Origin of the sequence: Aquimarina sp. AD10 (assembly GCF_003443715.1) — a bacterium.
Classification (GTDB): domain Bacteria; phylum Bacteroidota; class Bacteroidia; order Flavobacteriales; family Flavobacteriaceae; genus Aquimarina; species Aquimarina aggregata.
On record NZ_CP031965.1, the window covers coordinates 4381658 to 4612343 of the forward strand.

The following is a 230686-nucleotide window of genomic DNA, read 5'->3' on the forward strand; positions in this document are numbered from 1 at the left end:
CCAGTCATTTATAGGTACTTTAGTTTCATTACCTAGGCTATCTGATTTTATTTTATAAGATTCGACCGTCATAGAAACTTCGTATTTTCCGTTATCTAATTTTTTATAAGAAGATTCTTTTATACGATTATCGTAAAGTGTAATTTCTTTAAACCAGTCTTTAATGATATATTTTAATGAATCGGGCACTTTTGGTTCTAGGTATTCCATAAAATCTAAAGAAGATGGATAAGGAGGGCGCTGATATTTGAATTCATTTAAGAATTCTTTCATTGCCTTATTTACTTTTTCTTCTCCTATGTAATCTTGTAGAGCGTATAGAATCACACTTCCTTTGCCATAATGGATATATCCTTGATTTTCTACTTTATATAAGGCGAGTTCTTTTTCTATTTCAGTACTTCTACCTCTTAGATATCGATCATGGTCATATTTTAAAAATTTACGCATTTTCATTGGTGTTTCTGCGATACTTTTTAAGGTCATAAGAGAAGAATACTCTGCAAAGCTTTCGCTCATCATTGTTCCTCCCTGCATATTTGCTCCTACTACTTGGTGCGCCCACCATTGATGCCCCATTTCATGTGCAATTACAGCGTCAACGACATTGTTATCGGTTTCATCTTCTAGGTTAATAACGAACCCAATAGATTCAGAATAAGGCATTGTGCCAGGAAAAGCTTGTGCAAAGCTGGCATATCTCGGAAACTCGATAATTCTACATTGTTTATGGTAATATGGTCCAAAGTTTTTGGTGTAATATTCTAGTGATCTCTGAGTAGCGTCTAACATCATCTCGACATTATCACTATGTTTTGCATCGTAGTATATTTCTATATCAATACCGTTCCATTTTCTAGTAGCAATTTCATATCTGGCAGAAATAAATGAATAAAAATTTTGAGAAGCTTGATCCGATTTATAATGATAATAATTCCTTCCGTCTTCTATCCATTTTTTGTTCAATGAACCCGGTGCAATTGCTATTTGATCGCCTGCTGTAGAGATTATTGTTTCTACATTAATATAGTCAGATCGCCCATTGGTAAGGTAATTATTCATATGATATTGAGTCGGTCCTTTTTGTAACTTTGGAGTTCTTACTTTTGGTGGTAATCCATATTTTTTTCGAGCACTTTTTTCAGATAATTCAGCATTTTCATTGTACCCTAACCCCGGAAGGATCTGAAAATTATTTAAAAAAGTACCGTTCTGGATAATCCGAGTATTTCCTCTATCATCTGTGAAACCCTTGGTCCTATAATTATTGTTAATTTCAATTTCAATAGTTTGGTTTGGTTGTAATGGTATTTTAAGTTTGTAAATCAAATATCCAAAATCTTGATCTTCATAAACCAATTCTGATTGAGGTATTTTAAATGTAGTATCCCATTGGTTATCTATGTTAAAATGAATAGAGTCTAAAGGGGTTTTGTTCTCATTTGTAAGTGTTACTATCGCTTTGGTGTCTACATTTCTTTTGTTAGGATAAATGTCAATAAAATAATTGACCCCCGAAACTTTAGGAATCTTAATATTCTTATACTTTTTATACTTCTTTTCATACTCTGCAGCTAAAGCTTCTTCTTGATCAGAAGTCTTGTAAGGATTTAATACTTGGGTGTTATAGTATACAAAACCAGCAACAAAAATCCAAAGTCCTAGAATAGCTATTATCGATAGGCGATATGTTTTTGGAACCTGTTTTTTTGCAATTTTAATTCTATTCATTAAAGAACTCATTACGCCACGACTCCATACAGCACCCGCTATAAAAAGAGAAAGTAATGAGAACAATATCCAATAAAAATTAAACCATAGTGCACCTTTAAGTCCAGGGCCAAAAGCATTCATATCCGAATATTGTAATGATGGTCCCGCTCCGATAGTAAGCATGTTAGATTCAATATCAAAGATGTTTAACATTATTCCCCAAACAAAAATCACTAGTATAGAGATGAAATATCCAAGATACTTGTTGTTGAGTAATACTTGAATCATGATCATAACACCGCTCCAAATAATGTATATAGGAAGATTACTGTATAAAAAATCTAAAAAGTAAACATCTAATTCGATACGCGTAAAGCCATTTGATAATTGAAATAATACCCCACAAATCACAAAAAATACTTGAAGAATTATAGTAATACCAACTAAAGAAAAAGCTTTTGCCGCCAATGAAATAAAAGAAGTATGTGCAGTGGCGTCTACCACTTCATTAATTTTACTATCTCGATCTCGCCATACTAGTTCACCACTAAAAAACACTAAAATAATCACTGTAAAAAGTGAAGTATTATCATTTATAGAATCTATTAACTTGTAGGTTAGTGGGTAAGATTTTAATCCAAAATATTCAAAACCACCTAAAAGATCAGAAATAAGTATGATGGCGCTAAATAAGAATAGAATTTTAAAGGTTACACTTTTTACAATACTTAAGAAATTGGTATAGAAGAAACTCTTAAATTGAACCCATTCTGTTTTTATTGAGAATTGAGGGATCATATTGGGAAGAGAAAAACTTCTATTTTCTATTTCTTTTTCTTTATCTCTGGTTTTTACTTTTTTGTTTTTCTCTTTGAAAGAGAAACTAAAATAAGAAAGGAGTAATATGATAATTCCTATACAAGTCCATAATAATCTATTTTGAAATAAGATTCCGCTAAAACTAGGACTAATGCTATTTTTCTCTACAGGAGTAAAGTATTTTGTGTCTATAGAATACGTTCTAATTCCAAAAACGTCTGTTAGTGCAGCAATAGTTTCATTGTCAATGTCAGAAGTAAGTGTACCAGATACAATATAGGCTATGATAATGATTAATGCGCCTACAAATGAAACGACAGTACTTTTCCACTTGTGAGCCATTGTATATATAATAGTGCCAGCAAAAAACATATTGGGTAATATGAATAAGGCATAATTATTTATGAACGTTTCTAAATAAAAGCTACCAAATCTATCGGCATCGGTCCATCCAAAAATAGGAGCTAATAATGTACCAAGAATAGAACCTAAAAAAACCCCTAGCATCGGTATTGTAGATAATAGTAATCCTCCAAAAAATCTACCAAAGAAATACCCTGATTTACTTAGTGGTGTGCTAAAGAGGATTTCATTAAATCCATTATTATGATCTCTTAAGGCTGCATTATTAAAAAAAGCAGTAGCTATCATTAATCCAAAAATGGTCATGATAGCAGTGTATTGAGTTATGATATTAGGAGAGTTTTTGTAGATGTTTCCAACGGCTCCTCCAATTTGGATATTGTCACTTGCCGTAGCTCCAAAAACCATTAATGTCATTAAAAGCAACATAATATACACCAAAGGTTGTTTTAATGTATACTTTAATTCTGATAAGAAAAAATTTTTAAACATAGTTTTCTGGCTAGTGATTAAACAAGTACGTTATCTGTGTTAATTTTAGAAAAGAACACATCTTCAAGATTAGGGATTACTTGTTCAAATCCATTATTTGGATTTGTATCACTATAAACATGTATTGAAGGTTTGCCGCCGACCATTTTATTTGAGATAATACTATATTGCTCAGCGTATTTTTCTAATTCCTGAAGACCGATGATTTTATGGTAAACTTTACCTTTAAGTTCATCTATTGCACTATCTGGGGATCCTTGGTATACGATTTCACCAAAATTCATGATTGCCATTTTAGTACAAAGCTCTCTAACATCATCAACGATGTGAGTAGAAAGAATTACAATAACATCTTTGCCTACATTAGCTAGAAGGTTATAAAATCTATTTCGTTCTCCCGGATCTAATCCAGCAGTTGGTTCATCGACAATAATTAACTTGGGGTTTCCTATTAAGGCTTGAGCGATTCCAATGCGCTGTTTCATTCCCCCAGAAAAACCTTTTATATTTTTTTTACGTTTTTCATATAGGTTAACTTTGTCTAGAAGATATTTAACCATCTCTTTTCGTTCTGTAGATTTGGTAAAACCTTTTAATATAGCTAAATGATCTAGCAATTGTTCTGCTGTGATTCTAGGGTATACTCCAAATTCTTGAGGTAGATAACCAAGAACCTTTCTAAGTTCTGATGGTTGATTAAGGATGTCTATATCGTCTAAAGTAGCTGTTCCCGAGTCCGCTTCTTGTAGTGTAGCTAGAGTACGCATTAAAGATGATTTTCCTGCTCCATTTGGCCCTAACAATCCAAACATTCCATTTTCTAACTCAATTGATACGTTATCTAATGCTTTTACGCCATTAGGATATGTTTTTGATAGGTTTGTAATTTTTAGTGTACTCATACAAGGATCGTTTTTGAAGTGTTTAAATATGACGATGATATCGCATCTTTGTTACAAGATCGTTTGTGAAATTACAAAACACAAAGAATTATAAAAAATAAAACCCCTTATCGATCGATAAGGGGTTTTATTTTTTATAATTAGATTTTTAATATCTATAATATTCTGGTTTAAATGGTCCTTCGACAGTTACACCAATATATTCTGCTTGATCTTCTCTTAGTGTTTCTAATTCTACTCCAAGACGAGCAAGATGTAATTTTGCTACTTTCTCATCAAGATGTTTAGGTAGCATATACACTTCGTTTTTATACTTTTCAGAATGATTCCAAAGCTCAATCTGGGCAAGTGTTTGATTGGTAAAAGAATTACTCATTACAAAACTTGGGTGCCCTGTAGCACAACCAAGATTTACCAAACGCCCTTCAGCCAAGATGATAATATCTTTTCCGTCGATAGTATATTTATCAACTTGTGGTTTGATTTCATCTCTAGTGTTTCCGTGATTATCGTTTAACCAAGCCATATCGATTTCATTATCAAAATGTCCGATGTTACAAACAATTGCTTTGTCTTTTAACGCTTTAAAATGTTGTGCTTGGACAATATCTTTATTTCCAGTAGTAGTAATAACTACATCGGCGTTACCTATTACCGTTTCTAATTTTTTAACCTCAAAACCATCCATCGCAGCTTGTAAAGCACAAATAGGGTCAATTTCAGTTACAGTAACAATAGATCCAGCTCCTTTAAAAGATGCGGCAGTTCCTTTACCAACATCACCATATCCACAAACTACAACACGTTTACCTGCAAGCATAGTATCTGTTGCTCTTCGGATTGCATCTACGGCACTCTCTCTACATCCATATTTGTTATCAAATTTAGATTTTGTAACAGAGTCATTTACATTAATTGCGGGCATTGGCAAGGTTCCGTTTTTCACTCTTTCATACAGACGATGAACACCTGTAGTGGTTTCTTCTGATAACCCTTTAATGTCATCAACTAATTCCGGGTACCTGTCAAGTACCATATTCGTTAGATCTCCACCATCGTCAAGAATCATGTTTAGTGGTTTACGATCTTCACCAAAGAATAAAGTTTGCTCAATACACCAGTCAAATTCTTCTTCATTCATACCTTTCCATGCATAAACAGGAATTCCGGCATCTGCAATAGCTGCTGCCGCTTGATCTTGAGTAGAAAATATATTACAAGAACTCCAGGTTACTTCTGCACCTAGTGCTTGTAACGTTTCTATTAGAACAGCAGTCTGTATTGTCATATGAAGACAACCTGCAATACGAGCACCTTTAAGAGGTTGTTCGTTTTTGTATTCTTCACGAAGTGACATAAGGCCTGGCATTTCGGCTTCTGCTAGTTCGATTTCTTTTCTTCCCCAGGCAGCCAATGAAATGTCTTTTACCTTGTAAGGAACATAAGATACTGTTTTGGTACTCATAGTCTTTATTTTATGTTTATGAAGCGCATTCTGGTATTTCGCACTAAATTGTTCTAAATTCGTTTCCCAGAAAAAATTAGTTTTGACTCTTTTTTTTGGTTTGCAAAGATACACAATAACTTTTAATAATATAAATGCCTCTTTTCAAAACTATAACAGTAGATAATAGTACTAACGTGTTGATTTGGAAGATCGAAGAGTCTTACGAATTCCTTAGTAAAGATATAGAATTAACAAAACATTGTCGAGATAGAGTAAATAGTATGAAGTCTGAGCTGCATCGACGTGCATTTATGAGTGTACGGCACTTGTTAGCAATTGTAGGATATACGGATCATGATTTGTATTATGATGAGTTTGGGAAACCACACTTAAAGGACGGAAAACAGATATCGATAACACATTCATATGAATTTGCAGGAATTATTGTTAGTGATAAGCTTGTAGGGATTGATATTGAAAAACAACGTGAAAAAATCCACAAAATAGCGAATAAGTTTGTTAATGAATTTGAGAACGATTACATCTCGCAAATTAAAAACGAAATTCAGGCGTTAACCATAATTTGGGGGGCTAAAGAATCACTATATAAATTATTTGGTACTGCGGGATTAAGTTTTAAAGAGCATACTTTCATATCTCCTTTTACATTAGATTATCCATTTGTTTACGGCGCTATAAATCATGATGGTAATGTCAGTCACTATGATTTATCATTTTTAGAATTTGAAGGCTTTACGTGTGTATATGCCTTGCCAGCAGAAGAGTTTTAATGTTAAGTATATCAAAATACAATTTATGGAAATATCAATAGAACTTACACTATCTCCGCTTCAAAATGATTTCGAAGAGCATATCATTAGATTTATAAAACGATTGCGTGATTCAGGGTTTACGGTTTTAGAAAATCCGTTAAGTACTCAGATTTATGGAGCGTATGATCAATTGATGCCTTTTCTTACTAAAGAAATAAAAATTGCATTTGATGCTATGGATACTGGACTAATACAGATGAAACTAGTAAAAAGCAATAGAAGTGATTATGAGCCAGATTTTTGATTTTTTCTTTGCGCAATATTCTGAATACCCAATAGGATATTTGGTATTAGAAATTGTGGCTGTGTTTTTTGGAATTGCTAGTGTATTCTTTGCCTGGAAAAATAAGATATGGGTATATCCAACGGGTATTATTAGTACATCTATTTATGTGTATTTGCTATTAAAATGGGGGTTATTAGGAGATATGATAATTAATGCATATTATTTTATTATGAGTATTTATGGATGGTATATTTGGACTCGAAAAATAGATGATGTAAAAGTTACACCTATTTCTAGAACTACTATAAAAGAAAAAGCCATTCAAATTTTAATCTTTATTACAACTTTGATTTTTGTTTATGGAGTTTATATTACTTTTGATAAGTTGAAAGACTGGACTGCGTATGTAGATACCTTGACAACGGCTATATTTTTTGTCGGTATGTGGTTAATGGCACGAAGGAAGATTGAAAATTGGACTTTTTTGATAATTGGGGATATTATCTCTGTGCCGTTATATTTTTATAAAGGGTTTACCTTTTCTAGTTTTCAGTATTTACTATTTACGATAATGGGAATTTTTGGATATTTAGCATGGAAAAGAAGCTTAGACAACACAATAGTGACTGTATAAAAATAGTGCTTTTTGGACCAGAGTCTACAGGAAAAACTACTCTTGCTAAACAATTAGCTGCTTACTACGATACAGAATGGGTTCCAGAATATGCAAGAGAATATTTGCAGGCAAAGTGGAATAAGAATAAAGAAATATGTACATATGATGACCTTGTTGAAATTGCTAAAGGGCAAATTTCATTAGAGAATGATGCAGTAAAAAAGGCAAATAAAGTTTTAATATGTGATACAGATTTGTTAGAAACCAAAGTCTATTCTGAAGTGTATTTTGACGGGTTAGTTCATCCTGACCTAGATAAAATATCATTAGAAAATGTTTATGATTTATATCTTTTAACTTATATTGATGTCCCTTGGGTCAAAGATGATTTGAGAGATAAACCCCACCAACGTGAAGAGATGTTTTTACAATTTAAAAATACTCTTGATAAGTATGGTCTGCCTTATGTGATTTTAAAGGGGGATCAGGCCAATCGTCAAAAAAATGCAATAAAAATTATTGATCAATTAATAGCACAAAAAAGTGAATATAACAGATAAGGATATTAAGTTAATCAAATCAAAAGGATTAACAATTGATAAAGTACTATCACAAGTAGAAATCTTTAAAAATGGAATTCCTTTTGTAGCCTTGAGAAGTGCTGCTACTCTAGATAATGGGATTTTAAAGTTTACAGAACATTATCAATCAGAATTGACTAAACTATATAATTCTAGAATGTCAAATCTCGAAACTATTAAATTTGTTCCAGCTTCGGGAGCGGCAACCAGAATGTTTAAGGATTTATTTAGGTTTTTGGATAATTATCATAGTGAGAAAGAAAGCTTAAATTCATATACTAATCATGAAAAAGCAAATGCAATACGACTTTTTTTAATAGGCTTAGAGAAATTTCCTTTTTATGCTACAGTTATGGAAAAGATAAAAAGCGCTTATCCTAAATTTGATTCTTTATCTGAAGGGAGACAAGTCTATATTTTTGTAGAAATGATGTTAAAAGAAAAGGGGCTTAATTATGGAGATTTTCCTAAAGGGCTGCTTCCTTTTCATAAATATACAGACAGTATCGCAACTTCTTTTGAAGAACATCTGTATGAAGCCGCGGGATATAACACCAATGATAAAGGAAACTCCGAATTACATTTCACCATATCCAAAAATCATTTAGAGGGTTTCAAAGACGAATTTGAAAGAATAAAGAAAAAAGTTGAAGAAAAGACAAATACTAATTTTAAGATCACCTATTCTTTTCAAAAACCAGAAACAGATACTATCGCAGTGACTCAAGATAATGAACCCTTTAGAACCGAAGATGGCACTCTTTTATTTAGGCCTGGTGGTCACGGGGCGTTAATCGAAAATTTAAATGATCTTTCTGCAGATATCATTTATATCAAAAATATTGATAATGTGGTGGTAAGAAAATATCAAGACGAAGTTTCTGGGTATAAAAAGGTTCTTGCCGGAAAATTAATCGAGATTCAAGATGAAGTCTTTAGAATATTAAATGCAATTGATCAACAAAACCCTACAGAAGCTGAATTAAAGGATATTAAAAAGTTTTTGGTACAACAATTAAATGTGAGATTACCTTTTGATTTTGATAAATTTTCAGAAAAATATAAATTACAATTTTTAAGAGAATCCTTAAATCGCCCAATCAGAGTATGTGGTATGGTAATTAATGAAGGGGAGCCCGGAGGAGGACCATTTTGGGTCAAACCAGAAAATGGTAGATTGGTACTACAAATTATTGAAGCCCCACAGATTAATAAAGAAGATCAGAGACAACAAGATATCCTTGCCAGTTCTACTCATTTTAATCCGGTAGATTTGGTTTGTGGAGTGCGAGACTATAAAGGAAACAAATTTAATTTAATAGATTTTGTAGATCCTGATGCTGGTTTCATTACCCAAAAGACTTTAAATGGAAAGGTATTAAAAGCATTAGAGCTGCCAGGATTATGGAATGGAGCAATGTCAAACTGGATAAGTGTTTTTGTAGAAGTTCCTATTACTACTTTTAATCCTGTAAAAAGTGTAAATGATTTATTGAAATCTGCACATCAGGAAAAGCTTTTTTCATGAATGCATCTTTAATCATAAGCGAATTAAAGTTCAAAGCTATTAGAAGCTCTGGCGCAGGAGGCCAGCATGTAAATAAAGTATCTTCAAAAGTTGAACTTAGTTTTAATATTTTAAACTCTAAAGGACTTACCGACGAAGAAAAATTAAGATTAGAACAAAAACTATCGTCTCGATTAACCAAGGATGGCGTTTTGTATTTGCAATGTGGAGATAGTAGAAGTCAGCATAGAAACAAGGAATTAGTGATCAAAAGGCTAATAGATGTTTTAAAAGCTGCTCTTTATGTTCCCAAGAAACGAATAGCTACAAAGCCGTCTAGAGGATCCGTTAAAAAACGATTAGATAGTAAACAAAAACACTCTTTAAAGAAATCCAATCGCAAAAAACCACTTTTTTAAACTCGTGCCAGAATTAAAGTGTGTATTTTTTCTACACATTTGTGTGGATTCTACAGTATTTCATAGTTTATGGGTAATTTGCCTAAAAATATAAAATATTGATAATCAAATAGTTGTGTGCATTTCTCGAAAATCTTCATGTTTGGAACAATTATTACTTATGTATTTACTGTTGATATAATCAAGTAATTCAATGAAAAAGGCACCAATGATAGTAGCAATAGTAGTAAGTATTTTTTCGGCCCAAGGTGTTATGGCACAGGATGAATTAGCTTTTAACGATGAGGTTGGATTAATGAATTATGAAGATGAGCATCAAGAATTTACAGAAATAAATGTAGTAGAATCACCCTTGGCTGTTCAAGAAGCAACAGCAAGAGATTTTCAAAAATATAGAATTGTTAAAACTTATATGTCTAAAGACAATACATATAAAATTGTCCTAAGAGATAGAAATGATAACACAAAAGTTGTATTTGCAAGCACTAATGGTGAATTATTAATACCAAACGACAATAAATCTTAAATCTAGGGGTAGAAAAAGGATATCGTTTTGCAACCAAGGACGATATAAAGTTGTTTAGTGCTAAAAAAGAGACTCACTCCCAAGGGTCTCTTTTTTTATGCCTTTATTCATTATAAATTGTTCTAATTCCTCAATTTTAAACAATTAAAAACCATTGTAGAATCATAGTTAAATTGTAATTTTATAACATAGATTTTCTAGCGTTAAATTTTTTGAATATGTCTAAAATACTTATTGTTGAAGATGATGTTGCTTTTTGTACAATGCTCAAGACTTTTTTGCAAAAAAAAGAATACGAGGTAACTACAGCATTCTCAGGAAATGAGGCAATTCCTAAAATTAAAGAAGATGTTTTTGATGTAGTACTCACCGATGTTAGATTGCCAGATCGGGATGGTATTACATTGCTTGAAGAAATTCATAAGAGTAACCCAAAAACCCAAGTTATTATTATGACGGGATATGCAGAAATTAATATGGCTGTAAATGCTATAAAACAAGGGGCTTTTGATTATATATCAAAACCATTCAATCCTGATACTATCTTACAAACTATAGAAAAGGCTCTTCATACAGAAGTTGTTAGTGCAAACACTACTCAAAAGGAAAGCAAGAAAGAGACACCTGCTAAAACCAAAAAAGATGCAAATCATGCGTTTGTTAGAGGGGTTAGTGATGCTTCTAAAAAATTAAATGAATATGTTGCATTAGTCGCGCCAACCCGAATGTCTGTATTAGTTGTTGGGGATAGCGGAACAGGTAAAGAGTATGTTGCCAGCAGTATTCATAAAGGAAGTAAACGATCAGAAAAGCCTTTTGTGGCTGTTGATTGTGGGGCGATACCAAAAGAAATAGCTTCAAGTGAGTTTTTTGGTCATATTAAAGGATCATTTACAGGAGCTGTTACCGACAAAGTAGGTCATTTTGAAGCTGCCAACGGAGGAACTTTGTTCTTAGATGAAATAGGAAATCTTAGTTATGAATTACAGGTACAACTCTTACGAGCGCTTCAAGAAAGAAAAATTAAGCCAGTTGGAAGTAATAAAGAAATTGAAGTAGATATTAGAGTGATTGCGGCAACTAATGAAGATCTAAGTAATGCTGTAAAAGAAGGAGATTTTAGAGAGGACCTTTATCATAGATTAAACGAATTCACAATAAAAGTACCTCCTTTACGTGATAGAATAGAAGATTTAATGTTGTTTGCAAATCACTTTCTAGAAGAATCAAATGTAGAATTAGATAAGCATGTTGTTGGTTTCGGAGATGAAGTGCTAGAAGCATTTAAAAAATATGATTGGCCAGGAAACCTTAGAGAATTAAAAAATATCGTAAAGCGTTCTGTTCTTCTTTCTCAAGGAGATATGATAACTCTGGATATTTTGCCAAATGACATTGCATATGCATCTCAAAACGAAAGTAAGACCTATGGTTTGTTTAAGAACCAAAATGAACAAGAGCTTATTTTAGATGCACTAGAGAAAGCAAATGGAAATAAGGCTAAGGCAGCCAGAATGCTATCGATAGATCGTAAAACGTTGTATAATAAATTAAAGCAATATGATATTAGTCTTTAAATAATATACATTTAATTTTCTACTTTTAATTTATCAATTAGACTTTCGATTTTGGTAATACCTTTATGAGTTAGTTCTAATATAGCGTCTTGATCAAGATGATATTTATTTTGATGTTCTAACTTTTCTAGAATAGGAATTACATCTTTAGCTTTTATCTGCTTAAACATAGGTAACATCTTATGCGCAATTTGTTTGATTCGTATATTATCTTTTTCTTCAAGACTTATTTTTAAGTCGTTAACATTGTCAATAGTACTATCATAGAATGTGTCTAAAATGGCATATAATGAATCAGAATCTCCATGTGCAAAAAGCATTAGGTCATTTAAAGAATAATCTTCATCGGTAATACCGTTATTTGTTTCTTGGGGACTTATCAAATCAACACTTAAAATTTCTGCAATTAGGTCAATGAGTGCTTTTGGTGCGTATGGCTTTCTTAGGCTACCAGAAAACCCAGCTTCTTGGTATTCAGAAAAAGAAGTATCGGTCCTTCCAGAAAGGGCTATAACAGGTAATTTAGTTTGATTTGTGTTAGTTTTTATTGTTTTTAAAAGCTCAAACCCGTCCATTTTGGGCATTTGTATATCGGTAAGTATTAGATCATAAGTATTATTGTCAAGAAGAGCAAGAGCATCGACGCCATTTTTGCAAACATCGTAAGAAAGCCCCGCTAATGAGGCTACTTCACTAGTTAATGCTAGTTGGCTTGGATCATCATCTACAATAAGGACTTTTTTATTATGAAAATTCTGTATTTCTAAAGTTTCGTTTTCTTCTTCTCTAACTAAAGAATTGGTAAGTTTAATAGGAATATAAAAAGTAAATGTACTACCCTTTTCAGGTTCACTGGTTAGTGTGATTTTACCATCAAGTAATTTTATTATTTTTTTTGTGATGGCAAGGCCTAGACCAAAACCTCCGTATCTTTTTTCAGTTTCATCATCACCTTGAGAAAATTCTTCAAAAATATATTTTTGTTGCTCGTTGGTAATCCCAATCCCAGTATCTTTAACGGCTATTACCAATTGTTTTTCGGCTAAGCCATTTTCAGTAATTTCACTTTCTATTGTTATTGTTCCTTCATCAGTAAATTTATAGGCATTATTAACAAGGTTTGTTAGCACTTGTTTTATTCTAAAAGGATCTCCTAAATATTGGTTATCTAATTGATCATCTGTGTGAATTAAGATTTCTAGATTTTTCTTATCATTGATAGGTATTACACTTGATATTGTATTTTCTATTAACTCTTTAGGAGAAAAAGGAAGCTCTTCAATTAGCATTCTTCCTGCTTCTAATTTGGATAAATCTAGGAGATCATTTACTAAATGAAGAATATAATCAGACGATTTTTTTAGGTGATCCAAATAATGTTTTTGCTTGTTGCTTAATCCTGTTCTTTCTAATAAATCTGAATATCCTATTACTGTATTTAAAGGTGATCGTAAATCATGAGTTACCGTATTGATTAAAGACTCTCTTGTTTTTAGGAGTGATTCTGTATACGTTTTTTCTGCTTCCAGTTCGTTACGATATTTTTGACTTTTTGAAACGTCTTTGGTAATTAGATAGAGAAATATGACCGCTATTAACAAACTTATAGTAGCGATTATTACGATAATATTAGATGTATCGTCCATTACTTTACTCGAAGCTTGTAAGCGAGCTACATACTGTGTTCTTTCATTGTTTTCTATTGCCGCAAGTAAATCTCTTAGTTTTTTGGTGGTTATTTGATCATTTTTAAGAATGTTATTTTCTTTTAAAGAGATTTCTCGTTTGTATTTTTTTTCTTTTTTTTCAAGTTCGGTCAACACCTGTCTTACAGTAGTGGTAACAGAATCCATGGTTTGATTGGTCAATCTATTTGCATTGTCTTCTTTGAGAAGATTTATAATATTAAACATTGCTTTTTTGTGCTTACTCTCAAGATTCTTAAACCGTTTTTCATAATTCGGATCTCCAAAAGATTCGTTGGCTTTTTTTAACTCATCAATGGCAGTAGCATAAATACCTTTTTTTTTGCGTTGACGGTAAATTTCGATAAGCTCTTCTAAATTTTTATTCTTACTGTCAATCAGATATTTAATACTATCAATTTTTTTGGTTTGTAGGGTGTCATCAGATATTTCAGAAACCTTATTGATTGTAGTAAGGATGGTGTCGATTTTAGTTTTATAGATATCAAATTTTGCTATATCAGATGTCTGAACAATATTTCTAGTTAAGCTTTCAGCTTCATACAATCCAGTTATAGCCTTTCCTACAAGGAAAAGTTTTTCGTTGTTTTCATTCTTGATTTCAGTAATCTGGGTGTAATTACTTATTTGCCTGTATATTACCCAAAATGCAGTTACTGCCAATAAACCTGCGACTAGGTATCCGGCAATAATCTTAAAAGTCACCGATTTTTTAGTGTTCTTCATATGTTTCTATAACTGTAAAAAACAAAAAGCATTGTTCTGTTTCCATGTTAATTAGAGTTTTAAATGCTCTATTTTAAGCAATCAACTCTATTACATAAAATAAAGTTACAATAAATCAATAAAACAGAGTACTTTTGCCCCGAAATCTCAAAGGGGTGCTAAAATCTAATGGTTTGGCTGAGATCATACCCGATGAACCTGGGCGAGTAATGTTGCCAAGGGACGGTAGCATTAAAAAGATATATAAAATCTTTTTAATGCGTAATCGAGATGGTCATTAAACATTGTTGTTACTTATGTTTTGGCGATCTTACTATTTTTAATCAAACTAACAATTAAATAGAATAACTACCCCTTTTATTCGTAATGAACTTTTGCGAATGAAAAATGCAATATTTTATCTTACATGCTTATTGTTGAGTAACTATATAGCCGCTCAAGAATTTCAATTATCTGGAACAGTAACGGATCAAAAATCTCAACCGATTCCTAATGTTACGATACTTATTAAAGGTACATCTACAGGAACACAAACGAACGAAGATGGAAAATTTAGCTTTTACCTAGAAAAAGAAACATATACCTTAGTTTTTAGCTATCAAGGAACAGATAGAAAAGAAGTAGTAGTTGATTTAATAAAGGATAATGAACTGGATATTCAATTAGAAGAAATTCTAGAAAAACTAGATGAGGTTTTGGTAAAATCGGTACGTGTAGAGGCAGATTCACCAATTACACATTCAAATGTTTCAAAAGAAGAAATAGCAACACGTAATCTGGGGCAAGATATTCCTATTCTTTTAAACTACCTGCCAGGAGTTGTTTCTACTACAGATGCCGGTACTGGAGTTGGATATACTTATATTCGTGTTCGAGGTAGTGATGCATCCAGAGTAAATGTAACGTTAAATGGGATTCCGTTTAATGATGCAGAAAGCCAAGGGACATTTTGGGTTAACCTACCAGATTTTGCTTCTTCTGTAGAGAATTTGCAGCTGCAACGAGGAGTGGGAACCTCTACAAACGGTTCTGGAGCTTTTGGAGCAAGTTTAAATTTACTTACCGATGCAGTTTCTGAAACAGCTAGTGGTGAAATTTCAAATTCTTTTGGGTCATTCGGAACCAGAAGACATAATGTGAAATTTAGTACAGGGATATTAAATGATCATATTGAAATTGCAGGGCGATTATCAGCAATTGCCTCTGATGGTTACGTTGACCGTGCGTCTTCAGATTTAAAATCTTATTTTTTACAAGGTTCTTATATCGATGATACTACATTAATCAAGGCCGTTGCTTTTGGAGGACATGAGATCACCTACCAATCATGGTTCGGTATTGATCAAACGACATTAGAAAATGATAGAACTTTTAATCCTGCGGGACAGTATACAGATGCTGATGGAAATACTCGTTTTTATGACAATGAAGTCGACAACTATAAACAGGACCATTATCAATTGCATTGGAATCAAAAATATACCAATAACTGGTCAACAAACTTAGGATTAAATTATACCTATGGGCGTGGGTTTTTTGAGCAATTTAAAGAAGATGAGGATTTTGCTGATTATGATTTTACACCAATTGTGATAGGTGGGGAGACAATTAATACTACAGATTTAATTCGTCGTAGGTGGTTGGATAATGACTTCTATGTCATTAATGCCACTGCAAACTATAAAGACAATAATTTGGATGTTGATTTTGGAGCTTTTTATAGTTTTTATGATGGAGATCATTTTGGGGAGGTTATTTGGGCTCAAAATGCAGGAGGCTCAGAGATAAGAGATAACTATTATTTTGGTAATGGTAAAAAAGATGAGTTCACCATCTTTGGTAAAACAACATATAGAATTAATGATCAATGGAGTGCGTTTTTAGATCTTCAAGGACGTTTTGTTGGATATGAAACCGCAGGAGATACCTCAGATAGAGTGCCGCTGGAAGTGGATGAGAAGTATGATTTTTTTAACCCGAAACTTGGAGCAACTTTTCATGTTAATAAAACGAATCACCTGTATGCCTCTTATGCAAGAGCGAACAGAGAACCACGTAGAAGTGATTTTGAAAATGGAATCAACACAGCTGAAAGGCTAAATGATATAGAATTAGGATGGAGATTTACAAATAAGAAAGCAGTAATAAATACAAATCTATATTACATGTGGTATAAGGATCAATTGGTACTAACTGGTGCTCTAGATGATGTAGGGGCGCCAATAAGAGCAACTAGCGGAGAAAGTTATCGATTAGGAATCGAAATAGATGCAGATATAGCATTATGGGACAGGTTTATTATAAAACCTAATCTTGCCATAAGTTCAAATAAAAACAAGGACTTTGTAACTTCTAAAGATGGGAGTTTAGTAAATCTTGGAGATACAAACATTTCATATTCACCTAATATTGTATTGGGAAATATGCTTATTTATCAACCAATTAAAAATCTACAATTAGGGTTTCTTTCAAAATTTGTAGGAGAACAATATATGGGTAATATTGATAGCAAAGCATCTAAGCTAGATAGCTTTTTTACTAATGATCTTAATATTGTATATGAGATTAAAAATATACCAGTTTTTAAATCTATTGTGTTAACAGGGCTTGTAAATAATGTTTTTGATTTGGAGTACGTTTCTAACGGGTTTTTCTTCACTTTTGATGATGATTTTACTAACCCAGGAACTATTATTACAAGAGAAGGTGCGGGGTTTTATCCACAAGCCGGAATAAATTTCTTGCTTGGTGCTACATTGAAATTTTAAATGGATGCTATAAAAAAATGAAGTCCAAAATAATTGTACCTTCATTTTTTTATAGTACTTTTATGGTATAAACTTTAGGGGTGTTTTCGCAAAAGCGAAATCTGAGAAATACCCTTTGAACCTGATTCGGTTAGTACCGACGAAGGGAAAAGTTAATTATCATATGATTTTTTATAATCATATGGTTTTTGATTCTTCGATTAAGGCAATACGCCTAAGGTTTATGGATTAATATTTATTTTATAGTATGACCATAAGCGTAAACAATAAATCACAATCTGTTTCAGAAAACACCTCTATAGTAACACTATTAGCGCAATTAAATGTTGCTTCTAATGGGATAGCGGTTGCTATTAATAATGAAGTTATTTCTAAAGAGAATTGGAATAAAATACAATTACAAAAAGAAGATCATGTGACAATTATACAAGCCACTCAAGGAGGGTAAATATTTGTAAATACCAATATAATTGTATGTAATGTCAGGTTTTCAACTAAACAATAAAAGCTCAAAACAATAATTACCCATGAAGAAAAAGGATACCGCACCAAAGGGAAATGTAATTTCTACAACACCATTTCCTAATTCTAAGAAAATCTATGTGTCAGGAACAATTCATCCGCAAATCAAAGTAGCAATGCGTGAGATTTCATTAGATGATACGACTGATAGTTTTACCGGAAAAAAAATACCTAATCAATCAGTAACAGTATACGATACAAGTGGTCCTTATACAGATCCTTTAAAGGAGATTGATGTGCATAATGGTATAGAGCGTATACGAGAACAATGGGTTTTAGATCGTAACGACGTAGAAGAGCTGGATGCATTTTCATCAACATATTGTAACGAAAGGCTTAATGATTCTAGTTTGGATCATTTAAGGTTTAATCATTTACATAAGCCAAAAAGAGCAAAAGAAGGCAGGAATGTTTCGCAGATGTATTATGCAAAACAAGGCATTATTACTCCCGAAATGGAATATGTAGCAATGCGCGAAAACCAAAAATTACAAGAAGTACAAAGGCTATCTAAACAACACCCTGGGCAAGATTTTGGAGCTAGTATACCAGAAGTTATTACACCAGAGTTTGTAAGAGAAGAAGTAGCCAGAGGCCGAGCGGTAATACCATCTAATATTAATCACCCAGAAGCAGAACCAATGATTCTAGGGCGAAATTTTTTGGTTAAAATTAATGCAAACATTGGAAATTCAGCTACAACATCTAGCATTGAAGAAGAGGTAGAAAAAGCGGTTTGGGCATGTCGTTGGGGTGCCGATAACATAATGGATCTTTCTACAGGTAATAATATCCATGAGACACGAGAGTGGATTATTCGTAATTCTCCGGTGCCTATAGGAACTGTGCCTATTTATCAGGCTTTAGAAAAAGTAAATGGTAAAGCCGAAGATCTTACTTGGGAGATTTTTAGAGATACCTTAATTGAACAAGCAGAACAAGGAGTTGATTACTTTACCATTCATGCAGGTGTTAGATTGGCTTATGTGCCTATGACAGCAAAACGAATTACGGGAATAGTTTCTAGAGGTGGATCAATTATGGCAAAATGGTGCTTAGCACATCACAAAGAGAGTTTTTTATATACACATTTTGAGGATATTTGTGAGATTATGAAAGCGTATGATGTTGCATTCTCTTTAGGAGATGGTTTACGACCAGGTTGCATCGCAGATGCTAATGATGAAGCTCAATTTGCAGAATTAGAAACCTTGGGTGAATTAACAAAAATAGCTTGGAAACATGATGTTCAAACTTTTATCGAAGGCCCTGGTCATGTGCCAATGCATATGATTAAAGCAAATATGGATAAGCAATTAGAAGCATGTGGAGAAGCTCCTTTCTATACTTTAGGTCCTTTAACTACAGATATCGCTCCAGGGTATGATCATATAACTTCAGGTATTGGAGCGGCTATGATTGGGTGGTACGGAACGGCAATGCTTTGTTATGTAACTCCAAAAGAACACTTAGGATTGCCAAATAAAGAAGATGTGCGTACAGGTGTAATTACATATAAGTTAGCGGCTCATGCTGCAGATTTAGCAAAAGGACATCCAGGAGCTCAGCATAGAGATGATGCATTGAGTAAAGCGCGTTTTGAGTTTAGATGGGAAGATCAGTTTAATCTGGCACTCGATCCTGAAAAAGCAAGAGAGTATCATGATGAAACTTTACCTGCCGAAGGTGCTAAAATCGCCCATTTCTGTAGTATGTGTGGACCAAAGTTTTGTTCAATGAAAATATCACAAGAAGTACGTGATTATGCCGCAAAAAAGGAAATCAATGATCAAAAAGCTCTTGAAGCCGGAATGCAAGAAAAAGCAGAGGAGTTTAAAGAGAAGGGAAGCGAAGTATACCTATAATTAAAAAGTAATATCAGGGATTTATAAATCAGAAAAACTTTATGTTAATAGTACTAACATCAGAAAAACCATTAACAAATGAAGCAGAACAAATTAATAATTTATTTAAGGCTGGTCTAGAAATATTGCATTTGCGTAAACCAACGTTTACCATTGATGGTTATCGTGCGTTATTAGACCAAATCGATGCAAAATATCATAATAAAATTATGATACATCAATTTCCTGAGTTAACGATAGATTATAATCTTAGAGGTATACATTTGCAAGAACAAGCAAGGTTAGATTTAGAAGATGCATTGGAAGTAACTGCCAAAATATATACCAATAAAGGCTTTGCAGTAAGTAGTTCTTTTCATTCTAAAGAAGATATTAAAAATTGTCCTGTTGATTTTGAATATGTACTATTAAGCCCTGTTTTTGGGTCTATTTCTAAAGCTGGATACAAAGGAAAAGGCTTTGATGTTACGGATTTGGATGCATTCGTTATCGGAATGGGAGGGGTCAATGAAGACACATTACAAGCAACTTTTGATTTAGGGTTTAAAGGAGTAGGTGTTTTAGGTGGTATATGGAGCACAGAAGACTCGTTAGAGAGTTTTTTAAAGATTAATAAAGTCAATAGTCAGCTAGTAAAATGAAACCTGACCATTAGAAATACAAAATGAAAAATCGCCCATATACATTAACTATTGCAGGTTTTGATCCTTCTGGAGGTGCGGGGTTAATGGCAGATGTAAAAACCTTTGAGTCATTAAAGTGTTATGGACTTGCTGTGCAAACAACAAATACGGTACAAAATGATATTAAGCTTATTGCATGCCGGTGGATTGATATATCTATTATTCAAGGACAGCTAGAGTTGTTGTTTGAACGTTTTGTTATAGATTTTGTGAAAATTGGGATTGTTAAAAACTGGGAGATTTTAAATGAGATAATAGATATACTACTGGATAAAAATAGTAGTATTAAAATAATCTTAGATCCAGTGTTACGATCAAGTTCGGATTTTGAATTTCATAGCCGATCATCAAAACAAGAGTCAGTAAATGAAAACTATTTTGAAGAAATATTAAAAAAAATATACCTACTCACTCCCAATTATCAAGAAATAGAGAAGTTGTATACTGATAGAAGTATAGAAGAAACTATCAAACATATAAGTGGCGTTACAAATCTATTTTTAAAAGGTGGACATCGAAAAGAGGCTATAGGAAAAGATGAATTGTTTACTAGCACAGGAAAATATTTTATATTAAACCCTAAAGAAGAAAAGGTCTTTTCAGAAAAACACGGTAGCGGTTGTGTACTATCTTCTGCAATAACAGCATATCTAGCACATGGGTTTCCATTGTTGAAATCATGTTTTAGAGCCAAAAGATATACCGAAAAAGTATTAAGTTCTAATAAAAGCTTATTAGGATATCATAAGATGTAATTATACAGATGAAAGAAGTAAGTCTTCAATATATATCCCAAGGAAAAACACCAAATGACCATCTTTATCATATAGAAGAAGTATGTAAAGCAGGAGGCGCTTGGATACAATTAAGGTTAAAAGATGTTGATATGGTAACCTATTTAGATACCGCCTTAAAATGCCGAAAAATTTGCGATCAATATAATGCCATAATGATTGTGAATGATAATGTTAGTATTGCTAAAGCTATCTTGGCAGACGGTGTTCATTTGGGATTAGAGGATATGAACCCTGTTGAAGCTCGTAAAATATTAGGAGCTAATTTTATAATAGGAGGTACAGCCAATACGATAAAAGATTGTATGCAACACGATATGAACGGAGTAGATTATATAGGATTAGGGCCTTTTAGGCACACAACTACAAAAAAGAAACTAAGTCCAATATTGGGAAATGAAGGCTATGCAAAAATAATCACCGAGTTTAAAAATCAGAATTCTGAGATGCCTATTGTAGCGATTGGAGGAATAGATTACAACGATATTTCAGGACTTATAAATGCAGGTGTTTCTGGGATTGCAGTTTCAGGAATGTTGACAAACAAGAAAAACTTGAAAGAAAAAATAGAAGACGTAAAAACACTAATTTCTAGTGAGCTAAAATTAAAGTGTAATGGATAAGCTAAGAATTGCAGATAAAGAATTTTCGTCAAGATTATTTACAGGAACAGGAAAATTTAGTTCTTCGATGTTAATGAAAGAAGCATTAGTTCGGGCCGAAAGTGAATTGGTTACGGTAGCCTTAAAGCGTGTTGATATTCATGATAAAAATGATGATATCGTATCACATTTAGATCATCCTAAAATTAACCTTTTGCCTAACACTTCTGGTGTTAGGGATGCAAAAGAAGCTGTTTTTGCAGCACAATTGGCAAGAGAAGCTCTTGAAACAAACTGGATAAAATTAGAGATTCATCCAGATCCTAAATACTTATTGCCAGATCCGATAGAGACACTAAAAGCTACAGAAGAATTAGTAAAACTCGGGTTCGTGGTAATGCCGTATATTCATGCTGATCCTGTCTTGTGTAAACGACTAGAAGATGTAGGTGTGCAATGCGTTATGCCATTAGGGGCTCCTATTGGTAGCAATAAAGGATTAAAAACATTAGAGTTTTTAGAAATTATTATTGATCAAAGTAATGTTCCTGTAGTAGTGGATGCAGGTATCGGTAGCCCGTCACATGCAGCACATGCTATGGAGCTTGGTGCCGATGCGGTCCTGGTAAATACTGCTATTGCTGTATCCAGACAACCGGTTATGATGGCAGAAGCATTTAAAATTGCTGTACAAGCGGGTCGAATGGCATATGAGGCAAAATTAGCACCCGTTCAACAACATGCCCATGCAAGTAGTCCATTAACTTCATTTCTAACCGAAAGTTAACCGATATGACATCTTTCAAAAGTATTTTTGATCAATATAATTGGGAAGAAACGTTATCTGATATTCTTTCTAAAAAGGAAGAAGATGTGATTAGGGCTATTCAAGCAAATAAGCGTACTCTAGAAGATTTTAAAGCACTTATCTCTCCTGCTGCAAAACCATATTTAGAAGAAATGGCTCAGTTAAGCCGTTATACTACAAAGAAACGTTTCGGAAATACTATTCAAATGTACGCACCAATGTATTTGAGTAATGAATGTCAGAATATATGCACATATTGTGGGTTTAGTATGACCAATAAAATTCCGAGAAGAACATTAACAGATGCTGAAATTCTAAGAGAGGTTGAGTTTTTAAAATCTAAAGGTTATGACCATATATTATTAGTTACAGGAGAAGCTAATAAGACAGTAGGTGTCGATTATATCAATAATGCAATAGGGCTAATACGATCAAAATTTGCAAACATTACTATTGAAGTTCAGCCAATGGATCAGGAAGACTATGAGCAATTAATAGATAATGGATTATATGCGGTATTGGTATATCAAGAAACATATCATAGGGCCGAATATAAGAAGCATCACCCTAAAGGAAAGAAATCCAATTTTAACTATCGATTAGAGACTCCTGATAGATTGGGAAAGGCAGGGATTCATAAAATAGGTTTAGGAGCTCTTTTTGGATTAGAAGATTGGAGAGCAGATAGTTTTTTTACTGCATTACATTTACTGTACTTACAAAAGACCTATTGGAAAACTAAGTACTCTATATCGTTTCCTAGATTGCGACCTCATAGTGGTGGATTAGAGCCTAAGGTTGTAATGACAGATGCAGATCTAGTACAACTCATATGCGCGTTTAGGTTATTTGATGAAGATGTAGAGCTATCTATGTCTACAAGAGAAAGTGAAGTCTTTAGAGAGCATATAGTTTCTCTTGGAATTACATCAATTAGTGCAGAGTCTAAAACTAATCCTGGTGGATATGTTGTAGAACCGCAATCTTTAGAACAGTTCGAAATTTCTGATGACCGTCCGACAGAAGAAGTTGTACAAATGTTGAAAAACCAAGGACTCGAAGTGGTCTGGAAAGACTGGGCGAATAATTGGAAATAGTAAATGGAGTTTACCTAATTTGACACATTCAATGTGTTACCATTCTTTGTAACACGGTATGCTAAGAGTGGGTTTCCTCCTTCTCCTCTAATTTGCTGTCCAAATGATGCGATTTCATAAAGATTTTCATTTCCGCAATTAGATGAAGCTCTAGTGCCTTCAACTTTAAGAGCAGAACAATCACTAGGAGATATATTCGGGTCGCTTAATTCGTATGCAAAAAATTGCTGGTCATTTTGATTATAGATAATCACACCTCGTATTCCTCTTCCATCTGTTCTATCCACAAAAATACCTCCCGGAAACCTCAGATTATTGTATTGGGGAAGGTCAAGGTTAATTTGAAAATTAACCGCTATATTAGGCAGGAAAGGGTTGTTTTGATCATCGTCTCCGCTACAGGATAATACTAAAAGAGCAGCGAATAAAAATACTAACTTTTTCATAAGACTATTATTGTTTTGCCAAAATACGTAAATTTGTAATCTTCCGTAAATTTTTTGTTATCTTTGGATAACAAATCCCATTCTCGTGGGATTTTTTGTATTTATATAAACGATGAAGTTATGAGCAAAGTATCTTATTATACTGCAGAAGGGCTAAAAAAGTTAAGAGATGAATTAAATCAACTTAAAGATATAGAACGCCCAAAGGCATCTCAGGCAATAGCCGAGGCACGTGATAAAGGAGATTTAAGTGAAAATGCTGAATATGATGCAGCAAAAGAAGCACAAGGTCTTCTAGAAATGAGGATTTCTAAAATGGAAGCTACGTTAGCTAATGCTAGATTAATTGATGAATCCCAACTAGATACTTCTAAAGTATTAGTGCATTCTACCGTTAAGATCAAAAATCAAACTAATGGAGCACAAATGACGTATAAATTGGTGGCACAAAGTGAAGCCGATCTTAAGACAGGAAAAATATCTGTAGATTCACCTATAGGTAAAGGACTACTTGGTAAAAGTGTAGGAGAGATAGCAGAAATTCAGGTGCCTAATGGAGTGATGAAATTTGATATTGTTGAAATTTCAAGAGAATAAATAGATGTTTATTAAAGAATATTTAATGCCTTTTTTGAGAATAATCAAAAAAGGCTTTTTTATGATTTAGAGATAAGTATAATACAGATAAAAGAACTATATTTCGGAATCATAATCCAACTAAAATTTTATAATGCCTACCCTGTTCACTAAAATCGCTAATGGCGATATTCCGTCCTATAAGGTTGCCGAGGATGAAAATTTCTTTGCATTTTTAGATATTAACCCTAATGCAAAGGGGCATACGCTTTGTATTCCAAAAATAGAAGAAGATAAAATATTTGACCTTGATGAAGATACGTATTTAGGTTTAATGAGCTTTTCTCGTAAAGTAGCTAAGGCTATAGAAAAAACGGTGTCATGCAAACGTGTGGGGATTGCCGTTGTAGGGCTCGAAGTTCCGCATGTTCATGTCCACTTAATCCCAATTAATGAAATGAAAGAAATGACATTTCAGCATAAAATATCTATGGAAGAATCAGACTTTAAAGCACTTGCTTTAGAAATTCAATCTAATTTATAAGTAATGCAAGATTTAGAGTTTAAATTATCCTTGACTCTTAGAATAGATTGGAGCGAAATGGACACATATCAACATGTTAATAATGTAAATTTCATGAAGTATATGCAAAGTGCTCGTGTTCAATTTTGGGATGTTACAGGCTTAGCAAAGCTGTATTCTGAAACTAAAAAAGGGCCAATGTTAGTATCAACTAAATGTGATTTTAAACATCCTCTTTTTTTTCCTGGAAACGTAACTATTAAAACCAAAGTCGAATTTATAAAGAACTCAAGTTTTGGTTTGTATCATCATCTTTATAATGATGAAGGATTACTCTGTGCAGAAGGTCATGATGTAGCGGTTTGTTTTGATTTTAACATTGACAAAACTTTTCTAATTACAGAAGAATTGCGACAGGTAATGTCTAAATATTGAGGAATATTTATTTTATTAGATTCCTAAAATATCTGGATGATATAAATATGTGTATCCTAACCCTACGATAAGTAGTACTATGATGAGTAGACTATAAAACAGCCCGGTAAATTTTGTCGATGATGGGATAGATGTAATGGTCTTTTTATGATATTCATATACTCGTTCAATATCAAGAGTCCACTGTCCAGGGTAGATTTGATTTTCACACTTTGTGCACTCAATATGATCTATGATATGTTTCTTTGTTTTAATCAGAAACTTCGTTTTTAATTTTTGTTGTTTAAAAGAAAGTACCATTCCATCAGTAGAGTAACATTCAGGGCAGTTATTGGTAAGAGTGGTTTCTTTTAATGTAATATATTCGGTTTTCACGATCTATATGATTTAATAGCTAAGTAGATTTGTATAACGTTTTGTAGAAAATATTGTTATACTATTTGGTCTTTAATCTTACACTTTTATAAAATATTATAAAGAATCGATACCCGATTTTGGAAGTGTTATTTGAAAAGTTGATCCTTTATCTATTTCGGATCTAAGTACTCTAATTCTTCCGGGATGATATTCTTCAATGATCCTTTTAGCTAAGGATAACCCTAGCCCCCAACCTCTTGTTTTAGAGGTGTAGCCTGGCTCAAATATTTTTGTAAATTTACTTTTAGGAATACCCTTTCCGGTATCATGAACTTTAATAAATACTCGTTTTGGGTCATCAGTTAATTCAATCTTAAGATCTCCTTTTCCTCGCATTGCATCAATGGCATTTTTTACTAGATTTTCTATTGTCCAGCTATATAATTGAGAATTAAGAGATACATTAATTGGATCGTTAGGTAGATTGATAGAGAAATTGATTAATTTCGAACTTCTAGATTGTAAATAGGTATAGGCATCTTTAGTTTCTTGCACAATATCAACCTCTTCTAATTTTGGGATAGATCCTATTTTTGAAAAGCGTTCTGTTATTACTTTTAATCTTGAAATATCTTTTTCAATTTCTATAATATATTCAGGATTTACATTTTCGGCTTTTAAAATTTCATTCCAACCTACTAATGAAGATAATGGTGTACCTATTTGGTGAGCAGTTTCTTTTGCCATACCTGCCCAAAGTTTATTTTCTTTACTGGCATTAGAAGTTGTGAAAAAGAAATAGATAACGCCTATTAATAGAAGTAAAATTAGAGCGATGGCTAACGGGTAGTATTTTAATTTATTTAAAATATCAGAATGCCCATAATAAATATATTGTACCGTATCTCTTAAATCTATTTCTATAGGCTTATTCTGAGATTTTAGATTATTTAAATAAGAGGTTAATTTACTCTCATTTTCAATTATGTTTTCTGATATATTTTGGAAATAACTAGGGTCTGGTTTCCCTATAGAATCTCTAATAAAATCTCCTTTAAAATCGGTAATTATTATAGGAATTGATCGATTTGTAGCACTTATTAAAATAGATAATTCTAGATAATCATCAGACTGTTCAGAATTTAAAGCTTCTTGTGATTGAGCCCATATTTCTATTTTAGTACGTTCATCATCTTTAAAGCGTTCTAAAAATAGAGAGGTACTCCACAAAGCTAAAGCTGTTATTACTACAACAGCTATAATAATAAAATAGCTTGAAAAATTGCGCTCATCAGAGAAATTCATATAGACCCGTTAACTAAATCTTAAATATAAACGTTTTTAGACAATTTTATTGCCCATATACCTTAATACTAAAAGTCTGTTCTAAACTTTAATTATCTTTGTTGAATATAATATAAATTATGATCAAAATTAATCCTTCTGAGGTTTCAATAGGAAAATTACACGGTATGATGCTTGGAGCGATTGGTCCAAGACCGATTGCATTTGCTAGTACAATAGATGCCGATGGAAACTCTAATTTATCTCCTTTTAGCTTTTTTAATGTTTTTAGCGCTAATCCGCCAATACTTATTTTTTCTCCAGCGCGTAGAGTTAGAGACAATACAATAAAGCATACTTTAGAAAATGTAAAAGCGATAAAAGAAGTTGTGATTAATATTGTAAACTATGATATTGTACAACAAATGTCGTTGTCAAGTACAGAATACCCCGAAGGAGTTAATGAATTTGAAAAATCTGGACTTACAATGGTTGCATCAGAGAAAGTTTCTCCATATCGTGTAGGAGAATCACCAGTGCAATTTGAGTGTAAGGTTAATGAAATTGTAGCAATGGGAGAAGAAGGAGGTGCAGGGAATTTAATTATTTGTGAAGTGCTTTTAATGCATGTAAACAAAAATGTATTAGATGAAGACGGGAAAATAGATCAACATAAAATAGATCAAGTAGCTCGAATGGGAGGAAATTGGTATACCAGGGCTAATAAAGGTATGTTTGAAGTCCCTAAACCTCTTAGTACGATTGGTATAGGTGTAGATGAGTTACCTTTGACTATAAAAAATAGCAATGTTTTTACAGGAAACGATTTAGGTAAATTGGCAAATGTAGAAAAGATACCCCAAAAAACAGGGGCTTTGCAATTTGTTAATAACCATAGTGATATAAAGGTTAGAATAGAGCAAGCTAACCAAATAGAAATTCATAGATTTGCAAAGCAATATCTAGATCAAGATGATATAGATACAGCATGGAATATTTTATCAGCAAAATTATAATATAGTAGAGATGGAAGTACAAGGTAAAGTAAAAATGATCGGTGAGACACAAACCTTTGGTAGTAATGGTTTTAGAAAGAGAGAAATAGTAGTAACTACTGAAGAGCAATATCCACAACATATCATGGTAGAGTTTGTTCAGGACAAATGTGACTTATTAAATCCTTTTCAAGTTGGACATGATGTAAAAATTAGCATCAATTTACGTGGTAGAGAATGGGTAAACCCACAAGGTGAAACTAAGTATTTTAATTCAATACAAGGATGGAGAATAGAAAGTTTACAGCCAGCCGCACCTTCAGGTGGAGCACCAGCAGCAGTGCCGCCAGCAGACGCTTTCGAACCAGCTACAAACATTACTCAAGACGAACATGATGATTTACCATTTTAATCTATTATAGTTCTTCATGTATATTAAAAGTAAAAAGTCCGATAGAAATATCGGACTTTTCATATTATAGTTTTAGGTTAACCTTTTAATAAAACTCAAAAAAGCAATGATGAACAAAATTTATCTTAAAAGGCCTTAACAAATATTGGGATTATTTTGGTTAATTCAAACAAGTAATTGATATTTAACGTTATAGAAACATCTCCTTTTTTATTTTGTATATCTTAACAAATACATTACAATTTCCTTCTGTGAACCATGCTGATATTGATGGATTATTAGCTGTGGGTGGAGATTTATCAACTGATAGATTAGTAGAAGCTTATACCAATGGTATTTTTCCTTGGTATAGCGAAGATCAACCTATATTGTGGTTTAGTCCAGATCCTAGAATGGTGTTGTTTCCTAAAGAGCTACATATAAGTAAAAGTATGAAGCAATTATTAAGAAAAGATCAGTTCGAGGTTACATTTAACAAGGATTTTGATACTGTTATATATAATTGTGCAACAGTTAAAAGAGTAGAGCAGGATGGGACATGGATAACAAATGATATGCAAAAAGCCTATAAAAAAATGCACATATTAGGATATGCGATATCTGTAGAAGTTTGGTTTGATAGTGAACTAGTAGGAGGACTTTATGGAATCTGGTTAGCCGATAAAAAAATATTTTGCGGAGAGAGTATGTTTTCTAAAGTAAATAATGCATCTAAATTTGGCTTTATTAAATTGGTCGAATGGTTAAAACAAAAAGAAGTAAATTTAATTGACTGTCAAGTGTATACAGATCATTTGGCGAGTCTAGGTGCAAGAGAAATTTCAAGAGCAGAGTTCTTGACATTTTTAAAATAAAAAACACCATTTTTAAACTGTTTTAAAATAACACAAGGATGATCATTCATAATTTAGGATTAGAAGATTCAATTTTAAATCAATTTATTTTAGAAGTAAGAGATGTACAGATACAAAAAGATGCCATGCGATTTAGAAGAAATATTGAGCGTATTGGAGAAATCTTGGGTTATGAATTAAGTAAACTTCTTAGCTTTGAAGAAAGAATTATTCAGACTCCTTTGGATAAGATAAAGATGTCTGTTCCTTATGATAAACTTGTATTATTTGCAATTCTAAGGGCCGGATTACCGTTGCATCAAGGGCTACTTAATTATTTTGATCGTGCAGAAAATGCATTTATTTCAGCATATAGACATCATAAAAATAATGAAGACAATTTCGAAATTATCATAAAATATTTAGCCTCCCCTTCGATTCAAGATAAAATTGTTATTCTTGCGGACCCTATGCTCGCTACAGGAAAAACGCTAGAAAATACGTTAAATGCCATTAAAGAAAATGGTATACCTAAACAAATACATATAGTTTCAGTTATTGGTTCTAAAACTGGTGTAGAATATATACAAAAAGTGTTTCCAAAAAATACACATTTATGGATAGGTGCTATAGATGACAAACTTAATGAAAAGAGTTATATCATTCCTGGTTTGGGAGATGCAGGAGATCTATCTTACGGAGTTAAAATATAGTCTCTTACCATAGTTTTTTATCTTTAGCTTAACTAGAACACTACTGCCATATTGAGATAGAAAACCCAAGACGATAATTACTTTTTAAAGAAGAACTTAAGTGACTTAAGTAATTAGAATATGATTCTTCATAGTAGGTTCCCAATGTTCCTCATATCAAAATTCTCATGAGTCTTTTAAAAGAGACTGTCAAATCATAAATAACAAAAAAGTAATTTGTGTTTTTTAATACGAATTATTCAAAATAATACGGTGAATCTTTAGAATTCAATTTTTGTTTTATGATATAAAGAAACGATTTGACAATAATAGTTCTTAATATGGTATCTAGGAGAATGATAAAAAGAGAAAGATTTGTGCTGCTTTTTGTGAACTATACAATTACTTTGTGAAAGATCTAAACTATTCTTAATGTTTTTAAGATTTTTTGACTTCATTTTTGCGTAATATAAAGACCATAATTCCTTTACAATTTATTAACAAACTCTTATTTAGTGTTAATATCAAATAACCCAAAAGTTAATATTTTTTTAAAGTAAGAAAACACCATTTTTTTTGAATATAAAAATTTGATAAACAGGGGTTTATACAATTAAAATCGTACGGTTTAACCACAGTAAAATACTTGTCAGTATATATAAAATTATGCTTTACACTGTTTTATTTGTAAAACGATCTTATCAAAACCTCATTAACTTTTGTTTATTTTAACAAAATAAATTTGGTCGATAAAATATTAAAAATCTACTCACTAATAATATGATTAATTTAAAACAAACTAAATGAATGCAAAATATGTAAGAGAATTACTTTTCGTCTTAATTGTATTGTCCATAAATATAGGTTTTGGACAAACAGTTACAGGAGAAGTTACAAGTTCGGGAACACCTTTGCCAGGGGCTAGTATAGTGGTTAAGGGTACTACAAATGGAACGCAAACAGACTTTGATGGTAGATATACGCTTAGTAATTTTGCCGATGATGCTATAATGGTAATAAGTTATTTAGGATTTATTACTCAAGAAATTCCAATCCAAAATAGAGAGGTTATTGATATTGTACTCGTTGAAGATGCCGAGGCCTTAAGCGAAGTAGTAGTTGTAGGATATGGTACACAAAGAAGATCTGATTTAACAACCTCTATATCCACAATTTCATCTGAAAAATTGGCAGAGATTCCTTCTACAGATATCGGACAAGCACTTCAAGGTAGAGCAGCAGGGGTTACCGTAACTAATGGGGGTTCACCAGGTGAAAGAAATGCGGTTCGAATTAGAGGATTAAGTACATTTGGTAACGGAGACCCACTTTATGTTGTAGACGGTGTTTTTACTACAAGTATTAGTAATATTAGCCCTGCATCAATTAAAAAGGTTGATGTGTTAAAAGATGCGGCTGCGGCTGCCGTTTATGGTTCTAGAGGATCAAACGGTGTTATTATTATAACAACAGATAAAGGGAAGGAAGGAAAACCAAAATTTAATTTCAATACATATACTGGATGGCAACGTTCTAATAAAAGATATGATGTATTAAATACTGCGCAGTATATTCAGTATATTAGTGAGATTAATGCACAAGGACAAGTGCCTAATGCAGGAGGTACAACCATTGATATTATAAATGATAACCCAAATTTTAATGGTAATGGAGTAGAGACTGATTGGCAGGACGCATTATTTCGTAGTGCCCCAATTACTAGTCATGACTTTAATGTTTCAGGTGGTTCAGAGAAAGCGACTTATAGTTTTGGAGCCTCTGTGTTTGATCAGGATGGGATTTACATAGATACTAATTTTAAACGATATACTTTTAATGCAAATAGTGAATTTAAAATTACCGATAAGTTTAAAGTCGGTGAAACATTTGCTTTAGGTTTTACAGAAAGAGTAGCACCTCAAGTGAGTGATGGTAGGGAGCCATTATTAAACGTATTAGCTTCTGCACCATATACACTTATTAGAAATGCTGATGGGTCATTTTCTGGACAAACCGATGCAGATAACAATAATGCTAGAAACCAGATTCGTGTTCAGGACTCTGATGATAATTTATCAAGAAATACATCTATTATTGGTTCTTTATATGCAGAGTATGAATTACTCGAAGGGTTGAAATTTAGAACGCAATTTGGTTTAGATGCTTTTTACTTCTTACAAGATAATATTCTTAGAGCATATGATGAAGGAGGGCAATTTAGTAAACCAAATACTGATATTTCTAAAACTAGAGCAAACCAAATATCAAGAATATTTACAAATTCTTTAAGTTACAACAATACTTTTGGAGATGTGCATAATATAGGTGCAACATTGGTTTCTGAAAGACAGGATATTAAATTTCAGACTTTAACGGCTTCAAGTACAAATGATGTTACAAATTTAATAAATGAGTTAGTTGGAACAGGTGGTACAAGTAGTTTAACAGAAGAAGAGGTGTTGATTTCATATTTAGGTCGTTTAAATTATGCCTATGATGGAAAGTATTTAGTTTCAGGATCTATTCGACGAGATAAATCATCACTGTTTGGACCAAATAATCAAGTAGGATGGTTTCCTGCAGCGTCAATAGGTTGGGTAGTTTCAAAAGAGTCATTTTTAATAGATAATCCAGTAATTAATAACTTGAAATTAAGAGCGAGTTATGGGGTTACAGGTAATAATAGAATTCCAAGAGATGTTGCTAATGCTAATGTAGCTTTTCAGTTAAACTATCCGATTGGAGGGCAAACGCAGTTAGCCAGTGGATTAAGTGGTATTGCAAACCCTGATGTAAAATGGGAAGAAGGGATCAAACAAAATTTTGGTTTTGATTTAGGGTTATGGAACAATAAAGTAACATTATCTGGAGATTATTTTATCAATGAAAGTAATGATCTTTTAGTTTCTGAACCTACACGACCTAGTATAGGTGGTGGAGGTGGTAATGCTGGTTTACCTGTAATTAGAAATGCTGCAAATATTCAAGTTGACGGATTCGAATTAACTTTAGGATATACCGATAATGAAGGAGATTTTACTTGGGGAGCAAGTGCTAATATAACTTTTGCCGAAAGTGAAGTAAAAAGTATTGGTCGTAACGATCAGATCTTACAAGGACGTATTAACCCTCTTGAAGCGAGTGTGAGTAGATTAGCTGTAGGAGAGCCTTTGTATCACTTCTTCGGACTAGTATTTGATGGGGTGTATTCCACAGAGCAAGATATAATTGATGATCTAGGAGCCGATAATCTTGATGATTTTTCAGGAACATCTACAGCATCTTATTTAGTTAGACCTGGTGATGTTCGTTACAGAGATATAAATGGTGATGGAGATATTACCGATGAAGATAGAACTATTATTGGTGATCCTAATCCTGATTTTACATATGCAATAAACCTAAATGCTGCATATAAAGGTTTTGACTTATCTGCATTAATTACAGGTGTTCAAGGAGCAGATGCTTTTAATACTAATGTTTTTAACCTACAAGGACAAGAAGGTGTTTTAAATAGAGGTGTAGAAGTTTTAGATCGTTGGCAAGCTCCAGGAGATGTTACTAATGTACCTAGGTTTAGATTTGGTAGAAACACAAATAATGATATATCAACACGTTTTGTTGAGGATGCATCTTATGCAAGGTTAAAAAATGTTACCTTAGGGTACTCGTTATCTAGTAATGTTTTGGATAGAGCTTTTAATGGACATTTAAGTAAAATTAGAGTCTATGTGCAATCTCAAAACCTTGTTACACTTACAGATTATTCTGGGTTAGATCCAGAAATTGAACCTTTTTACTCCGCTGCAGGTATTATCGAAGGCCTTAATATCGATAGAGGAAGAGGACCACAACCTGTCACTTTTTTAACAGGGCTACAAATTGAATTTTAAAATAAAGTTATGAAAAAGCGATTAATTCTTAAATTAACATGTACAATGGTAGTGGCTATGCTATTCATTGTATCATGTGACGATGATGCTGTTGTATTGAATAATAATGAGATTCCGCAGGCTACATTCTTTAGTACGCTTGATGCAGCAGGCTTAGCTTCTGCAGCAAATGCTACTTATGTGCATTTCCAAACGCAAGGTTTATACCAACGTTTTGGATATATTTTACCCGACACTTTTGGAGATGAGATGGTGCCTTCTGGGGATCCAAATTTTTTACCGTCTTATGAATATAGAATTTCACCAGAATTAGATCAAACAGCTTTGTTATGGACACAAGCCTATAATGGTATTGCAAGATGTAATTTTTTAATTCGTAATGAGCAATTGATAAGAGATAGAGTGGCAAATTCAGATTTTACAGATGCCGATGTTACTAATAGAATTGGTGAAGCAAGATTTGTTAGAGGATTGTTTTATTTTATTCTGGTAAAACGATATGGTGGTGTGCCTTTAGAACTTGAGGCAGAAACGTCAATAACGGGTGTGCCAAGGTCTACAGTAGATCAAGTGTATGATGTTATTATTAACGATCTTACGATGGCGTCTAATATGTTGTTTAGTAAAGGTGCTACAGAGAATGGAAGAGCTACAAGAGGTGCGGCTTTTGGAATGTTAGGTAAGGTATATTTACAAAGAAAAATGTATAATGAAGCCCAAACTGCTTTAGCTCAAGTATCCGGATATAGTTTATTATCTAAAGAAAACTATAGAGATAATTTTAATGATGGCGGAGAGTTTAATGATGAGTCCATGTTTGAAGTTATTTTTAATGGAGAGGCAGAAAATAATGCGCAATGGAATGCAAATGGTGAAGGAGTTGCCGAAGTAACATTTCATGCTCAAGAATATTCTGGATGGGGAAATGCAAGACCTTCTCAAAAAATGATAGATGAGTTTGAAGATGATGATCATAGATTAGCAGATGCTATTTTACAACCTGGTGATACCTTTGGGGCAGCCAATGATCAGATAAAAGACGATGGTAACGTTTGGTTTAAATTTTCACAATTGTACGAGAATAATGCAACGGTACCAGAAGGAGCGACAAATGCTAGAGTATTACGATATGCAGATGTAGTTTTGATGCAGGCTGAAGTTGAAAATAGGTTAGGAAACGATCCACAAGCAATAACTTTTCTAAATCAACTAAGAACACGTTCAGAACTTCCTTTATACGGATCAGCAGAAATGGATTCTAGGGGGTATCCAGTAGATACTCCGGATAATGTCTTTAGAGCAATTGTACATGAGCGTATGGTTGAACTATGTGCAGAACAACAAAGATTTGATGATTTAATCCGATGGGATTTAGATGCGCAAGAATTAGCCACAGACGATAACGGTAACCCAAGAGGATATAATCCTGATGTTCATCGATTAATGCCAATACCGCAGGTCGAAATTGATACGAATGAAGAATTAAATTCTTCGGATCAGAATCCAGGATACTAAATTGCTAATATAGAGTAGTTTGATTTGTTTTTTAAAGGGCAGAGACATGTCTGTCTTTGCCCTTTTTATAGTTTACGTTCTTTTTTGTGTAAGAAAAGGACATTTCTTTCATAAATATTTACTTTAGCATTTATCAATAAACTATCATTAAGTATATATGTTATGGTAGTTGGTACTTTTTAATTTTTTGATGCTATGAAAAAGGTTACGGGATATATAGTTGGAGTGTTATTTATTTTTTTTGTTTGGAGTTGTGACAAAGACCCCAAACCAACAAAAAATAATAGTACTGATGCTAAGGTAAATCATGTCAAAATTTTCAAAAAACTAGCTGCAGATAGTACAGGAATAAAGTTTTCTAACAATCTTCTTGAAAATGATACTTTAAATTACTTTACGTACCCTTACCTCTATATGGGCGGAGGTATTTCTGCAGGAGATATTAATAATGATGGTCTCATTGACCTTTTCTTTACCGGAAATATGGTTGAAAACAAACTATATTTAAATAAAGGAAATCTACAGTTTGAGGACATAACAGCTAAAGCAGGCATATCTGGTGATAACCGATGGTTTACAGGGACAACTATGGCAGATGTAAATAATGACGGTTATTTGGATATTTATTGTATGGTTGCTGGGCAATCAAATCCTAAAGATAATCTGTTATTTATAAATAATGGAGATATGACTTTTACTGAAAAAGCAAAAGAATATAACCTAAACGATATTGGTAATAGTGTAGATGCCTCCTTTTTTGACTATGATTTAGATGGAGATCTAGATGTATATGTAGCAAATTATCCAATTACTCCTTTTCAATATAATAGTTATAATTATAAAATGCGAATGGATAGGGTAACAGATGAAGAAACAGATAACCTATATCGAAATGATGGAGGACATTTTACTAAAGTTACCAACGAATCAAATGTAAGATTATATAGTTTGTCATTAAGTGTAACAGTAAGTGATCTTAATCAGGATGGATGGCCTGACTTATATGTTTCTAATGATTTTGGTACACCTGATTGCTTATATCTAAATAATCAGGATGGAACTTTTAAAAATGCTATTAAAGAATCAACAGAGCATACATCATTTTACGGAATGGGAGTGGATATAGCCGATTTTAATAATGATGGGTTGATGGATATTCTACAAATGGATATGGATGCAGCCTCAAATAGACGTTCAAAAGCAAATATGGCTAGTATGAACCCCAAATTGTTCGAAAATATTGAGAAAGTTGGTTTTCAGTATCAATATATGCAAAACACTTTACAACTTAATTCGGGAATCCTTAAAGATAAAACGCCAAAGTTTAGTGATATATCAAGACTGGCAGGGTTATCTTCAACAGACTGGAGTTGGGCTCCTTTGTGGGCAGATTTAGATAATGATGGTTTTAAAGATATTTTTATTTCTAATGGAACCAGAAGAGAAATTAACAACAAAGATTATTTTGCTGCTTTAAAAGGAGAAAAGAAAAACAAGGATAGTCTCTTGGTAAAAAGCCTTAGAATTCCTTCAGAAAAAATTGATAATTATGTATTTCGTAATAAAAAAGATCTAACCTTCGAACAAGCCAATGACTATTGGGGTATTTCGCATAAAGGATTTTCTAATGGGGCGGTGTATGTTGATCTTGACAATGATGGAGATTTAGAAATTATTACGAATAATATAGATGAAATGCCTTCCGTATTCGAAAATACAAGTTCACAAATTAATAACTATCTAACGGTTAAATTAAAGGGTAGTGATAAAAATAAATTCGGATTAGGAGCTAAAGTAATTCTTAAATCTCAGGAACTTATACAGACTCAAGAGCTGACTTTAAGTCGAGGTTTTCAATCCTCTGTAGCTCCACAGTTACACTATGGTTTAGGGACATTAAATACAATAGATGAGCTCAAAGTTATTTGGCCAAACGGAAATGAACAAATAATAAAAGATGTTGCCGTAAATCAAACGATTACTCTTGATTTTTCAGAAGGTTCTAAAGCAATAGCAGAAAGTAATAACCCTGACAAAAAACATTTATTTGATAGCTTTTCTGATACACTTGTTTTGTACAAGCACAAAGAAAATAGATTTAATGACTTTAAGTTAGAAGTATTATTACCTCATAAAACTTCGCAATTCGGTCCAGGTATAGCCGTTGGTGATTTAAATGGCGATACATTAGATGATTTTTATATAGGTGCAGCTTCAAAATATCCTGGAGGTATGTTTTTTCAAAAACCTGATGGTAGTTTTGAACAGCAGAAAACTAAAATTTTGATTGCTGATCGAGCTTTCGAAGATATGGGAGCATTGATTTTTGATCCAGATAATGATGGCGATAATGATCTTTATATCGTAAGCGGAGGTAACGAATTTGGATATAATAGTAATATGTTGCAAGACCGGCTGTATATTAATGATGGTAACGGTAATTTTAGAAAAAGTACGAATGCATTACCCCATATGATCACAAGTGGTGGTCGAGTGTATACGAACGATTTTGATCATGATGGAGATTTAGATCTTTTTGTAGGAGGAAGATTATTACCTACAAATTATCCTTACCCACCTGTTAGTCATATTCTTGAGAATGTAAGTGACAAGGGAATTCCTAAGTTTAAAGATGTTACATTAAAAGTAGCTCCGATGCTTAAAGAAAAATTTGGAATGGTTACCGCAGCTTCCTTTGTAGATTATGATAAAGATGGTTGGGATGATCTTGTTATTGTTGGTGAGTGGATGCCGATTAAAGTTTTAAGAAATAATAAAGGTAATTTTGAAGATGTTTCAGAAAGTTTAGGACTTAAAGATACTGCTGGTTGGTGGTTTAGTATTGCAAATGAAGATTTTGACAATGATGGCGATATTGATTTTATGGTAGGTAATCTTGGCTTAAACTATAAATATAAAGCAAAGGAAGATGAAACCTTTGATATTTATTTTAATGATTTTGATGGTAATAAAAGAAACGATATTGTATTGAGTTATTACAATGAAGGTAAAAAATACCCTGTGAGAGGGAGAGAATGTTCATCAGAGCAAATACCATCAATTAAAAAGAAATTCAAAAACTATAAAGAGTATTCGACAGCTACATTAACTGATGTTTACGATGAGAAAAAGCTAGAAAAAGGACTTCATTATCAAGTAAAATCATTTGCAAGTATTTATTTAGAAAATGTAGATGGAAAGTTTGAAATACATGAACTTCCTAATGAAGCCCAATTATCGCCTATAAATCAAATGTTAATCAAAGATTTTAATAACGATGGTCATCTAGATGTAGTAGCAGGAGGAAATTTATATGCTTCAGAAGTAGAAACTCCTCGCGCAGATGCAGGCCAAGGCGTTCTTCTTTTAGGAAATGGTAAAGGCTCTTTTACTTCTGTGCCTACAGTAGATAGTGGTTTATTTACAGGAGGAGATGTAAAAGACCTAGCAATGATAAAAATAAAAGAACAGGACTACATTCTTTCTGTAAAGAATAATGATTTTTTACAGTTTATTAAATACAATGCACAATTAGAGGAGTAAGTATTACTTAAACCTCATTATATCTAAAACAGCTAGTAGTGTGGTCATTGACCATGCCTATAGCTTGCATAAAAGCATACATGACAGTAGAGCCTACAAATTTAAAACCTCTTTTTTTAAGATCTTTGCTGATTTTATCCGAAATCTCTGTTGTTGCTGGACATTCTTTGTGATGTTTCCAATTATTTTTAATGGGTTTTTGATTTACAAAAGCCCATATGTAAGCGTCAAAACTACCAAACTCTTTTTGAATTTTTATAAAGTTTTGAGCATTGGATATAGCCGAATTTATTTTTAACTTATTACGAATAATGCCCGCATTTTGCATCAATTCTTCCCTTTTACGATCATCATAATTTGCTATAATCTGATAATCAAAATTATCAAAGGCAACTTTAAAATTATCTCTTTTACGTAGAATTGTAATCCAGCTTAATCCTGCCTGAAAAGTTTCGAGTACTAGAAATTCAAATAAAAGTTGCTCATCATGAAGAGGAGTTCCCCATTCGTTATCATGATAATTTTCGTATAATGCATCGCCTACACACCACCCACACCTATGTTTGTCCATACTAATTTGAATTAATTGTCTGTTTGATAGCCTTCAGGACGTTTCCAGCGTATTGGAGCTGTAGGTTCTGCTTTAATTTTGAATTCTTGAGTCTTTAATAAACGCATGGCTTCTTCAACTCCTTTTTCTAATTGTGGATCTTTTCCTTGTAGTACAGATTTTGGATCTTGTATAACTTCGATATCCGGAGCAACTCCTTCGCCTTCTACTGCCCAATTACCATTAACATCATAAAACCCACCTCTAGGGGCAACCATTCTACCTCCGTCTATAAAACGAGGAGTATCCCATGTACCTACAAGGCCACCCCAGGTTCTTGTTCCTACCAAAGGTCCTATTTTTTTAGCACGAAACATATAGGGTAATAAATCACCTCCAGAACCTGCTCGTTCATTAATAAGCATTACTTTAGGTCCCCAAATGCCAGCTATAGGTGTTGTCCAAGGGCGATTATCATGTGTTTTACTATTAAAGTACCCTAAAAGTTCTCTGGACATAATATCGATCATATAATCTGCTGCAGAACCACCCCCATTATTACGCTCATCTATAATAACACCTTTTTTATCTTGTTGTGAAAAATAATACCTGTTAAAAGAGGTAAAACCAGGACCTGCTGTATTGGGTACATATACATATGCTAATTTACCACCAGATAATTTATCTACTTTTCTTTTATTAGCTTCGATCCAATCATACGTTCGTAATCCTCGCTCACTGCGAATAGGTTTTACAAGAATTTCTCTTGTATTTGTCGAGGAAGGAGAGCTGCTTACTGTAAGAGTAGTTTCTCTACCCGAGGTTTGCTCTAATAAGCTATAGGGATTTATACTAAGATCCAATTTTTGATGGTTGATACTCAAAATATAGTCCCCCTCTTTTACATCAATGCCAGGAAGTGATAAGGGAGCTTCTAGATCTGGATTCCAGCTTTCACCACTATAAATTTTTGTAATTCTATAAGCGCCATTATTAACTTCAAAATCACAACCAAGTAGTCCAACAGGTATTCGATCGATTTTAGGAGTATCTCCCCCAGATACATATGAATGTCCTATAGAAATTTCTCCACTCATAATATCAACCACATAGTTTAAATCGGTTCTGTGTCTTACATGTTTGATCCAAGGTGAATACCATTTGTATATTTCATCCCAAGGGGCTCCGTGTGTATTGTTTACATATAAGAAATCTCTCATATAGCGCCAACCTTCTTTAAAAATTTGATGATACTCTTCTGTAGGATTTACTTTTACTTTTAAATTCATTTTAAGCTTTCCGTCACCAGGTTTGGGCTTTGCACTAGTGCTTACAATCCTCCATGAATCTTTTTGATGTAATAAAGTGTTTTTTCGGTCTGATGAGGTTATCATATCTGATACGCCTTTAGCAAAGACTTCAGATTTCATATCTTTTATGGTGTACTTGTGAATCGTTAATTCGGGCTCATTAGGGACGTTTTCAGCTATGAAAATAACATTATCAGGTCCTTTTGCTAATCCGGCATATTGGCGTGCTTCTAATTTTAAGGCTACAATACGATTGTAAATACCATCTGCGTCTATAGTTACTGTAACAACATTTTTTGAGTCGTCTTTCTCTTTAGGTTCATCTTTTTCAGCACTTGTTTTTTCTAATACCTCTTCGTCGGTTTTTGGTAAATTAGGAGCTTTGTCTGATTTAGAAAGAACAATAGCATATAAACTTCTTTCAACTTCTGTGTCATATGAGCTCATATCTAACCAACCTGATTGTAGTCCATAATTTGTACTGGCCAAGAAATAAAGGTATTTTCCAGTTTTATCCCAAATAGGACTTATAGCATCAGCAATTCCATCGGTTAATTGGATAGTTTTTTTAGAATCTATGTTATAAGCAAAAATTGCTTTGAAATGACTCTTTAATTGTTTTGGATAGGCAATCCATTTACTATCAGGAGACCATACAGGATTTAATGTTCTATTGGGATGTGCGTAGTTGTCAGAAACTACTTTGTTTGCTTTTCCATTAGTTAGATTAATAACCCAGATGTTATAATCTGTATCAGAATAAGCTATATGTGATCCATCAGGAGACCAATCTGGTCGAAAATAAAAAGTATGATTGGGCAGATCAAATACTTTTTTATTGTTTCCTTGTTGATCTGTAACGACTAGTTTGTATTCACCACTTGCATCAGAAAACCAAGCTATTTTATCTCCTTTTGGCGACCATATAGGAGCACGTTCTGCAGAAGCTGGTGCATTAGATAAATTACGCCAGGTTCCATTTTCTTTTGGAACACTAAATATCTCTCCACGGTGTTCAAAAATAGCTCGTTTACCTGTAGGAGAAATATTCGCGTTTGTTAATTGAGACGCAGTTATATTCTCCCATCTAGGTCTAGCAAAATTCATATCACCTTGTACCTGGATTTCTAATTGTTTAGTACTAGCGTTCTGAAGATCTATAAGGTGTAAATAACCACCTTGTTCGTATATAATTTTGTTGTTATGAGCATCTAGACTTTTGATGTCGAATTTCTTATGAAATGTGATTTGTTTTTCAGTTTTAGAAACGATATCATAGGACCATATGTTACTTACATAATCACGTTCTGAAAGATAATACACTGTATTGTTGATCCAAACAGGATCTAAATGTCTCTCTTTAGTAGTTTGAGGAGTTTTTGTCAGGTTGTTCGTCTCTAAATTTACAATCCATATCGGAAATGCTTGACCTCCCCTATAATTACGCCATTCTAAGTCCCAAGAGGTAAAGGGTACGTATGCAACGTGTTTTCCATCTGGTGATACTTCTCCAGAACCTGCTCTCGGGATTCCAAACGGAAGAGGTAATCCTCCTTTAGGAGAAACGGTATAAAACTTATTTGTTTGCGTGGGATGACTTTCTCTTCCCGAACGAAAAAGAATAGTCCCTTCTGGAGTCCAACCTTGAACAAAATCACCCCCAGGGTGCCAAGTTAAACGTTTAGGTTCTCCTCCTCCAGATGGAATAGTGTAAACATCTGTATTACCATCATATTGGGCTGTAAAAGCTATTGTTTTTCCATCTTTAGAAAAATGAGGAGAAAACTCTGCTCCTTCATTACTGGTTAATCGTATAGCATTGCCCCCTTGCAATGAAGATTTCCACAAATCATTAGCGTATACAAAAACAACTTCTGTGTCTGAAATTGTAGGTTGTCTTAATAATTGTGTTCCTTGCGCTGTACTAACGATATAGACAAATATCGCGATGATAAAACATAATTTTTTCATAAAAAAGTGCCCCTTAAATTTTGAAGAAATGAAAATATTAAAAAAAAAGAAACGCGCTCATTTAATTTTATTAATCTTTGTTAAAAGGAGTAATCTTTTTAATTTCATTAGTATATACGATTGTAAGTTTTTTAAATTTTAAACGTCATACTCTTAGACAAAAAAACGAATATGAGCCAAACAATAAACAAAACAGTAACTACATTAATCGAGCAAGGAATTGCAGATTCATATACTTATCCAGAATATAGAAAATTAGTAAGCGATTTATTAGTAGAAGATAAATCTACTGGTCATGAACAATCTGAAGCACTGACAAATTATAGTATGCTTAATGATAGAAGAATGAAAAGGTTGGATAAAACTCTAAAGATTGATGAAGCTATACAAGAAAGTTTTGCAAATGCAGAGACAAAAGTAACCTGGTTAGTATTAACAGAAGGTTGGTGTGGTGATGCTGCGCAATCGTTACCTGTAATTAACAAATTAGCAGAGTTAAACGAAGGCATAGATCTAAGAATTATATCTAGAGATGATAATGATGAATTGATGAATAATTTTTTAACTAACGGCGGAAAATCAATTCCAAAGTTAATAGCCTACGATACACAAAATAAAAAGGTGATCAACTCTTGGGGACCAAGACCATCTGTTGCTACCCAATTAGTAAACGATTATAAGGCAAAACATGGCGGGCTTGATGCTGAGTTTAAAGAGAGCCTACAAGTATGGTATAATAAAGATAAAGGAGCAAATATTGCTGAAGACCTTTCTTCTTTAATCTAATTACTGTAATTAAAATAATACGTAATAGTGCCTTCTTGTTTTTCTATAGTAGTTCTAGAAAACAAAGCTTTTCTCGCATATTCCATAGCATTATCAAAAAGGCATTCATTACGAGTTGTTGATCTTTTCTTATCAACTTTCGTATTGGTTACATAGCCATTTTTATTAACTTCAATTTTCACAACTACCCTACCACTACCTTCACAAGTATATACAGGGTTAGGAAGTTCTACAGATTTTCGGTTTTTTAAACTATAGGTCAGAGAACTATTTCTATTATTAGTCTCTTCTGTAGAAGTGGCTTCTTCCTTTTGTTCATCTATATTGTCAGTTTTTTCATCGATAGCAACGTCTCCTTCATTTATCTGTGTTTCTTCAACTTCTTGAGATGCTTGTTCTTCGGACTCTGTAAGGGATTTAATTCGTTGCTCTATTTCATCATGATTTTCAAAATCTTCATTAAAGGCACTATGGGTTCTCTTAGAGGCAATAAGTTGTCTGTCTTCCTCTAATACTTCCTCTTCTTCTAATTCCTCTTCTTGTTCTGCTAAAAACTCTTCAGGAATTTCCATTAAAATTTCTGATTGTGCTTTTTGCTTTTTTATCATACTGATATTATAAAGGCTAAGAACAAAAATCCCCATCAGCATAGATGTGATTATCAGCGCTTTATGTTTTTCTATAAACTCCATAGGTATGTATAACTAATTTTTTATTACAATATTTTATGTAGTTTCAACTTTTGTCGGTAACTGGTTTTCAAAAGATTGAACTGTAATAGCATCATCTACTAAAAATGATCCTATTTTTGTTCTTCTTAAACTTGTTAAATGTCCACCATTTTGTAAAGCCTTTCCAAAATCATGTGCTAATGATCTGATATATGTGCCTTTACTACAAACAACTCTAAAATCAATTTCTGGTAGTTCGATTCTTGTGATTTCAAATTCGTTTATAGTAATTTTTCTAGAATTAATTTCTACTGTTTCCCCTTCTCGAGCATATTCATATAATCGTTTACCGTCCTTTTTTAAAGCTGAAAACACTGGTGGATATTGATCAATTTCACCAATGAATTGTGTGGTAGCTTCTTTTATTTCAGTTTCAGAAATTTGATCAATGGGAAATGTTTTGTCTATTTCTGTTTCAAGATCGTAAGACGGAGTTGTTGCTCCAAGTGTAATCGTACCAGTATATTCTTTAACTTGACCCTGAAACTCTTGAATACGTTTCGTAAATTTTCCGGTACAAATAATAAGTAAACCTGATGCAAGGGGGTCCAGAGTTCCTGCGTGCCCAACTTTTATTTTTTTGATATTAAAATTCTTTCGAATCAGCCAACGAAGCTTATTCACAACTTGGAAAGAAGTCCATTGTAATTCTTTGTCAATCAGAAGAATCTGACCGTCTTTATAATCCTTTTCGGTTAGCATTATAGTGGGGCTATTTAGTAAAACCAAAACCGATGGCCAATAGACCAACGATAATACAATATACGGCAAAATAAGTTAACTTGCTCTTTTTCACTAGAGAAATCATCCATGTACAGGCAAATAACCCTGAAATAAAGGCAGCTATAAAGCCTAATGCTATTGGGGTACTGTTTTCTGAAGAAAACGCTAGATCACCACTTAAAATGTCTTTGGCAATCTTTCCAAAAATTAAGGGGATTACCATTAAAAATGAAAAGCGCGCAGCTTTGGTTTTATCGTTTCCTAATAATACAGAAGTAGAAATTGTAGCACCACTTCTTGAAATTCCTGGTAGCATAGCAATAGCTTGTGCAACACCAATAATAAAAGCGTTAGAGCTACTTACAGATTTCCTGGTGCTTTTTGCTTTGTCTGCAAACCATAAAAGTGCTGCTGTAATGAGCAGCATAAAGCCTACAAACATAATGTTACCTCCGAAGAGTTGTTCTAATTGTTCTTCAAAAAATAAGCCTACTAGTACAGCAGGGATCATAGAGATTATTATTTTAAGGGAAAATAGAGTTTCTTCATTCTTTTTGAATTGAAAAAGACCTTTTACAATCTCCAGAATATCTTTTCTAAAAACAACAATAGTGCTTAATGCTGTAGCAAAATGTAAAACAACTGTAAAAAGTAAAGATTCTTCAGGAATGCTGTTGTCTCCTAAAATGGCTTTGCCAAGTTCTAAATGTCCACTAGACGAAACGGGTAAAAATTCTGTAAGTCCTTGTATTATACCAAGAATGATTGCATCAATGGTTTCCATGTAGTTTTGTTAAATTCGATGCAAATATATAACCTACACTAATATAAAAAGTATCTAGATTATTCTTTTTTAGCCTTGTTGGGATTTAGTAGGATAGCATAGACTTCTATTCCAAAACCAATTAAAACAATCGTAGGTGCTAATCTAATTCGTCTAAATCCGTAGATAGCAGGATTAAATACATTGGGGTCATCACTGCCGCCACCTGCCATAAGGATAAAGCCAAGAGCAATAACAGCTATTCCTATAGCCATTACAATGTAGTTTTTCTTTCCAAAAACATAATCATGTTTATGTTGTACGTTCTTAGTTTTTTGTTTGCTCATGGATATCGTTTTTTATTTCATTATAAATGACCTTACCATCAATAATTAATTTAGAAACATGTCCCATGTTTCCATCGCGGGTAAAGATAGTCCATCTTTTAATAGTATACAAAGTCACACTTTTATTTAAGATAGTATTGTTAAGCTGGTCGATGGTTAAATTTTGTGTTAACCCACGATTGATATAGTAATAATGTTGATCATTTTTTAGAGTGATCGCAATATCAAAACCTGGAGCTTCGGCAATTTGAGTTACTACACCCGGAACCTGCATTACGTCGTCAGGTTGTACATTACGTATGGGTCTAAATGTTTGGATAACAACTGCCATAAATCCTATAAAAATTACCAAAACAATACAAAACCAGATTTTTGCTATTTTTCCCATTGTTTAAACTGTTTCGATTTTGTTTTTTATGCTACTAACTATGATTAATACAATTCCTATGATGATGAATGGAATACTTAATATTTGCCCCATATTTAATAACATACTCTCTTCAAATGCTACTTGATTTTCTTTAAAAATTTCTAAAAATAATCGCGCAGAAAATAAGGTAGTGAGCAAAAGGCCAAATATAAATCCTCTACGTTTTTTTAAGTTTGTTTTTTTGTAGACATACCATAATAATCCAAAAATAATAAGATAAGAAAAGGCTTCATACAATTGTGTTGGATGTCTAGGGATCATATCATCTTTCATAAAGATTACCCCGTAGTCTCCTCCTGTTGGTTTGCCATAGATTTCAGAATTCATAAAATTTCCAAAACGTATAAAGGCGGCTGTTATGGGCGTACCTATGGCTACAAGATCCAATATCTTAAGTAAGGAAGCTCTAGTTTTGTAATAGTACAATAGAATAGCCAAGATCACACCAATGGTGCCACCATGGCTTGCTAACCCTGCAAATCCTGTAAAATGCCAGTTGCCATTTGTAATTTGAAAAGGAAGAAAGATTTCTAAAGGATGTTTAGAAAAATAAGCAAAATCATAAAAAAGACAATGCCCGATTCGTGCACCTGCTAATATCCCTATGAATAAATAGGTAGAAAGTTTTTCGAGATTTTCAACAGGAATTTTCTCAAATATATAAACTCTTTTAACAATTAAATATCCTAATACTAGTCCGGTAACAAAAAGTAACCCATAGTATTTTAAAGGAAATGTGCCAAATAGCTTTACAATTTCAGGATCAACATTCCATTCTATAACTCCCATAAAAATTGGATTAATAATACAATTCGTCTGTCCTTAAATTTAAGAAACGTTGCGTAGCAAAAAAGGTGCTAATCCAAGTGATAAGTACTCCTAGCCCAAATACTCCTGCAAACAGAATGATAAGCAAGATTTCATCATCAAGTAGTGCTAGTTCGGGAAAAGTTTTGTTAATGTAATATAGTACAACACCTACACCAATAAGAGCAACTATAGCGCCGATCATACCAAGGCGTACACTTTTCCAAACAAATGGCTTACGAATAAACTTTTTAGTTGCCCCGACCATTTGCATGGTTTTAATAATAAATCTTTTTGAATATACCGATAACCGAATCGAACTATTAATTAAAAGGACGGCGATAAATGTAAAAATACCACTGATCAGTAGTACCCAAAAACTAATTCGTTTAATATTGTCATTTAATAGTGAGATAAGAGGTTTATCATAAATTACCTCGTCGACAAAATTCTTTTTCGTAATAGATGCAGAGATGTCTTCAATTTTTGCAGCATCTACAAAATCTGCCTTTAGAAATACATCTATAGAGTTTTGAAGCGGGTTGTAACCCAAAAAATCCATAAAATTCTCACCTATATCCTTACTATGCTCCTCTGCTGCTTCATCTTTAGAAATAAAAGTAGTAGACTTTGTGTATTCTGCAAGGGCAAGGGTTTTTTCGAGCTGCTTAATTTCTACATCTTTTGCAGAATCTTTCATATATATCGTTAGAGCAATCTTTTCTTTAAAATGATCAGCAACTTTTTTGGTGTTTAAGACTAACAACCCTAATAAACCTAATAAAAATAACACTAACGAAATACTAATAACTACAGAAAAATAAGAAGAAATTAGTCGTCGTTTTTGGTATTTTTCAAAAGAAGAGCTCATAAATAATTCGATTTTGCAGTAAAAATAATAAAGAATAGTTAATTAACTTTGGTTTATAAAGGAATAACGTATACTTGAAAACAATCTTATTTACGAAATAATTTAATTATGCATACAGTAATTATTGGTATAGGAGGTGTTGGAGGATATTTTGGAGGAAAAATTATTGATTCTGGTCAAAAGGTGACTTTGGTAGCAAGAGGAAAACATTTAGAAGTTATTCTCAAAGATGGACTACAAGTCAAAAGTATCGCTGGTGACTTTATAGCTCACCCATTTATGGTTACTGATTCGATTGATAAGGTTGAAAAGGCTGATTTGATATTAATTTGCACAAAATCTTGGCAAGTCAAAGAGGCTGGGGCGCTAATCAAACCAATTTTAAAAGAAGATACTGTTGTTATTCCATTACAAAATGGTGCTGATAATGCAGAAAAGTTAGTGTCTGTAGTGGATAAGGAACATGTTTTGGGTGGATTATGTAGGATTTATAGTAAAATTGAAAGTCCTGGTGTTATTTCGCATTTTGGACATACACCCGAAGTTGTTTTTGGAGAATTGGATAGGAAAAAAACAGATCGTTTACATAAGGTAAAGGAAATATTTGATAAAGCTGGATTTAAGAATACAATCTCAGAAGATATTGGGGTGGCTATTTGGACCAAATTTATGTTCATTGCTACAGTTAGTGGTTTAGGCGCATTAACTAGAGCATCTATCGGAGAAATGTATGAGGCTCCAGATGTCAAAAAGCTTTTAGAGCAAACAGCGACCGAAATTTATAAGGTTGGTATTGCCAAAGGTGTGGCGTTACCTACAACCATTGTAGATAGTATTATGAATTTTATTGGTAAACAACCTTTTGATTCAACAGCTTCTACGCAAAGAGATATTTTAGAGGGAAGACCTTCAGAACTTGAAAATTTTAATGGATATATTGTAAATGAAGGGAAAAGACTAGGTGTTTCTACACCGGTAAACACCTTTGTTTATAGCTGTTTAGCGCCAATGGAAATAAAAGCACGTAAATAAAGCTCGAAGGTTTCCAAAACCTTTGGGGTTTTAGTAAATTTGCGGTCTTAAATTTAGATCGATGAGTTACGATTTTAATACTATTGAAGCCAAGTGGCAAAAGTACTGGGCAGAACAGCAAACATTCAAAGCTGAGAATAACAGTTCAAAACCAAAATATTATGTTTTGGATATGTTTCCATACCCATCAGGAGCTGGATTACATGTTGGACATCCATTAGGGTATATTGCTAGTGATATTTATGCCCGCTATAAACGTCACAAAGGATTTAATGTATTACACCCACAGGGGTATGATTCTTTTGGGTTACCTGCAGAGCAATATGCTATACAAACAGGACAACATCCAGCAATTACGACCAAAGAAAATATAGCTCGCTATCGTGAGCAATTAGATAAAATCGGATTCTCTTTTGACTGGAGTCGCGAAGTAAAAACCAGTGATCCTAAATTTTATAAATGGACACAATGGATTTTTATAGAGCTTTTTAACTCTTGGTACGATATTAATGAAGATAAAGCAAGAGCTATAGATGATCTTGAAACCATTTTTGCTGCAGAAGGAAATGCTACGATTAATGCAGTTTGCGATGAAGATATAGTATCGTTTACCGATGCTGAATGGAATACATTTTCTTCAAAAGAAAAACAAGCGGTATTACTAAAATATAGATTAACCTATTTAGCAGAGACCGAAGTAAATTGGTGCCCGCAATTAGGAACCGTATTGGCAAATGATGAAATTGTAAATGGTGTATCAGAACGAGGGGGCTATCCCGTTGTCCGAAAAAAAATGACCCAATGGAGTATGCGTATTTCGGCGTATGCGCAGCGATTATTAGATGGTCTTGCAACGATCGATTGGCCGCAACCACTAAAAGATTCTCAAACCAATTGGATAGGACGTTCTGTAGGAGCAAGTGTGACTTTTAATGTAAAAGATCATAATGCTACTATAGAAGTATTTACAACTCGACCTGATACCATTTTTGGGGCGACTTTTATGACTTTGGCTCCAGAACATGATTTGGTAACTCAAATTACAACTCCTGATCAAAAAAATGAAGTAGACGCTTATATAGAAGCTACTGCTAAACGTAGTGAACGTGAACGTATGGCCGATGTAAAAACCATTAGTGGTGTGTTTACAGGTGCCTATGCAGAACATCCGTTTACCAAGGAACCTGTACCTATTTGGATTGGGGATTATGTATTAGCAGGCTACGGTACAGGAGCTGTTATGGCCGTACCATGTGGGGATCAACGTGATTATGATTTTGCAAACTACTTTGCAGATAAAGCTGGTATGCCAGCAATCGTGAATATTTTTGAAGGCGTAGATATTTCTGAGGAAGCTTTTGCTGATAAAGAAAAAACGATCATCACCAACTCTGATTTTTTAAATGGATTATCTTATAAAAAAGCTGTGAAAACAGCGATTTACGAATTAGAAAAATTAGGTCAGGGTCAAGGTAAAACCAATTATAGATTACGTGACGCAGTATTTAGTCGTCAACGATATTGGGGAGAACCATTTCCTGTATATTATGTAGATGGAATGCCACAAATGATTGATGTAGAGCACTTGCCAATCGAGCTACCAGAAGTTGAAAAATATCTACCTACAGAAACCGGTGAGCCACCATTGGGTAGAGCTACTGTTTGGGCATGGGATACCGAAAACAATAAAGTAGTAGCAAATGATCTTATTAATAATGCTACTGTTTTTCCTTTAGAATTAAATACAATGCCAGGTTGGGCAGGAAGTTCATATTACTTCAATAGATATATGGACCCTCATAATGAGGATGAGGTATTCTCTAATGAAGCTATACAGTATTGGAAAGAAGTTGACCTTTATATTGGCGGTAGCGAACATGCCACAGGTCATTTGTTATATGCACGTTTCTGGCAAAAGTTTTTGTTCGATAGAGGCTATATTCCTGTTGATGAATTTGCGAAAAAATTGATTAACCAGGGTATGATTTTAGGAACTAGTGCATTAGTGTATAGGATTAGTGGAACCAATCAATATGTGTCAAAAGGTCTTAAAGATGAATATGACGTTGAAGAACTTAGAGTTGATGTAAATATGATTAATGCTTCAGATGAATTAGATCCAGAAGTATTGAAGAAATGGCAACCTCAATTTGAGGAAGCTGAATTTATTTTAGAAAATGGAAAGTATATTGTTGGTCGCGAGGTTGAAAAAATGTCAAAGCGATGGTATAATGTAGTAAACCCAGATGGGATCTGTGATCAGTATGGCGCAGATAGTTTGCGACTGTATGAGATGTTTTTGGGACCATTAGAGCAAGCAAAACCATGGAATACTGCTGGAATTACCGGAGTACATGGTTTTTTAAAGAAACTTTGGAAATTATATCACAATAATGAAGAGTTTGCTGTTACAGATGCAGTACCTACAAAAGATGCTTTAAAAACACTGCATAAAACAATCAAAAAAGTAGAAGAAGATATCGAGGCATTTTCGTTTAATACCTCTGTAAGTACCTTTATGATTGCAGTAAACGAATTAACAGCTCAAAAATGTACGTCAAGAACGATATTAGAGCCCTTGGCTGTTTTAATTTCTCCTTATGCACCCCATATTGCAGAAGAATTATGGCAAAAACTAGGAAACAATGAATCTATATCAACTGCCACTTTCCCAGTTTTTGATGCTGCACATTTAGTAGAAAGCACAAAAGAGTACCCTATTTCATTTAATGGTAAAATGCGTTTTAAGATAGAATTGCCAATGGATATGAGTAAAGAAGATATAGAAGCCGCTGTTATGGCTCATGAAAAAACGCAACAACAACTAGACGGGCGAACACCTAAAAAAGTGATCGTTGTACCTGGTAAAATTGTAAATGTTGTTGGTTAGTACCTTAATATGTTAAACAAATTAATCCGCTTGTTTATGCGAACAAGCGGATTTTTTTTGATTAAAAGCCAATACCAAAGTGTAATGCGGCGGTGAAAGAAACTTCTTGGTCATTACCAAATCGTACAGGTAAAACTAATTCTGCAAAAACATTGGTTTTCCCCAAAGTGAAACCTCTGTTTAAGAGTGGTGTGAATCCATAACGACCGCTACCAAGCTCAAATGCAAGTCGATTTCCAAAGGTAAGTTTGTTACCTATGCCCCAAAGTAGTCCGGGGTGAACCAATAGCTCACGAACGGCACTAACATTTTCACCTGCACCATTTTCTGCAGAGGCTATAAAAGGAACAAATTCTGCATCAAATGCAAATTTTTCACTTTTTCTAACCGTTATACCTATAGGAAATCCAATGGCATGAGGATCAAATCCATCAATGGTTTCTCCGTCTTGAAAGGTGATTATAGGTTGTACAACTCCAAAGTGTCCGCCAATAGTGTTTTGAGCTTTCACACTAGTAGTAGTTAAACTAATAAATAGTAAGCCTGTAATAAAAAAGATACCAGAAAATTTTTGTTTGTAATTCATAATCATTTGTGTGTAATATTTATAATAAACTTATGTTGGTTCTTAAATGAAGGTATAGTCGATTATCATCAACTATAGAGTCTATACGGAGTATTAACTCGTATAAGAGAAATATTAAAAATATATGCAATGTGCATAGTGCTGTTTCTTGTATACAGCTACTTGACTATAAATAAATGTGTCTTAAAAAGTAATAAGTGTGCGATGTTATCTAGGTCATAAAATACCTATGATGTTTTTAATACAACAGCATTAAGATTGTGCGTGCGGTATATTTTATAATAAATGCACATGGTATACTGTTTGTAAGAAAAATAGGGGTAATACACTACTTAAGAACGAGAGGTGTTTCGAAAAAACGGTTAAGCAAATTCAAAATAAAAATAAATGTTACTTTTTAAAAATACCGAAGTGTAGAACGAATTTTTCATGGGATATAGATTTTAAGTTGGTATTTCAAAATAAATAACTTAATACATAAAAAAGTGTTAGCTAGCTAACACTTTTTTATAGTAAATTAACAGTTATTATATCAATGCTTGTCTATAGAAGAAATATTTTTATACCCTGTTTTAATATACCTTTATAGTAATGATAGACTCTATAGAAATTCTTGGGTTAGTAGCTGCAGTATTAACCACATCTTCATTTTTGCCTCAGGTGTATAAAACCTGGAAAACGAAATCCACCGAGAGTTTATCAATGACCATGCTATTGATTTTTGTAACTGGCGTACTTTGTTGGTTGGTCTACGGGTTTTTGATAAGTAGTTTGCCCATAGTTTTGGCTAATTTTATTACGGCAATTTCAGGATTTCTATTATTGTACTTTAAATATCGATATAAAAACCGATAGAAAATATACAGTTCTTCTGTTTTTTAACATTTTGTCGTGTAATTCAATAAAATTATTGATTGATCATTTTTTGGATATGTTTTATTGTTTTATTTCATAAAAACATCTATTTTCGACAAAAAATTAAGAATATGATAATTGGTGTTCCTAAGGAGATCAAGAATAACGAGAATAGAGTGGGTGTAACACCTGCTGGAACGATGGAGCTCGTTAAAAATGGTCATACGGTTTTTGTTCAGCAAAATGCTGGTTTACAAAGTGGTTTTAGTAATGAAGAATATGTAAATGCAGGAGGTAAAATATTGCCTACAATTGAAGAGGTATATGAAACTGCTGAAATGATTATTAAGGTAAAAGAACCTATAGAACCTGAATATAAATTGATTAAGAAAGATCAATTGGTATTTACCTATTTTCATTTTGCATCAAGTGAACCGCTTACAAATGCAATGATAGACAGCGGGGCTGTGTGCGTTTCTTATGAAACAGTAGAAGATCCTGATCGCAGTTTACCGTTATTAACACCAATGAGTGAGGTTGCCGGAAGAATGTCTATACAACAGGGAGCTAAATATTTAGAAAAGCCATTAAAAGGAAGAGGTATTCTTCTTGGTGGTGTACCAGGAGTAGCCCCAGCCAGAGTATTGATTCTTGGAGGAGGAGTTGTAGGTACACAAGCTGCAAAAATGGCAGCTGGTATGGGAGCAAGTGTAACGATACTTGATATTAGTGTAAAACGTATGCGTTATCTTGATGATGTGATGCCTGCAAATGTAAATACCGAATTCTCTAACGAACATAATATTCGCAAACATATAAAAACGTCGGATCTGATTATTGGTGGGGTATTGATCCCGGGAGCTAAGGCGCCGAAATTGATCACTCGAGATATGCTACAAGAAATGCGTCCGGGGACTGTATTAGTAGATGTGGCGGTAGATCAAGGAGGTTGTTTTGAAACTACAAAACCAACAACGCATCAAGATCCGGTATATATAATTGATGATGTAGTGCACTATTCTGTAGCTAATATGCCAGGAGCAGTGCCATATACATCAACTATGGCATTAACTAATGTCACTTTGCCATATGCAATACAATTGGCAAATAAAGGGTGGAAAACAGCATGTTTAGAAAATGAACCCCTTAAAAAAGGACTAAATGTAGTGCAGGGAGATGTTGTGTATCCCGCAATTTCAGAAGCTTTTGATCTTCCTTTAAAGGATGTGAATGGATATTTAAAATAAACTCGATTTATTGGCTAACTCAAGTTTATTTAAACAAAGACCTCGCTAGTATGGCGAGGTTTTTGTATTTTATATTGTAAATTTAACAAACATTAAAAGTTTATAATTATGATGGGATATTATATTATTGCGGGAATTATATTTTTAGTGAGCTCCTATGTGAGTAATCAACTAAAAAGGAAATTCAAGAAATATTCTAATCTGCATTTACAAAATGGAATGAGTGGTGCAGAGATTGCGACCAAAATGTTGAAAGATAATGGCATTCATGATGTTCAGGTGATTTCAACATCTGGAATGCTTACAGATCACTATAATCCATTAAAAAAGACGGTAAATCTTAGTGAAGGAGTGTATAATCAACGAAATGCCGCTGCCGCTGCTGTAGCTGCTCATGAATGTGGTCATGCTGTACAACATGCTACAGCATATAGTTGGTTAACTATGAGGTCTAAGATAGTTCCTGCCGTTGGGATTTCTAGTAAATTGTCAAATATCGTAATTATGGCAGGTTTAGTTTTATCTGCTTCGGGTATGGTTTTTGGAAATATGGTGTTCCTAATCGGAATATTGCTATTTGCTGTAACTACATTTTTTAGTATGATTACCTTGCCAGTAGAATATGATGCTAGTAACAGAGCATTGGCGTGGTTAGAAAATACAAATATGCTTACAAGTGAAGAACATGCCGGAGCGAAAGATGCTTTAAAATGGGCAGCTCGTACGTATTTAGTTGCTGCTTTAGGTTCATTGGCAACACTGCTATATTTTATTTCGATATTTCTAGGAAGAAGAGATTAAAAAATTGAAAGTAAAGTCAAATCACGAGGGATTGATGATTTCGTGATTTGATTTTATACATTGATTTGTCTATCAATTTGTTGATCAAGAGATATGAAAGTTTCAGTTCTGGAAACACCTTCAATGGCCTGGATATTCTTGTTTAATACATTCATTAAATGCTCATTATCTCGACATAAGATTTTAATAAAAATAGACCAATTTCCGGTAGTATAATGGCATTCTATTACCTCTGGTATTTCTTCTAGTTGTTTTACTGCTTTTGGGTTACTAACTGCTTTATCTAAAAAAACACCAACAAAAGCCATTGTTTTATAACCTAGTACTTTAGGATCGATAACAAATTTAGATCCGGCAATAAGACCAGAAGATTCAAGCTTTCTAAGCCTTTGGTGAATAGCTGCTCCTGAGATGCCAACTTTTCTTGCGATTTTTAAGATAGGAGTTCTTGCATCGCTCATAAGGTTTCTAAGGATTTCTTTATCGATACCATCGATTTTTAAGTTGTTATTTTGTCCTTTCATAGTGCTATAAGTTTCAATTATAAATCAAAAATACGATTAATGCTTTATAGTTGTAATAGTTTTAAAAGTATCTAATTAAGCTTTAACTGTTTTTTTGATAAAATTATCATATCCTATATTTAATCACGTTTGTATTTATAGTACTTTAGAAACTAAAACAAATATTTCGCAATGCGTACAGGTTTAAAAATACTACTGCTTTTAGGGTTGATATTGTTTGTTTCATGCAGCGATTCTGATGATAATCCTAATCCAATCGTTGGTGGTACGACAAATTCTTTATGGATGTTAGGTGATTTTGAATATACTGGTGGAGATGCATCAACAAATATTTCAAGTGTTACTAATACAGGTGTAATTGCAGTTAGCACTTTGGGTCAGGATAATGCAAATGGTAATTATGCCGGATCTTCTTTGAGTGTTACTTACTCATTAAATGGTGGCGGAACTTATACTGTGGTTACTGCCCAAGAATTGGTAACGATATTAGATGCAGATCCAGCTGCCAAACTTGTCGTAATTTCTTGTACGGCAGGAACTCAAAGAGTTGATCCTTTGGCAAGTTCTAAATTTGATTCAGATAGTGCTTCGCGTGATACAGTAATTGTTACTGTTGATAATGAAGGGAAATATCATTTTTCAACACGATCATCAATTACACTAAATAAAACTATAGATATAGGAACAGGAATACCGAATGCTCCAAACGTGATAGATTTTTCTATGGATGACGTATTTGATTTTTTGAAGTAATGTCAAAAATCACTGATAGTTAGGTGAATATAGATATTTTACCCTTTTACGCCATCAGGGTTGTATCCTAAATACTCTTTTTCTTCTTCTTTAAAAATGATTCCATATTCTTCAAGTTCTTTTAGTATAGGGGTGTATACTTCTTCTGCAATGGGAATTTGAACTCCTGGAGTTGTAATTTTCTTGTTTAAAATTCGTAAAGCGGCCATAGCAACCGGTAGGCCTACAGTTCTGGCCATTGCGGTATATGTTTGATCATCTCCTATGCTAACCATTGTTGCATCTATTTGTTTGCGTTCTCCATTGAGTTCATAACCAAATTTATGATACATTACAATCATATCTTTTTCATCCTCTGCAAGTAACCATTCATCCATTAGGATTTTTTGAAGTATTTGTGCAGGCGTAGCATTTGCAATTTGAACTTTTTTATTAGGATTAAATAAATCAAGTTCTAAGAGTTTATCCCACATAATATCATCTTGGTCAATTTTTAGATAATGACGTAGTTTTAATTCTACAGAGTCTGTTGGGGAGTATGCTAAAAAAGAGTTTGTAAAGTCACGATAACTCATATGTTCTGAGTTAGCTATGGTGTAATCATCTGCCGTCATTCCTAATTGAACAAAGGTGTTCCATGCTCTAGAAAAACCAACTCGTCTAATAGTACCACGATACAAAGTTAGAATATCATCTAATCCGTAAATTTTCTGGTATTTTAAAGAGTTGCGATTGGCATATGCTTCAAAACGACCGTATCCTTCAACTTCCAGAAATTCTGTACGTCTAAATAATTTATGATAAGGAATGTATTTATAAGTGCCTTCTTGCAGGAACTCTGCAGCACCACCTTGACCAGCAACTACAACATTACGAGGATTCCAAGTGAATTTGTAGTTCCAGAGATTGGTGTCACTTTCTGGGGCCACCAAACCTCCTGTAAAAGATTCAAATAAAATTAATTTCCCACCCTGATTTCTGATGCGATCAATAACTTGCATAGCACTCATATGGTCAATTCCAGGATCAACACCAATCTCATTCATAAAGATTAGTCCTTTTTTGCGAACTTCGGAATCAAGTTCTTGCATCTCTGGGCTTACGTATGAGGCGGTTACCATTGATTTATTGTATGATAAGCAGTCTTTGGCTACTTCGATATGAAATCTCGCAGGCAACATGGATACTATAATATCTGCATTTTTGATTGCTTCTTTTCTAGAATCAGTATCAAAAACATCTAATCTAATAGCTACGGTATTAGGGTGCTTATTCGCTAATTTTTTAGCATTTTCAAGAGAAATGTCCCCAATAGTAATATGAAGATTCTCTAAAACCGATTTGTCTTGGAAATATTTAATTAAAACAGCAGTAGATTTTCCTGCGCCAATAACTAGAATTTTTCTCATAGGTGTTGATATTTTGATAACTTTGATACGAAAGTAGTAAATACTGCAAAAAGTAAGTTCTCTATAGTATTGTATTAATTAGGTTTCTTTAAAATATGTGTTTAAAACATAAAAAATCTTATCAATAATAATCAGTTATGAATAAAACCAAAGTAAATAAAATAATTTTGATTACTGGAGCTACATTGGCTTTAATATCCGTCATTTTAGGTGCATTTGGAGCACACGGTTTAGAAAAGCTGGTAGATTCTGATGGTATTGATTCTTTTACAACGGGGGTGCGTTATCAAATGTATCATGCAATTGCTTGTATCATATTAGGTAATATGACAATTCTTGAAGATGTATCACGAAAGAAGATCTTTTACTTGTTTCTGGGGGGAATCACCCTTTTTTCAGGGTCAATATACCTTTTGGTAATTGATGAGGTTTTAGGATTTTCTTTGTCAAGTATTGGTTTTGTTACACCTTTAGGAGGTTTTTTGTTAATTTTTGGATGGATTTTCTTTATTATTTCACTTGTTAAGATTAAATGATTTTTTATCGCTTAGTGTGATTATTATTTATAATTTTGCACGTACATAACATAACACAACATATTTTTATGGAACCACTGTATCCAATTACGAAAACGTTTTCGTTAAAGCATTACGGTATTGAAAATGCTACAATGCGTTACCAACTATCTCCTGAAGAACTTCAGGATGAAGTAGTGCAAAAAGGTCAAGGACAAATTACATCATCTGGCACCTTGGCGGTGAACACAGGTGAGTTTACGGGTCGTTCGCCTATGGATCGCTTTATTGTTAAAGATCAAGTCACCGAAGATAAGATATGGTGGGGAGATATTAACATTCCTTTTGGTGCAGATGCATTTGACGCGCTTTATGAAAAGGTTACTAAATATCTTTCTGGAAAAGAGATTTTTGTACGTGATAGCTATGCTTGTGCAGATCCAGAGTATAAGTTAAACATAAGAGTGATCAATGAGTATCCTTGGTCTAATATGTTTGCTTATAATATGTTTCTAAGGCCAACTAATGAAGAGTTAAAAGATTTTGAACCGGAATGGACAGTAGTAAATGCTCCTGGTTTTATGGCTGATGCGGCTACAGATGGTACGCGTCAACATAATTTTGCAATTCTGAATTTTACTAAGAAAATTGCTCTTATTGGAGGAACGGGTTATACCGGAGAAATAAAAAAAGGTATTTTCTCTGCCTTAAATTTTATTTTACCCGTATATAAAGAAACGTTGCCAATGCATTGTTCTGCAAATGTTGGAGAAGACGGAGATACAGCCATATTTTTTGGGCTTTCGGGAACTGGAAAAACAACTTTATCCACAGATCCAAATCGCAAGTTAATCGGAGATGATGAACATGGGTGGACAAAAGAAAATACTATATTTAATTTTGAAGGCGGTTGCTATGCAAAGGTAATTGATTTGTCGGCAGAGAAAGAGCCCGAGATTTATAAAGCTATTAAGAAAGGAGCAATTCTTGAAAATGTAATTATAGATGATAAAGGCGAAGTAGATTATGCTAATACTTCAATTACTCAAAATACAAGAGTAAGCTATCCTATACATCATATTGAGAATATTCAAGAACCATCAATAGGTAAAAACCCAAAAAATATATTCTTTTTAACAGCCGATGCTTTTGGTGTTATTCCTCCAATTTCTAAACTTACTCCTAGTCAGGCAGCATATCATTTTATATCAGGATATACGGCTAAAGTGGCTGGAACAGAAGCTGGAGTTGTAGAGCCTACACCTTCTTTTTCTGCTTGTTTTGGAGCACCATTTATGCCATTACATCCAGCAGAATATGCAGAAATGTTAGTTAAGAAAATGAAAGAAACTGGGGTAAATGTATGGTTGGTTAATACGGGTTGGACCGGTGGGCCTTATGGTGTAGGGACACGAATTAAGCTAAAATATACTCGTGCTATGATTCAAGCAGTGCTTAATGGTGATTTAGGGTTGTATTCCTATGATAAATACCATATTCATTCGGTATTTGGAGTTGCGCAACCTAGACAATGTCCTGGTGTTCCAGATAGTGTTTTGAGCCCTAGAGCAACATGGAATGATGATGAGTCCTATTATACAACTGCTTTTAAGCTTACAAACGCTTTTAGAGAAAACTTTAAAAAGTTTGAAGCTTATGCCAATGAAGAAATTAGACGTGGAGGGCCACAACGATATTCTTTCTAAGAATAGCTAGTATAATAAATCTATAATAAAAAAGTCTGGAAATTAATTTCCAGACTTTTTTATTTACGTTATATCAATAATAGTTTGATATATTACTTCTTGTTTGCTTCTTTGATATATTTTTGAAGCGCCATGGTCATAGACGGCGTCTCTGGTGTTGGAGCTTGAATATCTACTGTTAAATCATGCTCTTCGGCTGCCTTGACAGTCGAGTTTCCGAAAACAGCAATTCGAGTGTCGTTTTGCTTAAAATCAGGAAAATTCTCGAATAATGATTGTATCCCAGAAGGACTGAAAAACACTAAAATATCGTAAAATACATCTCTTAAGTCAGATAAATCACTAACTACAGTTTTGTAAAAAACGCCCTGTTTCCAATCCACTTTAAGGTTATCCAAAGTGTCAGGGATTAGAGGTTTTAGTTTGTCTGAAGAAGGAAGTAAAAACTTTTCATTCTTATACTTCTTAATTAACGGAGCAAGTTCTTGGAAAGTACGCTTTCCAACATAAATTTTTCTTTTACGGTAAACTACATATTTTTGAAGATAGTAAGCTACAGCCTCACTTTGACAAAAATATTTTAAAGAATCGGGAACCTTAAATCGCATTTCTTCAGCAATTCTGAAAAAATGATCAACAGAGTTGCGACTGGTAAGAATAATAGCAGTATACTGTGATAAATCCACTTTTTGTAACCTTACTTCTTTGGCATCAACTCCCTCTACATGAATGAAGGGGATAAAGTCAATTTTAACTTTTTCCTTTTCCTCTAAATCAAAATAAGGTGAATTTTCTACTTTAGGCTCAGGTTGAGAGACCAAAATTGTTTTCACTTTCATAAATATTCTTTTCTTACGTTCCTAACTTATCTTATTTAATAAGCTTATATAGTATAAAATAGGGTGCAATTTCAAGTGCGCAAAGATACAAAATAAAATAAAACAAGTGCTTTAAAATTGTATTTTCATTTTTTTTATAAAAAGAGATGAGAACAATTGCATTTATGATAAATAGTAGGGCTAATACTGCGATAAATACATTTCTGGTGGGGAGAAAAGCATAGATAAATATAATGTTTATAGGTAGTAATAATACGCCAATAAAATTGCGATAAGATACCTTATGAAATAAATATTCATCTATGATAGAATCAATTGAGAAAATTGTGGCAACTATTTTTTCTACTAATAATTTACAAATTACAATTACAGTATAAAGAATTATGATCTTAAAAAACAAGTTAATTTGTATAGGTAAAACTTCAAATTCGAATGCTTCAAAACCTGAATATAAAAATAATGAAACAGAGATAATCTGTAAAATAAGTAAGATTGTATTAAAAGGTGAAGATAAAGTACTGGTTTTTTGAGATGATATGATATACTTAGTGCTAGTAAAGAGTGTCATGAAATCGGCAAACTTAAGAGCGTCTAACTTTTTCGCAATAGCAAGTAATGCAAGGCATAAAACTAGTAAGATAGTTAGCCAATTATTCGATGTTATTTCTCTTGTGATAAATTCCATATCCTATTGCGGGATAAAATTACGATCAATTAATGTATAAAAGCAAAAAAACATCTAGTTATTTCATTGTTCAATGGGTCTAATTATTTAGTTATATTTGCGTGAAAAATAGTATCGATGGCAGAGGCTTTAGTCATTATTCCTACCTATAATGAAATTGAAAATGTAGAACGAATTATTAAGAATGTGTTTTCACTTCAGCGTGATTTTCATATTCTTATTGTAGATGATAGTTCTCCTGATTTAACTGCTGCAAAAGTTAAAGAGTTACAGCAAGAATATCCGGATATTCTATTTTTGGTCGAACGAAAAGATAAACTGGGCTTAGGTACTGCGTATATAACTGGATTTAAATGGGGATTAGAAAGGTCTTACAACTATATATTCGAAATGGATGCAGACTTTTCTCATAACCCAAATGATTTGATACGATTGTATAATGCCTGTTCTAAGGGAACTGCCGATGTTGCTATCGGTTCTAGGTATGTTACTGGGGTAAATGTTGTAAACTGGCCGATGAGTAGAGTTTTACTCTCGTGGGGAGCATCAAAATATGTTCGTTTTATCACAGGAATGGATATTCATGACACAACTGCGGGATTTATCTGTTATAAAAGAGAGGTTCTTGAGAAAATAAACTTAGATAAAATAAAATTTGTTGGATATGCTTTTCAGATAGAGATGAAATTTAAAGCATATTTACTAAAATTTAAAATAAAAGAGGTTCCTGTAATTTTTACAGATAGAACTAGGGGTAATTCAAAAATGAGCAAAGGGATTATATCTGAAGCCGTTTTTGGAGTAATAAAAATGAAATTTAATAGCTTGTTTAATCGTTACGAGATATGAAAGTAAACTCAGTACTTATAAAGAATGTACATATAGTAAATGAAGGTCAAATTTTTGCAGGAGATGTCTATATAGAAAATGGAGTCTTTAAAGAAATAGCTGATCAGATAAGTGCAAAATCTTCTGATGTTAAAATTATTGATGCTGAAGGAAAATACTTATTACCTGGAGTAATTGATGATCAAGTACATTTTAGAGAACCTGGATTAACACATAAAGCAACTATAGAAACAGAATCCAGAGCAGCCGTAGCTGGTGGGATAACATCTTTTATTGAAATGCCTAATACGGTACCACAATCTACAACTATTGAAAAATTAGAAGAGAAATTCGAGATAGCTTCAAAAACAAGTTATGCCAATTACTCTTTTATGTTTGGTGGGACTAATGATAATTTAGAGGAGATATTAAAAGTTGATCCTAAAAAAGTGGCGGCTCTTAAGTTGTTTTTAGGATCATCTACAGGAAATATGTTGGTGGATAACCCCGAGATATTAGAAAAAATATTTTCGTCTACAGATTTACTAATTGCTGTGCATTGTGAAGATGAGCAAACAATTAAAGACAACACAGCTCGTTATAAAGAAACGTATGGAGATGATATTCCTATTGAATTTCATCCAGTAATACGTAGTGAAGAAGCTTGCTATTTATCATCGTCAAATGCCGTAGCTTTAGCAAAGAAAACAGGTGCAAGATTGCATGTTTTTCATCTTTCCACAGCAAAAGAACTTGAATTGTTTACAAATAAAATTCCTCTTAAAGATAAAAAGATTACTGCAGAAGTATGTATTCATCATTTATGGTTTTCGGATGCAGATTATGCTACAAAAGGAACTTTAATCAAGTGGAATCCGGCAGTTAAAACAGCTAAAGACAGAGATGCCTTATTTACTGCTTTGTTAGAAGATAAATTAGATGTGATTGCAACAGATCATGCGCCACATACTTCTGAAGAAAAAGATAATGTGTATACCAAAGCACCTTCTGGAGGCCCATTAGTTCAACATGCGCTTCCCGCAATGTTGGAATTTTATCATCAGGATAAGATAAGCTTAGAAAAGATTGTAGAAAAAATGTGTCATAACCCCGCAATCTTATTTCAGATTGAAAATAGAGGATATATAAAAGAAGGGTATAGTGCAGATGCGGTATTAGTTGATTTGAATGCACCATGGACTGTAAATAAAGAAAATATAGCTTATAAATGTGGTTGGTCTCCTTTTGAAGGAACAACATTTAAATCACGTATCACCCACACTTTTATAAATGGAAATTTGGCATACGAAAATTTCAAGTTTTATGAAGAAAAGCATGGGCAAAGACTAACTTTTGATAGATGATTAAAAAAAGATACATATGCTTTGTGATGATTCTAGTTGCGCTAGCTTGTCAAAGTATAGATAAAATAGAGCAGCCTAAAATATTACTAGGAGAAGATCAAATGGTTGAGGTTCTTACAGATATTGCTTTTGTAAAAGCAGCAAAAGGCTCTTATAAGAGATTTTTGGAAGAGAATAAAATGAATCCAGAGACTTATATTTTGCAAAAACACAATATTGATAGTATTGTTTTTGAAGAAAATAATATATGGTATTCAGGACAATTGGATACATATGAGAAGATATTTACGCGAGTAAAAGCTAATCTTGAAGAATCAAAGAATAAATATGAAAAGATTAGAAAAGAAGAAGATTCTATAAAAAAGATACAAGACTCTATTAATAAAGTAAAAGATACATTAACTGATAAAAAGGAGCTTCTAAAAGATGATGAAAGTATGCATCAAGAACTAATGCAGCTTGATCACTAGAAGTAGGGTTTAAATTTCGCTCAAAAAATGTTGTGCGGTCTCTTTTACAGCTTTTTCTATTGGAATAAAAGTGTAATCCAACTCTTTTTTAACGGCATCGTTTTTATATATAGGACTAGAAAAAGCACTCTGAATTGATGATTTAAAAATTGAGCGTTTTGTTCTAAAAAGGATATGACTTAGATATTGCAAATAGAATGCGATTTTCATTAAAACAGGAGTAGCTTTTTTAGTAGGTACGGGTTTGTTTAACGCATTTGCAATTAATGTAAATGCAGTCTTGAAACCTAAATTTTCTCCAATCACAATATACCTTTTATTAGTACATGCACCATTCATGAGTTGGCACATGATATTCGTAACATCATCTATTGCAACATATCCTGTAGACCCTGAAGTATAGTATTTCATACCCGCATTAATTCTTTTGAATAGATATCCACTACCACCTTCATAAAACCCTGGCCCAATAATAATTCCAGGATTTACGATTACAACATCTAAATGTTCTTGAGCTCCCCGCCAAACTTCCATTTCGGCGCCATACTTTGTAATGGCATATACAGATTTTGAGATTTCGGGATTCCATTCTGATGATTCATCGATAAAAGGAACATTAGGTTCTTCGTCTAAGGTAGCAATAGAGCTAACATAACAAAGTTTTTGGATGTTGTTAATTAAGCATAGATTTACTATGTTGGCGGTTCCTTCAATATTAATTTTGCGTAATTTTTTGTAATGTTTAGGATTAAATGTGATCCAAGCGGCACAATGATATACATGAGTAATTTCATGAAAAGCATCACTTAAATCCGGGATGTTCGTAATGTCTGTTTTTACCCAATCTATAGTGTTAAAAAGTGTATCTGCTTGATCTGTTAAGTAATACGAGAATATTTTTTTAGCATGTTCTCTTTTGGTTTCGGATCTATAAAGTGCGCGCACTTTATGTTTTTCTTTTACGATTTTCATCAATAAATGAGTGCCTACCAATCCTGTTGCTCCTGTAACTAAAATCATGAATAAATATTCTAAAGACTAAAATAATCATATTTAGGATTCCTTATATATTCATAGCTAAATATTATCCATATTTTTATCTTTGTCGATCTTAATCGAATTATAGTATAATGACCAAGAATTTTATAGAAGAGCTAAAGTGGCGAGGTATGTTGCATGATGCCATGCCAGGAACCGAAGAATATCTAATGGAACAAATGAGGGCAGCATACGTAGGGTTTGATCCTACAGCAGACTCATTGCATATAGGTAATCTTGTACCTATTATGTTGTTGGCACATTATCAAAGAGCAGGTCATAAGCCTTTTGCTTTAGTGGGCGGAGCTACAGGAATGATAGGTGATCCCTCTGGTAAATCTGCAGAGCGCAATTTGTTGGATGAAAAAACACTACGTCATAACCAAGAAGCGATCAAAGCACAATTAGCAAGGTTCTTAGATTTTGAAAGTAATGAAGCCAATGCAGCTGTATTAGTAAATAACTATGATTGGATGAAAAACTTTTCATTTCTTGAATTTATTAGAGATGTGGGTAAACATATCACTGTAAATTACATGATGGCTAAAGATTCTGTAAAAAATCGAATTTCTTCTGAATCATCAGACGGAATGTCTTTTACAGAATTTACATATCAATTAGTACAGGGGTATGATTTTTTGCATCTTTATAAAGAACATGATTGCACTTTACAAATGGGTGGTAGTGATCAATGGGGTAATATTACTACAGGAACAGAATTGATCAGGAGAATTGGAGGCGGTAAAGGATATGCCTTAACGTGCCCATTAATTACTAAATCTGATGGTTCTAAATTTGGAAAATCCGAAGGGGGTAATGTTTGGTTAGATGCTAAGAGAACCTCTCCGTACAAGTTTTACCAATATTGGTTAAATACCAGTGATGAGGATGCAGAAAAATATATTAAGATTTTCACTTTTTTAACAAAAGAAGAAATAGAATCATTAATACTGGAGCACAAAGAAGCCCCACATCTACGGATTTTACAGAAGAAACTGGCTGATGAGGTTACTGTAATAGTGCATTCTCAAGAGGATCTAGATAATGCAATTAAGGCTTCTGCAATTCTTTTTGGGAAATCAACGTCTGCAGACCTTAAGGATTTGGATGAAGCTACATTTTTAGATGTTTTTGATGGTGTACCGCAGTCTGAGTTGCCCAGAGAAATTTTAACAGAGGGACTTAATATTATAGGAGCTTTGGCAGAAAAAACGGGATTCTTAAAATCTAATGGTGAGGCTAGAAGAGCTTTGAAAGAAAACTCCATATCTGTAAATAAAGAAAAGGTTACTGATAGTTACGCTATATCTGAAAGTGACTTAATTAATGATATGTTTATTCTTCTTCAACGAGGAAGAAGAAATTATTTTGTTATTAGAGCAGTATAGTTAGTGCTTTAAACTCAAAACATCTAATTTGTTTTGACAAGAAAACAATAAAAAACAAAGCCTACCAGAATCTCTTCTTAGTAGGCTTTGTCAACTAACCAATCAATTATTGAAAAAAACTTAACATTCAATACAGTTCGATGCAACTGTATTATTTCTTTATTTTAATTCCTTGCCAATTTGCGTCTGCTTTAGCTTGCAATTGTTTAGGATTTTCTGCTGACCATTTTTCTAGGGTATTTACTCCCCATGAATTGTAAAATAAATACAATTTACTATCTCGTATTTCAAAAGTCTTAGGATTAATATCAACCTTATCATTGTTTACAGCTACTGCATATGCACAATATCCGCCATACTGTGGTATGAATTTATCTGGATTACTTTTGAACTTATTTAAGTTATCTTGAGTAGCAAATGCATATTTTACATTATCATGAGTAGCTGTAATTTTGCTATCTCCTTTGATTGCTTTATTGTTAAAATACTCTGTTACATCATATCCCTCTGCAACAAAACTTTTTTTTGTATTATAATCTATTTGTTGCGCACTTGCTATAATTATAAAAAAGCTAAACAGTAAAGTGAGATAAGTTTTCATTTGTTTGTTTTCAAGTAACTTCCCCAATTCAGTCGAGTTTTTTTTTAATCATTACAACTTTAACATAATTATAAGACTTTGTTTATGAGTGTTTTTCTGTTAGGATAGTGTAGGAAGGCACTTTACTCTGCTTTTATGCTTAAAATAATTTTCGAATTATATATGTATACAATAACCGAAAAGTTTAGAGAGCCATTAGGTTGCATCCTCTAATATCGCTATGGTCAAATCGACCTATTATTTCAAAACTATTTTTTTCGTGAAGTTTACCCAAATCTTGAGTTGCAATAAAAGAGCAAGAATCAATATTGGCCAAATCAATAATATTGATTCCTCCTGTTCTGCCTTTTTCTAATGTTGTTAATGGGTCTTCTGGATTGCGTATAGATACTCTCATCCATGGTGGCGGATAAAAAAGTCCATCTCCGTATGAATAAGCTTGCGATAGTAGTTCGGTCATGCCATATTCACTATGGATTTTAGAAATACCAAATCCTTTTTTAAGCAATAGATGTAATTCTTCACGTATAAGTTCTTTTCTTCGTCCTTTCATTCCGCCTGTTTCCATTACGATCGTATCTGGAGGCAAACGGAGGCTATATTCTTCGACTAAATCCAATAGCGCAAATGATACACCTAATAGAAGTATTTTTTTGTTTTCGGAGATTAATTGTTTGATAACTCCTACCAATTTTTTAATATCATATAGATAAAATCCACTTAGGGTTTGATTACTGTCTTGTATGAGTTTTTCGGCCATGTATACTAGTGAAGACCCTTCTCTTTCTAGGTAAGAGGGTAGTAATGCTAATATAGTATACTCTTCAATCTCTCCATAGAAGTGTTTAAAGCCTAATCTAAAACTTTGTTCATAAATAGAAAGATTGTTTACATAGTGTTTACTGGTTGTGCTACCAGTAGTTCCGCTACTTGTAAAAATTTTAGCAACTGGAGCAGTTGTACTTACTATTTTTTTCTGTTTAAAGAAATCAATAGGTAGGTACGGGATGTCTTCTAATAGGTGAACTGATGTTTTGGTTATGCCAAGTAAATTACAAAACCGTTGATACGTATTATTGTTGGTGTACTGATGCTTAAAGACTTTTAATGCTGTTTCCTTAAACTCTATGTCATCTTGAATAGAAAAAATGGTTTCAGCTAGCATACGGTGTTATCGATAATTATATGCTACAAAGATATAAAGTCTCTTTAAGATAAATTACTTAAAATGGATCAAAAAAAAATGGACTAATGGTGAAATAATAGTTATTCGATGATGAGCTTTCTTGTGGCTTCTCTCTGTCCTTCGGTAATTTTAATTACATATACCCCTTCATTTAAATCACTAATATCTAATTCTTTTCCGATTAGTACTTTAAATACAGCTTGTTTACCGAGAACCGTATAGATTTTAACTGTTTTGGTTAACTGTTTGTCAGAAGTTATATATATAACATCACCAGTTGCAGGATTAGGAAATATACGAAGTCCTGGTATCTTGTCTAGGTTTTTGGAGGCTGGATTTTGAGGTTGGTTAGCTTGTGCTTGGATTCCCGTGGTAAAGGAAAAGCATAGTAAGGCAACGAATATGATTAGTAAGTAGATTTTTTTCATAAAAACTTATTTTGGGGCAATAAAGATACAATTTAAAATTAAAAACTATCTAAGATAGCCCGATACTTTTCTGTTAAATCTTGATTTTAGGGCACTTCGGTAGTAAAACTACGGTTTTTCCATCGATATATTTTTGTATTTCAAAAATAATGCCGCATCTTTGTTTCATTATGAAGCTGTAAAAAAATTATGTACATTTTTGTACGCATTAGGACCTCATTTATTTAGGAGCTAGAAATATCTTCACTAGTCTTCTGTTTTGTTTTATTTCTAATTATATAATTTTTCATATTATGGCTGAAAGTAAAGTCAATATTTCCCGTTTTATATCATATTTCAAAATTGCAATTTCAGGTAAGGAGCAAGAGTTTACCTCAGGCAGTATTCGCAGAGCAGTTTTTATGTTGTCTGTACCAATGGTTCTTGAGATGATGATGGAGTCGGTATTTTTCTTAGTAGATGCATACTATGTTTCTAGTTTAGGAGCCAATGCTATTGCGACAGTAGGACTAACAGAATCGGTACTAACATTGGTTTATGCAGTAGCCATTGGATTAAGTATGGGAGTTACTGCGATAGTGGCACGTAGAGTTGGCGAAAAGGATATCAATGGAGCGTCACAAACGGCTATCCAAGCTATTTTTTTAGGAATAGGAATTGCTGCATTGATAAGTTTAATAGGAATCTTTTTTCCTAAAGAGATTCTTGGTCTAATGGGAGCAGAACCTGATCTTATTGCAGAAGGTTATGGTTATACACGAGTACTTCTAGGAGGAAATGTAACTATCATGCTCCTATTTTTAATCAATGCTGTTTTTAGAGGGGCAGGAGATGCATCTGTGGCAATGAGAGTTCTTATATTTTCAAATGTCTTAAATATTATTCTAGATCCCATGTTTATTTTTGGGTTTGGACCTATACCTGCCTTTGGGGTAGAAGGTGCTGCAATAGCAACAACTATAGGAAGAGGTAGTGCTGTAATTTTTCAATTACTAATCTTATTTTACGGGTGGAGTAAGATTAAAGTAACTTTTAAAGATATTGTTTTTAGAGCTCAAATTATGATTGATCTTATCAAAGTATCTCTTGGAGGTATTGGGCAGTTTATTATTGGGACCTCAAGTTGGGTCTTCTTAATGAAAATCATGGCTGAATTTGGTAGTGAAGTTTTAGCAGGGTATACAATAGCGATACGAGTGTTAATGTTTACGCTAATGCCTTCTTGGGGGATGAGTAATGCTGCCGCTACTTTAGTAGGGCAAAACTTAGGGGCATCTAAGCCGGATAGAGCAGAGCAATCTGTGTGGAAAACCGGTAAATACAATGCTGTTTTTATGTTATTTGTATCTGTTTTTTATTTACTCTTCGCAGAGATAATTATAAAGATTTTTAGTACCGAAACACTTATCGTAGAATATGGCGCTTTAAGTTTACGAGTTATTGCAGCAGGGTATGTGTTTTATGCATACGGAATGGTAGTTATTCAATCATTTAATGGTGCTGGTGATACTAAAACACCGACTATTATTAATTTCTTTTGTTTCTGGGTATTTCAATTACCGTTTGCTTATCTGGCTGCTCTAGTTTTTGATTGGGGAGCAATTGGAGTGTTTTTATCAATAACTTTTGCCGAAGTGTTAATTGCTGTAATAGGCATTATTTGGTTTAAAAAAGGAAATTGGAAAACTGTTAAGGTGTAATTTTAAGTATTAAAATATATTTTGAATGGTAAAAAAACCGGAAATCAAATATTGATTTCCGGTTATAAAATTACAATAGGTAAGCTTTATTCTTTTACTATTTTATAAGTTTCTGTACCGTTCTTAACGATATAAAATCCTTTGGGTAGACTATTAATAAATTTATCTTCCTCATCTTTTGTAGCTACGGTTTTTTGATTTATGAGAGTTCCGTAAATAGTGAATACAGATACTTCATGAGAGTTAAGATTAGATTTATCTAAAATGTTAACTAGTCCTGACCTTGAAGATGATGAATAAACAAACTGTAATTGGTTTATATTGTCATTTTCATTGGATTCATCAACTTTTCCTTTTCCATCGATGTCAAAACTTAATGTATATCCATTTCCATTAGATAATGTTGGAGAAGAACCAATGGTATTACTTACAAATACATTAAAGGTTTTTGTAATAGAGTTACTGGCACTGATGCTTCCAATATTACTATCTGTAGTAACATTAAATACTCTTGCCCTTGGATCCGGGTATAAAATACTACTTGTGTTAATTAACATGTCTAAGGAGACTGGATTTGCTTGAGTTGAACCAGATACGTTGTTTTCTACTTCAATACTAAAGTCATATCGATTATTCTTTTTTAGTGTTGGAGTATTCGTATTGCCATTGGGAAAGTTAAAAATGAGCGTTTTAGTTGTCGTATTTTTAACTTTAAGACTTTTTAATTTTAAGTTTGGTTTCTTAAGTACAGGACAACCATTGTTAGAAGCTGGCCCAGCAACATTAGGGCAATTATCAGAGTCGTTAGGAACACCATCGCCATCATTATCAGGTTGAGATATTGGATATACTAATTTTTTAACTTGATTATTGTATTTAACGACAAGAATGAATTTTTTTCCAGGAATTGTAACACGTCTATCTAAAAAACTATTAAACCAAGTGTTTTTAGTTGTAAAAGATGGAAAATTTAATGGGTTGTCTCTGTCTCTATTCCAATAAATTAGGCCTAAAAGATTTGAGGAAGATTCGCTTTGGTAGTAAACAAATAGATCTAAAGAATGATAGGTACCTTGAACATCAAATTTGAAATCGAACCTGTCACCTTTTTCAATGGTTAAATTTGGATTGGAGGTTACTTTAAAATTCTTAATGTTAATTTGAGAATTAGCAGTAATCGTGATGAATAGTAATACTAAAAAAGTCAATTGTTTCATAATAAAAAAGTTTTAAAAGTTTAGGTTAAAATGTATACCCTTTAATGCCTACCGACTTAAAAATGTTACCCTTTATTCTGTGTAATTAATGATTCCTTAATATGGGTAATATAGGGATAAGATTACAAGAAAAAGGGCTACCATTATGGTAGCCCTTTTAGACACTATATATTCTTTATTTTTAGAAACCAATTGCCCAACCATTAGCCCAGTCAGGAGCATCAGCTCCATTACCAGCACCAGTATTATCACCTACAGTGATGAACGTTTGGTTAACTCCCGTATAGTTTGTTTGATTAAAAGGAGTAGCAGGACTATCAAATTGCATTGGGTTGATAGAAAGATTATTTGCTTCAAGTCTTACTGCAGCTTGAGCATCAGTATCTTTTACATTTACACCAAGATCCACATTACTTGTAAAGAAGTTCGTGATTGTAAAGTTACCACCACCTTCTTTGAAGAACAGCGCACCTTCAGTAACAGGACCAACAACTGTAATGTTAGAAAGTGTAGTTGTAGTAACAGGCATAGCATCACCATCATCACCATTATTTGATCCTTCAATACCAGCTTTAGCACCTTTAGAAATATACCAGTTAGATCCATTTCCAGCCCATCCATCGGCAAAGTCAATAGAATCATCACCACTACCAATAGATACAAGGTTGTTACCAGTTACTGTTCCACCAAAAAATTCGATACCATCATCACCTCCGTTAAGAGATTGTACGAATTCGAAAGTAGTTCCAGAACCTACACCAAAAAGAGATACCCCATTAAATTCTTTATCGTTAGAGAAAGTAGCACCAGTGTACTCAACTCTTAAGTAACGAATAGATCCCGAGTTATCAGTAGCATTAGTTCCACCATAGATAAGGTCTGCAACTTCAGAAGTTACATTACTTCCTTTATTTGTAGGAGCATCACCGCAAATAACTAATCCACCCCAGTCACCAGGAGCAGGAGTAGCAGCACCAGAGGTCATTACAACTGGAGAAGCAGCAGTACCGTTAACAAATATCTGTCCACCTCTGGCTACAGCGATATAAGCAGCCGTTCCACCAGTTGCTTTTATTGTTGTTCCAGCAGGAATAGTTAATGACCCTCCGTCTTTTACAACAAAAGCACTTGTAAGGTTATACTCAACAGTTGCGCTTAATGTAACAGTTCCGTTAACTTCACCAGCTAAGTTCTCAGAGCTTGCAGGACCACTATTGTCAAGGCCTACAGTCCATCCAGCTGCCCAGGCAGGAGAAGCAGCACCGTTTCCTGCACCAGTAGCAATACCTTCGGTAAAGAATGTTTGGTTCGTTCCTGTATAGTTAGTAGCATCAAGTCCAGTTGGAGCATTAGCAAACTGAATATCTGTAATTGTTAAATCACCGTTTTCAATTCTAACAGCGGCTTGTGCATCGGTATCTTTAACATTAATACCAAGGTCAACATTACTTGTGTAGAAGTTCGTAATTGTAAAGTTACCACCACCTTCTTTAAAGAAAAGTGCACCTTCGGTAACAGGTCCAACCACTGTAATGTTAGAAAGTGTAGTAGTTGTTACAGGTGTAGCATCACCATCGTCTCCGTTGTTAGATCCTTCGATTCCAGCTTTAGCACCACCAGCAATATACCAGTTTTCACCTGTACCGGCCCATCCGTCTGCAAAATCAATAGAATCATCACCACTATTAGTAGATACTAAATTTTCACCAGCAACGGTTCCTCCAAAAAATTCGATTCCATCATCTCCACCATTATGAGACTGTACAAATTCGAAAGTAGTTCCAGAACCAACACCGAAAAGCGATACCCCATTAAATTCTTTATCGTTAGAGAAAGTAGCACCTGTATATTCAACTCTTAAGTATCGAACAGACCCAGAATTATCTGTTGCATTAGTTCCACCATACGTAAGATCTGCAACTTCAGAAGTTACATTGCTTCCTTTGTTAGTAGGAGCATCACCACAAATAACCAATCCACCCCAATCACCAGGAGCTGGATTAGCAGCGCCAGAAGTCATAACAACGGGAGAAGCAGAAGTTCCGTTTACGAATATTTGAGCACCACGTTCTACAGCAATATAAGCAGCGGTTCCGCCAACAGCTTTAATTACTGTTCCTGCAGGAATTGTTAAAGTAGATCCAGATTTAACAACATAAGCACCTGTAAGTTGGTACTCTATAGTAGCATCTAGAGTTGTGTTTTCAGTTACGTCACCAGTTAATTCACTGTTTGCAGTACAAGGATTACATGAACCACCACAATCTACGCCAGTTTCATTTCCGTTTTGAACACCATCGCTACAAGTTGAAGAACTCCCAGGAGTATCATCATCACCGTTACAAGATACGACAAACGCTCCTGTAGCAAAGGTTAACATTAATGTAAAAAGAATCTTTCTCATTGTTTTCGAAGTTTAATAATTATAAATAAAAATTGTTCGTTTTTAACTAAGGCTTTAAGAGTTTCTATTTTATTATTTGGTTTTATTAAAATTTGTAAGCAAGAGATAATTTTACATCATATCCCTTTTTATAGGATAATATGGTTATCTCTCTTTGTTGAAAATTTAAGTTTAATGTTGGGTCATCATTTGTGTCCCCATCTACTGCTTCTTGAAATCGTTCGATACTTGGATTGAATAAATTTTTGGCAGATAAACCAATCGTAATATTTTCGGTTAATTGAGTCTTTGCTACAAAATCAACTGTAGGAACTCCTTTTTCGATAATATTTCCCTTTCCGAAGTTACCTATCGCAAAAATTCGATCAGAGAAATAGTTCGCAGCTAGTGTTAACTGAATATTTTTGTCTTTTGAAAAATCTTTATAGTAACTTAGGTCGGCATTAGCTACCAAGTCTGAAGCTCCAGAAATACCTGTATCTGTATATGTTGGTATAAAACTTAAGCCAGCTTCATCTAATACTTTTTGCCCGTCTAACTCTTGGTTAGTGATCATGTAAGCTGCATTTATACCTGCAGTCAAACTATTTTTTAAGCTAACATCAACTTGGTCTGCTTCATGTTCAAATAGTACTTTTCTAACTTCTAACTCTGCCCCAAAAGCAGTGGCTTGATCTCCTGTGTTGGCCCAAGTAATATCATTGGATGCCGATTGGATTGTGATAGCATTAATAGGGTTTTCTATTAATTTACCAAACACACCTACAGAGATAATTTCGTTAGATTTAGGAAAAGACTCCCATTTTAAATCTACATTGTAATTGGTAGAAAGGTCTAAATTTTCGTTTCCGAAATAATCCTGATTTACCTCTTGAAATAGGAAAGGAGCTCTTTCTTTATATTGAGGAAGTGTATAGGTTTTGCTTGAAGCAAACTTTATATTCTGCTTTTCGTCTATCTCATATTTTAAGGATAGTGCTGGTAAAATCTCAAAAGTATCGAGCTCACTTTCATCTCCTTGCGGTTCTAGTGACGTAGACCAAGCAATGGTTTGATTAATTTGTTCTCCTCTAACTCCTGCGAGTAAAGTAAATTTTGGAGAAAAAGCATATTCAAAGTTTATAAATCCAGAGTTAATCGTTTGATCACCTTCATAAAATTGAGGGTCTAAAGCATTAGGTGTATCTATTGTACCTCTAAAAGTTCTTATTCTGTATAAGCCACTATTTAAATTCTGTTGATTAAAGTAAGCATCAACATCATAAATTTCTGTAGTGGGTTGTGCAATATTATTAAAGACTTGGAAGTTAAACTGTGTTGCTTCAAAATCTACATTTTTAAATCGCGCGCTATATCCTACGGTTACTTTACCATCATACTCGTCTTCTTCATTTTTTTTGAATTTGTATGTTGCCTTTAGGTTTCCAGCAATCTCTTCTTCAAGTAATTCAGAATAGAACCTGTGGTTATCGGATGCGGCAGATACTAAACGAAAAGATCTAGGTCCATCAGGTTGATTAGGAACTTCAGGAACTAAAGTAACTTGTCTTCTATTTGGTTCTGAACCTTCAAGGAAGTTATATGACCCTCCCCAATTAATCTCAAAGTTTTTACCAATTTCATGGTCACCTAATAATTGATGAGTGATAAGTGTGGTTCTTTGAAACACGGCTCTTTGAATAAATCCACCTCCATTAGGAGCATCATCTTCTACGTCTATGATTCCAAAAAATTCTTTTTGCTGTTCACTAGAGTTGTTTAGAAAAAGCGCATTGTAGCTTATCTTATTTTGGCCATGTTTAATACCAATATTACCCATTAAAGTTGTATTGGTATTATATGCATAATTAAAGAAATCAAAATCACTATTTGCAACCGAATTTACGGTTACTCCACCTCTAGAAATACCTTCTCTATAGCTATAGTTGTTACTAAAAGATCCAACTCCAAAAACACTTAGTTTTGTATCTCCTCCGAATATGTTGTATGAATCTCCTAATTTTAACGAGATATTTGAATTCACAGGTGCAGAAGTCTTTTGTCTATCCCAACTTGTTTCAAAATTATAGTTGCTAAGTGGGAATGCAGGAATGTCGATATCATAAAAACCACTTCTATTTGGACCATCTGTTAAGAAAAAATCATCTGCTCCCGTAGTTTCTGTATTTATACCGCTTGAAAATCCAATTTCTATAAACCCTTTACCTTTGTAATCCTTAGACGAAATATCAATGTTAGCGCCTCCAAAATCTCCAAAATTTTCTGGGTTGTAAGTTTTGTCAATTCCTATTGCCTCTACTATACTTGTGTTAAAAATTCCTAGTTGAATGTTCTTTTTTGACGGATCATTTGATGGTAGTGGTAATCCATTAAGTGTTGTGATATTATATCGATCTCCAAGTCCTCTTACAAATATATTTCCGGAACCTTCTTGTTTTGAAATCCCTGTTACTTTAGTAACAGCAGTTCCTACGTCGCCTACTCCTTTTTTTGCAAGTTCTTGTGCTCCAATAGAAGTTTTAAGTGTTACAGCGGCTTTTTGTTCTAGTAATAAGGCTTCTTCTCGCTCTCGACTTGTTACAACTTTAATTACAACTGCTTCTAATTCAGCAGCAGAAGCTCCTAGGGTTGCATCTACGACTGCTATTTTGTTCGCTTCTACTAAAACATTTGGGACTTCTACAGTTTGATATCCGGTAAACCTAAACTCTAACGTATAAGTACCTACTGGTACATCTGGAATTTCAAATAACCCATCAAAATCTGTTGATGCTCCTTTTGCAGTTCCTTGAACGACTACATTGGCAAATGGTAAGGGTTGATTGTTAGCTTCTTTGTCTAATAATTTTCCAGCAATAGTACCTGTTTCTTGTGCAAAAGTTATCCCTAGACAGCATAGGGCGATAGTTGTAAGTATTTTTCTCATTTTCTAGTTTCAAAATCTGATACAAATAAATACGGTTTTACAGTAATAGGTTTTATGACACTATTATGCTTAGTTTAAGGGATTGTGATGTAGGAAAAAAGACGGAATAAATAAATGAGATAGGATTTTAGTAATCCTTTTATTCTAAATAATATTACTAGATAAAAATGTAAAATATTGATTATTAGAAGTTTAAATAGGATTTACTGTTTTTGGTATTTAGAAAAACTTTATGATGCTTATAGGTAGTATTTGAATGCTGAGGAGTTTTTCAAAATATCACAGAATTGTTTCTTTAACGTTAAAATGAGTAAATACATTATACAAGTCTTAACAGTGAGATAAAGTTGAAGGTGGAGTGAATGAATTTTTGTAGTATTTTTCTGTTATTTTTTTATAGAAATAGTTTATTACTATTAACCTTAGTTCGATTGTTAATTGTTTGATTTTAAATGATTATTCTTTTTCTCTGTCACCTCGAGCGTAGTCGAGATGCTATTTTTAGTCAAACCTAAGGATCTAGACTACGCTGGACCAGACAGATGTAGATAACAAATGGATCATTGGTAGAGTATAAATCGAACTTTTGTGATAGACTAGAAGTTTATTTGAGATGATAGTAAAACGAAAAAAAGCCTAGTTATATAAACTAGGCTTAAGTTCATTAATTTTATAAATATCGTTTTACAAACGAGTCCAATTAGATGTCCAAGTATCTCCTTCTTGTAATGCGCCTGCATAGTTAGCAGCATCAAAGAAAGTTCCTATCGTAGATGGGTCAAAATTATCTCTTCCGTCTATTGCAGTTGTGTATTCATATGTTCCTCTAAAACCATTGATTTCAAAATCAGTAGGAATTGCGGATCCCATATTATCAAAAGGAGCTTTAGAACCGTCTAAAGTAAAATTACCAAAGGTTGCAAAATCAGCAAGGTCTACAGTAGCACCTCCGTGATCTAAATCAAAAGAGTTTACATTATCTATAATTGAGTTTCTAACGATAACTTCATTATTGTTTAAGTTGATTAGTGTTTGATCATCATCTACTTCAATTCCTTTACCAGGGAAAGCTTTGATAATTGTGTTGTACATGGTTACTTTAGTTCCTGCTCTAAATTCGATTCCTTTGTTTTCACCATCACCATCTTCGGCACCAATTAAAGTAATGTTAGATAGCGTTGGGTTAGAAAAAGGAGCTGCATCTGGAGTAGAAGATAGGTTATCAGCTTCTATACCTTTATCACCAGCGGCAGAAGTTTGTTGAGCAATCCAGAATTGTCCATTTCCGATCCATCCATCTGTCCAATCAAAAGAATCATCTCCAGCACCAGTTACTACGGCGTACTTTAAGTTTACAGTTCCTCCAAAAAATTCGATACCATCATCATTACCATTAAAAGCTTGTATGAACTCTAGTGTAGTTCCGTTTCCGACACCATATAGAGAAAGTCCGTTATACTCGGCATCATCATTAATTTTACCACCAGTATATTCTAAACGAACATAACGTAAAATCCCTGAGTTATCTGCAGGATCTGTACCACCGTATGTTAGGTTAGCTACCTCTGTTGTTGCTGTAGTTCCTCTATTAATAGGGGCTTTACCGGCTAATAATAATCCTCCCCAATCTCCAGGGTTTGGTGTTGATTTATTAGATGTAAATACAATAGGTTGGGCAGCGGTACCTTCGGCTATGATTCGTGCACCTTGTTCTATGGCCATGTATGAGAATACACCACCAACATCACCAGCTATAATTCTAGTACCAGCCTCGATAGTCAATGTTACCCCATCAACTACAGATACACCACCTCTTAATTCATATACTTCATCAGATGTTAATGTACGATCTGCAGTAATTTGGCCTTCAAGGATTACACTTCCATTAGCGTTTCCGCCTCCTCCTTGGTTGATTGTAATATCACCAATATTATCTTCTTGTACAGTACATGCGTTAAATAAAACTGCAGTACCTAATACTATTCCCGTAAGTAAATTTTTAGTTTTCATTAATATAAATCCTTAATTGTGTTGTTGTTTAATTTTATTATAATTTAAATGTTATCCCAAGACTAAAATTGATCCCATCATCAAATTTGTAAGTAGTAAATTCTTGATTAAGATCTTCTTGATCTTGGTAGCGCTCTACAGAAGGGTTTAATAAGTTTTTTGCTTTAAAACTTAGTACGATATGATCTCCTATTTCATCTTTAAAATTGAAGTTTAATACACCAAAACCTTTTTCAAAAATATCTCCTACACCGTTTCCTCCAGCAGAGTATACTCGATCTCCAAAAATATTAAAGTCCAGTGCCGATGTAATTTTATGTGTTTTGAATTCTTTGTTGTAAGCAATATCTGCGTTCACTAAGAAAGGAGATGCTCCTTGTAGTTGTCTCTCGATATTTGTAGGTGCTATATTTGATCCATTAAATGTTGTAATTGCCGGATCAATTTTAACTTTAGAATACATAAGTGTAGCATTAAAGCCAAAATTCAAGTTATTCCAAGTTGTTTCTTCAACTTTAAAAAGGTTACCCAGATTCTTTCTGTATTCTAATTCTGCTCCAAAAATAACAGCATTGTCAGAATTAATAAACGTATTTACATTGGATGCCGAGGCTACAAATACTTTTTCTATGGGGTTTTCAAGGTATTTCCCAAATACGGTAGCGGCAACTAATTCTCCTGATTGTTCTGGAAAATATTCCCATTTAAGATCAACATTGTAATTATCAGAATTTTTTAGAATTGGGTTACCTAAAGTAGATTCGGTAACATCTTCATCTAGGAAAGGTGCTACTTCTGTAAATTTAGGCAAGGTTACTGTTTTACTAGCTGCAAATCTAAGGTTTGACTGCTCGTTAACCTCATACTTTAAACTTATACTTGGTAGTATAAATGTTTCGTCGATCTTTTGTTGTCTAAAAGGAGAAGTTTCTAAATCTTGTTGTTCTCTATAAAATACATTTTGTTCAAATAATTCTGTACGAATACCTCCGTTAAAAGTTAATTTATCTGTTATTGCATATTGTAAGTTGGCATACCCGGCAAGTGTTAATAGATCTGCTTCGTAAATTCGAGTCGTATTTAGGTTTTCTAAAACTACATATTCACCAGCAAGAAAGTTAGCTTCGTTTAATAATGCGTCAGGATTATTAAAATCTACATTGGTACTTCTAAAATTATTTAGATTGTAGTTTAATTGGTTTGATTCAAAATCTCTATCTTTTGATCTAGTTGCTATACCAACAGTTAATTTGTTTTTAAAATTATCGTCTTCGTCTTTTGCAAAATTTATATCAAAATCTAATTTTCCTGAATAATCATTTTCATTTAATTCCTGATAAAACCTTTGATTGTTTGCTAAATCTGGACTTGTACGGTTTCCTAAGACAAGGTTACCATTTTGTAGTTCTGTAAATACTAGCTGGCGTCTGTCTGGGATTAATCCTTGCGCTTTGTTGTATGCCATTCCCCAACCTAGTTGATATTTACCTTCTTCAAATTTATGTTCTCCTGTAAGTTGTTGGGTAAATAAGTTGTTTTGCTCGTATGTTCCTCTTCTTAAACGTATACCAACATCGGTATCTTCACTACTTACACCATCTGTAAATTCTCTAAGTTCATCTGAGGTATCGTTAACAAATAAAGTAGTAGCAAGAATTTTGTTATTACTATTCCATCTATATCCAACACTTCCTAAAAGTGTAGTGTTAGTAAAGTATTCATAACGATCAACATTTTTAAAGTTTCCAAGTCCTGTTATACTTTCTCCTTGAGAGTTAAAGGCCGCTTGGTTACCTCCTAGAGATGTTCTGTGGTTTTGACTAAATGAGCCAGTAAACAAAACATCTAATTTTTTTTCATCACTTATAGCAAAACTTTTTCCACCGGTAACACTTGCTCCTCCATCAGGAGCATTAAATCGTTTTTCAGGATTAAAAGAAGTATCAAAAGGGAAATAATCAATTTCTGTACTATTGTAATTGTAGTTTGGGATATCTAAAAATACAGGTACTCTTCTAGATCCATCATCTAATCCCCAGTCATCATATTTTCCTCCGTTTAGTAAAAAGAAATCATTTGCTACTGCATTCGAGTTTACGCCAGAGCTAAAGCCAAATTCTAAAAAACCTTTACCAGGGCGATCTTTAGTATCTATATTAACACTTGCTCCAGCAAAATCACCATAAATATCAGGGGAGTAGGTTTTGTAAATCCCTAAATTCTCAACGATATCAGTAGGGAAAATTCCTAAATCAATCAGTTTTAACTTTGGATTTAAAGATGGAATAGGTAAACCGTTTAAGTAAGCATTATTATAACGATCTCCTAAACCACGTACATATAGTTTATCACTTTGTTTAGAAATACCTGTTGCCTTAGTCAATCCAGTAGCAACATCACTAACTCCTTTTTTAGAAAGTTCTTGTGCACCAATTTTTTGTTGAATAGTAACTGCATTTTTTTGTTCTAATAAAATGGCAGCCTCAGATTCTTTTTTTGTAGTTGTTTTTATAATCACTTCGTCTAATGCAGCTGCACTTGCTCCTATAGAAGCATTTGCGGTTACAGTTTGACCAGCAATTACTACAACTTCTTTATCTAAAGTTTCATATCCTATAAAACTAAATTCTAGAATATATGTACCAGGCTCTAAATTATCAATACTATATAAACCATCAAAATCTGTAGTCGTTCCTTTTGTAGTGTTTTTGATTAACACATTAGCAAAAGGTAATGGTTGATTGTTAGATTCTTTGTCTAACAACGTACCGGTAATTGTACCGGTTTCCTGCGCAAAGAGTATTCCAACAAAAAATAGCGCAAGTAAAGTGAAAATTTTTCTCATTTAATTTGTTCTCAAATTCGGGGCAAAGAACGAGAGAAGGTGTTAAATAAGTGTTATACAAAAATTAACTATGTATGATTATAATGTTAGATAATTGTTACCTAGGCTTGTTTATAAAATGTTTACTTAACATTAAGAATGTATTACGTCTTTTATAAGTGATTGATATAAGATCAATAAAGCCTATTACAACGTTTTCTTTGGTATAATTTTTTTGTTACCCAAAGATTAAGTGAAGGGTTAGTGTAAAAAAAAGTTTAAGTAGGTTTTTATAGTAAAAGTTAAACTTAATGCGAGGGTTTGATATTTTTTATGCTTTAAAAGCAAAAAACGCTTCAGAAACCTGAAGCGTTTTTTTATATTTTAAGACAAATATCTTAATTGTCATAATTTACAACAACATTATCTTTGTTTGACCAAGTAGTTACATCTGCTATCTGATTATCGTCGTAATTTACTTCTGATAACTTTTCGGTAGACCAAAAAAACCACTTTCCTGTCTTTACACCATTATTGTATTGACCCATTGCAATTTTCTTTCCAGTAGCATCATATGATTTCCATTCTCCATGAAGTTTTCCTTCTTTATTATAGAAACCTTGTTGCTTAATGGTTCCATCTGCATGAAAAAAAGTACCTTTAATTTGGTCTCCTTGTTTTTCAAAAGTAGGTTTTACTTCCTGAGCAAATATAGTCGCCGAAAACACCAGTGCTATAAACATTACTAAATTTCTCATATATTATATATTTTAATTGGGGTTCTTAATAATTACATTACAAATGTAACATTAATTTTACTTTTAAACAACAATTGCGTAACATTAAATTAACAATAAGCTTGTATTTAATTGATAAACAAGTATTTAGATTTTGTAAATCTATTGATATAGGTAAGATCAATCTTTACTATTATGGTTGGTTAAGGGATAAAATAGGCTATTCGTTTTTATATAAGCTAGTTTTTTTTGCTAGTGGTTTACTTTTTTTTGAGCCTCGAATATTTGATAAATAGGGTATTTATAGGTGTTTGATGTTTCTTTATGAATTTTCTTTTAGTCAGGGAGGGTAGTAAGAAGGTCTATAAAATCTAAATAGTATGCAGTTATTAGATACGTTTGTATCTAGTCGATAGCTATGTCTAGTAGTATAAAAAAGCTATGAAAAGATAACATTTCAATAACATATGACTTGAATTTTAGTAACATTTTTGTGATCTATAAGTACGTTAGGAATATATGAGTGATATTTACATATTGATGATTGTTGCTTTGGCTGTCTTAGCCGTTGCAGATCTTATTGTAGGAGTAAGTAATGATGCCGTTAATTTTTTAAATTCTGCAATTGGTTCTAAGGCTGTTTCGTTTAGAACGATAATGATTGTAGCTAGTTTAGGTATTGCAGCAGGTGCAATTTTTTCTAGCGGTTTGATGGAAGTTGCACGTAAGGGTATATTTGTTCCAGGTGAATTTTATTTTGATGAAATCATGATCATTTTTATGGCGGTTATGATTACTGATATTTTGTTACTCGATTTCTTTAATACATTAGGAATGCCAACGTCTACTACGGTTTCTATTGTATTTGAATTATTAGGAGCAGCTGTATGTGTTGCCTTAATAAAAATTTCGGCCGATGCTAATCTTTCTGTAGCTGATTTAGGAGATTATATAAACACCAAAAAGGCTGGAGAAATTATTGCAGGTATTTTATTATCGGTAGTAGTAGCTTTTTCTGTTGGAGCCTTAGTTCAATATATTTCTAGACTCCTGTTATCTTTTAATTTTGAAAAGAAAGCAAAGTGGGTAGGTGCATTATTTGGTGGTGTTGCTTTAACTGCAATACTATATTTTATCTTTATTAAAGGAATCAAAGGAACGAATTATGCCAAAACAATTGTAGAGATTCTTTATGAAGGAGGAGCTGAAGGACTATTAGATTGGGCAAACACATATTTTAATGCTTCATTTGAGACGGTTAAAGATTTAGTAGATGCTAAAAAAGACCTTTTTAAGATTAACCCGAATACAGGTACAGTAGCATTAACATTAAGAGGTTTTTTAGAAACTAATGTGCCGTTGATTGTATCGGTAGGATTTGTGATATTATCTTTAGTATCATTTACGATAATACAAGTTTTTAAAACGAATATTTATAGATTAATTATCGTAGTAGGTACATTTGCTCTTGCGTTAGCTTTTGCTGGTAATGATCTTGTAAATTTTATTGGTGTACCTATTGCAGCTTTAAAAGCGTATGAAGCGTGGAGTGCTTCTGGAGAATTACCACATGAATTTTCGATGGCTGTTTTGGGAGGTAAAGCTGAAACACCTACATTACTTTTACTCGCGGCAGGAATTATCATGGTGTTGACTTTATGGTTTTCTTCTAAAGCTAGAAACGTAGTGAAAACATCAATAGATCTTTCGCGACAAGGAGAAGGAGACGAAAAATTTCGTCCAAATTTTTTATCCCGAGGAGTAGTACGAAGTACCGTATTTTTATCAGAGATAATTTCATCGATAACACCACAATCTTTCAAGAAAGTTTCAGATAAGCAATTTGATCAGGAATCTATAGAGGTAAATACTTTTACAGCTAAACAAGAAGACTTACCGGCTTTTGATATGGTAAGAGCTGCTGTAAATCTTATGGTAGCGGGGGTTTTAATATCGATAGCAACATCAATGAAATTACCTTTGTCTACAACTTATGTTACTTTTATGGTAGCAATGGGTACCTCTTTGGCCGATAGAGCTTGGGGAACAGAAAGTGCGGTATACCGTGTAGCCGGAGTACTAAATGTTATTGGTGGCTGGTTTTTTACCGCAATAAGTGCATTTCTAGCAGCTGCTACAATTGCTTTTTTACTTCATTTACATCTCCCATCAATGCTAGCTATTTTATTAGCACTAGCAATTTTTCTTTTGGTAAGAAATACAATTAAGTATCGCAATAAGACAAGGGCAGAAAGAGCAGAAGATCGACTTAAAAAATCAGAAAGTAGCTCTATAAAAGGTGTTATTGAAGAAAGTGCAGATAATATTAAATCCTTTGTTAATAGAGGAAATAAAATTTATGGGCAAACCATAGATAGTCTGGCAAAATATGATTTAACTGCGTTAAAAAAGAGTAGGAAAGGAATAGCTAAATTAGAAACAGAAGTAGAAGAATTAAGAGATAGTATATTTTATTTCATTAAAAATCTAGACGAATCTAGTGTTGGGGCCAGTAATTTTTATATTTCGATTTTAGGTTATCTCGAAGATATTACGCAATCTCTAGAATATATAGCAAAAGTTAGTCACAAACATGTGAATAATAATCACAAGAAACTTCGATTTAATCAAATCAAAGATTTAAAAGAGATAGAAGATCACTTAGATGATTTTTACAAAAATATTAAGTCTGTTTTCGATAATCGAGAGTTTGCCACTTTAAATGATATAATAGCAGAAAAACAAGAGTTATTTACTATTGTAAGTGATAAAATTAATAAACAAGTAGCAAGAACTAGAACAGAAGAAAGTAGTCCTAAAAATACTACTTTATACTTTGGTTTATTAACAGAGACAAAGGATCTTATTACTGCAACAATGAATCTCTTAATAACCTATAGAGATCATCAGGATTAAAGTATATCTATCTCTAAGACCACTTTTCTTACGTTAAGTAATTGTTATCCTTATGATGTTTTTATGTTAGATTATTGTTTCCTAGCTTTATAGTTGTCAAAACTTCAGTTTAACATAGTATATTTACTTGTCGTGATATAATTTATAGGAAAACATGAATAAAAAAGATATTACCATACTACTAGTAGATGACGAGCCAGACATTTTAGAAATCGTCGGATATAATCTTACAGCAGAAGGCTACCACGTTGTTACTGCAGAAAACGGTGTTGAAGCTGTAAAACTAGCTAAGAAGAAAAAACCACAATTGATTATTTTGGATGTGATGATGCCAGAGATGGATGGTATCGAAGCTTGTGAACAAATCCGCAAATTACCAGATTTACAGAATACAATCATAACTTTCTTGACTGCAAGAGGTGAGGATTACTCTCAAGTAGCAGGTTTTGATGCCGGAGCAGATGATTATATAACAAAACCAATTCGCCCCAAAGTATTGGTAAGTAAAGTAAAAGCTTTACTTCGTAGGCTTAAAGAAGATGATTCTTCTGATAATGTTGTAAAAATTGGAAACTTGGTAATTAATCGTGATGAATATAAAATCATCAAAGACAAAAAAGAGATCGTTTTACCAAGAAAAGAGTTTGAATTATTATCTTTATTGGCCTCTAAACCAGGTAAGGTTTTTAAACGAGAAGATATCCTTGATAAGGTTTGGGGTAACGAAGTTATTGTTGGTGGTCGTACTATAGATGTTCATATCAGAAAACTTAGAGAAAAGATCGGCGATAATAGTTTCAAAACTATCAAAGGAGTCGGATATAAGTTCGTAGTTTAATGGCAGAAAATTTTAAAAAGTCGTATAGGTTTGCATACTTGTCTTCTTTATATATAACTATAATTTTAACGCTCGTATTGAGCGTTTTTTTGTATACTCAATCAATAGTTAATCCTATATTTATAGTAGGTTTTTCACTAGTATGTTACGCTATATGTTTTTTGATTGTGCAATACCGTGTAGAGAAATTCATTTATCGTAGAGTTCGAAAAATATATGATGATATCGAGATGCTCGATGTTGATAATATCGGTGATACTCCTGTAACCACAGATATGAGAACTCTTATTAAAGAAGTAGAGAAGTTTGCCCAGCAAAGAAAAACAGAGATCGAAACCTTAAAAATTAGGGAAGATTATCGTAAAGAATTTATGGGTAATGTATCTCATGAGCTTAAAACACCTTTATTTACGGTTCAAGGATATATACTTACGTTGTTAGATGGAGCAATGCATGACTCTGCAATTTTGGATAAATATCTTAATAGAGCTAATAAAGGAGTAGAGCGTTTGATTTATATCGTTAATGATTTAGATATGATCACCAAGCTAGAAGTAGGTGATTTAAATCTTAATTATACAAATTTTGATATCGTAGAATTGGTTCAAAGTGTGTTTGATCTTTTTGAAATGAAAGCGTCAAAAAAGAATATCGCTCTTACTTTTGATATGAACTATTCTGAACCCATAATTGTTCATGCGGATAGAGAACGAATACAACAAGTGTTATCAAATCTAATTGTAAACTCTATTAAATACGGAAAAGAAGATGGTACGACAGAGGTAAGTATCGAAGATCTTATTCGTAACAAAACAATAGTTAGAGTTACGGATAATGGTGAAGGTATAGCCCAAGCTCATATTCCAAGACTTTTTGAACGCTTCTACAGAGTAGATAAAAGTGGCTCTCGTCGAGAAGGAGGATCTGGACTTGGTTTAGCAATAGTAAAGCATATTATCGAAGCCCACCATGAACGTATCTATGTAGAAAGTGATTATCGAGTAGGAAGTGAATTTTCATTTACTCTGGAAAAAGTGAAAAAGTTCCCTGTAGTCGATGTCGGTACTAAAACTACTTAATCCTCTATAGGCATTTAAATCCCTTAATTTTGTTAATGTAAATTCACTTTGGTTACAGCTTGGCACTAACTTATTTAATGTTAAACGTTCTGCAAGATATTCTTGCTCAAACTGTCCTGGAGTAGGTATAAAAAAAGCTTTTTTCTTTAATTTAGCCAAATCCATTACGGTGGTGTAACCAGATCTTGAAATAATTAGATTGCTACTATTTATAGTATCCTCAAGGTTTTTTCCAGTAAGATAGTTATGAATAGTAATATTATTCTTAACATAAGTTTCTTGAGTTTCCTGAATAAGCCCTCTAACAAAAACAATTTTTTTATCACTTTGTTCAAATTCTTGAAAGAGCTTTTGCTCTAGTAGTGTTCGTTGTGGTTCTGGACCAGAAAGTAATACCATAATATCATACTTTTTGGGAACAATTTGATATTCAAACCGACTTAAAGGACCAAGATATGTAACAGGAATATTACTTTTTTTAGGATGACCTAATTCGCCACTTAAGTTTGGATCATCAGCCATATCTGGAACCCAACATACATCAAATTTTTTGATATATTTATTGTGAATCTTTGTACTAAACGAAGTAGTTTTTCCACTCAATACAGTTAGTTGGTGCGTTATAAATACAGAGGGGATACTTTTGTGTCGGACTCCCATACGATTGTCGGATATAATACCACAAAAATTATCTTCTTCGATTATTTTTTTAATCATTTTTCGTTCTGCACTAATAGCATGGGCAATCTTTGGGCTATTTAAAAGCATTTTGAATTTAAAATTACTTCCCTTTTTAGAATATTCAATATTGTAAGAAGGCAGTTCTTTTGTTTGTAGTTCAGGGAATTCCTTTTTTAATAAAGAAAGCGCTACACCATCTGATGCAATTACAGGTTCGATACCTTCATGAATTAAGGCATTGATAATAGGAATACATCGAGTTGCATGACCTAATCCCCAGTTAAGAGGTGCTACAAGTACTTTTTTGTCCAAATGTTCTATTTTTTAAGTTGTTAGAGCAATTTATCATTTCAGTATAATAATAAAGTTAATCCTATTTCGGTATCCGTATATTTCCTTAATTTTACCAAAAAATTAAATTTAGAGATTCTGTAATTAGAAGTGTTACAGGATGAGAGCTCTTTTTTTAAGGTATGATTTTCTTTAGTTAATGTAACATAACAGACATTCTAAAGACTAGTAAATAAGTAATAAAAAGAATCGGTGGGAAGTAAGAATAAATTAAAACGATTTAATGAAAATAAAACCTTTCAGAATGTGGTAGAACCCACAAGAGATGAGGTACTTAATAATAGCCTAGGATATAAAGGGAAATGGAATGAGAAATTCTTTAAAAACGAAAATCCTATAGTGTTAGAATTAGGATGTGGTAAAGGAGAATATACTGTTGGTCTTGCTCAAAAATATCCAGATAAAAATTTTATAGGTATTGATATTAAAGGTGCTCGTTTTTGGAGAGGTGCTAAAACGGCTATCGAAGAAGATTTAAACAATGTTGGGTTTATTCGAACACAAATTGAACTTGTAGCTCATATTTTTGAAGAAGGAGAAGTCGATGAGATTTGGATTACTTTTCCCGATCCACAAATCAAGTATAAGCGTACAAAACATAGAATGACTAATACTGCATTCTTGCAACGATATAAAAAGATATTAAAACCAGATGGGATTATGCATCTTAAAACCGATAGTGAATTTATGCATGGATATACTTTAGGGTTATTGCATGGTGAAGGTCATGAGGTGCTATATGCAAATCATAATGTTTATCATCAAGAGGGGTCACCAGAGGTGGTAACTTCGATTCAAACTTTTTATGAAAAACAATATTTAGAAAAAAATAAACCTATAACTTACATCCAGTTTAGGATCGTGTAATTGGCATCGTCATTTTGGAAACTACCAAACTATTTTTAGTCACGTTTTTTGCATCACTAGTTGGAGTAATCCCTCCAGGATTAGTCAATATGACTGTGGCTAGAACCTGCCTAGAGAGAGGTAAGAACAATGGTATTTTGGTAGCTATAGGCGCTTCAGTGGTTGTTTTATTTCAGGCATTAATCGCAATACTTCTGGCAAAATATATTTTCTTTAATCCATTTGTTAGAAATATTTTACTACGTACTGGAGCAGTTATCTTTTTTTTAATGGCCATTTATTTTTTTGCAAAAGCAAAACAAAAAAGCGCAAAAATTAAGGTATATAAAAAAGCAAGTACTCGAAGTTTTTTTAAAGGTGCAATGATGTCTGCTTTAAATGTTCTGCCGATACCCTATTTTTGTGCAATTGCGGCAGGTATGAGTGTAAGTGGTAAAATTGAATATGATGCAGTTCGTATAACAGCGTTTACTATAGCAGCTGGAACAGGAACCTTTGTGACGCTATATTTTTATGTACTTTCATTTTTAAAGATAGAAAAGAAAACAGCTTCAATAACTAAGTACACTAACTATTTTATGGCGGCCTTAATGTTAGTTTTAGTAATTATTACATTGGCAAGAATTATTTATACATGGGAGTAAAAAAAGAGGAAACTAATTTTTTTGAAAGAGTCTATGAGGTGGCTAAACAAATACCTTATGGTAGAGTAACCTCATATGGGGCTATTGCTAAATCTTTAGGAGCGGCAAAAAGTGCTCGTATGGTTGGTTGGGCAATGAATGCTTGTGATGGCCGTGAAGATGTACCTGCGCATCGTGTAGTAAACAGAAAAGGAATCTTGACAGGAAAACACCATTTTCAAGGAACTAATCTAATGCAACAATTACTAGAAAGTGAAGGTGTAGAAGTTATCGAAAGTCAGATTCAAGATTTTGATAAGATCTTTTGGGATCCTATGACCGAATTATGATAGTACATTTTTTAGATGATGCTCGCTATCTAGAAAGAAACTCCCATTCCGCCGGAGAAGGTTGATAAATCAAGACTACCAATTCTAAGGTGTTCATACCCTCCAGAAAACTTAAGACGTTTATAATGATAGTTTAGCAATGCAGAAAGCCTATTTACAGGTCTTTGATTAATGTATGCTCCATAAAAATTGGTTTCTATACTTAGTGGTTTCGCAAAAAATAATTCTGCCCCAACACCATATGCAAATCCAAACTCATCAACTTCTCCTCCAACATAGGTAGTTCCAACTCCCCACCAGGCATTAAACTTTTCTGTACGTACTCTATGGTATTTTGCCATTGCAGTAAATATGGCTAATGTATTGACACCAAAATTAGTGTTGTCTTCCCATAGTTGTAGGTAATCAGCTTCGAATCCAATTCTCTCAAGAAATCGCAGATCTGCATTTAGATGATTTCCATATAGTTTTTGATTTTCGATGATATATCTATTACTTATTGTGGCTCTAAATTGTGTAGTGTTTTCACCGCTATCATATGCATAATTCCCGATCTTAGAATTAAGATAAGGATATTTCGTGATACGAGCCCCAGTTGCTCTATGTTCTGCTTCCATAGGAGTTTCTATTGCCGTAAAATATGTAGCATATAAAAAAGCTTCGGCGGCAAACAAGCCTAATTCTGCAACGATAAACATATCTCCCCAATCTGTTGACTCATAGTTGTCATCTGATCCAGATCTAGAATCATTTCTACTAGTATTGTTACTTTCTCTTTTACTTAAACTCTTCTCGGCGATGTCAAGCTTACCTTGACTATAACCAGAGTTTGTTATTCCAAAACTAAGCAGTACTAGTATAAGTGTAATTTTTTTCATAATCGATGGGTCTATAAAATTTAAATTCTTATGCACATAAATTATACCAGAGTGTGTTATTCTTAATTTGATTGCTATAGTTTATATGTCACTATTAAGGTGCTTATCTATAAACAATTGACTAGAGAAAAACCCTACTTTGAAAAGAATGAGGTCCTATTAAAGAACTGCTATTAGCAGATTTTCAAACCGTACTTTTTAAGGAGGTTTAACAATGGAAGTAACATAGTTGTAAAAATTTTATAGAGCTCATAAAAGTCAATTATTAATTTAAAATTATTACCTAGGTTTTGAAGGTAGTTTTTTTAATCTTGATAGTTGTTTTGCACTTAATCCAACTGCAAACAGAATCTTAGCTCGTACCTATTTGATTGGGGCTTACAGGTAAAAAACAATGATCATTTTGAAGTAAGCCTTGGTGTTTCTGTAAATATTGAAACTGATATCAAAAACGTTGATATTGATGAAAATACCCTAAAAGAAGTATTCGTTTTGTCAGATGTTACAATAGGATACAGGAATTCCAATAGTGCGGATTTGTAATCCGTGCTTTCGACAAAACTAGAATATACTTAAGACGATGATTTACTATAATAGATCATGATAGTTTTGTTTTTTGACACTGAATTTTCTTAAGTATAAAGCGATCACTACTAATGTGACCGTTTTTTATTTGTACTCGCTATGACGACACGGATTGCAAATCCGCGTTATCATATCCTAGCTATCTGGGTTCGTAATTTAGTAGCAAATATTCATAGAATACGGGATGAAACGAATAGCGCGGATTTGTAATCCGTGCTATCGTTTCCGAGCGATTGGATCATTAACGAATCTATGCTTATGCTGCCTTTTCGTAACTAATAGCATTAACCAATAAACTTTAATAAAAAACAAACGGTATTCTAACCATTTGTTTTCCTCTTTCAAGCTTATTTTTTCCTTTTGGCGTATCTTATTTTGGTTTCATAATTTTCCCATCCTTTATTTGCGACATCAAATCATTCAGAAATATAAAAAAATGAAAACACTACCTATTTACATTTGCCTCTTCTTACTATTCATATCATGTTCTAATGATGATGACGATCGAGTATTAAGTGACCTTAATGAGATTACTTCATTTAGTATTAATGAGCAACAGGGCGCTATAGACAATAAGATTATTACCCTTGAGTTAGCTGCAGGAACAGATATTACAGCTTTGACTCCCGTTATTGAACATACTGGAGAAAGTATAGCTCCTGAAAACGGTTCGACACAAGATTTTACAAGCCCCGTAGTGTATACTGTCGTTGCTGAAAATGGAGATACTCAAGAATTTACAGTTATTGTGACTATAACAGAACTAGAACCAAGTGATCTTAATGAGATTACTTCATTTAGTATTAATGAGGAACAGGGCACTATAGATAATAACACGATTACGCTTGAGCTTGATACGGGGACAGATATTACAGCGTTAATTCCCGTTATTGAGCATACAGGATTAACTATAGTTCCAGCAGTTGGTTTGGCACAAGATTTTACAAATCCTTTAGTGTATACTGTCGTTGCCGAAAACGGAGATACTCAAGAGTTTACGGTAAATGTTACTGTTCGTTTGGGAACAGCATCAGGAATAGAATTTATAACGACTTGGTCTGCTAAAGAAATTACGATTCCCACAAATCCAGCATTAACGTATAACTATAATGTAGATTGGGATAATGATGGGATAGTAGATGAATCTGGAATCAATGGGGATATCACGCATAGTTTTGATGTTGATAAAGAGCATACTATACGTATAACGGGTACTTTTCCTTCAATACAATTTGACAATGCTACAAATACTGGGGACGATGGGGTTAAAAAGATTATCTCTGTGGATCAATGGGGAACAGGGACGTGGTTATCTATGGAAAAATCATTTGCAGAATGCACTAATCTTAAAGTGCCTGCAACCGATGTACCTGATTTGTCAAACGTGAGCAGTCTAGGCTTCATGTTTATTGGTGCATCCATTGCAAATCCAGATGTAAGTAATTGGGATATTAGCAATGTAACTAATCTAGTGGGTATGTTTAGTAGTGCAAGGTTGGCGAACCCCGATGTTAGTAAATGGGATACTTCTAATGTAACGGAAATGTTTGGGATGTTTTTATTTGCTTCATCGGCAAACCCCGATATTAGTAACTGGAATATTTCTAACGTTACTGATGCTGGTAGTATGTTTAGTAGTTCAGCATTTTCAACAGAAAACTATGACAAACTACTCATTAGTTTTGCAAATCAAATACGACAAAATGATGTTGATTTTGCCGTATCTAGAACCACTTTTTGTTCTGATGAAGCAGCTGCCGCAAGAGCTACGTTGATTAGTGAAAGTAATTGGGATATTAGAGATGGTGGTCGTGATCCTCAATGTGAATAATCTTGCTAATTTGTATAAGAAGTGTAAAAAAACCGATAGCGCAGATTACAAATCTGCGCTATCGGTCTATCTAATTTGTAATTAGTGTTATCATCTCTGAGCTATCAGAGAACACTAAAAACACAATGATTTTTATTTTTTTATGTTTTGTGTGAGATGTTTTCCGAAGTATACTACGATAAAGTAAAATTCAACAATGATGGTATAAAACATCGGATCTCCAAAAAACGTTGAGTAGCTACCACCTTCAGGAATTACAAATATAGGAACGGTTATTAATGCATCTAATACCGCAGCAGTTATTACAAAGATAAGTGCTAGATGGGTCGGTTTCATTTGTCCTTTTTTATAGAATAAATAGGTTCCAAGACAGGCGCTAGGAATAATAGCTAAGGCTACTATAATGTTGGCTTGTCGCTCTAAGTTATCTAATATTGTAATGTAAAACGATGCGAGGTAAAAACTAACACCTAAAACCCATACTAATATGGCACATACAATACTAAATAATCGATTGGTCATCATAATCTTTGATTTTGAAATTATGATACAAATCTATAATTATGCTATATCAGTAATTTATTCTAAAAGAAGTATGATTTGTTTGAAAAGAATTTTACACTTGAACTCGCCTTCGTAAGTAAAACAATAACTAGGGATTAATTATACATAATGTTGTACAGTTTTATCTTATGAGACACTAGAAATATTAATTAATCTTCTTAGAATTATGTATATAGGCATAGTTAAATAACTATGTTTGTTAGATATATTTTTAGTTATTAGTTTTATTCCAGAGCATCATATTTGAGACAAAGACGATATCCGTCTAATTTATACGCTATTGATTTTCTCTTATAGACAAAAAAGGTTATGGTTTTGCAACAAATTCTAGATAGTCGAGGTTAATACACCAACGACTTGTAGAGAAAAACTTAACGCGCAACACGTGTTCTCCAGCTTCTAATTTTGCGTTAACAGAATATTCTGCCCAATCCGAAAACCAATCGCTCGACGGTGTCACATTAATTTTATTGGCTAAAGCTTTTCCATCCAAAAAAATATGTAATCCCTTTTGTTCTGCAACATCATTGCGTGCAGTAGCCATTGCTTTAATCACATACTCACCCGCATTTTTTACTTGTATGGTGTATTCTAGCCATTCATTATCTCTTGTCCAACTTATAATATGTCCGTTTGATTGATTTGGTTTTGCTTCAATCTCAACATCTAAATTTTGCCCACTCCGGTAATTAGTTTCCGATTTTTTGTTGGTATTAACTTCGTGAAAAGCAATGCCTTCTCCTCCTGTGTCAAAATCCTCAGCTTCAATTCGCCCAGGAATGGTATGAACTTCTTTAAAGGGTTTTTGCGTGTTCTCAGAATTGCTTCCAGAAGGTAGGTTATGCACCATTGCCTGGCCAATATAAATAGATGTTCCTTCGGGTAATTTTGTTACTTTGAGTTGTGCTGTATGTTGTCCAACCTCTTGTTGTTGGGCATAAAAGAATTTTGAGAAATATACATTTCCTGAGCTTTGTCCAAAAGTAAAGGTCTCAGGTGCACCGTCATCAATAGTAATTTCAACTTCCATGCCTTCGCCTTGAGGAATAGTTGTGAAGCAAATTAAATCTCCTTCCCAATTAAATCTTAGGGTTTCGTTCACCTTTGAACATTTGAGCGCATCGCTTAACATACTGCTAGTTCTGTATTGGTCACTATTATATACAGCATCGGTATTTACATTCACACTTTGCCAGCCCGAACTTTTAGTGGCATTGTTGACTGATAACAATGAGCTGTTTGAAAAATGATTAAATACAATAGGTTTAGGGATTTTGTGTGGTCCATCCTCACCTATGTCATGCATGGTCATAATAGATCGAACAACTATATCACTGTATATTTTATGACCATCAGCATTTGGGTGTACACCATCTTTAGAAAATACTACTTTGCCCTTAACTGGACTAGAATTTTTAAAGACGAGTTGGTCGGCTTTTAATTGTTTTACTACTTCAACACCTAAATCAATTGAAGGGATGCCATATGTATTGGCCATTTCTTCTATAATAATACCAAAACCGTATTGTTTACCCACCATTAATCTATCTAACATCCACTCTCCTACGGTATACACAAAACAGATATCAATATTTGGGTCTGTTTCCCATATCTGCCGAACCAAACCTTCGATTGCACGTGCTTCATATCCACCTCCACCGTTTACACGATATTCAATAAAAACCACGTCGGGTTTATGAACAAGTAAATCATTCTTTACACGACTAGCAGCAAAATCAGCTCCTGTACCTGGAACTGCTGCATTTATCTCAGTAAATCTAATATCCTTATATTGATTTTGAAACCATGAAAATACATTATCGCTCCAGCCGGTTTGTCGAGTAATACTACCTCCTATATAGCCTATATTAATGTTTTTTTTAGTGTTTAATTTTTCGAATAGATTCGGTATCCCATTCCTCATACGAAGTTCTTCTGATGTATTGGGGTCGTAAGATTGGGGTACTGCAGCATAAGTAAGGAAATGAAAGAACAACGTGGTGGTAATCCAAAAAAACTTACTCATTATTTAAACTTTAATGTTAAATTTTATCTATGCTTTTACTGTTTGATTACTCAAACCTTGATCAAAGATACTAAAAGGTTTGAACGTAAGTTACAGGTAGACTTAAGTTTGAACCTTGTAATTACGTTTTCTTAAATATTGCTATTGGTAGTTTTTATTCTGTTATATTTAGTTTAATTGGATTTGGACTTTCAAGAAAGACAATTTAATGTATCATTATAAAAGTATATATCATAAAATTCTCGAGCATTAACCTTTTAATAAAATACGATCTCCTATTTTTTATATACTTTGTTACTTATCATTGTTCATTAGAAATTATCATTAATTAATTCCATATTTGTCATTGCTCCTGCAATATTTCCACTAGCTACGGCATTGGCTACTGAGCGCATCCTAGTTGAATTATCTCCGCAAGCATAAATTCCTTCAATACTAGTTTTTTGAAAATCATCCACTTCAATATGCCCTTGTTCTGTTAGTTTACAGCCTAAAGAAGCAGGGATATTAGAATGCTGTACAAATGGAATAGCTGCATAAACCGCGTCGAAATTAATCTTTTTCTCGTTTTTGAAAACAACATTGTTAATATTCCCGTTGTTATGTTCAATTTCTGAAATTTCTGTCTCGATAATTTCGATGTTATTCTTTTTAAGTTTCTCGGTTTGTTCAGTGGTAAAATTACTTTTTCCAGAGGTCAAAATTGAAATTTTATCGGTTAGATTATTCACCAATGAAGCAACATGAAATGCTGTATTTCCATTGGCTATGATTCCTGTTTTTTGTCCTTTGAATTCAAAACCGTGGCAATACGGACAATGAATAACAGAAATTCCCCAACAATCTGAGAAACCTTTAATCTCAGGCATTGTATCTTTTATACCGGTGGAGAAAATCAACTTTTTAGACTTGATTTTCTTTCCATTTTCTGTAATTATTTCAAAACCATTTTTAGTTTTTTGTCCTCTAATTGCAAAATCATTCAAGAATTTTATAGTGTCATAATTTAATACTTCTTCTTTTGCTTTTTGAGCGATTACACTGGGTTTAATTCCATCTTGTGTAATGAAATTGTGAGAGTAAGGAGTTTGTCTATTGCATGGTTTGCCGTTATCAATGATTAAAACATTTCGTAACGATCGCCCAAGAGCCATTGCAGCAGAAAGCCCAGCGTAACTTCCTCCAACAATAATTACATCAAAAGTTTTATTATCTATCATAAAATTGAATTTTGAAAATGAGGCGAATGGAATCGATAAACTAGTTAACATGATTAACTTTAGATGTTCCCTTCTTGTCATTTTAGTATTAAATGGTGCTTTCTAAAAATGGATAATCTATGTAACCTTTTTCTCCTGTGGAATAGAAGGTACTTTGATCTGCTTTTTGCAATTTTGTATTAAGCTCAAAACGTTTCACCAAATCAGGGTTACTAATAAAAAGTTCTCCAAACGAAATTAGATCTGCTACATTTTGCTCAATGGCATCATCGGCTAATTCTTTAGTGAAGCCTCTATTTATAATGTACGAACCCTTGTATAGTTTGCGATAGTGTTTTGCAGTCTCTAGAATACTTTGAGTTGGATTATGATCATCTGCTTCTACATACCCTCCAATATGAAGGTAAGCCAAACTATAGGTATTTAGCTTTGTGATGATATACTCGAACAATTGCTTTGTTTCATCATCTGTTTGAATACCAAACCAAGTCTTGAAATCAGGAGAAAGTCGAATGCCTATTTTCGATGAAGGAATTTTTTGTAGAATTGTATCTAAGGTTTCAAACAAAATTCGTGCTCTATTTTCAATGTTCCCGCCATATTGATCTGTTCGTGTATTGGCACATTTGGCAAAAAACTGATGAAATAAATAACCATTTGCGGCGTGTATTTCTATACCATCGAAATCTGCCTTCATAGCATTCTCAGCCGCTACTTGAAAATCTAAAACCGTATTTTTTATTTCTTGAGCAGTCATTGCTTTAGGAATAACTGTTGATTTAAAACCCGAATAGGTGTAGCATTCTGAATTTGGATTAATTTCAGAAGGAGCTAAAGGCAAATTTCCATCAAGTAAATCTGGATGAGAAATTCTTCCAACGTGCCACAGCTGAGCAAATATTTTCCCTCCTTTTTGATGCACTTTTTCAGTGACATTTTTCCAAGAAGTTGTTTGTTCTACACTATATATCCCTGGGATGTTTATGTATCCAATAGCTTGTTTGCTTACACTAATTCCTTCCGAAATAATTAGCCCGGCTGTAGCTCTTTGTTCGTAGTACTGGGCTATTAGGTCAGTTGCCAATCCTTTTTTGTTGGTAGCTCTACTTCTTGTCATTGGAGCCATTACAACCCTATTTTTCAAGGTTAAATTTTGTGTTACATATTTGTCTAAGACAGTCATTTTATCTTGAATTTTTGACAAAACTAAGTAAATTTATTATTATTGCAAATGAATCGCATTAGTTATTGCAAAATAATCGCATTAATATGAAAAGACGAAATACTCAAACTAAAGAAGCTGTATTAGACTTGCTTAGAGAGTCAGGAAAGGCAATGAGTCGAGATGCTATTGAGCAGAAAATCGAACAGGATATTAATCGCGCAACAATTTATCGGGTTTTAAATCGATTTTGTGAAGACGGCATTCTACATCGTGTCGTGGCAGAAGATGGTAAACAGTATTTTGCCGTTTGTGTAAACTGTGATAATAAAATCCTTTCAGGGCCTCATTTTCATTTTAGATGTATTAAATGTGATACAATTGAATGTTTGGCTGTGGCGGTTGATTTTTCGGTACCAAATGGTTATCAAGTAAATGATGTAAATTGTGTTTTATCAGGGACTTGTAAGGATTGTTCTTGTTGATTTTTGATTACCCATAACGTTTAGCTATGCCTAGCGCAAGAATTAAATTTAATTAATTTGATTGTTAATCAGTTAGTTAGGTGGGTAAAACCCTTTATTCCGTTTTAAAAATCCTTTGGCGATATCATCTACAATATCGTGGTGGGTACTCCATTTTTCATATACCTCTAATGCCCATTTCTTTATCAAATCTTTACAATTAAATTCATTAGTGGACTTCTCTTTAATATCAATGGTCGTAATATTCCCTCTTTTTAGAATTTCAGGTGGATTTAAATATTCGTCATGTTTATGAACCTTATATTCATTTAAATAATCACTAAGTTTTGGTGAATGCGCATATGTCCATTTTATATCATACTTAAAAATTAAATGAAGTCTTGATAAGTGAAAGTGATTGTTCCATCTACCATGAATTTCAGGGTGTTGTAGTGTGTGTGCGTCTACAATCAGAAATCTATATATGTGATTTGCCCGATTTGAAAAATCAATCTCTTGAAATCCAAGATTAAAGATTTCTAAGCATTCATGAATTCCTCTTTTCGTGTTTGCACCACAAAATTGACACTGTCCACTATCTAAAAGTGCCACTCCATTCTTTTTTGCTACATAGATATAGTTTTGCATTATCTTTTTGCTTGTTGATAAGGTTTCAGATATGTGTTGTAGCGGGGTAAAATGTTACTAAGTCATCAGCATTATCTGTGGATTGATTGTTAACTTTTCTCTATTGCCCCTAGTATTTCACTAGTGTTTCATATAAAGTCTATGCCAACATATTAAAAAACAACTATAAGTTACAAAACCTATAGCGATTTGTTACACTATTGTACTCTTGCCAATTAGTCTCAAGGCCACTAGTCATAGATTAGCGATAGTGGGCCTCTCAAAAAACGAGATGCACAGCTCATATATGTATTACTTAAACCATACCTGTTATTGCAGCAATAAAGCCGATCACAAGAATTAACAAAAATAAGCCAAACCCTATAGCATACATCACTAGTACTTCTTGATTTGTAGAGCTGTTACGACTAAAATATTTATGTAAGAAGGGTATCCCCAAAACGGTCCCAAATATGAGCAGTAACGTAAAAGGAATAGCAGATATAAAAGTAGCAGATTCGCCACTTCGTTTTACCATTACGGCTCGTGCAGCATAATGACAAACTATGGGATAGGCAATCATGATACCACTAAAATTTATAAACTCACGAGATGCATAGATTAGGCTTAGGTATTCATCCCAGCTGCTATTTTTTAAATAGGTTTCAAGTAGTGAGGTTACAAGATTAAAAAGAATTAATATCCATAAAACAATAAATGCAATTTGAAACCATTTTCTGGACAATCTAATTTCTGTTTGTTGCACAGCATAGACTGCGCTGCGTAACCAGAGAAGCCATAATAGTATAAAAAGACCAAAAAAAATAGCAATAACCCCTAACAGTAACGTAACTGTAATTTGAGAGGTAGGTGGGTTTTGAGATATGGTTTTAAAGCTAATTGTTACAAACGTATAGGCTAAAAACAGCACCAAAGGACCTGGGATTAAATATACAGCTAACTTTTTGGGAGAAAGGTCGAAAATGTAATCTGCTATTTTTTGCATATTCAATTTTATAATGATCAATATAGGTTAATTTTTCATTATTAACTTTTTATTCTTCAAGTTCAATTTCATTTGGTTTTATTGGCGGTGGCGGAATTGGTGGAGGTGGAGGAGGAACGTTTGTAATGTCAAACCCTTTAAATAATATAGTATAGTTAAAAAAGTCAGGTTTATGTACTGGATTAATGTTTTGAAACTGCTTTGCTATTTCCTTTAAAACTTTTTTTGTTATTGAAATCGTATGCTTGTCTTCTATGTACAAATAAATCAAAGCAGGTTTAAGTTTATCTTTATTGTGTTGAAAATTATAGGGTTTTGATATTATGTTTTCAAGTTCTGTTTTTAGATATTTTATTGGTTTTTTATTTTTTTCTTTACCTCTTCCAATAATTAATGAATCGTTTTTGATCGTTAATAGATTTCTTCTAAAGTAACAAGCGATTTCACTTGATGTAGGACAACTAGAAAATCCTAGAATATGATAAATTGTATCATTGTCCTCGAATTTCAAGCCAGACACTTTTCTTTTGCAGGCTATTTTGCCCATCATTTCTCTTAATTCAGAAAAGCTCATAACTGAATCCAAACTAATAACTTCAAGTTCATTTTTAGCTTTTGACTTCTCAAAATTTTGAGAGAATAATTTACTCTTGGGATTATTATCACAGGAGCATAAAAACAGCACCAAAGGACCTAGGATTAGATATACAGCTAACTTTTTGGGAGAAAGGTCGAAAATGTAATCTGCTATTTTTTGCATATTCAATTTTATAATGATGAATATAAATTAATTTTCCATCATTTTAGTACAGAAACTCAAATAGAAAATTAAAAAGTTTTAGGTAGTAAACGAGTTACAGTACATAATGATTATAAACCCAATATATAAGCCTATAAATCATTTCGATTTATAGGCTTTATAATCTTAACTTTTCGACCTATCTTTGCCCTTAGAATGAATCTAGATAGATTTGTTCTCTGGAAAAAGAAAAATACGCATGAAGCTAGAAAAATCAGATATACTAAAAGCATTAGAAAGCATTACCGTAGCTGGAGAAGGAAAGAATATGGTAGAGAGTGGTGCCGTAAAAAATGTCATCACTTTTGGAGATGAAGTTGTAGTTGATTTAGTCTTAACTACTCCTGCATTGCATATCCGTAAACGAGCAGAGGTTGATGTCATGAAAGTGATTCATGAAAAAGTATATGAAAAGGCTAAAATAAAAGTAAATATCAAAGTCGAAGCACCCGCCGAGCAACCTCAAAAAAATGAGATCAAAGGAAAAACTATTCCAGGGATCACAAATATTATAGCCGTTGCTTCTGGTAAAGGAGGCGTTGGTAAATCTACAGTGACTTCTAATATTGCTGTGACTTTGGCAAAAATGGGCTTTAAAGTTGGACTTTTGGACGCAGATATTTATGGACCATCAGCACCCATAATGTTTGATGTAGAAAGAGAACGACCATTATCTGTAAAAGTAGGTGATAAATCTAAGATGAAACCTATAGAAAATTACGGAGTAAAAATATTATCGATAGGTTTTTTTACACAACCTAACCAAGCAGTAGTTTGGCGAGGCCCTATGGCCGCAAAGGCATTAAATCAGATGATTTTTGATGCCGCTTGGGGAGAACTTGATTTTTTATTACTGGATTTACCACCAGGTACAGGTGATATTCATTTATCGATCATGCAGTCTTTACCTATTACAGGTGCTGTTGTTGTAAGTACACCACAAAATGTGGCTTTGGCAGATGCCAGAAAAGGAGTTGCGATGTTCCAACAGGATAGTATTAACGTTCCGGTATTGGGAATTATAGAGAATATGGCGTATTTTACACCAGAAGAGCTTCCTAACAATAAATATTATATATTTGGAAAAGAAGGTGCTAAACATCTGGCAGAAGATATTGATGTTCCTTTCTTGGGAGAACTTCCATTAGTACAAAGTATTCGTGAAGCGGGAGATGTAGGTAGGCCAGCAGCATTACAAACTGCTACTCCTATAGAAAAAGCGTTCGAAGAACTGACTAAAAATGTAGTGCAGGAAGTAGTAAACAGAAATGAAAGTTTACCACCTACCGAAGCAATTAAAATAACAACAATGGCAGGTTGTTCTGCCGTAAAAAAATAGACTATGACTTCTGAAGAATTAAGAAAGAATGTAGAAAAAGCCCTAGATGAGATCAGGCCTTTTTTAGAAAGTGATGGGGGTAATATTTCTTTAGTTTCTATAGAGGATGATAAGAGAGTTAAAGTGCAATTAGAAGGCGCTTGTGTTGGATGTAGCGTAAATCAAATGACATTAAAGTCAGGTGTAGAAATGACCATCAAAAAATATGCACCTCAGATCGAAGAAGTATTAAATATTGCATAAGTTCTTGTCATAAACCACACCTTAATAAGTTACAAACTTGATTTATGGCTTTTTGAGTCCAAATAAGGGATGCAAAATGGTAATTCTCAAAATGATGAGGTCATAAATCAACCAACTTATGATAAAAGTTCCTAGACTTAATACCATAAATTTAGGTACAAAGCCCCAATCCAAATTCATGATATAGTATCCAATTGCTATGGTAACGGTTTGATGTAGAATATAGAAGGGGTACACCGCGCGATTACAATATGCTAACAGCTTACTTTTTTTGTTGAGATAGGTTGCTGCATATCCAAAAATAACCAAAATCCAAGACCACAAGTTAGTTACTTTTATGAATGCTTCTGTAAAGTGTATATAGATGCTGTCTTTTCCTATTATCCATATTATTAACTGCACTCCAAAAACTATTATGCCTATACCTAATGCTTTATTTTTTATACTAGCTAGGCTTTTCCAAAATATAGGCCCAGTAGCAATTAAAACAAATCCATAAAAGAATAAAATGATATAATTTAGTACCGTAAACCAATCATCGATTAATGCATTAGTAACAGGAAAAAAAGGTTCTACTAATGCCTCTGTAAAGTACAAGGGTATAATAAACAGGTATAGCCCATAAGGTTTTTCGATCTTCTTTTTGATCCAGTCTACTACTGTCGACTTTTTTCGTTTTAAATATCCAAAAACAGGGGATAGTACAAGCGAAAAAAGGAATAGATACACTAAAAACCAAAGGTGATGCCAACTTATATTTCCTTCAGGATATACCCCAATAAAAGCTTCGGTTGTAAAATAATCATAATACGATTTTGAAAAATGTCCTGAAGCTAATCGTTCAAAATACACCTGGGGCGGAACAATACATAACATTCCAAAAAGTAACGGAATTAATAGTCGTTTACAACGCTCGATATTAAATTGCCAAAGGGTTCTATGAGATAAAGCATAATAAGTTCCCATTCCCGAAATCACAAACAAAATAGGTAAACGCCATTGATTCAAGAAAAGCATCGGCCAACGCATCCATTCGATAATATTATTGTTTTTAATATGCCATCCCCAAGGCACAAAAAACATTCCTACGTGATAAAAAATTAACAAGCCAAAGACTAATACACGTAGCCAATCTAAGTCGTATCGACGAATTTTTTGTTGCATGATATTCTAATTTTGTTTTGCCAAAAGTGGAATATTTTGCTTGTAACTGGCAATAAAATAGGTGGTTCTATGTCTAGAATTGTAATTTTAGACGTTTTTAATTCTGGGTTTTGGTTTTTTGAAGTTTTATATATTCTTTAGGTGATACAGCAACGTGTTTTTTAAAAGCGTTGTAAAATGTGGCTTTTGATGTAAAACCTACAGAGTTACCAATGGCTTCTATGGTAAGGTGGCTATATTTTTGATCTAATAGTCTTTTTTTGGATTCGGCAATTCTATATTGATTTATAAAGTCATTAAAATTTAAATTGGTAGACGTATTTATAATCTGCGAAATATAATTGGGATTAGAACCTAATAGTGTTGCCAAATCTTTTAACGATATTGATTTGTTCAAGTAATATTTTTCGTTTTCAACGTATGCTTTAATCTCTTTTATCGTATTGGTATCGGTATTTATTTTAGACGTTTCATACTTATCAGCGATCCATAAAGATGAAAAGAAACGAGATTCTGATAGCAGCACAAAGGCTGTGATTGTTACTAAACAAGTGTGAAATATAAATATATAATGATCCCCATTGTCATCTTCAAAATTTAAAAAAACTAAGAATACTAAAATAAAAAATGCTAATAACCCAATGATCGTATTACGAGAAAAATTGTATTTGTTTACACTTATATTACCTGCATTTTTGGTTTTTTTAGTATACACATTTTTGACGATAAGTCTGCTAGATAGTAAAATATAGACAGTAAAACTTAACAAAATTAGCCATCTAAATTCATCTTTAATCATAAGATAGCTATAATCAAGATCATTAGGAACAGCTACTGTTTTCATATCTGGGAAATACGCTCCTAAATAGGCATTTATTTTTACAGCCTTGGGTTGTATATAAAATTGTAGTTGAGTAAAAAAATATAAAATTGAAGGGAGTATGTGGATCCAATGTTTTTTTAAGGTGACCGTTTCTTTTTCTAAGAGGGAGTATACAAATACATATATCGAGGGAGCAAGCAGTAACACCAGAGGTTCTGTACTATCATTTAAATGAGGTACATACTTCATAAGCCCGGTATAGCATAAAAAAACATCACCAGCAATAATAGATTGAAGCAATAAAGACCAACCAAATATTTTAAAAGCAGTGTTTTTATAAGAAGCCCTAATAAGAATAACGAAACTGATCAATATTCCTATAAATACACCCAGAAAAATAAAGTAAGAGACCAGATTATGGCGTATAGGGATATGATCGATGATATATTGGCTAGTTTCCATAAATTATCGTGCTACTTGATATTAAAATCGACTAGTTTTTGAGGTCCTTCTAGCGGTACTCTAATAATCTTAAGAACTCCATCTTCTGTAGTAGAAATTTGCCATTTGATCAATGTGATTGTACCATTTTCTATTTCGATTCCTGTAATGCATCTGGGATGAACACAACTACCATCATTAAATAGGGGTAATTGACCCGCTTCGGGAAATCGAGGGCGATGCGTATGCCCTATAATAGTAAATAGGTTCTTATTATCGGCTATCCATTTTTTGATTCTACGTTCTACTCTTATAGATTCTTTATAATTTTTTGCTGGACTTGTAGGGTCAGAAATACCGATTATTTGCAAAGGTTTCCATAAAACACGTACCAAAAACCGATTAATACGCCATCCGTTATAATTCATATAATCGGCTTGATGTCCATGTAACAGAAATAGTTCTTGATTTGTATGTTGATGTTTTAAAATAATAGATTCATGGTATGTTATATTTGGAAAAAGAGGAACCTCTTTATTGGTTTTACGATCTAGGTAAGCGTAAAGATGTTTTTTTACATATTTTGGATTTCGGTAAACCATATCATGATTTCCCCAAATCATTGCAAGCCTGTTGCCATTATAAAACAATTGCAGCAGTTCATACACGTTTTTATGAGAGCGAAAAACAACATCAAAATTAAGATTCTCCCATAACTCATCTCCATCACCTAATTCACAATAGGTAAAGCCTTCATTGTAATAATGTTTTAATGCATGAAAATAAATATTCCTATTGTTTGCAAATTCATCTGCAAAACTATTATCTCCTCGATGGCAATCACTAAATAATACAAATTTAGAGGTATCATCAAAAGCAATTACTTTTGCATTTTTATAGGCGCGATCCAGACGCGATTGGGAGGACATAGTCAAATGTTTTTAGTAAATATACAATACAATATATAGTATTTCTGAAAGTGAATATAAATAATGTCTTGAATTTATAATTATATTTATAGTGTATCCAGAAGACACAATACTTATGAGAGCACTTATTAATATTGTAATGATAACCATGTTTTTAAATACGAGTACTACTTTTTCTCAAGATGATCATACAGACTTAGAATCTTTACCCAAAGATAGTGGCGGCATACATAAAGCAAATGCTTTAGGCGTAACAGATGCCGTTTACGGGCATTACATTTATACGCCAAGTGGCTATAGCAAAGATTCTCCAAAGTACCCATTGCTTGTTTTTTTACATGGATCTGGAGAAAGAGGCAATAGTAAAAAAAGTCCTGATAAATTAAAAAAAGTAATCATTCATGGACCACCAAAACTTATCGAAAATAAAACGTGGTCTCCAAAATATCCTATGATTGTTGCCTCACCACAATTACCATCGGGCAATTGGAAACCAGAAGATATTCATGACTTTATTACCTATTTAATATCCAATTATCATATAAACACCAAGCGTATTTATGTTACAGGATTAAGCTTAGGAGGCTATGGTAGTTTTAACTATATCTCTAAATATAGTTCAAGTAGTTATGCAGCAGCAATTGTTCCAGTAGCAGGAGGAGGAGATGTTAACTCGGGAGATAAATTTACTAAAGTACCAGTATGGGCATTTCATGGGGATAGTGATAAAGTAGTACCCCAAAAGCAATCTATTGATATGATTACTGCAATCAATCAGGCTAACCCAAATACTAGGGCTAAACTGACAATATATCCGGATATTGGTCATGATTCATGGACAAAAACATATAACGCCAAAGGAATGGGGAGTGAAAGTAAGAGCCATGATGCTTTTGATATGAATATTTATGATTGGATGTTTATGTTCAAAAAACAATAGTTTTATGATACTCCAATAAATTTAAAAACTTCATACACTAATATGGCTGGCCAAACAATAGCTTTTAGCACGCCCAAAACGCCCATCCAAAAACTTGTAGCGTGACTGATAAAGTAAATTATTGCTCCTATACATCCTATACCATAAATTGTATTTGAGGAAGCACTTTTTTTTGCTGTTTCTTTCATGGTTTTACTTGATAACAGAGATTTAAATATCCGAGGCTTGCCTCGAAATCAAAATGTTTTTTCTATTACATGCCTCGTAGACTTGTCTTGAGGCGGTTTACTATTTTTGAATACGATTATTTAGTAAGTCTACCAATGGCACAACTGACATATGATTTTGCTTTTGTACTTAAGTTGTTTTTATCTCCAACAGATGGATATCCTAATTTTGAGAGTTCGTTTTGAACGGTGTTTAAGCCGTCTTCGGTTTTATAGTTAAATGATACAGTACAGTTTTCGGTATTTACAGAAATATTATATATGCCTTGTACCATATGAAGTTTTTTTGCAATGGTACTCTCACAGCCTGCACATTTTAAATTTTGAATTGCTACAGTAGTTTTCATGTTTTTAGAATTAAAAAGTGTTAAAAGATCAAAACTACTTAAGCCGCTTAAATTGTACTATGATAAATATCAGTAGCAAATATGACCCTATTACCTCTTTTATATTTTATATATTTATAAAGCCATGTCAAATGCAAAATATAAACGGTATTTAAAACAATCAATCCCTTTTGGTATCATCTGGCTTGTTTTTGCAGTGGTGTACACATTTTTAGAATTCGGCATCCTAGGGGATTCAGAGTATTATCCTTCTACAGGAAACCTATATGATTTTAAAAGTTCCTTTATACATTCTTGTATAGCGGGCTTTCTTTCTGGTTTTATTCAAGGTTGGATAGAATTAGTGTGGCTTCGTAAACTATTTATCAATAGAGCTTTATGGGTTAAAGTAGTGGTCAAAAGCATATTTTATGTATCCTTTATTTTAATCGTGTTGATTATATTTAGTTTGTTAGCCAATAGTAGACTGCTTAAACTTGGTTTATTCGACCCTTTAGTGATTAGGAGTTTATATGTCTTTATGCAAGAGTTTTCATTTTGGAGTGTAGTCATCTATTTGGGATTAATATCCTTTGTAGCATTACTTTTTTCTGAGATTAGAGAATATGTAGGTATGGGGGTGTTATATAATTTTTTATTAGGAAAGTATCATAAGCCAAAGCAAGAAATTAGAATATTTATGTTTTTGGATATGAAAGCATCTACCACTATTGCAGAAAGTATCGGGCATAAGCAATATTTTAAATTGATTAAGAAGTATTATGCCGATATGACCGATGCCATTTTGGAAACTGAAGGAGAAATATATCAATATGTAGGAGATGAGATTGTAGTTTCCTGGCCCGAGAGAAAAGGAATACAACATAATAATTGCATACGGTGTTTTAAAAAAATCAAAGATGCTTTTGAGAAAAACAAGCAAGAATATATTCTCGAGTTTGGGATTGCTCCAGATTTTAAAGCAGGATATCATATTGGAGAAGTGACTATAGGAGAGATCGGAAATATTAAAAAAGATATCATTTATACAGGAGATATTTTAAATACCACCGCCAGAATCCAAGCAACATGCAACACCTATAAAACCAAAGTTTTAATTTCAGAAAAACTACTTCTTAAATTATCAAAAGAAAAAGATTTTACACACACTAAAATTGGAGAATTAGAGCTGCGTGGAAAAAAAGAGTTGGTACAACTACATAGTATTTCTTTTTAATCCTTTCACACTCAAATTAATTTAGATTGGTGTATACTACCAAGGATGACTTTTGTCATATTTAGAATTTAGGTTTACCACTATTTTTGGATAAAAGTTAAATGCGAAACCTATGAAAGTAACTATTCAATTTGTACAAATGCCAACTAGTGAAGCTATGGAGAATTATGTACATGAAAAGCTTGATAAATTTTATAAAAAATATGATTGGGTAATTAAGTCTGATGTCTTTTTTAAGAAAGAAAATGATCCCAAAGGCAAAGGGAAAATTTGTGATATAGAGCTTAGTTTACCAGGTCCTAAAATTCATGCAACCTCGAATGAAAAGAGTTTTGAACTAGCCTTTAAAGAGACCTTAGGCGATGTAGAGACACAGATTAAAAAACGAAAAGGTACTATGAAACCTTATCTTTAAAATAGAAAAACTCAAAACTGATATTTATCATAATTTAAAACTAGTGATAAGATTATCTTAGTACTGTAGTCAAAATAGTTTTTGATTTTTGCTGGTGCAATGCAACAAAAATCAAGCGAAGAAATAAATTTCTTCAAAAGAAACAGGTAGACCCTCATCTACCTGTTTCTGTTTTTATGTAGTTGATTATAAAATTTCAAAACCATCAAAAGCTTGTGCAGGAACTTCTGTAAAAGTAACAGCATCAACTCTTGCGTATTCAGGACCTTTTTTACACCATTCTATAAGTTCTTCGAGTTGATTTTTAGTTCCTTTAGCTTCGATATACACACTGCCGTCGGGTTGATTTTTTACAAATCCTATAAGACCTATTTCTACAGCTTTCTTTAGTGTGCTTTTTCGATACCAGACACCTTATACTTTACCTTTTACAATGATGTTATATTGTTGTGACATTTTTTTAAAATATAGATGATTGAATTGAGATGAAAGATACTGTAAAAAGTAAAAGAAGTTTACTTTATGATATGATAAATGTCATTTTTAATACTACTTATATCCTCTAATTTTGAAAGTATAAAACTATGTATTATGAAAAAAATTCTTGTACCCGTAGACTTTTCAAAGTATTCAGAATATGCATTAGAAGCAGCTGCTGTATTTGCTAAGCAACACGATGCCGAAATTATAGTGTTACATATGCTTGGATTATCAGAAGCAGTATTAACTAAAAATGAAGGACAGGAGGTAGCAGAAGCTGTGTACTATATGAAACTTGCTGAAAAGAGATTCGAAACATTTTTAGACAAAGAGTACCTGAAAGGGATAAAAGTCACCGAGACGGTACAGAATTATAAAATATTTAGCGAAATCAATGAAGTAGCTCACGAAAATAATGCAGACCTTATTGTTATGGGATCTCATGGTGTTAGTGGCCTTAGAGAAGAAGTTTTTGTAGGGTCAAATACCGAAAAAGTAGTGCGTACTGCAGATGTGCCAGTATTTGTTGTAAAAAACAGTGTAGGAGATTTTAAGATCAAAGAGGTCGTATTTGCATGTGACTTTAAAATAGAAAACCTTAGACCTTATCATAATGCAATGCGATTGTTTAATGCACTGGGAGCTAATGTACATTTACTGTATGTAAATCTACCAGGAGAGAAGTTCAAAAACTCTACTCAAATGGAAGAAAAAGTAAAAGAGTTTCTTTTTAAAGCCGATGCTGGTAATTTAGAGATGCATGATCATGTAGTATATTATAGTGATTACTCTGTAGAAAGCGGAGTGTTTAATTATAGTAAAAAGATAGATGCAGATATCATTGCTATTCCAACACATGGAAGACGTGGTATAGCGCACTTTTTTAGTGGAAGTATAGGAGAAGATATCGCAAACCACTCGGATAAACCAGTGCTAACATTTAAGATTTAATCCACATTGTGGAGTTTAATTTCACAAGGCTTGCCTATAGGTAGTCGATATAGTACGCGATTTTTCATGAATAAGAAGACCTGTTAGGTATTAAAAAACGTAATGGGTCTTTTTTATGTCTTTTTCTACAGCCTCTTACTTATACAGATACTATCGGTTATTTAATTTTTGCTTTTCTTTATTTATAAATAATGATTTAAGTTAACAAACGCCCTTTTCAAACATCCTCTGATTATATCAATACCAGGATAGCCAAGCAACACTATATTTAATGAAGGTTGTGCAATACCTTCTGAATTCGCTCTGACGACACGGATTACAAATCCGTGTGATCGAGCAGGTATTTTATTACAGTGTTTTTAATTCTATTGTTGTTTTTTTACTGCTATACGAGGAAACCGAAATTTTTAAAGAATCTTTTTCAAAATTTATACTCGAAGCTGCATCGCAATATTTTTTTACGTCTTTTGTCTTATAATTTGCTTCAGTGGGGCTTTTAGAATAAGGAGGTTCTATTCTAACTGTAATTTGTGTTGGCTCACCAAAATCAGCTACTAGTGCGTCAAATAAATCTCTCGTTATTGTTTTCTCTAAGTTAAATCGAACAGATTTTATAATATGATTTGAGTCGGTTATAATATTTGTGTATCCCATTTTTCTATTGTACCAAGTGTAATCATAATAATATTTATAAAATAAAACCTTATCGTTATTTAGTCGTTGAATTCCATTTTGTGCTTTATGAAACACACCTATAGCTTCGATAGGCTCTCCAATTATATTTTTATAATCAAATTTTTTCTGACCAAAAGTACTTACTGATAACAGCAACGCGATTATAGGTATAAATTTCATGGTTTGTCTTAGTATTTAGAAATTGTGATATGAGTTTTTACCTTTTCATTTACTTGTTCTACAGTTGTTTTAGTAGATTCTAAACTAATAATTTCTATGGTGTGTTTTGATTTATCTTCATTCTTTACGTTATGATAAATTTCAGGAGAAACAAATTTATCTGTTTTATATAGCTTGGTTTCTAAATGAGTTGCTTCACTATAAGATCCAACAATGATATAATAGTAAGATTTTAAAAACTTATGTTCTTCACGATACGTTACATATTCATGTGTTTCGATTTTAAATGTTTTAAGGAAATAGCCATCATTAAAGTCATAAGTTTCTATAGCGTCATGGGTTAAATACGTTAGCGCATATTTTAATTCTTCTTTGTTTGTTATTTCATAAGCATTTCCTGTTTTTTGAGCATAAACAGAAAAAACTAAAATGGAAAATAAAAAGGTTAAGAGATTTTTCATTTTTGGATTATTACAAAGTTTAATACATTAAACATTTCTGAAACTTGTATCTTGTATTTATCAGATTCAAAATTCATAAGATACACCTTGTCGCTAAACTCCTGAACTTCTTGATCTGCTATATCCACTAGATTAGCGTTAGGAGGAACAGCTTCTTCTTTGTTTCTCTCGTACATGTTTTTAGGTTTCCCGAAATTCTTAACAAGGGCTTTATGCAAGTTTGATCCTATTCGGTCATTTACTTCTAAATAAAAACCGGTTATAATGCTTTTACTATTAGTTATATAATGCTTACTTCGAACAAATTGACCTAAATAAGTATTGTGTATCATGCGCCAATGTAAAAACTGTCCGTTTGCATCTGTTCTAACTTTTTCAAAAGTTGTTGTTTTTACGTCTTCTAGTTTTTTACCTATGTTTTCTAAAAAAATTGATTGGTCTTGACTGTAAAAATTTAGGCTTATAAAAAGTACTAGGATTAAGGATATTTTATTCATTATTGTTGGTTTTAATTTGTTGCACAATGTTAGGCAATATATGCCCATGGCAACAGGGGAGTTGACCCCTTTTATTGAGAAATATTCTATTAGTAAAAAGGTTTTGAAATAACTAGTTTTTTCATTTTTTATCTACTACAATACTAAAGTTTGTTAGTTTTATTTTCTGACACTGAACTTTTGTAAGTAAAAAAACGATCACATTAGTAGTGATCGTTTTTTATTTGTACTCGCTATGACAACACGGATTTGTAATCCGTGTGATCGGGTTAGCTGAGATAATGTTGGTAGTAGTTTTAGTTTGTCATAAACTTAGTTAATATCAGATTAGATTTCACATTCTTCTCTCTAATTTTTTCTCCGCATTTGTTATAACTGATGACCTTCCCATTATCAGAATTTTTAGTTATTAGATATTCAACTATTTCATTCCCTTCTATTTCAAGGCGATTAAAGATTTTGAACCTCCAAGTATCACCTGATTCAATAGATTTTGTAACTCGTTGAAGTATTATATTCGAATCAAGATCTATAATTCGGTCAATCGTTTTTATTTTTTTATCATGTGTTTTGAAGAATAAAATTCTTCTCGATTTTTCTTGAATTTCTGTTTTTAAATAGATATCAGATTGTAGGCAACTTGCCATTGAATTTAATTCAGGATTATTTTGTGAGAATCCATAATGACCAAATATGAGAAGAAATATTATTGGATATCGCATTATATAAATTGCTATGTATTTTTTACAACTATTATAAAATTTCTTGTACTATAATATTGATCACTCATTACCCAATTTAGTTTTTATGCATTCTCGTATTCTGTCCGATTTGCAGGATACTTTAATTTAATCCGATGTATTATTTCCGTTCGATTTTGAGCCCACTCAGGATATGCAGTCCATTCTTTTTCAGTTTTGAAATAGATAATGCGATTTATTTTTCCGAGTAATAATTCTGCATCAATTTCTATGCGTTTCCATTTTCCGTCAACTTTTTGGGTATAGGTAATTCCATCTCGGCCACTTCCATAAGCATTCCATCCTAATCTTTCTTGCCATAGTTTAAGAATCCATCCAATGAATAGAAGAACTATAATCAACCCAATAATAAGTAGTACTACAATAACTATGATATTCATCTATTTACTTTCTTGTTTTTTATATAAAGGACAACGGTCTAGTATAAGAAATGTAGGGCTGTCGATCGGTACTTCATTTCGAATTGACACTAATCAGATAGCACGGATTACAAATCCGCGTGATCGGGCTTTATGTGATTTTATTTTTTAATGAAGAATTTCTCCATAATTTCTCGCAAATTTCAATTATAAAGCTTTGATTTTTAATTAACCATTCAACTCCAACTTCATTAATTTTAGGTAGAGTAAATTTGTCAGATAGCACCAAATTTTCACTTTTTGATAGAGAACCATTATTAAGAATCCTATATAAAACATTAGTTTCAGATTCATCAATATAGTCAATGTCTTTTCGCAAAAGAGCGATTGCTCCAATATTTGTGGCAACACTATAGAAGATATCATCACTTTCAAACTTTTGTTTATCAGTATCTTTTAATAAATGAGTAATATTTGACCCTGATTTTCTCCTAGCAGTTATTAAATCATAAAAGTCGGTTTTACTATCGCATAAATTATCAACATACATTGTAATTCTTGAAACAAAATATTTCAAAAATTTACGATTTGAATTGTAAGTGCTTATATTTCTTATTTGTTCATAAGCCTCATCATATTGAGTTAAATATGTCTTGAAATTATCTTCAAGCTCTTGAACACTTAAATCTCTAATTTCTTTTATTATCGTATTGAAAAATGAATATCTTATTGACGTTTGTGAAATTGGTTGATTTAATATTGATTTTAGTACCACATACCTCTCAATAAAATTAGCAACGATTAATATTTTATCATTGATTTCTTCTTCTGAATCAGTTTTACTGATTGCTGATAAATATAGAGGATAAGACAATGAGGTTGCAACTGAGTAGTTGGTATTATAATTAACAATCTCAAATCCATTTGTTGGATAACGCTCCATGTTTTTAATTCTAATGTACAAATCAGAGTAAAAAACAAAATCACTTTTAACGAAGTAATAATAGTTTTCTTCGGACTTTAATTTTAAGAGTTTAGCATTTTCTTTAACCCACCGATGAAAACTTGTTCCAATTTTTTCAAAATCTTCTCTTGCTGTTCCAGCAGATGAAGAACGTTTCATACTTTCGGCATACTGACCTCTAAACCAAGCTCTAAAAAATTCTAAATCTTCATCTCTGGAAAAATAATGTAATTTAGAAATGTTTTCTCTCCAAATATCATTTAGTTCTATAAGAAAGTTTTCTTTTTCTACCTTAGATAGAAGTAAGCCTTTAAGCATCTCACTTGGAGTAAGATTATAACCTCTATCATTCATAGTTTCAAAAATTGTAAAGGCATTCTTATCAGAATAAGCTACAATTTCTACAAAAATTAATTTTTCCTTTATCCAATCAATAAATATTGGAAGCTTGTCTCCAGATAGATATTCAGGAAAAACCTCCTTTATATCTTGAAATCTTTCATAAATATTATGAATTGTAATGTTGTCATTTTCATTAATTTCAAAATCTATATTCTTGTAGAATGCGTCTAAAATATTGAATCGTTCAGGAACATCAATATTAAAAGAATTTCTACCATGTTTTCTAGAAAATATTAAATCATCAATAGGTTCTTTATCATCTCTGTCTTTTTGTAAATTATTAATATGAATAAGTAACAAAGTAAGAGAGGTTAGTCTTTGTTGTCCATCTATAATGGAAGAAACACCTGATTTTTCACAAAAAATCAAAGGTCCCATATAATATGAATCATAATTAGAAACATCTGCAATAGTATCTCCTAATTTGTAGCTACCACTAAAAGCTTCTTCAATGTCAATAAGAAGCTGTTCGATATGTTTTTTCTCCCATTTATATTCTCTTTGAAAAAAATCAATAGAATACTTTTTAGAATGAAGAATATCTCTAAGTGTTTTATCGTTTGCGTCTATTTTATTTGCTGCTGATGACATATTGTTTAGTTTAAGCTTTGAATTAATGTTTTTAGTATATAAAAAGCAGGTTCGTATACTTTCTTGTTATCCTTATTTGGTATTAATTCACCGTGAAAAAGAATGTTTCTCAATTTGTATATAACCTCAATTAATCCTTTAACTAATTTTTCTACATCATTTATTAAAAATATGTTTCCTGCTTCTATACCTTGGCGATTTGATGATATTAGATTTGTTGGCTTTTTTGGGTCAATTTTTCTATAAGTATCTAAAAGGCAGTTTCTTTGGTTTTCAGTTAAGCTTGAATTTTGTTGAATGTGATTATTTAAATTTTCAATATCGAATTTTGATTGATTAAATGTATATTGAGTTATGCTTCCTGAATTGGTAACCAGAGAATTAATATTAATTGCATTGCCATTGCCTGTTCGAGTTAATTCAACTTTGTAAATCCATCTTCTGAATGTCAAAGTTTCTGAAGTTATTGGATTCGTTTCTACAGAAATTGATTGAAATGTGATTCTTTTGTCTGCATTTGGGATATAAATAGATTCTAGGTATTGATGCAATTTGGCAATTTGACCTTTAAATATTATAGAATCATTATCCTTTCCATTTAACAAAGCGATAATTTTATCTCTAAATAAATTCGGATTACTTTTAATTTCTTCGATAATTACTCTATCTCGTTTTAAAGTTGGATACATATTCATATACCAAGCATTAAAGGGAATCCAAGCTTTTACAAATTGAGTTAAATAATCAATTTCTGCTAATGCTAACCATCTTTCAGAGTTATCTATATAAGGATTTGGCATTTAGTATATGTTTTTCATTTATCTATAGGTGTTCTTTTCGTCTTGCAGGCAACAATGTTATATAGTTACTTATTTAAGTAATACTTTTCGACTAATAAAACTATAGTTATCTTTTTAAGATATCATTACGGGAATCCACATTAAGAATTTAAAAGTTTTACCTATGTAATATTAAAATCTAGTGATCCTTGTATTTGTTTTTTTACATAGTATAATGAATACCTATGCTTTTAAAAAGAGATTAGAGTAGGGTAACGTCCCATATATGGTTCGTTTGCCTGCCGAAGGCGGCATATGCAATATACAAATTGTTGTAAACTGTTATTTTATTCAGATTTGATTAATTCAGTCAGTTTTTTTTCTATTTCATAACCCTTAATTCCAGGTAAATTTTCAAAATATTCCTTTATTTCGATTTCGCTCAAATTATAAGTCTCTTTCAATCCATTAATAATTGTTAATAGATATTCTTCACTTGGTGGATTTATTTCTTTAATTAGATTCTTTTCATTTGTGAATGTGAAAATTGAATTATCGTTTTGCTCTCCTAAATAAAGCAAATTTCCATACCAAGACTTTTCTTTAAAAATAAGAGAGCCTTTTTCTTTTGCTTTTTTAAAATCAATAAGTAATTCTCCTTGGTGATTAGTTTCTTGTTTTACGATTTCAATGTATTGCTCAGATGTTATTAAATACATTCTTCCAAATGTCTGAATGTCATCACTAAACTTCGTGTTTATAAATCCAACACCACAAGAATTCCAACTTTTAGATCTTTTTGCAAAATAAAGTTCACTATTGATATAAATTTCTTCATTGGCTTTTGGTAAAGTTTTATCAGAACAACCTTTATAATTTTTTTTCGAGCCTATTGGTTGCCCTCCACGAATGTAACAATGGAATCTACTTTCTAAAATGTTTGAACCATAACTGGCGTACCAAATATGTTTTATTTCTTTTGACATTCGCTTTTATTGATATATTTTTTTAATCCTGTAAATTTAATAGAAGTGACCTTCAAGAACATTATAGTCCGAGTTAGTTGAATATTTTTTAGCATCTTCATCAGTGAAATCTTTATCTTCACAGAGGTCAGTCATAAATTTATTATATCCTTTAGAATCTGTTTTGGGATTTGGAATTACTCTGTACGATTTAGAAGATACACCATTGCTGTATTCTAATTTTATTTTTAATGCTTGTTCAAATGTCATTGAATTAGTTTTACGTGGATATGATTTTCCTAAAATCCTCTGCTAACTTTAATTTCAATTCTTTAACATCCTTTTCGACTGATTCGTTAGCCTTCTTCCAAGTTTTTAAAGAATTTTCTCCTTCAATTGTTTGAGTGCCTTGTAGTAAGTTTTCAATTTTTCCTTTAGTTTTCGCCTCATTCATTAAACTAATTACATTGTTAAATTTGTTTAGTGTATCAATAATTTTCAAATTCTTCAGGGAAATATATTCTATTAAGTTCTAGTAAGTCTCTTGTTTCCTTTATTTTCTCGAAAGCAGCCATTTCTCTTTCACGATCGTACTTCCAGTCTACACCTTGAAATAGTGTTGTCATATGATTTAGGAGCTTTTCAATTTCAAATAGATTTTGATACAGTCTTTTAATGATCTGACCTCTTTCCGAATGAAGTTGAGAAAATTTTATCTGGTGTTCAGTTTTAAGAATGTCTAATTTGTTTTTATGATTTTCCAGAATCAGATCTGAGCTTTTATTTATAATAACTTTCCCAAGGAAGATTACAATAGCTCCAATTGTAATACCTCCAACGGAAAATTTTAATATTTCTGTAATTACTTCCATAATTGTGTACAACAATGTTATATAGTTACGTATTTCAGTACTCCTTTTCGACCAATAAAACTATAATTATCTTTTAAGATACCATTACGGTAATCCACATAGCGTATTAAAAAGTTTTATCTATAACTTGTCAAAATTTAGGAATAGGTAGACAAATCCTCAGTAAAGAGTTTTATAAAACAATATGTTGCAAAAAGTAAGACAATACGCAGCTACATTCAAAATACCAGAATATACTACAAGTGTTGTTAGTATATGCGCTAAGAAGAAACAATTGCGATACCTGATGAGGTTCCTATTCTAGAAACTCCCAAATCAATGTATTGTTGGGCCGTTTTGGTATCTCTAATACCACCAGAAGCTTTTATAAGGATTTGATTGCCGACTTCGTTTTTCATTAGTTTTACATCTGCTAGTGTAGCGCCGCCATTTCCAAATCCAGTAGAGGTTTTTATAAAATCAGCACCAGCATGTAATGCCAGTTTACAAGCCATTTTCTTTTCGTCATCGGTTAAATAGCAATTTTCAAAAATGACCTTTAAGGTGTGATCACCAATTGTTTTTTTGATGGCTTTAATTTCATCTTCGACAATCTTATAATAGTTAGATTTTAATAACCCAATATTTAAAACCATATCAATCTCATGAGCCCCATTATCGATACAATATTGAGCCTCTGATATTTTGGCGTTGCTGACACTCGCACCCAAAGGAAAACCTACAACCGAGGCAATTTTAATAGCTGTATTTCTTAATTCGCTATGTGCCAATGCTACATAATAACTGTTAACACAAACGGCATAAAAATCATATGTTTTTGCTTCTGAGCAAAGTTGCTTAATAGCATCTACGGTAGCATCAGCTTTTAATAGGGTATGATCTATGTATGCATTAAGTAACATCTTATTGGTGTGTTTTGATGATCCCGATAAGGTCATTTTTTTGTAATACTCCCGATTGGCGCCAAACTTGTTTACCTTCTTTAAACAGTATCATAGTAGGCACCCCTCTAACTTGATATTTTGAAGCCAAAGGTTGGTTTTTATCTACATCAATCTTAACCACCTTAATAGTTTCTCCTAGTTCATCTTTTACCTCTTTAAGTATAGGCGCTAGCATTTTACAAGGGCCGCACCAATCTGCAAAAAAATCAACTAATACAGGTGTTTTTGAATCGATGATATTGTTAAAACTACTTTTCATAAAGCTATAGATATCTAAAATTTAAAAAACAAATTTACAACGAAGTATGCTAAATAACCTCAGTTCGATTTATATTCTATAGATCATCCATCTATATCTGGCTGGTCGAGCGCAGTCGAGATCCTTGGATTTGACTAAAAATAACCTCTCGACTGCGCTCGAGGTGACAGGGAAAAAGAACAATCAAACTCAGTTTAAATTTGATAGATTACCCTATCTTAGGTGGTGCATTGTATTTTTTTATAAGATGCATTATTGCAGTGATCGGGATTTCTATAGAATAGGTACCTGTGTATGAGGGGCAAATAACACAATCATCAAAATAGTATTCTAAAACATCATCATTCATGACAAAATTGTTTTTATAGGCGTTAAAATCACCTTTAGACAATTCCCAACAATCATAATACAATTCTCCTGATGCAATGCTTTCTTTTATAATGTTATTTATAATTACAAAAACAGCATCTTCAGAACCTTTGGTAAAGAAGTCATTAAAATAAACAAAGTCATATTTTTCCAGATCAAAATTGATACAATCAAATAAATACGTAGAGTATCGCATCCCCGAATAATAGTTTTCCTTGTATAGTACTACACTAATAAAGTTGCTTTTTACAGTATAAATCTTATAATCAATGCTTCTTTTATCTCTAAAACGATTTATTTTTAGGGTATCACAAAGCAACTCTTTGTCTTCAAGGATTTGATTTTCGGTTTTTTCGATATTTAGGTAATTTTCTGTGATGAAGTTATTAAAAACAGCATAAGATGGATCAATTTCTTCATTTAGATATGGGTATTGATAATCTAAAATATAAAGGTCTTCTTTTTTTAAAAAGTGTTTAGAAATCACTAATTCTTGCAACTTAGCTCTATCGTCTTTGGCTTTGATCAATTTATCTCTTTTTAGAGCTTTTGTTTTTTCATGATCCAGTGCTATAGCTTCTCCAGAAAGCGGTAGCACAGAATCTTTGATCTTTTGATCAGTATTGTGTTCAATTTCGACATCCTTAGGTGTTGAGGTTTTCTGAAGTGAAGTTTCATGCTTACAAGCCATAAAACTTAGGATAATAAGGCAAATGATTAGATTTTTCATACGGTTGATTTTTGTTTTTAAGATGAAATAGCTCTAGGTATTATTTCATACATTTCTTTATGAATTTATATGCCCAATCATAGTGACTTGACGTAGCAGAAATAAGATAGGAGGCTAGTGAGGTAGTGCCGGTCCATTTAAATCTTCGTTTTTCAAAAAGTTCTTCTTCGGTATGGTCGTTAATTATTTTTTGTAGCTGATCAAACGATGTTTTTAATAATTTTTTTACTTCGGTTAGCTCAACATCTTGATATTTTTTCCAAATCACTTTGTTAAGATCCGGAGTGGTTTTCCAGGTATATCCTTTTGCTGGCATATCTGGCTTGTTTCCTGTCATTCCTATTGTATACCAATTTAACATCATGATATGCCAATGATGAAGATGCGCTAGAATATCCCTAATATTTCTATTAAGATAACGTTTGGGGAACTCACGGTTTACTTGTTCTTTAGGAAAAGAATTAACAAAATCAAGTAACTTAGTATAGTTCTTATGACTTAGATCTAGTAATGCTTCTTTGGTTTTTGGTCTAGGCATAGCTTCATCGGTTTTATATAACGAACTCATTTTGGGTAATGCTTTTACCTACAAAATTTACATTTTGCACGCTAGCTTTGCTACAAAAGCCAAACTTTTCGGTTCAAAATCACTACTCAAGATGAGTTCAATAAATGTAATCGAGATTATCGTATAAAAATATGATATTGATCACCTTATAGGCAAAACAAAAAAAGGCGAGCTTAACATAAAACTCGCCTTTTGTAAATAGCATTAATATTGATTAAAAAAGCCCGTTTCCGATAAGTAGCATTGTATTAACTACAATACTTATAATTAAAAGATCTAAAACTAGTTTAGGTTTTTGAACGGTTAGTATAGCTGCATTATGAGCACTACAAACAACAACGCTTAAAAAGACCATAAACATCTGTAAAGGATCGTTTCCGTTTAATAATGTTGTCATAATTGCTATTGAACCTAAACAAGTTGATGCGATGATAGCCAAAGCAGAATACCCAATATAATTTTGAGAAAAATCAGCATTTATTTTTGCATATAGTGTCATAATAGTACGTTTTTAAGTTGAAGTAAAATTAATTACGCAACCCCTATTAAAATATGATATAAATCAGTTTTCAAAAATCAATTTTAATCTGCCCAGCATCATTAGCTCTGATTTGTTCTTACCAGAAAAAGCACCGGCAATAGCATTTGCTGTTTCCCATATTAATGTTTTTATCTCGGTGTTAAAACGAGATTTGTGTTCTTCGTAAAAATTTTGAAATTCTTTAAAGCAAGTAGCTGCATTTGGAGTTTCATAATCCATCCAATCAAAAACAATTTCGATTTGAAAAGCTGCATCCACACCAAACTCATCTGTAATATCATCAACAGCTAACCATTTTGATTTTACGATTTGTTTTAAAGACTCGTATTCTGATTTACGAACAATTTTATCTGAAGCTGCAATCGCATAAAAGAGTTTACCAAGATTTTGATAAAAAGTAACCGCAATATTATCTGTAGTGTTCATAGTAGTACTATTTGTGTAACCTGCTTTAGGTAATAGATTTTCTAATACATAAAGCGGGTTTAGTTAATAGGATAAACTTAAGGAGTTATCACAAGGTTTTTTATGATATAAATCAGTTCTCATTGCTATTTCCTTATCATGTTTTTAGTGATACAGTAGGTATTTGTATTTGACTTATTTTTTTGAATAACTTCTGATTAGCATAGTATAATTATCGATAAACTGATTTTTGTCATTCTTTTGATCATAGCATCCCAATACATTTGTTGTTTTAGAAAGTAATTATGATGAAGAACATCCTGATTCCCACAGATTTTTCTGACAATTCATGGAATGCCATTGTGTATGCATTATCGTTTTTTAGAAAAGTGAAGTGCAATTTTTTTCTTTTGCATGTATCACCTTATGAAGAAATGATGGGAGGAACTACTTTTTATGATACCACAAATTCGGTTGTTGAAAACACGACGCATAGTCACAAAGAACAAATGCGATTGTTACAGAAAAAAATCGAAAAATTGCCACTAAATACAAAGCATCAGTTTTTTACAATTAACGAACATATCTTCTTTATTGATGCTATCAGAAAACAAATAGCGCATAAACATATTGATTTTATTGTGATGGGGACCAAAGGTGCCTCTGGTCTCAAAGAAAAAACTATAGGAAGTAATACAGGTGATGTTATTACAAAAGTAAAATGCCCTGTTTTGGTAGTTCCCGAAAAAGCAACTTATACAAGACCTAGAGAAATAGCTTTTCCTACAGACTATAATATATCATATAAGAATAGGGTACTGCATACTATTGCAGAAATTTTGGACGTACATAATACATGTTTGAGAATTTTGCATGTCACTAAGAAAAATCAAAAGTTAAGTGGGTTACAAGAAAAGAATAAAGATTTTTTGGATGATGCATTAGAAGATATAGAGCATAGTTTTCATTTTTTATCAAACCCTAATATTGAAGAAGCAGTACAATGTTTTGTAGAAAGTAGAGATATTACAATGATTACAATGATTGCAAAGAACCTTAATTTTTTTCAACGCATTTTATTTCATCCTACCGTAGAAAAAATAAGCTATCATACCACTATTCCCTTTTTGGTATTACATGAATAAATAGTAGTAATTCTAATCGAAAATAATAATAATGAGCACAAATTTGATTAATAAGTATAACATTCCAGGACCAAGATATACAAGTTATCCAACGGTTCCGTATTGGGATATTGATACATTTTCATTGTCCAAATGGAAGAAATCTGTAAAACGATCTTTTTCTGAAAGTAATACTACCGAGGGGATAAGCCTGTATATTCACTTGCCCTTTTGTGAACGTATGTGCACATTTTGTGGTTGTAATAAAAGAATTACAAAACGACATGACGTAGAGTTACCGTATATAAATGCGTTACTTAAAGAATGGAGTTTATACCTTAATTTATTAGAAACCAAACCAAAAATAAAAGAATTACATCTAGGTGGTGGCACACCTACTTTTTTTTCTCCAAAGAATTTAGAGTATTTAATTAGTTCTTTATTTAAAGGAGTAGACCGTGCCAAAGATTGTGAGTTTAGTTTTGAAGGTCATCCTAATAATACGACCAAAGAACATTTACAGGCGTTGTTTGATGTAGGTTTTAGAAGAGTAAGTTTTGGTGTACAAGATTATGATGAGAATGTTCAAAAAGCAATTCATCGTATACAACCTTTTGAAAATGTAAAATATGTCACCGAGATGGCTCGAGAGATTGGGTATACCTCTGTGGGGCATGATATTATTTTTGGTTTACCTTTTCAGACTCAAGAAGCCGTGATTAATACGATTTTAAAAACCAAAGCGCTATTACCAGATAGACTAGCATTTTATAGTTATGCGCATGTGCCTTGGCAAAAAGGAAATGGGCAACGCGGGTTTAAAGATGTTGACCTGCCTTCTGCAGAGCAAAAAAGAATGCAATACGAAATGGGTAAAAAACTATTAAAAAAAGTAGGCTATGTAGAAATTGGAATGGATCATTTTGGTTTGCAAAATGACTCGCTATACAAAGCAATGGAAGATCAAAAGTTACATCGTAATTTTATGGGATATACAGCATCAAAAACACAAATGATGATTGGGTTAGGCGTCTCTGCTATTAGTGATAGCTGGTATGGTTTTGCTCAAAATGTAAAGAATATAGAAGAATATCAGCACTTGGTAAATGAAAATATCATTCCGGTGTATCGCGGACATATATTAAACAAAGAAGATGAGATTATCAGACAACACATTCTTAACCTAATGTGTCATTTTGAAACCAACTGGAAAGAGGATGACTTATACTTTAAAGAATTGCCAGAAGTGTTGCAAAATCTAAAAGAGCTTGAAATTGATGGGCTATTAGAAATATCTAGAAATACGGTAACTGTTACCGAAAAAGGTCGTCCGTTTGTGCGTAATATATGTATGGCTTTTGACTTAAGATTACAACGCAGTATTCCTGAAACTACATTATTTTCGATGACTATTTAATCTGCGATTTAGTGACACTCAAAATTAGTAGAAACTATTTCTGTAACAGGTTTGGGAGAAATATAAGGAATCCCTAGCCCTAATCCTCGTATTATAAACAATAACCCGATAAGTACTACAAATACCGGAATGGCTTTCTGGATATGTTGTCGTACTTTTTTGGTTAAAAAGTTACTTAAGTAGACCGCTGTAGTCATTAAAGGAATAGTTCCTAATCCAAAAAGGATCATATATAGACTGCTTTCAAAAATATCACCAGATGCAATGGCGCCAAACACAGCCATGTATACGAGACCGCAAGGTAAAAAACCGTTTAAAAAACCAATGGTTAAAAAAGTATCCGAAGTTTTCTTTTTAAGTGCGGCTCCGAGATTGTTTTTTATTTTGGACACCAGCTTATAGATAGGTTTAGAAAAATTGTATTGATTAAAATGGTGATGCGGTACTATGATAATTAAAATCATTAATACGCCAACAATAATAGATAATGTCTGTTGCATCCCGAAAAGGTGTAAACTCTTACCTAGAGCCCCAAAAAATAATCCAATAATGGCGTAAGCCAACAATCTACCAAGGTGATATAAAAATATCTGAAATAGCTTCTGGATGTTATTCTTCCTGTTTACAGGTAACATAAATGCAATAGGTCCACACATGCCAATACAGTGAAAACTTCCTAATAAACCTAATATGACAGCTGATAGTAGCATGTTTAATACATAAATGATTTTTTAAATAAATATGGAGTGTGGTCGAACTCCCAATCAATAGTAATATTCCATCTGCCTTCTATCAGATTTTTATCTGGTATAAGCATTTGAGCATTTGAAAGTGAAATAGGAACTTCAAAATCTAATTTTTTATTTGATGGTCTGTAAAAAGATAGCGTACCAGAGATATCCTCAGAATTTGTGTGCTTTGGAAATAAAATCAATAGACCCCTATCAGTTTTTTTAATTTGAATAGCACCTTCCAGAGTTTTTGCGTTTTTTTTCGGCGTTGATTTCCTTTTGAAAAGCTAGCTCTTCCTTATAATACTCTTCTGTAACAAGATCATGAGTAAACTTTTGCTCGGTATTCATTCGAACTACGAAGTATAGTATAAAAGAAATAAATCCTATAAAAACTAATACGATTGCTGTTCCCCAGTTTATTTTCATGAGAGTTGTTTTATTTATAACTTCTTGGGCCTAGAAATGCCGTTGTCGTTGTTTCTATTAATTCAGTTTTACTGTATACGCCAATTTTTATTCTGTCCTTATCTCCACTTAGCGCGGCACCGTTGATTTCTATAAACAAAGTTCCTTCAGCTAACCCTTGTTCTGGGACGTTAAAATTTTTATGCGTTACGAGTTCTATTTTTCCATTATGTGATAGCAATTCAAAATGAACATCCTCTATTTCTGAAGTGGTTTTATTGACCAATTTATAGGTATAGACGTTACTAATAATATGATCTGCCTTTCGCTCATATAATTGCCCTGGTAATCTTAGAATTGTTGCTTCTACATCATTGCGCAAGAACGACATCCCTAATAAAACACCTGTAAGGATGACCAGTACGGCACTATATCCTTTTAATCTTGGTCCAAATTTGAATTTTGCTTTTTTAGCAATGTTATCTTCACTGGCATATCGTATTAATCCTTTAGGCAGGTGTACACTTTCCATCATATGATCACAAGCATCGATACAAGCAGTACAGTTGATGCATTCTAGTTGTGTTCCATTTCTAATATCTATTCCCGTGGGACATACATGAACGCATTGAAAACAATCAATACAGTCACCTTTTCCTGTAGTAGGGCGGTCTTCATTTTTTCTAAATTTAGCTCTCCCAGTTTCTTTTTCTCCTCGCTTATAGTCATAAGCGACAACAATAGATTTAGAATCCAATAATACTCCTTGTAATCTTCCGTAAGGGCAGGCGATTATGCAAACCTGTTCTCTAAACCAAGCAAATACAAAATAAAATACAGCTGTAAAAATAAGAAGAGAGATAAGTGTACTTATATGTTTAGATGGGCCATCGATAATGTATTTTAATAATTGATCACTACCTATTAAGTAGGCCAAAAAAACATTGGCAATTAGAAAAGAAATAACAAAAAATATAAACCATTTAAGAGTACGTTTTTTGATTTTTTCTGCATCCCATTTTTGTTTGTCTAAACGTATTTGTTTGCCGCGATCTCCCTCGATCCAGTATTCGATTCTTCGAAAAACCAGTTCCATAAAGATCGTTTGTGGACATACCCATCCGCAGAATAGTCTACCAAATGCCACTGTAAATAAAGTCACAAAAATGACTCCTATAATCATCGAGATTACAAATAAGTGAAAATCTTGTGGCCAAAATGGGGCTCCGAAAATATTAAAACGACGTTCTAGAACATTAAAAAGAAGAAATTGGTTTCCATTAATTTTAATAAAAGGAGCAGAAAACAAGAATAGTAATAAACCATAACTTACCCATTTACGGTAGTCATAATAAACGCCCTTAGGTTTTTTGGGATACACCCAGGCACGTTTACCCTCTTCGTTAATCGTGCCTATAGAATCTCTGAAATTTTCATTATTTGGTGTTTCCAATGGGATACTGGTTTTAAATGTTTTCTAGAGTTATTTACTTACTACAGCAGTTGAATCTGAGATAGTTTCAGGAATTTCATCCTGCGGGATTTCTTCTTTTGAAGCCTCAGGATCAATCCATAACTCTCCTTGTGCTTCTTTAGGATCTAAAGGTGTTGAACCTTGTAGCGTAAGTATGTAGCTCGCTACTTGAGCCATTTCTGCGGGTTTCAAAGTTTGTTTCCAGGCTACCATCCCTTTTCCATCACGACCACCTTCAGAAACTGTTCTAAAAATGTTCTTAATACCGCCTCCTAATATCCAATATTGATCGGTAAGATTGGGACCAATACCTCCGCCGCCATCGGCTTTGTGACATGCAGCACAATTTGCAGAAAAAATAGATTTTCCAGCACTAATATCAGAAGCTTCTGTGAGTACGGTAACGGTATTGATATCAACAAGATCTTTGGCCGTTTTCTTATACTCTTCGATAGCTAATTTAGCTTCAGCAACTTCTGTTTCGTATTCTTCTGCTTGTGTATAATCGTTAAATGCATGAAACCTTATAAGATATATTACACCAAATATAATTGTAGCATAAAAACTGTATACCCACCATGGCGGTAAATTATTGTCTAGTTCCTGAATGCCATCATAATTATGATCAAGGATAATCTCACCTTCTTCTTCTACAGGTTTACTATCTAATAGTCTTAAATATGTAGCTTTAAACCATCTAAATTGATTTTCTTTCTTCTTTTTTTGTGCTAGAAGATATCGCTCTTGTTCTTCTGGTTTTAGTGATTGAAATAAGACATTGTTTAGTGCTGCTACACATATTTCTATAGCCACAGAAAATAACAAAACAAGTCCTAATGCTATCCAGGTTAAGGGTTGTGTTAAAAATGCAGATTGCTCTGGAGATTCAACAGATAATTCTATCAATATATATGCGATGCCTAAAAAGGCAAGCACTCTCAAATATGATGATGTACTTCTCATAATTGTGTTTCGTTTTCAGTTTCTAATGGAATTTGACTTACTTCTTTGATATGTTCTTTTTTGGCGGTAAATACCCACCAGAATAACAATGCGAAAAAGACGAAAAATATAAGTAGCGAAATGATAGGATAGATAGCTATACCTTCAATACTTTCCATATGACCTTTTACAAATTTTAGCATAATATCTATTCTTTGGTTTGTACTAAATCTTCTTTGGTTTTTACTTTAATATCGGTTCCTAATCTTTGGATGTAAGCAATTAGAGCTACGACTTCTCGATTTCTCATTTCAACAAAATCTAACCCGTTGTCTTTGGCGTATTTTTTATCTGCTTCATAAGTTTTGGCAAAGTCAGGATCGCTATACAAGTTCTTCTCAATAGTTGTAGCCTGCTCGTCCATCCATTGTTGTGCCCTTGTAATTTCTTCAGGAGTGTATGGCACACCAAGAGTGACCATTGCTTTCATTTTTGTTTCAGTATTGGATCTGTCCAGTTTATTTTTGATCAGCCATTTATAACTTGGCATAATAGATCCGGATGAGGTCGTTTGGGGATCATAAAAATGGTTTAGATGCCAATTGTCAGAGTATTTCCCACCAATTCTCATGAGATCAGGACCTGTACGTTTACTGCCCCAAAGAAATGGGTGATCATAAACATATTCTCCTGCTTTAGAATACTCCCCGTATCGTTCGACCTCACTTCGAAATGGTCTTATCATTTGTGAATGACATGAAACGCAACTTTCTCGTATATAAATATCCCTTCCTTCTAATTCGAGTGGAGTATATGGTTTTACACTTGTAATCGTAGGGATATTAGATTTTACCATTAATGTAGGTACTATTTGTACAATACCACCGATAAGAATAGCAATGGTAGCAAAGATGGTTAGCTTAACAGGTCTTCTTTCTAACCAGGTATGGTACCCTTCTTTAGCAGTTCTTTTTTTAGTAACTTTTTGCAGCGCAGCAGCTTCTGCAAGCTCGTCGGTTACTGCACTACCACTTCGTATAGTTTTAACAATGTTATATAGCATTACAAAGGTTCCGAGAATATATAAACTACCACCAATAGCTCTCATCCAATACATAGGGATGATCTCGTTAACAGTCTCTAAGAAATTACCATAAGTTAAGGTACCGTCGGGGTTAAATTGTTTCCACATAGATGCTTGCACAAATCCCGCTACGTACATTGGTAACGCATACATGATAATCCCTAAAGTTCCTATCCAGAAATGTGCATTTGCTAATCCTGTAGACCATAATTTTGTTTTGGTAAGTTTTGGAACTAACCAATAGACCATACCAAAGGTTAAAAACCCGTTCCATGCTAAAGCGCCTACATGAACGTGTGCTATAATCCAATCACTAAAGTGAGCAATAGCATTTACATTTTTAAGAGATAACATTGGCCCTTCAAAAGTAGCCATACCATATCCAGTGATCGCCACAACCATAAACTTTAAAACGGGATCGGTACGCACTTTATCCCAAGCCCCACGTAAGGTTAATAAACCATTAATCATACCTCCCCAAGAAGGAGCGATCAACATCACCGAAAATGCAACACCTAAATTTTGTGCCCAGTCTGGTAGAGAAGAATATAATAAGTGGTGTGGTCCTGCCCAGATATATATAAATATTAGAGACCAGAAATGAACAATAGATAATCTATATGAGTAAATGGGTCTATTAGCCGCCTTTGGAATAAAATAGTACATTAACCCCAAGAACGGAGTCGTAAGAAAGAAAGCTACGGCGTTGTGACCATACCACCATTGAACCAGAGCATCTTGAACACCAGCGTATACAGAATAACTTTTAAAAGCACTAACGGGTAACTCAAGGCTATTAAAAATATGAAGTACGGCAACCGTGACAAAGGTGGCTAGATAAAACCAGATCGCTACATACATATGGCGTTGTCTCCTTTTTAATATAGTGCCAATAAGATTCCAACCAAAAACTACCCATATAATAGCTATTGCAATATCAAAAGGCCATTCTAGTTCTGCATATTCTTTGGATGTAGTATACCCTAAGGGTAGTGTGATAGCTGCTCCTACTATAATTAATTGCCAAACCCAGAAGTTAATATTACTTAATGTATCATTAAACATTCGTGTTTTTAATAAACGCTGAGTAGAGTAATATACTCCTGCAAAAATGGCGTTTCCAACAAATGCAAAAATTACTGCGTTGGTATGAAGTGGCCTTAGTCTTCCAAAGCTTAACCATGAGATACCATCGGTAAGATTTGGAAAAAGAAACATAAAGGCTAACAATAATCCTACAGACATTCCTACGATGCCCCAAAGCATAGTAGCATACAAGAATTTTTTTACGATTTTGTTATCGTAGTAGAACTTTTCTATTTCCATATTATGATTGTTTAGTTTTAGTAGTTTTTGAAGGTTTTGCGTTTTGGTCTTTAACAATTTCATCATCAAAGAGCATTCTAACAGAAGGAGTATATACATCATCGTATTGCCCATTTTTAACAGCTATAATAAAACTGATAAAAAAGACGATCGCTACGATTATACTAATCGTTAGAAGTATATAAATCACACCCATGTTTTACGTTTATGCCTCAAAAGTATGTGTGAAGCTTTTCTTAAAAAATGACATTTGTCAGGTTTTTCTGAGGATTTCTTTAGCAACTTTGTGAAAACTGATTTTTAACGCTCTAAAGATTTTTTGTTATGAAGAAAAATATAGGAAAGATAGATGCAGTTCTTAGAATTTTAATAGGCATTGTGTTAGCCTATTTATTCTATGAAAATTACGTTTCGAATACCTTAGGAATCTTTTTATTGACCATATCAGGAATAGTAATACTTACGGGTTTTGCAAGATGGTGCCCTTTGTATAAGGTGCTAAATATTACTACTTACAAGACTAATGAACATTAGTGATTATGATCGTATTTTCTATGTTTAGACCAGCTATAATCTGCATTAAGTGTGTATAATGTGATATCACTATATTCTTTGGCAGTAGTATATTCTTTAAATTCAAGATAGTTAGGTTTGATTATATATCCACCCCAATATTCTGGTCTTGGAATATCCTGATTTGTAAACAAATTTTGGTAATATCTAAAACGAGTATCCAGTATTTCTCGGGATAAAATTATATCACTTTGATACGATGCCCATGTAGCTATTTTACTTCCTTGGGGTCTAGAGTCAAAATACCCATCAGATAAATTGGAAGCAATTTTATGTGCTTTACCCAAAATAAGTACATTACGTTTTGCATTAGACCAGTTAAAATGAAGAGAAACATTATGGTTTGCGGCTATAGCTTTTCCTTTTTCGCTATTATAATTTGTAAAGAATACAAAACCTTCCCATGTAAATCGTTTTAATAAAACAACCCTACTTTTTGGATAACCATCTAATCCTATTGTAGATAATAGCATGATATTAGTTTCGTCTTCGGGATAAGCTTTATCTACTTCGTGAAACCATTTTTGAAAATGTGCTATTGGATTATGATCATTCAATGTCATTATGTTGACTTGGTTATTTTTTTACATGAAATATTTGTGAGTAGTGTAACATATAATACTACAGAAATAGAACTTAACGGCATTAATATAGCTGCAATTATTGGAGATAATTGGCCTGTAACAGCAAAAAATAGCCCGATTGTGTTATAGATAAAAGATAACACAAAACTTGACTTTATAATTCGGATTCCATTTTTTGATACGGTTAAATACGTAGAGATTTGATCAAATTTAGAGGCATCTAAAATGGCATCGCAAGCGGGCGAAAATACATTTACATTTTCAGAAATGGCAATACCCACATTACTTTGTTTAAGAGCTCCTGCATCGTTAAGTCCATCACCAACCATAACAACTTTTTGGTTTTTTTGCTGCAGGGATTTTATGTAGTTAAGTTTGTTATTAGGTTTTTGGTTAAAAAGCAAGGTAGTTTCTTCTGGAAGAAACTTTGTGAGATACTCTTTTTCACCATCATTATCACCTGATAAAATTGTTAATTCATAATCTTTGGATAAAGCTTCAAATATAGACTGTACACCATTTCTATATTGATTATGAAAACTATAATGCCCTTTATACGTATTGTTTGCACTAATATGTACACTCGTATTCAATTTTTCTGTAATTGTAGTACCCCCAACAAAATCCGACGATCCTATTTTTATATGCTCTTGATCCAATGTTCCTGAAATACCTTTTCCTAAATACTCTTGATAATCATCTAAGGTCATGATATCATATTGATCAAGTATGGCATATAGTTTTCGGCTTAAAGGATGGTTAGAGGCTCTTAAGGTATTTTTAAGCAAAGATTCTTCTTCAGGAGTCAGTGGCATACCGTGATATTGAATAGCTCCTGATGTAGCGGTAGTTATGGTACCGGTCTTATCAAAAATAATACTATCGATTTGTGCTAATTGCTCAATAACGTCCGTGTTTTTGAGATAGAATTTATGTTTTCCAAAAATGCGTAGGATATTACCTAAAGCAAAAGGTCTTGCCAACGCCAATGCACAAGGACAAGCAATAATTAATACAGCTGTAAATACATGTATTGCTTTTGTAGCATCAACAATAATCCAAAATGTAGTTGCCAATATTGCAATAGATAAAATGACTATTGTAAAATATTTGCTTATGGTATCTGTAAGATTTGTAAAGGAAACTGATGCCTTACTTGTAAAGATATCGTTACTCCATAATTGCGTTAGATAACTTTGTTCTACAGATTTTATCGCTTCAATCTCTATTGCTGCGTTCATTTGCTTTCCTCCGGCAAAAAGTTTATCACCAGATTGCTTAACCACAGGTTCTCTTTCGCCTGTTACAAAACTATAATCGATTTGTGCATCACCCTTTATTAAAATGCAATCTACAGGTATGAGTTCTCTATTTCGTATTAATAACCGATCACCTTTCTTAATATCATATACCTGAATACTCTTTTCTTTTTTGTTGTCTTTACTTATTCTAGTGACGGCAATTGGAAAATAGGATTTATAATCTCTTTCGAAGGATAAAAATGAATACGTTCTTTGTTGAAAAAATTTACCTAACAATAAAAAGAAAACAAGTCCGGTAAGACTGTCAAAAAAACCAGTACCCCAATCAAAAATAATTTCAATTGTACTTCGCATAAAAAGAGCTAGAATACCTAATGCAATTGGAATATCGATGTTTAGTATTCTGGAGCGTAAACCTTTGTAAGCCGAAATAAAATATTCTTGAGCTGCATAAAATACGACAGGAATTGAGAAGGCAAACATCAACCAACGAAAAGTATGTTTGTAACGCTCTAACCAAAATTCAGAAACTTCAAAATACTCAGGAAACGATAGAAACATTACGTTTCCAAAGGCAAATCCTGCAATACCTAATTTATAAATCAAACTACGATTTATTTGTTGTGCACCAGTCGAATAATCTTCTAAACTAATATAGGGTTCATAACCGATAGTGCTTAATAAAGAAACAACCTCTTTAAGTGAAATGCTTTTATTATTAAAAGTAATGCGTACTGTTTTTTTTGGAAAGTTAACTTGAGATACAGATATTTCAGGCTGAAGTTTATGCAGGTTTTCTAAAATCCAAATACACGAGCTACAATGTATATGAGGGATGTACAAAGTGATTATTTGAGTATTGTCATCGTCAAACTCAATTAGTTTCTCAGCAATAGCAGGAGTATCGAGATAATCGTATTTTCCTTCAATTTCTTTAGGAATGGCTCCAGGAGCTGATTGTAAATCATAATAACAGGATAAATCATGATTTGAAAAAATATCATATACAGTCTTGCACCCATTACAACAGAATGTTTTTTGATCATAGTTAATACTGTTTTTATCGCAATCATTTCCACAATGGAAACATGTGGATTCTACCATAATCGTCTCATTAATTTTTGCAAAGTTGTTAAAACACTTTTGGATATAATATGATTAATATCATACTTTCTTGACTGATAAAAATCATAGTTTCTGCATTTGTGTTTATCTAGTTTTATGATATTCTAAAACAGATAAGAATGAGAAAAATAGTTATTCCTACAGATTTTTCAGAAAATGCTATGAATGCTTTACAGTATGTTGTAGCGCTGTTTAAATATGAGCGTTGCGACTTTTTTATACTACATGCGTATGCAGATGAGGTATATGATCATAATAGATTAGTTTCTCCAGATGTTTTTGAAGAAGTAAAAGAAAAGGTTGGTCAAAATTCTGATAAAGAACTTGCTAAGGTTCTTACAAGGTTACATCAAATCTCACCTAATCCCAAGCATAACTACCAGACGATGTCGGTTTTTGGGACTTTAATAGATGAGGTTAATAGTATTGTAGAGCATGAAAATATAGATATCCTAATCATGGGAACCAGAGGAAAAACAAATGATCGAAATTTAACCTTTGGCAGTAACACATTACAAGTGCTTAAATACGTAAAATGCCCAGTATTAGGAATACCTGATAGTTGTATATATACGCAACCAAAAAAAGTGCTATTACCTACAGATTATCAACTGCCTTTTAAGAGAAGAGAACTAAAGTTATTGAATACATTCACCAAGAGCTTTAGGTCTAAAATTCACTTTTTATATGTTTCGAATTTTGATAAACTCTCTTTACGCCAAGAAGAGAACAAAGCTTTTCTTTTGGCTTCACTTTCAGAAATTGAACATGATGCCCATAGAATACTAGCAAAAGATATTACAACTGCTATCAATCAATTTGTAAAAGAAAATCGAATTGATTTTTTAGTAATGATAAATTCGAGAAGATCATATCTAGAAAGTCTACTATACCAATCAACAATAGATAAAATAGGATTACATATTAAAATCCCTTTTTTGGTGCTTCAAAATATAGAACGATAAAAAATAATCATGAAATAAATCTAATAAGATGAAACGTATTTTATTACCCACAGATTTTTCAGAAAATGCATTTAATGCCATTCGATATGCGATGCAATTGTTTAGAGATGATGATACTACTTTTTATCTGTTAAACACATTTACTCCCGTTTCGTATAATGTGGGATACTTGGTTGAAACCCCAGTACCCTATGATTTTGAGAATATTGCCTTGATGAATTCTAAAAAACAAATAGAAGAAACTGAAAAAAGAATTAAAAAGGAATTCAAAAACCCTAGACATAATTTCATTCAATTATCAGCTCTTAATACTTTGGTCGGAGAAATTAAAGAAGTAGTAGATAAATACATGATCGACTGCATCATAATGGGAACAAAAGGGGCAACAGGAGCAAAAGAAGTATTTATAGGAACACATACAATGTACACTATAAAAAATGCTAAATGTCCTGTTATAGCGGTTCCTGATGGCTTTGAATACGAAAAACCTAAAGATGTTTTATTTGCTACAGATTATAAAGTTAAACAGGACAATGCTTTTTTGCCTTTTTTAAAAGAAATCTGTGATCGACACCTATGTAGAATGAATATATTAAATGCATATTACGGAGTTGCATTAGAAGAACATCAACAAGAAACCAAACAGTTTTTAGATGAGTACTTTAAAAGCAATGCGCATGTATTTCATTTGGCAGAAGGTGTTGATGTGTTAGAAGCAATAGAAGACTTTCAGGTAAAGTATAAAATCAATTTACTGGTCATGATTCATAACAAACATTCCTTTTTTGAAAACTTACTTTTTAAACCAGTTATTCACCAAATAGCATATCATACTAATGTGCCATTTTTAGTGATTCCTTCAAAAAAAAGGATGGAATAATCGATGATTAAAACTAAGAGCTCATGAAAAGGATATTAATTCCTACTGATTTTTCTGATAATTCGTGGAATACAGTGTTGTATGCTATGCAATTGTATAAAGGCACTACTTGCACGTTTTACGTATTACATGCTTATGACCTTAGTTCTGTACAATTAGCAACAACAATAAGTTCGCAAAGGATAGGATATTTATATGATTCTGTTAGAGTACAATCTCAAGAAGGACTAAAAACAGTCCTTGAAGATATTAAAAATTCTAGGACGGATGCAGCACATAGTTTTGTTACTATTTCTAAACCAGGTTCTTTGGCACATACGATTCAAGAAGTAATTACTAAAGATTACTTTGATATGATCGTAATAGGTACAAAAGGTGCTACAGGAGCTAAAGAGATTTTTCTAGGAAGCAATACTCATAATGTTATCAAGAACGTTAATAATTGTCCGATTTTGGTAATTCCTGAAATGTATACTTTTAAAGGGATTTCTGAAATAGGTTTTGCAACAGATTTTAAAAGAATATATCATAGATCAGAAATAGCTCCTATACTACACTTATCAAAATCGTATGATGCTACTATAAGAATGATACATATATATGACCAACCAGAATTAGGTAGTATTCAAAGTTATAATTCAAGTTCACTAGAGCATTTTTTTAAGAGTGTGAAATATGATTTTCATGTTATTCCGGATTTCTCTACACTTGAGAATGCGGTTGATTTGTTTATAAGTGATTTAAAAATTGATATACTTGTGATGATCAATTATGAACATAGTTTTATAAAACGATTATTAAGAGAAGAGGTTATAAAGAAAATAACTTTTCATACTACAATTCCCTTTTTGATTATTCCTGCCGATACATGATAATTATCATAGCATTTTAAACGATTTGCTCATAGTTTTATAATTCAATATTTAAAACTAAGACCATGAAAAAGATACTAGTACCTACCGATTTTTCAGATAATGCTTATAATGCATTATACTATGCAACGCGCTTATTTAAAAATGAACCGTGCCTGTTTTATATTTTGAATACTTTAGATACCGACAAAAGTACTTTACTGGGTAAACAAGGTGAACAGTTAGTAAACGAATCAAAAGAAAAATTGATAGAAGTATTTCATTCAATTACGAGAGATACCGAGGATTATAAACATTCTTTTGATATTATTTCTACCTCTCAAAAACTAATAACTACAATAGAAAGTATCGTTGCAGAAAAGCAAATCAATCTAATTGTAATGGGAACCAAAGGAGCTACTGGTGCAAAGGGCTTTTTTATCGGAAGCAATACATCAAACATAATTCAAAAGATTAAATGTTGTCCAGTTCTTGCGGTACCCGAAACTTTTAATTTTGAAAGTACAGAAGCCTTTTTTTCTACAAAAAATATGGTGGTTTAAAACTGTTTAAAACGCTCTAATTAATTTAAATGAGAATCGTCATAAGGTTCTTGATAGCTAGTAATTAGCTTCTTTCCATATAGGATATAAAATAAGTAAATAATGAAACGAATATTAGTACCTACCGATTTTTCAAATAATGCATATAGTGCACTTTTTTATGCTACTCAATTATTTCAAGATGAAGCTTGTCATTTTTTTATTCTAAACACTTTTGATGTTGAAACTCCTGTTTTAACAAGTAGACTAGATAAAACCAAGGGAGAGTTATTATACAAGCGACTTAGTAAAGAATCTAATGAGAAACTAATTGCTGTAAAACATGCAATTGTGAGAGATACAGAGGACTTTAATCATCATTTTGAGACTATATCTGTATCAAAAAAATTAACAGAAACTGTAAATAAAACAATCAAAAATAAAGATATTGATCTTGTGGTTATGGGTACCAAAGGAGCTAGCGGGTTAAAAGAAGTTTTTATAGGAAGTAATACAGTTAAAGTGATTCAAAAAATTAAAGACTGTCCTGTGTTAATGATTCCGGTAAATTTTGATTTTCAAAAACCTACAGATATAGCCTTTGCAACAGGTTTTAAAACAATCGATAATAAAGCACTGCAACCACTATTAGAAATAACCAAATTGTTTGACGCTACAATTAGGGTCATACATATTCATGAAAATGAAAAATTAAACCAAGAGCAAGAAGAAAATTTTAAGATTTTGAAAGGATATCTCAACAATCATAAATATAGCATGCATTGGGTATCCAACTTTACAAAAAAATCCGAAATCATAAATGAATTTATTGATAAAATGAATGTTAATATGTTAGTGATGTTAAAGCACAGACATGGTTTAATAGAAAGTGTTACTCGTGAAGCAGTAGTAAAAAAAATAGGCTTTAAAGCTACGATTCCATTTTTAGTAATTCCTGCGGTAATGAGCTGATAATTATCATAGTTTTCTCTAGCGGATACATTTATTTTTATAGAAATCAATTTAAAAAACCATACAGATGAGAAAGAAAATTTTATTACCTACAGATTTTTCCAGAAATGCTTGGAATGCTATTACATATGCAATAGAACTTTATAAAAATGAAGATTGTGATTTTTATGTTTTAAACACCTTTAGTGTTACCGGATATGGTTTAGAAAGTATGATGGTTCCAGAGCCAGGTGAAAAATTATATGAAGAGGCAAAAGAAAAATCAGAAAAAGGATTAGGCAAAATTCTAGAAAGACTAACATTTAGAGATGATAATCCAAATCATAAATTTTATATGGTTTCTCAATTTAGCTTATTACTAGACGCTATCTTGGATTTGGTCGAAAAAAGAGATATCGAGATGGTTATCATGGGGACCAAAGGTAATACAGATGCAGCAACCATAGTATATGGTAGCAATACTGTTCTTATCATGGAAAAAGTAAGAAACTGTCCTGTAATGGCAATACCTCAAGATACATTATATCAGGAACCTAAAGAAATTGTATTTCCCACAGATTATAAAACAAGTTTTAAAAGAAGAGAGTTACAGCATGTTATAGAAATAGCAAAAATTAGCAATGCAGCAATACGGGTATTATATGTTTCAGATGGAGAACCATTGACCCAAGAACAAGAAAATAACAAGAAATTGTTAGAAGAAAACTTTGATGCCATACAACACACTTTTCATGTACTACATAATGTTGATGTAAAAGGAGGATTAAGTGCTTTTGTAGAGAGTAGAGAGAGTGATATGATCACTTTTGTAAACAGAAAGCATAGTTTTTTTGGAAGTATATTTTCAAAACCAATGGTTAAGAATTTAGGATACCACTCTAAAGTTCCCGTTTTAGCATTACATGATATCAAAAACTAAAATATAAAAAGATGAAGAATATAGGAATTTGGATAGATAAAGAAAAAGCTCATGTTATCAAAGTAACCGATAACCAAGAAGAAATGATAACAATACTGTCAGAGATTGATACTTTCAAAATTTCTGGAGGATCCGGAACTCGTTTTAAAGGCGGTCCACAGGATGTTGTGCATGATAGTAAGTATTTAGAAAGAGAGAAAAAACAACATAAAGAGTACTTTAAAAAAATAGCACAGCTACTAAAAGAAGCAGATAAAGTTGTGATTTTTGGACCTGCAGAAACAGGGCAAAAATTTAATAAAGAACTTAAAGAACACTATGCAGATATTAGTAAAAAAGTAAAAGATGTACTTAGGGCAGATAGTATGACTGATAACCAAACAAAAGCCCTTATACGAGAGTATTTTAATACAAATAATACGTTTGCCTGATCTAGTTGTCAAAAGGATCTTAGTTTGGTAATCTCACTAGTATCGCATTTTGAATGTTAATTCACATAATTTTTCTTCAGTTTAAAACTAATACTAATGAAATCAACAGCGATCGCATCTCAAAAAGAACTTAAAAACCTTCATCTTGATAATCTGGATTGGAAATCAAATCTAGAGTTTATAGAATCCGAAGTAAAGTTTATCAATCAATTATTAAACTCGTATGTATTTGAGCCTACTACTCCTAATCTTTTTGAACGGTTACAAGAGTATAAGATTACTATGAAAACACTAGAAAAAGATATTTCAAAGTTACATCAAGAGATACGAAAACATGAAAACGAATTAGGAGGGATGCTAGAATGTGATACTATTTCTTGTGATAATTATTATTATAAAGATCACCTGATATTACAACAAGATTTTGATGAGTTTTATCAAAGGTTTAAAAAATTGAAATCTGAAGTTTTTAATTATGCTGGCGGTATACTCAAAAAAAATAAGAAAGACTGTTAGAAGGCAATAAACTGATATTTATCATTTTAAGAAAGCTGTTGTATGTCTAACTTTAATACTCAAAATAATCAATAACATTAAAAACGTAAAAACATGTCACTAATTAAATTTAACAAGAACAGATTTCCTTGGTTTAATGACCGAGCATCTAACTGGTTGGATACCGATGATTTTTTTGCAGATGATTTTTTTGTAAGAGATAGAAATCTACCTGCAATGAACCTAAAAGAAAACGAAGATGCCTTTGAAATCGAACTCGCAGTTCCTGGTTTTTCTAAAAATGATATTGAAGTAACCATGGAAGACGACGTATTGCATATTTGTGCAAAAAATAGTAATGAAGAAATAGAAGAAGATAACGGTTATAAGCGTAGAGAGTTTAGCTATAACGAATTTGATCGTAAGTTACAATTACCTACTAGTATAAACCAAAATGAGGATGTAAAAGCGAAGTATAACAATGGCATTTTGACTGTAAAACTTTTAAAAACAGAAGAGGTCAAAGAACAACCTAAAAAAATTATAGAGATTAATTAATTTTAATAGGTAAGACAGAGGATAAAAAGGGGCATCATTATCCTCTGTCTTTATGAAATTGGATGTCTTGTGATTGTAAAACTAAAATCTAAAACCGATGAAAACGCAAGCACCAAACACAAAATATGTAGCATGGAAAAGTCCAGAAGAATTATATGAAACCTCTTTGCATTGGATATCAGAATTAAAGTTTATCAAGGATGAGCAGCAATTTTTAACTAAACTTGTTGAAGAGCATACACTACACCTTATTTCTAAAGAAAATTATAGAAAAAGTAAAGTCATCATACAAGAACTAGCATACAAACAAAAGATGATAACTCCTTTACTAAAGAAAATAATTAATCACCATAATGAACTTTTAATACTTGTTGATGATCTAGATGAACTTGTAAAGGAAAAAGAATACAAGCAACATCATCGAGTACTATTACAAGAGGTTAATGTATATTTTAATCACTATAAAGAGCTAAAAAGAACAATTTTTAATTTGATCAAAACGATCATGAAAGAGAATAAACAAAAGCGATTATTAAGTTGATTTTTTAATGAAAAGAACAGCCATAATAGTAGTCTTTTTAGTTTTGATGAGTTTTATAGGCATTTGGATTTGGTATGCGCATAAATATGAGATGGATACTGTAATACCAATTAAGGTCAAGGATTCAAGTCTAACTACTAAAGTGTTAATAGCCTCGCAGGGTAGTAGTTTTAAAGACTCTTTGGTACTAGGTATGCTAAGGCATTATCAAAATGAGGATATCTATTTTAAAGTGATAGATGCCTACACATTTTTTACTGTAGATATTGATAAATGGGATGCTATAGTAATTATTAATTCTTGGGAGTATAATCGTCCTCCATTTAATCTCAGGAAATTTATTAAAAACCACCCTGATCAGTTAGATAAACTAATTGTTGTTTCAACTGTGGGTAGCAGTAATATAGTGTTAAAAGATGTTGATGTGATATCAGGAGAATCTATAATAACCAAAGCCCCAAAATATACTACCATACTGGTAGAACGATTAAACAAAATAATAAAGTAAATAGGGATACTATGAATAAGCGATATATATATCTTTTCATGATCATCGGACTTTTTTATAGCTGCTCATCTAGTGAGTTAGTCGAAAATTGGAAAAATCCAGAAATAGATACTTTTGAAGCACAAAAAGTGCTGGTCATTGGCATATCATCAAACGATAGTAACCGAAAAGTATTTGAAAAGAAACTTGTAACAGAACTAGGTAAGAATGGAGTTAACGCAGTAAGAAGCCTTGATTTTTTTGAAGAAACCTTTACGAGTACTCCTAGAACAGAAGAGGATATACTTGCTTTAGAGTCACAATTAGTCGAAAAAGAATTTGATGCGATATTACTTTCCAAAGTAGTAAGAATAGAAGATAAAGTCAGTACGGTACAAGCATATAGAAATTTAGATAAAACATTTAATAATTTTAGAGATGATTATTATGAAAATCAAGAAATCTATTATAACGATGGGTATTACGAAGAATACCAGGTTTTTCATGCAGAGTCGTCTCTCTATTGTATTTGTTCTGATAAAGACAAAGAATTAATATGGAAAGGATCAATAGACATCACCGAACCCGAAAATATTAAAAAGGCAGTTGGTGATTATATAAAAGTATTGGTTTGGGCTTTAAAAGGACAGCGATTATTAATCATTGAAGATTTTGAAGATGAAGATATTGACTTATAGTAGTAAAGATTTTGAAATTCCTTTTCTCGAAAAATCGAATAATGAGGTACATCATGTAAAATATATACCAGATCATCTTACATCAAAAACGGCAGCACTAGCTATGGAGTTTGATGCTATTTGTATTTCCCCCGCAGATGATGGGTCAACTATGGTGTTAGAACGATTAAAAGACTTTAATATAAAATATATCGTTCTTCGATCTACTGGGTATGACAATATCAACTTGGCTACTGCCCAAAAACTAAATATTAAAGTAGCTAATGCTGCGGGATATTCACCGATTACCATTGCAGAGCATGGGATTGCGCTATTATTAGCAATTAAACGTAAGCTTATACAAGCTAACCAACAAGTAAATGCGTATAACTTTTCTCTAAGTAACTTGGTTGGAACCAATCTAAATCAAAAAACGGTAGGAGTCATTGGTACGGGTAGAATAGGTAAAGCATTAAGCAAAATACTATATGGCTTTGGTTGCACTATTGTGGGGCACGACATTCAAGAAGATAAAGAGTTAGTCGAGCAATATGATATGAAGTATATGGATCTTGAAAACATATGTAGACAATCCGGCATTATTTTTTTGAGCACGCCTTTAAATACCCGAACATATCACCTTATTAATAAGAGCTGTATTGATCTTATGAAAAAAGAAGTTATAATTGTCAATATTGCACGTGGTGCAATAGTAGATACAAAAGATATTATAACCGCTTTGATATCAAAAAAAATAGCAGCTTATGCCGCAGATGTGTATGAGTATGAACAAGGAATTTTCTTCTATGATCGTTCTAAAAACAAACCAGATGATACAGTATTAAAACAACTTATCGATTTACCTAATGTACTGCTCACAGCGCATCAGGCTTTTGCTACTAAAGAAGCGCTTACTACTATTGCAGATACGACCTTTTGTACAATTAACTGTTGGGCTCAAAACAAACCGAGTACGCATGAACTTATTCCTGCATTAGTGGGGTAGTTTATGTTTTATAATACCATATAAAAAAGTACCTAAAATAGAAGAAATAATAACAATTAAGATAGGTAAATATCCTGCGCCTAATAATACAAACATAGGGCCAGGACATGCTCCTGCAAGTGCCCAACCTAATCCAAAAATGATCCCACCGAACATATATCTTTTAAAACTTCTGTTTTTTGGTTGAATTTTTATACCCTCCCCGTAAAGCGATTTTATATTCAATTTTTTGATGAGCTGAATTACGATAATACCAAGACCCACTGCAGAACCGATGATGCCGTACATATGAAAAGATTTAAACTGGAACATCTCATAAATTCTAAACCACGAAGCCGCTTCGGACTTAAATAATACAATCCCAAAAAAAATCCCGATGAATAAATATATAATTGAACGCATATGGTTAAAAAATTAAAGGAAAAATAAAATGAATCATGAGTAGGCCTCCGATAAAAAAGCCAATAACTGCAATTAGTGATGGTATTTGCAAATTACTTAATCCAGAAATGGCATGGCCAGAGGTACAACCACCAGCATAACGAGCCCCGAAACCTACTAGTAATCCACCAATAATTAGAAAAATTAACTGTGATGGATCTGAGAAAATTGCATTGGCAAATAATTCATTGGGTAAATACGCTTCTCCTGCGCTTTTAAAACCTTGGTTTTGCAGTTTACTAATCACTTCTGGATGCAAATCAACAGCAGCATCTTTGGTTAAAAAATTAGCGCCAATGTATCCACCTATTATAGTCCCTATTGCTACAATTAAATTCCAACGTTGTGCTTTCCAGTCAAATCTAAAAAAATCTGCTGCTTTACCAGCGCCACACATAGTACACATGGTTCTTAAATTTGAAGACATTCCAAATTGTTTCCCAGTAATTAGTAATGCAAACATTACCAAAACAATTAATGGCCCAGAGATATACCATGGCCATGGATCAAAAATCCAATTCATTCTATAAAATTTAGGTACAAATTAACCTGAATAAAAGTAAATTGTATGTGACTTATGTTACATAACCATAATTTTTCAACCTTTTATCATATAAATATAGACTTTGCTATTTAGGTAACATTAAAGTATTTGTCTAATTGTAGTTTAGCTTCTTGATATCCTAAATCAAGAACCTTATCAAGATTACTACTGCTAAAAATCCCATGATTAACGAGCTTTTTAGGTTGTATTACGATATCACAATGTTTAAATTTCATTTCGGCATTAGGCATAGCTCTAAGGTAATACGCACGCTGCATTACGTTATAAGAATGCTTAAAATCAGAAATTTTGGGTTTTTTTATGGGGGAGACGTCTACACCAATAATCATATCACATTTTTGAAGAAGAGGATCTATAGGAAAGTTGTCTAAAATTCCGCCATCGGCATACAATTCTTCTTCGATCATGATAGGTGTAAAAACTCCAGGAAATGCCGCCGATGCTAAAATCGGTTTGATCAATTGTCCTTTGCTAAAAACTTTTACGGTACCCTCGATAAGGTTTGTTGCGGTGATAAAGAGTTTCTTATCCAGGGCTTCAAAAGAATTATCAGGAAAGAAGTTTTCGAGGTCGTCCTGAAATTTTTCAGAATCTAGAAACCCCGCTTTTTTTCGGGTAAATCGATTAAAATTAAATATGGATGTTTTTGTGAAGAATTTTTTGATTTCATCAGGAGAATATGCCCCTGCATATAAAGCTCCTGCAATTGCTCCTGCACTAGTGCCAGAGACAAAATTGGGGATAATACCAGCTTCTTCAAGAGCACGTATCACACCTATGTGAGCAACGCCTTTAAATCCGCCTCCTGATAATACTAGTCCTATGTTTTTCGGTATTTCCATATGTATTAAAACATTACAAATATTATAAAACAGGGCTAAAAACTTTAGCAATACCTTCTTTTAATTTGTGATGCCACGGTCTTTTTACAAAGGTATCATAGTTTAACTGAATACTTTTATGACAGTCATTCAAAAAATCGTTTTTAAGTGAAATCGCAAAAGAATCATCATAAATTACAGCATTTACCTCATAGTTTTGTTCAAAACTTCTTATATCTAGATTCGTCGTTCCTACAGATGATATTGTATCATCAGATACTATAGTTTTACTATGTACAAATCCTTCAGGGAACAGATAAATTTTTACTCCAGCCTGTAATAATCTTTCAAAGTAAGAACGAACACACCACTTAACAATTGCATTATCTGATTTTTTGGATAGTAATAATCGTATATCAACGCCGCTCATAGATGCAACTTTTAGTGCATCTAATATAGATTCTCCAGGAATAATATAAGGATTGGTAATGTATACATAATCCTGAGCTTCATTAATTATAGAAAAATACATATGTTGCGTTGCCGAGAAATCAGAATCTGGACCACTGTGCACTATTTGTGCTGTGGATCCTATTGCATTTTTATGAGGATAAAAATAAGAAGTTTTTAAAATGTTGTCATCAGAACTTACTAAATACCAATCCATAGCAAAAATAGCTTGTAAGCTATGTACAATAGGGCCCTCTAGTTGAAGGTGCATATCATGCCAGGCACCTAGATTGGGATCTCCTTGTACATATTTATCCGATACATTAATACCACCGGTAAATGCAATCTGATCGTCAATAACGATAATTTTGCGATGATTTCTATAGTTTATCGATGATAAGAATTTTCCAAACCTAATCGGTAAAAACTTATAAATTTCTACTCCTATTTCTTTAAGTTTATTGATATACAATTTGTTTAAGGATATGCTTCCGATACCATCATATAGAATGCGTATGGCGACACCTTTCTTTATTTTTCTTTCGAAGAGCTCAAAAAGACCTTGAGATAATTTCCCTTCTTCAAAAATATAATACTCTAAATGTATAAAATGCTTTGCTTTTTCAAGGGCTTCAAATATTGCTTGAAAGGTTGCGTTTCCATTTTTTAAAAGCCTTAAAGAATTTCCGGTAGAAGGTGGAAACGATGAATTCTTAGTGATAAGAGACATTATTTTTTGATGCTCTTTTCGTTCTTGATCGGTAATAAATTCATGATACTTTTGTACCTCTTTGATATATGAGTTTATTTCTGGAGTATGTTTGAGACGAAATAATTTATTTTTCCTTCTATTTCTGCCTAACATTAAGTAAAGAAACATTCCACCCACAGGGATCGTAAAAATAGTTAGTAACCATGCCAAAGTTTTTGTTGGACGCATGCCATTTAATAGTAACCTAATAACAATACTAACTCCTATAAGGATGTAAAAAGAGAAGGCAATATAAAATAACATCTAACTATTTTTAGTTGGCCATCTAAAGATATTAATTTGTATGCATAATAAGAAGAGGAACTCTTGTTCCGTAACTTATTTTTGACGTTTCTGAACCATTAAAGAAACGATCCAGAAACGTTTCTCGTTGTATAAACATAGCAGTCATATCAACATTCATGATTTGTACAAAACTTGCAATAGCTAAAGCCGTTGGAACGTTGATAATAGAATGAAAAGTATGATTTATACCTTTAAAAAACTCTTTCATATGTTTTTTGTCATCAAAATCGGCAATGGTTACCGTCTCATCTTCCTTAATTTTAAGAATGCGTAATGAGGCTTTATGTTTTTGAACAGTATCTAATAAAGGTTCGATACCATCTGGGTTAAAATAATCATTATAATCTATCGTATACAAAACTGTTTTAAGTTCTTTAAACTGATATCCTTGAGGGATTGCAATTACAGGGCAATCTATTTTGCGAATTACATTAAGTGTATTACTACCAAAAACTATTTCATTAGCTCCAGTAGCACCATTTGTTCCCATCATGATAAGGTCAATGTTTTTAGAACGAACTGCTTGTTTTATTGCATCGGTGAAGGTATCATAATCGGTAATACTTTTAAAAGTATAGTTTTCTTGGGAATGCTGTTCTTGTAGTTTTTTGATTAAGATATCAAGTTTCTTTTTTGCATCGCTAATAACCGATTGATGTATTGACGTATTTGCAGGAGCAACCATTAAATCATCCGACGTGTAATGAGATGCTTTTTGTACGTTAAGAATATAGAAAGTACACAATTCATGTTTAAAAAAATGCATAGCATAGTCGATAGCATTTTTTGCGTTTTCAGAAAAATCTGTGGGTAATAAGATATTTTTCATAGTCCTCGATTTTAGTATTCTTAAAAATAAATAAGAAAGGTTATGATTACTATGATATTTATCATTCTGATCATTTATCGCCCAAAATCTTATGGTTATATTCGACTTAAGCAATTACTGGTATAAAAATGTAACAAAAGGACATGTTTTGGAGTCTTACATTATATGTCAAAGAGTATACTCCATATCATTTTTTGCTTTTTTGCGGCGAGTAGCCTTGCGTTTAATAATGGACATAGTTTTTATTTGGATAATGAAACTATTGTTTTTTCTAAAGCTGAAATTTTAAATGAGTATACCGCTAGAATTCCTTTTAAACTCGTAGATAATTTAATTGTTGTAGAAGCAGAAATTCTTGATAAAAAAGGAGATTTTATAATTGATACAGGATCTGAAGTACTTATCCTTAACGAGGTTCATTTTCCATTACAATACCAACACCCTTCAAGAAAAAAAGAAGCCTCTGGAGTGATTTCGATTACTGATAATACATTTGAGCAGCAAGTCAAGGAATTTATTCTTCAAAATTTTAATTTAAAGAATAAGATGTCTAATACGGTAAACTTATCGCATATTGAAAAAAGCAAGAAAATACGATTATTAGGGGTTATTGGATATAGTATTTTAAAAGATTATGAAGTATTTATAGATACTTACCTTAATCAAATTACACTAACTAAAGTAGATAAGTTTGGTCAAAAATTAGATGAAAATGTATATGCCGAAAAAATTACAGATAGTATTGACTTTAAGTTGAAAAATCACACCATCGTGCTCAATGGTTTTGTAGGGAATCAAGAAGTTAAGTTTGGTTTAGATAGTGCAGCAGAATTTAATCAGATTAATAAAAAAGTAGGTAGAAAAGTATTGAAATACTTTTATCCGAAGAAGCGATTGATTTTATCTGGAGCTAGTACTGATCAAATTGAAGTAATGGCAGGAAAATTGTTTCGAGTAAAATTAAGTAAAACAATTTATTTTGGACCCATGAATACTGTTTTGACTAATTTAAATAGAATGAACGAGGCCTTTGGAACCAAACTAGACGGTGTTCTAGGATTTGAGTTTTTTCAACAAAAAAGAACTATCATTAATTATCAGAAAGAAAAGCTTTATTTTGTAGACTACCCAATATTGAGATATTGAAAAAGAATATTTTACATAGCATTTTGTTAATTCTTGTTTGTACGAGCGAACTCTTATATGCCCAAAAAGATCCTTTTAAAGGGTACAAGATCGAAGGCGATATGTTGGTATTTGTTTTTGATAAAAGAGATTATGAAAAAGCTACAGGAGCTAGCCAAAAGATTAAAATAGAAAATCTAGATATTAAAAATGTAGTTGTAGCAGGAGAATTTAATGGCTGGTCTAAAGATAAATGGGAGATGATTAAGATTGATGCTAATAGATATGAACTTAGAAAAAAACTAAGTGATTTTACAGATGAATTTTCTTGGGAGTTTAAATTTGTAATTAATAATGCTTACTGGGCAGAACCTTCACGTAAAGACAAAAATATAACGAGAGCATTCGAAAACGGTTATGCACTACCCGCATATAACTTAAAAATGTATATAGCGTATCCGGATAAAAATGGTAATGCAACTTTTACGCTTAATGGATTTAATAATGCAAGAGAGGTTATTTTAAGCGGTAGTTTTAATAAGTGGGATGAAGATATGTTTAGTATGATCAAAAATGAAGAATGCTGGATGTTAACTCTAAATATAAGACCAGGAACGTATCAATATAAATTTATAGTCGACGGTAAATGGATGGAAGACCCTGAGAATCCTAAAAAGGTAATTAATGAATTTAACGGATACAATTCTGTGTTGGATATTCAAGGTTCTTCTAACTTTTTGCTTAATGGATTTCAAAATGCTAAAAAAGTAATTCTGTCTGGTTCATTTAACGAATGGTCAGAAAACATTTGTGAAATGAACAAGACAGAAGAAGGGTGGAAGCAAACATTAATGTTATCTGCTGGCAAATATCATTATAAATTTATAGTCGATGATAAATGGATACTTGATCCAGATAATCCCGTAAGAGAATATGACTATAACGGAAATATTAATTCTGTTTGTATCGTAAAATAATACACTTTAAGAGATTAGTTATTTTTTACTATTATCAACATAAAGATCTTCTTGCCAGACACCTTGTTTTACAATAGCTCCTGCAGTATCAAATAACTTTCCTTTACCGTTTTGCTTGTCGTTTTTCCACTTTCCAGTGTATTTTGTTCCGTCTGCCCAATGCATAGTTCCTTTACCATGACGTTGATTGTTTTTAAATGCACCTTCATAATAGTCGCCATTTGGCCATGTGTACGTTCCTTTTCCTGATATTTTATTGTTTACAAAACTACCAGAGTATTTTGCAGTGTCAAACCAGATAACAATACCTTTGGATAAGGATCCGTTTAAGACCTCTACGTCAAAAATTGCCCCTTGAGATTTAAACTTATACCATCCGTTAGTTAATTTGGCAATATGTCGAGTCGGAACGTCATTAAGGCTTTGAGCGGTACTATAAAAAATGGTTCCAAGAACAAAAATTAGTAAAAAAATATTTTTTTTCATGTTTTTCCTTTTCTTATTATTGTCGCATTAAGTAAAGGAATACTTACAATAGTTAAGAAAATAAGATTAAAAACGCGTAAAAATGTAGTGGTTTAACCGCCAATAGTAATCATGCTACGATTATTTAGATGTGCATCACTTTCTTTAAATTTATCAAGTGTATCCATGCCATTACGTATTTTTAATTTAGACTTAATAGCTTGCTGGATTATAGTGTGAATAGGTTTTCCTTCTCTTAAAGGTGTTAATAAGTCGGATTCTTTAGAAGAAAACAGGCAATTTTTTATTTGCCCATTAGCTGTAAGACGAATTCTGTTGCAACCATCACAAAATGGATTAGTAACCGAGCTAATAATTGCAAAAGTCCCTTTATGATTTTTTATTTGATAACTTTTGGTAGTATCGTTAACAGCGTCTTTTAACTTAATAATATTTTCTGCTTTGAAATTTGAATTTACTTGTGAAAGAACCTCTTCTAGGGAAACTAGTTTATCCATATTCCATCGATTACCGTCAAAGGGCATAAACTCTATAAAACGAACCTGAATGGGTAGGTCTTTTGTTATAGTAATAAAATCAATAATTTCATTATCATTAAACCCCTTCATAAGAACGCAGTTTACTTTTACATAAAAACCTTCTTTAACTAATAAAAGAATATTTTGATATACTTTTTCAAAATAAGATCTTCTGGTAATATCATTGTTTTTTTGAGCATTTAAAGAGTCTAAACTTACATTTAAAGTCTTAATACCACATTTCTTAAAATGATCAATAAATTTATCTACAATAACACCATTTGTAGTTAAGGTGAGCGAAACAGGAAGTGAGGCTAATTTTTCCATGATTAAGGCTGCATCTTTACGAACTAAAGGTTCCCCACCAGTTAAGCGTATTTTTGTAACTCCTCTGTCTACAAATTCTTTAGCTATTGTATAGATCTCTTCATAGGTCATAATGTGGTCCTTAGGAGATAATTGAATTCCTTCTGCAGGCATGCAATAGGTACAACGAAGATTACAACGTTCGGTAAGAGAGATACGCAGATAGTTGTGTTTTCTGCCAAAGGTATCGGTTAATATGTCTCCTTTTATAGATTCTAAAGGTTTTGAAAACCTTTGTGAACCTGTATTTGATTTAGTCATGTCGTGCTCCTTTCAAAATTCTAAATACATGAAGTATTTCTGGAAAAATAGCATCCATAGATTCTTTTGCACCATTGGTAGAACCTGGTAAAGCTAGGACTAAAGTGTCCTTAATGGTTCCAGCAACACTTCTTGAAAGCATAGCATAAGGCATACGATCTTGTCCATATTTCCGTATAGCTTCTTCGACTCCTGGAATTGTTCTGTCTAAAAGGGGGCGTAGTGCCTCTGGAGTTACATCACGTCCAGATAAACCGGTACCTCCTGTGTAGATGATAAGATCTGCTCCCAGTTGTTGATATGTTCTTGCCTTTTCTTGAATGATTTCAACTTCATCAGGAATAATTATATAATCTTGAATTTCTACTTCACAAGATTCTAATTTTGCTATGATTGCTTTACCCGCTTTATCTTCTTTTTTACCAGCCGAAATTGTATCAGAACATACGATAACTGCAGCTTTTAAATCTCTTCTAAATTTGTCTTTGTAATCAGACTTACCTCCTTTTTTAGTAAGAAGTTTAATATGATGAATTTCTACACCTTTATCTATCGGTTTAAGCATATCATACATATTTAAAGCTACAACACTAGCCCCGTGCATTGCTTCAACTTCTACACCTGTTTTATAGATGGTTTTTATAGTTACTAATATCGTAATTTCAAGATTTTCTATCGAGTAGTCAATGCCAGTATATTCTATGGGTAATGGGTGGCAATCAGGTAATAAATCTGGAGTTTTTTTTACTCCTAATAAGCCAGCAGCTTTACTCATGGCAAAAACATCACCTTTAGGAACAGTACCATTTTTAATAGCTTTGATAGTCTCAGGTTTGCTAACCTTTACAATGGCTTGGGCTGTTGCAATTCTTAATGTTGACGTTTTTTGTGTGATGTCTACCATCTTATTTATGTTTCAATTTTATACTGCGCTTAGATAGTTGTTGTATCAATTTTTAAGTGTTTTGTTTCCACTGATGTGTTTGATCTTCGAAAATTTCTTTTCCAAACACGGGTACATCTGCTTTGATCGCTTCAACAACATATTCTAAAGCTTTAAAAACAACTTTTCTTCTTGGTGAAGAGACAAAAACAAAAAGACAAATTTCTCCGACTTCTACTTTACCAAGGCTATGATAGATGTGCATACAAGTAAGGTCAAATTTCTCAAATGTAGCTTCACGAATTTCATGAAATTTTTGATTGGCCATTTCTTCGTAAGCCGTATAATCTATAGCAGTTACCATTTTACCTTCAATCTCATCTGCGCGAACCTGCCCTAAAAAAATATTATGAGCACCAATACTTGTTTTGGATTGATGTTTTGCAATAGAAGTACCTATAAAATCTGATGATATAGGCCCTTGTTTAAATACGTTTTTGAACTTCTTTGTTTCCATATGTCTTTTATACTTCTTTTACTGCTTGATACTCAGAAAGTGCAATTGCTCCTCCTTTGATATGTGCTATGTTATTGAACCCGTTGTCTAGTAATAATTCTGCGGCTTTTTTGCTTCGAATTCCTGATTGACAAAAGAGTATAGTTTCTTTTTCTTTTGAAATATTTTGAACCTCTTCTTGAAGTTTACCAAGTGGGATATAAATAGGTGCTAGATCTTCAATTTTGGGGTGTTCATGAGGCTCTCTTACATCAATGTATTGTACATTATTTTTAGAGAATGCTGCTTCTGCATCAATTTCTACGACCTGAATAATTCCACAAAAAGTATCATAATTCATGGTTTCAAAATCATTCTGTAAAGCTTTAGTTTTCGAAATTTGTAATTCAGATCTATGAATTTTGAAAGCTGAAGATTGCATAGTTAAGCAATCAAATTGCAATAATTTTCCATTAAGAATGTCTCCTAAATCAAGTACAATTTTTAGTACTTCATTAGCTTGCATACTACCAATAATACCAGGTAGAACACCTAACACTCCGATATCTGAACATGAAGGAACACTACCTGCTTTAGGTGGTTCGGGAAATAAACATCTATAGGTAGGACCGTTTTTATAGTTAAAAACAGCAACCTGCCCTTCAAATTTAAAAATAGCCCCATATACTAGTGGTTTATTCATTAATATACAGGCATCATTGACTAAATACCTTGTCGAGAAATTATCGCTTCCGTCCACAATAATATCATACTTAGAAAAAAGTGAGCACGCATTTTTTGTAGTTAGCTTCTCGGGATAAGCAGTAATGGTAATCTCAGGATTTAAATCGGTAAGTCGCTGCTTTGCAGCAATTGCTTTGTTAATACCTAAAGAGCTGGCACCATACAATATCTGTCGATGTAAATTTGAAGATTCTACAACGTCAAAATCAATAATACCAATAGAACCAATACCAGCAGCTGTAAGATACTGAAGTATAGGGCACCCTAATCCACCAGCACCAATAACCAATACCTTAGAATTATCTAATTTTTCCTGACCGGAAACACCAATTTCTGGAAGGATAATTTGTCTGTGATATCTAGAATTAAATGAGCTCATTATTTATCTTTTGTACTTTTGTTTTTATTCATCCCCCTGCAAAAGGAGGCAATAATGCTATTTCAGTTTCTGTAGTTATGGCATAATCATGAGCAACAAGCTCTTGATTAACGGCTACTTTAAAATCTTTATTACTAAGTTTTGGGTGCTGCTTTTTTAAGCTAATTAATAACTCGGCTACAGAACACGTATCTATTTGTAATTGTTCTTCAGAAATTGATGTGGCTTCGGCCAACATTCCAAAATATTTAATGGTTAACTGCATTTTTAATTACTTTAAAATCATCAACGGTATTTATATTGGCTACCAAAACACGTTCTTTTTCAAGAATTGAAATCGTTTTTACTTCTAAAGCTGAAACAAGTTTTCGTAAGCGTTTTTCATTGGCATCTAATAATTCGATACATTTTTTGGCACATCGCTTTTTATATAAAGCAATCAACGGAATTGTTTTTCCGTTATCTTCAAATTGAACAACGTCATATATTTCTTTATCTTGAAGAGATAGCTTTTCTAACAACGATCTATTAATTAATGGTACATCGCAACTCACTACAAAATTTGAAGGAGTATTTGAATGTGTTAATCCAGTATGTATTCCTGCAATAGGACCAGAGTCTGGAATAATATCTTCTACTCTTTTGTGTGCAAATTGATCATAATCTTTAGTATTGCTTACAATGATTATTTCAGATACCAACGGTTGCATTGCTTCGATGATATGTTCAACAAATGTTTTATTATTATAGACTAGCAGGCCTTTATCACTTCCCATTCGAGAGCTTTTGCCTCCTGCAAGTATAATTCCTGTAATGTTTTCTTCATTATTCATCGTATCATGAGCACTTTATATAGAAACTTGTTTTAGTTCTTTATCAAGAAACTCCCAACATCTTTTATTAATAGATTCGAATGTGTCGATGACCTTTTCTCCGTACTCAGTTAACTTAGCCCCACCGCCTCCTTTGCCACCTGTTGCGGTTATAACAAGAGGTTGTTTGGCAGTTTTGTTCATACTATCCAATAAATTCCATGCTTTTTTATAAGACATATCCAAAGAGCTTGCGGCTTTACTTAACGAACCTTGTTTTGAGATTGCTTTAAGTAAACGAACTCTTCCTTCACCAAGGAAAACCCTATCTTGTGATTCAATCCAAATTCTACTTTTAATCGTGTATTCCATAATACCAGCGTTCGGTTTTTAAAGATACAACGATTTTTTAGGTTATGTTTTTGTTTATAAAAATTTTAGCAAATAAAGATTTTTCAGGGGGTTATTTTAATGATATTTATCATTTTTGAAGCTATTTATGGCAAATTAATGACTTGCACAGTGTCACCAACGTGTACTTTAGAAATGTCCTCTGGAAGGTAAACCATAGCGTTAGCAAGCGCAAACGATCTAAGCATAGAAGAGGCTTGCCCATCTAAAATCGTAACTTTTTCATTTGCCATATGTGCTTTTAGAAACTCTGCTCTTTGACCTTTTTTAGTGTATTCAGAATCAGAAATTACAGTACGCCAATTTAATTCATGATTGCGATATCCAGAGATTTTTAATAACGAAGGAAGTACATAAATATAGAAACAGCTTAAAGAAGAGGCAGGATTGCCAGGTAAAGCAAATATAGTTTTATCCTCTTTTTTGGCAAAGTACAGAGGCTTACCAGGTTTTTGCTTTACTTTATAAAAAACTTCTTTAACATTTAGTGCGCCAAGCGCTTTTCCTACAAAGTCATAATCTCCTACAGAAATACCACCAGATATTAGTACCACATCATGGGTGTTTATCATTTGATCTAGTAGTTGGCGAGTAGCTTCATAGTCATCTGCTACTTTGTGGGTAACAATATCAGTAAAACCCGATTTTGCCAATGTTGCTGCTAACATAACAGAATTACTTTCATATATCTGTCCATGAGCAAGAGTTTGTCCAGGAGGCACTAATTCGTTTCCTGTGGCAATAATTGCGATGGTAGGTTTTTGGTAAACAGTAATAGTGGTGATCCCTAAACTTGCCAAGTATCCAATGCCTGCAGGCGTTATTTCGGTTCCTTTTGATAGCGCAATATCACCTTTTTCTATTTGTTCACCAGCAGGGCGAATATTACTATGTAGTCTAGCTGTTTCTTGAAGAGTAATTGTAATATTGCTAACAGTTACTTTTTCTTGCATGATTACTGCTTTTGCAGTTTTAGGAACCGGTGCACCAGTAAAAATCCTGATAGCTTCTCCCTTATGTAATAGTATCTCTTTTTCATCACCAGCTTTAACTTCGCCAATCAGTTTAAAAGTCATATCATCAATAGAGCCCAAAGCATATCCATCCATTGCAGATTGGCGAAAAGGAGGCATACTTATAGGAGAAGTAATGTCTTTTGCTATAACGAACCCTAAAGATTCAGATAAAGGTAAGGGAATGGTTTTCGGCGTAGTTTTTGTATGGTTTTTAGTGAATTGCAGTGCTTGTTGTACAGATATCATAGTAAATCTTTTCTACATGCAAAGGTGCAACGAAATAATCAAATTTGATAATTGAGAAGGAATAAGATTTAGATTCTCAATTAATTGATAGAATTTGTAAAATCCTTAAAAAATAAAAATATATTTACACGTTATTCAAAGAAAAAATATTTTTTCACCCAATATTAAAATCAAAAAAAAGATTTTAATATGCAATCGTCAATAGTGCAGGAAGATAACAACAAAATAATAGCAGGAATCATTGGTAATGATGACAGAGTTCTTAAGACTTTTTATGAAAGGCACTTGCCGATGGTCACCAGTTATGTTATCAAAAATTCTGGCAATGAATATGATGCAAAAGATGTTTTTCAGGATGCAATGGTTATTGTTTATGAAAAAATAAAAGAAAGTACTTTGGATATACATTGCTCTTTAGGAACCTATGTCTACGGAATTAGTAAAAATTTATGGAGAAATAGACTAAGACGAAATAGTAAGGTAATGTCTCAGGATGCTCAGATAGATCAAAGTGAAGAAGAAGTGGCTCTAGAGAACATAGAAAGAAAAGAGAAAATACTTTTAATTCAAAAGTATTTATTAGTATTAGGAGAAGGATGTAAGGAAATTTTAATGCTCTTTTTTAGTGGACATAGTTTAAAAGAAATCGCAAAACAAAGAAACCTTTCTGAATCATATGCTAGAAAACGAAAGTTTATCTGTCAAAAGAAATTCATGGTAATGATTGAAAAAGATCCAGTTTTTAAAGAACTAAAAGAATCATCTAATTACGAGTAAATCATGAAAAGGACTCAGGAGTTATTTGAAAATATTGATGCATACCTAAAAGGCGACTTAAAAGGCGAAGATTTAGAGCTGTTTGAAAACGCGCTGAGATCTGATGTAAGACTACAAGAAGAAGTCAAAAAGTATGAATTAGTAAAAGATGCATTAAAAGATGAAGATATTATCAAGTTTAGAGAGAAACTAAGAGATATTGACCATGAGATAGAACAAGAAAAAATTAGTGCAACTATACCGAAAAAATCATTTAAGCAGTATTATAAAATTGCTGCTGTTTTTATAGCAATACTGGGGATATCATCATTATTATGGTTATTTAATCCTTTAGAAAGGGATCTGTATGCAGAATACTATGTCCCTTACCCTATAAGTGAACTTACACGAAGTAATGAAGTTACCACGATAGCCGAATTGAAAGAAGTGTCTGGCTACTATAAAAGAAAAGAATACGTAAAAACGATTCCAATTCTAGAAACCCTTACATTAAAGTATCCCAAAAATGATAAATTAAGACTCTATTTGGGTAATAGCTATCTTAATACAAATCAGGAAGAAAAAGCAATTTACCTATTTGAAAATGTGCTACATAATGATACATTTCGTAACGATGCTTTATGGTTTTTATCATTAACTTATATAAAGGAAGATAATAAAGATAAAGCTATTATTTTGCTTAAAGACCTAGCATCTTATGAAAACTTGTATAAAAAGAGTGCTATAGATTTGCTTGAAGATTTGCAGTAATTATAACTACATTTTACTCTAATATGACCATCACACCAAACAATCGTCTAGTGCCATTATTGTTTTTTTGTTTATTTATTTTCTCTATTGGTATTACAAATGCACAAACGTCAAAAGACACACTAGTAGCCTCTCAAAATTTTAAAGAAGCCGACTCTCTTTTAAGAGATAGGAAATACAATACATCTATCGATCTTTTTGAGAATGCATTAACGATCTATCAAAAAGAAAAAGTTTGGGAAAAAGTGGCAAGTTGTCACAATAAGATTTCTGAAAATCAATGGAAAAATTCTGATTTCGAAAAATCTATTCTCAATGCTGAAAAAGCTCTTGAGATTAGTAGCAAGTATCTTACAAAGGGGAATAAAGAAGAAGCTTATGCTTATGATAATATTGGTAAATGTTATGAAAAAAGAGCATTGTATAAAGATGCAATGTTAAACTATCAAACAGCTCTTGAAATAAGGGAAAAACTTTATAAAAGCATACATGCAGATATCGCAAAAAGCTATCATAATATTGCTATAATCTATTATAGAACAGATGGATTAAACAAAACCATAGAATATTTCAAAAAGGCTTTAGATATAAATATTAAGACAAAGGGAAAAAATAACATTAGAAATGTAGCATCATATAATAACTTAGCTATTATGGCTAGTCAACTTGGTGATTATGATGGGGGACTTGAATATTGTCAAAAAGGATTGGCTATACTTAATACAAAGAAAAATAAAGACAACTTATATCTTAGTGGCGTCTATAATACAATTGCTAATCTTAATACTAAACTGGGTAATTTTACGACCGCACTTGACTACACGTATAAATCTCTTAAAATAAGAGAAAAAGAATTTCAAAACCATCCCAAACTTGCTTTAAGTTATACAACTTATGGAAATCTTTTAGCAGAAAAAAAGGAATACAAAAAGGCTTTAGAATATATAGAAAAGGCACAGGTGATTTATGAAAGCAAACTAGGAAAAAGTCATCCTTATGTTGCTGAAGTATATTTTTATAAAGGAAATATTTACACAAAATTAATGCAGTATTCTGACGCTATTAAGTATTACAACGCGGCTATTGCAATCGAGAGAGTGAGTTTTGGGGAAGACCATGGAGCCGTAATTACTTCGTATCAAAAAATAGGGATTGCTTATCAAAAAATGGGAGACTACCTTTCATCTTTAAAATATTATCAGAAAGCTCTTGATTTATATACTAATGCCTTGGGATCAAATCATCCTAAGGTGGCTTTGATGTTAAACCATATTGGGGAATTGTATTTTGAACAACAAGAAATTAAAACCGCACTAGAGTACTATTTGAGAGCTGAAAAAGCAAACTCGGTAAATGATATTAAAAGCAATACTTCTGAAAATGCATATGTAGATTCTAATATACTAGTAACAACACTTAAAGGAAAGGCTAAATCTTTACAAAAAATATTTATAAATAGTAGAGATGTAGATAAGCTTGTCCTTAGTGTCAATACGTATAAAAAAATGGATACTCTTATTAATACTTTAAGGCATTCTTTGAATAATTATCATGACAAAATATCATATGCACAACGGGCTAAAGAAATTTATACAGAAGCTATTCAAGGACAATTATTGTATTATAATGAAACTGGAGAACAAAAATATCTGGAGTCGGCAGTATATTATGCAGAAAAGAGTAAGTCAAATACTTTAAAAGAAATGTTAAGTGATAGCAATGCTAAACATTTTTCTGGACTACCTGTTGAATTAATCGAATTAGAGAAGAAAGTAAAAATAAATAGGTCTTTCTATCAATCAAAAATCACCGAAGAATATTCTGAAAAGACTGTAGATACCATAAAAATTGCTAATTATCAAAACAAATTATTTGATGTTAATAAAAAACAAGACTCTATAACACAAGTCTTAGAAAGAAATTATCCTAAATATTATAAACTTAAATATAATGATGATATCGTAAAGGTTTCTGATATCCAGAGAAATTTGGGTGATATGAGTACACTACTTGAATTCTTTACTGTAGATAATGTCACTTATGCTTTTACGGTTTCTAAAAATAATATTGGAGTAAAGAAATTAGAAACTCCAAAACTTACGTCACAAATTGAAGAGCTTAAAAAGAGTATTATCTCAAAAAACATAACAAATTTTAAGCAAAAAGCATATGCATTATATAACGAACTAATATATCCCATTAAGGATAAGTTCGTTGGTGATGAACTCATTGTTATCCCTGATGGGGAATTATGGCATCTTAATTTTGAACTATTACTTAGTCAAAATGACGTTTCAGAAAACGCAGGAGCACTATCCTATTTGTTTAAAGAATATGCTATTACTTATGCCAATTCTGCAAATCTACTATTCAACTCTTTTAAAGAGAAAGCGTTAAGAGACGAACGAGAAGAGTGTTTAGCATTTTCATTTTCAGATTCGATAAATGCAGCAGCTTCAAAGAATATGAGCCTAGCGGTCTTAAGAGATAGTGGTGATGATTTGCCGGGAACACGTAAAGAAATTAAAGTTATTTCGGATATTATCGATGGGCAATATTACTTTGGAACAGAGGCAAATGAGGTAAACTTCAAAAAAAATGCAACACGTTATAAGATACTTCATCTGGCACTACATGGCGAGGTCGATAATGAAAACCCAGAAAATTCTAAACTCTTTTTTACCAAATCTAAGGATACTATAGAGGATAATCTACTATATGCGCATGAGTTATTTGCATTAGATATTCCATCAGAACTTACTGTACTAAGTGCTTGTAATACGGGAACGGGAAAAATTGCTAAAGGCGAAGGGATTATGAGTTTAGGTAATGCGTTTCAATACGCCGGCACCAAAAGCTTATTATTAAGCAGTTGGGAAGTTCCGGATGATACTGCACCAGAATTGATGCACTATTTTTATACCAATCTTAAAAGCGGTATGAATAAGGGTAAGGCTTTACAACAAGCTAAATTAAAATATCTTACTACCGCCGATCGATATCATAAAGCACCGTTTTATTGGGGTGGATTCTATCTAGTAGGGGATAGTGCGCCTATAGAGTTTAACACTACAAGTTTTTGGTACTGGATTCTCGGATTTTGCGTATTAGCTATACTATTAATTGGTTTATTTTATTATCGACGAAAGCGCATATAGTATTGTAGTCGGTTTTGACTATGAAAATTAGACTATAGCCACTCAATTTTAAAGTAATATGGTCTTAAATTTATATTTCTTGATAAAGTCATGGGCCTTTTTGGCCTTCTGTTGGGCGATTTTGACGAAAATTTGCGTGTTACTAGCCTAGATTTGAGTCAATAACATTAAAATTTTAAGGTGTTTTCTTAAAAATTAGATCGTTCATGTCTAATTTTTAACCTAAGAAGTTAAAAATTGTACTCTCAATGTTAAACCGAAGGTCTTTTTGACTCATCAGAAGGTCTTTTGAGTTAAACATTCCGCATTTGTTACCGCTAGTCTGTGCCTTAAATCCCTTGGTTAGCGCTCGAATCCTTTCGGGTGTATAAAATGAGTACTATTCTACTTTATCCCATAAATCCGGTTTGATCTATTTCTATAACCGCAGTACCAGCTTGATAATTTCTAGCACTCGAATAACCGCTCCGCAAAGTCTCCCGACTTTGAGGAATAATCAAAACGGTAAGTTGAAATAATAGAATAAGTAAAAGCAGTCATCTTGATAAAAGATATGGCTGTTTCATTTTTTGAAACTACTGCATTTTATATTTGTGCCTATCTTGATAACGTCTCCTGCCAAGTGTAAATCTAAAACTGTTAAAAATGAAAGAAGGGTATATTATTAGAGATCAAAGCAAACCTCATTTTATTACTGCTACCGTAGTAGATTGGATTGATATTTTTTCAAGACAAACATATCGAGATATGATCATTGATTGTCTAGATTTTTGTATAACAAATAAAGGAATGCTGCTGTACGGATATGTTATTATGAGTAATCACGTACATTTAATTATACAATCACAAGAAGGAAAGTTATCTGATCTGATACGAGATTTTAAGAAGTATACAGCTGTAACTATTTTAAAAAAGATTCAAACAGTACCAGAAAGTCGTCGAGAATGGATGTTGGAACGATTTAAACTTGCAACTCAAAGTCATAATAGGAATAAAAATTATCAATTTTGGAGATATGGTAACCATGCAGAAGAAATATATTCTCAAAAGTTTATGTGGTCCAAGTTAGATTATATTCATTTAAACCCTGTACGCTCAAGAATTGTTTGCAAAGCTTCTAATTATTTATATTCTAGCGCCAGTAATTATGTACATGATTATGGGTTACTAGTAATACAAAAAGTAGAAAACCCGATAATTAATGTGCATAAGAAAGACTCATTTTATAAAAGTATTAGTTGGTCAAATTATCTCAAAGTCGAGAGACTTTGCGTAGCAATTGGGAGCAAGGAGCCGGTCTAGTAAAAAACCAGCTACAAATCAATGTAACTGGTTCTTAGTATTTATAATTCTTCTTTGATCATTCCGCTAAGTCAGGAGACTTTGCGGAGCGGGGTTTTTTAGGACTAGTAAGTTGTATATTTTTAATCTACTGCATCTAATAAACTTAGATCTTCCCAAACATCAACATAGCTAGCATTATCTGCAATCAAAAACCTCCAACCTGGTTCAAGACCCAAAAATTTTATTATTTCTGGGTAAATTTCTATTAAGTGATGTAAATGAACTGGTTCAAAAAAAGTATCATCGCTTTTATCAAAATCTTCTCCTGACCATATGTACCAACCTGTTGTTTGGTCATGTATAGGATGGCGTAAACCATTAATAGGATTTTGCTTTGGATCAAAGTTTTTTCCTAAGCCTATGAACATATCCCAATCAGCCTCAGCATAATTTGCTTCATATTGACGACAGATTTTTCTTTGTTCTTCAATATATTTATTAATTAAATCCATATTCTTTTTTCATTTCTTTTGAAAATTTACTCATTGCTGCACCCTCCTTATTTGAACAATTTGTACATTCAGGTTGTATTGCACTATTACTTCTCATTTTTGTTTTGTCAATTGTTCCAGTTTCATAGTATTCTTCTACCAGAGCTTTTTTGTGCCCTGCGATATATTTATCAACTTTATTACCACATTTAACACAACCTGTTTCTTTCCCTACTTCATTTACATAATTTCTCATTGAAGGTGTTGTCGCATTTGAAGGCCTTTTGTAAGGTGCCGTTATAACTGGCTTAACTTTTGCTGGTGTAGTGCCTGGACTAATTGATACAAGGTCATCAGCTTTACTAACAATTTTAGTGCTAGTTGTAGCTGCTGAGGTTGCTCCATCAGTAGCAATGCTCGTTGCGACATCAAAAGCAATTCCTGTGGACCATACTCCAACAGCTTGTTGTCTACTAATACCTTCTTCTGCAGCTATTTGATTAATAGAGGAATCAACAGAATTACCTATCGCATTTACCACACCTTCTACATCACCATTTGTCGCAGCTCTTACACCATTCCCTAGGTTTTCAGTAAAAATGGAGTTCCAAATTATAGAAGAACTCACTGATGCTGGTACACTGCCAATAAGTTTAAGTGTATTCCATGCGCTAACAGCTTTGCGCTTAACAGCAATAGCTATTTGTTTACTTTGTGTAAGAGGAACAGCATCTCCTGGAGTTCCACAATCCCCATTAGGACATGGCATATTACCATCAGGATCAATAAAAAATATAGGATTATCAAACGCATAGTTATACGGAGAATGCCTTCGCATAGCTTCTGCAAATGGATCCAAATTCATCCACCTACCTAAAGAGGCTTCGTAATTTCTAGCTCCAAAATCTAGCCATTCTAATCCAAGTTCATCGTTTTCTTCTTTACCATTGTAACCATAGTTATGTTTACGTCCAGTAATAGTATTATTATATCCTTTATGCGTTAATCCAAATGGATAATAATTTTTTTCCTCTTTAATCTCCAGTGCTCCGCGAGTTAACCCTATTTCATGAATTACAAATGAAGTGGTCTCATCGAGATGAGTATTGTTTTTATCTACACGCAGTACTAGTTTGGTCCCTGTTTTTACAGTATACTCATATTGATGATTTCCTGTTTGCAGGTTTCCATCAAGGGTATTCCAACTTAGGTGCGATCCACTACTATCTAGTTCCTGTATATACAATCGCACATTGGCATTTGTACTTGACTTGTCAAAGTCGCAATATACGGTTAGCTGTTCTCCAGGGACAAATACTTCATTGTTTAGTAGATGTTTTACACCAGCCCAACTGTTTTGAACCCTTGCTATCAAGCTACCTGGAAAACCAGAAATGCTGGCAGATCCATTAGGTTGCCAGCCTTCAAGATTATTACGATCTACAAAACTACTGGATAAGATTTGCTCATAGTCATCATTGGTATCTGTATAACTAAGACGTATATTACCTAAGTGATCTTTATGTTGGTATACATAGTTAAAACCATCACCAAGGTTACTTTGGTTTTTGGGTTCTACATATCCCTCTGGATGATGCATAAATTTTAAGAACGTACCTGCGCCACCTATAGTCTCATAGATATAGTTACCTGTATAGTGGGTAATATTTCCATAAGGACCTACTTTTTTTTCTATTTTTGTGCCGTTGGCGTCATAAATATACTCAATATAATTGGTATGATTTACGGTTACTTTTTTTGGTAGATTTAAATGATTATAGGTGATGGGGTTATTTTGGGAGATTCCTTTGTTTTTATCCATAACCATATTACCATTGTCGTCGTAATCATAATCATCTTCAGAAGTGTTACCATCTTTAAACCCGTAGATAGAACCAGTGATGTCTGTTACACTAAGTAGTTGATTTCCTTTGTAGGTATAGGTAAGGTCATCCATAATACCAAAACTAGAGGCGTTTGCATTGGTATGACCAGAACGATTTAGACTTAGAATATTTCCGTTTTGATCATAGCTAACCGAGTTCAAGTTGTATTTACTCGTATTGTCTTCGGCTTTGGTAATTCTATTAAGTGCATCATACTCATAGTTATATGTTTTTTGAGATGCGTCTTCTGATGCCGTTCTCCAATGTATTTGACTTATGTTACCGTTGTATAGAGGGGTTGCTTCCGCCGTGGGATGGCTATAATTAATTTGCATCCCAAACAAATCTCCTGCGCCCATGGCAATGGTACTGATATCTCTAAGATCATCTTCTTCTCTTTGACTATGATTGTTAATACCACTTAACCAACCTTGTTCGTTATAACGATAATCTACCGACTGTAGGGGTTTGTTTACCTTATTCCCAACATCTTTGCTTTCTAGCTGCCCCAATCCATTATAGGTATTATCAACGATAAGTTCACTCGTAACAGAAGATTCTTCTATTCGGGCAGTGAAAGCATTTGACGTACTTGCAGATATTGTTGTATTAGGTAAAATGATAATACGTTCTGTTGCGACCAGATCTGTGTTATTAGTTGGATTTTCTGTTACTGAGATTATGTCTGGATAATTTCCAGCTGTATCAGAAAGCTCTTTATTATCAATCTTATGATGATGTGTGTTTAATCTTCCTATATGATCATAAGTATATTCATCTAATGAATATATATAATCTCCTGAATTCCCTTTTCTATGAGTTAGTTTGTTTTTTAATACTTTACCCGTAAAATCATATAGTGTATGTGTTAATTCATAAGTATCCAAATACTCATTGGTCCTTAATATGGCTACAGGTCTACCTTTACGATCATAACCAATATTTTCATTAATCCATTGATTGGTATCTAAAACTCTGGTTTTTGTAACAACCGCTAGCCCGGTAGGAGTAGTAAGGTATTCTTGTTCAAAAGGTTGTTCTGATAAAAAACTTAGGTTAGACATGTTGTTGTAGGTATCATAGTAGTTGATCGTTAATAACTGATCAATTTCTTGCGGAAAGACATTATTGGTATAATGTACCAAAGTGCCATCTATAGTTTGTGATACGCCGCAAGTAGTGGTACTCTTACTTAATCTAGGAGCTCTTACTTCTATAGGTTGTGTTCTGCATTCATTTACCTCTGTGGCGTCGTCAGCTAATTGTTGTAGTGTACTAAAACCTTGATCAGTTTCAGCAACATAAATTCCTGTATATACTGCTCGATTAAAATCATCATATTTGGTAAACAACCACTTATTATCGGTTCTTAGGTTAGCATCTTGAGTTAATATAGGACGATCTAAGGTGTCATAAACTATATATTCCCATCCTTTTCCTGGGATTTTTTTCTTACGTAATCTTCCCTTTTCATCATACAAATATTGATAACACAATTCGTTAATATCCGTCTCAGATAATATGGTTTTCTTAGCAGCTAATGGCGGTATAACAAACGAAAGCTGTAAATGTTCGTCATACACATAATAGGTGTCGTGAGAAATATTATCATTAAATGTTCGCTTTAAAACTATTTGCCCTCTTGTATTGGTATACTCTTCTACAGTATGGTTTTGGCCCATAGAAGGTATCCAATTTTCGTCTTTTGTGATGGATTTATAGAGAGTTCCTGTGCCGTATATATTCGCATCTTTGTTAAGATATGTGTGATAATCAATAATATTATCACTATCCTCATATGATACATGATATTTGGATATATTATCATTGGTTGTATTTAATGCATACTCATAACTTATTACACCTTGCAAATTAGAGGTTCTTGCAGAACGATCCATTGGCATTGCTTGAGATTGTATCCTGTGTAAGGGTGACTTGTAAAAGGTTTTTTGAACTCTTCTGGAAGCTATATCAAAATGAGTGTCAAATAAATATTCATCAGAAAGATCAGAAGCATATTCTATAAAATCTCCATTATTATTTGATTGACTAAATGGAAGATGTTCGCTACTTGATCTGCCGTATTGATCATAATACATCGGTACAATAATATCTTCACGATTACCTCCAGCTCTTACCTCAATATTTTGAATGGGTCTTCCTAATCCATCAAAATAGGAAACAGATTGTATAACTGAATCGCGATCTAGTGTAGATAACTCTGTTTCGGTAACAGCTACTTGATATGCTTTTGTGCTAATATAATTCTTGTCGTTACTTTGTGCATTGATGTATAATCCTAGCAATAAGCATACTGAAATACTAATTTTTTGTATATAATTGCTCATAGCTTATTGATTTTTATAGTTATAGTTATACTCTTGCAAAACTTTTCCATTATAATCTTTTATGAATTTCAGTCTATTAAATGAATCATAATTATAATAGGAGGTAAGTCCCTTAGGATCTGTACTACTGGTCATACCTATAACCGGGTCGTAAGTATAGGTGGTTACCATACCTTTTGGGTGCTGATTTCGAAGTTGTTGTAATTCGTTTCGTAAAGCTTGTTCACTACAACTATTTTCACTACAACTATCAGTATCTTGATCTGATAAGTTGGTCAGATTATCAATAAAATCATAAGAAAGATCACTGTAGGAAACGTTAGATAAAACGGCTATAGGAAAGCTTCGGTGATAACCCCAAATATAGGAAGTGATAGGGCCATTTTCTTTTTCTTGTACCTCTATAGGGTTGCCATAATCATCGTATTGCAAGATTTTACCGGTAACGAAACCATCCCCTGGGTACCCTTCTTTTTTGGTTTGGGTATACTCCATAAATGTTTTGTCTTCTACACCCCATTGGTTATAAAATAGCTTTGTTTTGGTCTCAAATTGAGATGATCCGTTGGTTTTAGACATTACCAATTCGCTAACTCTGTGATCATTATCTCTATTAAGACTTTCTATAATGTTTTTTTGAGCGGTTGAAATGTCGTTAAGACCATTAATATCATCAGGATAATAATATCTGGTATCAGATAGAAGACCGCTATTAGGAATAGTACTATTATAGTGTTTTTTTCTGGTGGTATTTAGCGTTTCTGGGTTATAAGAATAGGTAATACTATCGGTGATATGTGTATTTGTTCCTACATTATATGTTTTGACAACTTTACTACTTATTAAATTGTAAGTAGAATTTAAATAATAATTTCTCATTGCTCCCACGGCATTTATTGTTGATATATTATTTGAAGCCAACATAGGAACAATTTTTATAGCTTCCTGACTATGCTTGGTAACATCAATATCATATGTATTAATCTCTTCAGATACTTTCAAGAACTCCTCATTATGCCAGCGATGCACAGTTTTAGACAATAATTTACCACGTTTATATTCCAGATCATCTTTTGGGCTATATGGGTAGTCTTGTATATTGGGGTCTATTGAGAGTGTTCTAAAATTTTCGAAAGAAAAATCTGAAAAGCTTTTTTTTGCAAAAAAAGTATAGGTGTATTCAATTTTCCCTGTGCCGTAACCTGCTTCATGCTCAGTAACTTTTGTATATCCAGTATAGCTACCACTAGTTCTAAATAAGGGAACACTGCTGTTTGACGTATAAAACATTTGGAGGTGCGGATATTTAGTTAGATAGGCAAAACGCGTAGTTTCGTAAATGTCAAAACACGTTTTGACATAGGCTACATCTTGAAAATAAGGTTTAGATACTAAATTACCTGATGATTTCCCTAAGGTATCTTCATAGGTATACTTTTTTGACATGTTACTTAAACTTTCTTCATCTGTATTCGAAATAATCTCTGCTATCCTTAATCCACCAGTTAATGTTTCGGTATCAGGTATTTTATCTTTAAAAGTAGTAAACCACATTTCAAAAAGAGGATCACCATTACCTGGTCGTGTAAGATCTATAGGAGTTTCTTCGTATTGTACACCCCTTCGTCCAAGTAATTTATAGGTACCTGCTTTTAGATTAAGCATGATTTCACCAGATCTAATAAATACTCTATAGATATCTGTGTTTGACTGTACATCTACCAATGTAATATCCCATGGGCATGAATCCTCATCTCCTTCATCAACAGTACAAGGAATATCATAATAAAATGTAATGTTTTGAGAATCATGACCTGAAAGTTCAAGGTTTTTAACTTCAAATTCCATCTCGAATTTAAAATCACGTCGCTCAATAGATCCATCATTTGTGATGTATTGCGTATCTAAATCACTAAAGTCATGTCTAACCTTTTCTGTAGAATTAGAAATGGTATATAAATCTATATCTTCTTCGATACGGTTGCTCTCAAAGATAAATTCTTTACTACCTCCAGTTGGATAGGTAATCTTTTTTAGGGTTCCTACTTTACATTTTTCTTCATAAACAGAACGATCTGCGGTACCCACTAATTCTGACTTCCCATTAGGTCCGGTAAAAAAGTTACGATGTTGATAATAATCTAATTGAATTAAATTAGTATTAAGCCGCTCTCCATTGAAATATCCCCAAAAATCCTGCGCAGTAGAAAAACGAGAGGGCATTTGATTAGGGGATTCATAGTCGAATTTATACCTTTTGTAATTATTAGTATCTGCTTGATTATTTACAATGGCATATTCCCTAATGTTATCTAGAAATAACCTTTTTCTTGCATATTCCAGAGGCTGGGTATCGTTTAAGTGTTCATCAATAAACGGATAACCATTGTATATCTTTGTTCCTGAATATGAAGAGTTATCTGTGGTATAAAAATGAAATAATTCAAATTGCTTTATCAAAAGATCAGAGGTGTCATAGATGGAAATATTTCGTAACCTATGTGAATTTGATAAATCTTCTCTTTCGACACTTTGATCTTGTTCAAATATCACTTTACCATGATTAAAATTGATCTGACTTACCCAATACTCATCATAGGTACTTTGTCCAAAGTATTGCTTAAGTTTAGATCTTGGCTTTTTACATCCTAAAGAAATAGGTACTACATTTGGATGTACCAACCATTCCACAATTTCTTTTACTTCAGATTTTCGATAGATATAAGAAACATTAGTGTTTTTTTGGTAATCAAAGGTTACGGACTCTTCGGCGATAGGATCATAAATTTCTTTTAAGAACCATGAGGACACGTATTCTTGTGTTTCCTGATCGGCATCTTCTGTACTATCAATGCGATAGTCGGTAAAAGAATATGACATTTCCTTATTAAAACCTCCTCGTATTTCTACATCGCTACTAGTATGTAGTCTATCCTTTCCAAAATAATATTTTACTCCGTTAGGTCCAGTTATTGTAAAGGAAGATATTCTTTTACCATTGTTTGCATTTTCGGTTTCATAAGTTATTTTTAAGGGAGAGTGTTCTGTTAGTACGGGTAATTTTGTAGTTTGATCGAAGTAAAAACTTCCAGAGTACCCATTAAAACTAAAACTAAATAAATCAGGTTCATAATCTCGTTCTCCGATACTGGTGTAAAAAATTTCTTCTCGAAGATTTTCATTATTTCCTGAAGCAACCTGATTCTTAAAATAAGAGATTGTCCTGCTTGAATATAAAAAGCCTCTTTCATCAATCCCTCCACGAACCTGTCTCGTAATCATACCGCCAGCATTTAATGTCCAACCAATACCGGATCTAGAAGCTACTTCTTCTACTTTTATGCCTGAGGCATGATATGATAAAGATACAGGGACTGAATATCTTTTTTGATTAATCGTATATAAAGGGATATTAACCTGTGGTAATCCAGAGTATAAGTTTACAGGGGTCTCTATATATTTTCCTAATGCAGCTATTTCGGGCGTTGCAGGAGTGTAATTCATGTCACCTCCTGTACGATCATTTACTTCTTGTGAGTTTCCTACTAAGAATACTATACAAAAACACAAAAAGAGCGTGGTTGTTATATTTTTCATAATTAATACTTATTCTTAAACCGATATATCAGATGTGATTATTTTTTTTTGAGAAAAGCTTCAATCTTAGCCAGTCTAGCTTCAAGATTTTGGTTGTTTATTTTAAGTTGATCGTTGATCGACTCCTGTTTTTGGATCACTGTTTCTAATTTCGTATTTCGATTTTCTTGATTTACTATCTTCTTCTCCTGCGCAATCGTATACAACGTCAACTCCTCGATTTTTTCTAGGAGTTTTGCATTCATTTCTCCTAATTTGATGCCTTTTGCTTCAACTTCTTTTGCAGATGGGATATTGATAAGATGTCCTTTTGTAGCGATGTGATCTTCTACTTGTTGTAGGGTAGGTAGGTTGTAAGCTTCCTCAAAAACGTAGTCTGCCCATCCAACAAGATCTACTTTTACTTCTTTGGTATGTATGGTTCCATTCACGGCCAGTTTTGCATCTGGAGTGGTAGTACCGATACCTACATTACCATTAGCAATAAAATCGCCATTTATTAATGCTCCTCCATTATTTACAACCAACTTATAACCTTCATTACTTAAATATCCACCATATTGTCCTATAACAATTCTGGCATCTGAAGTAGGCATATGGATATAAGTAGCAAATTTTCCAGGTGCAGTTTCTGATCTATTTAATTTAAAAAAATGAGTTCCTTTGTGATCATCTAAATCTATCCAAGTAGATGTGTTATTAGAAACAAAATCATGTCTTAAATTTTCTGATTGATCTGTTATTCCAAATGCAGTATATCCAGAACCTGTATTGGTGGGATCAACAACGAATTCAAAAGTTCTTCGATCTGTTTTATACTCACGACCTATAGAAACAGGAATCCATCCATTACCTCCCAAACTACTAGAATCGAAAACCCCTTTTAGTCCGTTAACAGTTCCATTGGATTTTAAACTATTGGTGAAAATAGCATTACCTGTTTGGTCGTCGATACGTAAGCGTTCTGTGCCTTTGGTTTTTAATATAAGATCATTATTATATGAAGAGAATGCATTGGTAACTGTGTAAACGTCCCTATTAAAAATAATTTTAGGCCTATCAGTATAAATATGGGCCCACGATGTATTTTGTGCTCCCAAATCCAGATTTCCAGAAGAAGTTTTTACTCTTAACGCACCACCGGTAGAATTTCCTCGTATACTTCCATTAATATGTAATTTTTCCTGAGGTAAGCTTGTGCCTATACCTACATTTCCATTAGGCAATTCAGTAACTTGAGCAAAAAGTCCCGTTGTTATAATTAAAAAACCAGCGATAAATAATAACCTTTTCATAATAAGAGTGATTTGTTTAGTTTGTAAAAGTCAATTGGTTATTAATGTTCAAAAATGAGTTTAACCAATTTTCGTGGTTTAGTGTAACCAGAAAAAAAAATGATACCCTATTTTGTAAATTAATTTTGATTACCCATTAAAAAAAGGTCATGTACCCTTAATGTTATGGGTGTTTTTTCAGAAAGTGTATAAGATAAATACCTTAATATCCTATAGGAGTCATCATTAAAAGAAGAGGAGAATTATACTTTAAAAAGAAACAAAAGGTATTTTAAGAAGTAAAATCTGTGCGTTGTAAATAAAATGATTAGTGTTTACTTCATCATTGCCCAAGCTTCAGTTACATTTTTGTTGTAGAGTATTTCTCTTTTGGCACTTGATTTTTTTAAATCATTTAGCCATGCAATCTGTTGGGGGCTTAAATATTTTCTTGGAGATTGTCTTTTGCCCAACGCACTATTAATTTTTGTGCGCTGTAATTCGGTCATCGGGATATATTTATAATCGGTATGTTGTAAATAATAACTTTTATCTTTATCAGAAACCTTATAACTGTCATTGTTAGCAATTGGAAAAAAATCGGCTTCGGCAGCGTATTTTAAAAGATATTTTTTATCTAAGGTTTTTGAGTCATATCTTACTTTTACGACTTCGTTATGTCCTATAAAACCTGCTTCGGTTGATAAAACCCCATCGGCAGATCCAAGGTGTTTTTCTCCCGTCCAGAAACAATACATTTTAAAGTATGTTTCTTTTATGTTTCCAGTTTTATAAGATGTTAATTCTTCACCTAATAATTTCATGAAATCCGGAATTGACTTCTTTTCTGCTTTTAAAGCATTTTCCATTACTTTATATAAACCTATAGCCGAATAATCACTCGCAAGTCTTTTAACGATATCTTTTTCTTGCGTATTAATAATTCTGACTACTGGGTTATTCCAACTTGGTTCCTTAAATTTTTGCAGAATTAGCTTATCCTTTTTGCCTTTATTGTTATAAATCACTAAAGGAATAAATAGGTTTTCTATGACTTCGGTCATTAAAGGATGACTTAATACATTATGGCCATAATTTCTACAAGTAGCGCAACCAGGAACTTCTTGAAATAATATTAAAACAGATTTATCCTGTTCTTTGGCCAATTTTAGAGCCTCGTCATAATCCCGATACCAGCTTACTTTTCCTAGTTCCTCATCTTGATTTAAAGCAGAGGTCTTTTCTTGCCCAAAAGTTGATGTAAGAATAGTAATACATAACAGAAATAAACCAATATGTTTTTCAGAAAAATAACGCATACTATAGAATTTTATAAGGTCTTTAATTTTCTATATATGTCTAATTTTTTATGTAAAACTTACTAATAAGGCTAAGTTTGATAGCTTTTAAGAATAACCACTTCATAAAACTGGCGAAAAAGTAATTTACTTTTTCTTGTATTGAAACTCTTTTTCGAAACCTGCATTTTTATAATCATCAGTTTTAGGAAGAACGAATTGATATTCATTCATCATATCAATTTCTACGGTAAGGTTTTCTGCTTCAAACTCCATAACATGCCCTGCAAATTGTTCATCATCAGAAACAAAGTGTAAATGATATCCCGCAACATTTATATTTCCTATAAATTCAGGACAAAAGAATCCGATCATAGTACCAGAAAAATTCCCTCTTTCGAATACAGGGCGATTAGGAATCAACACATCTAAGCCTTTTACAAAAGGCTTATCTTGTTTGTGCAAACCACCACATTTCATTTTTTTAAAATCTCCATGAATCTTGAAAGCATAAAAATAGTTTTTAGAAGTAAGGTGCTCATTAATGATACTTCTTAAGCTATCATAACCATTTACTTTATCTATTTTAAAGGATTGTTCTGCATCAAAAAACGTTGCATTAGCATATGCGATTTTTGCGACATTGTCTGGTTTATGAACTTTTCCGTCTTCTGTAGCTTGATATAAAACACCATCTAACATAATTAATTCTCCGTCTAAAAAGTTATAGGATCCTAATGCCAGATCACCTTTGGATTTTAATTCTTTAGCATCGATATCCCCTTCGAATATTTTGTTTACAAATGCCCACCAAATAGAGTAATGATAGAAAAGATCAGGTTTTTCTTCAGAATTGTTTTTTGATATAGTGGTAGCGGTGTTTTGTTCTGGAGGAGCAATAATCTCTGGTTGTTTTGTCGCAGTATTACATGAAAATAGGATTAGTATTAAAATGATACTGTAAAAAAAAGTTAGCTTGTTCATGATTAGGTGATTAGTATGAGTTAAGATATTTGTGTTAAATTAAATAGTGTGTTTTTTTAAAACGTTGAAGTTAAAAGTTTCTTGCAATGGTTATGTCTTGTTTTACATGTTGTATTAGTTGACTCCAATCTAGCTTATTAGTTCTTGCTAACATCTGGGGGCTATAGTTTTTTTCTGAGATATGAGTGTATGCTTTCCAATGTTCTAAAGCTTCTTCTAAATATGTGATGGCATTGTTTTTATAGGATATTTGTTTTGTTTCTGTGTAAAAAGCAAGTGCAACTGCAGCTTCTATTTTTTTGGCATAATATTGTCCAAGGTATCCCATTGCCAAAATATCATCTAAAAGAACAGATAACTCTTGATTATCTATAGATTGTTCTTGCAGTTTTTTAATACCATTTCTTGATGATATAGCATGCGTATTAAGTCTGTTAACTATTTGCAAAGGAGTAATTTCATTGATTTTTTCGTTGGCAATAGTTGCTTTTGCAAAACTAGATGGGTTTATGATATTGCTTCCAGACATTGTGGGATTATCTATAAAATCAGTAACTTCTCTAAATCCACCAAGCGCTGGTCTTGCGATGCAGGCCTCTACAGACCACATATGATCCCAGTTTCGCCAATGAAATGTATTTACTTGAGGAACAATTTTTGAAGCTTCTTGCCAAGTTTTGTATAATAATTTAGAATCTATGCCTGGGAATTTTGAACTTAGTTTTTTTATAAAAAAGGTTTGATCTAATTGATTGTTATACCCTAATCTTCCCCAAAGCATAAAATTATACCAATGTTTTTTTATTTCAAGTTGTCCCGATAATTCTTGATGTTTACTAATAAACTCCTTACCCCATACATAACCATCTGACCCTAGTTGATATGCAGCGGTTCGTTCTTTTGGGAAGTTGTTAAGAAATGTTCTTACATAATCAGGATCTCCCCAACGATATACAAAAATATCGTCGTTTCTAAGGTTCCACCAGGAATCTAAGTCATAGGTTTTCATGGTTTTGATATGCTCATCTGCAAAATTTGGTGTAGGAGAAGAGTATAATCTAGCTTTGGCGTATTTGAAACTAACTTCAAAGGAGTCAGGGTACTCTCCCCAATATTTCATGATTTGTTCCATATCAGAATGCCATACTCTATGGATAAAATCAATTTTGCGATCTGGTTGTTCTTTTTTTGCATCTAAAATTCCAAGACCAAAAGATTCCCATAACCATTGTTCTCTATTATACTCACCTTCCCATTTTTTGGGCATATGTTCACCCGCGGTGACACCGATACCTTTTAGATCAGGGTAGGTTACTAAAAACTGCTTAACTGCCTCGCGATGATAGGCTATAGTTTTAGGGTTGTCCATTTGGTGGGTAATCCCATATTTTCCAGGCTTTTCATTTTTGATGTTGATCCCAAAAGTCTTGTAATAGGGTTCCATTGGTGTTGCAACACTATTTGGACATATATTCCAGGTAATAAAATAGGTGTCTATTCCTCGTTCTTTTGCATAACGCATCAGTTTTTGCCAGAAGATAATTTTTTCATCAATAGTGATTTTTTTAACCACTTTTAAATTATTCATTACGTTACTTGTTACGAGTTGAGGGTCACCCCATTCATTTTCTTTTCCTACTGGTGTTAATGTAGTAGTGCATACATCTTCTAAAGCAATGTCCGGATATTCTTCTAATTTAATCATCGAAGGAAAAGGATGAGGATTCCAGAAAGTAATAGCATTGTAACGATGTATAGCCATTTCATCAAAAAAAGTGGTCCAAAAATTCCAGTCCCACATGTTTAGAATATTTTTTTGTGCTGCATCGCCAGAATCATCATAGCTAGGCGTTCTTGCATCAAGAGGGATATTAAATTTAATCGCACGTTTTTTTATAAAAGGTTCGCCTTTTGTGTCTTTAATGAGATTGTTTAGTTTAATTTGCTCGGCTACTTCAAGACCACCGTACATCATCCCTTTATTATCTCCTCCAAAAATAACAATCTTGTTTTTTGAAGTTTGGACTCGATATGCTTCAGTTTTAAGACTAATGGTATCTAACAAAAATTCAATAGCGGGAAAATTTTCAGAATTTTGTTGACTTATTTTAGCTTTTTCAATCTCCTTAATGGCAAACTGCACTTCTGGAAGCGATTCGTGTTTTTCAGTTTTAGGAGTAGTACATGATAAAAAAATAATACTCGAAACAAATATAGTTTTCAGAATTGTTTTCATGTAAATAAGCAATTAATCTGGTTAGATAAATAGTAACATGAAAGTATAGAAAAAAGGAGATCGTACTTAAATCATATGGTTTCTAATCTAAAACATATGTATTTCTATATGCAACTGCATTTTAAAAGGAATATTTATAAACTTGTATTAAAGCTAGACTATCATTTTACCTAAAATCTCTTTCATCATCTTAGCCGCCAAAAAAGCAGTCATATTCTGAGTGTCTCTGTTAGGATTATATTCTACGATATCGGCACCAATAACGGGAGTATCTATGTTTTGAATTATTTCTAACACTTGTCTTGTCGAAAGCCCTCCTGGTTCATGGTGAGAAACTCCAGGAGCAAAAGCCGGATCAAAACCATCCATATCAAGCGATATATATAATGGGTTTTTAAAATTTGGGATCTTTTTTAGGTCTAGGTTTTTCATTTCATGAATTTCTACATCATATTTTGTGGCTTGTTCTGCTTGATGCGGATTTAAAGTTCTAATACCTACTTGAACCAATTTTGCAGCAAAACCATTTTCCATAATCCTAGCAAAAGGACAGGCATGAGAATATTGGTCTCCTTCAAACTCATGATACAAATCAGCATGTGCATCGATATGTAAAATATCTAGTACAGGATATCTTTGATGATATGCTTTAAGTATTGGAAAAGTTATCGAATGATCCCCGCCTAATGTAAATATTTTATCGGCACTAGATAGATGCTTTTTTGTAATATCTTCAATATCAAAATAGTCTAAGATTTCAAAATCTCCATTATCTTGAATATTTGGATTTTCAATTGTGATTCCGCTTTCGGTAAATAGATTCATGGCTCCGCAATGCAAAGCTTCCCTTATCAGAGGAGGGGCAAGTCTAGGTCCTTTTTGAAAAGAAGATTTTTCGTCAAACTGTATTCCTTGTATTATAATGTTCGCCATAACTAGTAACTATTTAAAAATGATGTTTTCTATTCGGATATCTTTAGGGTCTATACGCTTATTACAAGCTAAATGAACAGAATAGTCTAATTTTTCACCTAAGTTAATTGGGTATATATACCAAGTCACACCTTCAATTTGAGTTGTGTTTTCCTTGAATGTGAAAGAAGAAAAAGGAATTGATACTCCTTTGCCTACGCCTTTAGTGGTCGCTTCTTTTTTGGTCCAGTATTCATAATAGGTTAGTGTACTATTTTTAGAAATACTAATTTCGTTCCATTCTTCTTCAGAAAATTGAGTTTTAAAACTGTCTAGAGGTATGTTATTTCTTTTTTCAATATCAATACCCAGATTACAATAATTACTTATAGCACAAACAACATAGGATTGAGAATGCGAAATGTTAAAATTGATACTTCCATCTATAAAAGGTTTTCCAAAAGTATTGTATTGAAAATTAACTAATGGATCTTTGGTGTAACCAAATTTCTTAACCCCTTCTTTTACTAATAATCTTCCTAAAAGAAACGCTTGTTGATCTTGCCATCTTCTGTATGAATTAGCTTTGCTTTGCATTACTTTAGGTAGCTCTGCTAAGAGTTTTTTAAACCCATTTTGATGAAAACTTTCAGATATTTTAGTACAAAGAATATGGATCATTTTAGGTTGGTTAATTTATAAACAAAGATCGATATTTATTCCAGACTAATAATTTTAATTTATAAAAAGTCAAAGCATGCTGATTCTAGAATCAGCATGCTAAGAACATAAAAGTAATCACGAACTAAGTACTATTTTGTTTTTAAACTACTCCAGTTTTTATTAGCAGTAGCTAAAAGTTTAGATTCTTTTTCTGAGATCCATAGTTGCTTTGCATCTACTTCGACATCATTTAAGAATAAATAGTATTTTCCATTATTTACTACAAACTTGGTAGGATCTACTCTAAATTTTGCACCTGCATATACACCAAAAGCACAGAAACCACCGTATTGAGGCATATATTTTTGAGGATTTTTTTCAAAAGTTTTTTTCTGATCCTCAGAAGTAAAATAATATGCAATTTTATTATGAGTAGATTTAAATTGCTTTGATCCTCTTTGAGCTAGTCCTAAATCTAAATAAGATACGGGGCTATATCCGTGTAATCCTATTTTACTGTCATCGATATTGTTTGCTTTTTTATCTTGAGCAAAACTTACTGTACTTACTAATAAAGCTAGTACTACTATTGTTGATTTAAATAAATTTTTCATTTTTTTTAATTTTAATTTTTATTATTTTAATTATTGTGCGTTGAAATATTCTTCACGAGTTACTTTTCCTTCATTGTTCCAGGTACGACGGATGATTTCATGCCAGTAAATTTTGCTACCGTCTTTCATGTTGAAATCAAAGGTGAACTCTGAGGCAGATTCATTACCATCAACTATAGTAGCATGATGAGTAATTCCGTTTACTTGTGCAATTGCACCGGCAAATCCTTCCATTTTTTGAACCATTTGTTCTTTGTTAATAGTTGTTCCACCATTGTAGTCTGATGTTGAAGCGTTGTCTGCAAAAAATTGTTGAACTGCGTCTACTATGGCTCCTGTTGATACCACACTGTCCATTTCTGCTACTTTTGATTTAATATCCATTTTATAACTTTTAGATTAATGTTTTAATTATAGGGGCAAATTTAGAAGGACAATAAGGGTTTTGACCTACAAAAAAAACGCAAAAAATTGTACTTTCTGGATTAAAAAAACGCTGAAAATAGGAATCTTAGTTAGATCAATAATCAATTAGATATTTCTAGAGTTAAACTTGAAATTAATACAACAAAAAAAGGTATGGATTTTAACTCCATACCTTTTCTAAACAAAATTTATTACAATATTTTAATAGCTTATATGATATCTTTATATGAGATTAATAATCTTAAATTTCTCAATCTATTCGTGTTATTATATTATGCTTGTTGCGAAGTTACTGACTCAGGTTTATGTAGGTTTACTACCAATAATCAAAATCTTAAAACAGCAATTATATACTCTCAGGATAACAAAAAAAGAGAATAAAAGTCAAGGCATGCTGATTCTAGAATCAGCATGCCAAGAACATGAAAAAAATCACTAATCAAGTATTATTTTGTTTTTAGACCACTCCAATTTTTATTAGCAGTAGCTAAAAGTTTAGATTCTTTTTCTGAGATCCATAGTTGTTTTGCGTCAACTTCGACATCATTTAAGAATAAATAGTATTTTCCATTATTTACAACAAATTTTGTTGGGTCTACTCTAAATTTTGCTCCTGCATACACACCGAAGGCACAAAATCCACCATATTGTGGCATGTATTTTTGCGGATTGCTATCAAAAGTCTTTTTCTGATCTTCAGAAGTAAAGTAATAAGCGATCTTATTATGAGTTGATTTAAATTGTTTTGCTCCTCTTTGAGCCAAACCTAAATCTAAATAAGATACAGGACTATAACCTTGTAATCCTATTTTACTGTCATCGATATTGTTTGCTTTTTTATCTTGTGCGAAACTAACTGTACTTACTAATAAAGCTAGTACTACTATTGTTGATTTAAATAAATTTTTCATTTTTTTTAATTTTAATTTTTATTATTGTGCGTTGAAATATTCTTCACGAGATACTTTTCCTTCACTGTTCCAGGTACGACGAATGATTTCGTGCCAGTAAATTTTGCTACCGTCTTTCATGTTGAAATCAAAGGTGAACTCTGAGGCAGATTCATTACCATCAACTATAGTAGCATGATGAGTAATTCCGTTTACTTGTGCAATTGCACCGGCAAATCCTTCCATTTTTTGAACCATTTGTTCTTTGTTAATAGTTGTTCCACCATTATAGTCTGATGTTGAAGCGTTGTCTGCAAAAAATTGTTGAACTGCGTCTACTATAGCTCCTGTTGATACTACACTGTCCATTTCTGCAACTTTTGATTTAATATCCATTTTGTAATTGTTATAAGATTAATGTTTTAATTATAGGGGCAAAGTTAGAGGAGGAATAAGGGTTTTGACCTACAAAAAAAACGCAAAAAATTGTACTTTCTGGATTAAAAAAACTCTGAAAATGGGGGCTTAGTAAGATCAAATAATCAGCTATATATTTCTAGAGTTAAACTTGAAATTAATTCAATAAAAAAAGGGTATGGATTTAAAATCCATACCCTTTTCAAATAAGTTTTATGATACTATTTTTAGTAATTTACATAATGTTTTCTTATATCATTACCAGTACTAAAAACTCATTATTCTATTCATAATATTCGTATTACAATTATTATGCAGTCACAGGATCACCCTTATGCAGGTTTACCACCAATAACACAGTTGCACCAATAATCCAATAGTAATATGCATCTATCCCTTCAAAACCTAAAAGAAAAGGAGCTACCACAAAGACTACGCCTACCAAGAAATCTACAATTAGATGTACTTTGTAAGGTATTACGCGTAGTGCTCCTAAATGATGATTAGTAAGCAAGGTTAAAATAAAAGCTGCTATACCTGTAGCAACAGATAATTGCAAAGCAAGTGGATTTGAACTTCCTAATCCTAATAAGAATGGTAGTGCCATTAAAGAAATAGCTACTGGGTAATCTAAGAATGCATGTATTCTTTTAGTTACAAATTTCATAGTTTCTAGTTTTATATGATTAAATTTTTGTTTTATGTGAGTTAAAATATTTTTCCTTGATGACTAGACCTTTATCATTCCAGATTCGATATATAATCTCGTGCCAATAAATAGTATTGTTTCTTGTAAGATTAAAATCGAAAGTAAACTCTGAAATAGAAACATTCCCATCTGTAATGGTTGAATGATGCGTGATGCTATTAATTTTACCAACAGCGTCTGTGATCGCTTGCATTTTTTCTAATGCTTGCACTTTATTGTTGGTTCGCACTCCTTTATAATCTAGAGTGATTACATTATCAGCAAAGAATTGCTCAACAGCAGCTATCATAAAACCTTGAGATACCAATGTATCTAGATCTTTTACCAAAGATTTAATATTCATACTCTATAATTTTAATGTCTTATAATATGTTAGTTATAAGAACATTACAAATGTATGAGCAAAGAGAAGATCTATGAGTACAAAAAAAACGCAAAAAATTGCACTTTTTATTTTTGGTATCGTAAAGGAGTAAATGTTTTGCCTTAAAAGGTGTAGTTATGTGTTTTTAACTTTGTAAAATCAAGATAGGGTGTTTTAATAGTAGTAGAGGTTTGTAATAATTCTTTATTAATAAAATGAAAAAGATTTAGAGAATAATACCAAATATTGTTCGTATCAAAATACACGTTTTACACCTTCAAAATCCTTTTTATACTCAGAAGGAGTACATCCTTTATTGGTTTTAAATACGCGATTAAAATTAGATACATTATTAAAACCACAATTGTAAGCTATTTCGGCAATAGAGGTATCTTTCTCTAATAACCATTGAGCTGCGAAACCTATGCGCATATCGTTTAGATACTCAACAAAAGTTTTTCCGGTTCTACTCTTCATAAATCTTCCAAAGGTAACCTCTGTCATATTAACTAATGATGCCAGATCTTGTACTTTAATTTTTTGATGAAAGTTTTTCTGTAAATAATCATAAACGACTTTTATCTTATCACTATTATGAAAATCTTCTTTTACTGGAGAATATGTTGATAATGTTTTTTGTCCTTTAGAAATTGCTAATGCATGTAAAAGAGAAATCAGCGAAAGAAAATAATCTAATCCATGTAGATTCATGATATTTTTGATTTTAGGACACAATTCTTGAGCAGTTGCTTTAGAAAATAATATTCCATGAGTAGAATTTTCAAACATATCCTGAATCGGTTTCATAATAGACCTACTTAGTAGTTTTTCCTGAAATAAATCATTATGAAATTGAATAGTTATTTCATGTATTTTTTTTTCAATACAATTATTTAATGTCCAACCATGAAGAAGATTTGGTCCCACGAGTACTAGTTCAATATCATCGATCTCTGCCATATGATCGCCAATGATTCGCTTAACCCCTTTTCCATTATAAATAAAATTAAGTTCATATTCTGGATGAAAATGTATAGGAAAGTCAAAACTATCCTTAATTCTATCAAAAACAAGAAAACAATCTTTAGGTGTTAACGGAGTAATTTCTCTATGTATGTTTTGTTCTAACAAGGTCATGACGTAAGAATTAGTATATAAAATGATAAAATAGTATTAATTTATAAATACTTCAGGAGCTACATTTGTCATTGTTAAGAATTTAGCAAATCATAAAATATAATTCACAAAAAATGACAATATTTTACGAATAAAGTTAATATTTTTTACAAACTCTTAAAACTAAAAAATATTTTTACAAATGTTAATTAAATTTCGTGATGCTTATAACCTGTTGAATTTCAGTTCAATGTTGCTTTTTGTTAAAATAGTATCACTTTTGTTTTTTCTTCAATCTTGTAAATCGAATAGTGCTTTATTAAAAAAAGAAACAACTTTAGTAGATACTCATGCGAGTAGACATGCCAGGTTTTTATTTAATAAAATTAAGATGATCCCTAAACAGGGATATGCTTTTGGTCATCAGGACGCAACTGCTTACGGAATAGGATGGAAAAACAATGGAAAGCAATATCAAAGTGATGTTTATGATGTTACAGGAGATTATCCTGCCGTTTATGGATTTGAGATAGGTCATATAGAATTAGGGCATGCTTTTAATCTGGATACTGTTAATTTTAAAATGATGAAAAAACTTATTCGGAAGGCTCATAAAAAAGGAGGTATTATCACAATAAGTTGGCATCCAAATAATCCTGTTTCAGGTAAAAGCGCATGGGACACAATACCAGCGGTAGAGGATATACTCTCTGGTGGTGTTCTTCATGCTAAATATAAAGATTGGCTCTTAAAAGTGGCAAACTTTTTAAATCATTTAAGAACCTCATGGGGTCAAAAAATTCCTGTAGTATTTAGACCTTATCATGAAATGAATGGCAGTTGGTTTTGGTGGGGGAAAGATAGTTGTAGTCCGCAACAATATAGACAGCTTTGGATAGAAACAGTAAAACAACTGAAAACATATAAAGTAAATAATGTTTTATTTGCTTATTCTCCTAATAAGCTAAAAGATAAAGCTGACTATTTAAAATATTACCCGGGAGATGAATATGTAGATATACTTGGTATCGATATTTATCAGCACACCACTACCGAAGATTTTATTAAAGCCATTACAGAAGATATTGCAGTAGTTAAAAATATTGCTCTTGAAAAAAACAAACCCTTTGTTTTGTCAGAAGCAGGATTAAATAAAGTAGCAGTAACCAATTGGTGGGTTGATGTTTTAGATAAACATATTGCAAACACAGGAATTTCTTGGGCTTTATTCTGGAGAAATGCATGGCCAAGCCATTATTTTGTACCCTATCCAGGTCATAAGAATGCTAGTGATTTTAAAGCTTTTAAAAACTTATCTCATGTTCTTTTTTTAGAAGATATAAAAAAAGTGAAATAGCATTTCATAATCAAGATATTATATATGAAACAATTAAAAACTCAAAAATTAAAATACAAGGAAAAAATAGGATATGGGTTTGGTGATTTTGCATCCTCAATGTTCTGGAAAATGTTCTCGGTTTATTTACTATTTTTTTATACAGATGTTTTTGGTATTTCTGCAGCTGTTGTGGGAACAATGTTTTTAATTACCAGAATCTTTGATGGCGCCAACGACCCGATCATGGGTATTATAGCAGATAGAACGAATACAAAATGGGGTAAATTTAGACCATACTTGTTATGGGTAGCAGTGCCTTTTGGAATTATTGGGGTGTTAACATTTACAACTCCAAACCTAAGTATGACCGGCAAGGTAATTTATGCCTATACTACATATTGTTTAATGATGATTATATATACGGCTATAAATGTCCCTTATGCATCATTACTAGGTGTTATGACTTCGGATTTAAAAGACCGTACTTCATTAGCAACTTATAGATTTATTTTCGCATTTGCCGGCAGTATTTTAGTATTAGCCCTAGCAGAACCATTAGTCGAGTTTTTTAGTAATACAAATGCAAAAAGTAATAATGCACAACAAGGTTGGCAATTTACGATGATAGTATTTTCTATAATTGCAATACTCTTTTTTTTAGGAACCTTTTACTTAACCAAAGAACGCATAAAACCTCCGAAAGAGCAAAAAACTTCATTAAAAGCTGACTTAAAAAACTTAGCGACCAATAAACCTTGGTTTGTACTTTTAGGAGCAGGTGTTTGTTCTTTAATCTTTAATTCTCTAAGAGATGGATCAACAATTTATTATTTTAAATATTTTTTTGAACATCAAGAAGCCTTTAAATTACCATTAATAGAACTTTCGATAACATTTAGCACACTGTATTTGGTTCTTGGACAAGTAGCTAACATTGTGGGTGTACTAATGGCAAAAATAATCTCTGATAGAATAGGAAAGAAAAACACTTTTTTTATAGCAATGTTTATTGCCACTATTTTAAGTTGCATCTTTTTTTGGTTTAAAGAAAATGACCTAATATTAATATTCATTTTTCAATTCTTTATTAGTGTTTGTGCAGGAATTGTTTTTCCGCTGCTATGGTCAATGTATGCGGATATAGCCGATTATTCAGAGTGGAAAACAGGGCGTAGAGCTACAGGACTTATATTTTCATCTTCTTCAATGTCTCAAAAAATGGGTTGGACACTTGGGGGAGCCTTGACTGGGTGGATGTTAGCATTTTACGGATTTGAAGCTAATGCGATACAAACAGAAGAAGCAAAAATAGGAATCAGAATGATGCTCAGTTTTATGCCTGCAATAGGAGCATTGCTTTCAGCAATTTTTATATGGTTTTATGCATTGGATGATGTATTCATGTTAAAAATAAATAAAGAATTAACAAATAAACGAAATCAAGAAATTTAATATTAAGTAATCAAATGATTGATAATAGAAATATACAGTCTGGAGTCACTATTTTCGATACTCTTTTTAAAGAGCATGAAATACTATTAAATAGAAGAAACAAAGCAGTAACGCGCCATAATGGAATTTATAAAAGATATGAATTTCCTGTACTTACTGCCGATCACACTCCTTTACATTGGCGATATGATTTAAATGTTCAAACGAATCCCTTTTTTATAGAACGAATAGGTGTAAACGCTACTTTTAACTCTGGAGCCATAAAATGGAAAGGTAATTATTTATTATGTGTACGAGTAGAAGGGTATGATCGAAAATCTTTTTTTGCAATTGCAGAAAGCCCCAACGGAATAGATAATTTTAGATTTTGGGATAAACCGGTAGTAATGCCAGAGACCGAAACCCCTGATGTTAATCTCTATGATATGCGTCTTACAAATCATGAAGATGGTTGGATATATGGGATTTTTTGTACAGAGAGAAAAGACTCTTGTGCTAAAGCGAACAATTTATCAGGAGCGATTGCAAATGCAGGGATTGCACGTACAAAAGATCTTATTAACTGGGAGAGACTTCCAGATCTTATAACACCTTCTAATCAACAACGTAATGTAGTGTTACATCCTGAGTTCGTAAACGGAGAATATGCTTTATATACAAGACCACAGGATGGATTTATAGAAACAGGAAATGGTGGTGGTATCGGTTTAGGGTATACTAAATCAATGGAAAATGCAGTCATAAAAGAAGAAAAAGTCATTTTCAATAAAGTTTTCCATACGGTTTATGAACTAAAAAATGGATTGGGTCCTGCTCCTCTAAAAACAGAAAAAGGATGGTTGCACCTAGCTCATGGAGTGCGTAGTACTGCATCAGGTTTACGTTATGTACTCTATTTGTTTATGACTGCTTTACATGATATTGGCGAAGTAATTTATCGCCCGGGAGGCTATTTTATGGCTCCTAATGAGAATGAAATCATAGGGGATGTAGGAAATGTTTTGTTCTCAAATGGTTGGATTCAAGATCCAGACGGAACAGTATTTATTTACTATGCCTCATCAGATGTTAGAATGCATGTCGCTGTATCTACAGTAGAAAGGCTAGTTGATTATTGTATGAATACACCTCAGGATGGTTTATCTAGTAAAGAATCTGTGAAAGTAATACATCATTTAATTGAAAAGAATAAAGGATTGTACTAGTGAATCAGGAATTTCTACATAGCGTTACACATGAGTTAACTAATATTCTAAATTATTGGAAAACGAATACTATCGATAAAAAACATGGAGGATATTTAGGTAGGATTGATCATTTTAATCAAGTTATAGATAAATCATCTAAAGGAATTATTCTTAATTCTAGAATTCTTTGGGCATTTTCTGCCGCATCAAATCATTATCAAAATGATGCGTATAAAGTAGAGTGCATTACGGCATACCAATATTTACAGAGTTGTTTTCGTGATAATAATAATGGTGGGGTATACTGGAAAGTTAACTATTTAGGAGAACCTCTAGAAACAAAAAAACAGACATATGCGCAAGCCTTTACAATTTATAGTCTTGCAGAATATTATAAGTATTGCAATAAAAAGGAAGTGTTAGAATGGGCCTTTGATTTGTTTGAACTAGTTGAAGAAAAAACAAAAGATCAAGAGTTTGATGGGTATATAGAAGCTTTTGAAAAAAATTGGGGCTCTTTACAAGATATGCGCTTAAGCGATAAAGACCTTAATGCACCAAAAACAATGAATACGCATTTGCATATTCTAGAAGCATATACGACACTTTTTGAAGTTACTAATAATAGCAAAGTAGAAAAAGCTTTAAAGGCACTTATAGATTTATTTTTAGATCAGTTTGTTTCAGAAAACAATCATTTTAAGTTATTCTTTTCAAAAGACTGGAAAAATCTCTCACACGAAACTTCATTTGGACATGATATAGAAGCTGCTTGGTTATTGCTAAATGCATCAAAACAATTAAATGATCTTAGTTATATCAAAAAAACTGAAATACTAGCTTTAAAAATTGTAGATACTTTTTTAGAAGAAGCAATAGATCAGGATTTTGGGGTGTTTAATGCCATTAATCAAAAGACTAATAAACTTGATTTTGATAAGCATTGGTGGCCGCAAGCAGAAGCAATTGTAGGATTACTATATGTATGGGAAATAACCAACGATAAAAAATACCTAGCTATAGCAAATAAAGTTTGGGCATTTATAGAACGATATATTATAGACTTCGATAATGGAGAATGGTATTTTAGGGTAGATCGTCACAGTGTACCCTACCAAAATGAAAATAAAGTAGGCCCCTGGAAATGTCCTTATCATAATACCAGAGCCTGTATAGAGATTATAAGAAAACTAAAATAAACCATAGAAAATGATGATTCTATACCCATACTGACTTAAAAATTAATTAACTAAATATACTCTTATGTCCAAAACCAAACTTTTATTAATCACCCTGTTTTTAGGGGTGATACAACTAGGCTGGTCACAGAAAATAGTGACTGGTACTGTAACAGATGATAAAGGCACTCCTATTTTGGGTGCTAATGTACTTGTTAAAGATACCAATCGGGGTACTACTACAGATTTTGATGGTAAGTTTACTATAGAAGTATCAAGTTCAGAAACCTTAGTTTTTAGTTCACTCGGGTTTACTTCACAAACTATTCTTGTAGGAGATCAAATTTCTATAAATATTACAATGACAGAAGAAGCTAGTGCACTAGCAGAAGTTGTAGTCACAGGATACTCAACCCAGAGTACTAGAGATATTACTGGATCTGTTTCTATAGTGAAAGCTGAAGATCTAGAAGCTACTTCGCCGTTAAACGTAGAAGAAGCCTTGCAAGGGCAAAGTTCTGGTGTGGTTGTCGGTAATCAAGGAGGTCCTGGTCAAGGTGCAGTAGTTCGTATTCGAGGGTATGGAACGATAAATGGTAATGACCCATTATATATAATTGATGGTACTCCAACTGGAGCTGGACTTACAGATATAAACCCAAATGATATTGAATCAGTTCAGGTGTTAAAAGATGCTTCTTCGGCAGCTATTTACGGAAACCGAGCGGCAAACGGAGTTATCATTATAACCACTAAAAGTGGAAAAAGAAACTCAAAAATTAACTTTTCGGCTAATGCCTATGTAGGTGTAGATTTTATTCCAAATAGTGTATTTCCCGATTTAGCCTCACCACAACAATTAGCTGATGCAATTTGGCAGGCAGCGACAAATGATGGTACAACACCAAGTAATCAACAATATGGAAACGGCGCTAACCCATTAATACCTGTTTATTTATTTCCGCAAGGAGCCCAAACAGCAGATGAAAGTTCATATAACTTTCCTGATAATAGAATCACAAGAGCAAACTCGCAAGGGACAGATTGGTTTGACGAATATTTTAATGCAGCTACCATTAAAAATTTTAATATAAGCGCATCAGGAGGATCAGAAAATTCTAGAGCATTTATGTCACTTAGTGCTTTAGATCAAGAAGGAGTTGCTTATGAGACCGATTTTTTAAGATATACCTTACGAGCAAACTCTTCTTTTAACGTTACAGATAGATTTAGAATAGGAGAAAATGTAACTATTTCTTATGCAGAACAAACAATACCTCCTGGGGTAGATGTTGATGATGGTACTATTGCGTCATTGTATCGAATCAACCCTCTTATACCAGTTAGAGATATAGGAGGTAATTTTGCAGGATCAGGAGTAGGTGGTTTAGGAAATGGAAAAAATCCGATTGCTATTGCAGATAGAAATAAAGATAATGCTATTCTTACCTTACGTGCATTAGGTAATTTTTATGGAGAATTTGATGTTGTCCAAGGCTTAACGTTTAAATCAAATCTAGGATTTGATCTTGAATCAATAAACACTACAAATTTTGAACCTGCATCTGTAGAAGGTGAATCACCAACAAATAATTTGCTAACAGAATCATCATCATTCGCGACCACCTATACATGGTTTAATACCTTAACATATACCAAGACTTTTGGTGAACACACAATAGATATATTAACAGGAACAGAATTTAACAAACAAAAATTTAGAAATTTCGGAGCAAATAGAGGTGGTTTTATTTTTGACGATGTAGTTGATATTCGGTACCTGGATCTGGGCACAACTTCTTACGGTGGTTTCGGAAACGGATTTATTACATCATACTTTTCAGCATTTGGTAAAGCAGATTATAAATTAAAAGATAGATACTTATTAAGCGCAACAGTGCGTTACGATAGTTCTTCAATATTTAGTAAAGATAATAGAGATGGCGTGTTTCCATCGTTTAGTGCCGGTTGGAGAGTGACAAATGAGAGTTTTCTAGAAGATTCTAATGCAGTTAATGATTTGATGTTAAAAGTAGGATATGGTATCACAGCCAATAACGGATCTATTAATGCTACCTCAAGAGTAAATACTTTTTCTGCAAACACCGATTTTTTTGCCTATCCTACAAGTAATGAAGTCTCGGCAGTGGGATATGGATTGGGATCAAGAGGAAATCCTGATCTAGAATGGGAGACGACAACTACTTTTAATATCGGAATTACATCTAAATTGTTTAATGCCTTAGATGTTAACCTTGAATATTACAATGCCACTACTGAAGATATGTTATTGTTTGTTCCTGATGATCCTACTGTTTTAGGGCAGAATAACGGAAGGATAGAGAACTTGGGAGAAATGAATAACAAAGGATTTGACGCAAGTTTAGGCTATAGTAACCCTAAAACTAATGCTTTTACATATAATGTTAGCTTTAATATATCGTCTTATAAAAATGAAGTTGTTTTTTTGGATGAAGAAAACCTTAATACTTTTATTCAAGGAGATCGGGTAAGAGATCAGTTACCCAATAGAACCCAAGCAGGTCAACCTCTTGCTTCATTTTATGGAAAAGTTTTTACCGGGATAGGACCCGATGGAAGAATGCAGTTTGCTAATAATGGAGAACAACAGTTTATTGGCAACCCTCACCCTGATTTTACCTATGGCTTAAATTTTAACGCAGCATATAAGAATTTTGACTTTTCACTACTATTACAAGGGTCTCAAGGAAATGATTTATATAATTTCATGAAGTTTTTTACCGATTTCAACACATTTCCAGGAGCCAAAAGTATAAATTATGTAACTCAAAATGGTTTACCTGCATTAACTAACGAAGCCGATATTATTTTGGCAGAATCTGCCCAATCTTCCTTTTATATAGAAGACGGTTCTTATGTAAGGTTAAAGAATATAGTAATAGGATATTCAATACCAGAAGCAGTATCAAAAAAATTAGGTGTTCAAAAAATCAGATGGTATCTTCAAGGAAGAAATTTGATAACATTAACAGATTATACTGGACTTGATCCTGAAGTAAATTTAAGAAACGTAGGAGGAACTAATCCAAACCTAACCATTGGTTTGGATAGTGGAGTTTATCCAATAAATAGATCTATAATATTTGGCTTCAATGTTTCATTTTAAAAAGATAATCATGAAAAAAATAATAACAATAATAACTATTTTTACGATCGTATTCTTCTCGTGTGAAGATGAGTTAAATGTACCTGTTCAATCTGCTATTTCAGGTGATGAGGTGCCATTAAACGCGGCGTTTATAGAAACTCAAGTTGTTGCAGCATATGCAATGCTAGATGGAAATAGAGATAATGAAAATGTATGGCGAGCAGCCCCATCAAATTGGGTGTATGGAGAGGTTACTTCGGATAATGCTTACAAAGGTAGTGATGCAGGAGACCAATCCGAAATAACAGCTTTTGAAACGTATGCAGGAGCACCTCAAAACTCATACGTAGATTATAAATGGATTTCGGTTTTTGAAGGAGTAGCACGAACAAATGGAGTTATCAATTCTATAAATAAAGGGATCGCAGCTGGAACAATAACAGCAGCAGAAGCAAATGATTTTATGGCAGAAGCAAGATTTCTGAGAGCACATTATCATTTTGAAGCTAAAAAAATATGGGGTAATATTCCTTTTGTAGATGAAACAATTACTCAAAGTATCACAAATGTTGACGTAGATGTATGGACGCCTATAGAAATTGATTTTCAATATGCCATAGATAATCTACCAGAAGAAAGTAGGCGTGTTGGAGGTGCTAATTCTTGGAATGCAAAAGTCTATTTAGCAAAAGCACATATGTATCAATTAGATTATGATGCTGCCAAACCTTTACTTGATGATGTAATCAATTCAGGTCCTTACTCGTTAAATACATTTTTTCATGATAATTTTGATGCCGATACAAACAATAGTACAGAATCTGTTTTTGCAGTACAGTATGCAGTAAACGACGGGAGTAACGATAGTAGTAATGGTAACTATGGCGATATCCTAAATCATCCCCATAATAGTCCTATTGGGGCAGGGTGTTGTGGCTTTTTTCAGCCCTCTCATGATTTGGTAAATGCATATTTAACAGATGCATCAGGATTACCATTAATAAGAAATTTACCTACAGATCCTGCTAACTATGTTAAAAACGTAGACCCCAGCGATATTATAGGAACCGATACAGACGGTAGCTCAATACCAAGAAATAGAGATAATGATTCATTTGTTCCAGAAACTAGAAATCTAGACCCTAGATTAGATTGGACAGTAGGTAGAAAAGGTATTCCTTTTAATGGTTGGGGTGATTTTCCAGGATTGGCATGGACCAGAGACCCTGCAAATGGCGGTCCTTATGTTTCAAAGAAAATAGTTTATCGCGCAGATCAACAAGGAACGGTAAATACAGCAACCGGTTGGGCAACAACAGTCAACGCAATTAATACAAATATCATTCGATTTTCAGAAGTATTACTATGGAGAGCAGAAATAGCTGCCGATGAAGGAGACTTGGGAACAGCTGTAACGTATGTAGATAGAGTCCGAGCAAGAGCAGCTAATCCAGCAGGGTGGGTTAAAAGAGATGATGGTACAGATGCCGCTAATTATGTTATTGGGTTATATACCGACAATGGGGGTTTTTCGGATATAGATTTTGCTCAAGAAGCTATTTTGTTTGAATATAGATTAGAAACAGCTTTAGAGGGACATCGCTTTTTTGATTTGGTAAGACGCAAGAAAGCAGACCAAGTATTAAATGGATACTTAACTAGAGAACAATTTAGAAGTTATTTGTCTTCTGCCACATATGCAGATACGAAGTCGATTTTTCCGATCCCACAATCTGTTATTGACTTAAGTAAAGGAGTTATCAAACAAAATACAGGATATTAAAGTAAATAGAGTTGATTTATTTTAGTTAAAGAGCAGAGCGTATCATGATTGTGCTCTGTTCTTTTTAATTTGATTTTATGAATACAGTTAACCTTAATTATTCGATAGTATGTCGTTAAAGTTTAAGTTTTTGAGTAGTCTTTGTTGTATTTGTTTGTCAATGATCATGTCATGTCAGGATGAGTTAAAAACTTCAGAAAAGCAATTTAGAAGACTTACAAAAGAACAAACTAAAATCAATTTTCAAAATACACTTACTGAAAATGATTCTATAAATTACTTTAGCTACTCTTACCTCTATATGGGCGGTGGTATAGCTGTAGGAGATATAAATAATGATGGTTATACAGACATATTCTTTACAGGAAATATGGTTCCTAATAAGTTGTATTTAAATCAAGGAAATTTAACTTTTAAGGATATTACTGCAGAGGCTAAGGTATCAGGAGGCAAACAATGGTTTACAGGAGTAACAATGGCAGATGTAAATGGAGATGGATATCTTGATATTTATTGCGCTGTTGCAGGAAAAAGTGCACCAAAAAACAACCTTCTATATATAAATAATGGGGATAGTACATTTACTGAAAAAGGAACAGAATATGGTGTCGATGATAAAGGAAATAGTGTTCAAGGAACTTTTTTTGACTATGATCTAGATGGGGATTTAGATCTTTATGTAGCCAATTATCCGCCTACTCGTTTTAGTGCCCCTAATGATTATTATTTATTCAAAATGAATACCGTAAAAGATGTTGAGAGTGATAAATTATATAGAAATGAAGGAGATCGATTTATAGATGTTACAGATGTGTCTGGAGTACGTTCTTTTGGTCTTACACTAAGTGCTACCGTAGGGGATTTAAATGAAGATGGGTGGCCCGATATCTATGTGTCTAATGATTTTAGTACACCAGATTATATGTATTTGAATAATCAGGATGGAACATTTAAAGAAGTACTTAAAACGGCCACCAAGCAGACTTCATTTTATGGTATGGGTGTAGATATTGCTGATTATAATAATGATGGGTTACTAGATATTTTGCAAGTAGATATGGATGCAAAGAATAACAGACGCGCAAAAGCTAATATGGCAAGTATGAATCCAGCTATTTTTTGGAGTACCGTAAATTCAGGATTCCATTATCAATATATGCATAACTCTTTACAAATGAATTCGGGAGTATTAAAAAATGATATTCCAGATTTTAGCAATTTATCTCGTTTGGCAGGGGTTTCATCCACAGACTGGAGTTGGGGGCCCTTATTTGCAGATCTTGATAATGACGGATGGAAAGATATTTTTATTTCTAATGGTACAAGAAGAGAAATTAATAACAGGGATTACTTTAACCAACTTAGTAAAGTAAGAAATAAAAGAGATAGCTTATTAGAAAGATCGTTAGCCATTCCTTCAGAAAAAATCGACAATTTCGTCTTTCGTAATAAAGGAGATTTAACTTTTGAGAAGGTTAATACGTTATGGGGGATATCGTATAAAGGATTTTCTAATGGGTGTGTATATGTAGATTTAGATAATGATGGTGACCTTGAGATTGTAACCAATAATATTGATGATTATGCATCTGTTTTTGAAAATACAAATGTAGCAGCTAACAATTACATTTCTATTAAACTTAGAGGTCAAGAAAAAAATCCATACGGGATAGGAGCGAGAGTCTATGTTTCTACTTCAGAAAAAACGCAAATGCAAGAACTCTCATTAACCAGAGGGTTTCAATCTTCTGTAGCACCAAAACTTCATTTCGGTTTGAAAAAAGAAAATGAGATTTTGGAACTTAAAGTCATTTGGCCAGATAAAAGGCAACAAATAATTAAAAATATTCAATCAAATCAACAAATCGTATTAGATTACAAAAACGCAACGTTAATCAAAAAAACAACCACAGATAACGTAACAAAAGTTTTTACCACTGTTATTTCAGATTCCTTGAGGCTATCTCATAAACATGAAGAGAATGTATATGATGATTTTGCTAAAGAAATTTTATTACCACATAAAACCTCTGCCTTTGGACCTGGTATAGCAGTAGGGGATCTTAACGGAGATGATTTAGATGATCTTTATATAGGAGGCGCCGCTAAACATGTCGGAGGTCTTTATTATCAAACAAAAAATGGATTCGAAAAACAAGATAGTAACGCTATAAACAATGATAAAGCATATGAGGATCTAGGCGCACTTATTTTTGATGCAGATAATGATGGAGACAATGATCTTTATATAGTAAGTGGAGGAAACGAATATGGTAAAGATTCAGAATTGCTTCAAGATAGATTATATATCAATAATGGTTTGGGAGAGTTTTTTAAATCAGCTTCTGCTTTGCCTAAAATGATTACAAGCGGATCTAGAGTGTATGCCGAAGATTATGATAAGGACGGGGATTTAGATGTATTTATAGGTGGTCGTTTAGTACCTGGAAATTACCCATTACCAGCAAATAGTTATTTACTTGAAAATGTTTCAAAAAATGGAATAGCAAAATTTATAGATGTTACCTTAAAAAAAGCACCAGAACTTTACAAATTAGGAATGGTAACAAGTGCTGTCTGGACCGATTTTGATAAGGATGATTGGATCGATCTTATTATAGTAGGAGAATGGATGCCTATAAAAGTATTTAAAAATAATAAAGGGAAAGACTTTGTTGATATTTCTGAGCAAACGGGTTTACAGGATACTACTGGCTGGTGGTTTAGTTGTAAAGAAGGAGATTTTGATAATGATGGTGATAAAGACTTTATAATAGGAAACCTGGGTTTAAACTACAAATATCAAGCAAATGCAGAGGAGACTTTTGATATCTATTATCATGATTTTGATAGTAATATGACCAAAGATATTGTACTAAGTTATTTTAACGATGGTCAAAAATTTCCTGTAAGAGGAAGACAATGTTCATCTGATCAAATGCCAGGGATTAAAAATAAATTCAAGAACTATGCTTCTTTTTCTAATGCTACTCTCGAAGATATTTATACAAAAAAGTATTTAGAAGATGCATTGCATTATCAAGTAAAATCTTTTGCGAGTATATATCTTGAAAATAAAGATGGTAAATTTCAAATTCATCGATTACCTGTCGAAGCTCAAATATCAAGTGTTAATCAAATTTTAGTGCAAGATTTTGATAAAGATGGTAATCTAGATGCTCTTTTAGCGGGTAATTTATATAGTTCAGAAGTAGAAACTCCAAGAGCAGATGCCGGAATTGGATTGTTTTTAAAAGGAGACGGTACTGGAGCTTTTAAACCAATTAATGCTAGCAAAAGTGGTTTCTATGCGCCTAATGATGTTAAAGATATGGCTACAGTTAAAACTTCTAAAGGGGACTTTATTATTTGTGCCAAAAACAATGATTATGTACAGCTCATAAAAATTAATTAATGAGCCAATTTTTAAGCTAACTTATTCATGACTAAAGTGGCTGCTGCTAAATCTTGTGTGCCTAAACCTACAAGTTTTGCTATGGTTATTTTATTACTATCGCCAGAATATGTATTGTCAGAAAATGCTTTTCCAAATTCTATTGTTTTGTTTTTGAGTTGAGGTAATGATTTAAGTGCCTTAGAATATTCTCCATATTTTGAGTTTAAATCAAGACTATCTACAAAAACCATATCGGCTTTTTTAAAACAATCGATGTCTAACTCTTTTTTGAATGTGTCATCTGCACCAACGGCAGTAATGTGTTGTCCTTTTTGTAACCATTCTCCTTTTATTAAAGGAGTTTTACTAGAGGTTGTTGTGAGTATTATTGTGGTTGTCTTTACAGCTTCTTCAACAGAATTAGCAATGGTAATCGAGATGTTTTGAAGTTTTTTTTCTAATTTGTTTTTTAGAAGAATTGCGTTGTTCTTATTTCTTCCGTAGATCACCAAACTAGTTATTGCTCTCAATTTACTTAGGGCTAAAACTTGATGATACGCTTGGATACCAGTACCGATAACAGAAATAGCATTTGATTGTTGTGATGCTACAACATTGGTTATTATGCCACCGGCAGCAGCTGTTCTTAAATCGGTTAAAGTTCCTTTATCATCCAATATTGCTTTTAATTCTCCGGTATTAGCATCAAAAAGAAAAATAGATCCATTATTAGGGGATTTATTTTGTTTTAAGTTATTAGGAAACATTGTAGCTACTTTTATAGAAAAGTAAGGATAACCATCGATTGCTGCTGTTTTTATGTGTGCATCTGAGTTATTAGGAAAATGTAATAGATGTATAGGTATACCTATTAAACGAGATGAATTATAGTCAATAAATGATTGTTTAACAGGTTCAAATAAATCTTGTATTTCAATCAAAGATTGTATCTGTTCAAAAGAGACGTTTATCATGCTTTTAATAAATTTTGGATAACAAATACTTCAAATTGCTTAAGTGCTTCAGGTATTGTTGTTCTTCCGAAACCTATTCTAAAATAACCTTGAAGATCATAAATACTACTGGGTAATAGTAAAACGCTTTGTTTGTGTAATACTGTTTGAGCAAAGTTCATGTCTTCGGTATCAAACTTCATTTTTACAAAAGCTATTGGACCGGCATTTGGTTTATACCATGAAAATAAATCTTGATATGTTTCAAAAAAACGATCAAATAAAGGTAAGTTTTCATGAACGATATTAAGATTTCTTTCCAAGATCTTATTTCTATTTCTAAGGGCTACTTCGGCTAAAAATTCACTTGGACCAGCGTTACAAATAGTTGTATATTCTTTGAAAATAGCTATATTTTCTATGATTTTAGAATTTCGAGAAGCTATCCAGCCTATTCTTAAACCAGGTAATCCATATGTTTTAGACATCACCCCAACAGAAACACCATTTTCGTAAATATCTGCAAATGCAGGAATAGTATATTCAGATTTATGCTCTAATTCTCTGTAAACTTCATCACAAAAAATAATGATGTTGTGTGTTCGTGCTATTTCGACAATAGCTAATTGCTCTTCTTTAGAAAAGTGAAAACCAGTCGGATTATGAGGTGTATTAAGATATATGGCTTTAGTTTTGCTAGTCACCATTTTTTTTAATTCTTCCAGATCAAATGTCGGAGTGTTATTTACGTACTTTACGTTCCATTTTTGAATTTTGCACCCAATACTTTCGGGTACAGAATGTAAAGACTGATAACATGGCGATTGTACAATAATTTCGTCTTGAGACTTAAGATTTGCCTGTGAAAACAAGAAGATAGGTTCTTGTGCACCTGTGCAAACTAATAAATCTTCTGACGTAACTTTAGTGTAAATATTAGAGATTTCCTTTCTAAGTCGAGGGTGACCTTTTGTTTCTGTATACCCAAGCCATAAATTATGAAACTTATCGGTAGCTCCTTTTTCTAAAGAAAGTAATTCCTTTATGGTCATAGCCTCACAATCAGAATTGCAAAGAGAATACTTTGCAGAAAATTCATGAATAGTATAGTATCTTTCTAATTTGAAGGGTTTTATGTTCATAATGTTACAGGATAAAAAGTAATAACGAAAATAAAATCTAGTCAGGAAAAAAGAGGAGAAAAACTTGCTAATTTTGGTTTAAATATATTTTTAATCTGAGATCATTTTTGTCCGGATTAGTTTCTGTAGATATTTTATATCCTTAAAACCAACAAGATCACAAATTTCAGAGAGAGCATACGTTTTTTTCTTAAGCAATTCTGAGGCAGAATTAATTCGTAATTGAATCAAATATTGATGCGGAGTTTTTCCTACCACCGATTTAAAAGACCTCAGAAAATGGTATTCAGACATACAGGCAATACTAGCTAAAATCGTTAGATTTAAGTCTTTTGCATAGCTAGATTGTATATACTCTTTGGTTTGATTAATTCGTTTAAATATCTCTAATCGAGTACTAGTCTTTTGATGATTAAGTTTGTTTGCCTGAACATATAATTGATAGTTTAAGCATAACAATTCTTCTATTATATAAATGTTGATTTCATTTTTGAGAAGTAAATTCTCACTTTTCGGTAACATCCCCAAAAGTTGATTGAGCAAGTAGACTAATCTTTTGCTTTTTTGTTGTTTAAATTCGAAAAATTCTACATTATTGTGTGAATAGTATGGGTTAGAAAGTAAAAGGTCATCTTTTTGAGTTAATCCAGCAAACACTTCTTTTTCTAAATCTTTTCTGAAATATAACGAAGCAGAATCTACTTCATCCTTAGAATCTATAATACTGGTATACGAATGATTTTCATTAATTATCAAGATAGATTCGGGATAAACTCGAATAGGAATATTATCTAAGACATAGGTTTCGGTACCTTTTAGAGTGGTTTTTACAGATAAAGGACCTTTTTTATCAATGTATGTGATTGATTTACTTTTGGCTTTTAATAGGATATTCCGAGACCATAGATCATTATAAAAATAACCTGAATTTAAATCTGGATCCGGAAATTGATTATACACCATTGTTTTTTATAATATTAAATAATAAAGGTTCACAATAATCTTCTGTAAATATCATGATTAGTTTCGATTCTCTATTAATTATAAAGTTACCTAAAAAAGTGATAAAACAATAAATTATAAAGTGAGTTATATTAATCCTTACCTTTAATAAATTGGTTTTACTATAACCTAAATACTTATTATAATATGTTTTGTGCTGTTATAATTTAATTTTTCTTGCTTGTCGGTTTAACATGCTTTAAATGTTAAATTTTACTAAAAAAAGTTAATTATATTTTAATAATCTCAATAGCCAAAATAAGTGTTAATTATTGATGTTTACTAAATTAGTGTACTTCTTAAAATTTCCTTAAAAAGTTATGCAGATAAGAGTTTTGCAATTAACTTTTTAGATAAATCATAATCATACTATTTTATTGATGATGTAAAGATGTAAGAGACTTGTTTTTAAAAACAAAATTGCTTAGATATATTTTTCAAATATTGAAATTCTTAAAACCAACTTATATGAAAACTACAATTAAACTAACTGTCTTTTTTTTGAGTATGCTCTCTATGGGTATAATTCAAGCTCAAAATCCATTCGTAACAAATATTTATACCGCGGACCCTTCTGCTCGGGTATTTGGAGATAGACTGTACGTGTTTTCTTCTCACGATGTAAACACGTGTAATTCTAATCAAGGCAGCAATGGTTTCTGTATGCCTAACTATCATGCCTTTTCAACTACTGACGGAACAAATTGGACTGATCATGGTGTGATGCTCGACCAAAATGATGTCCCTTGGGTAGCCCGAAATAGTTACGGTATGTGGGCGCCCGATATTATAGAAAAAAACGGCACATATTATTTGTATTTTCCAGCGCCACCAGCCGATGGCAGTGGATTTAGAAGAATAGGAGTTGCTACCTCCAAAAGCCCTACCGGACCATTTGTACCAGAAAAGAATTATATGTCAGGAGTAAATGGTATAGACCCAGGGGTATTCACAGATACTAATGGCCAGTCTTATATCTATTGGGGCGGCGGTGAAACCTTAAAAGGCGCTAAACTTAGTGCGAATATGAAGTCTATAACTGGTCCAGTTGTTAACCTTAGAGGTTTGCCTTCGGGATATAAAGAAGGTAGCTACATGATCAAACGAAATGGAGTATACTATTTTACTTTCCCACATGCTAAAAGTGGCTCTGAAGAATTGGCTTATGCTACTGGGAATAACCCCTTAGGTCCTTTTACTTATAAGGGGCGATTTATGGACCGTTGGACCAATGGCTGTTGGACTAATCACCATTCTATGGTTGAATATAAAGGAAAATGGATACTTTTTTATCATCATAACAAAATTTCTAACAACGATAAGTTACGATCAATTGAAGCTGATTTTTTAACTTTTGGACCTAATAATACTATAAATAAAGTTATTTCTACTAGAAAAGGAATATCAGGAGGATTTGGTCCCGTAACTCAAGAACCTTTTGGAGGTGTAGCTCGTTCAATCCCAGGAACAATAGAAGCAGAAGATTATGATATAGGAGGTCAAGGTGTAGCATATAACGATACTGATCCTGTTAACAACGGTCCTAATGTATTTAGAGAAAATGAAGGTGTAGATATTGAAGCACGTGATGGAGGTAATAATGTAGGATGGACAGCAAATGGTGAATGGTTAGAGTATACCGTTAATGCAAACGCTGGGGCTTATGATCTGGAAGCAAGAATTGCGACTATCTCTACAGGAAAATCTATTGTGGCTAAATTAGATGGAGTGACTTTAGGTAGATTTAATCTTCCCAATACAGGAGGCTGGGGGGCTTTCCAAACAGTAAAAATTGAAAATGTAAGAATTGCAGGAGGTACTAATAAAATCCTTCGACTTGAGTTTGAAGGAGGAGGCACGAACATTAATTGGTTAAAATTTAACTCTAGAACTACAGATGGTGGAAATTGCGATGTGCCATATACTAGTAATGGAGTCACCATAGAACGACAAACGGTAAATTGGACTTCAGGTATTCTGGATATTTCATGTGCATCAAGTGTGGATATTTCTTTGAGAGCTTCAGGGATAGGAGCTATGGAAAACGCAGACTTTTTAAATATTTACTATAAAATAAACGGAGGACCCCAAGTGACCATTCTAGAACATGTTAATACTTTTCCAGAAGAAATACTTACCGTTGATAATTTGAAGGGGAATACACTTGAAATCTTAGTGAAATCATATACTAGCTTTGCAGCAGAAGTTTATACAGTAGATGCTATTACAGTTAAATCTCAGGGTAGTGGTTTACAACAGACTTTAGCCCCAGAATTGATTTTAACAAATCAACCAGGTAGTGATCAAAATCAAGCTTTAGTATATCCTAACCCGTTATCAAGAGATAATTTTATATTGGATTTGCAAGGGTTTAATAATGATATTAATGTGAATATCTTTGACATAAAAGGCAGAGAAGTGTATCACACAACTACTACAAAAAGTAGTATAGATCTTAATAAAGAAGATATTTTCCCAAGTAAAGGGCTATTTATTTTGAAGATACGTAGTGCCAATAAAAGTCAACAACTGAAATTATTGATTAATTAAATCAATAAATAAACATCAAAGTAATACTTTTTGATACATTCCGTAATAGACAAACAATGCTTTATAAATCAGCAATTTATAAAGCATTGTTTTTTAAAATCTAGAAGTACAACTACAGTTGTTAAACTTTTAGTTGGAGACTAAAGTTTTCTTGTTAGAGGGATTGAAATCAGAATCATAACTCCAGAAGCAAGCAATAAAGGAATCATGCTTTTAAACGGGTTTATATCCGTTTTTGCTTCGTAGTATTTTGGTTTAAATCGATGCCAGTCAATAGTATCAGCTTGCTGTTTTTCAAAGATTTTTGGATAGAAAAACAGTCGTAATTCTTCATGAAATCCTTCTGTTCCCTGTAAGTATTCCATATGTTGACTCATACTGGTACCTGCCAATAAATTAAAAGCGAGTTGCAGTTGCATATTTGGTATGACTGATGCAATTTGCTTACTAGTACGTTCTCGCAATTTGATTTTTTCACTTAACGCTTCCCTTTGATTTTTTGAGTCATCATCACCCATTTGCTGCATGGCATAATACCATAACCAATTAAACCCGTCTGTTGGATAACCGTATTTTTTAAATTGAGGATAATGACTATAAAATTTCTTGATCGTAGGTAACTTCTCTGTATCCCACTTAGTGTGATATCCATCCCGTTGTGCTATCGCAGTACTTAATGCTTCTGGTACCGGATATTTTGAAGATATATAAGCATTAATTCCAGCTGGTAATAGAATTATTAAGATTAACCAAATTGATAACAATAGTAGTGCATTAAAACCTGAAGATTTTTTGAAACTAATAACAAAAAAGCTCAGAGTAAACCAAAATATGATATAAAGCATCGATAATCCTAAGATTGATAAAAAACTACCATTTATAGGGATGTTGAGCATAAATTTTGCAATACAAAAAAGGAATATCAAAACTATATACAAAAGAGCTAATCTGATTAAAAGTTTAGAAATTAGAAACCCTAGTTTAGATTTGGTTTGAATAGCCACCAAACGCCAAGTACCTGTTTCTGTCTCTTCCGAAAGGGCATTAAAAGTTAGAACAATAACAAGTAAAGGAAACAAATAAATAATTACAAAAGAGAGGTCAAGGTTACCAGATTGTAGATTCATAGGATTAACCAAATCTGTATCAAATTTTTGAGCCTCAAAAGTCTTGATTGAAATGCGCTTAACAGTTGGGTTAACATCTCCTTGACCAATTGATATGCCCGCTAACGGATTTAGATTATTGACGTAAGCAAATTTTGTATAGTAAAGTAACAAACCTAAATCTTCATTATGTAATGATGCTTGTCTATCAAAATGTTGTTGTTGATATGTTTTAATTTCGGCAATTGCTTCTTGTTGTCTTACAAGATGTTTACTTCCAATAACAAGACTAATAATACCTAATAATGTAATGAGTAGCAAACTAATCCAAACTTCTTTTGATCGGATACATTGCTGTAAAAACAGTTTATACGTTATCATATTGCTTTTGCTTTTTTTGAGGTGAATAGCAACAAACCAAAGGAGAGTAATGTCCATAATACAATGGAAATTAGTGCAGGTAAGGTTTCTTTAATTGAAACATTGAAAGCCAGAGGCTTGTGATTAAAATCCTCGAATTCTTCCCAATGTTCATGGCCAACTATATGCGTTTTTCCTTCAGAACCACTTTCTTTTTTTGGACTTATATACTTCATTTGCAATTCATTCATAGTTTGCGATAATTGATAACGATAATTATCCGCTTGATGTTGAAAGTCAATATAGGAGGCAAAATCTGTTCCTGCCATTGTCATTGATAACTGTTTAATAGCAGTAAAAGGGTTAAAAAAAGACGAAAAACGGGTGACGTTATTTTGACTTTTATAGATATTTATTAAACGTGCATGATGTTTTTTATATAATGCAGATGTGTTTTTTTCACCTTCTCGCATTACGAAACCTGAATAGTTAAAAGGTAAATCAGTTATCTTGCTCACGTTATGGACTGTCAATACAGAATCACGTAGATTGTTATAATAGGGATCATCCGGATTATGGCTATCACCTTTTTGAATTTCTTCTTTCTCTATAGCCGATTGAAAAGCAAGTTTCGTAGGTGTAGGAAACCAGTAATTCCCCATAGCTTGAGCCGATTTTGGTAAAAGGACGACCAATAATAACCAAATACCAAGCAATCGCAACAAGGCATTTTTTGAACTACTACTAGTTGCAGATACTACTATAGTTAGGGTACAAACGATAAAGAGAAAGCTTAAATAACCCAAAGTAATTAGTAGCATTCGTAACCAATGCAGGTTGCTTGCAACTTGATTTTCTAATACTAAAGATGCTATGATTACCGTCAACAAAATAGGTATAAAAAATAACATGCATATAGCAAAAAGCCCAAGTGATTTTCCAAAAAGAATTTCTTTCCAACTGGCGCCTTGTGACAATACTATTTTTAATGTGCCATTCTGTCTATCAGCTGCAACACTTGAAAAGCCAATGAAAAATAAGATTAAGGGTAACACTAATTGTAATAGCAGCGCTAAACTAAGCTCTCCAAATCTTAAGGTACCCGTTGAAAATGTAGCTTCCGAAAAATTAACACTATTCTGTCGATGCGCTTCTAAGAAAACAGTATTTCCAGTAAAGCTTTCTAACCCATAATCAAATATTCCTAAAGACGGACTTACTCTAAAAGCATACGTCCCAAAATGAGCCATTCTATGCGGATGTTTGTCAGGATTTGCTTCCCAACTTTCTCTGGCTTTAGTTTGATGTGTTTTTCGAATATCGTTTTGAGTGACGTTTTTTTGAATACCACTAACGGTTGCGTAAACCGTTAGTAGTATAAAAATTAAATGTAGAAGATAAAAAGTTTTTGGCGTGGTTGCATTGTGCCAAAAGTTCAATGCGAATAACCTAACATTTTCCCACTTCATCTTTTAGAATTTATAAGTTGTAGTTAACAATACATTTCTAGGGGCTCCAGGGAAAAGTCGTGTTGCATTTAGTGCACCATTCCAATAGGTTTCATCAAACAAATTATTAAGTTTTAAAGCAATTTGCATATCTATTCCAGAAGGGCGATAATAAACAGCTGCATCAAATACAGTATATGATGGCAATTCTAAACGATCTCCATACCAAGATAAACGATCACCTCGATATACGGTACCTAGACCTACTCCGATATTTCTTAATGCTCCGTGCGTAAAATCATATCTTCCCCAAAAGTTGGCACTATGTTCTGGTGCTCCTCCAATACGTTCACCAATTAATGCAGGATCCTCATCTTCTATAATTTCTGCATCAATAAAAGCATACGAAGCACTTATTTGAAGATTAGGTAATACATACCCTGTAAGATCCCATTCAAACCCTCGGCTGCGTTGTTCTCCTCTTTCTATTAATACAGATTCATCATTAGGATCTTGCTGTAATAGATTTTTTTGAGTTATTTGATATACTGCAGCATTCACTGTTAATTTACCACCTAAAAATTCTCCCTTGGCACCAAATTCTATGTTATCACTTTCTAAAGGGTCAAAATTAGCAGGAGAGTCTGCCCAGAAAAAGTCTTCCGTGGCAGGAGATAGCGTTACAGTATTTGATTGTGGCTGAAAACCTTCTACATAAGAGCCATAAACACTAATCGTTTTAGTAGCTTCATATGTTAACCCAATTCGAGGAATAAAAGCCTCATTTTTAAAAGATCGCTCGTCACCCTTATAATCAAATATATCTTCGTACCAATCATAACGTAGGTTTAGTAATGCAGAGAATTTACCTATCTTAAATTGATTCTGAATATAAATACCATTAGAAGTGGTAAGATTGGCAGGAATAGCAAATTCGGACGTGATATATCCTGAAGTTTCTCTAGCTGTATTATTAGGATCTGCAAGATCAAAATGGTCAACATTGGGTCTTGGTGCGATTACACCATTAATGTCTATAGTTTCAAACTGAGCTGCCTCTGCAGGATCAAAAGAGGTTGCCGTTCCGTTTAATCGTCTATAACGACGCGCACCATTTGATGCTCCTCCTACAGTACGTTCCCATCTACTACCATCATATCCTACTAAGAATTTATTGGTAAATGAATCATTTTCCAGATCAAAATTGATATAGGCTGTATAATTATCTGTTATCCAAAATTGTTGTCTTTCTGTATATCGTAATTCGGCTAGCGTGGGTATTGCATTTCCTGCAATATCTACAGCTGCAGAACCTGCCACTCGATGCTCAGCAAGGTCTTCTTCCCAGGTTTGTTTCATATAAGAAGCATTGAATTCTATATTATCGGTAATTTCTTTACTAAAATTACTAATGACCATAAATTCTTTGGAAGAGTAAAAGTCGTTAGCAGCTCCGACATTTGTTGAAATGTCTGTACTATTTAAATCAAATTGACCATTAATAGCACCAAAAAGAGGTTGACCACGATCTAGGTTCCCGACACCGTTACTGTATATCATTTCTACGTTTAGCGCTGTACTTTTATTAGGTAAAAATGTGATGGAAGGTGTTATCAAGAATTGATTATTTTGTACCAAGTCTCTAAAAGATCTGGCTTCTTGAACTGCTGTGTTAAAACGATACAATAAAGTTCCTGATTCATTTAATGGTCCGGTAAAATCTGCTGTAGCTCTTAATGTCCCGAAGCTTCCAACCGTTGCGCTTACTTCATTACGGTTTTCTTTTAAAGGTTTTTTGGTTACCAAATTAACAGATCCTCCTGGATCAACACTAGAAAAAGTTACCGAAGATGGTCCTTTAATAACTTCTGCTCTTTCTATATGAGAAGTGATAGGTTGTAAAAAATAATACTGACGAGTTCTCATACCATTAATGAGTTGACCATCTTCTGCCTGGATGATCCCTCTTATATTAAAGTGGTTGTAAAATCCTGTATGAGTAACACTACTAGAGTTTTTTATAGCATCTGCAATCTGGAAAGCTTGTCTGTCGTTAATTAATTCTTTGGTGATAGTGGATACGGCTTGTGGTAGCTCTTTGTTTTTAATAGCAACTTTGGTAGATGAAAACGAATAATCACTATTATAATCCGTTCGGGCACGACCAACAACTTCTACACTTTGTAATTGTTCAGTACCTTCTTCTAATTGAATAGTTCCGATATCAAATGTTGTTCCAGTACTGATTTCTATAGTGTTTTTGTAGGACTGAAATCCTAAATATCGTGCTTCAATGGTATAGCTTCCGTACGGAGCATTTATTTCAAATTTCCCCGAGTTATCTGTTAGTTTACCAAAAGCATTAGTTGTATTTTTTAGTGAAATTGTAGCTCCTATTATAGGAATATTCTGGTTGTCAACTATGGTGCCAACAATTTGTACTTGTGCAAAAGAAGCATAGCCAATTAGAAACAAAAATATGGTTGACAGTGTTTTAAAGGTATTCATTGTATTGTATTAGATAGTTTTTAGATATAAGTCTTGCAATTCGCTTGCATTAATAGAGTCTGTATTAGACGTATGGACCAATTGTCCTTCTTTCATAATACCAATTTTGGTTCCCACGTTTACAGCATTAAAAATATCGTGAGTAGCCATAAAAATGGCCTTACCTTCATGGCTTAATTCTTTACAGATTTTGGTAAACTCTAGTGTGGCTTTGGGGTCTAATCCCGAAATAGGTTCATCCATAAAAATGTAATCTGCATTTTTTGAAAGTGCAATGGCAATACCTACTTTCTGCCGCATCCCTTTTGAGTAAGAAGACAATTTGTTTTGGTGTGCAGCTTCTTGAAGTCCAGCTTTTGATAGAAAATTAGATAAGTCAGTATTGTTATACTTAAACCCTGCTAATCTGCTGAAAAAGTTAAGGTTTTCTATTCCTGAAAGGTTACCATAGAGTTGAACAACCTCTGGGATGTATGCAATCATTTTAGTGGTTTTGTTACCATTCGACTTAACGGGAACACCATTTACTAATGCCTCACCACTGGTGGCTTCAATTAGACCTAAAAACAGATTGATTGTTGTCGTTTTACCCGCGCCATTTTGACCGAGTAAACAAAAAATTTCACCTTTATCGACTGATAAGTTCAGTTGAGAAAGTGCTTCGTGCTTACCATAAGTTTTGGTAAGGTTTATTGCTTCAAGCATTTTATATTATAAAATAAGATTGACGATTAATGTGTGTAACTTCGGTTAGAACCGATAATAATTGGATGTGAGAGAATAGCTTAATCTATATTGTATTCCATTTTGAACTATAAATATCCCATTACTGTAACCTTCTTTTGAGCAACTATTTAGGCGCTACTAGAAATTAACATTAAATGAAATGACTGTATAAATGCAAATTGACAAAGTGAAAACATTGTCAAAGAAAGTAAGAATATTCTCTAAGAAAGAGGTGGTGGTTTATTATAAATCGAAACAGGAGAAGCTATTTTCTCTTTTGGAGTATTATATTCAGAAAAGACTACAAACGAGTTTGGAACAATTTGTAATTGGTCTTCAAAAGAGTATGTGTCGCCAATAATTAAATCAAATTGATCAGAACTGGATATAATATCACATAGTTCACAAGAAATTAAAGGTTCTCCGTCTTCTGATAAGTGGTTTAATGCGTGTAAGTTTGCAATCCTTGGAATAAGCAATGCTACTGTAAAAAACAGAGTAATGATATATTTAAGTATTGGTTTGCGCATAGCCGCAATTTCAGGAATTTTGGAACAAGATTTCTTATTTTAACAAAGTTTTAGAATATTTATATAGGTTTACCACTAAACTTTAAGAAAAATATGGATAGCCAAAAAAACTCCTCACCTTGAGAAGCTTTTGTTTTGCTTTGTGAAAAAATTGATTGGAAATCAGGGGCTTATCGTAGCCAAAATACTTCACTACTATTTTTGTAATAAACTTTACACTTTGTCAAGATTAATAATTTCCTGCGAGTATAGGTTTTACTCAAACCCAACTATGGATATATCCTATAATAGTATAATTATAAAACATTTCGTTTAAATTTCCCTGTTTTTAGAGAGTATACGTTGGGTTTGAGTAGAACTTGTAATTTATTAGGGAGTAGTGATACAACTGAATTAACAATACTAACTCTGGATGTTTTCTAAATTGTACCCATTATTAAATTTTATATTGTTAGAAAACTGTTCTGTCCAAAATTCTTTTACTACGTTTCCGTCCCAATCAGAAGGTGCATATTTACGATACGTAGGTAAATAGATACCATCTACTTTCTCATACTTAACTTTTACTATATTTGGTTCAGTTAGACCAAATCCAGTAGCATTATATAGAAATTGATCTACTCTATATGTTTTTGGATTGATGTACAAGATATACCTGTCTTTGCTTGATTCTCCTATATTATCTCCAAAGCTCATCTCAATTACTTTATAAGTTATGCCATTTACATTTCTGGAAGGTAACGTTTTATGATTCACGCCTGGGTCCAATAATTTAAACATCATTGTAAACCAATAATAGTTTGTTTTTCTAAAGATATGCCCAAGAAATGCTGGTTGTTTTTCAGTAATAACTTTTCCATCCATTTTAGAAACGGATTTGTTACCATCAAAGAACTGTGTGTATTTTTTGCCCGGCATTTGAGGTAAGACATAAACCTGTCTTTTTGTATATTCAGCATAAGAGACTTCTCTATCAAAAATGTATCGTTCTTTAGAAATATCAGCTAAATTATTATCCTTAACCCTAAATACGTAATCAAATGATACATCTTTTAATTTATGTAAGGCCTTCTTGCCACCATTAGCTTCTACTACTTTGGTTATTATTTGTTTAGCTTCTTGTGCGTGGGCTGTGGTAATAAATGCAATTAGTACTACCGTGACGATTTTAGAAATTAGTTTTTTCATGATAAATTATTTAATTTGATTTTACTTTTGTTTTCTTTTTTTAAAAATTATGATTTTGTTGATTAATTGTTAGCGTGTGAATCGTAGACCTTGCCACTGAGTTTCCATACACCGTTTTCTCTGTAGAGTACGAAGAAATCGGTAAACCTTAGTCCAGACCAATTAATGAATTCTACCTTTGCTGCTGCTGCTGGACCAGAAATATCTATCCATGTAATACGACTTTGTACTTCGGGGGATGGGCCACCTGCACTAACCGCTTTACCAAATTCAGCTGCAGAATGGTTATAAAGAGTTCCCTCTATAGACCCAACAATATGAGCATGATCATAAAATGCTGAGCGGCTTAATTTTCCATCTCCAGACTCTGCACTATCAATATAGATTTGTAGTGCTTTTTCAACTTCCTTGTATTCGTTGAAGTTTTGAACTTCATCTGCTTTTGTTTCTTTTGTCATTTCTGTAGTTGTTTCCATTTTAATTTTTGTTTGTAATTATAGTAGTATTTAATATTAGATCGTTCGTATAGTAAGTATTTAAAAAAAAACTTTATATCACCAAGATTTAACAGATTTGAGAATGTTAAAATAAAGACCTACACCAAAAAAAGCTGTGGCATCATCTCCATACGTACCGCCTATTTCTACATACCCTTGAATATAGTCTTCGAGTATCGGAGTAGTAAATCCCAGAGCATAGGTTCCTGTATTTCCAGTGAGTGCTTTATCAGAGGAAACATATGTTCCTAATTCGTCTAAAATATTATAGGTCAAAAAAGCTCCGGCACTATTAGTACCAAAGTTATAATAGGGTGCAACAGACCAATCGCCTTTTACCAGTGCAGCTGTTAAAAACAATGAAGTATCAGTTGAAAATGGAGGGTCTCCTTCAAAAGTGGTAGCTGCAAAAGGAGCAAAAATTAGCCCAATAAAAAGTTCTTTAGGTTCTCCTTTATGTTGACTTTCTTGAAATTGATAAGACTCCGAAATCTTAGTGTTTATACCAAAAGAAGCTTGCTTATCTTGATCTTGAGCTATTAAACTACTAGTAAGAAAGTATAAAATAATTCCTAAAAAGATATTCTTGTACATAAATATATTTGTTTTAAAAAATTAATAGATGTTTTCAGTCTGTTATTGTGTTTTTGTTTGCTTATAATTATATTAATTTATTTATATTAGAACGTTCGTATATTAAATATTAAAAAAAAATTAACTTTTTACTAGTTTCATCATAAAGGACTTAAACAATCGATAAGATTCATTTTTTCCCGAAGCCTTCATGCGTGTCATCACACCCTGTCTACTTGTGAGAAAGAACACTGCCATTTCTGATGGCTTAAAATCTTTTGAAAAGACACCTTTTTCCTGTCCTTCCTTGAAAAACCGCTCAAATATATTTTGCCATTTTCTGTAATTGATGTCAGCTACCTTTTGAATGACCTCGTTCTGCCCAGCAATTTCACTAGTAAGGCTTCCTAACATACAACCTTCCTTACATTCTGTGGCACTTAGTCGCTCTAATTCCTCATTGAAAACGGTTTCTAACCTTTTTGCATAGGGTATATCACTTTCCAGTAACCTTGTTGTGTAGTAAGTTGCAGCCTTATCCCCGTAATATTCGAGTACCTTGGCGGCAAAATCTTCCTTGCTCTTAAAATAGTAGTAGAAAGAACCACTAGGAATTTCGGCATTTTCTAAAAACTCCCTAAGCCCAAGATTATGATATCCTTTCTGACTCAAAATCTTTACTCCAGTTTCTAAAGCTCTATGTATATTCTCTTTTTTCATTTTAATATTCGAACAGTCGTATATAAATCTATTCACTTACAAAATAAATAAAAATAAATTTATTTTTTTGCTTCTATCATTCCAATATTTAATTTGATGTTATATCGTCGTAAATTTAAGCTTGAATACTTAAACTAAAAAACCCAACTCTTTCAAGTTGGGTTTTCTTATGCTGTGCGGGCGGAGAGACTCGAACTCTCTCACCTCGCGGCACTAGATCTTAAGTCTAAGAAGTTATAATTAATTGATATAAGTATTTTCTTTATTATCTTCTAAAAGCAAAGGAGTTTCTGTAGTTAAACCTTTATTTTGAATACTAAATATTTAGTCTAGTACTAAAAACAAAATATTCGACAATAGGCTTTTTTCTTGTCTTGAACAGATAAAATCTAATGATTAAGAGTTCAATTGAAATTACCAAAGAACCGTATTAATCATAAAAATGAATTTTCAAAATAGCTCTCAAAATCTTCTGGATACCCAATGCCTAAATAGAAAACGGCACCAAAAACTGGGGTTACACTCATAAATAAAATGGCTATGGTTTTTCTTAGGTTCATTTTGCCGATTTGACTACGTGATTTACAAATTCATAAACATTAAATAAAGGTATTGCTTGTGAAATACAATACGATAGCACTGTCTTTTTTTCAGGACAATAGCCCATATATGTTCCATAAAATCCATAGTGGCCATAGTATGTAACTCCATCATAGATAGATTGATAAACACCTAACCCATAAGGTAATTCAGTTGGTTTTGTGGGTTGTACTGCTATCATTTTTTCCAACGATTTTTTGGAAATGAGCTTTTCTTCAAACAACGCCTTCATAAATACTGCTAAGTCTTGATGTGTACTGACCAATCCGCCACCAGACCAGTCGAATGAAGTATTGATTTTATTGAAATCGACACTACCAACATATTGATGTAACCTTCCATTTTTGGAATGTGCTTTCTCATAAAATTCAAAGTAGGTATCTTTCATCTCAAGCGGTTCAATAATTCGATCGCGAATGGATTGGGAAAGTGATTTTTTGTCCAATTTCTCGATAAGTAATCCCAACAATACATAGTTCATGTCAGAATAATGCCAGCCTTCACCCGGTTCGAATTTGGATGCTTTATGCAAGTCAAACTCAAAATACAGATTGACGATGTCTTTAGAGGTATATTGTTGTGCGGGGTTTGTCATTACTCGATTAAAAAAGGCTTCCTGCTTATCATTAAAAACATCTGCCAATCCGCTTCTGTGGGATAAGAGTTGTTTTATGGTTATCGCTTTTGAACCTAGACTTTGCTTGGCACCAACTTCTGCATTTCCTTCGAAAAGATGAAATTCATCAAGTCGCAGAAACTTTATGTTTCCTAGGTAATTGTAGATGTTGTCGGTGATACTGATTCGTTCCTCTTCTTCCATTTGAAGAATAATAGTTGCTACGAACGTCTTGGTACTGCTGGCAATACGGAATTGGTCTGTAATTCTAGCTTTTGCTAAGTTTACATCTCTTATGCCGACTACTTGGGCTAAAACATCTCCTCTACCATTATTTTGATAAAAAGAAATGCTATGAATAGGATTTTCTGGTGTGCTATCCAATTTTTGAATGAGAACTTTTTGAATAGCATCCTGTGCGTTTCCCACAAAAGAGAAGACAAGATAAAAAGTAATCAAAGTATATGTTTTTGTAGTACTCATTGTGTGGTTTTTAGTTGTTATTACTAATTCTATTTTGAATATTGTTCCTTATATCGAAATCCGAGTCCTTTGGTAAGAAAAGAATCCCAGGTTTGATTTTTCTTAGAAGCACTGTCCAATTATTAAAAACTTCCCAACTACCATTAACAAATAATACTTTTCCATATACTGCAGTCAGTTTTCTACGTAATCGGTTTTCCTCTTTTTTTCCAGTTAAAATCCAGACCATATTTAGTTTGTTATTTTCAAATCGAGCTTCAAATTTTCTGGGAAAACCAGCATATTCAATTCCAAAATAATTAATTTGAGTGTTAGTCATTGTATCCGTTTCTTCTAATTTTTCGATCTCAATAAACAAACTATAACTTTTTAAAAGGGGCATTACATCGTTCATTAGCTCTCCCATTTTGATAAGGTTTGGAATTTTTGTGAATGATTTATATTCAATTTCATCATTTGTATATAAATAAGGGGTATCCCAAGTAAATAATAAATCAGACTCAAATACTTGATAATCTAGATACATTTTGGCTTCACTTTTTATGGGTGGGAGTAATTGCTTTGACGATATCTCCTTTGGCTTGAACATAGGATAATCTATCATCTGAAAAAGTAAAAACAACTTTATCAAGAGTTCCATTTTCAAAGTCAACTTTTGATGCAATAAGGTGTTCTTCTTTGTTTTGAGCCATCGGAAAGTTTGGTGTTGTGATATATACCACGCTTACGTCATTAGCTATTGCGTTTAATTTTTTTTGAACACTTAATCGCGATTCATTATATTGAATGTCACTAAAGCTTATAGTAATCTGTGCTTGAGATAAGAATGTAAAAAATAAAAATAGATACTTCATACTATTTTGTTTAAAAGGTATAAGATTTCAAATATCCTCGGTTTTGAAAACCAAGTTTGTAATAAATAGGCGCTCCCAATTTTGAAGCCACAAGATGAATTCGTTCACTACTATTGCTTATGGCAATGTGCAGCAAATGCTGGGTCATTTTCTTTCCTAATCCCAATCCTCTATATTCTTTTTTTGCCCCAATCATATGTAGTCCAGAATCACCATTGGAATCCTTAAATACGATGCCACAACTTACATAGTCATTTTGATAGTTGCCTAAAAAAAGTTGAACGTTTGTACTACGTACTAAAGGTGCAATTGTAGACTCGTAAATGGTATAACCAAATGCTTCAGAGGCAATTTTCACGAAGGCTTTTATACCAATATCATCAGTTATTTTTTCAATCTCAGGAAGGGAAGTGTAATGTGTTTGATTCTTGACTTCCATCGTCATTGCTTCTACAGAAGATGTTCGTGTAAATCCTTGTTTGTGCAATAAGGTTTCGAGCATTTCATTTTCCGATAGCGCTAACGACCTTGGTAGATGATGGCTTTCTATCTCTAATTGAAGTTGCGCAATATGATTTTTTTGAATGCCAAATATTTTGGAAGGCCAAGTGGTGTTCTTGGGAGAAAGAACTGTATATCCATAATTGTTATATAGATATCCTCCCACTTGACCAATGTGGGTCCAAAATTCAAACTGATGTTGGATTGCTAAAGGCGTCTTCATTATGCATATTCAACCGTTGAAGCTTCTATAAGCGCAGCAGAGTCTTCGTAGAAACGATACTCTTTAATCATTTCATCTTTAACAATACAAAGCTGTACCCAATTACTATTAAATAGTTTCCCTGAACTTTTTACTAAATGTGAGAATGTACCTTTGGCAACTACGAGATTATCGGCTGTTTCAACAACGGTTTCTACTGTAAACGCTTTGGTTTCAAAAAGTGATACGATATTGTTTAAGAATTGTTTGGAAGCTTCACGTGTGCGATAGATACCGTGTAATTGCTCTTTTGGTCTTTCTTCTTCTTTTACACTAACGATATAGCAATCTGGGTGGAAAATTTGTACGACTTCTTCGAGATTACCGGACTGAAATGCTTTGAAATAACATTCAACAACCTGCTTATTCGTTTTCTTGGGTTTCCCTTTCACGAAAGCATAAAAAGCATTGTCCAGTTTTGCCAATTCATCTTTCTTGGTAATTTCCATTTTTTCTAGATTAAAATTATCATGAAAACTTCCAAAGGAATAAGTTGCTGTTAACTTTCCACCCCAAAGAGGCACTAATTTTGAGAGTAATCCTAAATGTGTGCATGCTCCTGTGACACCAGGAGATGTACTTAACAACAAGACTGGTTTCTCTCCAAAGAAACGTTGGGTGATAACAGAGAGCCAATCCAAAGTATTTTTTAAAAATGCGGAGGGCAAACCATTATGCTCGGGAGATGCAATGACAAACCCTTCGCTCTCCTTAAATATGGCATACAAGTCCTGAATTTGTTGCGGAATTCCCTTGACTAGAATCTCTTGAGAGAATATAGGAGCGTCAAACTTCTTAAGGTCGATGAATCGAATATTGTATTTTGAATACCTCTCGATTACTGAATGAACTAGTTTTTCATTAATGGAATCTGGATTATTACTTCCAGAAAAGGCTAAAATGTTTTTCATTTTTATTGTTTTTAATTGTTGTTGATGCAAAACTCAGTGTATTTAGACTGAAACACTTATTCGGACAGATGTATGATTTGTTCAGAAAGTGCTCATCACTGAGTATATTTGTCTATTATTGTTTCTATTTATTTTAATTGCTCCCCCAATTGATTAATTTTTAAGAGCCATTTTTTTCGCCGTTCTAGGGTTGAACTTTTTACAGGTGCCAGATAGGTAACTTTAACTGGTTTTATACCACAGAATTCTAAAACGCCTTTTTTAAATTGATTGATAGCAGGGTTTTTCATAATGAAGCTGTTGTACCAGCTCACCGTATCTGCGGTTAGTATAATTCTTGCCGTTTTTCCAGTAAGCAGTTTATTGGGAAATAGTTTTCCTTTCTGATATTTAAAGGTGATACCAGGTAAAAAAGTGCGGTCTATAAAAGCTTTGAGCAAAGCAGGAGTACCATACCACCACATTGGGAAAATCCAGACCAAATGGTCTGCCCATTTCATTTTTTTGACGGCGGTTTCTAAATCAGGTTCTAATGGGTGTGGTATGCGATACCCATATTTCAAAACAAGGTCGAAATCCAATTCTATCAGATTGATGATTTCTACTTCAGCTTCGGCCATAATAGCTCCCTTTTTATAACTGTCGGTTAGTGCCCAGTTAAAGCTCTCTTTATCGGGGTGTCCGTTAATGATGAGTATTTTTTTCATTTTATTCTTCGTTTATTACTTTAATAGAAACATTGCCTCTTTTTCTTCCCGTATCTACATAGTTATGAGCGGTAACGATATCGGCTAACTTAAACTGTCTATCGATATAGGGAATGATGGCTTTTTGCTCAGCCAGTTTCTTTACTTTCTCTAAAAGTTCGGGACTTTCTTTGGTTAGCATCTTGGTGGATACAAAGTGTCCGTTAGTGCTTAAAATTAATTTTGTTTTTGATTTTGAAATTTTACCCACAGCATCAAAAATGATATCAAAATGTTTTTTAGATTGTGTGAAATCTTCTTTTTTGTAATCGATTACGTTGGTTGCTCCAAGGGAACGAACCATTTCAATATTTCCTGTACTACAAACCCCAGTAACCACAGCACCCAAGTGTTTTGCAATCTGAACGGTATAACTTCCCACACTTCCGGATGCTCCGTTTACAAGTATGTGTTGCCCTTTTTCAATCTTTGCTTTTTCAAGAAGAAATAGGGCCGTCATTCCAGCTATGGGAAGTACTGCAGATTCCTCAAAACTTAAATTTTTAGATCTATGAATAACTGCTCCTTGGCTCCATGTTTCAGGAACACATAGATACTCGGCATAAGCACCCGTTTTAAGCATTGAAGTAGTTCCAAAAACTTCATTTCCAATATTGAATTGTGTGACTTCTTTTCCTGTTTGCTCTATAACTCCAGCCCATTCATGTCCCAAAATTTGTTTTTTAGGTTTGAACAGACCAAAAATCAATCGAGCAGGCAACCAGAAAAGTGGGGGAAAATCTGAAGCTCTGAGTCTAACGTCACCAAAGGTAACTGAGGTTGCGTGTATCTTTACCAAAATTTCATTGGCTTTTGGGGCAGGTTTTTTTACTTCTGTTAATTTTAACACCTCAGGTGCGCCGTATTTTGAATAGCGTACTGCTTTCATAGTTCTTAGATTTATGTGTTTACACTTCGTCTATATGTAAGTAGTTTATGAACTTTACCGATATGGGCGTATTGCTCACTTTCCAGATAATTAAGCTCCTTGCTAAAAAGTTCGTTTCGTTTGAGGAACCGAATTACCTTTTCTTTGGTTGAATGATTGCAATGTATCCGTAACACTTTATCACAATCTTCAAGGTCAAAGTTCCATTGTCTTTTTCCTAATATAGCATCCAAATGTGGTCGTATAGCCAAGAGCTGTATCTCTTGAACATAGGTGGCTAGTAAATAAAATGCTGGTTTCATAATTGCTTGAATTTTGTTGATGAATAAACTCTTATAATTTGATGGTTCAAAGATGCGATTGATTAGTACACCAGTCGTTCTGAAATGAAATCCCGAACTTTTTTGCAGTACTTAAATTCCTCTCAGCAGATAAATCCAGATAATCCTCGAAACTCGAAGATTAAATGAGGATAAAAGCAATACTGTGACCGTTATCCAAGGCAAAATTCTAAGGTCAAAAATGGTCTCAAAGAAAAATGTCCCTATAGTGAAAACTACTATTGCCTGTGCAATACCCAAAGCGTAACTCACGTACATTGCACCGAAGAAAAAGCCTGGTTCTTTTTCAAATATAAATCCACACTTACTGCATTCTTTGTTCATTTTAAGTTTTCTAAAATTGAAGTATATGTTCTTCTCTTTATAGATGTGGCCTTTGCCACAGTTAGGGCACTTATTGGTTATTATTTTCTGTATCATCATTATGTGTTTTAATTGGTTTTTGCCTCTGCGTAATAGAAGTCCTTGAGTTTGTGGTTTCCGTAGCGCATTGCAACGTTATCGTCTGCCATTAGGGTTAAAAAGAATTCGATAGGACCGTAATTTTCTTCAGAAGTAAACTTGCGCACTGACCAGAGTGCCAATCTGCGCGTCCAGTCGGGTAGATGTACAATCTTAGGTACCCTGTTGGATGCATCAAAAGCCAGTTCTGCAATTTCATTTTGGGTTAATATATCAGGCCCACCAACGGTATATTCCTTGGATGGGTCATCAATCATACTTAATATGATTTCGGCTAAATCGGCTCCGTGAATAGGGTTCATCAATTGTTCGCCATTTCCAAAGAGAAACACCCTTCCTTTTTCTGCCATATTCAAGAAATCTTTCATATCTGAAAAAAATCCGTTAGGGCGTACCACTGTATAATCGAGCCCCGATTTTTTCAGCTCATCGACAAAGGCTTCCTTAGCTTCAAAAATCTTTAGCTTTCGATGCTTGTCGCCATTAATAGCCGATATGTAAATGAACTTTCTAACACCTGTTCTCTGTGCTTCGCGCAATAGATTTAGATTAGCTTGATAGTCTACATCCATATAAGTAAACCCATCTTTTTGACGTGTAATGCCTATAGTAGAAATCACGGTATCAATATCTACGCAACTGCTCGTTAATGTTTCTGGTTGTGTAAGCGTAGCTTCCATTATTTGAATACTAGAAGACTTATATTGTTGTAGCTTTTCTTGCTTTCGTGAAAGTAACCGAGCCGTCAAACCCCTCTCTTTTATTTCATTTGCTATATGACCGCCAAGGTATCCGGTACCACCTGCAAGTAATATACGTTTGTTGTTCGTTTTCTGTACCATTGTTTTTGATTTGATGTATTATTGATTCTGAATATACTGTTGAATACCTTCTTTAATAAGTTGCAATACTGCTTCCCATTTAGGTGTGTTATCAGAAAAAGTGGCATCCATATTGGCTATTACAAAGAAACCTGAACTGCCGTTTGCCTTTATTTCCATATGGCTGGATACGCCTAAACTATTTCCCCCGTGTGACCAACTGTCTCCCGTTTTATACCAATACAATCCGTGGTTTTTGGCAAAGAAATCAGGAACAATACCCATTGGTAATTGCTCTGTAAATAGTAACTCATAGTACTCGCTTGTAAACAAGGTGTTGGATTGTCCCTTAATACCTTTGGTCATATCCAAAAGGTAGTTGGTTAAATCATCATTTGTTGTGTGTATACTTCCTTCTGGATAACCGTGATTTCCATAAAATGGAAGCGGCGTATTTTTATCCAAGTAAGGAATAGCCCATTCTTGTTGATTCACCTCTGTCACATTAAACGTGGAGTTATTCATTTGTAATGGCAATAAAATATGTGTCGCCATATAGGCTGCAAAATCCTCTTCTGTTGCAGATTCAATAACAAAGCCCATCAATGAAGTAGCTACATTAGAATATGACCATACTTCGCCAGGTGTCGTATCTATAAAATTAGAATTTCCATAGAGTGCACCGTCTTCTAAAAAGTATTCGCCCAAATAGTCAGAAAGAGACACAGGGTGATTTACTTCCAAGCCAAGACTATTGATTAAGATATTGGCACCTATAGTTCTCATATCCTGACCGGGTAATACAAAGTAATTTGTCTGAATATAGGTGTTCGGGTCATCAACAATACCTGAGGTATGCGTGACAAGGTGTCTTACACGAATTATTGCATCTGGATTGGCTAGATTTACAATCTTAACAGGCAGTAGTTCATTTATAGGTGTATCTAACGTAAAGTACCCTTGCTCAATGGCTTTGGCCGTTGCAGCACCCACAAAAGACTTACTCAATGAAGCGATGTTGATTACAGTTTGATTATTAAAACCCTGTTGTGTCTCAATGTTTTCAAATCCAAAAGAAGCTTTGTACTCAATGTCATTCCCAATTGCTATACTTACTGCAAATCCGGGTATTTCTTTAGTTTCAATAATTTCTTCGAAATAAGCGGTAAGGTCTGCTTTTGTTTGAATCCCCATAGGCGTTGGGTCGATTGATGTGCTGTTATCATCGCTTGAACAGGAAGTTAAAAATGCAAAAAGGCTTAGTAGTGTTAATCTGGTAATTCTAGATAATGTTATCATAATTGATTGTTTTTTGATTCATGAATTTTGATGGTACAAAGATGAATTAGAAAGGAAGGGCAATCGTTCTGAAATGAAATTCGGAACTTGTAAAATGATAATCAGAACTTTTATTGCTCTGATTTTGGGGTGATAAAGGTTTTAGAAGCTTCTTAATAATGATAATTGAAAAGAATATTGGACTGTTGAGAGCAATCATAATTACAACCAGAACTTTCACCAAGAAGTTTTGAAAGATTGACTAAACATTTTCTTGAAACCAATAAAACAGAAGTTTAGCTATGTATTAATTTTTAGCCACTGTTTTGGTGTCATACCTACAATTTTTTTAAAGTACGTATTAAACACAGTTTTAGAATTGAATCCGCTTTCATAGGCTAATCCCAATAAGGTTAAATGGCTGTTTTTAGATAATAAAGCGATCTTTTTAAAATACTCCAAACGCTTACCATTGACTAATTCTGTAAAATTGGTTTGGAGGTAATCATTTATGAATTTTGATAACCTATTGGGGTGAATGGTTAATTCTTCCGCCAACGAACGAAGCGACAAATCTGATCGAAGAAAAGCTTGTTCGTGATTCAAAATTTGGACTAAAGCATCTTTTAATTCATTAGACTCTTTTTGAGTAAACGATGGGGTAATATCTGTTTTTCGTGCTTCAATAGAGAAGGTCGTAGGCTGGATTCTACCAAATACTGAATTCTCTAATTTTTTAAAAACCTTTGTTTTTCGTAACGGTGCTAAGAATGGATCAAACTTGAAATTGATTATTTGTCCAATGCGTTGGTCGACCATTTTTTCTAAACGTTCTAAAGCTATATCTGTTTTTTGACAATGTACTAGGTAATAGAAGTCCCAATACACCATTAGGTTAAGGTTTTCGGATAGTAAGCTCTCATCGTAAATTGGAAGTTGGCGATTGTTAACTGAATTGAAAATTGCTTCAACAACCGTAACAAACTTATTGTTAAGGAAGGATTTAGCGTAGTTCAATGTTCCTTCTTTATCCTCTAGAAATAATAAACAGGCAACTTTTAAGTGTCTACTTAAATCAAAACTGTTATCCAATTTCAAGGAATTTTCAAAACACGAAAGCGCAGTTTGATAATCACCTTGTAAATAATGTAGATTGCCTTTTGTGTAATAGTGGTTTGGTGAAAGTGGATTGATTTTTAGAATCTGCTCTGTTTCCTGCAATGCTTTTTTAAAAAAACCTGTAGCAGTAAAAAGTTCTGCGAGTGCTTCCTTACCTTCGGAGAAATGTGGATTCTCATTTAAACAAAGTTGTAATTCGTGAAAACCCTTTTCGAATTGCCAATTTCCCCAAAAACTGATAGTTGCTTTGCTAAAATGCCCAGTATAGGAATTAGGGTTCATTTTCAATCCTTTGTCAAGGTACCGATTGGCCTTTTTTAACCCCTCTTTTCTATTGATATGTCCCCAGCTTGCTATAATAGCATAACACCATCCTATTGCAATAATAGGGTCGGCATAAGTACTATCAAAATCCGCAGCTTTTTGATAAAACGTTATGGCTTTTTCCATATTAGCCAGGTTCCAAGTAAGCTGGTAATACCGTCCTCTTAAATACCATTGATAAGAAGTAAGGTTATCTGTTTGTATGATTGAAAGAGAATCGTCAATCTCGATATGACCAAAATTCTCACGGATTTTGTCAGCAATCAAAAGACTAATTTCATCCTGAAGCGCAAAAACATCATCGAGCTCTCTATCGAACTTTTCAGACCAGAGTAAAAAACCCGTATCGGTTCGTGTCAGTTGTGCTGAAATTCGGATTCTTTCTTTTGCAATGCGAATACTTCCCTCTACAGCATTGGTTACACCAAGTTCATTGCCTATAATTCGAATGTCTGTTGGTTTGTTTTTAAATGTAAATGATGAAGTACGAGCAGTAACTTTTAGTCCGTCAATCTTAGTAAGGGCATTAATAATTTCTTCGGTAATACCATCAGAAAAATAATCATAACCTACATCCCCACTCATATTTTTGAAAGGTAAAACGACAATTGATTTGTCTATGGATGTTATGTTATCTTTATATTCTATCAAATACTAATAAAAAGTTTAGAATCACAAAATATTAAAATTCAATAATTTATCAAATGAACTTCTCAGTTTATTATTGTGAAACAGGTTTCAAAATATTTTTTTGGGATTGATTAACATCAAATAACAAGAATCAAAATTTCAAGGAGTAAAATGAAAAAAATATTGTATCCAAACAAAAAAGCCTCTTGTTTCCAAGAAGCTTTTTTTGCTGTGCGGGCGGAGAGACTCGAACTCTCACACCTCGCGGCACTAGATCCTAAGTCTGGTATATATTGCACCAATAAAACATAAATAATCTCATTTTCAATGATTTATGTTTTCAATCATTTTATTTAAAGTCATTTAATATCAGTTGATTTCAATATTTGTTGTACCTATGTTGTACCCAGATTACCTAATAAATTAGTAACTTTAGGGCGGTTTTCATATCAAATGTTGTACCTGATTTGACTTTCGGACTCAAAACAGGTTTACAATGTCAACAAGTGCAAAAATTATTCTTCGTAAAAAGCCTAATTCGAAAGGTCTATATCCCCTTGCTATTAGGATAACTAAAGACCGTCGTTCAACATATAAACACATAGGTCATTATATTGAACTGGAAGATTGGGATACGAAAAATCTTAAAGTAAAGAAATCACATCCTAACGCGGAAAGCTTAAACAATCTCTTAACTTCAAAACTTTCAGAAGCTAGGAAAGGTTTAATCGTTTTACAGACTAACAATAAGGATGCAACGGTTCGCCAAATTAAAAAGGAAATTTATAAACCAACTTCTAAACTCACTTTCTTTGATTTTGCAGACGAACATCTTGAAGCTCTTGTAGCAGAAAATAAAATTAATCGTCTTTCTACGGATTCTGCTTGGCTAAGTTATATTGAGAAATATTGCAAGGCACGACAGCTTACTTTTCAAGAAATAGATGAACGATTCCTCAAAAAGTTTAAAATCTACCTTAAGGGCTCTTGCTCACTTACTGAAACTACTGCTATGAATGTTATGGTTTTAATTCGTTTACTTTTTAATCGGGCAATAAAAGACAAGGTAGTTAGTAAGGAACTTTATCCATTCGGCACAGGTAAATTTAAAATCAAGTTTCCCGAAACTACCAAAACAGGGCTCACGGGCAAAGAAATAAAAGCCCTTGAAAATGTTTCTGAACTCTCCAATATGGAAGAACACTCGTTGAATGTTTGGCTTTTTAGTTTCTATTTTGCGGGAATGCGTGTGTCTGATGTTTTGTTTACAAGGTGGTCCCAAATTTATGATGGCAGATTACATTATAGAATGGGCAAGAATTCCAAGTTGTTATCCTTGAAAATACCAAGCAAGGTTGAAAAAATCTTATTACAATATATTTCGGATAGAAATAGTGATGATGATTTTGTGTTTCCAGAAATGAAAAAAGCAGATTTAACCGATGCCAAAGATATTTATAGAAAAAAGAAAGTCGCAAATAAAAAGTTTAACGACCATCTAAAGAAAATTGCAAAAAGAGCAGGTATTCAAAAAAAGGTAACGATGCATATTGCTCGCCATTCGTTTGGCAATATTGCGGCTGACAGTATTCATCCTCTAATGCTTCAAAAGCTGTACCGTCATACAGATTTAAAAACTACCATTAATTATCAAGCAAACTTTATACACAAAGACGCTGATGATGCTTTGGATAGCGTAGTCAATTTTTGAACCATTCTAATTTTGCACAACCATTGCATTAAATAATTTTTATCTTTGTATCTGTGAAATTTGCAACAATAATATTATCATTAATTCTACTATTTCTATCTGTGAAACCTTGTTCTGATGGTCAAAATCTAGAAGACCAAAATCCAGAAGAAATAAGTGCTAGTCACGACCACCAAGAAGATAGCGACGATTCTTGCCCTGTGACCTGTATTTGCAATTGTTGTGGGATGTCAATTACATACGAGCCTTTCAGTACTTTTAACCTTACAATTGATTCAAAAATTTCTACAGAAATATTTTCTTCATATCAATCTATTTATAGATTTGATTTTCATTCCAATATTTGGCAACCGCCACAAGTTTAATTCAGTTTTAGGATAATTATATCCATTTATGAATCTGCAAGCAGGTTCTCATTACTTCGATGTACAACTATTAAATTGGTGTCTATCGAATAGTTCAACTGAATTAATACATTTTCTATGATTAATAAAATCATTGATTTTTCAATCAATAACAAATTCATAATTGGTTTGCTAACGCTCACCATTATTGGAGCAGGTATTTGGAGTATGACCCAAGTACCAATCGATGCTGTTCCAGATATTACTAACAACCAAGTACAGGTCATTACACAAGCACCAAATCTAGGCACTGAAGATATTGAGCAAATTGTAACCTATCCTGTCGAAGTTGCAATGAGCAACCTTCCCAATGTACAGGAAATTAGGTCAATTTCTCGTTTCGGCCTATCTGTGGTTACCATTGTCTTCGACGATGATATGGGAACGTATCTTCCGCGACAATTAGTAGCAGAAAAACTAAATGAAGTCAAAGAGCAAATTCCTGCTGGTTTTGGCGAACCCACTATGGGACCTATTTCAACAGGTCTGGGAGAAATTTACCAATACACATTAAAGGTAGCACCAGAGTTTAAAGACAAATATACCATTGCGGACTTGCGTTCTATGCAAGATTGGATTGTACAACGTCAAATGGCTATGGTTGAAGGTGTGGTTGAAGTAAATGCCATAGGTGGCAAAATTAAGCAATACGAAGTAGCAGTTGACCCAAACGAATTAAACGCTATTGGTTTGACCATTACTGATGTGTTTAATGCACTAGAAGCTAATAATCAAAATACAGGTGGTGCTTACATCGAAAAAAACCATCAAGCTAATTTTATTCGTGGTGAAGGCCTGGTACGAAGTTTAGAGGATATTAAAAAAATTACTGTTAAGAACATTAATAATATTCCTGTTACTATTGGTGATATCGCTACAGTACAATTTGGTTCTGCAATTCGTTATGGTGCATTAACTCAAGATGGTGAAGGCGAGGTTGTAGGTGGTTTGGTGATGATGCTTAAAGGTGCTAATTCCAATGATGTTATCGCTAATGTAAAAGAGCGAATGGCTCAAATAGAAAAGTCATTACCTGAAGGAATCATTATCGAATCGCTGTTAGACCGAAGTAAACTTATCGGTGAAACAACCTCTACAGTTGCAACCAATCTAATTGAAGGCGCATTAATAGTCATTTTCGTTCTTATTTTCTTATTAGGAAACTGGCGAGGCGGTTTAATAGTAGCTTCAACCATTCCATTGTCCCTATTATTTGCATTTATACTAATGAATGTATTTGACGTATGGGCAAACCTAATGAGTTTGGGTGCAATCGATTTTGGAATCATTGTAGATGGCGCTGTAATTATAGTAGAAAGCACTGTTTTTCTTATCACTTCCCAAGTATTAAAAAAGAAGAGTCTTACGGCAAAAGAAAGAGATAAAGTAGCTTCAAATGCTTCAAAAAAAATGATGAATGCTGCTTTTTTCGGTCAGCTTATTATTCTCATTGTTTTTCTTCCAATTCTGGCTTTACAAGGTATTGAAGGGAAAATGTTTAAACCAATGGCATTAACTTTCATTTTTGCTATGATAGGTGCAATGGTGCTTTGTTTGACGTATGTACCAATGATGTCTGCATTGGTGTTAAGGGCACCAAAAAACGACAAAAAATCTTATGGAGATAGATTTGTGCATTGGGTTGAGGATAAGTATCAACCATTATTGGTAAAGGCACTGAAAAAAGGAAAATGGATTATAGGTATTGCAGTCGTGCTATTCGGAATTACAGTTTTTATGTTTAGCCGAATGGGTGGCGAGTTCATCCCGCAACTCGATGAAGGAGATATTGCATTTCACGCCATTTTAAAACCAGGTAGTTCTCTAACAGAAACCATTGAAACAACGACAAAAATAGAGCAAATTGTAAAAGCTAAATTTCCAGAAGTCGAAAAAATAGTTAGTCGTATTGGTGTTGCAGAAATACCAACAGACCCAATGCCAATGGATTTAGCGGATGTTTTCGTAATTCTAAAACCAAAAAGCGAATGGACGACAGCTACTACTAAAGATGAGCTGATTGAGAAAATGAAAGAAGCGGTTGAAATCGTTCCGGGCGTTAATTATGAGTTTACCCAACCTATTGAAATGCGCTTTAATGAATTGCTTGAAGGTGTTCGAGAAGATATTGCCATAAAACTATATGGTGAAGATATTGATGTGTTGTCTCAAAAAGCTGAAGAAATATCTAAAATTATTGCAGGTACAGAAGGTATTGGTGATATGAAAGCGGAGGCAACAACCGGACTACCACAGATGACTATTAATTACGATAGGGATAAATTAGCGCAATACGGACTTCAAATAAATGCGCTAAATCAAACTGTACAATCTGCATTTGCTGGTGGTACGGCAGGCGTGATTTTTGAAGGTGAAAAACGCTTCGATTTAGTGGTGCGTTTAAGTTCTCAAAACCGAAAGGATATTTCAGATGTTCAAAACCTCTACATCAATCTACCTTCTCGCACTCAAATTCCATTACGTGAAATTGCGGATGTTAGCTACAAATCAGGACCAATGCAAATAAGTAGAGACGATACTAACAGAAGAACTTATGTAGGGATTAATGTGAGAGGTCGTGATGTAAAATCATTGGTAACTGAAATAAAGAAAAAACTAGATGCACAATTAGAATTGCCATCAGGTTATTTCATTCGCTATGGTGGGGCTTTTGAGAATTTGGAACGTGCCAGTAACCGTTTACAAACTGTTGTTCCTATTGCATTATTGCTCATTTTTATATTAATATATTTTGCATTAAAATCCTTACCACAAACCTTAATGATTTATATCGCAATTCCTATGGCAACCATTGGTGGTGTCGTGGCATTGTGGTTACGTGATATGCCTTTTAGTATTTCGGCAGGTGTCGGTTTCATTGTGCTGTTTGGCGTTGCGGTTTTAAATGGATTAGTGATGATTAGCGGGCTCAACGAGTTAAAAGATGAAGGTGTAACCAATCTAAAAGATAGGATTGTAGAAGGCACAAAAAGAAGAATCAGACCAATTATGCTAACAGCATTTACAGATGTATTGGGGTTTTTACCTATGGCAATTTCGGCATCTGCTGGAGCAGAAGTACAACGCCCATTGGCAACCGTGGTTATTGGTGGATTAATGACTTCTACATTACTGACTCTATTCGTGTTACCAATTTTGTACCATTGGGTAGAAAACAAATCTTTTAAGTTCAAAATGAATAAAAAGATAGTTACAGCAACTGCGGTTTTACTTATAATGTTTGGTTTTTCGACACAAAGTAACGCTCAACAGATAAGCGATACACTTCCTGAAATAACAATACAGGAGGCTGTAAAACTCTCAAAAAACAATTATCCGTTGTTGAAGCAAAAGCAGTTGGAAATCACAAAACAGGAACAACTAAAAGCTACAGCCTATGATTTTGGCACAACTCAAATATTTACCGGAGGTGAGGAAATTAATAATGGAAATGGTATTTATACTACCATAGGAATTGGCCAAAGCAACATTGATGTGTTTGGTATTTCTGCGAAAAAGCGATTGCAAGAACAACGCATTCAATTAGCTCAAAAAGCGTTTCAGCTTTCAGAATTAGATTTAGAATTGGAAGTGAAAAAGGCTTGGACAAATACTTTGCAGAGTAAAAGGAATTATAATTTGTACAAAGAGTTAGATTCTATTTATATCAACTTCGAGAAAGCTGTTGCCTTAAATTATGAAGTAGAGGCCATTTCAAGATTAGAATATTCAGCAGCTAAAAATCAAGCCTTACAAATTCAAAATAAAAAAGCGCAGGCGTATAGTGATTATTTAGTCGCTTTACAGCAATTAAATCTATGGTTTGTTTCAGAGGAAATTTATACGGTTACTGATAAATTTGATATTGCTACGGATATAAATATGGAAGCATTCAATATTGAAAATCATCCGTTGTACAATATGTCACAGAATATTGTAGATGAAGCCGAAGCCAATTATAAAGCTGCAAAAGCAAATAATTTACCAAAGTTCAACCTACAAGGGGGTTTACAAAAAGTTGATGGCAATTCGGGATTTTACACCTATCAAGCAGGTATTTCAATTCCGTTTTTATCGGGTTCAAACAAAGCGCAAATTAGAACCGCAAAAATTGATAAGGAGATAACGGAAGCCAATGTGCAATTCAAGCAAAAAGAAGTACAATCCAAATTTATTCAAGCTAAAGAAAATTACCAAAAATGGAAAACATCTTGGCTTTTCTACAAAAATGAAGTGTTACCACTTGTGAAAGAACAAAAAGTGGGTGCTTTATTGGCATATAAAGAAGGGGAAATTGATTATACCACATTTACACAACTTATAAAAGAAGCTGTTCAATCTGATTTGGAATCTCAAACCGCGCTAATCAATTATTTACAAAGTACATTTCAATTACAATATTTTAACCAATAAGACAATGAAAAATACATCATATAAATTTTTAATACTATTTATAGCTTCAATTTTAGTAACCGCTTGTGGAAATAAAAATGGCTCAGATGGTCATACCCAAAAAACTGAAGCAAAGGAGTCGCAAAATGAAGGAGAAGAAGTTGTGCTCTCAAAACAGCAGTTCAATGCTTTAAAAATGAAAATTGACACGCTTACATTACGCAATATGAGTGGCTATGTAGAAGCTAATGGAACATTGGAAGTGCCACCACAAAACGAAGCTGCTATAACTTCTGTGGTTGGTGCTAATGTAGTATCGATTAAAGTAATTGAAGGCGATAAAGTCAGTAAAGGTCAAGTAGTAGCTTACCTTTCTCACCCAAATATTATAAAACTGCAAACTGATTACTTAAATGCCCATAGTAATAGTGTTTTTTTGAAAAAAAACTATGAGCGTCAAAAAAGATTATACGATGCAGGTGTAGGTTCTGGTGCTAATTTTCAAAAGGCAGAAGCAGAATATAATGCTTCAAAAGCAATGGTAAACGGATTAGCTGCCCAATTAAAAATACTAAACGTAAATACCACTTCAGTCCGTAATGGTACTATTGCTCAACAAATTGCATTGCGTAGTCCCATTGAAGGTTTTGTACAAAAGGTTGAAGTAAAAACAGGCCAATACGTAGAGCCTCAAACCGAGTTATTTGAAGTTGTAAACACGCATCACGTGCACGCTGATTTAATGGTGTTTGAAAAGGATGTGTATAAAGTAAAAAGAGGTCAGAAAGTATCTTTTACTATACAATCCGTTCCGGATGAAGAACTTACAGCAGAAATCTATTCCGTTAGCAAAACTTTTGAAGACAATCCAAAAGCAGTTCACGTTCACGCGGAAATTGAAAACAAGAAAGGCAACTTAATCCCTGGGATGTATATTCAAGGTAAAATTCAAGTAGAGAACACCAAGACAAAAGCATTACCTGAAAGTGCCATTATTAAAGAAGGTGATAGGTATTATGTTTTTTCAGCAGAAAAGGAAAATGACGATTGGAGTTTTAAGCCAGTTGAAG

The 230686-nt window shown here is 33.0% G+C and carries 217 protein-coding genes and 1 riboswitch (2 of these 218 cut by a window edge); of the genes, 89 read left to right on the top strand and 128 right to left on the bottom strand.

From position 1 onward, the window contains the following. The 3 genes from D1816_RS18110 to ahcY all read right to left on the bottom strand — a co-directional run. Positions 1–3387, bottom strand: partial view of a M1 family aminopeptidase gene (locus D1816_RS18110; RefSeq protein ID WP_118504679.1) — the 5' portion only. It extends 192 nt beyond the left edge of the window; the window shows 3387 of its 3579 coding nt (coding positions 1–3387); it begins with the start codon at positions 3385–3387; its stop codon lies beyond the left edge, outside the window. A 17-nt stretch (positions 3388–3404) separates the two neighbouring features. Next, positions 3405–4289 (bottom strand): ABC transporter ATP-binding protein, encoded by an 885-nt coding sequence (locus D1816_RS18115; protein WP_066315835.1) that lies wholly within the window; start codon positions 4287–4289, stop codon positions 3405–3407. A 148-nt stretch (positions 4290–4437) separates the two neighbouring features. Then, positions 4438–5754: an adenosylhomocysteinase gene (gene ahcY, locus D1816_RS18120; RefSeq protein WP_118506286.1), complete on the bottom strand. Its 1317-nt coding sequence runs from the start codon at positions 5752–5754 to the stop codon at positions 4438–4440. Positions 5755–5888: 134 nt separating this feature from the next. Here ahcY and D1816_RS18125 point away from each other — a divergent pair, with 134 nt between their 5' ends. The 8 genes from D1816_RS18125 (at position 5889) to D1816_RS18160 (ending at position 12021) form a co-directional block, all read left to right on the top strand. Beyond that, positions 5889–6527, top strand: coding sequence for a 4'-phosphopantetheinyl transferase superfamily protein (locus D1816_RS18125; RefSeq protein ID WP_118504681.1), 639 nt, complete (start codon positions 5889–5891; stop codon positions 6525–6527). A gap of 25 nt (positions 6528–6552) precedes the next feature. After that, on the top strand, positions 6553–6813 hold the full coding sequence (locus D1816_RS18130; RefSeq protein WP_066315841.1) for a hypothetical protein: 261 nt from the start codon (positions 6553–6555) through the stop codon (positions 6811–6813). Then, on the top strand, positions 6797–7429 hold the full coding sequence (gene pnuC, locus D1816_RS18135; protein WP_118504683.1) for a nicotinamide riboside transporter PnuC: 633 nt from the start codon (positions 6797–6799) through the stop codon (positions 7427–7429). The genes D1816_RS18130 and pnuC overlap by 17 nt, the downstream gene beginning before the upstream one ends. After that, complete coding sequence (locus D1816_RS18140) at positions 7390–7971, top strand: AAA family ATPase (RefSeq protein WP_066315847.1); 582 nt, start codon at positions 7390–7392, stop codon at positions 7969–7971. Before pnuC ends, D1816_RS18140 begins: the two co-directional genes overlap by 40 nt. Then, a complete protein-coding gene (locus D1816_RS18145; RefSeq protein WP_066315849.1) occupies positions 7955–9520 on the top strand; it encodes a DUF4301 family protein in 1566 nt (521 codons plus the stop codon). The genes D1816_RS18140 and D1816_RS18145 overlap by 17 nt, the downstream gene beginning before the upstream one ends. Next, positions 9517–9918, top strand: coding sequence for an alternative ribosome rescue aminoacyl-tRNA hydrolase ArfB (arfB, locus tag D1816_RS18150; RefSeq protein ID WP_118504685.1), 402 nt, complete (start codon positions 9517–9519; stop codon positions 9916–9918). Before D1816_RS18145 ends, arfB begins: the two co-directional genes overlap by 4 nt. 193 nt (positions 9919–10111) lie before the next feature. Further along, on the top strand, positions 10112–10444 hold the full coding sequence (locus D1816_RS18155) for a hypothetical protein (protein WP_118504687.1): 333 nt from the start codon (positions 10112–10114) through the stop codon (positions 10442–10444). A 218-nt stretch (positions 10445–10662) separates the two neighbouring features. Beyond that, complete coding sequence (locus D1816_RS18160) at positions 10663–12021, top strand: sigma-54 dependent transcriptional regulator (RefSeq protein ID WP_118504690.1); 1359 nt, start codon at positions 10663–10665, stop codon at positions 12019–12021. An 11-nt stretch (positions 12022–12032) separates the two neighbouring features. Here the strand turns inward: D1816_RS18160 and D1816_RS18165 are convergent, their stop codons facing one another. Continuing rightward, positions 12033–14453, bottom strand: a complete 2421-nt coding sequence (locus tag D1816_RS18165; protein WP_118504692.1) for an ATP-binding protein — start codon at positions 14451–14453, stop codon at positions 12033–12035. 134 nt (positions 14454–14587) lie between these two features. On the opposite strand from D1816_RS18165, the gene D1816_RS25845 reads away from it, so the two are divergent. The 9 genes from D1816_RS25845 to thiH all read left to right on the top strand — a co-directional run bounded on the left by D1816_RS25845 (position 14588) and on the right by thiH (position 23592). Beyond that, the gene (locus tag D1816_RS25845) at positions 14588–14734 is read left to right on the top strand and encodes a hypothetical protein (protein ID WP_158597805.1); all 147 of its coding nucleotides are present in this window, start codon (positions 14588–14590) and stop codon (positions 14732–14734) included. Between the two features lie 99 nt (positions 14735–14833). Continuing rightward, positions 14834–17221 (top strand): TonB-dependent receptor, encoded by a 2388-nt coding sequence (locus D1816_RS18170; protein WP_118504694.1) that lies wholly within the window; start codon positions 14834–14836, stop codon positions 17219–17221. 66 nt (positions 17222–17287) lie between these two features. Next, a riboswitch (TPP riboswitch) is annotated at positions 17288–17386 on the top strand. An 82-nt stretch (positions 17387–17468) separates the two neighbouring features. Next, positions 17469–17669: a sulfur carrier protein ThiS gene (thiS, locus tag D1816_RS18175; protein WP_066315858.1), complete on the top strand. Its 201-nt coding sequence runs from the start codon at positions 17469–17471 to the stop codon at positions 17667–17669. Between the two features lie 79 nt (positions 17670–17748). Further along, the gene (thiC, locus tag D1816_RS18180) at positions 17749–19608 is read left to right on the top strand and encodes a phosphomethylpyrimidine synthase ThiC (RefSeq protein ID WP_118504696.1); all 1860 of its coding nucleotides are present in this window, start codon (positions 17749–17751) and stop codon (positions 19606–19608) included. Positions 19609–19649: 41 nt separating this feature from the next. Next, positions 19650–20249: a thiamine phosphate synthase gene (locus tag D1816_RS18185; RefSeq protein WP_118504698.1), complete on the top strand. Its 600-nt coding sequence runs from the start codon at positions 19650–19652 to the stop codon at positions 20247–20249. Positions 20250–20272: 23 nt separating this feature from the next. Further along, the gene (locus D1816_RS18190; protein WP_118504700.1) at positions 20273–21046 is read left to right on the top strand and encodes a hydroxymethylpyrimidine/phosphomethylpyrimidine kinase; all 774 of its coding nucleotides are present in this window, start codon (positions 20273–20275) and stop codon (positions 21044–21046) included. An 8-nt stretch (positions 21047–21054) separates the two neighbouring features. Then, positions 21055–21708: a thiamine phosphate synthase gene (locus tag D1816_RS18195; RefSeq protein WP_118504702.1), complete on the top strand. Its 654-nt coding sequence runs from the start codon at positions 21055–21057 to the stop codon at positions 21706–21708. Next, positions 21701–22474 (top strand): thiazole synthase, encoded by a 774-nt coding sequence (locus D1816_RS18200; protein ID WP_118504704.1) that lies wholly within the window; start codon positions 21701–21703, stop codon positions 22472–22474. Before D1816_RS18195 ends, D1816_RS18200 begins: the two co-directional genes overlap by 8 nt. A 5-nt stretch (positions 22475–22479) precedes the next feature. After that, positions 22480–23592, top strand: coding sequence for a 2-iminoacetate synthase ThiH (gene thiH / locus D1816_RS18205; RefSeq protein ID WP_118504706.1), 1113 nt, complete (start codon positions 22480–22482; stop codon positions 23590–23592). A 14-nt stretch (positions 23593–23606) separates the two neighbouring features. On the opposite strand, the gene D1816_RS18210 is transcribed toward thiH, so the two are convergent. Further along, complete coding sequence (locus D1816_RS18210) at positions 23607–24038, bottom strand: hypothetical protein (protein ID WP_066315876.1); 432 nt, start codon at positions 24036–24038, stop codon at positions 23607–23609. A 120-nt stretch (positions 24039–24158) separates the two neighbouring features. Between D1816_RS18210 and greA the strand changes: the two genes are divergently transcribed. The 3 genes from greA to D1816_RS18225 all read left to right on the top strand — a co-directional run bounded on the left by greA (position 24159) and on the right by D1816_RS18225 (position 25572). Then, on the top strand, positions 24159–24635 hold the full coding sequence (gene greA, locus D1816_RS18215) for a transcription elongation factor GreA (protein ID WP_066315878.1): 477 nt from the start codon (positions 24159–24161) through the stop codon (positions 24633–24635). Between the two features lie 133 nt (positions 24636–24768). Next, positions 24769–25158, top strand: a complete 390-nt coding sequence (locus tag D1816_RS18220; RefSeq protein ID WP_066315880.1) for an HIT family protein — start codon at positions 24769–24771, stop codon at positions 25156–25158. A 3-nt stretch (positions 25159–25161) separates the two neighbouring features. Continuing rightward, positions 25162–25572, top strand: a complete 411-nt coding sequence (locus D1816_RS18225; RefSeq protein ID WP_118504708.1) for a thioesterase family protein — start codon at positions 25162–25164, stop codon at positions 25570–25572. Between the two features lie 15 nt (positions 25573–25587). Here D1816_RS18225 and D1816_RS18230 read toward each other — a convergent pair whose 3' ends face one another. Beyond that, the gene (locus tag D1816_RS18230; protein ID WP_082832495.1) at positions 25588–25947 is read right to left on the bottom strand and encodes a hypothetical protein; all 360 of its coding nucleotides are present in this window, start codon (positions 25945–25947) and stop codon (positions 25588–25590) included. A 96-nt stretch (positions 25948–26043) separates the two neighbouring features. Beyond that, entirely contained in the window at positions 26044–27234 is a 1191-nt protein-coding gene (locus D1816_RS18235) for a HAMP domain-containing sensor histidine kinase (RefSeq protein WP_066315886.1), read from the bottom strand. 119 nt (positions 27235–27353) lie between these two features. On the opposite strand from D1816_RS18235, the gene D1816_RS18240 reads away from it, so the two are divergent. From D1816_RS18240 to D1816_RS18270, 7 genes are all read left to right on the top strand, one after another. After that, a complete protein-coding gene (locus tag D1816_RS18240; RefSeq protein ID WP_118504710.1) occupies positions 27354–28229 on the top strand; it encodes a flavin reductase family protein in 876 nt (291 codons plus the stop codon). 10 nt (positions 28230–28239) lie between these two features. Then, the gene (locus D1816_RS18245) at positions 28240–28620 is read left to right on the top strand and encodes a DUF3127 domain-containing protein (RefSeq protein WP_066315890.1); all 381 of its coding nucleotides are present in this window, start codon (positions 28240–28242) and stop codon (positions 28618–28620) included. A gap of 215 nt (positions 28621–28835) precedes the next feature. Next, entirely contained in the window at positions 28836–29474 is a 639-nt protein-coding gene (aat, locus tag D1816_RS18250) for a leucyl/phenylalanyl-tRNA--protein transferase (protein ID WP_118504712.1), read from the top strand. A 38-nt stretch (positions 29475–29512) separates the two neighbouring features. Next, complete coding sequence (gene upp / locus D1816_RS18255) at positions 29513–30166, top strand: uracil phosphoribosyltransferase (RefSeq protein ID WP_118504714.1); 654 nt, start codon at positions 29513–29515, stop codon at positions 30164–30166. A gap of 782 nt (positions 30167–30948) precedes the next feature. Next, positions 30949–34038 carry a TonB-dependent receptor gene (locus D1816_RS18260; protein ID WP_118504716.1) on the top strand — a complete coding sequence of 1030 codons (3090 nt, stop codon included), beginning with the start codon at positions 30949–30951 and terminating at the stop codon, positions 34036–34038. 9 nt (positions 34039–34047) lie between these two features. Next, entirely contained in the window at positions 34048–35553 is a 1506-nt protein-coding gene (locus tag D1816_RS18265; RefSeq protein WP_118504718.1) for a RagB/SusD family nutrient uptake outer membrane protein, read from the top strand. Positions 35554–35748: 195 nt separating this feature from the next. After that, positions 35749–39096 (top strand): VCBS repeat-containing protein, encoded by a 3348-nt coding sequence (locus D1816_RS18270; protein ID WP_118504720.1) that lies wholly within the window; start codon positions 35749–35751, stop codon positions 39094–39096. 7 nt (positions 39097–39103) lie between these two features. Here the strand turns inward: D1816_RS18270 and D1816_RS18275 are convergent, their stop codons facing one another. Both D1816_RS18275 and D1816_RS18280 read right to left on the bottom strand, forming a co-directional pair. Beyond that, positions 39104–39667, bottom strand: coding sequence for a DNA-3-methyladenine glycosylase I (locus D1816_RS18275; protein WP_118504721.1), 564 nt, complete (start codon positions 39665–39667; stop codon positions 39104–39106). An 11-nt stretch (positions 39668–39678) separates the two neighbouring features. Next, positions 39679–42927, bottom strand: a complete 3249-nt coding sequence (locus D1816_RS18280) for a S41 family peptidase (RefSeq protein WP_118504723.1) — start codon at positions 42925–42927, stop codon at positions 39679–39681. Between the two features lie 171 nt (positions 42928–43098). On the opposite strand from D1816_RS18280, the gene D1816_RS18285 reads away from it, so the two are divergent. Continuing rightward, entirely contained in the window at positions 43099–43713 is a 615-nt protein-coding gene (locus tag D1816_RS18285) for a thioredoxin family protein (protein WP_066315909.1), read from the top strand. On the opposite strand, the gene D1816_RS18290 is transcribed toward D1816_RS18285, so the two are convergent. The 7 genes from D1816_RS18290 to D1816_RS18320 all read right to left on the bottom strand — a co-directional run bounded on the left by D1816_RS18290 (position 43710) and on the right by D1816_RS18320 (position 48385). Continuing rightward, the gene (locus tag D1816_RS18290; RefSeq protein ID WP_118504725.1) at positions 43710–44321 is read right to left on the bottom strand and encodes an energy transducer TonB; all 612 of its coding nucleotides are present in this window, start codon (positions 44319–44321) and stop codon (positions 43710–43712) included. The two genes, D1816_RS18285 and D1816_RS18290, sit on opposite strands and share 4 nt — an antisense overlap. Positions 44322–44438: 117 nt before the next feature. Then, positions 44439–45146: a tRNA pseudouridine(55) synthase TruB gene (gene truB / locus D1816_RS18295; RefSeq protein ID WP_066315922.1), complete on the bottom strand. Its 708-nt coding sequence runs from the start codon at positions 45144–45146 to the stop codon at positions 44439–44441. A gap of 10 nt (positions 45147–45156) precedes the next feature. Continuing rightward, positions 45157–45951: an undecaprenyl-diphosphate phosphatase gene (locus tag D1816_RS18300; protein WP_066315925.1), complete on the bottom strand. Its 795-nt coding sequence runs from the start codon at positions 45949–45951 to the stop codon at positions 45157–45159. 59 nt (positions 45952–46010) lie between these two features. Further along, the gene (locus D1816_RS18305) at positions 46011–46277 is read right to left on the bottom strand and encodes a DUF3098 domain-containing protein (protein WP_066315928.1); all 267 of its coding nucleotides are present in this window, start codon (positions 46275–46277) and stop codon (positions 46011–46013) included. After that, positions 46258–46665: a hypothetical protein gene (locus D1816_RS18310; protein ID WP_118504727.1), complete on the bottom strand. Its 408-nt coding sequence runs from the start codon at positions 46663–46665 to the stop codon at positions 46258–46260. The genes D1816_RS18305 and D1816_RS18310 overlap by 20 nt, the downstream gene beginning before the upstream one ends. A 3-nt stretch (positions 46666–46668) precedes the next feature. Further along, a complete protein-coding gene (lgt, locus tag D1816_RS18315) occupies positions 46669–47496 on the bottom strand; it encodes a prolipoprotein diacylglyceryl transferase (RefSeq protein ID WP_369886578.1) in 828 nt (275 codons plus the stop codon). A 10-nt stretch (positions 47497–47506) separates the two neighbouring features. Next, the gene (locus D1816_RS18320; RefSeq protein WP_118504731.1) at positions 47507–48385 is read right to left on the bottom strand and encodes an ABC transporter permease; all 879 of its coding nucleotides are present in this window, start codon (positions 48383–48385) and stop codon (positions 47507–47509) included. Between the two features lie 108 nt (positions 48386–48493). On the opposite strand from D1816_RS18320, the gene D1816_RS18325 reads away from it, so the two are divergent. Both D1816_RS18325 and leuS read left to right on the top strand, forming a co-directional pair. Then, complete coding sequence (locus tag D1816_RS18325) at positions 48494–49417, top strand: ketopantoate reductase family protein (protein WP_118504733.1); 924 nt, start codon at positions 48494–48496, stop codon at positions 49415–49417. A gap of 61 nt (positions 49418–49478) precedes the next feature. Beyond that, complete coding sequence (leuS, locus tag D1816_RS18330) at positions 49479–52307, top strand: leucine--tRNA ligase (RefSeq protein WP_118504735.1); 2829 nt, start codon at positions 49479–49481, stop codon at positions 52305–52307. Positions 52308–52368: 61 nt separating this feature from the next. Here leuS and D1816_RS18335 read toward each other — a convergent pair whose 3' ends face one another. Continuing rightward, complete coding sequence (locus D1816_RS18335; RefSeq protein WP_118504737.1) at positions 52369–52893, bottom strand: hypothetical protein; 525 nt, start codon at positions 52891–52893, stop codon at positions 52369–52371. Positions 52894–53484: 591 nt separating this feature from the next. On the opposite strand from D1816_RS18335, the gene D1816_RS18340 reads away from it, so the two are divergent. The 3 genes from D1816_RS18340 (at position 53485) to D1816_RS18350 (ending at position 55796) form a co-directional block, all read left to right on the top strand. Beyond that, positions 53485–53748 carry a SemiSWEET family sugar transporter gene (locus tag D1816_RS18340; protein WP_082832498.1) on the top strand — a complete coding sequence of 88 codons (264 nt, stop codon included), beginning with the start codon at positions 53485–53487 and terminating at the stop codon, positions 53746–53748. Positions 53749–53879: 131 nt separating this feature from the next. Next, entirely contained in the window at positions 53880–54995 is a 1116-nt protein-coding gene (gene ald, locus D1816_RS18345; RefSeq protein WP_118504739.1) for an alanine dehydrogenase, read from the top strand. Between the two features lie 108 nt (positions 54996–55103). Next, on the top strand, positions 55104–55796 hold the full coding sequence (locus D1816_RS18350) for a zinc metallopeptidase (protein WP_118504741.1): 693 nt from the start codon (positions 55104–55106) through the stop codon (positions 55794–55796). Between the two features lie 53 nt (positions 55797–55849). On the opposite strand, the gene D1816_RS18355 is transcribed toward D1816_RS18350, so the two are convergent. Then, positions 55850–56320 (bottom strand): Lrp/AsnC ligand binding domain-containing protein, encoded by a 471-nt coding sequence (locus D1816_RS18355; protein ID WP_066315955.1) that lies wholly within the window; start codon positions 56318–56320, stop codon positions 55850–55852. Between the two features lie 171 nt (positions 56321–56491). Here D1816_RS18355 and D1816_RS18360 point away from each other — a divergent pair, with 171 nt between their 5' ends. Then, on the top strand, positions 56492–57073 hold the full coding sequence (locus D1816_RS18360) for a hypothetical protein (RefSeq protein ID WP_118504743.1): 582 nt from the start codon (positions 56492–56494) through the stop codon (positions 57071–57073). 38 nt (positions 57074–57111) lie between these two features. Here D1816_RS18360 and D1816_RS18365 read toward each other — a convergent pair whose 3' ends face one another. Next, the gene (locus D1816_RS18365; RefSeq protein WP_066315960.1) at positions 57112–58482 is read right to left on the bottom strand and encodes a saccharopine dehydrogenase family protein; all 1371 of its coding nucleotides are present in this window, start codon (positions 58480–58482) and stop codon (positions 57112–57114) included. Positions 58483–58619: 137 nt separating this feature from the next. Between D1816_RS18365 and D1816_RS18370 the strand changes: the two genes are divergently transcribed. Beyond that, positions 58620–59018, top strand: coding sequence for a DUF423 domain-containing protein (locus tag D1816_RS18370; RefSeq protein ID WP_118504745.1), 399 nt, complete (start codon positions 58620–58622; stop codon positions 59016–59018). A gap of 68 nt (positions 59019–59086) precedes the next feature. Next, on the top strand, positions 59087–60703 hold the full coding sequence (gene pckA / locus D1816_RS18375) for a phosphoenolpyruvate carboxykinase (ATP) (RefSeq protein WP_066315965.1): 1617 nt from the start codon (positions 59087–59089) through the stop codon (positions 60701–60703). Between the two features lie 92 nt (positions 60704–60795). On the opposite strand, the gene D1816_RS18380 is transcribed toward pckA, so the two are convergent. Further along, positions 60796–61542, bottom strand: coding sequence for a uroporphyrinogen-III synthase (locus D1816_RS18380; protein ID WP_066315966.1), 747 nt, complete (start codon positions 61540–61542; stop codon positions 60796–60798). Between the two features lie 31 nt (positions 61543–61573). Further along, positions 61574–62227, bottom strand: coding sequence for a DUF4271 domain-containing protein (locus D1816_RS26290; protein WP_118504747.1), 654 nt, complete (start codon positions 62225–62227; stop codon positions 61574–61576). Positions 62228–62344: 117 nt separating this feature from the next. Between D1816_RS26290 and D1816_RS18390 the strand changes: the two genes are divergently transcribed. Genes D1816_RS18390 through D1816_RS18400 form a run of 3 tightly spaced genes read left to right on the top strand, consistent with a single transcriptional unit; the run spans position 62345 to position 64889 of the window. Next, positions 62345–63076: a polyprenol monophosphomannose synthase gene (locus D1816_RS18390; protein WP_066315969.1), complete on the top strand. Its 732-nt coding sequence runs from the start codon at positions 62345–62347 to the stop codon at positions 63074–63076. After that, the gene (locus D1816_RS18395) at positions 63073–64419 is read left to right on the top strand and encodes a dihydroorotase (protein ID WP_118504749.1); all 1347 of its coding nucleotides are present in this window, start codon (positions 63073–63075) and stop codon (positions 64417–64419) included. Before D1816_RS18390 ends, D1816_RS18395 begins: the two co-directional genes overlap by 4 nt. Further along, positions 64416–64889 (top strand): DUF4296 domain-containing protein, encoded by a 474-nt coding sequence (locus tag D1816_RS18400; protein WP_118504751.1) that lies wholly within the window; start codon positions 64416–64418, stop codon positions 64887–64889. Before D1816_RS18395 ends, D1816_RS18400 begins: the two co-directional genes overlap by 4 nt. Positions 64890–64898: 9 nt before the next feature. On the opposite strand, the gene D1816_RS18405 is transcribed toward D1816_RS18400, so the two are convergent. Next, on the bottom strand, positions 64899–65909 hold the full coding sequence (locus tag D1816_RS18405) for an NAD-dependent epimerase/dehydratase family protein (protein WP_118504753.1): 1011 nt from the start codon (positions 65907–65909) through the stop codon (positions 64899–64901). A gap of 110 nt (positions 65910–66019) precedes the next feature. On the opposite strand from D1816_RS18405, the gene tyrS reads away from it, so the two are divergent. After that, complete coding sequence (tyrS, locus tag D1816_RS18410) at positions 66020–67315, top strand: tyrosine--tRNA ligase (protein WP_118504755.1); 1296 nt, start codon at positions 66020–66022, stop codon at positions 67313–67315. Between the two features lie 151 nt (positions 67316–67466). On the opposite strand, the gene D1816_RS18415 is transcribed toward tyrS, so the two are convergent. The 3 genes from D1816_RS18415 to D1816_RS18425 all read right to left on the bottom strand — a co-directional run bounded on the left by D1816_RS18415 (position 67467) and on the right by D1816_RS18425 (position 69530). Next, a complete protein-coding gene (locus D1816_RS18415; protein ID WP_066315983.1) occupies positions 67467–67916 on the bottom strand; it encodes a YHS domain-containing (seleno)protein in 450 nt (149 codons plus the stop codon). Between the two features lie 184 nt (positions 67917–68100). Continuing rightward, positions 68101–69081: an acyl transferase gene (locus D1816_RS18420; protein ID WP_118504757.1), complete on the bottom strand. Its 981-nt coding sequence runs from the start codon at positions 69079–69081 to the stop codon at positions 68101–68103. Positions 69082–69182: 101 nt separating this feature from the next. After that, positions 69183–69530 (bottom strand): T9SS type A sorting domain-containing protein, encoded by a 348-nt coding sequence (locus tag D1816_RS18425; protein WP_066315987.1) that lies wholly within the window; start codon positions 69528–69530, stop codon positions 69183–69185. A gap of 293 nt (positions 69531–69823) precedes the next feature. On the opposite strand from D1816_RS18425, the gene D1816_RS18430 reads away from it, so the two are divergent. Next, a complete protein-coding gene (locus tag D1816_RS18430; protein WP_066315989.1) occupies positions 69824–71230 on the top strand; it encodes an MATE family efflux transporter in 1407 nt (468 codons plus the stop codon). A gap of 86 nt (positions 71231–71316) precedes the next feature. Here the strand turns inward: D1816_RS18430 and D1816_RS18435 are convergent, their stop codons facing one another. The 6 genes from D1816_RS18435 to D1816_RS18460 form a co-directional block, all read right to left on the bottom strand. Next, positions 71317–72447, bottom strand: coding sequence for a T9SS type A sorting domain-containing protein (locus D1816_RS18435; RefSeq protein ID WP_118504759.1), 1131 nt, complete (start codon positions 72445–72447; stop codon positions 71317–71319). Between the two features lie 181 nt (positions 72448–72628). Beyond that, positions 72629–74851 (bottom strand): hypothetical protein, encoded by a 2223-nt coding sequence (locus D1816_RS18440; protein ID WP_118504761.1) that lies wholly within the window; start codon positions 74849–74851, stop codon positions 72629–72631. 85 nt (positions 74852–74936) lie between these two features. Continuing rightward, positions 74937–77777, bottom strand: coding sequence for a TonB-dependent receptor (locus D1816_RS18445; RefSeq protein WP_118504764.1), 2841 nt, complete (start codon positions 77775–77777; stop codon positions 74937–74939). A gap of 684 nt (positions 77778–78461) precedes the next feature. Next, a complete protein-coding gene (locus D1816_RS18450) occupies positions 78462–79787 on the bottom strand; it encodes a hypothetical protein (RefSeq protein ID WP_118504766.1) in 1326 nt (441 codons plus the stop codon). A 37-nt stretch (positions 79788–79824) separates the two neighbouring features. Further along, complete coding sequence (locus tag D1816_RS18455) at positions 79825–82632, bottom strand: TonB-dependent receptor (RefSeq protein WP_118504768.1); 2808 nt, start codon at positions 82630–82632, stop codon at positions 79825–79827. A 377-nt stretch (positions 82633–83009) separates the two neighbouring features. Further along, on the bottom strand, positions 83010–83369 hold the full coding sequence (locus tag D1816_RS18460) for a toxin-antitoxin system YwqK family antitoxin (protein ID WP_066316002.1): 360 nt from the start codon (positions 83367–83369) through the stop codon (positions 83010–83012). 498 nt (positions 83370–83867) lie between these two features. Here D1816_RS18460 and D1816_RS18465 point away from each other — a divergent pair, with 498 nt between their 5' ends. The 3 genes from D1816_RS18465 to D1816_RS18475 all read left to right on the top strand — a co-directional run bounded on the left by D1816_RS18465 (position 83868) and on the right by D1816_RS18475 (position 88181). Further along, positions 83868–86264 (top strand): inorganic phosphate transporter, encoded by a 2397-nt coding sequence (locus D1816_RS18465; RefSeq protein WP_118504770.1) that lies wholly within the window; start codon positions 83868–83870, stop codon positions 86262–86264. A gap of 154 nt (positions 86265–86418) precedes the next feature. Next, positions 86419–87102 carry a response regulator transcription factor gene (locus D1816_RS18470; RefSeq protein WP_066316007.1) on the top strand — a complete coding sequence of 228 codons (684 nt, stop codon included), beginning with the start codon at positions 86419–86421 and terminating at the stop codon, positions 87100–87102. Next, entirely contained in the window at positions 87102–88181 is a 1080-nt protein-coding gene (locus D1816_RS18475; protein ID WP_118504772.1) for a cell wall metabolism sensor histidine kinase WalK, read from the top strand. Before D1816_RS18470 ends, D1816_RS18475 begins: the two co-directional genes overlap by 1 nt. Here D1816_RS18475 and D1816_RS18480 read toward each other — a convergent pair. Further along, positions 88119–89174, bottom strand: coding sequence for a glycosyltransferase (locus D1816_RS18480; protein ID WP_066316013.1), 1056 nt, complete (start codon positions 89172–89174; stop codon positions 88119–88121). The two genes, D1816_RS18475 and D1816_RS18480, sit on opposite strands and share 63 nt — an antisense overlap. 231 nt (positions 89175–89405) lie before the next feature. On the opposite strand from D1816_RS18480, the gene trmB reads away from it, so the two are divergent. From trmB to D1816_RS18495, 3 genes are read left to right on the top strand one after another with little or no spacing between them, the layout of a single operon-like run. Then, positions 89406–90080, top strand: coding sequence for a tRNA (guanosine(46)-N7)-methyltransferase TrmB (trmB, locus tag D1816_RS18485; RefSeq protein WP_066316015.1), 675 nt, complete (start codon positions 89406–89408; stop codon positions 90078–90080). 14 nt (positions 90081–90094) lie between these two features. Further along, a complete protein-coding gene (locus D1816_RS18490; RefSeq protein WP_066316017.1) occupies positions 90095–90724 on the top strand; it encodes a LysE family translocator in 630 nt (209 codons plus the stop codon). Then, a complete protein-coding gene (locus D1816_RS18495) occupies positions 90715–91053 on the top strand; it encodes an MGMT family protein (protein ID WP_066316018.1) in 339 nt (112 codons plus the stop codon). Before D1816_RS18490 ends, D1816_RS18495 begins: the two co-directional genes overlap by 10 nt. A gap of 29 nt (positions 91054–91082) precedes the next feature. Here D1816_RS18495 and D1816_RS18500 read toward each other — a convergent pair whose 3' ends face one another. Further along, positions 91083–91931: a hypothetical protein gene (locus tag D1816_RS18500; protein WP_118504774.1), complete on the bottom strand. Its 849-nt coding sequence runs from the start codon at positions 91929–91931 to the stop codon at positions 91083–91085. Between the two features lie 1021 nt (positions 91932–92952). Between D1816_RS18500 and D1816_RS18505 the strand changes: the two genes are divergently transcribed. After that, complete coding sequence (locus tag D1816_RS18505) at positions 92953–94347, top strand: BspA family leucine-rich repeat surface protein (protein ID WP_118504776.1); 1395 nt, start codon at positions 92953–92955, stop codon at positions 94345–94347. Positions 94348–94479: 132 nt separating this feature from the next. On the opposite strand, the gene D1816_RS18510 is transcribed toward D1816_RS18505, so the two are convergent. The 4 genes from D1816_RS18510 to D1816_RS18525 all read right to left on the bottom strand — a co-directional run bounded on the left by D1816_RS18510 (position 94480) and on the right by D1816_RS18525 (position 99340). Then, a complete protein-coding gene (locus tag D1816_RS18510; protein ID WP_147405142.1) occupies positions 94480–94872 on the bottom strand; it encodes a DUF5367 family protein in 393 nt (130 codons plus the stop codon). Between the two features lie 346 nt (positions 94873–95218). Then, positions 95219–96937, bottom strand: coding sequence for a carbohydrate-binding protein (locus tag D1816_RS18515; protein WP_118504780.1), 1719 nt, complete (start codon positions 96935–96937; stop codon positions 95219–95221). Positions 96938–97248: 311 nt separating this feature from the next. Beyond that, a complete protein-coding gene (locus D1816_RS18520) occupies positions 97249–98157 on the bottom strand; it encodes an NAD(P)/FAD-dependent oxidoreductase (RefSeq protein ID WP_233565342.1) in 909 nt (302 codons plus the stop codon). 88 nt (positions 98158–98245) lie between these two features. After that, entirely contained in the window at positions 98246–99340 is a 1095-nt protein-coding gene (locus D1816_RS18525; protein ID WP_118504784.1) for an alkene reductase, read from the bottom strand. Between the two features lie 86 nt (positions 99341–99426). Here D1816_RS18525 and D1816_RS18530 point away from each other — a divergent pair, with 86 nt between their 5' ends. Then, entirely contained in the window at positions 99427–99804 is a 378-nt protein-coding gene (locus tag D1816_RS18530; RefSeq protein WP_066316042.1) for a Fur family transcriptional regulator, read from the top strand. Positions 99805–99876: 72 nt separating this feature from the next. On the opposite strand, the gene D1816_RS18535 is transcribed toward D1816_RS18530, so the two are convergent. The 3 genes from D1816_RS18535 to D1816_RS18545 all read right to left on the bottom strand — a co-directional run bounded on the left by D1816_RS18535 (position 99877) and on the right by D1816_RS18545 (position 102176). Further along, on the bottom strand, positions 99877–100431 hold the full coding sequence (locus D1816_RS18535; RefSeq protein ID WP_118504786.1) for a DUF5946 family protein: 555 nt from the start codon (positions 100429–100431) through the stop codon (positions 99877–99879). 295 nt (positions 100432–100726) lie between these two features. Continuing rightward, positions 100727–101416, bottom strand: a complete 690-nt coding sequence (locus tag D1816_RS18540) for a hypothetical protein (protein ID WP_118504788.1) — start codon at positions 101414–101416, stop codon at positions 100727–100729. A 49-nt stretch (positions 101417–101465) separates the two neighbouring features. Further along, complete coding sequence (locus D1816_RS18545; protein WP_118504790.1) at positions 101466–102176, bottom strand: hypothetical protein; 711 nt, start codon at positions 102174–102176, stop codon at positions 101466–101468. 238 nt (positions 102177–102414) lie between these two features. On the opposite strand from D1816_RS18545, the gene D1816_RS18550 reads away from it, so the two are divergent. Both D1816_RS18550 and D1816_RS18555 read left to right on the top strand, forming a co-directional pair. After that, the gene (locus D1816_RS18550) at positions 102415–103554 is read left to right on the top strand and encodes an Mrp/NBP35 family ATP-binding protein (protein WP_066316045.1); all 1140 of its coding nucleotides are present in this window, start codon (positions 102415–102417) and stop codon (positions 103552–103554) included. A 3-nt stretch (positions 103555–103557) separates the two neighbouring features. Continuing rightward, positions 103558–103797, top strand: coding sequence for a NifU family protein (locus tag D1816_RS18555; RefSeq protein WP_066316052.1), 240 nt, complete (start codon positions 103558–103560; stop codon positions 103795–103797). Positions 103798–103839: 42 nt separating this feature from the next. Here D1816_RS18555 and D1816_RS18560 read toward each other — a convergent pair whose 3' ends face one another. The 3 genes from D1816_RS18560 to D1816_RS18570 all read right to left on the bottom strand — a co-directional run bounded on the left by D1816_RS18560 (position 103840) and on the right by D1816_RS18570 (position 107154). Then, positions 103840–104961 carry an acyltransferase family protein gene (locus D1816_RS18560; RefSeq protein WP_199729978.1) on the bottom strand — a complete coding sequence of 374 codons (1122 nt, stop codon included), beginning with the start codon at positions 104959–104961 and terminating at the stop codon, positions 103840–103842. 97 nt (positions 104962–105058) lie between these two features. Continuing rightward, positions 105059–106246: an AraC family transcriptional regulator gene (locus tag D1816_RS18565; RefSeq protein ID WP_118504792.1), complete on the bottom strand. Its 1188-nt coding sequence runs from the start codon at positions 106244–106246 to the stop codon at positions 105059–105061. Positions 106247–106257: 11 nt separating this feature from the next. Beyond that, positions 106258–107154, bottom strand: coding sequence for a metallophosphoesterase (locus D1816_RS18570; RefSeq protein WP_118504794.1), 897 nt, complete (start codon positions 107152–107154; stop codon positions 106258–106260). A 115-nt stretch (positions 107155–107269) separates the two neighbouring features. Here D1816_RS18570 and D1816_RS18575 point away from each other — a divergent pair, with 115 nt between their 5' ends. Next, positions 107270–108094, top strand: a complete 825-nt coding sequence (locus D1816_RS18575) for a dienelactone hydrolase family protein (RefSeq protein WP_118504796.1) — start codon at positions 107270–107272, stop codon at positions 108092–108094. 2 nt (positions 108095–108096) lie between these two features. Here D1816_RS18575 and D1816_RS18580 read toward each other — a convergent pair whose 3' ends face one another. Continuing rightward, entirely contained in the window at positions 108097–108282 is a 186-nt protein-coding gene (locus D1816_RS18580; protein ID WP_066316068.1) for a hypothetical protein, read from the bottom strand. A 116-nt stretch (positions 108283–108398) separates the two neighbouring features. After that, a complete protein-coding gene (locus tag D1816_RS18585) occupies positions 108399–108668 on the bottom strand; it encodes a heavy-metal-associated domain-containing protein (protein WP_066316071.1) in 270 nt (89 codons plus the stop codon). A gap of 124 nt (positions 108669–108792) precedes the next feature. On the opposite strand from D1816_RS18585, the gene D1816_RS18590 reads away from it, so the two are divergent. Beyond that, positions 108793–109884, top strand: coding sequence for an adenylate/guanylate cyclase domain-containing protein (locus tag D1816_RS18590; RefSeq protein WP_118504798.1), 1092 nt, complete (start codon positions 108793–108795; stop codon positions 109882–109884). Between the two features lie 112 nt (positions 109885–109996). Next, positions 109997–110299: a ribosome hibernation-promoting factor, HPF/YfiA family gene (hpf, locus tag D1816_RS18595; RefSeq protein WP_066316075.1), complete on the top strand. Its 303-nt coding sequence runs from the start codon at positions 109997–109999 to the stop codon at positions 110297–110299. 186 nt (positions 110300–110485) lie between these two features. On the opposite strand, the gene D1816_RS18600 is transcribed toward hpf, so the two are convergent. Beyond that, positions 110486–110671, bottom strand: a complete 186-nt coding sequence (locus tag D1816_RS18600) for an acylphosphatase (RefSeq protein WP_199729981.1) — start codon at positions 110669–110671, stop codon at positions 110486–110488. A 219-nt stretch (positions 110672–110890) separates the two neighbouring features. On the opposite strand from D1816_RS18600, the gene D1816_RS18605 reads away from it, so the two are divergent. Then, on the top strand, positions 110891–111730 hold the full coding sequence (locus D1816_RS18605) for a universal stress protein (protein ID WP_118504800.1): 840 nt from the start codon (positions 110891–110893) through the stop codon (positions 111728–111730). A gap of 348 nt (positions 111731–112078) precedes the next feature. Here D1816_RS18605 and D1816_RS18610 read toward each other — a convergent pair whose 3' ends face one another. The 17 genes from D1816_RS18610 to D1816_RS18690 form a co-directional block, all read right to left on the bottom strand. After that, a complete protein-coding gene (locus D1816_RS18610; RefSeq protein WP_066316084.1) occupies positions 112079–112585 on the bottom strand; it encodes a hypothetical protein in 507 nt (168 codons plus the stop codon). A gap of 8 nt (positions 112586–112593) precedes the next feature. Further along, positions 112594–113046 (bottom strand): hypothetical protein, encoded by a 453-nt coding sequence (locus D1816_RS18615; protein ID WP_118504802.1) that lies wholly within the window; start codon positions 113044–113046, stop codon positions 112594–112596. Further along, positions 113043–113543: a hypothetical protein gene (locus D1816_RS18620; RefSeq protein WP_118504805.1), complete on the bottom strand. Its 501-nt coding sequence runs from the start codon at positions 113541–113543 to the stop codon at positions 113043–113045. The genes D1816_RS18615 and D1816_RS18620 overlap by 4 nt, the downstream gene beginning before the upstream one ends. Positions 113544–113839: 296 nt before the next feature. Further along, positions 113840–114190 (bottom strand): hypothetical protein, encoded by a 351-nt coding sequence (locus D1816_RS18625; RefSeq protein ID WP_147405141.1) that lies wholly within the window; start codon positions 114188–114190, stop codon positions 113840–113842. Between the two features lie 158 nt (positions 114191–114348). Beyond that, complete coding sequence (locus D1816_RS18630) at positions 114349–114684, bottom strand: hypothetical protein (protein WP_118504809.1); 336 nt, start codon at positions 114682–114684, stop codon at positions 114349–114351. Between the two features lie 130 nt (positions 114685–114814). Next, on the bottom strand, positions 114815–116620 hold the full coding sequence (locus D1816_RS18635) for a DUF262 domain-containing protein (RefSeq protein ID WP_118504811.1): 1806 nt from the start codon (positions 116618–116620) through the stop codon (positions 114815–114817). A gap of 5 nt (positions 116621–116625) precedes the next feature. Next, positions 116626–117420 carry a hypothetical protein gene (locus D1816_RS18640; protein ID WP_118504813.1) on the bottom strand — a complete coding sequence of 265 codons (795 nt, stop codon included), beginning with the start codon at positions 117418–117420 and terminating at the stop codon, positions 116626–116628. Between the two features lie 326 nt (positions 117421–117746). Continuing rightward, complete coding sequence (locus D1816_RS18645; RefSeq protein ID WP_118504816.1) at positions 117747–118385, bottom strand: hypothetical protein; 639 nt, start codon at positions 118383–118385, stop codon at positions 117747–117749. Between the two features lie 36 nt (positions 118386–118421). Continuing rightward, positions 118422–118634, bottom strand: a complete 213-nt coding sequence (locus D1816_RS18650; protein WP_118504818.1) for a hypothetical protein — start codon at positions 118632–118634, stop codon at positions 118422–118424. Positions 118635–118644: 10 nt separating this feature from the next. Next, the gene (locus tag D1816_RS18655; RefSeq protein WP_158597804.1) at positions 118645–118818 is read right to left on the bottom strand and encodes a hypothetical protein; all 174 of its coding nucleotides are present in this window, start codon (positions 118816–118818) and stop codon (positions 118645–118647) included. Positions 118819–118852: 34 nt separating this feature from the next. Next, entirely contained in the window at positions 118853–119251 is a 399-nt protein-coding gene (locus D1816_RS18660) for a hypothetical protein (RefSeq protein ID WP_147405140.1), read from the bottom strand. A 245-nt stretch (positions 119252–119496) separates the two neighbouring features. Then, complete coding sequence (deoC, locus tag D1816_RS18665; RefSeq protein ID WP_118504824.1) at positions 119497–120138, bottom strand: deoxyribose-phosphate aldolase; 642 nt, start codon at positions 120136–120138, stop codon at positions 119497–119499. Between the two features lies 1 nt (position 120139). Continuing rightward, positions 120140–120439 carry a thioredoxin gene (gene trxA, locus D1816_RS18670; RefSeq protein WP_066316138.1) on the bottom strand — a complete coding sequence of 100 codons (300 nt, stop codon included), beginning with the start codon at positions 120437–120439 and terminating at the stop codon, positions 120140–120142. 208 nt (positions 120440–120647) lie between these two features. Then, complete coding sequence (locus D1816_RS18675; protein ID WP_118504826.1) at positions 120648–121538, bottom strand: RsiV family protein; 891 nt, start codon at positions 121536–121538, stop codon at positions 120648–120650. Positions 121539–121578: 40 nt separating this feature from the next. Beyond that, complete coding sequence (locus tag D1816_RS18680) at positions 121579–122076, bottom strand: ClbS/DfsB family four-helix bundle protein (RefSeq protein WP_118506288.1); 498 nt, start codon at positions 122074–122076, stop codon at positions 121579–121581. Positions 122077–122320: 244 nt separating this feature from the next. After that, the gene (locus D1816_RS18685) at positions 122321–122605 is read right to left on the bottom strand and encodes a hypothetical protein (protein WP_066316149.1); all 285 of its coding nucleotides are present in this window, start codon (positions 122603–122605) and stop codon (positions 122321–122323) included. A gap of 63 nt (positions 122606–122668) precedes the next feature. Further along, positions 122669–123073 (bottom strand): hypothetical protein, encoded by a 405-nt coding sequence (locus D1816_RS18690; protein ID WP_118504828.1) that lies wholly within the window; start codon positions 123071–123073, stop codon positions 122669–122671. A 284-nt stretch (positions 123074–123357) separates the two neighbouring features. Between D1816_RS18690 and D1816_RS18695 the strand changes: the two genes are divergently transcribed. Continuing rightward, on the top strand, positions 123358–124197 hold the full coding sequence (locus D1816_RS18695) for a universal stress protein (protein ID WP_369886602.1): 840 nt from the start codon (positions 123358–123360) through the stop codon (positions 124195–124197). Positions 124198–124228: 31 nt separating this feature from the next. Next, the gene (gene hemN, locus D1816_RS18700; protein WP_118504832.1) at positions 124229–125593 is read left to right on the top strand and encodes an oxygen-independent coproporphyrinogen III oxidase; all 1365 of its coding nucleotides are present in this window, start codon (positions 124229–124231) and stop codon (positions 125591–125593) included. 8 nt (positions 125594–125601) lie between these two features. Here hemN and D1816_RS18705 read toward each other — a convergent pair whose 3' ends face one another. From D1816_RS18705 to ccoS, 8 genes are read right to left on the bottom strand one after another with little or no spacing between them, the layout of a single operon-like run. Continuing rightward, positions 125602–126303, bottom strand: a complete 702-nt coding sequence (locus D1816_RS18705; protein WP_118504834.1) for a sulfite exporter TauE/SafE family protein — start codon at positions 126301–126303, stop codon at positions 125602–125604. Positions 126304–126305: 2 nt separating this feature from the next. Beyond that, positions 126306–126527, bottom strand: a complete 222-nt coding sequence (locus D1816_RS26295; RefSeq protein ID WP_369886605.1) for a FixH family protein — start codon at positions 126525–126527, stop codon at positions 126306–126308. Positions 126528–126546: 19 nt separating this feature from the next. After that, entirely contained in the window at positions 126547–126753 is a 207-nt protein-coding gene (locus D1816_RS26300; RefSeq protein ID WP_369886606.1) for a FixH family protein, read from the bottom strand. A gap of 10 nt (positions 126754–126763) precedes the next feature. Continuing rightward, the gene (gene ccoG, locus D1816_RS18715) at positions 126764–128185 is read right to left on the bottom strand and encodes a cytochrome c oxidase accessory protein CcoG (protein WP_118504836.1); all 1422 of its coding nucleotides are present in this window, start codon (positions 128183–128185) and stop codon (positions 126764–126766) included. Between the two features lie 30 nt (positions 128186–128215). Then, the gene (locus D1816_RS18720; protein WP_118504839.1) at positions 128216–129169 is read right to left on the bottom strand and encodes a cbb3-type cytochrome c oxidase N-terminal domain-containing protein; all 954 of its coding nucleotides are present in this window, start codon (positions 129167–129169) and stop codon (positions 128216–128218) included. Then, positions 129166–129351 (bottom strand): cytochrome C oxidase subunit IV, encoded by a 186-nt coding sequence (locus D1816_RS18725; RefSeq protein ID WP_066316167.1) that lies wholly within the window; start codon positions 129349–129351, stop codon positions 129166–129168. Before D1816_RS18725 ends, D1816_RS18720 begins: the two co-directional genes overlap by 4 nt. A gap of 5 nt (positions 129352–129356) precedes the next feature. Beyond that, entirely contained in the window at positions 129357–131558 is a 2202-nt protein-coding gene (gene ccoN / locus D1816_RS18730; protein ID WP_066316168.1) for a cytochrome-c oxidase, cbb3-type subunit I, read from the bottom strand. Position 131559: 1 nt separating this feature from the next. Further along, entirely contained in the window at positions 131560–131754 is a 195-nt protein-coding gene (gene ccoS / locus D1816_RS18735; protein WP_066316171.1) for a cbb3-type cytochrome oxidase assembly protein CcoS, read from the bottom strand. A 128-nt stretch (positions 131755–131882) separates the two neighbouring features. Between ccoS and D1816_RS18740 the strand changes: the two genes are divergently transcribed. After that, complete coding sequence (locus D1816_RS18740) at positions 131883–132092, top strand: DUF2892 domain-containing protein (protein ID WP_066316174.1); 210 nt, start codon at positions 131883–131885, stop codon at positions 132090–132092. On the opposite strand, the gene pdxH is transcribed toward D1816_RS18740, so the two are convergent. Together pdxH and D1816_RS18750 are read right to left on the bottom strand one after the other, a co-directional pair. Further along, positions 132089–132694 (bottom strand): pyridoxamine 5'-phosphate oxidase, encoded by a 606-nt coding sequence (pdxH, locus tag D1816_RS18745; RefSeq protein ID WP_066316176.1) that lies wholly within the window; start codon positions 132692–132694, stop codon positions 132089–132091. The genes D1816_RS18740 and pdxH overlap by 4 nt on opposite strands. Beyond that, positions 132694–135081, bottom strand: a complete 2388-nt coding sequence (locus D1816_RS18750) for a heavy metal translocating P-type ATPase metal-binding domain-containing protein (protein WP_118504841.1) — start codon at positions 135079–135081, stop codon at positions 132694–132696. The genes pdxH and D1816_RS18750 overlap by 1 nt, the downstream gene beginning before the upstream one ends. Positions 135082–135221: 140 nt before the next feature. Here D1816_RS18750 and D1816_RS18755 point away from each other — a divergent pair, with 140 nt between their 5' ends. The 13 genes from D1816_RS18755 to D1816_RS18815 all read left to right on the top strand — a co-directional run bounded on the left by D1816_RS18755 (position 135222) and on the right by D1816_RS18815 (position 144426). Then, positions 135222–136067: a universal stress protein gene (locus tag D1816_RS18755; protein ID WP_118504843.1), complete on the top strand. Its 846-nt coding sequence runs from the start codon at positions 135222–135224 to the stop codon at positions 136065–136067. Between the two features lie 28 nt (positions 136068–136095). Beyond that, entirely contained in the window at positions 136096–136947 is an 852-nt protein-coding gene (locus tag D1816_RS18760) for a universal stress protein (RefSeq protein ID WP_118504845.1), read from the top strand. A gap of 23 nt (positions 136948–136970) precedes the next feature. Beyond that, entirely contained in the window at positions 136971–137819 is an 849-nt protein-coding gene (locus D1816_RS18765) for a universal stress protein (RefSeq protein ID WP_118504847.1), read from the top strand. 65 nt (positions 137820–137884) lie between these two features. Then, a complete protein-coding gene (locus tag D1816_RS18770) occupies positions 137885–138361 on the top strand; it encodes a universal stress protein (protein WP_066316193.1) in 477 nt (158 codons plus the stop codon). Positions 138362–138463: 102 nt separating this feature from the next. After that, complete coding sequence (locus D1816_RS18775) at positions 138464–139312, top strand: universal stress protein (protein WP_066316195.1); 849 nt, start codon at positions 138464–138466, stop codon at positions 139310–139312. Between the two features lie 67 nt (positions 139313–139379). Continuing rightward, complete coding sequence (locus D1816_RS18780) at positions 139380–140231, top strand: universal stress protein (protein ID WP_118504849.1); 852 nt, start codon at positions 139380–139382, stop codon at positions 140229–140231. A gap of 11 nt (positions 140232–140242) precedes the next feature. Beyond that, positions 140243–140662: a hypothetical protein gene (locus D1816_RS18785; protein WP_066316206.1), complete on the top strand. Its 420-nt coding sequence runs from the start codon at positions 140243–140245 to the stop codon at positions 140660–140662. Positions 140663–140758: 96 nt separating this feature from the next. Next, positions 140759–141178 carry a hypothetical protein gene (locus D1816_RS18790; protein ID WP_118504851.1) on the top strand — a complete coding sequence of 140 codons (420 nt, stop codon included), beginning with the start codon at positions 140759–140761 and terminating at the stop codon, positions 141176–141178. Between the two features lie 93 nt (positions 141179–141271). Further along, on the top strand, positions 141272–141715 hold the full coding sequence (locus D1816_RS18795) for an Hsp20/alpha crystallin family protein (protein WP_118504853.1): 444 nt from the start codon (positions 141272–141274) through the stop codon (positions 141713–141715). A 97-nt stretch (positions 141716–141812) separates the two neighbouring features. Then, positions 141813–142256, top strand: a complete 444-nt coding sequence (locus D1816_RS18800) for a hypothetical protein (protein WP_066316211.1) — start codon at positions 141813–141815, stop codon at positions 142254–142256. 7 nt (positions 142257–142263) lie between these two features. After that, the gene (locus D1816_RS18805; RefSeq protein WP_118504855.1) at positions 142264–142764 is read left to right on the top strand and encodes a hypothetical protein; all 501 of its coding nucleotides are present in this window, start codon (positions 142264–142266) and stop codon (positions 142762–142764) included. Positions 142765–142802: 38 nt separating this feature from the next. Then, a complete protein-coding gene (locus tag D1816_RS18810) occupies positions 142803–143441 on the top strand; it encodes a hypothetical protein (RefSeq protein WP_232517405.1) in 639 nt (212 codons plus the stop codon). Then, entirely contained in the window at positions 143422–144426 is a 1005-nt protein-coding gene (locus tag D1816_RS18815; RefSeq protein ID WP_118504857.1) for an NAD(P)-dependent oxidoreductase, read from the top strand. The genes D1816_RS18810 and D1816_RS18815 overlap by 20 nt, the downstream gene beginning before the upstream one ends. Here the strand turns inward: D1816_RS18815 and D1816_RS18820 are convergent. From D1816_RS18820 to D1816_RS18840, 5 genes are all read right to left on the bottom strand, one after another. Next, a complete protein-coding gene (locus tag D1816_RS18820) occupies positions 144415–144828 on the bottom strand; it encodes a DUF6691 family protein (protein ID WP_118504859.1) in 414 nt (137 codons plus the stop codon). The genes D1816_RS18815 and D1816_RS18820 overlap by 12 nt on opposite strands. Before the next feature lie 4 nt (positions 144829–144832). Next, entirely contained in the window at positions 144833–145390 is a 558-nt protein-coding gene (locus D1816_RS18825; protein ID WP_066316226.1) for a YeeE/YedE family protein, read from the bottom strand. 110 nt (positions 145391–145500) lie between these two features. Further along, positions 145501–146274, bottom strand: a complete 774-nt coding sequence (locus tag D1816_RS18830) for a patatin-like phospholipase family protein (protein WP_118504861.1) — start codon at positions 146272–146274, stop codon at positions 145501–145503. Positions 146275–146296: 22 nt separating this feature from the next. Then, positions 146297–147718: a cardiolipin synthase gene (gene cls / locus D1816_RS18835; protein WP_118504863.1), complete on the bottom strand. Its 1422-nt coding sequence runs from the start codon at positions 147716–147718 to the stop codon at positions 146297–146299. 31 nt (positions 147719–147749) lie between these two features. Further along, entirely contained in the window at positions 147750–148589 is an 840-nt protein-coding gene (locus D1816_RS18840) for a universal stress protein (RefSeq protein WP_118504865.1), read from the bottom strand. A 165-nt stretch (positions 148590–148754) separates the two neighbouring features. Here D1816_RS18840 and D1816_RS18845 point away from each other — a divergent pair, with 165 nt between their 5' ends. Together D1816_RS18845 and D1816_RS18850 are read left to right on the top strand one after the other, a co-directional pair. After that, the gene (locus tag D1816_RS18845; RefSeq protein WP_147405139.1) at positions 148755–149735 is read left to right on the top strand and encodes a hypothetical protein; all 981 of its coding nucleotides are present in this window, start codon (positions 148755–148757) and stop codon (positions 149733–149735) included. Continuing rightward, a complete protein-coding gene (locus D1816_RS18850; protein WP_118504869.1) occupies positions 149732–150691 on the top strand; it encodes a glycogen-binding domain-containing protein in 960 nt (319 codons plus the stop codon). The genes D1816_RS18845 and D1816_RS18850 overlap by 4 nt, the downstream gene beginning before the upstream one ends. Positions 150692–150709: 18 nt before the next feature. Here D1816_RS18850 and D1816_RS18855 read toward each other — a convergent pair whose 3' ends face one another. The 9 genes from D1816_RS18855 to glp form a co-directional block, all read right to left on the bottom strand. Then, positions 150710–151177 carry an MORN repeat-containing protein gene (locus D1816_RS18855; RefSeq protein ID WP_066316238.1) on the bottom strand — a complete coding sequence of 156 codons (468 nt, stop codon included), beginning with the start codon at positions 151175–151177 and terminating at the stop codon, positions 150710–150712. 92 nt (positions 151178–151269) lie between these two features. Further along, positions 151270–152322 (bottom strand): GTP 3',8-cyclase MoaA, encoded by a 1053-nt coding sequence (moaA, locus tag D1816_RS18860; RefSeq protein ID WP_118504872.1) that lies wholly within the window; start codon positions 152320–152322, stop codon positions 151270–151272. Then, complete coding sequence (gene moaCB, locus D1816_RS18865) at positions 152315–153226, bottom strand: bifunctional molybdenum cofactor biosynthesis protein MoaC/MoaB (RefSeq protein ID WP_066316242.1); 912 nt, start codon at positions 153224–153226, stop codon at positions 152315–152317. Before moaCB ends, moaA begins: the two co-directional genes overlap by 8 nt. A 52-nt stretch (positions 153227–153278) precedes the next feature. Next, on the bottom strand, positions 153279–153722 hold the full coding sequence (locus D1816_RS18870) for a molybdenum cofactor biosynthesis protein MoaE (protein ID WP_066316245.1): 444 nt from the start codon (positions 153720–153722) through the stop codon (positions 153279–153281). 7 nt (positions 153723–153729) lie between these two features. Further along, positions 153730–154824 carry a molybdopterin-synthase adenylyltransferase MoeB gene (gene moeB, locus D1816_RS18875; RefSeq protein ID WP_118504874.1) on the bottom strand — a complete coding sequence of 365 codons (1095 nt, stop codon included), beginning with the start codon at positions 154822–154824 and terminating at the stop codon, positions 153730–153732. Positions 154825–154852: 28 nt separating this feature from the next. Beyond that, positions 154853–155089, bottom strand: coding sequence for a MoaD/ThiS family protein (locus D1816_RS18880; RefSeq protein WP_066316249.1), 237 nt, complete (start codon positions 155087–155089; stop codon positions 154853–154855). Then, on the bottom strand, positions 155073–155657 hold the full coding sequence (locus tag D1816_RS18885; RefSeq protein WP_118504876.1) for a molybdenum cofactor guanylyltransferase: 585 nt from the start codon (positions 155655–155657) through the stop codon (positions 155073–155075). Before D1816_RS18885 ends, D1816_RS18880 begins: the two co-directional genes overlap by 17 nt. A 15-nt stretch (positions 155658–155672) precedes the next feature. Then, positions 155673–156008, bottom strand: a complete 336-nt coding sequence (locus D1816_RS18890) for a winged helix-turn-helix domain-containing protein (protein ID WP_118504878.1) — start codon at positions 156006–156008, stop codon at positions 155673–155675. 125 nt (positions 156009–156133) lie between these two features. After that, positions 156134–157309 (bottom strand): gephyrin-like molybdotransferase Glp, encoded by a 1176-nt coding sequence (glp, locus tag D1816_RS18895; protein ID WP_118504880.1) that lies wholly within the window; start codon positions 157307–157309, stop codon positions 156134–156136. Positions 157310–157498: 189 nt separating this feature from the next. Here glp and D1816_RS18900 point away from each other — a divergent pair, with 189 nt between their 5' ends. The 4 genes from D1816_RS18900 (at position 157499) to D1816_RS18915 (ending at position 163296) form a co-directional block, all read left to right on the top strand. Next, complete coding sequence (locus tag D1816_RS18900) at positions 157499–158086, top strand: RNA polymerase sigma factor (protein WP_118504882.1); 588 nt, start codon at positions 157499–157501, stop codon at positions 158084–158086. Positions 158087–158089: 3 nt separating this feature from the next. Continuing rightward, a complete protein-coding gene (locus tag D1816_RS18905; RefSeq protein ID WP_118504884.1) occupies positions 158090–158836 on the top strand; it encodes a tetratricopeptide repeat protein in 747 nt (248 codons plus the stop codon). A gap of 23 nt (positions 158837–158859) precedes the next feature. Next, positions 158860–161994, top strand: coding sequence for a CHAT domain-containing protein (locus D1816_RS18910; protein WP_118504886.1), 3135 nt, complete (start codon positions 158860–158862; stop codon positions 161992–161994). Between the two features lie 645 nt (positions 161995–162639). Next, entirely contained in the window at positions 162640–163296 is a 657-nt protein-coding gene (locus D1816_RS18915) for a transposase (RefSeq protein ID WP_118504888.1), read from the top strand. 122 nt (positions 163297–163418) lie between these two features. On the opposite strand, the gene D1816_RS18920 is transcribed toward D1816_RS18915, so the two are convergent. The 16 genes from D1816_RS18920 to D1816_RS18995 form a co-directional block, all read right to left on the bottom strand. Beyond that, the gene (locus D1816_RS18920; RefSeq protein WP_118504890.1) at positions 163419–163790 is read right to left on the bottom strand and encodes a hypothetical protein; all 372 of its coding nucleotides are present in this window, start codon (positions 163788–163790) and stop codon (positions 163419–163421) included. Next, complete coding sequence (locus D1816_RS18925) at positions 163777–168003, bottom strand: DUF6443 domain-containing protein (protein WP_233565340.1); 4227 nt, start codon at positions 168001–168003, stop codon at positions 163777–163779. Before D1816_RS18925 ends, D1816_RS18920 begins: the two co-directional genes overlap by 14 nt. A gap of 3 nt (positions 168004–168006) precedes the next feature. Continuing rightward, positions 168007–171600: a hypothetical protein gene (locus D1816_RS18930; RefSeq protein ID WP_118504892.1), complete on the bottom strand. Its 3594-nt coding sequence runs from the start codon at positions 171598–171600 to the stop codon at positions 168007–168009. Positions 171601–171638: 38 nt separating this feature from the next. After that, positions 171639–172895 carry a hypothetical protein gene (locus D1816_RS18935; RefSeq protein ID WP_066316283.1) on the bottom strand — a complete coding sequence of 419 codons (1257 nt, stop codon included), beginning with the start codon at positions 172893–172895 and terminating at the stop codon, positions 171639–171641. Between the two features lie 314 nt (positions 172896–173209). Continuing rightward, a complete protein-coding gene (locus D1816_RS18940) occupies positions 173210–174193 on the bottom strand; it encodes a VPGUxxT family thioredoxin-like (seleno)protein, type 2 (RefSeq protein WP_118504894.1) in 984 nt (327 codons plus the stop codon). A 126-nt stretch (positions 174194–174319) separates the two neighbouring features. Beyond that, positions 174320–175156, bottom strand: coding sequence for an acetolactate decarboxylase (gene budA / locus D1816_RS18945; protein WP_118504896.1), 837 nt, complete (start codon positions 175154–175156; stop codon positions 174320–174322). A gap of 70 nt (positions 175157–175226) precedes the next feature. Then, a complete protein-coding gene (locus D1816_RS18950; RefSeq protein ID WP_118504898.1) occupies positions 175227–177392 on the bottom strand; it encodes a hypothetical protein in 2166 nt (721 codons plus the stop codon). A gap of 153 nt (positions 177393–177545) precedes the next feature. Continuing rightward, on the bottom strand, positions 177546–178325 hold the full coding sequence (gene speB, locus D1816_RS18955) for an agmatinase (protein ID WP_118504900.1): 780 nt from the start codon (positions 178323–178325) through the stop codon (positions 177546–177548). Between the two features lie 9 nt (positions 178326–178334). Further along, positions 178335–178985: a 4'-phosphopantetheinyl transferase superfamily protein gene (locus D1816_RS18960; protein WP_118504902.1), complete on the bottom strand. Its 651-nt coding sequence runs from the start codon at positions 178983–178985 to the stop codon at positions 178335–178337. Between the two features lie 131 nt (positions 178986–179116). Then, complete coding sequence (locus D1816_RS18965; RefSeq protein ID WP_066316297.1) at positions 179117–179581, bottom strand: YHS domain-containing (seleno)protein; 465 nt, start codon at positions 179579–179581, stop codon at positions 179117–179119. A 30-nt stretch (positions 179582–179611) separates the two neighbouring features. Beyond that, entirely contained in the window at positions 179612–179938 is a 327-nt protein-coding gene (locus tag D1816_RS18970) for a hypothetical protein (RefSeq protein WP_233565339.1), read from the bottom strand. Between the two features lie 515 nt (positions 179939–180453). After that, on the bottom strand, positions 180454–180918 hold the full coding sequence (locus D1816_RS18975) for a YHS domain-containing (seleno)protein (protein ID WP_118504906.1): 465 nt from the start codon (positions 180916–180918) through the stop codon (positions 180454–180456). 21 nt (positions 180919–180939) lie between these two features. Further along, positions 180940–181293 carry a hypothetical protein gene (locus tag D1816_RS18980; protein WP_118504908.1) on the bottom strand — a complete coding sequence of 118 codons (354 nt, stop codon included), beginning with the start codon at positions 181291–181293 and terminating at the stop codon, positions 180940–180942. A gap of 331 nt (positions 181294–181624) precedes the next feature. Then, positions 181625–181981, bottom strand: coding sequence for a hypothetical protein (locus tag D1816_RS18985; RefSeq protein ID WP_118504910.1), 357 nt, complete (start codon positions 181979–181981; stop codon positions 181625–181627). 19 nt (positions 181982–182000) lie between these two features. Continuing rightward, a complete protein-coding gene (locus tag D1816_RS18990) occupies positions 182001–182366 on the bottom strand; it encodes a hypothetical protein (RefSeq protein WP_118504912.1) in 366 nt (121 codons plus the stop codon). Between the two features lie 276 nt (positions 182367–182642). Then, a complete protein-coding gene (locus D1816_RS18995) occupies positions 182643–183524 on the bottom strand; it encodes an AraC family transcriptional regulator (RefSeq protein ID WP_118504915.1) in 882 nt (293 codons plus the stop codon). A gap of 370 nt (positions 183525–183894) precedes the next feature. Between D1816_RS18995 and D1816_RS19000 the strand changes: the two genes are divergently transcribed. The 7 genes from D1816_RS19000 (at position 183895) to D1816_RS19030 (ending at position 196987) form a co-directional block, all read left to right on the top strand. Next, on the top strand, positions 183895–184860 hold the full coding sequence (locus D1816_RS19000) for a glycoside hydrolase family 26 protein (RefSeq protein ID WP_232517391.1): 966 nt from the start codon (positions 183895–183897) through the stop codon (positions 184858–184860). Between the two features lie 24 nt (positions 184861–184884). Then, positions 184885–186294 carry an MFS transporter gene (locus tag D1816_RS19005; protein WP_118504917.1) on the top strand — a complete coding sequence of 470 codons (1410 nt, stop codon included), beginning with the start codon at positions 184885–184887 and terminating at the stop codon, positions 186292–186294. Positions 186295–186308: 14 nt separating this feature from the next. Beyond that, positions 186309–187499, top strand: coding sequence for a glycosidase (locus D1816_RS19010; RefSeq protein WP_118504919.1), 1191 nt, complete (start codon positions 186309–186311; stop codon positions 187497–187499). Beyond that, the gene (locus tag D1816_RS19015) at positions 187499–188680 is read left to right on the top strand and encodes an AGE family epimerase/isomerase (RefSeq protein WP_233565338.1); all 1182 of its coding nucleotides are present in this window, start codon (positions 187499–187501) and stop codon (positions 188678–188680) included. The genes D1816_RS19010 and D1816_RS19015 overlap by 1 nt, the downstream gene beginning before the upstream one ends. Before the next feature lie 64 nt (positions 188681–188744). Further along, on the top strand, positions 188745–191807 hold the full coding sequence (locus D1816_RS19020; RefSeq protein WP_118504923.1) for a TonB-dependent receptor: 3063 nt from the start codon (positions 188745–188747) through the stop codon (positions 191805–191807). A gap of 10 nt (positions 191808–191817) precedes the next feature. Then, positions 191818–193572, top strand: coding sequence for a RagB/SusD family nutrient uptake outer membrane protein (locus tag D1816_RS19025; RefSeq protein ID WP_118506290.1), 1755 nt, complete (start codon positions 191818–191820; stop codon positions 193570–193572). A 160-nt stretch (positions 193573–193732) separates the two neighbouring features. Further along, a complete protein-coding gene (locus D1816_RS19030; protein ID WP_118504925.1) occupies positions 193733–196987 on the top strand; it encodes a VCBS repeat-containing protein in 3255 nt (1084 codons plus the stop codon). Positions 196988–196998: 11 nt separating this feature from the next. On the opposite strand, the gene D1816_RS19035 is transcribed toward D1816_RS19030, so the two are convergent. From D1816_RS19035 to D1816_RS19045, 3 genes are all read right to left on the bottom strand, one after another. After that, positions 196999–197943: an ornithine cyclodeaminase family protein gene (locus D1816_RS19035; RefSeq protein WP_118504927.1), complete on the bottom strand. Its 945-nt coding sequence runs from the start codon at positions 197941–197943 to the stop codon at positions 196999–197001. Continuing rightward, positions 197940–199064 (bottom strand): aminotransferase class I/II-fold pyridoxal phosphate-dependent enzyme, encoded by a 1125-nt coding sequence (locus tag D1816_RS19040; protein WP_118504929.1) that lies wholly within the window; start codon positions 199062–199064, stop codon positions 197940–197942. The genes D1816_RS19035 and D1816_RS19040 overlap by 4 nt, the downstream gene beginning before the upstream one ends. Before the next feature lie 90 nt (positions 199065–199154). Next, a complete protein-coding gene (locus tag D1816_RS19045; protein ID WP_118504931.1) occupies positions 199155–200027 on the bottom strand; it encodes a helix-turn-helix transcriptional regulator in 873 nt (290 codons plus the stop codon). Positions 200028–200534: 507 nt separating this feature from the next. Here D1816_RS19045 and D1816_RS19050 point away from each other — a divergent pair. After that, on the top strand, positions 200535–202616 hold the full coding sequence (locus tag D1816_RS19050; RefSeq protein WP_147405138.1) for a family 43 glycosylhydrolase: 2082 nt from the start codon (positions 200535–200537) through the stop codon (positions 202614–202616). 140 nt (positions 202617–202756) lie between these two features. On the opposite strand, the gene D1816_RS19055 is transcribed toward D1816_RS19050, so the two are convergent. From D1816_RS19055 to D1816_RS19155, 22 genes are all read right to left on the bottom strand, one after another. After that, positions 202757–204103 (bottom strand): DUF3526 domain-containing protein, encoded by a 1347-nt coding sequence (locus D1816_RS19055; RefSeq protein WP_118504935.1) that lies wholly within the window; start codon positions 204101–204103, stop codon positions 202757–202759. Continuing rightward, complete coding sequence (locus tag D1816_RS19060) at positions 204100–205551, bottom strand: DUF3526 domain-containing protein (RefSeq protein ID WP_118504937.1); 1452 nt, start codon at positions 205549–205551, stop codon at positions 204100–204102. Before D1816_RS19060 ends, D1816_RS19055 begins: the two co-directional genes overlap by 4 nt. Positions 205552–205554: 3 nt before the next feature. Further along, positions 205555–208038 carry a TonB-dependent receptor gene (locus D1816_RS19065; RefSeq protein WP_066314851.1) on the bottom strand — a complete coding sequence of 828 codons (2484 nt, stop codon included), beginning with the start codon at positions 208036–208038 and terminating at the stop codon, positions 205555–205557. 9 nt (positions 208039–208047) lie between these two features. Beyond that, positions 208048–208743, bottom strand: coding sequence for an ABC transporter ATP-binding protein (locus D1816_RS19070; RefSeq protein ID WP_066314853.1), 696 nt, complete (start codon positions 208741–208743; stop codon positions 208048–208050). 242 nt (positions 208744–208985) lie between these two features. Further along, positions 208986–209294 (bottom strand): hypothetical protein, encoded by a 309-nt coding sequence (locus tag D1816_RS19075; RefSeq protein WP_118504939.1) that lies wholly within the window; start codon positions 209292–209294, stop codon positions 208986–208988. Between the two features lie 402 nt (positions 209295–209696). Next, entirely contained in the window at positions 209697–210482 is a 786-nt protein-coding gene (locus D1816_RS19080; protein ID WP_118504941.1) for a DUF6503 family protein, read from the bottom strand. Between the two features lie 62 nt (positions 210483–210544). Then, positions 210545–210958 carry a nuclear transport factor 2 family protein gene (locus D1816_RS19085; protein ID WP_118504943.1) on the bottom strand — a complete coding sequence of 138 codons (414 nt, stop codon included), beginning with the start codon at positions 210956–210958 and terminating at the stop codon, positions 210545–210547. Between the two features lie 78 nt (positions 210959–211036). Next, positions 211037–211573, bottom strand: coding sequence for a hypothetical protein (locus tag D1816_RS19090; protein WP_118504945.1), 537 nt, complete (start codon positions 211571–211573; stop codon positions 211037–211039). A 120-nt stretch (positions 211574–211693) separates the two neighbouring features. Further along, positions 211694–212272: a TetR/AcrR family transcriptional regulator gene (locus D1816_RS19095; RefSeq protein ID WP_118504947.1), complete on the bottom strand. Its 579-nt coding sequence runs from the start codon at positions 212270–212272 to the stop codon at positions 211694–211696. Positions 212273–212706: 434 nt separating this feature from the next. Further along, positions 212707–212832: a hypothetical protein gene (locus D1816_RS26215; RefSeq protein WP_255420521.1), complete on the bottom strand. Its 126-nt coding sequence runs from the start codon at positions 212830–212832 to the stop codon at positions 212707–212709. Next, positions 212829–213917: a serine hydrolase gene (locus tag D1816_RS19100; protein ID WP_158597803.1), complete on the bottom strand. Its 1089-nt coding sequence runs from the start codon at positions 213915–213917 to the stop codon at positions 212829–212831. The genes D1816_RS26215 and D1816_RS19100 overlap by 4 nt, the downstream gene beginning before the upstream one ends. A 64-nt stretch (positions 213918–213981) precedes the next feature. Beyond that, complete coding sequence (locus D1816_RS19105; RefSeq protein WP_118504951.1) at positions 213982–214497, bottom strand: hypothetical protein; 516 nt, start codon at positions 214495–214497, stop codon at positions 213982–213984. A gap of 7 nt (positions 214498–214504) precedes the next feature. Then, positions 214505–214825, bottom strand: a complete 321-nt coding sequence (locus tag D1816_RS19110) for a hypothetical protein (RefSeq protein WP_118504953.1) — start codon at positions 214823–214825, stop codon at positions 214505–214507. Between the two features lie 10 nt (positions 214826–214835). Next, the gene (locus tag D1816_RS19115) at positions 214836–215549 is read right to left on the bottom strand and encodes a GNAT family N-acetyltransferase (RefSeq protein WP_118504955.1); all 714 of its coding nucleotides are present in this window, start codon (positions 215547–215549) and stop codon (positions 214836–214838) included. Further along, on the bottom strand, positions 215549–216499 hold the full coding sequence (locus D1816_RS19120; RefSeq protein WP_118504957.1) for an NAD(P)H-dependent oxidoreductase: 951 nt from the start codon (positions 216497–216499) through the stop codon (positions 215549–215551). Before D1816_RS19120 ends, D1816_RS19115 begins: the two co-directional genes overlap by 1 nt. 128 nt (positions 216500–216627) lie before the next feature. After that, positions 216628–217206 carry an NAD(P)H-dependent oxidoreductase gene (locus D1816_RS19125; RefSeq protein WP_118504959.1) on the bottom strand — a complete coding sequence of 193 codons (579 nt, stop codon included), beginning with the start codon at positions 217204–217206 and terminating at the stop codon, positions 216628–216630. 1 nt (position 217207) lies between these two features. Further along, complete coding sequence (locus D1816_RS19130) at positions 217208–218134, bottom strand: NAD(P)-dependent alcohol dehydrogenase (protein ID WP_118504961.1); 927 nt, start codon at positions 218132–218134, stop codon at positions 217208–217210. 11 nt (positions 218135–218145) lie between these two features. After that, positions 218146–218436, bottom strand: coding sequence for a hypothetical protein (locus D1816_RS19135; protein WP_118504963.1), 291 nt, complete (start codon positions 218434–218436; stop codon positions 218146–218148). A 111-nt stretch (positions 218437–218547) separates the two neighbouring features. After that, entirely contained in the window at positions 218548–218895 is a 348-nt protein-coding gene (locus tag D1816_RS19140; protein WP_233565336.1) for a DUF983 domain-containing protein, read from the bottom strand. A gap of 11 nt (positions 218896–218906) precedes the next feature. Continuing rightward, complete coding sequence (locus D1816_RS19145) at positions 218907–219779, bottom strand: SDR family oxidoreductase (RefSeq protein WP_118504967.1); 873 nt, start codon at positions 219777–219779, stop codon at positions 218907–218909. A gap of 18 nt (positions 219780–219797) precedes the next feature. Continuing rightward, entirely contained in the window at positions 219798–221057 is a 1260-nt protein-coding gene (locus D1816_RS19150; protein WP_118504969.1) for a serine hydrolase, read from the bottom strand. A 279-nt stretch (positions 221058–221336) separates the two neighbouring features. Further along, complete coding sequence (locus tag D1816_RS19155) at positions 221337–223064, bottom strand: helix-turn-helix domain-containing protein (protein ID WP_118504971.1); 1728 nt, start codon at positions 223062–223064, stop codon at positions 221337–221339. Positions 223065–223605: 541 nt separating this feature from the next. Here D1816_RS19155 and D1816_RS19160 point away from each other — a divergent pair. From D1816_RS19160 to D1816_RS19175, 4 genes are all read left to right on the top strand, one after another. Continuing rightward, positions 223606–224820: a site-specific integrase gene (locus D1816_RS19160; protein WP_118504973.1), complete on the top strand. Its 1215-nt coding sequence runs from the start codon at positions 223606–223608 to the stop codon at positions 224818–224820. 53 nt (positions 224821–224873) lie between these two features. Then, complete coding sequence (locus D1816_RS19165; protein WP_118504975.1) at positions 224874–225185, top strand: DUF6660 family protein; 312 nt, start codon at positions 224874–224876, stop codon at positions 225183–225185. Between the two features lie 117 nt (positions 225186–225302). Beyond that, positions 225303–229637: a CusA/CzcA family heavy metal efflux RND transporter gene (locus D1816_RS19170; RefSeq protein WP_118504977.1), complete on the top strand. Its 4335-nt coding sequence runs from the start codon at positions 225303–225305 to the stop codon at positions 229635–229637. A 4-nt stretch (positions 229638–229641) separates the two neighbouring features. Next, positions 229642–230686 carry the 5' portion of an efflux RND transporter periplasmic adaptor subunit gene (locus D1816_RS19175; RefSeq protein ID WP_118504979.1) on the top strand. The gene runs 140 nt beyond the window's last position, so only the first 1045 of its 1185 coding nucleotides appear in the window; its start codon is at positions 229642–229644; its stop codon lies beyond the right edge, outside the window.

Excerpts from the sequence above, each read along its gene's own strand:
- D1816_RS18430 (WP_066315989.1), top strand. The coding sequence starts at position 69,824 with ATGGCTGAAAGTAAAGTCAATATTTCCCGTTTTATATCATATTTCAAA.
- D1816_RS18210 (WP_066315876.1), bottom strand. The coding sequence starts at position 24,038 with ATGAAAAAGTTAGTATTTTTATTCGCTGCTCTTTTAGTATTATCCTGT.
- D1816_RS18550 (WP_066316045.1), top strand. The coding sequence starts at position 102,415 with ATGAAGCTAGAAAAATCAGATATACTAAAAGCATTAGAAAGCATTACC.
- D1816_RS19105 (WP_118504951.1), bottom strand. The coding sequence starts at position 214,497 with ATGTATCTAGATTATCAAGTATTTGAGTCTGATTTATTATTTACTTGG.
- D1816_RS18750 (WP_118504841.1), bottom strand. The coding sequence starts at position 135,081 with ATGGTAGAATCCACATGTTTCCATTGTGGAAATGATTGCGATAAAAAC.
- hemN (WP_118504832.1), top strand. The coding sequence starts at position 124,229 with ATGAGCACAAATTTGATTAATAAGTATAACATTCCAGGACCAAGATAT.
- D1816_RS18905 (WP_118504884.1), top strand. The coding sequence starts at position 158,090 with ATGAAAAGGACTCAGGAGTTATTTGAAAATATTGATGCATACCTAAAA.
- D1816_RS18405 (WP_118504753.1), bottom strand. The coding sequence starts at position 65,909 with ATGATTTTAGTTACAGGAGCAACAGGATTGGTAGGCACTCATTTATTG.
- D1816_RS18265 (WP_118504718.1), top strand. The coding sequence starts at position 34,048 with ATGAAAAAGCGATTAATTCTTAAATTAACATGTACAATGGTAGTGGCT.
- D1816_RS18960 (WP_118504902.1), bottom strand. The coding sequence starts at position 178,985 with ATGATCCATATTCTTTGTACTAAAATATCTGAAAGTTTTCATCAAAAT.
- D1816_RS18535 (WP_118504786.1), bottom strand. The coding sequence starts at position 100,431 with ATGCAAAACTATATCTATGTAGCAAAAAAGAATGGAGTGGCACTTTTA.
- D1816_RS19155 (WP_118504971.1), bottom strand. The coding sequence starts at position 223,064 with ATGAGTGGGGATGTAGGTTATGATTATTTTTCTGATGGTATTACCGAA.
- D1816_RS18440 (WP_118504761.1), bottom strand. The coding sequence starts at position 74,851 with ATGAGAAAGATTCTTTTTACATTAATGTTAACCTTTGCTACAGGAGCG.
- D1816_RS19120 (WP_118504957.1), bottom strand. The coding sequence starts at position 216,499 with ATGAAAAACATTTTAGCCTTTTCTGGAAGTAATAATCCAGATTCCATT.
- D1816_RS18415 (WP_066315983.1), bottom strand. The coding sequence starts at position 67,916 with ATGAAAACTTATCTCACTTTACTGTTTAGCTTTTTTATAATTATAGCA.
- D1816_RS18520 (WP_233565342.1), bottom strand. The coding sequence starts at position 98,157 with ATGATAGATAATAAAACTTTTGATGTAATTATTGTTGGAGGAAGTTAC.
- moaCB (WP_066316242.1), bottom strand. The coding sequence starts at position 153,226 with ATGGTAGACATCACACAAAAAACGTCAACATTAAGAATTGCAACAGCC.
- D1816_RS26290 (WP_118504747.1), bottom strand. The coding sequence starts at position 62,227 with ATGGAATTTATCACAAGAGAAATAACATCGAATAATTGGCTAACTATC.
- D1816_RS18220 (WP_066315880.1), top strand. The coding sequence starts at position 24,769 with ATGCCTACCCTGTTCACTAAAATCGCTAATGGCGATATTCCGTCCTAT.
- pnuC (WP_118504683.1), top strand. The coding sequence starts at position 6,797 with ATGAGCCAGATTTTTGATTTTTTCTTTGCGCAATATTCTGAATACCCA.
- D1816_RS18300 (WP_066315925.1), bottom strand. The coding sequence starts at position 45,951 with ATGGAAACCATTGATGCAATCATTCTTGGTATAATACAAGGACTTACA.
- D1816_RS18590 (WP_118504798.1), top strand. The coding sequence starts at position 108,793 with ATGTCAAATGCAAAATATAAACGGTATTTAAAACAATCAATCCCTTTT.
- D1816_RS19035 (WP_118504927.1), bottom strand. The coding sequence starts at position 197,943 with ATGATAAACGTCTCTTTTGAACAGATACAATCTTTGATTGAAATACAA.
- D1816_RS18365 (WP_066315960.1), bottom strand. The coding sequence starts at position 58,482 with ATGAGAAAAATTCTAGTTATTGGCGCAGGAAAATCTACTGCTGTTTTA.
- D1816_RS18235 (WP_066315886.1), bottom strand. The coding sequence starts at position 27,234 with ATGAATTTCTCTGATGAGCGCAATTTTTCAAGCTATTTTATTATTATA.
- tyrS (WP_118504755.1), top strand. The coding sequence starts at position 66,020 with ATGACCAAGAATTTTATAGAAGAGCTAAAGTGGCGAGGTATGTTGCAT.
- D1816_RS18940 (WP_118504894.1), bottom strand. The coding sequence starts at position 174,193 with ATGCGTTATTTTTCTGAAAAACATATTGGTTTATTTCTGTTATGTATT.
- D1816_RS18515 (WP_118504780.1), bottom strand. The coding sequence starts at position 96,937 with ATGAGTAAGTTTTTTTGGATTACCACCACGTTGTTCTTTCATTTCCTT.
- D1816_RS18525 (WP_118504784.1), bottom strand. The coding sequence starts at position 99,340 with ATGACTGTCTTAGACAAATATGTAACACAAAATTTAACCTTGAAAAAT.
- D1816_RS18470 (WP_066316007.1), top strand. The coding sequence starts at position 86,419 with ATGAATAAAAAAGATATTACCATACTACTAGTAGATGACGAGCCAGAC.
- D1816_RS18420 (WP_118504757.1), bottom strand. The coding sequence starts at position 69,081 with ATGCTAGCTGAAACCATTTTTTCTATTCAAGATGACATAGAGTTTAAG.
- cls (WP_118504863.1), bottom strand. The coding sequence starts at position 147,718 with ATGTTATTTTATATTGCCTTCTCTTTTTACATCCTTATAGGAGTTAGT.
- arfB (WP_118504685.1), top strand. The coding sequence starts at position 9,517 with ATGAATGCATCTTTAATCATAAGCGAATTAAAGTTCAAAGCTATTAGA.
- D1816_RS19065 (WP_066314851.1), bottom strand. The coding sequence starts at position 208,038 with ATGAATACCTTTAAAACACTGTCAACCATATTTTTGTTTCTAATTGGC.
- D1816_RS18340 (WP_082832498.1), top strand. The coding sequence starts at position 53,485 with ATGATAGACTCTATAGAAATTCTTGGGTTAGTAGCTGCAGTATTAACC.
- D1816_RS19115 (WP_118504955.1), bottom strand. The coding sequence starts at position 215,549 with ATGAAGACGCCTTTAGCAATCCAACATCAGTTTGAATTTTGGACCCAC.
- D1816_RS18325 (WP_118504733.1), top strand. The coding sequence starts at position 48,494 with ATGCATACAGTAATTATTGGTATAGGAGGTGTTGGAGGATATTTTGGA.
- D1816_RS18990 (WP_118504912.1), bottom strand. The coding sequence starts at position 182,366 with ATGAATATTAAATCTTTGGTAAAAGATCTAGATACATTGGTATCTCAA.
- D1816_RS18815 (WP_118504857.1), top strand. The coding sequence starts at position 143,422 with ATGAAGATATTGACTTATAGTAGTAAAGATTTTGAAATTCCTTTTCTC.
- glp (WP_118504880.1), bottom strand. The coding sequence starts at position 157,309 with ATGATATCTGTACAACAAGCACTGCAATTCACTAAAAACCATACAAAA.
- D1816_RS19030 (WP_118504925.1), top strand. The coding sequence starts at position 193,733 with ATGATCATGTCATGTCAGGATGAGTTAAAAACTTCAGAAAAGCAATTT.
- D1816_RS18935 (WP_066316283.1), bottom strand. The coding sequence starts at position 172,895 with ATGAAAAGGTTATTATTTATCGCTGGTTTTTTAATTATAACAACGGGA.
- D1816_RS18925 (WP_233565340.1), bottom strand. The coding sequence starts at position 168,003 with ATGAGCAATTATATACAAAAAATTAGTATTTCAGTATGCTTATTGCTA.
- D1816_RS18830 (WP_118504861.1), bottom strand. The coding sequence starts at position 146,274 with ATGGAAATACCGAAAAACATAGGACTAGTATTATCAGGAGGCGGATTT.
- D1816_RS19075 (WP_118504939.1), bottom strand. The coding sequence starts at position 209,294 with ATGCGCAAACCAATACTTAAATATATCATTACTCTGTTTTTTACAGTA.
- D1816_RS19020 (WP_118504923.1), top strand. The coding sequence starts at position 188,745 with ATGTCCAAAACCAAACTTTTATTAATCACCCTGTTTTTAGGGGTGATA.
- D1816_RS19140 (WP_233565336.1), bottom strand. The coding sequence starts at position 218,895 with ATGATACAGAAAATAATAACCAATAAGTGCCCTAACTGTGGCAAAGGC.
- ald (WP_118504739.1), top strand. The coding sequence starts at position 53,880 with ATGATAATTGGTGTTCCTAAGGAGATCAAGAATAACGAGAATAGAGTG.
- D1816_RS18310 (WP_118504727.1), bottom strand. The coding sequence starts at position 46,665 with ATGGGAAAAATAGCAAAAATCTGGTTTTGTATTGTTTTGGTAATTTTT.
- D1816_RS18740 (WP_066316174.1), top strand. The coding sequence starts at position 131,883 with ATGAAGAAAAATATAGGAAAGATAGATGCAGTTCTTAGAATTTTAATA.
- D1816_RS19170 (WP_118504977.1), top strand. The coding sequence starts at position 225,303 with ATGATTAATAAAATCATTGATTTTTCAATCAATAACAAATTCATAATT.
- D1816_RS18780 (WP_118504849.1), top strand. The coding sequence starts at position 139,380 with ATGAGAAAGAAAATTTTATTACCTACAGATTTTTCCAGAAATGCTTGG.
- lgt (WP_369886578.1), bottom strand. The coding sequence starts at position 47,496 with ATGGGAGTTATAGAATGGAATGTTGATCCTGAAATTGTAAAGCTATTT.
- D1816_RS18720 (WP_118504839.1), bottom strand. The coding sequence starts at position 129,169 with ATGAGAAGTACATCATCATATTTGAGAGTGCTTGCCTTTTTAGGCATC.
- D1816_RS26300 (WP_369886606.1), bottom strand. The coding sequence starts at position 126,753 with ATGAAAATAAACTGGGGAACAGCAATCGTATTAGTTTTTATAGGATTT.
- D1816_RS18165 (WP_118504692.1), bottom strand. The coding sequence starts at position 14,453 with ATGAAGAACACTAAAAAATCGGTGACTTTTAAGATTATTGCCGGATAC.
- D1816_RS18915 (WP_118504888.1), top strand. The coding sequence starts at position 162,640 with ATGAAAGAAGGGTATATTATTAGAGATCAAAGCAAACCTCATTTTATT.
- D1816_RS18695 (WP_369886602.1), top strand. The coding sequence starts at position 123,358 with ATGATGAAGAACATCCTGATTCCCACAGATTTTTCTGACAATTCATGG.
- D1816_RS18190 (WP_118504700.1), top strand. The coding sequence starts at position 20,273 with ATGAAAAATCGCCCATATACATTAACTATTGCAGGTTTTGATCCTTCT.
- D1816_RS19005 (WP_118504917.1), top strand. The coding sequence starts at position 184,885 with ATGAAACAATTAAAAACTCAAAAATTAAAATACAAGGAAAAAATAGGA.
- D1816_RS18790 (WP_118504851.1), top strand. The coding sequence starts at position 140,759 with ATGAAATCAACAGCGATCGCATCTCAAAAAGAACTTAAAAACCTTCAT.
- leuS (WP_118504735.1), top strand. The coding sequence starts at position 49,479 with ATGAGTTACGATTTTAATACTATTGAAGCCAAGTGGCAAAAGTACTGG.
- budA (WP_118504896.1), bottom strand. The coding sequence starts at position 175,156 with ATGAACAAGCTAACTTTTTTTTACAGTATCATTTTAATACTAATCCTA.
- D1816_RS18805 (WP_118504855.1), top strand. The coding sequence starts at position 142,264 with ATGAAAAGAACAGCCATAATAGTAGTCTTTTTAGTTTTGATGAGTTTT.
- D1816_RS18400 (WP_118504751.1), top strand. The coding sequence starts at position 64,416 with ATGATTAAAAAAAGATACATATGCTTTGTGATGATTCTAGTTGCGCTA.
- D1816_RS18565 (WP_118504792.1), bottom strand. The coding sequence starts at position 106,246 with ATGGAAACTAGCCAATATATCATCGATCATATCCCTATACGCCATAAT.
- D1816_RS18985 (WP_118504910.1), bottom strand. The coding sequence starts at position 181,981 with ATGAAATTTGTAACTAAAAGAATACATGCATTCTTAGATTACCCAGTA.
- D1816_RS26215 (WP_255420521.1), bottom strand. The coding sequence starts at position 212,832 with ATGAACCTAAGAAAAACCATAGCCATTTTATTTATGAGTGTAACCCCA.
- D1816_RS18705 (WP_118504834.1), bottom strand. The coding sequence starts at position 126,303 with ATGCTACTATCAGCTGTCATATTAGGTTTATTAGGAAGTTTTCACTGT.
- speB (WP_118504900.1), bottom strand. The coding sequence starts at position 178,325 with ATGGCGAACATTATAATACAAGGAATACAGTTTGACGAAAAATCTTCT.
- D1816_RS18625 (WP_147405141.1), bottom strand. The coding sequence starts at position 114,190 with ATGGCAAGTTGCCTACAATCTGATATCTATTTAAAAACAGAAATTCAA.
- D1816_RS18560 (WP_199729978.1), bottom strand. The coding sequence starts at position 104,961 with ATGCAACAAAAAATTCGTCGATACGACTTAGATTGGCTACGTGTATTA.
- D1816_RS18820 (WP_118504859.1), bottom strand. The coding sequence starts at position 144,828 with ATGCGTTCAATTATATATTTATTCATCGGGATTTTTTTTGGGATTGTA.
- thiS (WP_066315858.1), top strand. The coding sequence starts at position 17,469 with ATGACCATAAGCGTAAACAATAAATCACAATCTGTTTCAGAAAACACC.
- D1816_RS18435 (WP_118504759.1), bottom strand. The coding sequence starts at position 72,447 with ATGAAACAATTGACTTTTTTAGTATTACTATTCATCACGATTACTGCT.
- D1816_RS18930 (WP_118504892.1), bottom strand. The coding sequence starts at position 171,600 with ATGAAAAATATAACAACCACGCTCTTTTTGTGTTTTTGTATAGTATTC.
- D1816_RS18640 (WP_118504813.1), bottom strand. The coding sequence starts at position 117,420 with ATGCCAAATCCTTATATAGATAACTCTGAAAGATGGTTAGCATTAGCA.
- D1816_RS18890 (WP_118504878.1), bottom strand. The coding sequence starts at position 156,008 with ATGGAATACACGATTAAAAGTAGAATTTGGATTGAATCACAAGATAGG.
- D1816_RS18690 (WP_118504828.1), bottom strand. The coding sequence starts at position 123,073 with ATGAACACTACAGATAATATTGCGGTTACTTTTTATCAAAATCTTGGT.
- thiC (WP_118504696.1), top strand. The coding sequence starts at position 17,749 with ATGAAGAAAAAGGATACCGCACCAAAGGGAAATGTAATTTCTACAACA.
- D1816_RS19095 (WP_118504947.1), bottom strand. The coding sequence starts at position 212,272 with ATGAAAAAAGAGAATATACATAGAGCTTTAGAAACTGGAGTAAAGATT.
- D1816_RS18585 (WP_066316071.1), bottom strand. The coding sequence starts at position 108,668 with ATGAAAACTACTGTAGCAATTCAAAATTTAAAATGTGCAGGCTGTGAG.
- D1816_RS18195 (WP_118504702.1), top strand. The coding sequence starts at position 21,055 with ATGAAAGAAGTAAGTCTTCAATATATATCCCAAGGAAAAACACCAAAT.
- D1816_RS18995 (WP_118504915.1), bottom strand. The coding sequence starts at position 183,524 with ATGACCTTGTTAGAACAAAACATACATAGAGAAATTACTCCGTTAACA.
- D1816_RS18825 (WP_066316226.1), bottom strand. The coding sequence starts at position 145,390 with ATGAATTGGATTTTTGATCCATGGCCATGGTATATCTCTGGGCCATTA.
- trxA (WP_066316138.1), bottom strand. The coding sequence starts at position 120,439 with ATGAAAAGTAGTTTTAACAATATCATCGATTCAAAAACACCTGTATTA.
- D1816_RS19125 (WP_118504959.1), bottom strand. The coding sequence starts at position 217,206 with ATGAAAAAAATACTCATCATTAACGGACACCCCGATAAAGAGAGCTTT.
- D1816_RS18130 (WP_066315841.1), top strand. The coding sequence starts at position 6,553 with ATGGAAATATCAATAGAACTTACACTATCTCCGCTTCAAAATGATTTC.
- D1816_RS18870 (WP_066316245.1), bottom strand. The coding sequence starts at position 153,722 with ATGGAAACAAAGAAGTTCAAAAACGTATTTAAACAAGGGCCTATATCA.
- D1816_RS18575 (WP_118504796.1), top strand. The coding sequence starts at position 107,270 with ATGAGAGCACTTATTAATATTGTAATGATAACCATGTTTTTAAATACG.
- D1816_RS18635 (WP_118504811.1), bottom strand. The coding sequence starts at position 116,620 with ATGTCATCAGCAGCAAATAAAATAGACGCAAACGATAAAACACTTAGA.
- D1816_RS18355 (WP_066315955.1), bottom strand. The coding sequence starts at position 56,320 with ATGAAAGGACAAAATAACAACTTAAAAATCGATGGTATCGATAAAGAA.
- D1816_RS19130 (WP_118504961.1), bottom strand. The coding sequence starts at position 218,134 with ATGAAAGCAGTACGCTATTCAAAATACGGCGCACCTGAGGTGTTAAAA.
- D1816_RS19135 (WP_118504963.1), bottom strand. The coding sequence starts at position 218,436 with ATGAAACCAGCATTTTATTTACTAGCCACCTATGTTCAAGAGATACAG.
- D1816_RS18620 (WP_118504805.1), bottom strand. The coding sequence starts at position 113,543 with ATGAATAAAATATCCTTAATCCTAGTACTTTTTATAAGCCTAAATTTT.
- D1816_RS18320 (WP_118504731.1), bottom strand. The coding sequence starts at position 48,385 with ATGAGCTCTTCTTTTGAAAAATACCAAAAACGACGACTAATTTCTTCT.
- moeB (WP_118504874.1), bottom strand. The coding sequence starts at position 154,824 with ATGAGCTCATTTAATTCTAGATATCACAGACAAATTATCCTTCCAGAA.
- D1816_RS19050 (WP_147405138.1), top strand. The coding sequence starts at position 200,535 with ATGAAAACTACAATTAAACTAACTGTCTTTTTTTTGAGTATGCTCTCT.
- D1816_RS18545 (WP_118504790.1), bottom strand. The coding sequence starts at position 102,176 with ATGCAAAAAATAGCAGATTACATTTTCGACCTTTCTCCCAAAAAGTTA.
- ccoS (WP_066316171.1), bottom strand. The coding sequence starts at position 131,754 with ATGGGTGTGATTTATATACTTCTAACGATTAGTATAATCGTAGCGATC.
- hpf (WP_066316075.1), top strand. The coding sequence starts at position 109,997 with ATGAAAGTAACTATTCAATTTGTACAAATGCCAACTAGTGAAGCTATG.
- thiH (WP_118504706.1), top strand. The coding sequence starts at position 22,480 with ATGACATCTTTCAAAAGTATTTTTGATCAATATAATTGGGAAGAAACG.
- D1816_RS18675 (WP_118504826.1), bottom strand. The coding sequence starts at position 121,538 with ATGAAAAATCTAATCATTTGCCTTATTATCCTAAGTTTTATGGCTTGT.
- D1816_RS18855 (WP_066316238.1), bottom strand. The coding sequence starts at position 151,177 with ATGAAAAAAAATATTTTTTTACTAATTTTTGTTCTTGGAACCATTTTT.
- D1816_RS18335 (WP_118504737.1), bottom strand. The coding sequence starts at position 52,893 with ATGAATTACAAACAAAAATTTTCTGGTATCTTTTTTATTACAGGCTTA.
- D1816_RS18225 (WP_118504708.1), top strand. The coding sequence starts at position 25,162 with ATGCAAGATTTAGAGTTTAAATTATCCTTGACTCTTAGAATAGATTGG.
- D1816_RS18920 (WP_118504890.1), bottom strand. The coding sequence starts at position 163,790 with ATGGATTTAATTAATAAATATATTGAAGAACAAAGAAAAATCTGTCGT.
- truB (WP_066315922.1), bottom strand. The coding sequence starts at position 45,146 with ATGCTAACCGAAAAGGATTATAAAGACGGTCAGATTCTTCTGATTGAC.
- D1816_RS18260 (WP_118504716.1), top strand. The coding sequence starts at position 30,949 with ATGAATGCAAAATATGTAAGAGAATTACTTTTCGTCTTAATTGTATTG.
- D1816_RS18965 (WP_066316297.1), bottom strand. The coding sequence starts at position 179,581 with ATGAAAAATTTATTTAAATCAACAATAGTAGTACTAGCTTTATTAGTA.
- deoC (WP_118504824.1), bottom strand. The coding sequence starts at position 120,138 with ATGTTACTTAATGCATACATAGATCATACCCTATTAAAAGCTGATGCT.
- D1816_RS18530 (WP_066316042.1), top strand. The coding sequence starts at position 99,427 with ATGAAAAGACGAAATACTCAAACTAAAGAAGCTGTATTAGACTTGCTT.
- D1816_RS18645 (WP_118504816.1), bottom strand. The coding sequence starts at position 118,385 with ATGTCAAAAGAAATAAAACATATTTGGTACGCCAGTTATGGTTCAAAC.
- D1816_RS18160 (WP_118504690.1), top strand. The coding sequence starts at position 10,663 with ATGTCTAAAATACTTATTGTTGAAGATGATGTTGCTTTTTGTACAATG.
- D1816_RS18425 (WP_066315987.1), bottom strand. The coding sequence starts at position 69,530 with ATGAAAAAAATCTACTTACTAATCATATTCGTTGCCTTACTATGCTTT.
- D1816_RS18795 (WP_118504853.1), top strand. The coding sequence starts at position 141,272 with ATGTCACTAATTAAATTTAACAAGAACAGATTTCCTTGGTTTAATGAC.
- D1816_RS18785 (WP_066316206.1), top strand. The coding sequence starts at position 140,243 with ATGAAGAATATAGGAATTTGGATAGATAAAGAAAAAGCTCATGTTATC.
- D1816_RS19055 (WP_118504935.1), bottom strand. The coding sequence starts at position 204,103 with ATGATAACGTATAAACTGTTTTTACAGCAATGTATCCGATCAAAAGAA.
- D1816_RS19145 (WP_118504967.1), bottom strand. The coding sequence starts at position 219,779 with ATGGTACAGAAAACGAACAACAAACGTATATTACTTGCAGGTGGTACC.
- D1816_RS18975 (WP_118504906.1), bottom strand. The coding sequence starts at position 180,918 with ATGAAAAATTTATTTAAATCAACAATAGTAGTACTAGCTTTATTAGTA.
- D1816_RS18495 (WP_066316018.1), top strand. The coding sequence starts at position 90,715 with ATGGGAGTAAAAAAAGAGGAAACTAATTTTTTTGAAAGAGTCTATGAG.
- D1816_RS18605 (WP_118504800.1), top strand. The coding sequence starts at position 110,891 with ATGAAAAAAATTCTTGTACCCGTAGACTTTTCAAAGTATTCAGAATAT.
- D1816_RS18630 (WP_118504809.1), bottom strand. The coding sequence starts at position 114,684 with ATGAATATCATAGTTATTGTAGTACTACTTATTATTGGGTTGATTATA.
- D1816_RS18555 (WP_066316052.1), top strand. The coding sequence starts at position 103,558 with ATGACTTCTGAAGAATTAAGAAAGAATGTAGAAAAAGCCCTAGATGAG.
- D1816_RS18445 (WP_118504764.1), bottom strand. The coding sequence starts at position 77,777 with ATGAGAAAAATACTTACAACTATCGCCCTATGCTGTCTAGGGATAACT.
- D1816_RS18655 (WP_158597804.1), bottom strand. The coding sequence starts at position 118,818 with ATGAATGAGGCGAAAACTAAAGGAAAAATTGAAAACTTACTACAAGGC.
- D1816_RS18170 (WP_118504694.1), top strand. The coding sequence starts at position 14,834 with ATGAAAAATGCAATATTTTATCTTACATGCTTATTGTTGAGTAACTAT.
- D1816_RS18380 (WP_066315966.1), bottom strand. The coding sequence starts at position 61,542 with ATGAAAGTGAAAACAATTTTGGTCTCTCAACCTGAGCCTAAAGTAGAA.
- D1816_RS18845 (WP_147405139.1), top strand. The coding sequence starts at position 148,755 with ATGTCAAAGAGTATACTCCATATCATTTTTTGCTTTTTTGCGGCGAGT.
- D1816_RS19150 (WP_118504969.1), bottom strand. The coding sequence starts at position 221,057 with ATGATAACATTATCTAGAATTACCAGATTAACACTACTAAGCCTTTTT.
- D1816_RS19110 (WP_118504953.1), bottom strand. The coding sequence starts at position 214,825 with ATGAAGTATCTATTTTTATTTTTTACATTCTTATCTCAAGCACAGATT.
- moaA (WP_118504872.1), bottom strand. The coding sequence starts at position 152,322 with ATGACTAAATCAAATACAGGTTCACAAAGGTTTTCAAAACCTTTAGAA.
- D1816_RS18980 (WP_118504908.1), bottom strand. The coding sequence starts at position 181,293 with ATGGATATTAAATCAAAAGTTGCAGAAATGGACAGTGTAGTATCAACA.
- D1816_RS18765 (WP_118504847.1), top strand. The coding sequence starts at position 136,971 with ATGAAAAGGATATTAATTCCTACTGATTTTTCTGATAATTCGTGGAAT.
- D1816_RS18155 (WP_118504687.1), top strand. The coding sequence starts at position 10,112 with ATGAAAAAGGCACCAATGATAGTAGCAATAGTAGTAAGTATTTTTTCG.
- D1816_RS18840 (WP_118504865.1), bottom strand. The coding sequence starts at position 148,589 with ATGAAAAATATCTTATTACCCACAGATTTTTCTGAAAACGCAAAAAAT.
- D1816_RS19080 (WP_118504941.1), bottom strand. The coding sequence starts at position 210,482 with ATGAAAAAACTAATTTCTAAAATCGTCACGGTAGTACTAATTGCATTT.
- D1816_RS19090 (WP_118504945.1), bottom strand. The coding sequence starts at position 211,573 with ATGTACAAGAATATCTTTTTAGGAATTATTTTATACTTTCTTACTAGT.
- D1816_RS18500 (WP_118504774.1), bottom strand. The coding sequence starts at position 91,931 with ATGAAAAAAATTACACTTATACTAGTACTGCTTAGTTTTGGAATAACA.
- ahcY (WP_118506286.1), bottom strand. The coding sequence starts at position 5,754 with ATGAGTACCAAAACAGTATCTTATGTTCCTTACAAGGTAAAAGACATT.
- D1816_RS18505 (WP_118504776.1), top strand. The coding sequence starts at position 92,953 with ATGAAAACACTACCTATTTACATTTGCCTCTTCTTACTATTCATATCA.
- D1816_RS18755 (WP_118504843.1), top strand. The coding sequence starts at position 135,222 with ATGAGAAAAATAGTTATTCCTACAGATTTTTCAGAAAATGCTATGAAT.
- D1816_RS18775 (WP_066316195.1), top strand. The coding sequence starts at position 138,464 with ATGAAACGAATATTAGTACCTACCGATTTTTCAAATAATGCATATAGT.
- D1816_RS18460 (WP_066316002.1), bottom strand. The coding sequence starts at position 83,369 with ATGAGAAATTTAGTAATGTTTATAGCACTGGTGTTTTCGGCGACTATA.
- D1816_RS19070 (WP_066314853.1), bottom strand. The coding sequence starts at position 208,743 with ATGCTTGAAGCAATAAACCTTACCAAAACTTATGGTAAGCACGAAGCA.
- D1816_RS18910 (WP_118504886.1), top strand. The coding sequence starts at position 158,860 with ATGACCATCACACCAAACAATCGTCTAGTGCCATTATTGTTTTTTTGT.
- D1816_RS18240 (WP_118504710.1), top strand. The coding sequence starts at position 27,354 with ATGATCAAAATTAATCCTTCTGAGGTTTCAATAGGAAAATTACACGGT.
- D1816_RS18615 (WP_118504802.1), bottom strand. The coding sequence starts at position 113,046 with ATGAAAAATCTCTTAACCTTTTTATTTTCCATTTTAGTTTTTTCTGTT.
- D1816_RS18570 (WP_118504794.1), bottom strand. The coding sequence starts at position 107,154 with ATGTCCTCCCAATCGCGTCTGGATCGCGCCTATAAAAATGCAAAAGTA.
- D1816_RS18245 (WP_066315890.1), top strand. The coding sequence starts at position 28,240 with ATGGAAGTACAAGGTAAAGTAAAAATGATCGGTGAGACACAAACCTTT.
- greA (WP_066315878.1), top strand. The coding sequence starts at position 24,159 with ATGAGCAAAGTATCTTATTATACTGCAGAAGGGCTAAAAAAGTTAAGA.
- D1816_RS18800 (WP_066316211.1), top strand. The coding sequence starts at position 141,813 with ATGAAAACGCAAGCACCAAACACAAAATATGTAGCATGGAAAAGTCCA.
- D1816_RS19040 (WP_118504929.1), bottom strand. The coding sequence starts at position 199,064 with ATGAACATAAAACCCTTCAAATTAGAAAGATACTATACTATTCATGAA.
- D1816_RS18285 (WP_066315909.1), top strand. The coding sequence starts at position 43,099 with ATGAGCCAAACAATAAACAAAACAGTAACTACATTAATCGAGCAAGGA.
- D1816_RS18115 (WP_066315835.1), bottom strand. The coding sequence starts at position 4,289 with ATGAGTACACTAAAAATTACAAACCTATCAAAAACATATCCTAATGGC.
- D1816_RS19010 (WP_118504919.1), top strand. The coding sequence starts at position 186,309 with ATGATTGATAATAGAAATATACAGTCTGGAGTCACTATTTTCGATACT.
- D1816_RS19045 (WP_118504931.1), bottom strand. The coding sequence starts at position 200,027 with ATGGTGTATAATCAATTTCCGGATCCAGATTTAAATTCAGGTTATTTT.
- D1816_RS18580 (WP_066316068.1), bottom strand. The coding sequence starts at position 108,282 with ATGAAAGAAACAGCAAAAAAAAGTGCTTCCTCAAATACAATTTATGGT.
- D1816_RS18395 (WP_118504749.1), top strand. The coding sequence starts at position 63,073 with ATGAAAGTAAACTCAGTACTTATAAAGAATGTACATATAGTAAATGAA.
- D1816_RS18350 (WP_118504741.1), top strand. The coding sequence starts at position 55,104 with ATGATGGGATATTATATTATTGCGGGAATTATATTTTTAGTGAGCTCC.
- D1816_RS18685 (WP_066316149.1), bottom strand. The coding sequence starts at position 122,605 with ATGACACTATATGCAAAAATAAATGCTGATTTTTCTCAAAATTATATT.
- D1816_RS18810 (WP_232517405.1), top strand. The coding sequence starts at position 142,803 with ATGATCATCGGACTTTTTTATAGCTGCTCATCTAGTGAGTTAGTCGAA.
- D1816_RS19000 (WP_232517391.1), top strand. The coding sequence starts at position 183,895 with ATGATCCCTAAACAGGGATATGCTTTTGGTCATCAGGACGCAACTGCT.
- D1816_RS18370 (WP_118504745.1), top strand. The coding sequence starts at position 58,620 with ATGAATAAAACCAAAGTAAATAAAATAATTTTGATTACTGGAGCTACA.
- D1816_RS18650 (WP_118504818.1), bottom strand. The coding sequence starts at position 118,634 with ATGACATTTGAACAAGCATTAAAAATAAAATTAGAATACAGCAATGGT.
- D1816_RS19060 (WP_118504937.1), bottom strand. The coding sequence starts at position 205,551 with ATGAAGTGGGAAAATGTTAGGTTATTCGCATTGAACTTTTGGCACAAT.
- D1816_RS18885 (WP_118504876.1), bottom strand. The coding sequence starts at position 155,657 with ATGAATAATGAAGAAAACATTACAGGAATTATACTTGCAGGAGGCAAA.
- D1816_RS18185 (WP_118504698.1), top strand. The coding sequence starts at position 19,650 with ATGTTAATAGTACTAACATCAGAAAAACCATTAACAAATGAAGCAGAA.
- D1816_RS18770 (WP_066316193.1), top strand. The coding sequence starts at position 137,885 with ATGAAAAAGATACTAGTACCTACCGATTTTTCAGATAATGCTTATAAT.
- D1816_RS18390 (WP_066315969.1), top strand. The coding sequence starts at position 62,345 with ATGGCAGAGGCTTTAGTCATTATTCCTACCTATAATGAAATTGAAAAT.
- D1816_RS18140 (WP_066315847.1), top strand. The coding sequence starts at position 7,390 with ATGGAAAAGAAGCTTAGACAACACAATAGTGACTGTATAAAAATAGTG.
- D1816_RS18305 (WP_066315928.1), bottom strand. The coding sequence starts at position 46,277 with ATGAGCAAACAAAAAACTAAGAACGTACAACATAAACATGATTATGTT.
- pckA (WP_066315965.1), top strand. The coding sequence starts at position 59,087 with ATGGAACCACTGTATCCAATTACGAAAACGTTTTCGTTAAAGCATTAC.
- D1816_RS18760 (WP_118504845.1), top strand. The coding sequence starts at position 136,096 with ATGAAACGTATTTTATTACCCACAGATTTTTCAGAAAATGCATTTAAT.
- D1816_RS19085 (WP_118504943.1), bottom strand. The coding sequence starts at position 210,958 with ATGGAAACAACTACAGAAATGACAAAAGAAACAAAAGCAGATGAAGTT.
- D1816_RS18125 (WP_118504681.1), top strand. The coding sequence starts at position 5,889 with ATGCCTCTTTTCAAAACTATAACAGTAGATAATAGTACTAACGTGTTG.
- D1816_RS18970 (WP_233565339.1), bottom strand. The coding sequence starts at position 179,938 with ATGGACAGTGTGGTATCAACAGGAGCCATAGTAGACGCAGTTCAACAA.
- D1816_RS18200 (WP_118504704.1), top strand. The coding sequence starts at position 21,701 with ATGGATAAGCTAAGAATTGCAGATAAAGAATTTTCGTCAAGATTATTT.
- D1816_RS19025 (WP_118506290.1), top strand. The coding sequence starts at position 191,818 with ATGAAAAAAATAATAACAATAATAACTATTTTTACGATCGTATTCTTC.
- D1816_RS18880 (WP_066316249.1), bottom strand. The coding sequence starts at position 155,089 with ATGCAGTTAACCATTAAATATTTTGGAATGTTGGCCGAAGCCACATCA.
- D1816_RS18900 (WP_118504882.1), top strand. The coding sequence starts at position 157,499 with ATGCAATCGTCAATAGTGCAGGAAGATAACAACAAAATAATAGCAGGA.
- upp (WP_118504714.1), top strand. The coding sequence starts at position 29,513 with ATGATCATTCATAATTTAGGATTAGAAGATTCAATTTTAAATCAATTT.
- D1816_RS18450 (WP_118504766.1), bottom strand. The coding sequence starts at position 79,787 with ATGAAAACTAAAAATTTACTTACGGGAATAGTATTAGGTACTGCAGTT.
- D1816_RS18540 (WP_118504788.1), bottom strand. The coding sequence starts at position 101,416 with ATGCAAAAAATAGCAGATTACATTTTCGACCTTTCTCCCAAAAAGTTA.
- D1816_RS18455 (WP_118504768.1), bottom strand. The coding sequence starts at position 82,632 with ATGAGAAAAATTTTCACTTTACTTGCGCTATTTTTTGTTGGAATACTC.
- ccoN (WP_066316168.1), bottom strand. The coding sequence starts at position 131,558 with ATGGAAATAGAAAAGTTCTACTACGATAACAAAATCGTAAAAAAATTC.
- D1816_RS18475 (WP_118504772.1), top strand. The coding sequence starts at position 87,102 with ATGGCAGAAAATTTTAAAAAGTCGTATAGGTTTGCATACTTGTCTTCT.
- D1816_RS18270 (WP_118504720.1), top strand. The coding sequence starts at position 35,749 with ATGAAAAAGGTTACGGGATATATAGTTGGAGTGTTATTTATTTTTTTT.
- D1816_RS18465 (WP_118504770.1), top strand. The coding sequence starts at position 83,868 with ATGAGTGATATTTACATATTGATGATTGTTGCTTTGGCTGTCTTAGCC.
- D1816_RS18725 (WP_066316167.1), bottom strand. The coding sequence starts at position 129,351 with ATGCTAAAATTTGTAAAAGGTCATATGGAAAGTATTGAAGGTATAGCT.
- D1816_RS18680 (WP_118506288.1), bottom strand. The coding sequence starts at position 122,076 with ATGCCTAGACCAAAAACCAAAGAAGCATTACTAGATCTAAGTCATAAG.
- D1816_RS18950 (WP_118504898.1), bottom strand. The coding sequence starts at position 177,392 with ATGAAAACAATTCTGAAAACTATATTTGTTTCGAGTATTATTTTTTTA.
- D1816_RS19160 (WP_118504973.1), top strand. The coding sequence starts at position 223,606 with ATGTCAACAAGTGCAAAAATTATTCTTCGTAAAAAGCCTAATTCGAAA.
- D1816_RS18360 (WP_118504743.1), top strand. The coding sequence starts at position 56,492 with ATGCGTACAGGTTTAAAAATACTACTGCTTTTAGGGTTGATATTGTTT.
- pdxH (WP_066316176.1), bottom strand. The coding sequence starts at position 132,694 with ATGACATTGAATGATCATAATCCAATAGCACATTTTCAAAAATGGTTT.
- D1816_RS18280 (WP_118504723.1), bottom strand. The coding sequence starts at position 42,927 with ATGAAAAAATTATGTTTTATCATCGCGATATTTGTCTATATCGTTAGT.
- D1816_RS18510 (WP_147405142.1), bottom strand. The coding sequence starts at position 94,872 with ATGATGACCAATCGATTATTTAGTATTGTATGTGCCATATTAGTATGG.
- D1816_RS18610 (WP_066316084.1), bottom strand. The coding sequence starts at position 112,585 with ATGAAATTTATACCTATAATCGCGTTGCTGTTATCAGTAAGTACTTTT.
- D1816_RS18275 (WP_118504721.1), bottom strand. The coding sequence starts at position 39,667 with ATGGACAAACATAGGTGTGGGTGGTGTGTAGGCGATGCATTATACGAA.
- D1816_RS18290 (WP_118504725.1), bottom strand. The coding sequence starts at position 44,321 with ATGATAAAAAAGCAAAAAGCACAATCAGAAATTTTAATGGAAATTCCT.